This is a genomic window from Paenibacillus sp. Negev47 (assembly GCF_058313655.1).
Map to the genome: position 1 here is coordinate 5,073,014 of NZ_CM177754.1, position 230,686 is coordinate 5,303,699.

Annotated in this window: 212 protein-coding genes, 6 tRNA genes, 2 riboswitches and 1 other annotated feature (2 of these 221 cut by a window edge); of the genes, 46 read left to right on the top strand and 172 right to left on the bottom strand. The window is 47.2% G+C overall.

The window, feature by feature from the left end; genetic code table 11:
* Both AC4G47_RS22920 and AC4G47_RS22925 read right to left on the bottom strand, forming a co-directional pair.
* Positions 1–347 carry the 5' portion of a queuosine precursor transporter gene (locus AC4G47_RS22920; protein ID WP_491102871.1) on the bottom strand. 337 nt of this gene lie to the left of the window's left edge, so only the first 347 of its 684 coding nucleotides appear in the window; the start codon lies at positions 345–347; its stop codon lies off the left edge, out of view.
* A gap of 264 nt (positions 348–611) precedes the next feature.
* Positions 612–2,009: an L-cystine transporter gene (locus AC4G47_RS22925; RefSeq protein ID WP_491102873.1), complete on the bottom strand. Its 1,398-nt coding sequence runs from the start codon at positions 2,007–2,009 to the stop codon at positions 612–614.
* Between the two features lie 342 nt (positions 2,010–2,351).
* Here AC4G47_RS22925 and AC4G47_RS22930 point away from each other — a divergent pair, with 342 nt between their 5' ends.
* The gene (locus tag AC4G47_RS22930; RefSeq protein ID WP_491102875.1) at positions 2,352–4,052 is read left to right on the top strand and encodes a methyl-accepting chemotaxis protein; all 1,701 of its coding nucleotides are present in this window, start codon (positions 2,352–2,354) and stop codon (positions 4,050–4,052) included.
* Between the two features lie 193 nt (positions 4,053–4,245).
* On the opposite strand, the gene AC4G47_RS22935 is transcribed toward AC4G47_RS22930, so the two are convergent.
* From AC4G47_RS22935 to cobD, 11 genes are all read right to left on the bottom strand, one after another.
* Entirely contained in the window at positions 4,246–5,790 is a 1,545-nt protein-coding gene (locus AC4G47_RS22935; RefSeq protein ID WP_491106765.1) for a cobyric acid synthase, read from the bottom strand.
* 93 nt (positions 5,791–5,883) lie between these two features.
* Positions 5,884–6,768, bottom strand: coding sequence for an adenosylcobinamide-GDP ribazoletransferase (gene cobS, locus AC4G47_RS22940; RefSeq protein WP_491102877.1), 885 nt, complete (start codon positions 6,766–6,768; stop codon positions 5,884–5,886).
* Positions 6,765–7,322 (bottom strand): bifunctional adenosylcobinamide kinase/adenosylcobinamide-phosphate guanylyltransferase, encoded by a 558-nt coding sequence (gene cobU / locus AC4G47_RS22945; protein WP_491102879.1) that lies wholly within the window; start codon positions 7,320–7,322, stop codon positions 6,765–6,767. Before cobU ends, cobS begins: the two co-directional genes overlap by 4 nt.
* Positions 7,319–8,476 carry a nicotinate-nucleotide--dimethylbenzimidazole phosphoribosyltransferase gene (cobT, locus tag AC4G47_RS22950; protein WP_491106766.1) on the bottom strand — a complete coding sequence of 386 codons (1,158 nt, stop codon included), beginning with the start codon at positions 8,474–8,476 and terminating at the stop codon, positions 7,319–7,321. The genes cobU and cobT overlap by 4 nt, the downstream gene beginning before the upstream one ends.
* 45 nt (positions 8,477–8,521) lie before the next feature.
* Complete coding sequence (locus tag AC4G47_RS22955) at positions 8,522–9,325, bottom strand: ABC transporter ATP-binding protein (protein WP_491102880.1); 804 nt, start codon at positions 9,323–9,325, stop codon at positions 8,522–8,524.
* On the bottom strand, positions 9,322–10,368 hold the full coding sequence (locus AC4G47_RS22960) for a FecCD family ABC transporter permease (protein WP_336759578.1): 1,047 nt from the start codon (positions 10,366–10,368) through the stop codon (positions 9,322–9,324). The genes AC4G47_RS22955 and AC4G47_RS22960 overlap by 4 nt, the downstream gene beginning before the upstream one ends.
* Positions 10,365–11,363 carry an ABC transporter substrate-binding protein gene (locus AC4G47_RS22965; RefSeq protein WP_491102882.1) on the bottom strand — a complete coding sequence of 333 codons (999 nt, stop codon included), beginning with the start codon at positions 11,361–11,363 and terminating at the stop codon, positions 10,365–10,367. Before AC4G47_RS22965 ends, AC4G47_RS22960 begins: the two co-directional genes overlap by 4 nt.
* 410 nt (positions 11,364–11,773) lie before the next feature.
* Positions 11,774–11,920: riboswitch (cobalamin riboswitch) on the bottom strand.
* 139 nt (positions 11,921–12,059) lie between these two features.
* The gene (locus tag AC4G47_RS22970) at positions 12,060–12,719 is read right to left on the bottom strand and encodes a histidine phosphatase family protein (protein ID WP_491102883.1); all 660 of its coding nucleotides are present in this window, start codon (positions 12,717–12,719) and stop codon (positions 12,060–12,062) included.
* Entirely contained in the window at positions 12,710–13,690 is a 981-nt protein-coding gene (gene cbiB, locus AC4G47_RS22975; protein WP_491106767.1) for an adenosylcobinamide-phosphate synthase CbiB, read from the bottom strand. Before cbiB ends, AC4G47_RS22970 begins: the two co-directional genes overlap by 10 nt.
* A gap of 47 nt (positions 13,691–13,737) precedes the next feature.
* Positions 13,738–14,556, bottom strand: a complete 819-nt coding sequence (locus AC4G47_RS22980; RefSeq protein WP_491102884.1) for an adenosylcobinamide amidohydrolase — start codon at positions 14,554–14,556, stop codon at positions 13,738–13,740.
* The gene (gene cobD / locus AC4G47_RS22985) at positions 14,537–15,691 is read right to left on the bottom strand and encodes a threonine-phosphate decarboxylase CobD (protein ID WP_491102885.1); all 1,155 of its coding nucleotides are present in this window, start codon (positions 15,689–15,691) and stop codon (positions 14,537–14,539) included. The genes AC4G47_RS22980 and cobD overlap by 20 nt, the downstream gene beginning before the upstream one ends.
* A gap of 219 nt (positions 15,692–15,910) precedes the next feature.
* On the opposite strand from cobD, the gene lplA reads away from it, so the two are divergent.
* Entirely contained in the window at positions 15,911–16,915 is a 1,005-nt protein-coding gene (gene lplA / locus AC4G47_RS22990; RefSeq protein ID WP_491102886.1) for a lipoate--protein ligase, read from the top strand.
* A 243-nt stretch (positions 16,916–17,158) separates the two neighbouring features.
* Positions 17,159–17,962 (top strand): Cof-type HAD-IIB family hydrolase, encoded by an 804-nt coding sequence (locus AC4G47_RS22995; RefSeq protein ID WP_419891510.1) that lies wholly within the window; start codon positions 17,159–17,161, stop codon positions 17,960–17,962.
* 148 nt (positions 17,963–18,110) lie between these two features.
* Here the strand turns inward: AC4G47_RS22995 and AC4G47_RS23000 are convergent, their stop codons facing one another.
* A complete protein-coding gene (locus AC4G47_RS23000) occupies positions 18,111–18,422 on the bottom strand; it encodes a hypothetical protein (RefSeq protein ID WP_491102888.1) in 312 nt (103 codons plus the stop codon).
* Between the two features lie 42 nt (positions 18,423–18,464).
* Positions 18,465–19,397, bottom strand: a complete 933-nt coding sequence (locus AC4G47_RS23005; protein ID WP_491102889.1) for a DMT family transporter — start codon at positions 19,395–19,397, stop codon at positions 18,465–18,467.
* Positions 19,398–19,516: 119 nt separating this feature from the next.
* Here AC4G47_RS23005 and AC4G47_RS23010 point away from each other — a divergent pair, with 119 nt between their 5' ends.
* A complete protein-coding gene (locus tag AC4G47_RS23010) occupies positions 19,517–20,938 on the top strand; it encodes an aminotransferase-like domain-containing protein (protein WP_491102890.1) in 1,422 nt (473 codons plus the stop codon).
* Between the two features lie 133 nt (positions 20,939–21,071).
* Here AC4G47_RS23010 and AC4G47_RS23015 read toward each other — a convergent pair whose 3' ends face one another.
* The 11 genes from AC4G47_RS23015 to cysT form a co-directional block, all read right to left on the bottom strand.
* Positions 21,072–21,698, bottom strand: coding sequence for an ABC-2 transporter permease (locus AC4G47_RS23015; protein ID WP_491102892.1), 627 nt, complete (start codon positions 21,696–21,698; stop codon positions 21,072–21,074).
* Positions 21,691–22,557, bottom strand: coding sequence for an ABC transporter ATP-binding protein (locus tag AC4G47_RS23020; protein ID WP_491102893.1), 867 nt, complete (start codon positions 22,555–22,557; stop codon positions 21,691–21,693). Before AC4G47_RS23020 ends, AC4G47_RS23015 begins: the two co-directional genes overlap by 8 nt.
* Before the next feature lie 5 nt (positions 22,558–22,562).
* The gene (locus AC4G47_RS23025; protein ID WP_491106768.1) at positions 22,563–22,937 is read right to left on the bottom strand and encodes a GntR family transcriptional regulator; all 375 of its coding nucleotides are present in this window, start codon (positions 22,935–22,937) and stop codon (positions 22,563–22,565) included.
* A gap of 225 nt (positions 22,938–23,162) precedes the next feature.
* Positions 23,163–23,744, bottom strand: a complete 582-nt coding sequence (clpP, locus tag AC4G47_RS23030; RefSeq protein WP_036610761.1) for an ATP-dependent Clp endopeptidase proteolytic subunit ClpP — start codon at positions 23,742–23,744, stop codon at positions 23,163–23,165.
* An 18-nt stretch (positions 23,745–23,762) separates the two neighbouring features.
* A complete protein-coding gene (locus tag AC4G47_RS23035; protein ID WP_491102895.1) occupies positions 23,763–24,635 on the bottom strand; it encodes an RNA polymerase sigma factor in 873 nt (290 codons plus the stop codon).
* A 136-nt stretch (positions 24,636–24,771) separates the two neighbouring features.
* Entirely contained in the window at positions 24,772–25,560 is a 789-nt protein-coding gene (locus AC4G47_RS23040; protein ID WP_491102896.1) for an MBL fold metallo-hydrolase, read from the bottom strand.
* 110 nt (positions 25,561–25,670) lie between these two features.
* Positions 25,671–26,117, bottom strand: a complete 447-nt coding sequence (locus AC4G47_RS23045) for a hypothetical protein (RefSeq protein WP_491102898.1) — start codon at positions 26,115–26,117, stop codon at positions 25,671–25,673.
* A 157-nt stretch (positions 26,118–26,274) separates the two neighbouring features.
* Entirely contained in the window at positions 26,275–27,339 is a 1,065-nt protein-coding gene (locus AC4G47_RS23050) for a sulfate ABC transporter substrate-binding protein (RefSeq protein ID WP_491102900.1), read from the bottom strand.
* Between the two features lie 24 nt (positions 27,340–27,363).
* Positions 27,364–28,428 carry a sulfate/molybdate ABC transporter ATP-binding protein gene (locus AC4G47_RS23055; protein ID WP_491102901.1) on the bottom strand — a complete coding sequence of 355 codons (1,065 nt, stop codon included), beginning with the start codon at positions 28,426–28,428 and terminating at the stop codon, positions 27,364–27,366.
* Between the two features lies 1 nt (position 28,429).
* On the bottom strand, positions 28,430–29,227 hold the full coding sequence (locus AC4G47_RS23060) for a sulfate ABC transporter permease subunit (protein WP_145320371.1): 798 nt from the start codon (positions 29,225–29,227) through the stop codon (positions 28,430–28,432).
* Positions 29,224–30,039, bottom strand: a complete 816-nt coding sequence (gene cysT / locus AC4G47_RS23065; RefSeq protein ID WP_458125768.1) for a sulfate ABC transporter permease subunit CysT — start codon at positions 30,037–30,039, stop codon at positions 29,224–29,226. The genes AC4G47_RS23060 and cysT overlap by 4 nt, the downstream gene beginning before the upstream one ends.
* Positions 30,040–30,388: 349 nt before the next feature.
* On the opposite strand from cysT, the gene AC4G47_RS23070 reads away from it, so the two are divergent.
* Positions 30,389–30,790, top strand: a complete 402-nt coding sequence (locus tag AC4G47_RS23070) for a secondary thiamine-phosphate synthase enzyme YjbQ (protein ID WP_145320375.1) — start codon at positions 30,389–30,391, stop codon at positions 30,788–30,790.
* 195 nt (positions 30,791–30,985) lie between these two features.
* Here AC4G47_RS23070 and AC4G47_RS23075 read toward each other — a convergent pair whose 3' ends face one another.
* The 5 genes from AC4G47_RS23075 to tkt all read right to left on the bottom strand — a co-directional run bounded on the left by AC4G47_RS23075 (position 30,986) and on the right by tkt (position 36,468).
* On the bottom strand, positions 30,986–31,588 hold the full coding sequence (locus AC4G47_RS23075) for a TetR/AcrR family transcriptional regulator (protein WP_458125767.1): 603 nt from the start codon (positions 31,586–31,588) through the stop codon (positions 30,986–30,988).
* Positions 31,589–31,593: 5 nt separating this feature from the next.
* Positions 31,594–32,226: a YigZ family protein gene (locus AC4G47_RS23080; protein WP_491102903.1), complete on the bottom strand. Its 633-nt coding sequence runs from the start codon at positions 32,224–32,226 to the stop codon at positions 31,594–31,596.
* Between the two features lie 193 nt (positions 32,227–32,419).
* Positions 32,420–33,775, bottom strand: coding sequence for a glucose-6-phosphate isomerase (locus AC4G47_RS23085; protein WP_017689982.1), 1,356 nt, complete (start codon positions 33,773–33,775; stop codon positions 32,420–32,422).
* A 182-nt stretch (positions 33,776–33,957) separates the two neighbouring features.
* Complete coding sequence (gene ppnP, locus AC4G47_RS23090; RefSeq protein ID WP_017689983.1) at positions 33,958–34,275, bottom strand: pyrimidine/purine nucleoside phosphorylase; 318 nt, start codon at positions 34,273–34,275, stop codon at positions 33,958–33,960.
* A gap of 150 nt (positions 34,276–34,425) precedes the next feature.
* Positions 34,426–36,468, bottom strand: a complete 2,043-nt coding sequence (gene tkt / locus AC4G47_RS23095) for a transketolase (RefSeq protein WP_036610788.1) — start codon at positions 36,466–36,468, stop codon at positions 34,426–34,428.
* Between the two features lie 427 nt (positions 36,469–36,895).
* On the opposite strand from tkt, the gene AC4G47_RS23100 reads away from it, so the two are divergent.
* Entirely contained in the window at positions 36,896–37,372 is a 477-nt protein-coding gene (locus tag AC4G47_RS23100) for a hypothetical protein (protein WP_458125765.1), read from the top strand.
* Positions 37,373–37,446: 74 nt separating this feature from the next.
* Here the strand turns inward: AC4G47_RS23100 and purU are convergent, their stop codons facing one another.
* Both purU and AC4G47_RS23110 read right to left on the bottom strand, forming a co-directional pair.
* On the bottom strand, positions 37,447–38,340 hold the full coding sequence (purU, locus tag AC4G47_RS23105; RefSeq protein WP_017689986.1) for a formyltetrahydrofolate deformylase: 894 nt from the start codon (positions 38,338–38,340) through the stop codon (positions 37,447–37,449).
* Positions 38,341–38,382: 42 nt separating this feature from the next.
* Entirely contained in the window at positions 38,383–39,489 is a 1,107-nt protein-coding gene (locus tag AC4G47_RS23110) for a deoxyribonuclease IV (RefSeq protein ID WP_491102907.1), read from the bottom strand.
* Between the two features lie 170 nt (positions 39,490–39,659).
* Here AC4G47_RS23110 and AC4G47_RS23115 point away from each other — a divergent pair, with 170 nt between their 5' ends.
* Together AC4G47_RS23115 and AC4G47_RS23120 are read left to right on the top strand one after the other, a co-directional pair.
* Positions 39,660–40,127 carry a DUF2621 domain-containing protein gene (locus AC4G47_RS23115; protein WP_145320381.1) on the top strand — a complete coding sequence of 156 codons (468 nt, stop codon included), beginning with the start codon at positions 39,660–39,662 and terminating at the stop codon, positions 40,125–40,127.
* 261 nt (positions 40,128–40,388) lie between these two features.
* Positions 40,389–41,300 (top strand): TIGR01777 family oxidoreductase, encoded by a 912-nt coding sequence (locus AC4G47_RS23120; protein WP_491102909.1) that lies wholly within the window; start codon positions 40,389–40,391, stop codon positions 41,298–41,300.
* A 24-nt stretch (positions 41,301–41,324) separates the two neighbouring features.
* Here AC4G47_RS23120 and AC4G47_RS23125 read toward each other — a convergent pair whose 3' ends face one another.
* The 16 genes from AC4G47_RS23125 to AC4G47_RS23200 all read right to left on the bottom strand — a co-directional run bounded on the left by AC4G47_RS23125 (position 41,325) and on the right by AC4G47_RS23200 (position 55,653).
* The gene (locus AC4G47_RS23125) at positions 41,325–43,106 is read right to left on the bottom strand and encodes a DUF6382 domain-containing protein (RefSeq protein ID WP_491102910.1); all 1,782 of its coding nucleotides are present in this window, start codon (positions 43,104–43,106) and stop codon (positions 41,325–41,327) included.
* Positions 43,107–43,311: 205 nt separating this feature from the next.
* A complete protein-coding gene (locus AC4G47_RS23130) occupies positions 43,312–43,827 on the bottom strand; it encodes an A24 family peptidase (RefSeq protein ID WP_491106769.1) in 516 nt (171 codons plus the stop codon).
* A gap of 11 nt (positions 43,828–43,838) precedes the next feature.
* Positions 43,839–44,870: a pilus assembly protein gene (locus AC4G47_RS23135; RefSeq protein WP_491106770.1), complete on the bottom strand. Its 1,032-nt coding sequence runs from the start codon at positions 44,868–44,870 to the stop codon at positions 43,839–43,841.
* 29 nt (positions 44,871–44,899) lie between these two features.
* On the bottom strand, positions 44,900–47,125 hold the full coding sequence (locus AC4G47_RS23140; RefSeq protein ID WP_491102912.1) for a hypothetical protein: 2,226 nt from the start codon (positions 47,123–47,125) through the stop codon (positions 44,900–44,902).
* A complete protein-coding gene (locus tag AC4G47_RS23145) occupies positions 47,106–47,783 on the bottom strand; it encodes a TadE/TadG family type IV pilus assembly protein (RefSeq protein ID WP_491102913.1) in 678 nt (225 codons plus the stop codon). Before AC4G47_RS23145 ends, AC4G47_RS23140 begins: the two co-directional genes overlap by 20 nt.
* Positions 47,764–47,955: a Flp1 family type IVb pilin gene (locus AC4G47_RS23150; RefSeq protein ID WP_336759555.1), complete on the bottom strand. Its 192-nt coding sequence runs from the start codon at positions 47,953–47,955 to the stop codon at positions 47,764–47,766. Before AC4G47_RS23150 ends, AC4G47_RS23145 begins: the two co-directional genes overlap by 20 nt.
* Before the next feature lie 11 nt (positions 47,956–47,966).
* On the bottom strand, positions 47,967–48,836 hold the full coding sequence (locus tag AC4G47_RS23155) for a type II secretion system F family protein (protein WP_491102914.1): 870 nt from the start codon (positions 48,834–48,836) through the stop codon (positions 47,967–47,969).
* A 12-nt stretch (positions 48,837–48,848) separates the two neighbouring features.
* On the bottom strand, positions 48,849–49,613 hold the full coding sequence (locus AC4G47_RS23160) for a type II secretion system F family protein (protein WP_491102915.1): 765 nt from the start codon (positions 49,611–49,613) through the stop codon (positions 48,849–48,851).
* A 19-nt stretch (positions 49,614–49,632) separates the two neighbouring features.
* The gene (locus AC4G47_RS23165; RefSeq protein WP_458127185.1) at positions 49,633–50,937 is read right to left on the bottom strand and encodes a TadA family conjugal transfer-associated ATPase; all 1,305 of its coding nucleotides are present in this window, start codon (positions 50,935–50,937) and stop codon (positions 49,633–49,635) included.
* Entirely contained in the window at positions 50,934–52,154 is a 1,221-nt protein-coding gene (locus AC4G47_RS23170; RefSeq protein WP_491102917.1) for a nucleotide-binding protein, read from the bottom strand. The genes AC4G47_RS23165 and AC4G47_RS23170 overlap by 4 nt, the downstream gene beginning before the upstream one ends.
* Before the next feature lie 162 nt (positions 52,155–52,316).
* Complete coding sequence (locus AC4G47_RS23175; protein ID WP_062833131.1) at positions 52,317–52,700, bottom strand: VOC family protein; 384 nt, start codon at positions 52,698–52,700, stop codon at positions 52,317–52,319.
* 211 nt (positions 52,701–52,911) lie between these two features.
* Positions 52,912–53,775, bottom strand: a complete 864-nt coding sequence (locus tag AC4G47_RS23180; protein ID WP_458125756.1) for a DUF6612 family protein — start codon at positions 53,773–53,775, stop codon at positions 52,912–52,914.
* A gap of 61 nt (positions 53,776–53,836) precedes the next feature.
* Positions 53,837–54,259: a thiol-disulfide oxidoreductase DCC family protein gene (locus AC4G47_RS23185; protein WP_491102919.1), complete on the bottom strand. Its 423-nt coding sequence runs from the start codon at positions 54,257–54,259 to the stop codon at positions 53,837–53,839.
* A gap of 139 nt (positions 54,260–54,398) precedes the next feature.
* Entirely contained in the window at positions 54,399–54,677 is a 279-nt protein-coding gene (locus tag AC4G47_RS23190; protein ID WP_458125755.1) for a hypothetical protein, read from the bottom strand.
* 99 nt (positions 54,678–54,776) lie between these two features.
* A complete protein-coding gene (locus AC4G47_RS23195) occupies positions 54,777–55,022 on the bottom strand; it encodes a zinc ribbon domain-containing protein (protein WP_024629326.1) in 246 nt (81 codons plus the stop codon).
* Between the two features lie 211 nt (positions 55,023–55,233).
* Positions 55,234–55,653, bottom strand: coding sequence for an organic hydroperoxide resistance protein (locus AC4G47_RS23200; RefSeq protein ID WP_458125753.1), 420 nt, complete (start codon positions 55,651–55,653; stop codon positions 55,234–55,236).
* A gap of 400 nt (positions 55,654–56,053) precedes the next feature.
* On the opposite strand from AC4G47_RS23200, the gene AC4G47_RS23205 reads away from it, so the two are divergent.
* Entirely contained in the window at positions 56,054–57,349 is a 1,296-nt protein-coding gene (locus AC4G47_RS23205) for an Nramp family divalent metal transporter (RefSeq protein ID WP_036669231.1), read from the top strand.
* Between the two features lie 131 nt (positions 57,350–57,480).
* Here the strand turns inward: AC4G47_RS23205 and AC4G47_RS23210 are convergent, their stop codons facing one another.
* The gene (locus tag AC4G47_RS23210) at positions 57,481–58,164 is read right to left on the bottom strand and encodes an HAD family hydrolase (RefSeq protein WP_491102921.1); all 684 of its coding nucleotides are present in this window, start codon (positions 58,162–58,164) and stop codon (positions 57,481–57,483) included.
* Between the two features lie 387 nt (positions 58,165–58,551).
* Positions 58,552–58,950, bottom strand: coding sequence for an HAD family hydrolase (locus tag AC4G47_RS23215; RefSeq protein WP_235193755.1), 399 nt, complete (start codon positions 58,948–58,950; stop codon positions 58,552–58,554).
* Positions 58,951–59,065: 115 nt separating this feature from the next.
* A riboswitch (cyclic di-AMP (ydaO/yuaA leader) is annotated at positions 59,066–59,241 on the bottom strand.
* A gap of 370 nt (positions 59,242–59,611) precedes the next feature.
* Here AC4G47_RS23215 and AC4G47_RS23220 point away from each other — a divergent pair.
* A complete protein-coding gene (locus AC4G47_RS23220) occupies positions 59,612–60,091 on the top strand; it encodes a glutathione peroxidase (RefSeq protein WP_458125750.1) in 480 nt (159 codons plus the stop codon).
* 145 nt (positions 60,092–60,236) lie between these two features.
* Here the strand turns inward: AC4G47_RS23220 and AC4G47_RS23225 are convergent.
* Positions 60,237–60,319 (bottom strand) — tRNA-Leu (locus AC4G47_RS23225).
* Between the two features lie 437 nt (positions 60,320–60,756).
* Between AC4G47_RS23225 and AC4G47_RS23230 the strand changes: the two genes are divergently transcribed.
* From AC4G47_RS23230 to AC4G47_RS23240, 3 genes are all read left to right on the top strand, one after another.
* Positions 60,757–61,458, top strand: a complete 702-nt coding sequence (locus AC4G47_RS23230) for an urease accessory protein UreF (protein WP_491102923.1) — start codon at positions 60,757–60,759, stop codon at positions 61,456–61,458.
* 266 nt (positions 61,459–61,724) lie between these two features.
* Positions 61,725–61,928, top strand: a complete 204-nt coding sequence (locus tag AC4G47_RS23235; protein ID WP_145320414.1) for an XRE family transcriptional regulator — start codon at positions 61,725–61,727, stop codon at positions 61,926–61,928.
* A gap of 27 nt (positions 61,929–61,955) precedes the next feature.
* Positions 61,956–62,591 (top strand): hypothetical protein, encoded by a 636-nt coding sequence (locus AC4G47_RS23240; protein ID WP_491102924.1) that lies wholly within the window; start codon positions 61,956–61,958, stop codon positions 62,589–62,591.
* A gap of 31 nt (positions 62,592–62,622) precedes the next feature.
* Here the strand turns inward: AC4G47_RS23240 and urtE are convergent, their stop codons facing one another.
* The 5 genes from urtE to urtA all read right to left on the bottom strand — a co-directional run bounded on the left by urtE (position 62,623) and on the right by urtA (position 67,521).
* A complete protein-coding gene (gene urtE / locus AC4G47_RS23245; protein ID WP_491102925.1) occupies positions 62,623–63,318 on the bottom strand; it encodes an urea ABC transporter ATP-binding subunit UrtE in 696 nt (231 codons plus the stop codon).
* Between the two features lie 2 nt (positions 63,319–63,320).
* Positions 63,321–64,106: an urea ABC transporter ATP-binding protein UrtD gene (gene urtD / locus AC4G47_RS23250; protein ID WP_491102927.1), complete on the bottom strand. Its 786-nt coding sequence runs from the start codon at positions 64,104–64,106 to the stop codon at positions 63,321–63,323.
* Positions 64,069–65,160 (bottom strand): urea ABC transporter permease subunit UrtC, encoded by a 1,092-nt coding sequence (gene urtC, locus AC4G47_RS23255; RefSeq protein ID WP_491102929.1) that lies wholly within the window; start codon positions 65,158–65,160, stop codon positions 64,069–64,071. The genes urtD and urtC overlap by 38 nt, the downstream gene beginning before the upstream one ends.
* A 21-nt stretch (positions 65,161–65,181) precedes the next feature.
* On the bottom strand, positions 65,182–66,087 hold the full coding sequence (urtB, locus tag AC4G47_RS23260) for an urea ABC transporter permease subunit UrtB (RefSeq protein WP_036610830.1): 906 nt from the start codon (positions 66,085–66,087) through the stop codon (positions 65,182–65,184).
* A gap of 183 nt (positions 66,088–66,270) precedes the next feature.
* Positions 66,271–67,521 (bottom strand): urea ABC transporter substrate-binding protein, encoded by a 1,251-nt coding sequence (gene urtA, locus AC4G47_RS23265; protein WP_336759545.1) that lies wholly within the window; start codon positions 67,519–67,521, stop codon positions 66,271–66,273.
* Positions 67,522–67,782: 261 nt separating this feature from the next.
* Between urtA and AC4G47_RS23270 the strand changes: the two genes are divergently transcribed.
* From AC4G47_RS23270 to AC4G47_RS23295, 6 genes are read left to right on the top strand one after another with little or no spacing between them, the layout of a single operon-like run.
* Positions 67,783–68,085 (top strand): urease subunit gamma, encoded by a 303-nt coding sequence (locus AC4G47_RS23270; protein WP_491102931.1) that lies wholly within the window; start codon positions 67,783–67,785, stop codon positions 68,083–68,085.
* A gap of 17 nt (positions 68,086–68,102) precedes the next feature.
* Positions 68,103–68,492, top strand: a complete 390-nt coding sequence (locus tag AC4G47_RS23275) for an urease subunit beta (protein ID WP_458125744.1) — start codon at positions 68,103–68,105, stop codon at positions 68,490–68,492.
* Positions 68,489–70,207, top strand: a complete 1,719-nt coding sequence (ureC, locus tag AC4G47_RS23280) for an urease subunit alpha (RefSeq protein WP_491102932.1) — start codon at positions 68,489–68,491, stop codon at positions 70,205–70,207. Before AC4G47_RS23275 ends, ureC begins: the two co-directional genes overlap by 4 nt.
* A 37-nt stretch (positions 70,208–70,244) precedes the next feature.
* Positions 70,245–70,937: an urease accessory protein UreF gene (locus AC4G47_RS23285; protein ID WP_491102933.1), complete on the top strand. Its 693-nt coding sequence runs from the start codon at positions 70,245–70,247 to the stop codon at positions 70,935–70,937.
* Between the two features lie 33 nt (positions 70,938–70,970).
* On the top strand, positions 70,971–71,690 hold the full coding sequence (gene ureG, locus AC4G47_RS23290) for an urease accessory protein UreG (RefSeq protein ID WP_491102935.1): 720 nt from the start codon (positions 70,971–70,973) through the stop codon (positions 71,688–71,690).
* Between the two features lie 28 nt (positions 71,691–71,718).
* On the top strand, positions 71,719–72,567 hold the full coding sequence (locus AC4G47_RS23295; RefSeq protein WP_491102937.1) for an urease accessory protein UreD: 849 nt from the start codon (positions 71,719–71,721) through the stop codon (positions 72,565–72,567).
* Between the two features lie 107 nt (positions 72,568–72,674).
* Here AC4G47_RS23295 and AC4G47_RS23300 read toward each other — a convergent pair whose 3' ends face one another.
* The 4 genes from AC4G47_RS23300 to AC4G47_RS23315 all read right to left on the bottom strand — a co-directional run bounded on the left by AC4G47_RS23300 (position 72,675) and on the right by AC4G47_RS23315 (position 73,626).
* Positions 72,675–73,100 carry a helix-turn-helix domain-containing protein gene (locus tag AC4G47_RS23300; RefSeq protein ID WP_458125740.1) on the bottom strand — a complete coding sequence of 142 codons (426 nt, stop codon included), beginning with the start codon at positions 73,098–73,100 and terminating at the stop codon, positions 72,675–72,677.
* Between the two features lie 172 nt (positions 73,101–73,272).
* Positions 73,273–73,355, bottom strand: a tRNA-Leu gene (locus tag AC4G47_RS23305).
* A gap of 17 nt (positions 73,356–73,372) precedes the next feature.
* A tRNA-Lys gene (locus tag AC4G47_RS23310) sits at positions 73,373–73,448 on the bottom strand.
* 106 nt (positions 73,449–73,554) lie between these two features.
* Positions 73,555–73,626, bottom strand: a tRNA-Glu gene (locus AC4G47_RS23315).
* Between the two features lie 307 nt (positions 73,627–73,933).
* Between AC4G47_RS23315 and AC4G47_RS23320 the strand changes: the two genes are divergently transcribed.
* Both AC4G47_RS23320 and AC4G47_RS23325 read left to right on the top strand, forming a co-directional pair.
* Complete coding sequence (locus AC4G47_RS23320) at positions 73,934–74,710, top strand: DeoR/GlpR family DNA-binding transcription regulator (RefSeq protein ID WP_491102938.1); 777 nt, start codon at positions 73,934–73,936, stop codon at positions 74,708–74,710.
* A gap of 4 nt (positions 74,711–74,714) precedes the next feature.
* A complete protein-coding gene (locus AC4G47_RS23325) occupies positions 74,715–75,611 on the top strand; it encodes a Cof-type HAD-IIB family hydrolase (RefSeq protein ID WP_458125739.1) in 897 nt (298 codons plus the stop codon).
* Positions 75,612–75,676: 65 nt separating this feature from the next.
* Here AC4G47_RS23325 and AC4G47_RS23330 read toward each other — a convergent pair whose 3' ends face one another.
* Together AC4G47_RS23330 and AC4G47_RS23335 are read right to left on the bottom strand one after the other, a co-directional pair.
* Positions 75,677–76,348, bottom strand: coding sequence for an MgtC/SapB family protein (locus AC4G47_RS23330; RefSeq protein WP_491102940.1), 672 nt, complete (start codon positions 76,346–76,348; stop codon positions 75,677–75,679).
* Positions 76,349–76,431: 83 nt separating this feature from the next.
* The gene (locus AC4G47_RS23335; protein ID WP_491106771.1) at positions 76,432–77,019 is read right to left on the bottom strand and encodes a flavin reductase family protein; all 588 of its coding nucleotides are present in this window, start codon (positions 77,017–77,019) and stop codon (positions 76,432–76,434) included.
* Positions 77,020–77,198: 179 nt separating this feature from the next.
* Between AC4G47_RS23335 and AC4G47_RS23340 the strand changes: the two genes are divergently transcribed.
* Entirely contained in the window at positions 77,199–77,897 is a 699-nt protein-coding gene (locus AC4G47_RS23340; protein ID WP_491102941.1) for an ArsR/SmtB family transcription factor, read from the top strand.
* 116 nt (positions 77,898–78,013) lie between these two features.
* On the opposite strand, the gene AC4G47_RS23345 is transcribed toward AC4G47_RS23340, so the two are convergent.
* The 3 genes from AC4G47_RS23345 to AC4G47_RS23355 form a co-directional block, all read right to left on the bottom strand.
* Positions 78,014–78,102 (bottom strand) — tRNA-Ser (locus AC4G47_RS23345).
* 6 nt (positions 78,103–78,108) lie between these two features.
* Positions 78,109–78,184: transfer RNA gene (locus AC4G47_RS23350), tRNA-Asn, on the bottom strand.
* Positions 78,185–78,277: 93 nt separating this feature from the next.
* Positions 78,278–78,739 carry a SprT family protein gene (locus tag AC4G47_RS23355; protein ID WP_458125735.1) on the bottom strand — a complete coding sequence of 154 codons (462 nt, stop codon included), beginning with the start codon at positions 78,737–78,739 and terminating at the stop codon, positions 78,278–78,280.
* A 119-nt stretch (positions 78,740–78,858) separates the two neighbouring features.
* Between AC4G47_RS23355 and AC4G47_RS23360 the strand changes: the two genes are divergently transcribed.
* Together AC4G47_RS23360 and cmpA are read left to right on the top strand one after the other, a co-directional pair.
* Positions 78,859–79,215 (top strand): hydrolase/acyltransferase, encoded by a 357-nt coding sequence (locus tag AC4G47_RS23360; RefSeq protein WP_336759533.1) that lies wholly within the window; start codon positions 78,859–78,861, stop codon positions 79,213–79,215.
* Positions 79,216–79,395: 180 nt separating this feature from the next.
* Positions 79,396–79,539 (top strand): cortex morphogenetic protein CmpA, encoded by a 144-nt coding sequence (cmpA, locus tag AC4G47_RS23365; protein ID WP_105408244.1) that lies wholly within the window; start codon positions 79,396–79,398, stop codon positions 79,537–79,539.
* 159 nt (positions 79,540–79,698) lie between these two features.
* Here the strand turns inward: cmpA and AC4G47_RS23370 are convergent, their stop codons facing one another.
* The 7 genes from AC4G47_RS23370 to AC4G47_RS23400 form a co-directional block, all read right to left on the bottom strand.
* Positions 79,699–81,921, bottom strand: a complete 2,223-nt coding sequence (locus tag AC4G47_RS23370; protein ID WP_458125734.1) for a Tex family protein — start codon at positions 81,919–81,921, stop codon at positions 79,699–79,701.
* A gap of 502 nt (positions 81,922–82,423) precedes the next feature.
* Positions 82,424–84,613, bottom strand: a complete 2,190-nt coding sequence (locus tag AC4G47_RS23375; protein ID WP_491102943.1) for an alpha-galactosidase — start codon at positions 84,611–84,613, stop codon at positions 82,424–82,426.
* Between the two features lie 237 nt (positions 84,614–84,850).
* Complete coding sequence (locus AC4G47_RS23380) at positions 84,851–85,201, bottom strand: type II toxin-antitoxin system PemK/MazF family toxin (RefSeq protein WP_024630714.1); 351 nt, start codon at positions 85,199–85,201, stop codon at positions 84,851–84,853.
* 3 nt (positions 85,202–85,204) lie between these two features.
* Positions 85,205–85,486, bottom strand: coding sequence for a CopG family ribbon-helix-helix protein (locus tag AC4G47_RS23385; RefSeq protein WP_017690037.1), 282 nt, complete (start codon positions 85,484–85,486; stop codon positions 85,205–85,207).
* 261 nt (positions 85,487–85,747) lie between these two features.
* Positions 85,748–86,935 (bottom strand): alanine racemase, encoded by a 1,188-nt coding sequence (gene alr / locus AC4G47_RS23390; protein ID WP_491102946.1) that lies wholly within the window; start codon positions 86,933–86,935, stop codon positions 85,748–85,750.
* Positions 86,936–87,389: 454 nt separating this feature from the next.
* Positions 87,390–88,589 carry an outer membrane lipoprotein-sorting protein gene (locus AC4G47_RS23395; RefSeq protein WP_491102947.1) on the bottom strand — a complete coding sequence of 400 codons (1,200 nt, stop codon included), beginning with the start codon at positions 88,587–88,589 and terminating at the stop codon, positions 87,390–87,392.
* A gap of 170 nt (positions 88,590–88,759) precedes the next feature.
* Positions 88,760–90,640: an ABC transporter substrate-binding protein gene (locus tag AC4G47_RS23400; RefSeq protein ID WP_491102949.1), complete on the bottom strand. Its 1,881-nt coding sequence runs from the start codon at positions 90,638–90,640 to the stop codon at positions 88,760–88,762.
* Between the two features lie 165 nt (positions 90,641–90,805).
* On the opposite strand from AC4G47_RS23400, the gene AC4G47_RS23405 reads away from it, so the two are divergent.
* The 4 genes from AC4G47_RS23405 (at position 90,806) to AC4G47_RS23420 (ending at position 95,469) form a co-directional block, all read left to right on the top strand.
* Positions 90,806–92,068, top strand: a complete 1,263-nt coding sequence (locus AC4G47_RS23405) for an MDR family MFS transporter (RefSeq protein ID WP_491102950.1) — start codon at positions 90,806–90,808, stop codon at positions 92,066–92,068.
* Positions 92,069–92,229: 161 nt separating this feature from the next.
* A complete protein-coding gene (locus AC4G47_RS23410) occupies positions 92,230–92,439 on the top strand; it encodes a helix-turn-helix transcriptional regulator (protein WP_017690042.1) in 210 nt (69 codons plus the stop codon).
* 1 nt (position 92,440) lies between these two features.
* Complete coding sequence (locus tag AC4G47_RS23415; protein ID WP_491102951.1) at positions 92,441–93,211, top strand: DUF3169 family protein; 771 nt, start codon at positions 92,441–92,443, stop codon at positions 93,209–93,211.
* A gap of 50 nt (positions 93,212–93,261) precedes the next feature.
* Positions 93,262–95,469 carry a serine hydrolase domain-containing protein gene (locus AC4G47_RS23420; RefSeq protein WP_491102952.1) on the top strand — a complete coding sequence of 736 codons (2,208 nt, stop codon included), beginning with the start codon at positions 93,262–93,264 and terminating at the stop codon, positions 95,467–95,469.
* A 151-nt stretch (positions 95,470–95,620) separates the two neighbouring features.
* On the opposite strand, the gene AC4G47_RS23425 is transcribed toward AC4G47_RS23420, so the two are convergent.
* Both AC4G47_RS23425 and AC4G47_RS23430 read right to left on the bottom strand, forming a co-directional pair.
* Complete coding sequence (locus AC4G47_RS23425; RefSeq protein ID WP_491102953.1) at positions 95,621–96,670, bottom strand: hypothetical protein; 1,050 nt, start codon at positions 96,668–96,670, stop codon at positions 95,621–95,623.
* Complete coding sequence (locus AC4G47_RS23430; RefSeq protein ID WP_491102954.1) at positions 96,670–98,505, bottom strand: HSP90 family protein; 1,836 nt, start codon at positions 98,503–98,505, stop codon at positions 96,670–96,672. Before AC4G47_RS23430 ends, AC4G47_RS23425 begins: the two co-directional genes overlap by 1 nt.
* Positions 98,506–98,908: 403 nt before the next feature.
* Here AC4G47_RS23430 and AC4G47_RS23435 point away from each other — a divergent pair, with 403 nt between their 5' ends.
* The 3 genes from AC4G47_RS23435 to AC4G47_RS23445 all read left to right on the top strand — a co-directional run bounded on the left by AC4G47_RS23435 (position 98,909) and on the right by AC4G47_RS23445 (position 101,012).
* Positions 98,909–99,814 (top strand): ABC transporter ATP-binding protein, encoded by a 906-nt coding sequence (locus tag AC4G47_RS23435; RefSeq protein WP_491102956.1) that lies wholly within the window; start codon positions 98,909–98,911, stop codon positions 99,812–99,814.
* Complete coding sequence (locus tag AC4G47_RS23440; RefSeq protein ID WP_491102957.1) at positions 99,807–100,640, top strand: ABC transporter permease subunit; 834 nt, start codon at positions 99,807–99,809, stop codon at positions 100,638–100,640. Before AC4G47_RS23435 ends, AC4G47_RS23440 begins: the two co-directional genes overlap by 8 nt.
* Before the next feature lie 90 nt (positions 100,641–100,730).
* A complete protein-coding gene (locus tag AC4G47_RS23445; RefSeq protein WP_491102959.1) occupies positions 100,731–101,012 on the top strand; it encodes a MurR/RpiR family transcriptional regulator in 282 nt (93 codons plus the stop codon).
* A gap of 16 nt (positions 101,013–101,028) precedes the next feature.
* On the opposite strand, the gene AC4G47_RS23450 is transcribed toward AC4G47_RS23445, so the two are convergent.
* Positions 101,029–102,015: a Gfo/Idh/MocA family protein gene (locus AC4G47_RS23450; RefSeq protein ID WP_491106772.1), complete on the bottom strand. Its 987-nt coding sequence runs from the start codon at positions 102,013–102,015 to the stop codon at positions 101,029–101,031.
* 193 nt (positions 102,016–102,208) lie between these two features.
* Between AC4G47_RS23450 and AC4G47_RS23455 the strand changes: the two genes are divergently transcribed.
* Together AC4G47_RS23455 and AC4G47_RS23460 are read left to right on the top strand one after the other, a co-directional pair.
* A complete protein-coding gene (locus tag AC4G47_RS23455) occupies positions 102,209–103,495 on the top strand; it encodes a DUF5050 domain-containing protein (RefSeq protein ID WP_491102960.1) in 1,287 nt (428 codons plus the stop codon).
* A 184-nt stretch (positions 103,496–103,679) separates the two neighbouring features.
* Positions 103,680–105,305, top strand: coding sequence for a helix-turn-helix domain-containing protein (locus AC4G47_RS23460; RefSeq protein ID WP_491102961.1), 1,626 nt, complete (start codon positions 103,680–103,682; stop codon positions 105,303–105,305).
* A gap of 128 nt (positions 105,306–105,433) precedes the next feature.
* On the opposite strand, the gene AC4G47_RS23465 is transcribed toward AC4G47_RS23460, so the two are convergent.
* Complete coding sequence (locus AC4G47_RS23465) at positions 105,434–106,009, bottom strand: GbsR/MarR family transcriptional regulator (RefSeq protein WP_491102963.1); 576 nt, start codon at positions 106,007–106,009, stop codon at positions 105,434–105,436.
* Positions 106,010–106,504: 495 nt separating this feature from the next.
* Between AC4G47_RS23465 and AC4G47_RS23470 the strand changes: the two genes are divergently transcribed.
* Together AC4G47_RS23470 and AC4G47_RS23475 are read left to right on the top strand one after the other, a co-directional pair.
* Positions 106,505–107,734: a quaternary amine ABC transporter ATP-binding protein gene (locus AC4G47_RS23470; RefSeq protein ID WP_491102965.1), complete on the top strand. Its 1,230-nt coding sequence runs from the start codon at positions 106,505–106,507 to the stop codon at positions 107,732–107,734.
* Complete coding sequence (locus AC4G47_RS23475; protein ID WP_491102967.1) at positions 107,700–110,288, top strand: glycine betaine ABC transporter substrate-binding protein; 2,589 nt, start codon at positions 107,700–107,702, stop codon at positions 110,286–110,288. The genes AC4G47_RS23470 and AC4G47_RS23475 overlap by 35 nt, the downstream gene beginning before the upstream one ends.
* A gap of 195 nt (positions 110,289–110,483) precedes the next feature.
* On the opposite strand, the gene AC4G47_RS23480 is transcribed toward AC4G47_RS23475, so the two are convergent.
* The 14 genes from AC4G47_RS23480 to AC4G47_RS23545 all read right to left on the bottom strand — a co-directional run bounded on the left by AC4G47_RS23480 (position 110,484) and on the right by AC4G47_RS23545 (position 129,350).
* Positions 110,484–110,696 carry an immunity 17 family protein gene (locus AC4G47_RS23480; RefSeq protein ID WP_458125716.1) on the bottom strand — a complete coding sequence of 71 codons (213 nt, stop codon included), beginning with the start codon at positions 110,694–110,696 and terminating at the stop codon, positions 110,484–110,486.
* A gap of 134 nt (positions 110,697–110,830) precedes the next feature.
* Positions 110,831–115,990, bottom strand: a complete 5,160-nt coding sequence (locus tag AC4G47_RS23485) for an S-layer homology domain-containing protein (RefSeq protein WP_491102968.1) — start codon at positions 115,988–115,990, stop codon at positions 110,831–110,833.
* A gap of 647 nt (positions 115,991–116,637) precedes the next feature.
* The gene (locus tag AC4G47_RS23490; protein ID WP_491102969.1) at positions 116,638–117,744 is read right to left on the bottom strand and encodes a copper amine oxidase N-terminal domain-containing protein; all 1,107 of its coding nucleotides are present in this window, start codon (positions 117,742–117,744) and stop codon (positions 116,638–116,640) included.
* 187 nt (positions 117,745–117,931) lie between these two features.
* Positions 117,932–119,305: an ABC transporter substrate-binding protein gene (locus AC4G47_RS23495; protein ID WP_491102970.1), complete on the bottom strand. Its 1,374-nt coding sequence runs from the start codon at positions 119,303–119,305 to the stop codon at positions 117,932–117,934.
* Positions 119,306–119,797: 492 nt separating this feature from the next.
* The gene (locus AC4G47_RS23500) at positions 119,798–120,619 is read right to left on the bottom strand and encodes a carbohydrate ABC transporter permease (protein WP_336759487.1); all 822 of its coding nucleotides are present in this window, start codon (positions 120,617–120,619) and stop codon (positions 119,798–119,800) included.
* Complete coding sequence (locus AC4G47_RS23505; protein WP_458125714.1) at positions 120,616–121,578, bottom strand: carbohydrate ABC transporter permease; 963 nt, start codon at positions 121,576–121,578, stop codon at positions 120,616–120,618. Before AC4G47_RS23505 ends, AC4G47_RS23500 begins: the two co-directional genes overlap by 4 nt.
* Before the next feature lie 343 nt (positions 121,579–121,921).
* A complete protein-coding gene (locus AC4G47_RS23510; RefSeq protein ID WP_491102971.1) occupies positions 121,922–123,739 on the bottom strand; it encodes an APC family permease in 1,818 nt (605 codons plus the stop codon).
* A 262-nt stretch (positions 123,740–124,001) separates the two neighbouring features.
* Positions 124,002–124,847, bottom strand: coding sequence for a rhamnulose-1-phosphate aldolase (rhaD, locus tag AC4G47_RS23515; RefSeq protein WP_491102972.1), 846 nt, complete (start codon positions 124,845–124,847; stop codon positions 124,002–124,004).
* Positions 124,848–125,229: 382 nt separating this feature from the next.
* On the bottom strand, positions 125,230–125,754 hold the full coding sequence (locus AC4G47_RS23520; protein ID WP_491102973.1) for a GNAT family N-acetyltransferase: 525 nt from the start codon (positions 125,752–125,754) through the stop codon (positions 125,230–125,232).
* 128 nt (positions 125,755–125,882) lie between these two features.
* Positions 125,883–126,236, bottom strand: a complete 354-nt coding sequence (locus AC4G47_RS23525) for a DUF3021 family protein (protein ID WP_491106773.1) — start codon at positions 126,234–126,236, stop codon at positions 125,883–125,885.
* A gap of 139 nt (positions 126,237–126,375) precedes the next feature.
* Entirely contained in the window at positions 126,376–126,657 is a 282-nt protein-coding gene (locus AC4G47_RS23530; protein ID WP_491102974.1) for a hypothetical protein, read from the bottom strand.
* A gap of 187 nt (positions 126,658–126,844) precedes the next feature.
* On the bottom strand, positions 126,845–127,333 hold the full coding sequence (locus tag AC4G47_RS23535) for a DinB family protein (RefSeq protein ID WP_076216923.1): 489 nt from the start codon (positions 127,331–127,333) through the stop codon (positions 126,845–126,847).
* 27 nt (positions 127,334–127,360) lie between these two features.
* Entirely contained in the window at positions 127,361–128,296 is a 936-nt protein-coding gene (locus AC4G47_RS23540) for a helix-turn-helix domain-containing protein (RefSeq protein WP_491102976.1), read from the bottom strand.
* A gap of 220 nt (positions 128,297–128,516) precedes the next feature.
* Positions 128,517–129,350, bottom strand: coding sequence for an AraC family ligand binding domain-containing protein (locus AC4G47_RS23545; RefSeq protein WP_491102978.1), 834 nt, complete (start codon positions 129,348–129,350; stop codon positions 128,517–128,519).
* 126 nt (positions 129,351–129,476) lie between these two features.
* On the opposite strand from AC4G47_RS23545, the gene lacZ reads away from it, so the two are divergent.
* Positions 129,477–132,596 (top strand): beta-galactosidase, LacZ type, encoded by a 3,120-nt coding sequence (gene lacZ, locus AC4G47_RS23550; RefSeq protein WP_491102980.1) that lies wholly within the window; start codon positions 129,477–129,479, stop codon positions 132,594–132,596.
* Between the two features lie 93 nt (positions 132,597–132,689).
* Positions 132,690–133,433 (top strand): hypothetical protein, encoded by a 744-nt coding sequence (locus tag AC4G47_RS23555; protein ID WP_491102981.1) that lies wholly within the window; start codon positions 132,690–132,692, stop codon positions 133,431–133,433.
* 398 nt (positions 133,434–133,831) lie between these two features.
* Here the strand turns inward: AC4G47_RS23555 and AC4G47_RS23560 are convergent, their stop codons facing one another.
* From AC4G47_RS23560 to AC4G47_RS23600, 9 genes are all read right to left on the bottom strand, one after another.
* A complete protein-coding gene (locus AC4G47_RS23560; protein WP_491102983.1) occupies positions 133,832–134,068 on the bottom strand; it encodes a hypothetical protein in 237 nt (78 codons plus the stop codon).
* A gap of 119 nt (positions 134,069–134,187) precedes the next feature.
* Positions 134,188–134,631 carry a hypothetical protein gene (locus AC4G47_RS23565; RefSeq protein ID WP_491102984.1) on the bottom strand — a complete coding sequence of 148 codons (444 nt, stop codon included), beginning with the start codon at positions 134,629–134,631 and terminating at the stop codon, positions 134,188–134,190.
* 305 nt (positions 134,632–134,936) lie between these two features.
* Positions 134,937–136,571: a chaperonin GroEL gene (groL, locus tag AC4G47_RS23570; protein ID WP_145320515.1), complete on the bottom strand. Its 1,635-nt coding sequence runs from the start codon at positions 136,569–136,571 to the stop codon at positions 134,937–134,939.
* 73 nt (positions 136,572–136,644) lie between these two features.
* A complete protein-coding gene (groES, locus tag AC4G47_RS23575; protein WP_017690077.1) occupies positions 136,645–136,926 on the bottom strand; it encodes a co-chaperone GroES in 282 nt (93 codons plus the stop codon).
* Positions 136,927–137,397: 471 nt separating this feature from the next.
* Entirely contained in the window at positions 137,398–138,180 is a 783-nt protein-coding gene (gene tatC / locus AC4G47_RS23580; RefSeq protein WP_145320517.1) for a twin-arginine translocase subunit TatC, read from the bottom strand.
* 78 nt (positions 138,181–138,258) lie between these two features.
* Positions 138,259–138,507, bottom strand: a complete 249-nt coding sequence (gene tatA / locus AC4G47_RS23585) for a twin-arginine translocase TatA/TatE family subunit (RefSeq protein WP_336759396.1) — start codon at positions 138,505–138,507, stop codon at positions 138,259–138,261.
* Between the two features lie 211 nt (positions 138,508–138,718).
* The gene (locus AC4G47_RS23590; RefSeq protein WP_017690080.1) at positions 138,719–139,204 is read right to left on the bottom strand and encodes a MogA/MoaB family molybdenum cofactor biosynthesis protein; all 486 of its coding nucleotides are present in this window, start codon (positions 139,202–139,204) and stop codon (positions 138,719–138,721) included.
* Positions 139,205–139,241: 37 nt separating this feature from the next.
* Positions 139,242–139,745 (bottom strand): cyclic pyranopterin monophosphate synthase MoaC, encoded by a 504-nt coding sequence (gene moaC / locus AC4G47_RS23595; protein ID WP_491102985.1) that lies wholly within the window; start codon positions 139,743–139,745, stop codon positions 139,242–139,244.
* Between the two features lie 15 nt (positions 139,746–139,760).
* A complete protein-coding gene (locus tag AC4G47_RS23600) occupies positions 139,761–140,399 on the bottom strand; it encodes a 5-formyltetrahydrofolate cyclo-ligase (protein ID WP_491102986.1) in 639 nt (212 codons plus the stop codon).
* Between the two features lie 279 nt (positions 140,400–140,678).
* Between AC4G47_RS23600 and AC4G47_RS23605 the strand changes: the two genes are divergently transcribed.
* Positions 140,679–142,637, top strand: a complete 1,959-nt coding sequence (locus tag AC4G47_RS23605) for an ABC-F family ATP-binding cassette domain-containing protein (protein ID WP_491102987.1) — start codon at positions 140,679–140,681, stop codon at positions 142,635–142,637.
* A gap of 637 nt (positions 142,638–143,274) precedes the next feature.
* Here AC4G47_RS23605 and AC4G47_RS23610 read toward each other — a convergent pair.
* The 7 genes from AC4G47_RS23610 to AC4G47_RS23640 form a co-directional block, all read right to left on the bottom strand.
* A complete protein-coding gene (locus AC4G47_RS23610) occupies positions 143,275–144,828 on the bottom strand; it encodes a 2-isopropylmalate synthase (protein ID WP_491102988.1) in 1,554 nt (517 codons plus the stop codon).
* Positions 144,829–144,992: 164 nt separating this feature from the next.
* Positions 144,993–145,331: a binding site (T-box leader), on the bottom strand.
* Positions 145,332–145,844: 513 nt separating this feature from the next.
* Entirely contained in the window at positions 145,845–146,900 is a 1,056-nt protein-coding gene (tsaD, locus tag AC4G47_RS23615) for a tRNA (adenosine(37)-N6)-threonylcarbamoyltransferase complex transferase subunit TsaD (protein WP_145320526.1), read from the bottom strand.
* Entirely contained in the window at positions 146,897–147,418 is a 522-nt protein-coding gene (rimI, locus tag AC4G47_RS23620) for a ribosomal protein S18-alanine N-acetyltransferase (protein ID WP_491102990.1), read from the bottom strand. Before rimI ends, tsaD begins: the two co-directional genes overlap by 4 nt.
* A gap of 17 nt (positions 147,419–147,435) precedes the next feature.
* Positions 147,436–148,287, bottom strand: coding sequence for a tRNA (adenosine(37)-N6)-threonylcarbamoyltransferase complex dimerization subunit type 1 TsaB (tsaB, locus tag AC4G47_RS23625; protein ID WP_491106774.1), 852 nt, complete (start codon positions 148,285–148,287; stop codon positions 147,436–147,438).
* The gene (gene tsaE, locus AC4G47_RS23630; protein WP_491102992.1) at positions 148,287–148,769 is read right to left on the bottom strand and encodes a tRNA (adenosine(37)-N6)-threonylcarbamoyltransferase complex ATPase subunit type 1 TsaE; all 483 of its coding nucleotides are present in this window, start codon (positions 148,767–148,769) and stop codon (positions 148,287–148,289) included. Before tsaE ends, tsaB begins: the two co-directional genes overlap by 1 nt.
* Positions 148,770–148,989: 220 nt before the next feature.
* The gene (locus AC4G47_RS23635; RefSeq protein WP_491106775.1) at positions 148,990–149,166 is read right to left on the bottom strand and encodes an H-type small acid-soluble spore protein; all 177 of its coding nucleotides are present in this window, start codon (positions 149,164–149,166) and stop codon (positions 148,990–148,992) included.
* A 4-nt stretch (positions 149,167–149,170) separates the two neighbouring features.
* A complete protein-coding gene (locus AC4G47_RS23640) occupies positions 149,171–149,467 on the bottom strand; it encodes a hypothetical protein (protein WP_491102994.1) in 297 nt (98 codons plus the stop codon).
* 407 nt (positions 149,468–149,874) lie between these two features.
* Between AC4G47_RS23640 and ku the strand changes: the two genes are divergently transcribed.
* The 4 genes from ku to ligD all read left to right on the top strand — a co-directional run bounded on the left by ku (position 149,875) and on the right by ligD (position 154,093).
* Positions 149,875–150,786 carry a non-homologous end joining protein Ku gene (ku, locus tag AC4G47_RS23645; protein WP_491102995.1) on the top strand — a complete coding sequence of 304 codons (912 nt, stop codon included), beginning with the start codon at positions 149,875–149,877 and terminating at the stop codon, positions 150,784–150,786.
* Between the two features lie 315 nt (positions 150,787–151,101).
* Positions 151,102–151,971 (top strand): VOC family protein, encoded by an 870-nt coding sequence (locus AC4G47_RS23650; RefSeq protein WP_491102997.1) that lies wholly within the window; start codon positions 151,102–151,104, stop codon positions 151,969–151,971.
* Between the two features lie 243 nt (positions 151,972–152,214).
* Positions 152,215–153,165: an ATP-dependent DNA ligase gene (locus AC4G47_RS23655; protein WP_491102999.1), complete on the top strand. Its 951-nt coding sequence runs from the start codon at positions 152,215–152,217 to the stop codon at positions 153,163–153,165.
* A 37-nt stretch (positions 153,166–153,202) separates the two neighbouring features.
* A complete protein-coding gene (gene ligD / locus AC4G47_RS23660; protein ID WP_491103000.1) occupies positions 153,203–154,093 on the top strand; it encodes a non-homologous end-joining DNA ligase in 891 nt (296 codons plus the stop codon).
* A 55-nt stretch (positions 154,094–154,148) separates the two neighbouring features.
* On the opposite strand, the gene AC4G47_RS23665 is transcribed toward ligD, so the two are convergent.
* Positions 154,149–155,057, bottom strand: coding sequence for a YitT family protein (locus AC4G47_RS23665; RefSeq protein ID WP_458125693.1), 909 nt, complete (start codon positions 155,055–155,057; stop codon positions 154,149–154,151).
* A 348-nt stretch (positions 155,058–155,405) separates the two neighbouring features.
* The gene (cls, locus tag AC4G47_RS23670) at positions 155,406–156,845 is read right to left on the bottom strand and encodes a cardiolipin synthase (RefSeq protein WP_491103002.1); all 1,440 of its coding nucleotides are present in this window, start codon (positions 156,843–156,845) and stop codon (positions 155,406–155,408) included.
* Between the two features lie 366 nt (positions 156,846–157,211).
* On the opposite strand from cls, the gene AC4G47_RS23675 reads away from it, so the two are divergent.
* A complete protein-coding gene (locus AC4G47_RS23675) occupies positions 157,212–158,558 on the top strand; it encodes a hemolysin family protein (protein WP_458125691.1) in 1,347 nt (448 codons plus the stop codon).
* 140 nt (positions 158,559–158,698) lie between these two features.
* Here the strand turns inward: AC4G47_RS23675 and AC4G47_RS23680 are convergent, their stop codons facing one another.
* The 24 genes from AC4G47_RS23680 to AC4G47_RS23795 all read right to left on the bottom strand — a co-directional run bounded on the left by AC4G47_RS23680 (position 158,699) and on the right by AC4G47_RS23795 (position 182,174).
* On the bottom strand, positions 158,699–159,772 hold the full coding sequence (locus AC4G47_RS23680; RefSeq protein WP_491103003.1) for an AI-2E family transporter: 1,074 nt from the start codon (positions 159,770–159,772) through the stop codon (positions 158,699–158,701).
* Between the two features lie 297 nt (positions 159,773–160,069).
* Positions 160,070–160,861, bottom strand: a complete 792-nt coding sequence (locus AC4G47_RS23685; RefSeq protein WP_491103004.1) for an ABC transporter permease — start codon at positions 160,859–160,861, stop codon at positions 160,070–160,072.
* A complete protein-coding gene (locus tag AC4G47_RS23690) occupies positions 160,854–161,762 on the bottom strand; it encodes an ABC transporter ATP-binding protein (RefSeq protein ID WP_491103005.1) in 909 nt (302 codons plus the stop codon). Before AC4G47_RS23690 ends, AC4G47_RS23685 begins: the two co-directional genes overlap by 8 nt.
* Positions 161,763–161,794: 32 nt before the next feature.
* Positions 161,795–162,046, bottom strand: a complete 252-nt coding sequence (locus AC4G47_RS23695; protein WP_143760279.1) for a hypothetical protein — start codon at positions 162,044–162,046, stop codon at positions 161,795–161,797.
* Positions 162,047–162,327: 281 nt separating this feature from the next.
* Positions 162,328–162,849 carry a hypothetical protein gene (locus tag AC4G47_RS23700; RefSeq protein WP_491103006.1) on the bottom strand — a complete coding sequence of 174 codons (522 nt, stop codon included), beginning with the start codon at positions 162,847–162,849 and terminating at the stop codon, positions 162,328–162,330.
* An 89-nt stretch (positions 162,850–162,938) separates the two neighbouring features.
* Complete coding sequence (locus AC4G47_RS23705) at positions 162,939–163,502, bottom strand: VanZ family protein (RefSeq protein WP_491103007.1); 564 nt, start codon at positions 163,500–163,502, stop codon at positions 162,939–162,941.
* A gap of 31 nt (positions 163,503–163,533) precedes the next feature.
* Positions 163,534–165,693 carry a WD40/YVTN/BNR-like repeat-containing protein gene (locus AC4G47_RS23710; RefSeq protein ID WP_491103009.1) on the bottom strand — a complete coding sequence of 720 codons (2,160 nt, stop codon included), beginning with the start codon at positions 165,691–165,693 and terminating at the stop codon, positions 163,534–163,536.
* A 21-nt stretch (positions 165,694–165,714) separates the two neighbouring features.
* Positions 165,715–166,635 (bottom strand): LCP family glycopolymer transferase, encoded by a 921-nt coding sequence (locus AC4G47_RS23715; protein ID WP_491103010.1) that lies wholly within the window; start codon positions 166,633–166,635, stop codon positions 165,715–165,717.
* 14 nt (positions 166,636–166,649) lie between these two features.
* The gene (locus tag AC4G47_RS23720) at positions 166,650–167,981 is read right to left on the bottom strand and encodes a UDP-glucose dehydrogenase family protein (RefSeq protein ID WP_491103011.1); all 1,332 of its coding nucleotides are present in this window, start codon (positions 167,979–167,981) and stop codon (positions 166,650–166,652) included.
* Between the two features lie 32 nt (positions 167,982–168,013).
* The gene (locus AC4G47_RS23725) at positions 168,014–169,396 is read right to left on the bottom strand and encodes a sugar phosphate nucleotidyltransferase (RefSeq protein ID WP_491103012.1); all 1,383 of its coding nucleotides are present in this window, start codon (positions 169,394–169,396) and stop codon (positions 168,014–168,016) included.
* Positions 169,393–170,421, bottom strand: a complete 1,029-nt coding sequence (locus AC4G47_RS23730) for a polysaccharide pyruvyl transferase family protein (protein WP_458125678.1) — start codon at positions 170,419–170,421, stop codon at positions 169,393–169,395. Before AC4G47_RS23730 ends, AC4G47_RS23725 begins: the two co-directional genes overlap by 4 nt.
* The gene (locus tag AC4G47_RS23735; RefSeq protein WP_458125677.1) at positions 170,408–171,784 is read right to left on the bottom strand and encodes a lipopolysaccharide biosynthesis protein; all 1,377 of its coding nucleotides are present in this window, start codon (positions 171,782–171,784) and stop codon (positions 170,408–170,410) included. Before AC4G47_RS23735 ends, AC4G47_RS23730 begins: the two co-directional genes overlap by 14 nt.
* Before the next feature lie 8 nt (positions 171,785–171,792).
* The gene (locus AC4G47_RS23740; RefSeq protein WP_491103013.1) at positions 171,793–172,698 is read right to left on the bottom strand and encodes a glycosyltransferase; all 906 of its coding nucleotides are present in this window, start codon (positions 172,696–172,698) and stop codon (positions 171,793–171,795) included.
* Between the two features lie 43 nt (positions 172,699–172,741).
* The gene (locus AC4G47_RS23745) at positions 172,742–173,764 is read right to left on the bottom strand and encodes a glycosyltransferase (RefSeq protein ID WP_458125675.1); all 1,023 of its coding nucleotides are present in this window, start codon (positions 173,762–173,764) and stop codon (positions 172,742–172,744) included.
* Between the two features lie 11 nt (positions 173,765–173,775).
* Positions 173,776–174,720 (bottom strand): glycosyltransferase family 2 protein, encoded by a 945-nt coding sequence (locus AC4G47_RS23750; RefSeq protein WP_458125674.1) that lies wholly within the window; start codon positions 174,718–174,720, stop codon positions 173,776–173,778.
* A gap of 21 nt (positions 174,721–174,741) precedes the next feature.
* Entirely contained in the window at positions 174,742–175,809 is a 1,068-nt protein-coding gene (locus AC4G47_RS23755) for a glycosyltransferase family 4 protein (protein ID WP_491103014.1), read from the bottom strand.
* A 36-nt stretch (positions 175,810–175,845) separates the two neighbouring features.
* Complete coding sequence (gene pssE / locus AC4G47_RS23760) at positions 175,846–176,325, bottom strand: PssE/Cps14G family polysaccharide biosynthesis glycosyltransferase (protein ID WP_491103015.1); 480 nt, start codon at positions 176,323–176,325, stop codon at positions 175,846–175,848.
* Entirely contained in the window at positions 176,322–176,780 is a 459-nt protein-coding gene (gene pssD, locus AC4G47_RS23765; protein WP_458125671.1) for a PssD/Cps14F family polysaccharide biosynthesis glycosyltransferase, read from the bottom strand. The genes pssE and pssD overlap by 4 nt, the downstream gene beginning before the upstream one ends.
* On the bottom strand, positions 176,777–178,153 hold the full coding sequence (locus tag AC4G47_RS23770) for an O-antigen ligase family protein (RefSeq protein WP_491103016.1): 1,377 nt from the start codon (positions 178,151–178,153) through the stop codon (positions 176,777–176,779). Before AC4G47_RS23770 ends, pssD begins: the two co-directional genes overlap by 4 nt.
* Positions 178,154–178,187: 34 nt before the next feature.
* Entirely contained in the window at positions 178,188–178,886 is a 699-nt protein-coding gene (locus AC4G47_RS23775) for a sugar transferase (protein WP_491103017.1), read from the bottom strand.
* A complete protein-coding gene (gene galU, locus AC4G47_RS23780; RefSeq protein ID WP_036611572.1) occupies positions 178,883–179,785 on the bottom strand; it encodes a UTP--glucose-1-phosphate uridylyltransferase GalU in 903 nt (300 codons plus the stop codon). The genes AC4G47_RS23775 and galU overlap by 4 nt, the downstream gene beginning before the upstream one ends.
* A 185-nt stretch (positions 179,786–179,970) precedes the next feature.
* Positions 179,971–180,648 (bottom strand): CpsD/CapB family tyrosine-protein kinase, encoded by a 678-nt coding sequence (locus AC4G47_RS23785; RefSeq protein ID WP_491103019.1) that lies wholly within the window; start codon positions 180,646–180,648, stop codon positions 179,971–179,973.
* A complete protein-coding gene (locus AC4G47_RS23790) occupies positions 180,629–181,378 on the bottom strand; it encodes a YveK family protein (RefSeq protein WP_491103021.1) in 750 nt (249 codons plus the stop codon). Before AC4G47_RS23790 ends, AC4G47_RS23785 begins: the two co-directional genes overlap by 20 nt.
* A 37-nt stretch (positions 181,379–181,415) precedes the next feature.
* Complete coding sequence (locus AC4G47_RS23795) at positions 181,416–182,174, bottom strand: tyrosine-protein phosphatase (RefSeq protein ID WP_458125666.1); 759 nt, start codon at positions 182,172–182,174, stop codon at positions 181,416–181,418.
* 935 nt (positions 182,175–183,109) lie between these two features.
* Between AC4G47_RS23795 and AC4G47_RS23800 the strand changes: the two genes are divergently transcribed.
* Positions 183,110–183,478 carry a helix-turn-helix domain-containing protein gene (locus tag AC4G47_RS23800; protein WP_047841965.1) on the top strand — a complete coding sequence of 123 codons (369 nt, stop codon included), beginning with the start codon at positions 183,110–183,112 and terminating at the stop codon, positions 183,476–183,478.
* Positions 183,479–183,575: 97 nt separating this feature from the next.
* Here the strand turns inward: AC4G47_RS23800 and AC4G47_RS23805 are convergent, their stop codons facing one another.
* From AC4G47_RS23805 to AC4G47_RS23820, 4 genes are all read right to left on the bottom strand, one after another.
* On the bottom strand, positions 183,576–183,731 hold the full coding sequence (locus tag AC4G47_RS23805) for a hypothetical protein (RefSeq protein WP_491103023.1): 156 nt from the start codon (positions 183,729–183,731) through the stop codon (positions 183,576–183,578).
* Positions 183,732–183,960: 229 nt separating this feature from the next.
* Positions 183,961–188,559: a glutamate synthase large subunit gene (gene gltB / locus AC4G47_RS23810; protein WP_491103024.1), complete on the bottom strand. Its 4,599-nt coding sequence runs from the start codon at positions 188,557–188,559 to the stop codon at positions 183,961–183,963.
* Between the two features lie 673 nt (positions 188,560–189,232).
* A complete protein-coding gene (locus tag AC4G47_RS23815) occupies positions 189,233–191,515 on the bottom strand; it encodes a YhgE/Pip family protein (protein ID WP_491103025.1) in 2,283 nt (760 codons plus the stop codon).
* Positions 191,516–191,719: 204 nt separating this feature from the next.
* Positions 191,720–192,301: a TetR/AcrR family transcriptional regulator gene (locus AC4G47_RS23820; RefSeq protein WP_458125662.1), complete on the bottom strand. Its 582-nt coding sequence runs from the start codon at positions 192,299–192,301 to the stop codon at positions 191,720–191,722.
* A 381-nt stretch (positions 192,302–192,682) separates the two neighbouring features.
* Here AC4G47_RS23820 and AC4G47_RS23825 point away from each other — a divergent pair, with 381 nt between their 5' ends.
* Positions 192,683–193,897, top strand: coding sequence for an MGDG synthase family glycosyltransferase (locus AC4G47_RS23825; protein WP_491103026.1), 1,215 nt, complete (start codon positions 192,683–192,685; stop codon positions 193,895–193,897).
* A gap of 274 nt (positions 193,898–194,171) precedes the next feature.
* Here AC4G47_RS23825 and AC4G47_RS23830 read toward each other — a convergent pair whose 3' ends face one another.
* The gene (locus AC4G47_RS23830; RefSeq protein WP_458125660.1) at positions 194,172–195,029 is read right to left on the bottom strand and encodes a cell wall hydrolase; all 858 of its coding nucleotides are present in this window, start codon (positions 195,027–195,029) and stop codon (positions 194,172–194,174) included.
* 130 nt (positions 195,030–195,159) lie between these two features.
* On the bottom strand, positions 195,160–195,762 hold the full coding sequence (gene thpR, locus AC4G47_RS23835; RefSeq protein WP_491103028.1) for an RNA 2',3'-cyclic phosphodiesterase: 603 nt from the start codon (positions 195,760–195,762) through the stop codon (positions 195,160–195,162).
* Positions 195,763–195,970: 208 nt separating this feature from the next.
* On the opposite strand from thpR, the gene AC4G47_RS23840 reads away from it, so the two are divergent.
* Positions 195,971–196,927, top strand: coding sequence for a D-2-hydroxyacid dehydrogenase (locus AC4G47_RS23840; RefSeq protein ID WP_491103029.1), 957 nt, complete (start codon positions 195,971–195,973; stop codon positions 196,925–196,927).
* Positions 196,928–197,053: 126 nt separating this feature from the next.
* Here AC4G47_RS23840 and AC4G47_RS23845 read toward each other — a convergent pair whose 3' ends face one another.
* The 33 genes from AC4G47_RS23845 to AC4G47_RS24005 all read right to left on the bottom strand — a co-directional run.
* Positions 197,054–198,031, bottom strand: a complete 978-nt coding sequence (locus AC4G47_RS23845; protein ID WP_491103031.1) for a TRM11 family SAM-dependent methyltransferase — start codon at positions 198,029–198,031, stop codon at positions 197,054–197,056.
* Between the two features lie 89 nt (positions 198,032–198,120).
* The gene (locus tag AC4G47_RS23850) at positions 198,121–199,833 is read right to left on the bottom strand and encodes a HAMP domain-containing methyl-accepting chemotaxis protein (protein ID WP_491103032.1); all 1,713 of its coding nucleotides are present in this window, start codon (positions 199,831–199,833) and stop codon (positions 198,121–198,123) included.
* A gap of 287 nt (positions 199,834–200,120) precedes the next feature.
* Complete coding sequence (locus tag AC4G47_RS23855; RefSeq protein WP_491106776.1) at positions 200,121–201,083, bottom strand: MsnO8 family LLM class oxidoreductase; 963 nt, start codon at positions 201,081–201,083, stop codon at positions 200,121–200,123.
* Between the two features lie 42 nt (positions 201,084–201,125).
* Complete coding sequence (locus tag AC4G47_RS23860) at positions 201,126–202,541, bottom strand: deoxyguanosinetriphosphate triphosphohydrolase family protein (RefSeq protein ID WP_491103034.1); 1,416 nt, start codon at positions 202,539–202,541, stop codon at positions 201,126–201,128.
* 626 nt (positions 202,542–203,167) lie between these two features.
* Complete coding sequence (gene htpG, locus AC4G47_RS23865) at positions 203,168–205,048, bottom strand: molecular chaperone HtpG (protein WP_491103036.1); 1,881 nt, start codon at positions 205,046–205,048, stop codon at positions 203,168–203,170.
* 824 nt (positions 205,049–205,872) lie between these two features.
* Positions 205,873–206,772 carry a nickel transporter permease gene (gene nikC / locus AC4G47_RS23870; protein WP_124117053.1) on the bottom strand — a complete coding sequence of 300 codons (900 nt, stop codon included), beginning with the start codon at positions 206,770–206,772 and terminating at the stop codon, positions 205,873–205,875.
* Between the two features lie 253 nt (positions 206,773–207,025).
* The gene (locus AC4G47_RS23875; protein WP_017690144.1) at positions 207,026–208,030 is read right to left on the bottom strand and encodes an ABC transporter permease; all 1,005 of its coding nucleotides are present in this window, start codon (positions 208,028–208,030) and stop codon (positions 207,026–207,028) included.
* A 168-nt stretch (positions 208,031–208,198) separates the two neighbouring features.
* A complete protein-coding gene (locus AC4G47_RS23880) occupies positions 208,199–209,845 on the bottom strand; it encodes an ABC transporter substrate-binding protein (RefSeq protein WP_491106777.1) in 1,647 nt (548 codons plus the stop codon).
* A gap of 907 nt (positions 209,846–210,752) precedes the next feature.
* Positions 210,753–211,682 carry a glycoside hydrolase family 25 protein gene (locus AC4G47_RS23885; RefSeq protein ID WP_491103037.1) on the bottom strand — a complete coding sequence of 310 codons (930 nt, stop codon included), beginning with the start codon at positions 211,680–211,682 and terminating at the stop codon, positions 210,753–210,755.
* Between the two features lie 489 nt (positions 211,683–212,171).
* Positions 212,172–212,669, bottom strand: a complete 498-nt coding sequence (locus AC4G47_RS23890) for a phage holin family protein (protein ID WP_491103039.1) — start codon at positions 212,667–212,669, stop codon at positions 212,172–212,174.
* Between the two features lie 81 nt (positions 212,670–212,750).
* On the bottom strand, positions 212,751–212,864 hold the full coding sequence (locus AC4G47_RS23895) for a CD1375 family protein (RefSeq protein ID WP_491103040.1): 114 nt from the start codon (positions 212,862–212,864) through the stop codon (positions 212,751–212,753).
* A gap of 55 nt (positions 212,865–212,919) precedes the next feature.
* The gene (locus AC4G47_RS23900) at positions 212,920–213,363 is read right to left on the bottom strand and encodes a hypothetical protein (RefSeq protein ID WP_491103042.1); all 444 of its coding nucleotides are present in this window, start codon (positions 213,361–213,363) and stop codon (positions 212,920–212,922) included.
* Between the two features lie 12 nt (positions 213,364–213,375).
* Positions 213,376–216,003 carry a hypothetical protein gene (locus tag AC4G47_RS23905; RefSeq protein ID WP_491103043.1) on the bottom strand — a complete coding sequence of 876 codons (2,628 nt, stop codon included), beginning with the start codon at positions 216,001–216,003 and terminating at the stop codon, positions 213,376–213,378.
* The gene (locus AC4G47_RS23910; RefSeq protein ID WP_491103044.1) at positions 216,004–216,549 is read right to left on the bottom strand and encodes a putative phage tail protein; all 546 of its coding nucleotides are present in this window, start codon (positions 216,547–216,549) and stop codon (positions 216,004–216,006) included.
* A complete protein-coding gene (locus tag AC4G47_RS23915; protein WP_491103046.1) occupies positions 216,546–217,604 on the bottom strand; it encodes a baseplate J/gp47 family protein in 1,059 nt (352 codons plus the stop codon). Before AC4G47_RS23915 ends, AC4G47_RS23910 begins: the two co-directional genes overlap by 4 nt.
* Positions 217,597–218,010 (bottom strand): DUF2634 domain-containing protein, encoded by a 414-nt coding sequence (locus tag AC4G47_RS23920; RefSeq protein WP_491103048.1) that lies wholly within the window; start codon positions 218,008–218,010, stop codon positions 217,597–217,599. Before AC4G47_RS23920 ends, AC4G47_RS23915 begins: the two co-directional genes overlap by 8 nt.
* The gene (locus AC4G47_RS23925; protein WP_175383663.1) at positions 218,007–218,264 is read right to left on the bottom strand and encodes a DUF2577 family protein; all 258 of its coding nucleotides are present in this window, start codon (positions 218,262–218,264) and stop codon (positions 218,007–218,009) included. The genes AC4G47_RS23920 and AC4G47_RS23925 overlap by 4 nt, the downstream gene beginning before the upstream one ends.
* A gap of 6 nt (positions 218,265–218,270) precedes the next feature.
* Positions 218,271–219,281: an XkdQ/YqbQ family protein gene (locus AC4G47_RS23930; RefSeq protein WP_491103050.1), complete on the bottom strand. Its 1,011-nt coding sequence runs from the start codon at positions 219,279–219,281 to the stop codon at positions 218,271–218,273.
* Positions 219,282–219,294: 13 nt separating this feature from the next.
* A complete protein-coding gene (locus tag AC4G47_RS23935) occupies positions 219,295–219,990 on the bottom strand; it encodes a LysM peptidoglycan-binding domain-containing protein (protein ID WP_491103052.1) in 696 nt (231 codons plus the stop codon).
* Positions 219,991–221,967 carry a phage tail family protein gene (locus AC4G47_RS23940; RefSeq protein ID WP_491103053.1) on the bottom strand — a complete coding sequence of 659 codons (1,977 nt, stop codon included), beginning with the start codon at positions 221,965–221,967 and terminating at the stop codon, positions 219,991–219,993.
* Positions 221,968–222,168: 201 nt separating this feature from the next.
* A complete protein-coding gene (locus AC4G47_RS23945; RefSeq protein WP_036611390.1) occupies positions 222,169–222,591 on the bottom strand; it encodes a phage tail assembly chaperone in 423 nt (140 codons plus the stop codon).
* 170 nt (positions 222,592–222,761) lie between these two features.
* Complete coding sequence (locus AC4G47_RS23950; RefSeq protein ID WP_017690162.1) at positions 222,762–223,220, bottom strand: phage tail tube protein; 459 nt, start codon at positions 223,218–223,220, stop codon at positions 222,762–222,764.
* Position 223,221: 1 nt separating this feature from the next.
* Positions 223,222–224,538, bottom strand: a complete 1,317-nt coding sequence (locus tag AC4G47_RS23955) for a phage tail sheath family protein (protein ID WP_491103055.1) — start codon at positions 224,536–224,538, stop codon at positions 223,222–223,224.
* The gene (locus AC4G47_RS23960; RefSeq protein WP_491103057.1) at positions 224,538–224,747 is read right to left on the bottom strand and encodes a YqzN/YkzM domain-containing protein; all 210 of its coding nucleotides are present in this window, start codon (positions 224,745–224,747) and stop codon (positions 224,538–224,540) included. The genes AC4G47_RS23955 and AC4G47_RS23960 overlap by 1 nt, the downstream gene beginning before the upstream one ends.
* A gap of 49 nt (positions 224,748–224,796) precedes the next feature.
* On the bottom strand, positions 224,797–225,228 hold the full coding sequence (locus AC4G47_RS23965; protein ID WP_491103058.1) for a phage tail terminator family protein: 432 nt from the start codon (positions 225,226–225,228) through the stop codon (positions 224,797–224,799).
* Between the two features lie 205 nt (positions 225,229–225,433).
* Entirely contained in the window at positions 225,434–225,559 is a 126-nt protein-coding gene (locus AC4G47_RS23970) for a CD1375 family protein (protein WP_491103060.1), read from the bottom strand.
* A 46-nt stretch (positions 225,560–225,605) separates the two neighbouring features.
* On the bottom strand, positions 225,606–226,004 hold the full coding sequence (locus AC4G47_RS23975) for a hypothetical protein (RefSeq protein ID WP_491103061.1): 399 nt from the start codon (positions 226,002–226,004) through the stop codon (positions 225,606–225,608).
* Between the two features lie 14 nt (positions 226,005–226,018).
* Complete coding sequence (locus tag AC4G47_RS23980; RefSeq protein WP_491103062.1) at positions 226,019–227,515, bottom strand: pyocin knob domain-containing protein; 1,497 nt, start codon at positions 227,513–227,515, stop codon at positions 226,019–226,021.
* The gene (locus AC4G47_RS23985; RefSeq protein WP_491103064.1) at positions 227,515–228,105 is read right to left on the bottom strand and encodes a YmfQ family protein; all 591 of its coding nucleotides are present in this window, start codon (positions 228,103–228,105) and stop codon (positions 227,515–227,517) included. The genes AC4G47_RS23980 and AC4G47_RS23985 overlap by 1 nt, the downstream gene beginning before the upstream one ends.
* A gap of 137 nt (positions 228,106–228,242) precedes the next feature.
* Positions 228,243–229,382: a baseplate J/gp47 family protein gene (locus AC4G47_RS23990; protein ID WP_491103065.1), complete on the bottom strand. Its 1,140-nt coding sequence runs from the start codon at positions 229,380–229,382 to the stop codon at positions 228,243–228,245.
* A 4-nt stretch (positions 229,383–229,386) separates the two neighbouring features.
* A complete protein-coding gene (locus tag AC4G47_RS23995) occupies positions 229,387–229,842 on the bottom strand; it encodes a DUF2634 domain-containing protein (protein ID WP_491103066.1) in 456 nt (151 codons plus the stop codon).
* A complete protein-coding gene (locus AC4G47_RS24000; protein ID WP_145320658.1) occupies positions 229,835–230,245 on the bottom strand; it encodes a hypothetical protein in 411 nt (136 codons plus the stop codon). Before AC4G47_RS24000 ends, AC4G47_RS23995 begins: the two co-directional genes overlap by 8 nt.
* Positions 230,238–230,686: the 3' portion of an XkdQ/YqbQ family protein gene (locus AC4G47_RS24005; RefSeq protein WP_491103068.1), read on the bottom strand. It continues 538 nt past the right edge of the window; the window shows 449 of its 987 coding nt (coding positions 539–987); its start codon lies beyond the right edge, outside the window; it ends in the stop codon at positions 230,238–230,240. The genes AC4G47_RS24000 and AC4G47_RS24005 overlap by 8 nt, the downstream gene beginning before the upstream one ends.

Sequence of the window (230,686 nt, forward strand, 5' to 3'; positions counted from 1 at the left end):
TCTTGTGCAAAGTCCGTCGGTGCCGGATCAAAGAACAACACCATCTGCATCAGAACCGTTGTCATGATCAACGTAAAAAATCCGAACCAAACGGCCTTCCGCGCTTCCCCCGATCCGTACTTCTCATTGAGAAGGTCACTGGTCAGGTACATGCTGACATACATCGTGTTGCCTAGCGTCAGTACAATTCCCATGATATCTATCGTTTTGGTCACCTGAATGTTGGCTATAACCGTAGCCACACCAATCCAGGCATAGAGACCTTTTTTACCGAACAAGCGGTAACACAACAGGAAAAATCCATAAGTTACGAGAACGAAAACCGCTCCCCACCCTAAGTTAAACATAAATACATACACTGCCTTCCTAGTTTTGATTACGCGGGATGGTTACGAACCGCGGTTTGGCTCAGGGCCAAAACATGAATACTCTATCACATTTCTTGTCCCTTGAACAGCACTAAATAACCCCAAGCCTACCCGAGTGGCTACTTGAGTTAATGCGATTGCCGCAAAAAAGCCGCCTTTCGGATTCTCCGAAGGACGGCTCTTTTTAATTAAATTGTAGATGGCTTTGGCTCTTTATAGAAGCCTCTGCCTATTCATTCTGTATTACGCCTGAACGGCTGAATCCAGTTCACGGCTCTGATCATTGAATGTGTCTTGATCGTTTTCTTTCAAAATTTTGCTGGTTACAAGTCCTGAAGTCATGGACCCGTTGACGTTCAACGCTGTACGACCCATGTCGATCAGCGGTTCAACGGAGATCAGCAATCCTGCCAAAGCTACAGGCAGGTTCATGGTGGACAATACGATCAGGGAAGCGAAGGTTGCCCCGCCACCGACTCCGGCTACGCCGAATGAACTGATCATGACTACGAGGATCAAGGTCACAATGAAGTCCCAGCTCAGCGGATCGATGCCGACCGTTGGAGCAATCATCACCGCCAGCATGGCCGGATAGATCCCGGCGCAGCCGTTTTGCCCAATCGTAGCCCCAAAGCTAGCAGACAGATTCGCAATTCCATCCGATACACCCAGCTTCTTCGTCTGTGTCTCCACGTTCAATGGAATAGCTGCCGCACTTGAACGGGACGTAAAGGCAAATACCAGTGTTGGCAGAACCTTTTTCAGATACGTAATCGGGTTGAAGCCAGAGAGCGAGATGATAATCAAGTGAATGATGAACATGACGAGCAGCGCCACGTAGGATGCGACAACGAATTTGATTAACTTCAGAATCTCATCCGGATTCGTGGTCGCTGTTACCTTCGTAATCAGGGCCAAAATACCGTATGGTGTCAACCGAAGTACCAATGTTACAATTCGCATAACCACCGCATATACCGCATTAACCATGCCTCGGAACGTTTCCGCCTGCTGTGGTTTTTTGCGATCCAGTCCAAGTACAGCTACACCGATGAACGCGGAGAAGATAACAACCGCCAATGTGGAAGAACGACGTTCTCCTGTCATATCTGCAAATGGATTCGAAGGAATGAATTCCAGCACCTGCTGTGGAATCGTCTGATCCTGTACATCAACAAGACGTTCCTCCATGCGCTGTCCTTGCGCAAGCTCCCGATCTCCACCCTCGATTTCGATCGAAGTCAGATTGAAGCTGAGGCTCGTTACAATGCTGACTCCTGCCGCAATCGCCGTTGTAATCAACAGGATCGCAATAATGGAGACACTCATTTTACCGAGGTTTTGCTTGCCTTTCAGATTCATGATGGCCGAGATGATCGACACCATAATCAATGGAATCACGACCATCTGTAACAAACGAACATATCCTGAACCGACCAGATTAAACCAATCGACCGACTTCGTAATGACATCCGAACCGGATGTGTAGATCAATTGAAGAATTACACCGTACACAACCCCCATACCCAGACCCGCAAATACGCGTTTCGTAAAGGAAATGTGTTTCTTCTGCATCCAGTAGAGCACACCCAGCAACGCGAGTATGACCACTACATTCAAAATGACTAGAAAAGTATTCATTACTTTAAATCCTCCTCATATGTGTGCATAACCGGAATTTATCCGGTATTCTCTTCTTCGCTCAAAGCGATATTTTACAATATATCATATAACAAACTATTCTGGTAGGTATTAATTGATATTATGTAATATGCATGTAACAGATTCATCTATTTCTGAAAAAAATACACCAAATCGTGAAAATTGTTCTATTCAACCCCCGGTTAATTTTGTAATATAGGTATATCCGCTTATTCCCAAGTTTTCTCAACGTATAATTTAGGTCTTTCTTCATTGGTAGATAGGTCTTATGATTACGGAAAAGCGACAATGTTAATGAACATGACGTGAAAGGATGATCATATGTTTCGTAATCGCACCGTTGCCGGTAAAATCAGAGGTACTTTGTTCCTCGTCTTGCTGGTTGCTTCCCTGTTGTTCAGTATCAGTTTTTACGCCGTATCGATGAATATTATTCAAAGTTACGTGCTCCCGCAGATCGACAAAGTCCTAAACACGTCCATACAGGATATATACAAGAACACCTCTGCTTCTAAAATTCTACAGGTACAGAGCGGCGGAGCCGGTTCTGAAGGTGCTGCCATGACCGTGGAATCGTATCTGGCCGATAAAGCAAAAGAACATAATCTGGATGCAGCCTATATTGTTGCTATTCAAGATGGCTCAGCCAAAGTTGTTGTTGCCAACTCTTCCTCAGGCATGAAAGCCCAGGATGATATTAATGTAGAACCAGCAATGAATGCAGCCATTGAGAACAAAGAAATGGTAATCAGCGAGGTCTACTCCGATTCCTTTGGTGTACATAAAGCAGCCTTCATTCCAATTGCAGGAAGTAACATGATTATGGCTGTGAGCATGGATGCCCAGTTCATTCAGGACAAGATTACCCAGGTCTTTTGGTTATGTCTTGGAATTACAGCATTAGTGTTCGTGCTCGGATGGCTTATCTCAACTAGTATGATCAAAAGAGTTACCAAACCGATCATCAAGCTCGTTCAACATAGCAAACAAATATCCCAAGGTGATCTGACCGCTGAGCTAGAGATCAAAGGTAAAGATGAAATTGCCCAGCTTGCCGCAAGCTTCCAGACGATGACGCATAATCTGAAAGAAATGATCAGCCGTGCCTTGTCCACGTCCAATGAAGTTGTTGCCGGCTCCAATGACCTGCTTCAGCGGGTTGAATCGATGTCCGGTATGGTTCGTAGTTCCAGCCGCTCCGCAGAAGATGCAGAGAAAGGCAGCATCAGCATTGCCTCAAGCGCATCCGAGAACGCCAGAGCTATGGAAGAAATTACGCAGGGTATCATGCATATTGCTTCTTCTTCCGCTGAAGTGTCCGAGCAAATTAGTGAAGCAGCCAACGAGGCAGTTAACGGTAACCGACTGGCTCAGAATGCTGTTGAGCAGATGGAACGTGTTGGTCAGACCGCAAGCGAATCGCTGCGTTATGTTGAAACCATGAATGAACGTTCGGTAGCCATCGGCACCATTGTTGCTTCCATTTTTGAAATCACCAAACAGATTAACATGCTGTCACTCAATGCCTCCATTGAAGCAGCACGTGCCGGAGAGCACGGACGCGGATTCGCTGTCGTTGCTGGAGAAGTTCGCAAACTTGCCGAGCAATCCAAGACAGCCACCGAGGAAATTTCGGATTATCTGGGTACCATTCGTGAAGACGCTGAACGTTCGGTTGACGCCATGAATCGCGTAACCCAGGAGATTGGTTCAGGCACCAGTGTTGTTCAACAAGCAGGTTCAGCGTTCCAGCAACTGAATGAATTAATCCAAAACGTCAATCTGACGATCCAGACCGTCTCTGCTTCTACACAACAAGTATCCGCTGGTGCAGAAGAAGTGAGTGCGTCCGTTGAAGAAACGGCTCAGATTACGTCCAAATCTCGTGAGAGCATGCTACAGATTGCTTCAACAGCAGATCTTCAGCTCAGCGAGATGGATTCACATTCGAATACGGTTCGTCATCTGCATGAGCAAGCGGTAGAACTGCAATCCGCCATGAAGAATTTCAAAATAAACTAACAGGTATACCATTAACCCATCATTCCCTGATTCAAACCTCATTTAATCATAGGATATGCAATACCCCCATGCCGCTAACATTCCGTTTCTAGAGAACGGGTTGTCAGACATGGGGGTATTCTTGTATAACATATGTGTTATAAGGATAATAAATGCTATTTCATAATCATTGCCTGAGCTGTACTGACATTGTTCACTCTGGTGCTTGAACACCCATAATCTCGTACACACGCTTCATATCCAATGCCGAACGCAATGATTCGGCTACCCGATCGAACTCCATCTCCTTACGTTCATGCGCATTATATGTCTCCCGAAGCGGAGGCAGTCCTTTTCCTGCGCGTAAGGCATTCAGCCACGAACGTCGGAATGGATCACTTTCAAATAAACCATGCAGATAGGTCCCCCACACACTGCCATCCACTGTGCCCCAGCCTTCATGGAATGGTTCACCACCTGGATGGGAGATTTCAAATAGTGCGGTTACACGTTCAGGCTCATGGCACTCCGTAACGCCCATATGAATCTCATATCCGTTAATGGGTAAAGGGGATACCTCCGCATCTGTTTCACCATACAGCCGGATCGGATTCTGAGGTTGCACTCGTCCGGAAGCCCTGACTGTCTGCTTGTTCTGAAGAAACGTTGTGGATAGAGGAAGCCAGCCCAGTCCCTTCGCTTCCTGGATCTGATTCGCCTCCACAGCAAACGGATCCTTCAAATGTCGTCCAAGCATCTGGTATCCGCCACATATCCCTACGAGCTGAACGTTCTCACGTTCGGTCTGGCTCGCAATCGCTTGCTCCAGTCCTGATTCACGCAGAAACGCCAGATCCCCTATGGTATCCTTCGTACCAGGTAGAAGAATGGCATCCGGACTGCCCAATTCTTCTGGCGAGGTCACATAACGCACACTCACATCCGGTTCACGGGAAAGTGCGTCAAAGTCTGTAAAGTTGGAAATTCTCGGATAGCGGATCACCACCAGATCCAGCTCTGTCTTGCCGGATTTCCCAAGACGCATGGAGTCCAGCACGACGGAATCCTCCGCTTCAATCTGAATATCTCTTATGTAAGGTAATACACCCAATACTGGAATGCCTGTCCGTTCTTCGAGCCAGTCGAGTCCCGGCTGCAACAGAGACAGATCGCCGCGAAACTTGTTGATGATAAACCCTTTCACTCGATCGACCTCATGTGGTTCTAGCAGCTCCAGTGTGCCGACAATAGAAGCAAATACGCCGCCCCGATCAATATCGGAGATCAGAATCACCGGTGCGTCCGCCCAACCTGCCAGATTCATGTTCACGATATCCCGGTCCTTCAGATTAATCTCCGCAGGACTGCCTGCTCCTTCCATCAGTACCACATCGTATGTGTCCCGCAACCGATTCAGCGCATCCATCACCGTCTGCTTTGCTTCAGGCAGGAACTTCTGCCGATAATCTGATGCACTCATCTGGGCAAAAGGCACACCATGTACCACGATCTGCGAATGCATGTCCCGCACCGGCTTGATCAGAATCGGATTCATATCCGTCGTCGCTTCAATACCGCAGGCTTCAGCCTGTGCTCCTTGGGCCCGGCCAATCTCCTTGCCGTCTTCTGTTACGTAGGAATTCAGTGCCATGTTCTGTGACTTGAACGGGGCTGGCTTGAAGCCATCCTGCTTGAATATACGGCACAGCGCCGTTGTAATCACGCTTTTCCCCACATCCGATGCCGTCCCTTGCAGCATAAGTACTGCCGCAGGTTGTTGTACAGGCGAATCTTCCACGCACCATCACCTCAGTCTCCTGTTATGTCTCACCTTACTCATTCCTTGCGTTTTTCATAGCCAAAAGAGTCCCTGAAGCACACTCAGCACCGTGAGCAAAGCTGCTTCCAGCAGCTCATTCATCGCTCCGTACGTGTCTCCTGTAAGTCCGCCCAGCCTTTCACTGATGCGTGCAGCAACGAATTTACCAATGATGTAACACGCAAAAGGTACAACAACAACAGCTGACACAGGATACAACCACCATGGCAATGTTCCCAGGCTACTCATCATGGCATCTGCGGTGCCTATATCCGGCCGAAATATCCATACAGCAGCAAACGTAATTACACCTGCAAGAAGGGTCAGCCCGACCGCAGAGCTGCGCGCACGCTGGACTTCCTTCCGCTCACCCAATCCTTTGAATAAGACTGCAAGTCCGTCATCTCCACGTGCATTCGGCCAGGCTGAGATGGCATACACCATGAACCAGCGACTCCAGATCATGGGCAGGATCAACAGCGCACCATAGATCCAGTTACCATGTGCGATCAAATCTGCGATCAAGGCTGCTTTCATCATCAGCAGCAGGACGCAGGCGATCACGCCCATCGCCCCTACACGGCTGTCCTTCATGATTTCCAGCATCCGTTCACGGGTACGATAGCTGAGCAATCCATCCGCCGTATCCATCCAGCCATCCAGATGAAGGCCACCAGTGAGCCATACCCATAATGTTAAGGTTAATACGGCAGCGGGAAAGGCGGGAAGTACCGCACCCGTTAAGGCCCCTGCGAGCCAAACGCATAGTCCAATCGCTGCACCCACCAGTGGATAATACACGACACTTTCCCGCAGTAGTGGCGGGACGAAGTCAATCTGCGTTTTTACCGGAAATCGGGACAAAAATTGAAAAGCGGCCGCAGCCGCATGTTTACGTTGATGAGTGCGATCTGTCATAAACGATACTCCTTGCTTTTCAGCTCAATCGCAATGCCTACAGTCACCAGGAACACTTCACGGCATATGGCTGCAATCCGCTGATTTAATATGCCTGCCAGATCCCGATATTTTCTGCCGAGCGCATACTCTGGTACAATACCATCGCCCACTTCATTCGTGACAAGCACAAGCAGACCCGGGTACAATCTGATTGCTACTACCAGTGCATCCATGTGATCTTGCAAAACCTGCTCTTCGTGTTCATGTGCAAGCAAAACATTGGTCAACCAGAGCGTCAGACAATCGACCAGAATCGTCGGTGCAGAATTACCCATATGGTCTTCTCCCATGCGTGTAATGAGTGCCGGTAATGCGAGTGGTTCCTCCAACGTGTGCCATAGATAACCTGATGCCTCGCGCTGATTCTGGTGCAGACTTATACGCTCGCGCATCTCGTCATCATACGCCTGAGCCGTAGCCACATACCATGCCTCCGAGGAACGCTGCATACAGAGACGCTCGGCAAATGAACTTTTACCACTACGCGCCCCACCCGTCACCAACACACTCATAGCGAGACATCTCCTTGAACTGTCGAAGCACCTGCAGCATCAGAATCCGCTACATCACTCTTACGTGCACCCGCATCGGCATCCAAAGCCTTATTTGTCCCATCGGATACCCCTGCACTTGCAAAAGTTGCCATCTCGTTCAAAAGGAGACAGGCTGCATCAATCAGATGAAGACTGAGCACACCTCCGGTTCCTTCGCCCAGCCGCATATCCAGATCCAGCATCGGTTTCAGGTCAAGTTCGCGAAGCAGGGTTGCATGTCCACTTTCATGCGAGGTATGGGAAGCAATCATATAGGCTGTGCTCACGGGAGCAAGCTGTCTTGCAATCAAGGCGGCAGCAGTGGAGATGAATCCATCCACGACAACAGGACATCCGTTCGCAGCTGCAGCAAGAATCACACCCGTCAGTCCGGCAATCTCCAGGCCACCCACTTTGCAAAGTACGTCCAGTGCATCTTCCCTATTCGGGGAATTCACACTAAGCGCCTGGCTAACCACGGCGGCTTTACGCCGCAATCCCGCATCATCAATACCCGTTCCTCGCCCAACCGCGGAAGCTGGTGCGATTCCTGTTAATGCACACATCACCGCTGCACTTGCCGTTGTATTGCCAATCCCCATTTCCCCGGTTACGAACAATTGTGTTCCCTTTGCCACCTCTGCCGATACGACGTCGACCCCTGCAAGAATGGCTTGAATCGCTTCATCGCGAGTCATTGCGGCACCCTTGGCCATGTTGGCCGTACCTTTACGAACTTTGCGGGAAAGCAGGTCAGGATGTTCCAGATCGGCATTAACCCCGATATCCACACAGATTACATCGGCTCCGGCGTGACGGGCAAGTACATTGACTGCAGCCCCACCAGCCAGGAAATTAAGGACCATCTGCGGCGTCACCTCGGCAGGGAAAGCACTGATACCTTCCGCCACCACGCCGTGATCTGCGGCCATGACAATGACGGCTCTGCGATCCAAATGTGGACGAGCCTTGCCAGTGATTCCTGCAAGACGAATAACCAGCTGTTCCAGCTTACCCAGACTGCCGGGTGGTTTCGTCAATGCATCCACATGTGCGGAGGCTTCCGCCGCAACTTCTTCATTAGGAGCCACGATCCGACCCAGTAACTGTTCCAACACCTGTTCATTATTCATACAGCCAGCACTTCCTTCTTCAAAATATGGGTTGCCCCGCTTCATTCATTCCTTCTCCCGCCGCAGCAAGAGCTGAGGTATTCCATTGTCAGGATGAATCACCATCGCAGGTTTCACGCGAAAGATGTCCTGAATATTGTCTTCGGTCATCAAGGTATGTGGCGTTCCATTCCCCACCACTTTGCCTTCTCGCAGCGCCAGAATGTGATCGCAGAACTGCGCAGCCAGATTCAGATCATGCAGCACAGCCACAATCGTAATTTGGTTCTTTTGCCGCCATGTTGATAATAACTCCATAAATTGCAATTGATATTTGATATCCAGAAACGTAGTGGGTTCATCCAGCAATAATAACCTGGGCTCCTGAGCCATGACCTTGGCAAGTGCCACCCGTTGTCGCTGTCCTCCACTTAGTGCATCCAATGGCCTTTCAGCCATATCCGTCAATCCCAGCTCCTCCAGTACCCGGTCAACCACAGCCGCTCCATCTGCTGATTCTCGCCCAAGCCAATTCTGGTATGGATAACGCCCCATCTCCACAACATCCCTCACAGGATAGGAAATTGCAGGCAGACCATCCTGTTGTAACACGGCGATCATGCGTGACAGATCTTTCCGACTGTATGAGGTAATATCACGGCCATCAATACGTATACTGCCTGCGCTTGACTGTTCCGTCCCTGCAAGGAGCTGGAGCAGGGTGGACTTGCCACTGCCGTTTGGACCGACGACACCCCACCAGTCCCCCTCCGTAACTTCCCAGTCCACCCCGTCCAGAGCTTGATGACTGCCATACATTTTACCTGCCCCGGCAACCGCGATTAGAGCTTCGCCCAAACCAGCACTCATGGCATCATCCCCTTCCGCAGTTTCTTATTCCGGTGTAGCAGATAAGCGAAGAATGGTGCACCTACAAAGGCCGTCACCACACCGAGCGGAATTTCGGTCGGCGCCAGTAAAGATCGGGCGATCGTATCTGCCCAGACCATGAAGATGGCCCCACCAATAGCGGATAGAGGCACCAGCAATCGATAGTCAGGCCCAACAAGTAGCCGAAGGATATGCGGGATTACCAGTCCTACGAAGCCAATAACGCCGGATACAGAGACCGCTCCTGCGGTAAGCAGTGTTCCCACAGCAAGCACGGACAGCTTCAGCCGATCGACGCCAACCCCGATATGTGCAGCTTGACGTTCTCCGAGCGCCAGGACATTCAAGGAACGTGCCCGACTCCAGAGAAAGATCAGGCCCAGCAGAAAATACGGGAAAAGGATGGCCGTATACGACCACCCACGCAGAGCCAGACTTCCCATCGTCCAGTATATAATTTCATTAATGGTCTGTTTCGACATCGTCGACAGGAAGGAAACCACCGCTCCCAAGAAACTTTGCATCACTACACCAGCCAGAATCAGGCTATGCGTTGGTATTTTGCGTCCTTCACGAGCCAAGGACATGACGAACCATAATGTTAGTACACCCGTCAAAAACGCCACCAGTGGCAACGTCCAGATTCCGATCAGTGCATACTGCAATCCGAAGAAAATCAGGAAGGCTGCACCCACCGAAGCGCCGGATGATACGCCCAGGGTGAACGGGTCTGCCAGCGGGTTCCGAAGAACCCCCTGAAATCCCGCACCGGCAATCGCCAGCGATGCGCCCACGAGCACGGCAAGCAGTACACGTGGGAATCTGACTTTCCATATAATCTGTTCGGCTGCTGCACTCCAGTCGGGCGTGATCCAGTCTCCCACCCATGGCAAGTGATGAAGCAGGATACCCGCAATGTCACGAATAGGCAAGGAAACCGAACCGATGCCCGTGCAGATGAGCACGGTTAACACAAGCAGTGCGATCCCTGCCGATGCGTACACGGCCAGTTTTTTACTCATTGGAACAGGTCAGGATAGATCGCTTTGGCTACTTCTTTCAGACCTTCGGTTACTCGTGGTCCCGGACGACTGAGCAGGTTCGCATCGAGACCAATGACTGCATCGTTCTTCACAGCCGTAATTTGATCCCAGCCACTGCGAGCTTTAATGATCTGATCCAGTGTTTTGGAGTTTTCATCAATGACATCATTTGCATACAGAATCACATCCGGGTTGGAGGCAATCACATTTTCTTCATTGATCTGGTACCAGCCTTCTTTGTCCGCAGCAATATTGGTTCCTCCAGCTACGGTGATCAGTTCGTCCATGAACTCACCTTTACCTACCGACCAACCTGGAGAGAACTCAACATATACATTTTTCTTCTCTTCCGGCTTAACTGCACTCACCGCTTCAGTTACATCAGTCACATCCTGTTTCATCTGGGTGATGAGCTCCTGAGCTTTTTCTTGATGATCCATGATTTTACCGAATGTTTCGATATTGTTCATTACATCATCGATCGATTTTGGATCGGTTTTGAAAATGGTAATACCCAGCTCGCGCAGCTTCTTCACTGCATCTTCGCTCATGGAGATGCCTGTGAATACGATATCGGCTTCAGCCGCAATGATGGACTCTTCATTTGGCTTGGTTATGCCACCCATTTTCGCTTTGGTTGTTGCGGCTTCCGGATAATCATCATAGTCGGATACCCCTACAATCTGCTCGTCCAATCCAAGTGCGAATAGCGTTTCGGTTTCAGCTGGAGACACGGATACAATTTTGGCTGGTGCCTTGTCAAATGTGAACGATTCACCCGTTGCATCGGTAACGGTAAGTGGATATTGTGTTTTGAGATCCGTTTGCGCCTGGCCTTGGGACTGCTCCTGTGCCGGCTGCTGTGAAGTACCTGTGCCCTCGTTTGTTGTTGCATTACCACATCCGGCCAAAGCCAGTGCCAGTGCGGCTGCACTCAGCAGTGACGCTACGCTTTTCCAATTCTTGAAATTCATTCTGTTATTCTCCCCTTCTCTATTTGTGCTATTTTCTTGCATCATGCTTGAACTCTTACTACCCTTGCCTTGGTGTTCCTCTATAAGGTTTGAACTGCAACATTTACACGCTAACGGAGATTGCAGAACCGATCTGAAGAAACGAAGTGTTCGCCTTTATCACCGGATTTTCCGTTTCAAAAAGGGAATCAAAAAATCTGGGGATAACAGCGATCGGAAAATGGTACTGCAATCGGAGTGACCTCGTGTAAAATTGGTCTCGGTTCATCTTACATGAACAATAAAAAATCCCTAATCCTTACGCTAGGATTAGGGATGACGTCTCGCATATGGCGATCTGTACATGTCCAACGTATGGTTGTGCATGCACATAGAACTGCCCGAAACGCTGTCCTTTCCTCGAAGGAACACCGGTTTGAACGTCCAGGGCAGGTAACCTGACTTACAGGAATTGTTCCTGATTTACAGTGGCGGGACCGTGCCGGACTTGCACCGGCTTCCCTATTTCACCCGTATGCCATCCATGACTATATTGAGCCATGAACCATTACTGCACGCACGCGGGACCCTTGGTCGCTGATATGGATTAACCATTCAAGTGAGCAATCTGCATTCATGTGCAGGCATTATTGCCTGTCACACGAAACTACAGTGCTGTCACACTTCTGTTGTGATTATAGGTTATATTGCACATCCTTACAACCCGATTCCCGGAAAAGCCACCCTCGTGCCAACCCACTGATCTCCATGTTGTTCCAGCCGTACCTGTATCGCTTGCCCCGGAATCACCTGCGTATCCCAGAATCCCAGATCGGCAATGAGACGAGATAATGCATACCGGATTACACCGCCGTGCGTAACAACAATAATCGTTGGCACGTCAGCCTCACGAGATTGCATCGACGAACAATCCGCCCATAAGCATTCTTGCAGAAATGAATCGATCCGCACAGTAAATGCCTGCCATGACTCCCCTTCTGGCGGGGTGACGTCCTGTGGAGCATCGATCCAATCCCGGTACTGTGGGTTGTCCTTGAGTTGATCGTACGTCAATCCTTCCCATTGACCAAAATCAACCTCTCGCAGGCGCGGGTCCAGCTTGACCTGCTCCAATGGATAAGGCCAGATCTGTCCCAGCGTTTGCTGACAACGGAGCAGATCACTGCAATATACCGTATCCCACGAGACGTTGCTTAATTGCTCGCGTAGCGAAGCCAGTTCTCTTTCTGCATCCGGCAGCAAAGCGATATCGGTATGCCCCAGATATTTTTTTTCCACATTCCACGCCGTTGTGCCATGACGTATAAACAGAATATTTCGCTGCTGTGATCCATTCTGCTCTACAGTTACTTCCATAACAGCGTACCTCCAGCAAGCCATATTCCCAGCGTCACCAATGTACACAGAACGACAAAAGAACCCGCCGACCAGAACATAAGACGTGTCGTTCGTACAATATCCTCTGCTGCCATAGGACGTGTCGCCTCACCCATATAGGCACGAAAAGAAGCTACGCCATGGTACACGTTGTGTCCCCCGAGTCTGATCCCCAGTGCTCCGGCCACCGCCGATTCGGGAAAACCACTATTCGGACTTGGATGCAATCTGGCATCCCGGTTCACCATACGTGCTGCGCCTTTGGCATCCAGTTTCATGACCCACGCGCCCACGATCAGCAGGATGGCGGTAAGCCTTGCGGGAATCCAGTTTGCCCAATCATCCAGACGGGCGGAAGCCCAGCCGAGATGCAGATACTTCTCATTTTTATAACCAACCATGGAATCCAATGTATTCACGGCACGATAAGCCATCGCAAGTGGTGCGCCACCAATTAACGCATAGAACAAAGGGGACACGATGGCGTCCACAATATTCTCGGCTACCGTCTCCACCGTTCCTCGCACAACCTCCGGTTCCTTCAGGTGAGCTGTGTCACGTCCAACAATCATGCCAAGTGAACGTCTTGCAGCAGGCCAATCCTTCTGAATCAGATGGTGATATACCTCCATGCCTGCATCCTTCAAGCCTTTGGAGGCAATTGTGGTCGCAATAAGCACGATTTCAGCCACTGCCGCTACAACGGGATGAATGAGACCCAGCACATATACGAATGCCCAAGTGATTACAAACGCCCCACCCGCAATCAGCAGCGGAAATAATAGACCGGCGCTCTTCAGCCCGGAATCCGTGCTCACACGGGAGCGAATGTTACGCTCTAGCGCAGAGATCGCTTTCCCCATGCCGATCACCGGATGAGGAATCCAGCGTGGATCACCGATGCAACGATCAAGTATGTATGCCCCTATAATAATCCAGGCACCCACCATTCCCGTCCAGAACGGCCAGGAGACCAGTTCTTCAATCTGAAATGTCATTACACCCTGTTCCTTTCTTTCCACTGCTGCCCAGCTTGCAGGCTTTCCGTGATCGTGTCATAGACCAACCTGCCAATGGCCGCACCAACAACCGTCGCCGTTCCTGCGTAAGCAATTAGCGGCTTTTGCTCGTCCAACTGACTCACCGCAAGTACAATAGCATCCGTTGTCGTTCCAGTGGCCAGCAGCCCGTTCTCCGAGTCCGCAACACCGAAATCAGCCAGTGCCGCTGCTTTGGCTTCTACCGCAGTCTGGATCGCATTCACCATCGCTCCCGATGTCATGCGTCCATTCAACCATAACATGACATTAATCGTGCCCGGGATGTAGGGCTTCATGAATTGAGATTGGGTGGTTGATTTTAAAGGTGTTACAGCAACAGTCTCGTTTCCCTCCGTATCAAATACGGTTCTTACGGAACCTGCCCGTGCAGCATTGGACACCCCGGCTGTTGTACAACACAGAACTCCGAATTCCTCACTGGCGTATTCCTGAATAGAGGTATGCTCCAGTCTAACCGCTGTCAACAGTCCCGCACATTGATCAAGCTTCTCCTGCCATTCATTCAGAGAACGTTCGATATCACGGGGAGGATCATCACAGCGATAATGCCGATCCACATAGATGTTAAATATCCGATCCAGTTCGAGCATCCCGCCGCCATACACCGCACTGGAAAGTGCACTTGCAACAGAAGGACTCGCAGCTCTGATATGTTGATCGTGTGCAGTAATCTTCAACCCGGGCCATGAAGAGGAACGATATTCGTTCTCGTCTGCCTCTGCATTCTTGTAGTAATTATAAAATGCCAGTGTCATCGCACGTTCCCCCTGCTCCGATCATGTGTCGCTTGTGGTGTGGGTGCTCCATTACACTTCCTAACACTTCGAGTAAGCGCTCGTTGGCTTCTGCATCCTTTACTGCCAAGCGAACATGTCGCTCACCAAGTCCTGGATACATGGCACAGCTACGGATCAAAATCCCACGCTTACCCAAAGCCGCCTGCATGGATGCTGCTGTCCAGGGCTTAGGCAGCTGTATCAGAATAAAATTGGCTTCTCCCGGCGTTACCACACAACCATATGATTCCAAGCCTTTCGTTAAACACACCCGTTCCCGTGCGATCTGCGCCAGCGTGTCCTGTTCGAATCGTTCTCCGCTGCGCAGACAGGCTTCACCTGCAATCAACGCCAATCCATTCACACTCCAGGTCACTTGTTTCTCCGTCATGGCACGAATCCATTCTGGACGTCCCAAGGCATACCCCAGACGCAGACCCGGAATGGCATAAAACTTCGTCATCGATCGGATGATGATCACCTGTGGATATTCGTCCAATCTGGGTGCAAGGGATTGTCGCCTTGATTCAGGTATGAAATCCATAAACGCCTCATCGATGACCAGAACAGTACCTGTTTTCTCTGCTTTGCGGGCAAGACGATGCAGTACCTCCACCGGATACTGTACGCCATTCGGATTGTTCGGCTGACCGAGAAACAGCAGGTCTACCTGTTCCATCAGTCGTTCAATGTCCTCAGGTTCAGCACGCCACTCCAGCTCCTCACGTCCCTCCACATGCTGGACTTCCGCACCGAATTGTCGCGCTAAAGAACGATATTCCGAAAATCCGGGTTCCACTGTGCCGACCTTCTGCGGAGTAAGTCCGAGCAAGATCAGCGCCATGCTTTCGGCAGCGCCATTGCCCACCGAAATATGGTCCTGTGGCACACCCAAACGTTCACTGAGTAATGATTTGAACCCACGATGACCCGGATCAGGATAACGAAGCACCGACTGCAATCCTTGCTCCAAAGCCTCCAAGACTTCCCTTGGCGGGCCCAATGGATTGATATTTGCGCTAAAGTCGAGAAAATCTGCAGCATTGCCTCCAAACCGGGATGCGGCCGTCTCCACGTCACCGCCATGTCCGAAAACTTCGATATAACCGGTCATTCTTCCGTCACCCTTTCTACATGTCCTTTTTATTATGGATGGCGTGGGAGGTACGGGTCAATCCCGTTTTAGGTGTGTTCCTTCCAATCCCGGCAAACTTGTCCTAATTCCTTTGTGTCCCATCCACAATTCGTTTACAATAGAGAAGGAATTTCAGTCTGTACAGCATCACTACATAAGGGATCTTAATCCCTCACATATATTAATGGAGGAATGACCATGCTGTTTGTTGATAACCAGGGCATTACAGATCCGTCTGTAAACCTCGCGATTGAGGAGTATATTCTGAAGCATCTGCCGATGGAGGATGACAGCTACCTGCTGTTCTATATCAATCGCCCGTCCATTATTATCGGAAAGCACCAGAATACCATTGAAGAGATTAACATCGAATATGTTCAGGATAACGGTGTACAGGTTGTCCGTCGTCTCTCGGGAGGCGGAGCAGTATATCACGACCTCGGCAACCTGAATTTTAGTTTTATTACAGCCGATGACGGTCAATCCTTCCACAACTTCCGCAAATTCACTCAGCCTGTGGTTGAAGCCTTGCAGGAACTTGGGGTTGATGCCGAACTAACCGGGCGTAACGATCTGCAAGTGGGAGAAAAGAAAATTTCGGGCAATGCCCAGTTCTCCACCCGCGGACGCATGTTCAGTCACGGAACATTGATGTTTAACCTGAATCTGGATCATGTACAGGCATCCCTGAACGTGAATCCCGAGAAATTCAAATCCAAAAGTACCAAATCCGTGCGCAGCCGGGTCGCCAACATTCGTGACCTGATCGACAGTAACCTGACGATTGAGCAATTCCGCGATGAGCTGTTGCGTCACATTTTCCGGATGGAGCCGCAAGACGTCCCGCAATATACACTCACAGAGAAAGACTGGGACAAAATCAAGGAAATCTCTGCCGAGCGTTATAGCAACTGGGACTGGAACTATGGTCTGTCTCCAGAAAGTAATGTGAAGCATACCCGCAAATTCCCTGTCGGCATTATTGACCTGCGCATGAACATCAAGGATGGACGAATTGAAGATATCAAAATCTTCGGCGACTTCTTCGGTGTAGGCGATGTGGCGGATATCGAAGATATGCTGCGCGGCAAGCGTTATGAGGAATCCGAGGTGCGGACTGCACTTGAGGGCCTGGATGTAAAACACTACTTCGGCAACCTGGAGCTGGAAGACTTTATCGGCCTTGTTTTCCTGGAGGAGTAGGTTTTAGATGTAAGCATAATTTTAGAACGAAGTCTAACTTTACACGTTAACGGAGAAGACAGAATTCATCGGGAGAAGCGAAGCGTTCGCCTTTATCAACGGATTTCCCCCTTGGGGGAATGGAATCAAAAAAATCCGGGGATAACAGCGATCGAAAGATGAATCTGTATTCGGAGTGGCCTCGTGTAAAACTTATTTTTTGGTTCGTTAGTATAGATACAGATAAAAAGGAGAGATACACAGATGACCTACAAATTAATTGCAATCGATATTGATGACACTCTGATCAACGACAACAAGGAAGTTACCCCTGCTACGCAGACTGCACTGGAACAAGCGGTTGCCCATGGTGTAACTGTAACGCTGGCGACTGGACGTGCTTATGCTTCTGCACAAGCACTGGCTCGTCAAACTGGTCTTAACGTGCCGATCATTACGTATCAAGGTGCATTGGTGAAAAACTTGCTGGACGAAAAAGTACTCTATGAGCGTTACGTTCCACAGGAGGCTTCCCGCAAACTGTACGACTATTGCCTGGAGAATAATCTCCACCTTCAAACGTACATTGATGACAAGTTGTATGCTCGTGAAGAAAATGACAAACTGCGTGATTATGCCAAATTGAACGGCACACAATATTATATTGAATCTGATTTCATCAAAGTAATTGAACAGAAAACTCCTAAGCTGCTTATCATCGATGAGCCTGACTACTTGGATAAGGTTGCCATTGACCTGCGTGAATTGCTTGGACCACAAGTGCATATTACGAAGTCCAAGCCTTATTTCCTGGAGATCATGCATAATGAAGGAACTAAAGGCCACGCCCTTACATTCCTCGCTGACCACTTTGGTCACCAGTTGAGCGAGTGCATTGCCATTGGCGACTCATGGAATGACCATGAGATGCTGGAGGTTGCAGGACTTGGCGTAGCCATGGGCAATGCGATCCCTGCCCTTAAAGAGCTGGCTGATTACATTACGGCGAGCAATAACGAAGATGGCGTGAAAGAGGTTATCGAGAAGTTTGTATTGAACGCAGAGTAAGGTTCAAGCGAAGCATTTTCGCACAAAATGTGTTTTGATCAAAACACAAAAACAACAGCCCTGCACAACGTTAACTCCTTGTGCAGGGCTGTTCTTATTTTCAAACCAATCAATATGCCACCCAATACTATTTTGCATTCACATTCGCCTAGTCTTTTCTATTTCTGTACTTCTCTTCAAATTCCTGATCTCGTTCCCTTATCTCTTGCATCATATTCCCCTTGGAAATACCAGAAACGAAAACAGTCAACAACAGCAACGCCCCCACGAGAAATAACAGGATGGCCAGCACATAACCAACCCAGCCATGAGTCTCAGACACGGCTGCAAAATACTGCCCCCACGTATCAGACCAAACCATTACGTTTGGGATATGTATAACGGTCGCAATATGGATTGCACCATACAGTAGAATACCTGCAAATAACAACATTGCTCCAAGTTTTTGTCTGTTATCCATGGTTCCTTCCTCATTCCTGTATAGAGTTACATGTCACCTATTTTACCACAGGTTTGGAAGTTTGGACCAATGGATTAGAGCGCCTTCTTTTACTATCCACCCCATCACTTTTTCATTCATCGCGAGCAGACCTGTAACGACCAGTGCCACACCGATCCACGTAATCCAGCTGACATGTTCATTATAGACAACGGCACCCAGACCAACCGCAATCGGCGGGGAGATGTACAGCCATGTCGCCGGGAACAGCGGATTCGTGCGAGACATGATCCAGTAGAACAGGCTGTGACCAACCATCGAGCCAACTACCGTCAAATAAATCACGGACGAGACAGCAGGCACCCAATCCAGAGCGGACATATTCCAGGATTCTGTCACCGCTGAGAGCAAGGTTAACAACAGTCCTCCATACATCATCTGTACTGCGTTAATCGCTACGGGATTCGCTTCTTTGAACTGATTAATAACCTTCTTGGAGTATAGTGCGCCTGCTGAATAACACACTTCTCCCACCAGAACGGCAATACAGCCCCATAGCCATAGTGGACTTCCACCAATGGACACACCCGGCAGAACGACAAGTACCACTCCGGCAAAGCCGATCAGACATCCAATAATCATGCGTGCAGATGTTTTTTGTCGCAACAAAGCTGTCTGCATCAGCATAATCATGAGTGGACCTGTGGCTGATAAAATCGCACCAACGCCCGAACTCACATATTGTTCAGCCCAATATAAGGTCGCAAATGTACCAAACGTCAGTCCTGCACCTGTAATGAGCATTTCTTTACGCCATAGCAGGGAAATATTGACCTTCCCCTTCATCCACATCCATGCAAACATCAAAGCCCCTGCAACGATAAAACGGAGTCCAGCGGACAGAAAAGGCGGCATGCCTGCCTCCACTCCAATTTTAATTGCCAGAAACGTTGTTCCAAATATAAGACACATTACGGTAAATGCGATCCCAACCATGCTAGCCCCTCCTTCATCTGTTCTCCATCATATAGCACTGTCTACAGAACAGAATGAACAAAACAGAACAGTTATCTTCCTTTGCTGTTACAATAGAGTTCAAAAGGAGCGTGAGCCGGGTGGGCAAAACCATGATGATGACAGATAACAGCCTGAAACTATATGAGCAAGTCATCCATTATCTCGTTGTTCGTATAGAAGCGGGAGAGTGGGCTGAACATGAAAAACTGCCATCTGTACGAAGCCTGTCCGAGCTACTCGGGGTACATCGTCTCACCGTTTTCAAAGCATATCAGGAGTTAAAGGAACGCGGAAATGTGTATGTAAAGGATAAGTCTGGCTATTATGTCAGTCCAGCGACCCCATTCTCTGTAACAGATCGGGCGGATGATCCTGCTGTGTCTGCTTGGCTGCATTGGGATTCACTAGCGCGGGTACAGTCTCTAGAAGCAGAATACCAATTTTCCAAATCGTTAATCGATCCCTATCTGCTGCCCAACCGGTATTGGGGAGAACTGATGCGTGATCTGCTGGATCAATATCCCCGTTTGCTCGGAACGTATTCCACGATTCAGGGAGATCTGGAATTGCGAAATGCGCTGGCAAGCCATCTAACGAAAAAAGAACGCTTCTATCTCTCCGCAGACGAAGTGCTCATTACTTCGGGGGCCCAGCAGGCCATTGATGTGATCTCCCGCAGCTTGGTCAAACCCGGTGATCGAGTTCTGATGGATAGGCCCACGTATGGGCCTGCAATGGAAATTTTTCGTAAACAAGGTGCTCGTCTGATCTTTACGGATATTCACTCGGACGGGTATGATCTGGAGCAGATTGAGCATCTGATGAAATCGGAGAAACCACGCTTATTCTACACGACGCCAACTTTTCATAATCCAACCGGCGTTAACGTTCCAGTAGAACAGCGCAAGCAGTTACCGGAACTTGCAGAACAGTATGGTTGTTTTCTGCTCGAAGACGACAGTACCTACGATATCTATTTTAAGGAGAAACCCCCTGCACCGATTTTCACCTATGACACCACCGGACACACTCTGTACATTCGCAGTTACAGCAAGTATGTTGCACCCGGGCTGCGGATTGCAGCCATCATATGCCGCCAGCGATTCATGCCAGGACTACAGGCTGTAAAATCACTGACAGATAACGGATCGCCCCTTCTGAACCAGAAGCTTTTTCTCCGTTATTTTCAGTCAGAACGCATGCATCAGCATCTGTCCAAGCTACGGACCGCCATCCAGCTACGGATGGAAGTGATGGAACAATGTCTGCTGGAAACGGACTGGACGTGGACCAGACCCGAGGGCGGACTCAACTTTTGGGCGGAGCTTCCCGAGGGCGTGGATACCGGAAGACTGCTTCACCGATGCATGGAGCAATCCGTTGCCTTTGTACCCGGAACCGTATTCGATTCTTCGGATGATTCATCTAGCCGCAAGCTGCGTTTGTCCTTCTCTTATGCGCATGAGCAGCAGATTCGGGAAGGCATGAGCAGGCTCATTACGCTGGCAAAAGAAATGTAACGTTTGGATTCCCTGGAACTGACGTCACTCCAAAGAATATCAAGTGCAATTGCCCTCTCACCCTGCTACATCAAAAAAAGTCGCCTTGTGGCGACTTTACTGCTTATACGCTCTAACTGCACCCGCTCTCTGCTCAAAGGTCTTTTCTTGCAAACAAGCGAATGGTAATGAGATAGGACACAAAAAACAAACCTATAATGCCTACGGAAACCAACGTCATTGTCGTCGTCGTAATTATGCCGTTCTCGTTGGCCATACTCATGAAGTACGCAACGGGTTGCGCCAAAATAATCATGCAGACCATGAATATCGCATTGATGATACCAGCTCCTTTTTTGCTAAGTCCGTAGAAAAGAGGCATGTATATGGAAACTAACGCAAGCACCATGCCTATGGAAATGACAATATCCCTAAGTGAATAATTCGGCTTGTTCAGTTCAGGATAATTCAGGTTCACAAGCTCGTGAATTCCGTACGATGCGAGCACGCCGAATAGCGCATAGACTATGGCAGACAAGTACTTTGCTTTTACAATCTGTTTGCGGCTAACGGGGAGCGTGACCAGAAAATTATGATTATGGTTCTTGATATCAATCATGGTTGCCATAATGATGGAACCAAATGCAGTATAGATGCCTACAAAATACATCGACATTTCACTCTGCGGTATGAATGCGAGACTGAATACCACCAGGTATAATGCAATGATCCACAGTGAACTTTTCAGTACAATGAAGTCTTTACGAAGTAGGTTAAGCATATTTGCGTCCTCCCTTCGCCGTAAAATAAATGAGGTCTTCCAACGTAGGTCTTTGTAAAAGAGCAAACCTGCCAAATAACCGTTCGGCCTCAGCCTTATGATCCGACAAGGCTTCAAAACCAACGGCTGTCTCACGTATTCCGATGAAATGTTTCCGAATGTCAGAATCAAGCAGCTCCATATCCCCTTTTACAATCGTATACCTTTCCAGCACATCGTCTTTCGCCTCGTTGAACACCAGTTTTCCTTGATGAATAAACGTAATATAGTCTGCAATACGTTCCAGATCTGTCGTAATATGCGTCGAGAAAATAATGGTCCTTGTTTCGTCCTGTATCATATCTGCAAGCAGATCGAGCAGTTCCCGCCTAAACACAGGATCAAGTCCAGATGTCGGTTCATCCATAATCAGCAGATCCGCTTCATGCGACAAAGCTACGGCGAGAGAATATTTGATCTTCATGCCTTTGGACAGATCCTGGATTTTCTTTTTGGGAGACAGTTCGAACTGATCCAAGTAGTCATTGAACGCTTTATTGTCCCATTTGGTGTAAAAAGGAGCGATCATTTGTGTCATCTCACGGATCGTTAGATGCTCATAGTAAAAACATTCATCGGACACAATGCCGAGGCGTTGCTTGATATCAACTTCCTGATTGGGCATCTCGCTGCCCAATGTTTTGAGGTTCCCTTTATCGGGATGGATCAGACCCGTGATCATTTTGATCAGAGTACTCTTTCCCGCCCCATTCGGACCAATAAGTCCCGTGATATATCCTTTTTTCACATCCAGAGATACATTATCTACTTTAAATAAAGGATACGTTTTGGTTACATTACGTAACTCAATAGCGTTCATTATGCTTATTCCTCCTCAACCAACAATGTAAGATGATGGATTACATCCTGTGAACTCATGCCCAGTTCTTTGCCCTCACGAATCACTTCGAGCATCTTCTCTTCCAATTGTTTCATCCGCCGCTCCCGAATAAAGTCCTGATTGGCTCCGGATACGAAACTCCCTTTGCCTACAACTGAATCGATCAGTTTCTCTTTCTCCAGTTCTTCATAGACACGCTTGGTTGTAATGACACTGACCTGCAGATCCTTGGCAAGCTGACGAATGGAGGGGAGGCTATCTCCAGCGACCAATTCTCCGCTCAAAATGCTCTGTCTGATCTGGGTTAAAATCTGCATGTAGATCGGATCACTCGATGCGTTGGATATTAAAATGTTAATCTTTCCTCACCTCATTGATGTTACATCATTTTCAGTAGGTATAGTGTATATATATAATATACACACTATACCTACCTATGGTCAATCTTTTTCACATTATTCCCATTCTGATTCGATCCATAGACACGGGCTATCTAGCCTGGACGACAAAAAGAGGACGTCAGTTTCCTGTTCGTCCTCTTGATTAATCAAGCCCGAAAAGTCACATGATCTCCCGGGCTAATATTATGTGCTGGATATTACCTTATCCACCAATCCATATTCGACTGCTTCAGCAGCAGTCAGGAAATAGTCTCGATCCGAGTCTTTCTCAATCCGCTCAATCGACTGTCCTGTATGGTCGGCTAACAGCTTGTTAAGACGTTGACGGTGTTGAATGATGCGGTTAGCATGAATCAACATATCCGACGCCTGCCCTCGCGTACCGCCATGCGGCTGATGGATCATGATCTCACTGTTCGGCAGCGCCATACGCTTGCCTTTTGTTCCACCCACCAGCAAGATCGTGCCAAAGCTCGCCGCCATACCTGTACAGATCGTAGAGATGTCCGGCTTCACAAATTGCATCGTGTCATAGATCGAGAATCCCGCAGTCACCGATCCACCAGGACTGTTAATGTACATCTGAATATCCTTCTCCGGGTCCTCTGCAGTCAAAAACAACAACTGGGCCACAATGGCATTCGCCATTTGATCCTCGATCTCCCCGGACACCATAATGATCCGGTCCTTGAGCAAACGTGAATAAATATCATAGCTCCGCTCTCCGCGAGCTGTCTGTTCCACTACATATGGCACTACATTCATGTGTGTCGCCTCCTCGGTTTAGGCAACCATGGTGACCGTGTATCCTCCTCCATACGACATCGAATTCGTTCCAGAAGTGGAGTACCCGTACATCATTGGCTGCATGGATGGAGACGGCAAAGCCTGCTGCAAAATCGTACCCGCCACAGCCATTGGATCATCGGTCTGATTCAGGCACAGATCAATGATTCGAGCTGTATCACCATTACGAAATGCCAGCAGATAGCTGCGCAGTTCCTCCCGATTGTTTGCCACTGTGCCTTCTTCATACTGCAATTCAGTGTCCGATTGTTCCAACTTGCGCCTCACTTCGGCTATGGCAGAGCGGGCTCGACTTAACGCTGCTTTCACTGCGCCTTCTGTCGTATCCAACATTTCCGCAGTCTCTGCCGCCTTGTAACCCATTAATTCACGTAATACATATATCGCTCGCTGCCACGGTGGTAGCTCATCTATTAGGAGTTGAACGGCAGATTCCAATTCCTCGAATTGCCTTTCTTCCTCTATTTCGTGCAGGAGTGGCTTCAAGCTGTCCAGTTTATAGGCCAATCTCTCACGCTGGCGTAAGATATCGATCCAGCTGTTGCGCGCAATACGGATCAGATAAGCTTCCCAGTTTATATCTTTATTCATCCCGGAAGTTCCAACTACACTCGACGACAACACTTTGAGACAGGTCTCCTGAACCAGATCTTCTGTCTCTGGAACTGATTTCGTCAAAGATAAACAGTACGCATACAACGAACCCATCAGGTCGGGTAATACGGCATGGATGCTTCGGTTCAATTGATTTTGTCCAGCGTTGCCACCGGATTCAATATTGGATTTATCTTTTTTACCATCATCATGTGGTCTGTTGATTCTGCAATCCACGGACTTCACAAAGGCCATCTTGGGGGCCCCCCTTTGCTGGTTCCTGATTGATTTTGACTTACACTATGTAAACGAAGAACCCCTTGTAAAGGATACGCTCTTCTCAATTTATTTTTGTTACGCTTCGTCAAGTTAAGTTACAGATTCGTGTCCGTTATAAGGTTCCAAGCGGCACCTTCATCCCGGTAAAAGCAATCGTAATACCTTGATCCAGATTATTTTTCTGCCGTACATCTACGTCATGCGACATATGTGTAAAATAGGTATGACCTGGCTTCAGTTCCCGCAGCAGTTCCTGCGCCTCACGCATATCGTACACGGAACGTGTCGAGAATTCCGCAAGCTCATGCACAAAGCTCGTTCCGAGCACCAGCAGATCCAGTCCATATAGTGGCTCTTTCTCTGCCTCCTTCAGATCGATGGCATCCGAACAATACGCCCAGCTATACCCTTCCCGTTCGAGTCGATACGCATAGGAATAACCGTTTTTACCGTGGCAGACCTTCCATGAATGCACCTTCCATCCTCCAAGCTGAATATCATAATCCGTTTCCAGAAAGTCCATATGGTGACTCAACCAAGGAAATTGGGTCTGAATGATGGCGATCACTTCACGCGGTGCGTACAGCTTGCCCTTGACCCCCAGCCAGCGGCACGCATCCGCCCATTCCGGCAATCCTCCAATATGGTCAAAATGCGCATGAGTGACAAGTAGTGTATGCACCATACGCAATCCCTGATCCTCCATCTGTGATCTCCAGTCTGGTCCGCAGTCAATCATGAACTGTTCATCTGCACCTTCGCCACCACCGTCAATCAGAACAGAAGAGCGTTTCCGTCTATTCTCTCCGGTAAGCCTCGCCTCTGTACATACGTCGCAATCACAATACACACGTGGAACGCCCATCGCATCACCAGTGCCCAGAAATGTTAGCTGATCCAATCCGCATTCCCCCCTGAATTAATGATATGTAAATTGTAATCGTCCACCCCTGTTTTTGCAAAAAAAAGACCATCCCGCTGCAGTTCTACACTGCAATTCGGGACAGTCTATTAAACCATTGCTCGCAGTTTCAATGTCAGTTCCTGACCCGCAGGTACATCCTTCGAATCCGTAATGACCCAGTTCGACGCAAGCCGCTTCACCAGCACCTCTGCCTGTTCCGGTTTCAATTGCAATCCGGTGATGATCCCTTCACCTACTGTGAAGTCTTTCTCCGGCTGTACTATAAAAGCCTTTTCCAACCAGATTCCGAGTCCACCACGCGTATTAAAGGTAATCCGGTACCCATCTTTTACTGCTGCCTCCAGATTTTCACCATGCTCGTCCGCATACGAGAAAAATTCGTTATATCGATATTCCTCTTCAGACACGGCGTCAAAAGCGGAAACGTCTTTGGCTTGAATGGCTTTTAAAAGTTCTTCCTCAGGCATCCCCTTACCGCGGGCCTGCTCCAGTCGAATCGCTGTACTTTGGGATAATTTGATCTCTGAACTCATCCAACTCACACCTTCCTGCTAATACTATGTAACAATCATGATTCAGTATACCTCTATTATATCCCTTTGGCAGTAAAAAACCTCCATCTCTACTTCCATTGAAATGAAGGTTTAGTATCCACACGCCCAGTTACCTATTCGATTGCATCAACAATACTCATATTCCCGCGAGCACCTGATACCACACCCCGCGTTTGGAATACAACGTACTGCGTACCTCGTCCCATCCACCCAGATAGTTGATATCAAATAGTCCTTCTGGCGTTGGGAATGTCGACTCCGTCTGTGCAAATACATCTGGATCTACTGAACGAAAACCATGCTTCGCAAAAATGTGCTGTGCTTCTGGTGTACGCAGATATGCGACAAAAGCTTCCGCCAGTTCACGGTTCCCATGTTTATCAGCATATTTATTCACCACGACTGCCGGGTTCTCAATCAGGATCGTATTCTTCGGAACGACGATGTCATAATCTACACCTTTGGCGATCCGGGCAAGCAATTCATTTTCATACGTGACAATTACATCACCGACTCCATACTCGAATGCCGCCATCGAAGAACGACCACTCTTGTCCAATGATTCCACGTTGCGATGTACCTGTTCGAGAAAAGCCTTGGCTGCGGCAGGATCCTTCTTCCCCTCTTGCTCCTCCGACAGTTTCAATCCCGCACCGTAAATGGCATTAATATCCCATTGTGCGCCCCCGGATGTCTTTGGATTAGGGTAGAGTACCTTCACTCCCGACTTGGTTAAGTCCTGAAAATCACGAATACCCAGCGGGTTGCCTGCTCTAGTACCCAGAACAACAATCGAACGGGTGATCATGCCCTCATTAGGGGTCTGTTTCCAATCCGAGTTAACCAGATCAGCCTTGACCAGCTTGTCGATATCGCTCTCCATCGCGAGCAGGGCTACATCAGCCTCGAACCCACCAACGATGGCTCTTGCCTGTGTACCCGAAGCTTCATAGGATTCCTGGAAATTAATCGTCTGTCCGGTCTTCGCTTTCCACTCCTCCTGGAACTTGGGCAGCAACTCGCCTACAGCGTCTTTGGCTACACTATAAGCACCAATCACGAGTGTATTGGATGTATCGTTACCAGAGGGCTCGTTCTGTTCGCTTGACTCCTCCTGCTTACTGCATCCAGCGGTCATGCAGACGAGCAGAAGCATGAGGGCAACGTATAAAAGTATGACTTTCTTCTTCCTCGTCTGCATGGGCAGCCCCTTTCTTTCACTCGTCTAAATCATTACCGGCATCGGATCTTCCTTCAGTCGGTTCTCAACGACCCAACTGTTGGAATCATTGAAGAGATAGGCACGATGCACAAGGACCCGAATTGGTTGGCCGATCTCCAATGTCGTTTTCTCCAGAGAACGATACGTAATTAACTTGTGACTCTGCACTTCCACTTCTACCATCCATTCACTTCCGCGGAAATGAAGATGTTTGACTGTACCTTTTTCCGTAGCAGACAGCATGGTGAACTCGTTTTTCAAACCGATCTCAATATATTCTGGTCGGATCAGCGCTCGTGTACCTTCACCCTCAACCGCATGTTCGAAACCTTTCAGCTGTGAAGCATCCTCCACAACCGTTGACTCCCCGATAAATGTAGCGACAAAAGGTGTCTGCGGGTTTTTGTAAATATCCCAAGGTGTGCCTTTCTGTTCGAGACGCCCCTGACTGATGATCATGATTTCGTCCGCCACTTCAATCGCTTCATCCTGGTCATGCGTTACAAATATCGAAGTAATCCCTACCCGTTCAATCAACTCACGCAACCATGAACGCAGTTCCTGACGGATCTTGGCATCAATGGCCGCGAACGGTTCGTCCAGCAATAACAGCTGCGGCTCAGGAGCAAGTGCTCTGGCAAAAGCCACACGCTGACGCTGCCCACCAGACAGCTGATGTGGATAGCGTTGTTCGAAACCTTTTAACCCAGTCAGCTCAACGAGTTCCATAACCCGATCACGGATCTGGGCCTTCGGCGTCTTCTTGACCTTGAGTCCAAAGGCGATATTCTCAAATACCGTCATATGTTTGAACAAGGCATAGTTCTGGAATACGAATCCGATGCCCCGCTCCTGTGGAGGCAGATGGTTCACGACTTTTCCGTGAAAACGAATCTCTCCGGAACCCGGATTCTCCAGTCCCGCTAACATCCGCAGAATGGACGTCTTTCCGCCCCCGCTGGGTCCAAGCAGACCGATCAGATGGCCTTTGGCAATATCGAATGAGACATCTTTTACCGCATGAAAATCACCGAAATGTTTGTTTAAGTCACGGACTTCTACATGCATATCAATGCACTTCCTTTCGCTTCTTGGCCCATTCCATCATAAGCAGCAGCCCGACGGAGAAGGTGACCAGCACCAATGCCACACCATTTGCGGCAGCTACATTAAAATTCTCTACATCCTGATACACCAGCGTTGTTGCTGTCTGCGTTTTGTTCATGATATTACCGGATACGACTAGCACTGCACCGAATTCCCCGAGTGAACGCGCAACCGTCAAGACAAGACCGTACACCACCGCCCAGCGGATCGAAGGCCAGGTCACACTCCAGAACGTTCTCCAACCGTAGGCGCCCAATGTCGATGCGGCTTCCTCTTGCTGTGAACCGAGTTCCTGCAGGACAGGCATGACCTCTCTGACCATCAGTGGAAAGGTAACAAATAACGTTGCGATCACCATACCCGGGAAGGCATAGACCACATTGAATCCAATTCCTTCAAAAAAAGCGCCCATAATGCTGTTAGGTCCCAGCATCAAAACAATCATCAAGCCGCCAATGACAGGAGATACGGCATAAGGCAGGTCTACGATACTGTTCAGCAGCCCCTTTACCCGTTCACTCAGCCACCCGGCACGAACCAGATACAGGGCCATCATGATACCAAACAATGTATTTAACAGGGTGACCACCAGGACAACCAGCCCGGTCATCATCAAGGCATGTAGCGCCTCAGGACGCATCAGCCCTTTCAGGAATCCCCCTGCCCCGTCTTCAAATGCGCCAATAAAAATGCGTCCGAGCGGGATGATCAGCAGTACGATAAATACCGCAAACGTCAGTCCGATTAATAGTCTTCTCATCGTCTTCTCCCCCGCATCTGCACCAGATTGATCAGCCAGAGGATCAGGAAGGAGAGCGTCAGAAGTATTACGGATACCGCAGCGGCTCCCGTTGGATTATCACTTTCAATCTCCCCGTAGATAAATACGGAAGCAGTCAGTGTTCTTCCCGGAATGTTACCAGCCACCAGCACGACAGCCCCGAATTCAGCGAGTCCTCTGGAGAAAGCCAACATCCCCCCGCTGATCATGCCAGGAGCCATAGACGGCAGAATCACCTGCATGAACGTGCGAGCCTTGGATGCCCCCATCGTGTACGAGGCCTCTTCTTCGGAAGGATCAATTTCTTCAAGCAATGGTTGCACCGCACGGATCACAAACGGAAACGTGACAAAGGTCATCGCGATAACAATGGCAGGTTGATGAAACACAATCTCGAATCCCATCGATTCTGCCAATTTCCCGATGACACTGACCGGACCCAAAAGTAGCATAATCATTAAGCCGCCCACCGCTGTTGGCAGTGCAAACGGGAGGTCGACCAGGCTGTTGAGAAACGATCTGCCGACAAAGCGATACCGCGTCAGCACCCAGGCGATCATCGTGCCCAGCACCACATTAATCAACGTGGCGATCACGGCCAGCCGAATGGTCAGCAGTACGGCTTTCCACGCGATCGGATCCATAATGCTCTGAACAAAGTTACTCCATCCTTCGGAGAAGGAATTGACGTACACACCGATGATTGGAAGTACAATAAGTACGATAAAATATAACAATACGGTACTGCGAAATCCCCAAGTCCATCCTTTATGACGAAGAACGGTATTCATTGCTGCGTTCCCTCCCAGCCTCCGGCTATAGTTCCGGTCGGCAGTCTCCCTGCTTCAATACGACATTTTTCCTAAGTTGGATTATATTACTTTAATATTATTCCCATTAGTCTACTTGGTTTTTTGCTTTTCTGATACTTTACCAGTTTGCAGTGCTAATCGTCAATGCTTTTGTTGTATATTATTGGGCCTTATATGAGATCGATTAATAAAAATCTCTTCAGGTTATTTCTGTCCTCTCCGTTATGCTGCGATTTGCTTTTTTCACCTTGCATATGTGGTTTGTTTGGTATGTAGTGGTTAAGGTACAATCGAGGGTAAGAAATGAGATGATAAGGAGCGATCTAACATGTTATATACGAAGAACATATCCACTTCCACACGAGATGAAATGAAAGATATCACGCGGGACGTGAAGCAGGTTGTCCAGAGTAGCGGTGTGCAGAATGGGACAGTGCTCATCTATTGTCCTCATACGACAGCCGGTATTGCCATCAACGAAAATGCAGACCCGGATGTGAAACACGATGTATTGTTGCGTTTGGACGAAGTGTACCCTTGGGAGCACCCCGAGTATCGACACGCCGAAGGCAATACAGCCTCTCACCTCAAATCGATCACAACGGGGCCATCCCAGACGGTGATTATTCATGAGGGCAGGCTGCTGCTTGGCCGATGGCAAGGCATTTACTTTTGTGAATTCGATGGACCACGTGAGCGGGAGTACTTCCTCAAAATCATGGAAGGCTAGAGTCAGCCCAACAGAACAGACCTGACTTTTACTCATTTATCTTTGCAAACACAAACAGGCGGTCCACCCTCATTTCGGGTCGGAGCCGCCTGACTTGGTCTTTGGCGCATAATGACTTTCGCAAGACAACGTTATAAAGAATTAAAGTTATGACAAATCACCGCCCTGAAGTGTAGGGGTGCAACAATAGCGCCATTATTGGACGCCAGGCTGCTGACGCAGATTGCGGCACAGCACTTTGACATGAGATAGCGCAGACGATTCAATCTCCACAAACGTTAAACGGTCCTGAATGTAATAAGAAATGAATCCGTGCATAGCCAAAAATAGCGTACGCGGTACCCTTTGAATATCCTCTTCCGTACAGTTCTCTTCATTCATGTACTGCCTTATAATCGATGCAAACAATTCGAAACAACGTCCCTGTTCGGTACGACAATAAGACAACAGTTCTTCGTCCCTGATCATAAACATAATTTCGTATTGATATGGATTCTCCAGACCAAAGCGAATAAACTCCATCATAATGTGCTCTACCTTGCTCACATCATCACAAACCGGCCTGACCATGGCTTGCAGCAGCAAATGCCCCAGATGATTGAAATCTTCAACCACGATGGCATAGAACAGCTCTGCCTTTTCTTTAAAGTGATAATACAGCGACCCATGACTATAGCCCAGATGCTGGCCGATGCTTCGCATCGAAATGGCGCGGTATCCTTTGGTAATAAAAAGGTGCCTCGCCGCCTCCAGTATCCGCTCCCTCGACAACTCCTGTTCGACTGCTCTTCTAGCCATATATTTTATTCCCCTTCAATAAAATAAAGCCGCTGTCCCTCCGTGATCCGGGATTGCCCTTGCGTCAAATCCGTGATCCAGGCTACAAAAGCCTCGGTATCACTATCCGGCGGAAGACAAGTCAACGTAACCTTATCGGTGAATCCAGTTTCACCTGTACGGACTTCCCGGCTTCTTAACTCATTTTCCACTTTACCCAGCCACGTATAATCCAGTTCAACAAACACTTCACGATGCAGCACGTTGGTAATGACTTCTCCGGCTTCAATGGCTGCTACAGCCCCGTCCGTATAAGCGCGAATTAACCCACCGGCTCCAAGCATAATTCCCCCGAAGTATCGCGTAACCACAATCGCCACATTTTTTAATTTCTGATTTTTGATCACTTCAAGAATGGGCTTCCCTGCTGTTCCGCTTGGTTCCCCGTCATCAGATTGCTTCTGAATCTCATCCCGCTCCCCAATCATGTACGCAGAGCAGTTGTGAGTCGCATTCCAATGTTTTTTCTTGATCTCATCGATAAAGGCAACGGCCTCTTCCTCTGTCGTGACCGGCATAATATGACCGATAAATCGAGACTTTTTGATTACGATTTCCAGATTGCCCGGTCCTCGAACCGTGCGATAACGTTCAATCATTGCAAATCCAACTTTCTGATCTTTTCCTTAGTCCAGCTTTCCCCTTGTCCATTTTACAAGAAAGCAGTTCCCCGCGCGAACGCGGACGAACTGCCCTGGTTATCTACAGCCGGAGAATTCTGCATCTTGAACGAACAGTAATTCCCCGATAGATTTATATTACCTTATTTAACTATATGAGCAGACCGATGAATTATTCGGAAAGTCTCGCTTCGAGCGCTGCTTTCTCTTCTTCAAAGCCTGGTTTGCCCAACAATGCGAACATATTTTTCTTGTATGCTTCCACGCCTGGTTGGTCAAATGGATTGACGCCCAGCAGGTAGCCACTGATGCCGCATGCTTTTTCAAAGAAGTATACCAGATATCCGAAAGAATATGGAGTCATATCTGGAATGTTCACAATCAGGTTTGGCACTTGACCATCTGTATGTGCAAGCAGTGTTCCCTGGAACGCTTTTTTGTTAACAAAGTCCATGGTTTTGCCTTCAAGGAAGTTCAGCCCATCCAGATCGTCCGGATCGGATTTGATCGAGATATGCTCAGCCACTTCAGTAACCTGGATAACAGTTTCGAAGATATTCCGGCTACCTTCCTGGATGAATTGACCCATGGAGTGCAAGTCTGTAGAGAAATCAACGGATGCAGGATAGATCCCTTTGTAGTCTTTACCTTCACTCTCTCCGAACAGTTGTTTCCACCACTCGGACACGAAGTGCAGGGATGGCTCATAGTTTACAAGGATCTCTGTACCTTTACCTTTGCGATACAAGGCGTTACGAACAGCAGCATATTGATATGCTTCATTCTCAGCTACGTTCGGGTTGCTGTATTCTTTGGATGCGTCAGCCGCACCTTGCATCATTTCTTCGATGCTGATACCAGCTGCTGCGATTGGCAGCAAACCTACAGCCGTCAGAACGGAGTAACGTCCACCTACATCATCCGGGATAATGAAAGATTCGTATCCTTCTGCATTCGCCAGTTCTTTCAATGCACCGCGCGCTTTGTCTGTTGTAGCATAGATGCGTTTGCGAGCTTCTTCTTTACCATATTTCTCTTCCAAAGCTGCACGGAAGATACGGAATGCAATTGCCGGCTCTGTTGTTGTACCCGATTTGGAAATGACGTTGACGGAGAAATCTTTGCCTTCAACCAGATCCAGCAAGTGCGTTACATATGTGGAACTGATATTGTTTCCTGCAAAATAGATTTCAGGCGTTTTGCGTTTGTCTTTTGGCAGATTGTTATAGAACGAGTGTGTCAGCATTTCAATTGCTGCACGTGCACCCAGGTATGATCCACCAATACCGATAACGATCAGCACTTCGGAGTCACTTTGGATTTTGGCAGCTGCTTTTTGAATGCGGGCGAACTCTTCTTTGTCATAAGCCGTCGGCAGGTCAATCCAGCCCAGATAGTCGGAGCCTGTTCCTGTTCCGTTGTGAAGCTGTTCGTGAGCCAAACGAATCGGTTCAGCGAAATAGTCCACTTCGTGCTGATTTACAAATTGCAATGCCGTGCTATAGTCAAATGTCACTTTTTTTGCCATGATCTCAAAAACCTCCTGATTTCGGTTATATTTTTCCGTATTCCATTCTAAACAACTTAGCATAAGGATACTTCAAATCCACGGGGCTGACAAGCTTGCAGCTCGAACTTTGTCGTTAGAATTCAAGAAGCAAAAAGGGTAAACCGAATCCGCGGGTTGCGGTTCTGCTTACCCTTCTTATGTTATTCCGCCGGGTACGAGCAGACGTAGTCAGTAACGCTGCGTATCTCCAGTTTAAATTTGGATTCGGCAGGCACGTGGAACGTAGCTTGGCCTTGAATCTCTTGCCACTCTTCTTCTCCGGGAAGCAATACTTTCAGATCTCCGGACAGAATCTCCATAATTTCACGGGAATCCGTACCGAACTCATAACTGCCTGGAAGCATGATGCCCAGAGTCACTTTGCTGCCATCCCCCAAAATAACCGTTCTGCTGGTTACCTGACCATCATAATAAATGTTGGCCTCTTTCACTACACTGACTTGATCGAATTGTGACATGCGTACCCGCTCCCCTGAAGTTAATGAAAACAAAAGGCAAAACAGATCAGGGCGATAACGAGTTACCGCCCATGCTCTGCGGAAATAACTTACTGCCATGGATCAGGACAGCATGAAGCTCTCCCGACCATAGCAGCGCTTATGAAGCTATTACAGCAATGCTTTTACGCGGCTAACCACGTTGTCCACTGTAAAGCCATATTCTTGGATAACACGGTCGCCAGGCGCGGATGCACCGAATGTGCTGATTCCGAGAATGTCACCTTGATCTCCAACATATTTCTCCCAGCCCATTGGATAAGCCATTTCAATCGCAAGACGAGCTTTAACATCCGGAAGAAGAACGGACTCTTTATAAGCTTTGTCTTGTTTCTCGAACAGATCCCAGCTTGGCATGCTGATTACGCGAACTTGGATGCCTTGTTCAGCAAGTGCTGCTTGAGCTTTAACAGCCAATTGCACTTCAGAACCTGTAGCGATGATTTGTGCTACCGCTTTGCCATCTTTTGCATCAGAGACAACATAAGCACCACGTTTCACGTTCTCACGTGAACCTTCAACCGTACCTTCCAGGATCGGCAGGTTTTGACGAGTGAGTACGAGTGCAACCGGGTTGCTCTTGTTCTCAAGCGCGTAAGCCCAAGCAGCCGAAGTTTCATTACCATCAGCCGGACGAATAACCGTCAGGTTAGGAATGATACGCAGGGACGCCAGTTGCTCGATTGGTTCGTGCGTAGGACCATCTTCACCAACAGCGATACTGTCGTGAGTCAGAACATACGTTACAGGCAATCCCATCAGGGCAGCCAGACGAACAGCCGGACGCAGGTAATCGGTAAATACGAAGAACGTACCTCCGAATACTTTCACACCGCTGTGCAGTGCCATACCGTTCATTGCTCCAGCCATACCGAATTCACGGATACCGAAGTAGATGTTACGGCCGGAGTAATCTTCAGGTGTGAAGTTCTCCAGGTTGTTCAGGTGAGTCATTGTGGAGCTTTCCAAGTCAGCAGATCCACCTGTCAGTTGTGGCACGTTGTGCGCCAGACCGTTCAGAGCGTTACCGGATGCTACACGAGTGGAAAGAGCTTTGTCTGTTGCTGCATATTTAGGAAGATCACGGTCCCAACCTTCTGGAAGGTCGCCGTTAATCGCTGTTTCGAATTGAGCTGCCAGCTCAGGGAATGCTTTTTTGTACTCGGCAAATTTCTCGTCCCAAGCTTTGTTAGCAGAGATACCACGATCTTTCACTTGTGCAAAGTGATCGCGAACTTCAGCTGGTACGTGGAAGTTTTCTTCATAAACCCATTTGTAATACTCTTTAGTCAATTTGGCTTCGTCTGCACCCAGTGGTGATCCGTGAGTACCGCCGTGGCCGCCTTTACCTTGTTTGTTCGGGCTACCATAACCAATAACCGTTTTAACTTCGATCAGTGTAGGACGCAGTGTATCTGCTTGACCTTCCTGAATGGCTTTTTCGATTGCAGGCAGATCGTTACCGTCTTCAACGCGCAGCACTTGCCAGCCATAAGCTTCAAAACGCTTCGCGATGCTTTCGGAAGAAGACAGATCCAATTTACCATCCAACGTGATGTCATTGGAGTCGAACAACATGATCAGTTTGCCCAGGTGCAAACGTCCAGCCAGGGAAGCTGATTCATGGGATACGCCTTCCATCAAGTCACCATCACCACAGATTGCGTAAGTGTAGTGGTCAACCACGTTGAATTTGTCTTTATTGTATGTTGCGCCCAATTGAGCTTCAGCCATCGCCATACCTACAGCCATTGCAATACCTTGACCCAGTGGGCCGGTTGTTGCATCAACACCTGCAGTGTGTCCGAATTCCGGGTGACCCGGTGTTTTGCTTCCCCATTGACGGAACTGTTTCAGTTCTTCCATTGGAAGATCATATCCGCTCAGGTGCAGCAAGCTGTACAGCAACATGGAGCCGTGTCCTGCAGACAGGACAAAACGGTCCCGGTTAACCCAAGTTGGGTGGTCCGGGTTATGAGTCATCGTTTTTGCAAAAAGTTGGTACCCCATTGGAGCGGAGCCCATAGGCATACCCGGATGTCCGGAATTTGCCTTCTCAATTGCATCAATCGCCAAAGTACGTACGGTAGTAATCGACAGGTTGTCGATTGTAGTGTTCTCGTCCTTTTGAATCGCTTCGTTCTTGTCAGTCATGGTTTGTCCTCCTCATGTCTTTAGATAAGTCGGGTGCGCAAGCGAATCCCTCTCATCATACAAGCAAACCGAATTTCACAATAAGTGAATCCGCTTGAGTGTTTCATTTTGACTTATTCACTTTTGTATTGTATCACTTGGCGTGAAGCTTTTCCATAACCTTCTTTTAGAAGTTCTGAAAAATCGGTTGTTTGTGATGAATAATCCTTGCCTATCAAGCAAAAATCGTACTGAACAAGGCACTTGAATCCAAAAACAGACTTAACGAGCCTCGCAAATCCATCGCATGAAGTATAACCTTTAACCTGAAAAAAATGCATTTTTTAGATATCAATCCTCAATTCACATATAATGTTCCTATATGGATTCGAAAATCGTGCTGCGGTTTACTACCAGTTGTACCCCAAAATAAAGGGAGGATGCATCTATGCCAGATCATATTGTTCACCCACCCACATCGATAAAGTACTCATTACCCTGGGTATCGGGTATTTTAACGGGAATTCTCTCGGGAGTTGTTCTGGGATTTTTCCTCAAAGTGATTCAGGCCTACACCGGCGAACAAGTATATACGCTGCTTCTGAATATCGATTTTGTGCCTGGTCTTCCACCAACCTTACCCGAATTCATTGAGTTTGTTTTACATCTGGTTGTGTCCGTTGTCATCGGCATCTTCTACCTGTGGTGGGTACGATATTCAGGCCACCCTATATTCAAAGGCATTTTGTTTGGTGCCGTCTCGTCCCTGCTCTATATCCCACTCTCTCAACTATCTTCGCGTGTGCCAGACCTGTACGATGTGTCAGCTATCCTCTACTGGATTGCAGGACATCTGCTGTTTGGTATTGTGCTTGGCTTGTGCGGAAAGTATATGAACGCGAAAAAAGCGACCCCCTTTTCGTAAACGAATGGGGGTCGCCTTTTTGTTAGTCTATTACGTGGTTCCGAATCAACCTTGCACAGTATTAAAGCGAGAACTTAAAATACGACGGTTTTATTTTCATGAACGAGAACACGGTCTTCGACATGCCATTTCACGGCACGCGCAAGCACAACACGCTCAATGGTACGTCCAATACGCTTCAATTCAGTTACGTCATCTCCGTGGCTTACACGCTGCACATCCTGTTCAATAATCGGGCCCCCATCCAGTTCTTCCGTAACATAGTGCGCTGTCGCACCGATGATTTTGACACCGCGGTTATACGCTTGAGCATATGGTTTACCACCCACAAATGCCGGAAGGAAGGAATGGTGGATATTAATAATTCGATTGCGGTAGTGCTCAATGAACATTGGAGAGATGATCTGCATGTAACGAGCCAGAATGATCACATCCACATCATTGCCGATGACGTCCAGCTGGCGCTGTTCCGCTTCTTTCTTCGTATCTGCTGTTACCGGAATATGATGATATGGAATGCCGAATGATTCTACATAGTCCTTCATGTCCAGATGGTTACTAACCACAAGAGCAATATCGGCATCCAGGTCGCCTGCCTGCCATTGCCATAACAATTCAACCAGGCAGTGATCTTCTTTGGATACAAAGATAGCCAGTTTCTTCTTGCGGCTAACCGCAGATAACGTCCATTCCATTTGGAAACGGCTTGCCACTTCTGCAAAATCAGCTTCCAGTTTCGGCAAATTGACCAACAATTGCGGAAGATCGAACTCAATCCGCATAAAGAACATGCCGCCAGCAGGGTCCATTGTGTATTGGTCCGACTGTACAATGTTTGCACCATGCTGGTGCAAGAAGTGAGACACGGCAGCAACAATTCCTGGACCATCCGGACAGGAAATGAGCATGCGCGCGCGATCGGCGCGGTTTTTAGAATCAGGGCGTACTTGTTTAGCATGGATCTCCATCGGGTTATTCTTCCTCCTTCAATTAAGCCATGACCTGCGGGGTTAACCCGCAAGCCAAGCAATCAAGCGATGATTCAGTTGTTCTTCATTCAAATGAGGGAACAATGCAGCTTCAGCCACCATGTCATAGAGACGTTCCAGCGGTTCGCGCGGATCTGCCTTTTTGGCTTTGGCATCATTTTTGAGCAATGTCCATACATCCAGAATATACGAACGGGACTCAATCTCTTTACTTTTGAAAAAGTGTTGCAGCTGTTCTACTTCTGTCAGGAATTCCTGGCCGAATCGACCGGCAACATCCCCACGCAGCAGCGCAATCTCCACCTCATACATTGGACGCTGTGTCTTGGCCTCTTTGCCAATCCAAGGTGTCTCCAGGATAAATGGACGTCCTTGAAGCTTCTCATGGTTAACGATGCGGTTAATCGCCTCAAAGCCAATCCAGCCAGAGCCAATCGGTGTATGACGGTCCTTGTGTGCACCTACAGCATTCTTACTATCATTAATATGCATTACGGCAATGCGGTCAAGTCCTACCGTACGATCGAATTGTTCAAGTACACCGTCAAAATCATTAACGATATCGTATCCGGCATCATGAATGTGGCATGTATCCATACACACAGTCAGGCGCTCGTTGTACGTTACTTTCTCGATAATCTGAGCGATCTCTTCGAAACTGCGACCCATCTCCGTACCTTTGCCAGCCATGGTCTCCAGAGCGATGTTCACATCCGTCTCTTTCACACCCTCCAGCACTTCATTCAGCCCTTCTGCGATCCGTCCGATCCCATAGTGAGCATCTTTGTCTGTGAATGCGCCCGGATGCAATACGATGTTCTTCACACCGATGGCATGTGTACGACGAATCTCTTCCTGAAGGAAATCTACAGCCAGTCTGTACGTACTATCTTTGTATGAGCCAAGATTAATAATGTACGGTGCATGGACAACAATATCTTCCATTCCACCTGCTTGCATGGCAAGCTTGCCTTCCTCAATATACATGGATTCAATTGGCTTGCGACGTGTATTCTGTGGTGCACCCGTATATATCATAAACGAACTGGAACCGTACGAGGACGCTTCCTTCGTTGCACTCAATAATCCCTTGTCCGAAAAGGACACGTGGGAGCCGATTTTCAGCATTATTGATCCCCCTTATTCTGAATTATCCCTTATTCTAACGCGATTATCGAAATAAATCTAGAAATGCGCTATAATTCGGGATAGAGGCTATTTTTGACAGCTAATATGTGGAACATGGGTAGGCGGAATCCGTCTTTCCGTGAAAATCAATGAACCGAGGTGACTCCGCAATGATTTTCGACTCCTACGTGATGATACTGACGAGCAGTTCCCCCAGCAATTGGTTTATGAATACGATCGCATTCTGGACTTTTTTATTACTTGGCAGCATGTGTGTCGGTGGATTTTTTATGATGCGCAAGTTTTTGAAAGTGCTACCAAAAGCAGACGGAAAGTCCAAACTGGATTGGCAGAATTATTGGGTTGAAGCCAGCCGTCACTTATGGACAGATGAAGCCAAGGCTTTTTTAGATCAACTCGTGGAGCCTGTACCTGGGCCATTTCGTGACATAGCCAAACATTCCATCGCTGCAGAGATCGGTAAAATTGCAGTTGAAGACAACGCCACGGAAGTATCGAGAGATCACTGCATCAAAGGATACATTATAGCCACACCGAAGCGGGATAATAAGTTTTTGGTGAAATTCTTGGAGAAAAACAAAATCGATTATTCCCCTTATCAACATTTGATCAAATAAAATAACAAGATGAGTTAAGCCCTATATCGAATTGGTTAATTAAGATACATCAGCGATCAGTACCTTGTATCACTTACTGCAGGATCGCTCGGTCTACGACTACTTATATTGAAACGTACTTGAGATTTAGGCGAAAGGCTCATATTACAAGCTCCGTCAGGTAAGTCGTTCCCAACAGGCATTGCTTACCTTCCGGGGCTGTTTGTCGATTCACGGATACATGTCAGCGCAGTGAAAATTACAGAGAGGATGTTCATCAATATGAAAATTGCCATTTGTGGAGGTACTGGGTTTGTGGGAGGAGCTCTTGTGGATTATTGGCTGCAAGCCGGACACCACGTGAAAATCATCACACGCAAACTGCCTGACTTGCATAATCCAAGCAAGAATCTTACATATATATCATGGGAACAAGTCGAAGAGCACCCTCAACTACTTGAAGGCATGGACGCTCTCGTCAATCTTGCCGGAGAAACGTTGAACCAACGATGGACAACCAAGGCAAAGCTGGAGATCGTACAATCCAGGGTAACAACTGTTGCCCGGGTAGCCCGTTTGGTGGATTCACTGCAACAAAAGCCCGAAGTCGTCGTTCAGGCTTCTGCCATGGCCATCTATGGAACCTCCCCTACCGAAACCTTTGATGAGAGTAGTCCGCAAAAGTCAATGAATTTCCCATCCCGGGTCTCAGAACAATGGGAAATAGCTGCAGATGCCATCAAACATGTCAGGCTCGTCAAAATCAGGGTTAGCCTGGTTCTTGGCCATAAAAGAGGGGCCTTTCCATTGATGAAACTCCCTTATATGCTGGGTGTTGGCGGCAAGATAGGCAGTGGCAAGCAGTGGACCAGCTGGATTCACATTATGGATATCGTAAGGCTGATTGACTTTAGCATTCAAAATAAACAAGTGTCAGGTCCAGTCAATGCTTCCTCACCGAATCCGGTTACCAATGATGAATTTGGTCGTACGGTCGGCAAGGTCTATCATCGCCCTCACTGGTTCCCCGTACCCAGCTTCATGATTAAAACCTTGGTCGGAGAACTATCCGTTGTCGTGCTTCAGGGGCAGAGAGTCATTCCGCAAAAAGCACTCGACCACGGATTCCAGTTCACCTTCCCTACATTAACCCAGGCTCTTGAAGATCTGAAGCACCGTGGCTTATCCGACTGATCGAACCACGGATTGAACTGTGGCTTATCCAACCGACCGATAGGTGTAAACAGATTCCGCCAGGGTGAATGTATCTCCATCCGCCAATGGATACTCCTTGTAAGGAGCAAGAATATTGCCCTGAAGAACGGTTCCATTGACGGAACCCAAGTCCTTAATCACATAGCCCGATTTGTTCCGGCTCAATTCCACATGAGCACGGGACACGCCGGTAGCTGTGTCTACCCACTGAACCATGTCTGCTGATCTTCCGATTACAAAAGATGCGCCTTGAACATCCATTCGTTCATGTTGATCACTGCTTCCCGATCTTCGCTCAAGATAAAATGACGGCACTATAGGGCCAGCCCCAGTAACTTTGCCTCCAGTCAGATTTTGCAAGTTCACGGTTGCTTCCGCAACTGTATCATGTCGAATTAATTCCGAAGTTGAAGCTGCAACTTGTGCCTGGCCTTGTACAAACGGTGTTTCGGAAGGTTCAGCTGTCATGTACAGATTTTGAAAACGGGAACGCTCCATTGCTTCTGAAGCTGATTCAGCAGCTTGGTATATACGTTCCTCCGGCTTGTCAGCTGCATTCCAGCGCCAACTTTCCTGAAATAGTTCCTCTTCATCTTCAGTTTTCTTCCCTTTGTTCTTACCCAGGCTGAATGAAAAAGAATGTTTATTCTCTGAGCCATTCTGAGGGTTCCCCTTGCGCTTCCACGTCCATCCTGCCACGCCAAGCAAGCCTAGACTGAGTACCGCTGATAGAATCATCTGTTTCTGTCCAGGTTGCTCCATGTATATGAATCTCCATACCAATGCCATGGCAACCATGCAGCCCAGTATGATATAGGTTACTTTGGAAGATCCGGACTTCTCCTCCACTTCCATGTCAGCATGCTCTAGCGAATGATATGGGTCACCCAATGCCTGATCCACGATGCTTGAGTCCTCCAATGAAGAATGTCCAGATGAGCGTCTGCCTGTAAAGGTTCGTGACCTCAGCGGAATGTCTTCAACCCCGGGAGCACTCATTTTCTGCTGTTGACGGAAATTTAGTGGTGAATCCACAGAACCATTTTGAATGGGACCACTGTACTGATACTGATATGGCCCGGAATTACCAGCAAAAGGGTTACTATCTCGCTCGGAAATCGACGAATGTGAGGCACCTCTTGCCCTTGGATCATCGCCCGCTTCCGAGTTTCTGGACGAGAGGAATGCTGCGCTTCCTCCACTCTCTTGCTCGTCAGCGTATAACTCCAGCAGTAGCTCTCGTAATTGTCTAATATCCCAGCGTTCATTCTCGCATAACTGCAGAACACGCTGAATGCCTACTCCCTGCAGTTCCTGTACATGGGCCATCAGCCTGATTACCAGCTCACGGAATTGCTGAGGCGTCGAATCATCTTCATCCTTATCCATGATCGGTACATATACCATCCCAAGCTCACCCTGTTCGAATGAACCATTGATGAACAAGTACTCCTCCTGAATCAATAATTTACGAGGTTCCAGCATATATTGTCGGCATTCCGTGAAGGCATCTGCCAGTTGGAACAACAGACCATACAGAACACGCAATTGGATTTTGCTTGACTTTAACATTTGGGATAACATCTTGTAGCCCGATATGTCGTACTGCAAAGTTACATTTCGATCCACTTCCCGAATATGAACAGGCAGAAGTCGCGGGATCTGATTGGAGGACAACATCCCCATCTGCACCCGGCTCAATTCCTCCATTCGTAACCCTTCTGCTTTTTCCAAAACCATGAACGCTCCGCCATTACGAATAAAATCTCTCGTTAATCCATACATGCCAATCCTCTCTTTCCATTGCTGTATAGGTTCAACTAAAGAATGTTTACACTGAAACTTCGATGACGGAACAACCTTCCGATCGCTGTTCTCGTGTAAAAAGTTTAGTTGATATGAGTTGAGTTACAATACGCTACACTTTTCCACTCCAATCGCAGTGCCATCTTCGGTCGCTGTTATCCTAGCGTTTTCCAGACTCCTTATATCAAGGGAAAAGTGCGGGGATAAGGACCGTGATATACGCAGGTAACACCGCCAGCATAAATGGAAACTTCAATGTCTTCTCCTTGTTCACCAGCTTGAGCGAACCAAGCATGAAGAATCCTGCAAGATTTCCTGCCATGCCTCGAATCCGTTTCGCTGAGTTCTTACGGAACAGAAGTATCACTAAACCAACGGCTCCCGCATACAAAACCGAATAAATAATCACATGAATGCCAAAAGCGAGTCCCGTCCATGCACCAATACCACCAAACAATTTCACATCTCCTGCTCCTACCGCTCCAATCACATACATCAGGAACAAGATCCCAAAACCGGCGGCAAATCCGGCGGCTGAGAACAAGAAGCCATTCCATCCTCCCCATATGATATGGGCTAGTACGCCAGCTACAGTCACAGGTAAAGTCAATCGATTGGGAATTTTCATGAAACGAATATCTGTTATAAAAGCGGCAATAACGTATATGCCACAGGCAATGTAAAACCACTCCAGTTCCATCATCTCCTTTCTTATTTTCTGGAGGCCACGTTAATCGTAGTCTCCGTCTTGGCACCATCCGCGGTCTCGACCACAAAACTCCATGAACCTTCTGTTGTCCGGGTACCGACAAACCAATTCCATTCAATGATTCCATTCTCATCTGCGGTGGCCCAGCCGATGTGCTTCGCAGAGCTTTCACCTGACTTGTAAAATATCGTTAAGTTGGCTGTCGCTCCTGGTTCTACCTTCACCTTGATCGTTGCATTGTTGCCTATGTAAGCCGGGTCAGGCTTCAACAGTACTGTTGCGGAGCCCGCAGTATGCCCGTCTCCTCCGCTGCCATCAGCTCCTTCTCCTGTATCTCCAATCCATATCCGTTCTGCCGCAGCAGCCTGAATCCGTAGCGGTTTGCTAAGGAAGGGTACCTTTATCGGCAATTCATAACTCAGTTCAAGCCGAAAATATGGATTCGTTTTGTTCTTGAGATCAGGTATGGAAACACCATTCACATGAACACGTTCCATATCCAGCAGGGTTGACTCGATAAATGGTTCAAGCAGCGGTTTTACTGTGGGATCAAGCACGGTTTCTAACACGGAGGTTTTGATCTCCTGTAAGGGCTGTTCACCACTGGCTGCTGCTGATCGTACCCAATCACTTAATGGCTCAGGCAGTGAGGAAGCATAACCTTCTGCCCATTCTGTCAGAGACAACTCTGGTATCTTCCAGCCCCCTCCGGAGCCTTCACCGCCTGCAAAATCAGAAGGCGTGAACACAAGAGATACCGGATATATTTTCGTTGATAACTGCTTTACCGCTTCCCCCGCCGTGCTCTGTAGTGCTGTAGAGATTAGAGTCATCTGCACAATGAAAATGAGAAACATGATAAAGAACAGAAAGACAGGCAAAACCAGTGAGGCTTCCAGAACCATGCTGCCCTGTTCCTTTTTCGGAAAACACATCTGCATCTTCAAACACTTCAAACGTGCCATTTTGGTTATTCGTGTTAAACGAATCTGTAATTGTGCGTTTTCTTTTTCATATCGTTGCTGCTTATCCATAATCCCTCCACCGAAACGATCCCGATCATTCAATAGGAATAATCCGCCTTCCGCTCAATGAAAAATCGCCCACCTTCAACCTGATCCGCACTCCCCATAACTGCACCTATGCTTCTAACCACCCCTGGCAGAAACCACAGTTTGACGCTACTTCGCATATTACCTGAAGCATACGTCTGTTTCTCATCTGGATTTACGCCGGTATTCAATCGAATCAGAGCCAGCATTCTAGACATTTTAAGTTCATTGTTGCTATGCATTAAGAGGAACAATCGCAGATGATCCCTGTACGTCAATTTGACTTTGATATGCTTGGACAATTCCACACTGCCTTCTTTCGCAAGTTTCACCATATCGGCAATGGCGTTTGTAATTCCGTGCAAGATAGCTGCCGATAACACGAGAAGTGGATTCCCCAGCTTGCTATGCTCAATTAACCCTTCTGCCGTCCGAATAGCCAGCCGCATCCCAAAGATCTCCGCATATGCCGCAGCAATGTTACCCGAAGGATTATGAAACCCGTATACGATATACTCCAGTTCCTGATTCTCCAATTTGAAGACATCACCGGCATCTCCACCTTCAGTCCAGGTAAATAACTGACCAAAATCCATGGAGTTAAAATAGGCAAGGGCATACTCATTCTGAAATAATTCATCGCCAAGGCTATCCAGCAAACCGGACATCCCGCCGAACAAACTGTCCATTCCCTTCATGGCATCCCCACCAGAGTCATAGGGATCAGCAGCAATCTCTGCCTTTTTGGCTTCCTCACGACTAGCCTCGTTAAAAGCAATATTAGCGTTGTAATACTCCTCAAGCTGTTTGAAAGCGTCCATGGAACCAGAACTTCCTTTTTCAATCTGTGACAAGATCCGTTTAACTTCCTTCAACTTCCCTTTGGATTCTTTGTCATTTGCTTTGCGCTGGGCATCCGCACCTCGACCACTCTCCAGCTGTTGCTTACTCTGGAGGATGAGGTTGGCAGGACCATTACGCACATAGGTATCCATATAACGTTCCGTAATCTGACTTGCCTGTCTGACGGCGGGTTTAATCGGAACCCCACTCATGCCCGTAACGTTGCGGAGCTGAGTATTCAACTCCATGTTGTCTCTTCTGACGTTAGAGAAGTCCGAATTTTGTGAATCCACACGTGCCTTCAACTGATCAAATAGGCCATCTGCCCTCACAAGTTCAGAAGCGAGGGAACGTGTGCTTTTGGCTTCACTCCCTGATCCTGTAGATGCAGGACTGGTTCCAGGCAGATTTGAGTTTCCCACGTTGTCATAGCTGGCATTCTGTGAACGGTTCTCCCCCTCTGCAATCACACATTTCATTTCCTCATTCATCTTGCGCGCTTCTTCGATCTTGGACTGCGCTTCGTCCAGCTTCGTTTGATGGGCCTGTAACGCGGGCTGTATGATCATGCTGATGCCTGTCACCACATTACTCACACCCGTCCGATAACGCGCCAGTTCCAATATGTATTGTTGCTCTCTGAACGGAAGTCCCTCATCTGCTCGTTTCTTGTTTAGATAATCTGCATAACGTGCCGCTGCTTCGGCAGCTGTCTCTGGTGTTTCTTCCAACATTTCTTCATAGATGGCCTGTGAAGGCGGGTTCATGATCAACTTCGGAAGATTCTTCAGCTTCTCCGCAGATTCCGTCTGATTAGCAATGGCCTCGTCCAGTAATTCTTCACGCTTGTCATATAATTTCTGTAATTTTTTCAGCAAGTCTACCGTGTGCACGGCTTCCTTCATCTCGTCCGACATCGGTTTGAAACGATTGATCACTTCAAGGGTAAAATCAACCGGAGCCCGATACTTCATATCCTCCTGAATCTGGCGATTAAATATATCGTATCTTCCCAGTTCACGCTCCATGCTGAGCGAAGTTGTATCCCACTGGATATCCAGAATAGGGAATCCATCTTTCACGGATGAAGGCTTCACACTATCATTCAACACTTTAGCCATAATCGCATCCCCACTGCTGTCACCATACCCGAATAAACCATACTCCCGGAGTGATGTATCATAGGCTGACATGACGGATCTCATTGCAGCATGTGTCATTCGTTCGGTCTGCACTTTGAATGCCGCTATACGAGCGTAATCAATAAATATAGCTACAAACATATAGACTCCAGCCAATATTAATATCAAAAAAAGGGTTACAGCCCCCGACTCACCGTCTTTTTTCCTAAACAGATCTGCCCTCCTCCTTTGTTCACTTTTTGCTTTTGCCAAAATGCTGCACGACCTGTCCGGCTTCTGCAGCCGTAGTGGTCGCTGTTCCGCCCTTGCCTTTAAACTTGGCTGCGTAATAACGAACCAGATCTACCGTTCGAATGAATTCAACCGGTTCAACAACTGCGGATGATCCCTGAGTCTGCACACGGTTACCTGAATCGAACAAAAAAGACGGAAGAGGCAGAGAAATCACTTGATCCAGCTTGGTCGTTATCTTCCTCTGAGTCAGAGAATTCTGATATTCAATTGTTCCTTTCATGGCCGAAGATATATGTTGAACCGCTTGCGATAATTTCTGTTCCGAGAGACTTCCTCCCTCACCAGCAGGTACAGAAACGCTGACCTGATTATCCGCTCCCACCCAACCAAACAGTGCGCCGAGCATACGATCATCCTTCAGCCTCCAGTACAGATTGTCATGTTCTCCAGCGACAAATTCACCAGTCATTGCCTGCTTGTGGCTGTTGTCCCAGCTATAAGCTGCACGTTCGGAAGCCGCATAGGCATGTTGATTCAGAAATGTCTTTTGATACATGTACATGGTAAAAAAGAGCAACAACACAAGAATAAACAGCACGACAGGGAAGATTAGGGAGGCTTCAACGGTGAAGCTCCCTTCTTCCTTCTTCAGCCTGTTAACCCGGGAAAAATTCATTACTTTTTGTATCCACTTTGCTAAGAAGAGACTTGATTAGTGCCGTTATTTGGTCTTTAAAAATCAAAGCAATAATGATAATAACCCCGATAATCAGAATCAGCTCCAATGTGCCGAGTCCGTCCTCTTCCTTCCAAAATGCATTTACCTTGTTTTTCAACACGTCCATCATCCCAATTCCTCCTACATATTCATCATCATAAAAGCAGGTGCCCCGATCATGACCACGATCGTAAAAAAGATTAGCACCATCGGAAACACCAGTTTGGAAGAAGCCTGTTCTCCCTTCGCCCGACTGACAGCCTTGCGTTTCTCCCACAACACATGTGACAGATCCCGCAGCGCCAATACAAAGTCACCTCCCCCACGCCGGAAATTGAGCAGTACCGTTGTTGTAAAAATCGTCACTTCCTGCACACCGCAGCGGCGGCTGAACTGTTCAAATGATTGTTGAAACGAATAACCGTTATTCCAATCTCCCACCGTCTTTCTGAGTTCGTTGTACAGCGGATGATTCCGTTCCCCCTGGCTTGTCACACAGTGAACGATGGCACGTTGCACGGTCTCGCCTGCGCCAACCAGCAGAACAATCCGGTTCAGCAGTTCAGGCAGCTCCATAAGGATATCCTGATCTCTGCGCTGCACCTTCGTATTGAGGTCTTTATAGAGTGCAAAAGGTAAAGCGATTCCTAGCGCGAGTCCACCCACCATGCCTCCGATGCCCATATCTCCAACGAGTGTTAACAAACAACCTACCAGTAACATGAGCCATGTGTAGGTCAGCATTTCAGCGCAATAGAGCATTGTTTTCTCCCCACTGTGCTGGATGCCATACATTTTTTGAATGGCATGTTGCATCCGAAACATGACTACAGGCAATCTACGCCCGATTTCAAACTTTTCCAGGATAAACAGGAAGGGACCATGCAGTTTCTTCAGTCGCAATCCTTCCATATCCAGCTTGCGCAGATGGCGATAAGTCTGCCCCCGGGTTCGATCCAGCACCAGCCATCCCGCTCCGAGCATCCCTCCGACTATCACGGGAAGCAGCATCATTTCAGCTCCTTATACTTTGATATCCATAATGCGAGTAATCCACAGATAACAGCAGGCGAGTACTGCCAAGGCACCACTAGAGATGAGGTAACCCATCCCGCTATACAACGGCTCCATAAAATCCTTGGCGGTCAGATTCAGAAATATCAGAAAAATAAACGGAGCTGCAAACATCACCTTTGATTCGAACTTTTTCTGTGATACCGCGACCATAATATCCTGTTGAATGTCGAGCTTCTCACCAATCACCGCAGATGTACGACGCACGACCTCAACCAGGTCCCCGCCAGTTCGTTTGCATGTAATAAACACGTCTGCAAAATTCGTAATATCCTCAATCTGCGCCCGATCCGAAAAATCCTGTAGCGCCTCTTCAATCGGTTGTCCATACTCCAAACGTGTCCGCAATATTGTGAACTCACGAATCAGGTCGGTATCCGCTTCCGGGTTCAGCATCCGCAAATCCTCCACCGATTCCTTGAATCCATTTTCCACTGATTTTCCTGCAGCCAGTGCAGAAGACAATGCATATAACGCTTGCTTAAAATGTAAACTGAGCGTCATTCTTCTTCGTTCCAGCATTACCTTAGTCCAGTGTTTTGGTACCCATATGCAGCCTGCAGCCAGCATCGCTCCCGCCAACCAGTGGTGATAGAACAGAAGTCCGACTCCAAAGAACAGCAGACCACTAATCAGCATAGAGACCATTCGTTGTCTCCGGGAAAGCGTATATACGGTGTAATCCGTCAACATCTGTCTGGTTTCACCCAACATTAATCACCTTCCAATAGCTTTAATTCACGTTGTTATCTGATGAATCCGATTCAATATTATATTTTCCTATGTATTCATTCAGCCATTCCCCGAGCCCAGCCATCTGAATTTTGTCGATCTGATTCAACTTTCCAACCTGTACTAACCCGCCAATAATTTTGCCTTCCCTCTCTTCATGTTCCTGGAAACGAAACAGTGGATTCAGCAAGACCTCACCGTCCTGCGTACCGATCACTTCACTGATCTCTGTCACCCGCCGTGAACGGTCCCTTAGTCGAGATAAATGTACAAATATATCGATTGCCGAACTAATCTGCTGTCGTACAACCGCAATGGGAAGATCCGCACCACTGAGCACCATCGTTTCGAGTCTGCTGATCATATCCGAGATGGTATTGGCATGCCCTGTAGACAAGCTTCCATCGTGCCCAGTGTTCATTGCCTGTAACATATCCAGCGCTTCTGCGCCCCTTACTTCACCAATCACAATCCGGTTCGGGCGCATCCGTAAGGAGGACTTGATCAGATCCCGAATAGATATCTGCCCTTTGCCCTCGGTATTCGCATTCCGAGTCTCCAGTGACACCAGATTCGGTACCGTTACAATCTGTAACTCAGCCGAATCTTCAATTGTAATAATCCGCTCATCGGCAGGGATGAACTGGGATAGTGCATTCAGAAAGGTCGTTTTCCCGGAACCAGTACCACCTCCAATGAAGATGTTGTATTTGCTCCGTACCAACTGTTGCAGCAGTTCTGCAGCTTCTTCATGCAGGGCTCCCTTTTCAATCAGATCAGACATCTTCATCGGCTCACTCGGGAATTTACGAATGGTCATCGTGGGGCCTTTCAGAGCAATGGGAGGCAATACGATATTGACCCGTGAACCATCCTTTAACCGGGCATCCACGATCGGAGAAGACTCATTCACAATCCGGTTCACCCCGGACACAATCATCTGAATGATGTCCTCCAGGCGTTCCTTGGACTCAAATTCAAGGGTGACCTGACTGACCTCACCTTCTTGCTCCACAAAAATCTCCTTGTGACTATTGATCATAATTTCTGTAATATCGGGATGATCCACGAGTGGCTGCAGAATATCCAATCCCCGAAAGGAGTCAAATAATCGCTGTACCAGTGTATGACGCTCCCCGGAGGTCAGATCATCCAGCTTCGGATCACTGAGAACTTTGCGTTCTATCCCTTGCCATAGTTCATCGTCTCCTGCGGAAGAGGTCAAATCGAGGCCAGCCCTGACCTCCCTGCGCATAATCTGGAACTGTTCTTCACGATCCAGTATTCGATTGGATGAATCCGTCATAACGCCCACCGATCCTGCTTCTGAATTCGCCCCGTCTGCTTCAATTCTTCTTCTCCATCTTGTACCAGCATGGCACATAATTTTTTCACTTCCCGCTGGAAGATCGGAGAACTAAGCATGACTTCTTCCTGACTAAGCTGCTTCCATGAAGGGATATATGGCAACACTGCATCCAGATGCAGATCAGATCGCGGAAGTGCATTAACGACATTGTCCCGATATTTATTGACCACGAAGCATGAACGATCCAACACGTTCTCGTACACATCTGGCTTGGTACGCTCGACATGCTGTAACCACTGTCCCCACCGATGCATGGCAGTTACATCATCTTCAACTAACCAGACAAAGGCATCTGCTGCATCGAACACCCCTTCGCTGCGTCCATCCCAGCCCGAATCACCATCGAGAATGAGCACGTCATATTGTCCGCATTCGGTCAAATAACGAAGCAGATTCGACGTATCCTCACGGGTCATCTGCAGCATTTCCTTCCGATTCGATAACGGCCAGAATACATCAGACTTCAGCGCTTCGTGCCGAATCACATATCCATCCACAGCCTTGGATTGCACCTGTAACTGCTTGCCTGATTCCTTCCTGCCCACCTTCAGATCGTAAAGCAGGCGTGACAACCCCGTCTCCGCATCCGGGTTGCGTTGCCCACTTCTAGAAAGTCCCTTCTCCAGAAACGGAAGCGTGCTATCCAGTGTCTCCAGATTAAGATAGAGTACAGCATAACCCGCGAGCCCCAACTGCTTCGCCATGTGCAAGGACACTGCCGTTTTGCCACTCCCACCCGAAGCGGACACTACACCGATGGAGAGAGTCTCCTGCCCCGGACGATGAATTTTCTTGCGGCGCGGCTGCCGGCAAGCATTCATCACAGCCTCCAGTAACGTTGGCAAGGGTTGGTATTTCATCAGCCGCTTCGTCTCATCCACCTCTTCCAGCCCTTCACTCAGCATTAGCCAAGGTACACCCGATGCTTCTCCACCGTTGCTCAGCCAGTTGTTCAGAAATTCCGGTTCCGCAACGACCAGATCCGGCATCTCCCGACCTTCCTGCTGCTCGTTCATGTGATCTCTGAATGAATCCCATTGGGAGAAGGCCGTAAAACGCACTTTGAAACCTGACGAACTTCCCTGTACATAATCAAGCCAGGCACTAATGTAATCTCTGTCTTTGGAAACCAATACTGCCTTCAGTACAATCAATTTCTCCTTCCCTCCCTGCAAAAACAGCACAAAAAAGCACCGTCCAATAACCGCATGAACATGCAGTATATGGACGGTGCTTCCGTCACGTGCTATGAATGTATGGATAATATAGCATACAATTTCTGGTGGAGCAAGGGATTTATTCTAACCCTTTTTTCCTTAAGAGTGATACGGTGAATCGAACTCAATGATGTTACGGTCAGGATCAAGTACAAAAATCTGTGCGAATCCAGCCACACTGTCAGGTCTCGCTTCATACTCAATTCCCTGCTGCTCCAGCCAAGCTATAGTCCCTGAATAACTGGTGACCCAGATCGCAAAGTGACCGTCTGTTGTATCAATACCAGCCTCGCGCAGCGTGTGACCCTCCGGGTGTTGGAGCAGATGAAGTTGCTGACTTCCGATAGCGTACCATGTGCCTGTGGAGCGAAAAGCAGGACGCTCAATCTCCTGCATTCCGAGCAACCCCGAATAGAACTTTTTCGCGATTTCCAGATCACGTACAGCCAGACTAACGTGGTGGATGTGTGCATATTCAATCATGTTTGATATCCCCTCCCTAATTATACATGACTATACTATATCACCTTGAACCCTGACCATATCCCCGCCAAAAAGAAAAGCACCTCTGATTCTAATCCGGTAAACCTCTCGGCTCACACAGATCTAGTTCAGAGGTGCCATGCAAACGACATGCATCAATGCTCGCTTACCGCATTAAATCATCTTCAACATATCCTTTGGCATAACCAAATTATTTTGCGCTATCCAATGCTTCTTGTGGAATCTTGATCTCTTCCACTTGATCGTGGTTAGAAAATGCACTGGTCATCTTCATGTCCATCGTCATTTTCTGTCCATTCTGTTCCATCTCCATGACCATGGTTACGTCCGTACTTGCAGGCAGGTAGGTTTCTTTGTTGATCATATATTTCATCTTCATGCTAGTAATATTCATCTGATCAAGCATGGCTTGCATCTGGGCATCCGATCCGTTTTGCTCCATTACAGCTTTGGCCAGTTCCTTCACGTTATCACCGGATACGTCAGCGTTAATCACATAATTGTCGCCTTCTTCAGTCACTTCAGTATCTTCTTCGATCTTTTTGAATTGCTCCAATTCACCTTCGGGATTCATGCTTGCTTTCATCTGCTCAATCAATTCAGTCGTTTGAGCTTCAGGAATCGCAACCCATTGATCTCCAACTTGGGAGTAGATTTTGTCCGAAGTGATATACTGCTTCACGTTCTGAGCTTCCTGTCCCGACATTTCCATATTCATCTCTTGATAGATCATCATTGGATCTTTGATAATATCCATCTTGAGCGATGTTTTAACCTGTTGATCCTGGGACTGTTCACCAGCATCCAGTTTCAGATTCTGATCAATGTTTGCTTCAGTTGTGAAGCTTTTTATGTCTTTCGTAGCTGCATTGGTTTTGGTAATCAATTCGTCCAGGGTAGGAATCTTTGTCTCCTGCTCTGCAGGTGTATTGCCCTCGTTAGTCGTTTCGTTGTTAGTCGCTGGCGGCGTTGCCGTATTATCTGTGTCGTTACCGCATGCTGCCAAGCTTACTGCTAATAATGCCCCGATAAATAATGTAGTCCACTTCTTCAAGTTGTTGTCCTCCCAAATTAGATATGATCTATTGTCATTACCCAATTATTTCCGTTATTAATCACAAAAATCGATCTTTGATCTCTGGGGTAGGCAACATGCACGCTTCGTCCTTGCCAAACCAGCGATAACGGTTACGCGCAACCCAGTTGTAGATTGCATTACGAATAAATTTCGGAACGATAATAAACACATATAACAACGGATAAGGAAACTTCAGACCTTTGGCCAATCGCAGCGCGGCGGTCGAACGTGTATAGTATTTTCCATTTTCGATCAGCACAAAGGTGTCCATACTGTCTGTCGACAGATTGCCTTTCTCCAGCAATTCCTTGGCTACATCGGATTGGAGCGAAGCAAAATGATATTTCCCTTCCGGGTCACGCTTGATAATCCACTTGGTTAATCCCTGACAGAAGTGGCAGACGCCATCCACCAGTACGATGGGATGTCCCTGATGCACATCCGTTTGATTTGCTGTCATATTGGCTGCCTCCTATTGTTACGGTTAGAGTAACTTACCCACTCTGAGCCATCTTGTTCACTAATGCCATATTTTATTGATAGGAAATAAAAAGAAAAAGAGCGCAGGCATTGTGCCCACGCTCGTATCTGTCCGACAATTACTCCGTAACTGCCTTATCCATCCATTGGTCATCGATCATCTGTTGATGCAGGTCAGTTGCCCATTGGTCCATACATTTGCAAATGAAATCTTTGCGACATACTGGACAAGGCGTTTTCTGCAGACGGCTGATAGTGGTCATTTTCCATTCCGGAGAACGGGAGTAGAATACACGGCATTTTGTACCGTCTACCAATTTCATTTTAAATTCATACAATCCGTCTTCCTTGTTACCATAAGCTAATTCTAAATCTGCAATACGCGGTCTATAAGACATGGATATCACCTGTTTAATTCAAATTTGGTTCATGCAATGACACTACTCAGTACTAAGTCATATTAAAGAAAATTCAGTTCAATGTCAACTCACGCATGTCTACCCGCCAAACAGAATATCCAGAATTGTCCCCACCTGCCCCTGTTTTTTCCCTTTCAAGACATCCGGATCGAAAACTTCAACATACCCGCAGGAGGAACAGGCCACGAACAGGTAGTGGTTATGCTGGATATCAAACATTTTGCTCAGGCCTGCTCCTGACATGGAAACTTCCTTAATGTTACAATCCGTCCCCCTGCATTTCGTACATACAAATCGCCGCTCAATCATCTCTTCAATACTCATCTTTGTTCCCCCTTTAAGGAATGTGTAGCATCAAGTGGGATTGCAATTATGTAAAATAGTACGAGATCTGATATCTAATCTCCTGCATCATGTTCATGTATTATAACCATCACAAAACCCTGCCGATTGCCAGCAGGGCTCTGTATTTGAACATCAGGTATCCAGGATACCCTGCTCTATAACTTCTCCCGTTACTACCGGGAGTCAGGTCTTAGACTACGTTTAATACAACATCAATGTTGCCGCGTGTTGCTTTGGAATACGGACAGAAATCATGTGCCTTGCGGGCCAGATCCTCTGCTTGAGTGTGATCCACACCAGGCATGCTCACGTCCAGACGAACAGACAGCTGGAAACCGTCATCCGCGGGGTCTTTACCAATGGATACGTTACTTGTAACGACCACATTCTCCAATTTCACACCTGCTTTACGTGCTACATTGGCAAGGGCACTTTCATAACATGCTCCATATCCAGCGGCAAAGAGTTGCTCAGGGTTGGTACCTTCACCACCGGAACCACCAAGCTCTTTTGGCATTTTCAGATCATGCTTGAGCACGCCATCCGAAGAAGTCACCGAACCTGTACGTCCACCTTTTACTGTCGCTACTGCTGTATATAAAGCTTCCATTAAGAATCTCTCCCTTATCCATATAGTTTTAACTGCCTTCATTTCAATTTAAACTTCTGGCTCATTTTGAAACGCATTTTATATCTTTATCAGCTTTTACATCTTTATCATTTTCATGCATATTAGCTTCCATCGCTGTATTTTTCCTGAGGTTGGGTAATGTACGAAAGAGCATTTTTAAGCTTCATTCGAAATTTTGTCCTGATACACAAAAGTTGCACTAGACAAAAATAATTGAAGGAGTACAATGTAACAATAAACATAAAAATTTAGATATATCATGAGCGGTTCGTCCCGCATCAATATTTCAAAATCAATAATTTTAAAGTCAGGTGATTATCGTATGAGTAAAAAAAATCCGTTCAACGCGCCTTCAAGTGAATCATTGTCTACTGCGGGCATGGCCCCTTCTCTTGGAGAAGCACATAGCTCGATGAAAGTCCCGCAGAATGCTGCATGGTGGAAGAAATTCCTCGCTTTTGTAGGCCCAGGGTACCTCGTTGCCGTAGGTTACATGGACCCCGGCAACTGGGCAACAGATATCGCAGGCGGCTCACAGTTTGGGTATACCTTGTTATCCGTCATCCTGCTCTCGAACCTGATGGCCGTTGTACTTCAATCATTGGCTGGCAAGCTCGGAATTGTCACTGGACGGGATCTGGCTCAAGCCTGTCGCGAACGCTTCAGCATGCCTGTCGTCATGATGTTATGGATTCTGTGTGAGCTTGCCATTGCAGCCACCGATCTGGCAGAAGTCATTGGTTCTGCCATCGCGTTAAAGCTGTTATTTAACATTCCTATGTTATACGGCGTTATCATCACCGCAGTCGATGTACTATTGATCCTTGTACTGCAGAACAAAGGCTTCCGCGCTCTGGAAACTCTCGTCATTGTGCTGATGGCGACCATTGCCCTCTGTTTCGGCATCGACCTGTTTCTGGCGAAGCCGGATATGGGCGGCGTTCTCCATGGTTTTGTACCCAATGTCGAGATTTTGCAAAACCCGGCCATGCTCTATATCGCCATCGGTATTATCGGAGCAACCGTGATGCCGCATAATCTATACCTGCATTCTTCCATAGTACAGACCCGTCAGATCGAACAGACACCGCAGGGTAAAAAAGAAGCCATTCGGTACTCGACCATGGATTCTACAATCGCGCTGACACTGGCTCTGTTCATCAATGCGGCCATTCTGATTGTATCTGCCGCTGTATTCCACAGTGCCGGCATGACGCAGGTTGCGGAGATCGCTGATGCCTATCATCTGCTGACACCTCTATTAGGTACTACTGTTGCAAGTATCCTTTTCGGTGTGGCGCTGTTGGCATCAGGTCAGAACTCTACTCTTACAGGTACACTCGCTGGGCAGATTGTCATGGAAGGTTTCCTGAATATTCGAATTCCAGCATGGCTGCGTAGACTGGTCACACGTCTGATCGCCATCATCCCTGCTGTAATTGTTACAGCCATCGCAGGAGAACATGGCACAGAAGAACTGCTCATTTTGAGCCAGGTCGTGCTGTCTCTTCAATTACCTTTTGCTGTCATCCCCCTGGTGATGTTCACGAGTGATAAAAAAAGCATGGGTGCATTCGCCAACAAATTATGGCTCAAAATCATCTCATGGGTCATTGCCGCTATTATCGTTGTGCTAAATGTATATCTGATCATTCAGACGATCCGGTTGTTCTAATCTCATTCTAAATGACTAAATATTAAAAAGGCTGATCGACTCCGGTATTCTATACCCAAGTTGATCAGCCTTTATTGTTGCTATACAGCAACGTGTTTTCATTTATAGTAGAATCTCTCGTACGCAATCATCTAATCCTGGTTTGGCACCAATAACGGCAGGAGCTTATCCAATGAATCAACAGTCCAATCTGCACGTTCGTCATCCGATAGTTCCGGCTGGAATCTCCCGTAACCCTGCATAATCCGTATCGTACGCATGCCCAGCTTCCGAGCAGGAATAATGTCGTTATCGATCCGATCCCCGATCATGACGGCTTCCTCTGGTTCACAACCGGCCTGCTTCAAGGCTACAGCGTATAACTCAGGGTCTGGCTTGGACACCCCTTCTTCAGCCGAACAGGCCAGAACATCAACATACTTCCGCAACCCGTAGCTCTCCAGTCTCTCTTCCGTTCCAGGACTTTGATTGGCAATAATGCCAATGCGATAATGCTTCGACAAGTGCTCAAGAACCGAATCCGCTGAAGGAAAAGGACGTTCAAGATCTTTTTGAAACTTCAGCTTGTCCTGAATCTGTTTTTGGTGCTTCTCGTCTCCAATGAATGTTCGAATAGCCACTCTCATAGGCCATTGCTCATAATTCTGGTAACAGTTCGTGAACAGTTCTCGTACCGCCTCAATCTGCACCGGATACCCCAAAGCGCATGCTTCACGGACGAACTGTCCGATAATATCATCAACCGGCTCCCATTCGTCCACCAGCGTATCTCCAACATCAAAAAACAACCACTTTATTCCACCTACATCCGGCACGCCAATTCCTCCTTGTAAGCCACAGGCGATTCCTGATCCTAATTTAAAAGTCGTGTTCAAAAAGTCTGGTTTTCAGTACCGAGAAGATGGAATGAAGCTAGAAATGGAGTAGCGGAGCGTAGGGAAAACTACGTGAGCAACTACAGTGTTTCCGAAGGAAACATACTTCGTAAGCATATTCTTATTCGGCTGAATTTCATATTCGATGCTGAGGATGCCGCCAGGCATCCTTCGTAATCAAAAGCGGACTTTTTGAACTACCTCTAAAAACCATAAAAAAGAAGACCCACCATCAAGCATGAGTCTCCTCAAATTTCCGTTTATTGATATATTCAATTATAACAGGCCCCTTACACCGGAGCAATCACAAGCTATCAAGCTAGCGCACTAACCATTCAGGAGAAAGCCGACTTCCCCATTGAGTGAATATACAATTCGGTCTGCGCCCATCCCCCGATAGATGCCCTTTGGATGACTCTGTTCCGTAATGACGCACAGGGACTTCGATGTCCATGAACGGCAGATTTGCAAATAACGACAGGTCAGATTCAGGCTGTTTTCGAAAATAAACACATTGCCTACGCTGCCCTGCGGCAAAAACCATTTTTGAGCTGCAGCCGTGTTCATGCGAATGACATGCTCTACCCCGATTCTACGGAGTCTACGCTCTTCCCCTGCACTGTTGGTTAGAACGGCAAACGGCATTTTTTTGTACATTAGCAATTTGATAAATTTGCGTCCTGCTTCATTTGGAGCAGTCACTAAGATCATCTCAGTATCCATCATTCGTTCCTCCCTTGGCGTGAAAAGACAACAAAAAAGAAGCGTGGGGGACCAAGGCCTCCCGAACGCTTCTTAAATAATCCATGGCGAAAACACCATGAACCAGCGTACGGCTTGTTGCCTCTCCCTTTAACGCTTACGAGGTTAGCTGACGGATTCGGGCGCGAGAGTCGCCCTATTTCCGGCTGTCACCGGAAAATTCACCCCATGAATGCCCACTGTCCTGGACAGCGCATTCCGTTGGTTCCCCCGTTTCCCACTCATCAATGAATGGAAACTCAGCGATTAAAACATCGTTCGTATATCTTAAAGTAAGATCGAGCGATATTATCGTTTGTTTCGTTTTTCAAGTACAATTTAGTTTAAATTGAAATTACGTTATGAATCATACACCCGCGCCATGACGGTGTAAAGTCCGCACAGATCACCGAATCGGCAGATTTTCGCCAATACCCATACATAATAGCGCTTACAACAAGGTTATACTCTATCTATCTCTTCAAGTCTATCTAATTCTCACTCTGACGAAAATCACATCGCAATTCATTCACGTATTCTGCACAACTTGCCTGTTTTGATTCTTTTAACACCATATTAGTTTTGTATTATTTAATTGCAACCAATATAATAAGGGGTATAAGATTATATAATGGAGGCGATTTAGATGACAATCTACGATTACAAAGTGAATACTCTTCGCGGTCAAGAAGTTGAAATGTCCGACTACCGTGACAAAGTGCTACTGATTGTGAATACGGCTAGCTCATGTGGCCTCACTCCTCAATTCAAAGGTCTGCAAGAACTACAAGACAAGTTTCAGGATGCTCCGTTTGAAGTTCTGGGTTTTCCAAGCAACCAATTTGCACAGGAAAAAGGCTCTTCGGACGACATTGCAGAGTTCTGTCAGATGAATTATGGCGTGAGCTTCCCTATGTTCGAGAAAATTGATGTGAACGGCTCAAGCGCTCATCCTCTCTTCCAGCATCTAAGCAAGGAAGCTCCTGGCCTGCTCGGCTCCAAAGCAATCAAATGGAATTTCACCAAATTCCTTGTGGATCAGAACGGACAGGTACTGAAACGTTATGCTCCCAAAACAACACCCGACAAGATTGAAGAAGATATCAAGAACTTGCTTCAAAAATAATACATAGGCCACCCGTAACCGGAAGGTAAGCACGATCGCCTCGGTAATGGATGGCCTTTTTTCTAACTTGATGTCATAATGGTCGAAAAGACAAAAAGAAGAAGCTTTCCAATAAAGGAAAGCTTCTTCTTAATCGTTCATATGATGCGGTCGAGAGGACTCGAACCTCCACGGGCATACGCCCACTACCCCCTCAAGATAGCGTGTCTGCCATTCCACCACGACCGCATGTCGTAAATAATCGGCAACAGAATTGATTATACCGGGTTTAGATCTAAAAGTAAAGTATTTTTTAATGCTTCTTTTTCAGCCAGGCATTTTCCTCAAAAATCGCATATTCTCGTCATGTTTAGTCATGAACTGCATATCATTAGTTTTGATCCCCTCTTTTCCGGATAGAGCCGATCTGTGTAATCATTTATATATAGTAATATATAATCTTCCCCTATACCCTGTGAATACCTAACTTAAAATGATACATTAAATAACACAATATATGATTTATCATTTTTAAAACAATAAATTCCAAGGATTCTATTGACAAAAAGCGGACATTTATGGGAAGATAACTATCATATAATTCGGATTTTCAAACACAAAGCAAACAAAAAGGAATATAAATGTTACTTTAAGTGACATTTAACGAACACAGGAGGCGAATGATTGTGAACCGTGGGAATAAGCTGCTCGATTATGTCAATCTGCTTGATTCCTCTATTCAGGTTGGAGGGTTCACCCATTCCTTCGGCATGGATATCCATATCAAGGAGGGTACCATTCGTAATGTTGAAGATCTCGAATCATTCATGCGTTGTCAGTTGCATCCCAGTATCGTTCGTCTTGAAGGCATGGCCATCAAAGGCATCTATACCGCAGCAGATCACAAGGATACATGGCGGATAGCTCTGATCGACAAGCTCGTCCATGTTCAGCGAACTCCTGGAGAACTCAGAGAACAAGCTGCTGTTATGGGTAAACGATTGATCAGACTTGCACGCGCTCTGCACCCCTGGATTGATCTCAGCCAGCTCGAACAGATCTTCGCCAAATATGATTCAGTTGGCTGCCTCTCCACTGTTCACGCCTGGATTAACCACCACCTCGATATCCCGGTCGAGGAGGCGGTCCTTGGTTATCTTCATTCAGCCATGAATGCCTGCATAACCGAAGCCTCCAAAGTCATTCCCCTGAACAACGATACTACCAAAGATCTGATGGTCCGCCTGGCCGCAGATTTGGAGAATGAATGGAATACCGTCAGCGCCTCGGCTGCGGATGGACTGGCACAGCCAACCTCGATGTCCATGAAATCATTTTTTCCCAGTTTCCATATGCTTGGAGCTGGACTTCATGCCTACAGGGCCTAATCCTTTTTCTCCTCAGCTCCACTTCCCTTCATTAGGACAAACAAAAAAACACGCGGCAACCTCCTTGCCGACGTGTTTTTTGTCATTTTATTTGTTCATTTAACGCATTTACGCCATTTAACATCACAAAATACACTTTTTTCCGTCTTTTTTAATTGTTAGATGACGCATTTACGTATATAATAAAATATACAGCTCGCATTTCTATATATTCTACATGAAGAAAGGGCGACTGAATACTACATTCTAATCAGGGGTGAACCCTTTTGAACAAGAAAAAACCAGTGACTCCGTTCGGATGGGCCATCAAACGACGGCTAACCGAGCTTCAAGTGGACCAGAAGACCTTTTGTGAACAGTACGGTATCCCGCCCTATCGTTTGTCCAATCTCATTCACGGCACACGCAAAGCAACCCGCTTCAGACATCTGGTCGCTGATATTTTGGATATTCCAGATGAACTGAGATAAGATTTCCGTCAAAGGAGGACCTCATTCATGAGACATGTTACATCCGACCTGGAAAGCCTTACGTTCCAATCCATACGTCACCAACTCATCATCATTGACCACCACTGGGTTATCCACAGCTGCAACCGCGCCTGGCAACAGGGACTGGGTCAATTTCCACCTAGCTCGGATGCGAACAATAATCATAGACATTACCTGCATCTGTTGGAAGCCTGGGCGTTACGAGGCAGGAATGCTGCAACGGCACTTGTAGCACAGAATTTGAAAGAACGCGGAACACCCTTTAATCGAAATCATACATATGACATCTGCGTGTATACGGTATATAACGAAGAACGGTGGTTCCGTGCGGAACTCACCCCTCTAGTTCATACTGAGCCCATTCCGGATACTCCTCTGGCTTTGATCGCACACGTGGATATTACCGAACAGAAAAAGACAGAACGCCAATTGAAGAAGGCCCTGTCTGAAGTGCGTACATTACGTGGACTGCTGCCTATTTGCGCCGTCTGCAAACAGATCAAGGATGAAGAAGAACATTGGAACTCCGTCGAAAGTTATCTAGAGAAGCATACCCACGCCGAATTCACCCATGATATCTGCCCGGAATGCATACGGCGATTATATCCGAAATACTCGAACATCCTGGACAAGCGCTCCTGAACCCTCTGTCCACCCGAAACCGCAGCTCCAGCTAAACGGACAGATGATGTTCAAACTGGGACATATCCAGTTCTTGCGGTGTCCCGTGCAGGGTAATGGTACCTTTGTCCATGATATAAATGTAATCTGCGGCATTGCGTACAAAATCAATACTCTGCTCCACCAGCAGAACAGAGAGATCCCCCTTCGCCTTGAGCTGCAAAATGACCTGCCGAATGTCCTCCACAATGGAAGGCTGGATACCTTCTGTCGGCTCATCAAGCAGCAACAACCCCGGACGCGAAGCCAGCGCCCGGGCGAACGCCAATTGCTGTTGCTGTCCACCACTCAGATCTCCACCCTGCCGTCCATACATCGTCGCAAGCACCGGGAACATCGCGAGCACATCCTCCGGGAACGTCTTTACATCTGGAGCACTTGTCTCGAGGCCAAGCAACAAGTTTTCTTTCACCGTAAGCTGCGGGAATATTTCCCGCCCTTGCGGTACATAACCAATCCCCGCCCTCGCCCGCTTGGCTGGGTCCAAGGTGGATAACTCCTGATTTTTCCACTGAATATTGCCCTTGCGCGTTTTCAGTAGCCCCATTAATGTCTTCATCAACGTCGTTTTACCCACACCATTACGACCCATCAGACACACCACCTGCCCAGGCTGTACGTCCAGGCTCGCACCTCGAAGCACATTACTTTCCCCGTAGCCGGATTCAATTCGTTGCAGCGACAGCATGGTCATCCCCCCCTTTTGCCCAAATACACTTCCGCTACCTTCGGATCTGCCTGTACTTCAGCCATCGTACCTTCCTTCAGCAGCTTCCCTTCATGCATCACCGTCACCTTCGCGGCGAACTCTCGCACAAATTCCATATCATGCTCCACCACCACAACCGAGCGCTCACGTGCAATCTCTTGCAGAAGTCGTCCAGTCTTGTGAGTTTCTTCATCCGTCATGCCTGCGGCTGGTTCGTCCAGTAACAACACACGCGGCTCCTGCAGAAGCAACATGCCAATCTCCAGCCATTGCTTCTCCCCATGCGATAAGGCTCCTGCACGGGTGTTAATGCGATCTTGCAAACCAACCTGGAGGATAACAACCTCCATGGCAGTACTCATTTTCCCATATCTCCGAATACCAATGGCCTGCAGAGGAGAACGACGAGTCTCCGCCGCCAGCGTCAGATTCTCCTGTACCGTCAGACCCGCAAAGATCGATGGCGCCTGGAATTTGCGTCCCACACCTTTGCGAACAATCTGGTGCTCCTTCAGTCGCGTTAATTCCGTACCATCCGCCATTTTCACCGATCCGGACATGGGTTTTGTTTTGCCGCATATCACATCCAGCATCGTCGTTTTCCCTGCACCATTGGGTCCGATCAGAAAATGCAGGTCATGTTCATGCAGCTTCAGATTCATGCCTTTGACAGCAACGAACCCACCAAAGGCCACCGTAATGTCCTCGGCTACCAACACCGCTGATTCCTCAGTAGACTTTAGGTTTTTCCCGAGTGACTTGGACATGCGCACTCTCTCCTCTCCGCTTCAACAAGCGAACGACATGACGATACACCCCTACAATACCATTAGGCATAAACAAGACTACCGTTACAAAGAGCCCACCGATGACGAATAGCCATCCTTCGGGGTAAGCCTCGCTTATGCCTGTTTTGGCTGCATTCAGTACCACCGCTCCGATGACCGCTCCAATAAGCGTACCGCGACCACCCAATGCAACCCACAGGACCATCTCAATGGAAGGCACAATCCCCATCATCGATGGCGAGATAATACCGACCTGAAGAACAAACAACATGCCCGCAATGCCTGCAAGCGCACCGGAAAAAGCAAAAGCCAGCGTTTTATATCCTGCCGGATCATATCCGAGGAAGCGCACCCGATTCTCTCCATCGCGCGCAGCTTCGAGTACCTGCCCAAACCGGCTATTCACCATTCGACGACACAACACATAAGCGATCACCAGAACAGCAAGCGTTATATAGTAGAGAGCAATCGTTGTTCCTGCGGAATGAAGTGTAAAACCAAAGATTGAATTATACCCGGTAATGCCATTCGTTCCGCCCGTCCACTCCTGTTTGCCAACAAATAATGTCACCGTAATGAGAACCAAGGCTTGTGTCAGAATAGTAAAATATACACCGGTAATCCGGTTACGGAACGTAAACCACCCCAGAGCAAAGGCAAGCAAAGCCGGAAGGGCTATCCCCAAGAACAGCGCCATCGGGAAAGAGCGAAAGGGTTCCCAGAACCACGGCAGACCGCTGAGACCACTCCATCCCATGAAATCAGGAAGAGTTGCTCCACTGGCCTGAAGCTTCAGATACATCGCCATCGCGTACCCACCCAGACCGAAGAACACCCCATGTCCAAGACTCAGCACACCCCCATAACCCCAGATCAGATCGAGACCGATGGCCAGGATCGCCAGCGCCAAAAACTTGGCTAACAGACTCAGACGAAACTCCGTGGAGATTAGCGGAGCAAGACACATCATAATCAGAACAACTGCCCAGATGATCCTCATTTTCAAACTGCCAGTCTTGAGTAAAGCGGACATGAACTAACCCCCTTCTTCACGTTAATCGAGACTCCGTGTGCGCATCGCGACCAAGCCGCGAGGTTTCCATTGCAGGAAAGCAACGATACATACGAACACGAGCACCTTGCCAATGGAGGCAGAGGTATAGGTTTCGAACAGCGTATTGAACATGCCGATCCCCAGTGCACCGCACACGGTTCCGACCAATTTCCCCACGCCCCCCAGAACAACGACCATGAACGCATCCACAATATAATACGTACCAAGCGAAGGACCAATCGGACCAATGAGCGTTAACGCACAACCAGCGATTCCGGCGATTCCGGAACCAATGGCAAAGGTCATGCCATCCACCCGCCGGGTCGAAATCCCAAGACACCCCGCCATGCTCCGATTCTGCATCACAGCCCTCATTCGTCTTCCGGAAGATGTTCGATAGATATAGAGATACATGCACAGCAGCACAACCGCAACCAATGCGATAATGAAAATTCGCTTGTACGGAAATACAATGCCATCCGAGATCGCCAATCCCCCATTGAGCCAAGCTGGACTGGATACCCCCACATTCGGTGCTCCGAATATCGTACGGGCCAGCTGCTGCAACATCATCCCTACACCCCATGTCGCAAGCAGACTGTCCAGCGGTCTGCCATACAGATGCCTGATCAGCACCACTTCAAGCAACCAACCAATCAGAGCAGCTACAATGAACGCAATCGGCAGAGCTACAACAAAGTAGGCACCAAACCATGCAGCCGGAGCATAGGACATGAACAGATTTTGTGTTACATACGTTGCATATGCACCGATCATGATCAGTTCACCGTGAGCCATATTGATGACATTCATCAGCCCAAACGTTACCGCAAGCCCCAATGCTATCAACAGCAGAATCGAACTGATACTCAGACCATTGAACATCTGCAGGATAAACATATCCATCGCTATCCCCTCCTCCATACCGTGACTCTCGATATTTCAATTGACTTCAATTCGCACCGTCCCACACTTCACGTTACAGTAACGCTTTACCGCAATACTGTAAGAGGGTGTGTTATCACACCCTCGTCTATGATTCAGTTGCTTTGAAGCGAGTTGCCTGTGTTTATTTGCGAGGTTTCTGTGTTATTTGGCGCTAAGGGAAGCTCCCCATTCATACGTTTTCAGATAAGGGTCCGGCTTGACAGGCGCACCCGAATTCCACAATTCCTTGAACTGCCCATCCTCCTGCACCTCACCGATCCGTACGGTTTTGTAGATATGCTGATTCTCTCCATCCACGGTTACCTTACCTTCAGGAGCATCAAACTCCAGACCCTTGGCAGCCGCCTTCACCTTCTCCACGTCGGTTGATCCCGCTTTTTCCACCGCTGCCTTCCAGAGATAAACCGCCACATATCCCGCTTCAATCGGATCTGCTGTCACTCGATCAGCACCATATTTTTCTTTATACTTGGCAACAAATGTTGCATTTTCAGGCGTATCCGTTGTCTGATAATAATTCCACGAAGCCAGATGCCCCTTCAAAACGTCTGCGCCGATACCACGGATTTCTTCCTCCGCCACACTAACCGACAGGGTTGTCATCTGATCGGAGGAAATTCCAGCATCCTTCAATTGTTTGAAGAAGGCTACATTACTGTCTCCGTTCAGCGTATTGTATACAATATCCGGCTTTGCAGCCTTGATTTTGCTAATGATGGTACTGTAATCGGTATGTCCCAGCGGTGTATATTCCTCACCCACCACTTCGCCGCCCTCTGCCGCGAGTTGCGCCTTAATGACCTGGTTGGCCGTTTTCGGGAATACATAGTCTGATCCAAGCAGATAAAACGTCTTGCCCCTGTTCTCCAGTAACCAGGTTACGGATGGAACGATCTGCTGATTCGTTGTTGCTCCTGTATAAAAAATGTTTGGCGATGATTCCAATCCTTCATATTGCACCGGGTAAAACAATAGACCCTTGTTCTGTTCGAACACCGGGAGCATAGCCTTCCGACTTGCAGAGGTCCATCCACCAAATACAGCAGCGACCTTATCCTGTTGTAGCAACTTTCCAGCCTTCTCTGCAAAAGTAGGCCAATCCGAAGCACCATCCTCCACTACAGGCTCAATCTGTTTACCCAGAACTCCACCCGCGGCGTTGATCTCTTCAATAGCAAGCATCTCGGCATCCTTAACGGATACCTCACTGATCGCCATCGTTCCGCTGAGGGAGTGAAGAATGCCCACTTTAATCGTATCCCCGGAGGCAGCCGGCTCTCCTGTACCACCTGAACCCGACGCTTCAGGCGGCGCAGCGCCATCCACACATCCTGTCATCACAATGACCGCACCGAGCAAAATACTCCATAACTTGACCGACCTCTTCTTCAATAGCCTACACTCCCTTTTTTTAGTCTATTGACGAACATTAAGGTCATTCACATCCGAAATGTTCGTTAATCCAAATTATGGAGCGTCACACTCTTCATGTCAATATAGCTTACATAATTTTATTTCATGCCTACTCGTTTCATGCATAGTGCTAATAAGCTTTGAAACTTATTGACAAAGGATTCACCCTGTGTGAGTATATTTAACATATAACATGATCCATGAACATATCAGACACTATAAGCGAAAGGTCGGATTGCCTTGCACTGGACTGAGCAGGAAAAGGAAAAACTCCTGATTACCGTGGCTGCTAACCTCGCCCGCGAACGAAGAGCACGCGGACTTAAGTTGAATGCCCCCGAAGCCATCGCCTTGTTGACCTCCGAACTTATGGAGCGGGCTCGGGATGGAATGAGTGTTGCCGAATTAATGAGATACGGAGGCACCATCCTGACACGTGAAGACTGTATGGATGGTGTTGCCGATATGATTCCTGAAGTACAGGTAGAAGCCACATTTCCTGACGGTACGAAACTGGTTACCGTACATGAACCTATACGCTGAGAAAGGCAGGAGAAGCCATGATTCCTGGTGAATACCGCTTGAAGCCAGATGACGACATCATCTGTCATCCGGATCGTTCAACCCTACGCCTGATTGTCCTTAACCGCGGCGACCGTCCCGTCCAGGTCGGCTCTCACGTTCACTTCTATGAAGTTAATGCAGCACTGGACTTCGATCGCACTTCAGCTTTCGGACATCGCCTGCACATTCCGGCAGGCACCGCAGTACGCTTCGAACCCGGTGAAGAGAAACCTGTCGATCTCACGACCTTTGGCGGCAAACGCCAGATTCACGGGTTCAACGGATTAACCGAAGGCCCTGCGGATCAAGCTCCTGATCCGCAGAAACTGGAGGCATTCCTGAAGACGTTCTCCCCTCCCGTACAAGATGGAGGTGAGCCTTCATGAAACGAATGAGCCGCGAACAATACGCGTCGATGTTCGGACCCACAACCGGTGATGCCGTAAGACTTGCGGATACCGAACTATGGGCAGAGATTGAACATGATTATGCCGTATATGGAGATGAGAGCAAGTTCGGGGGTGGCAAGGTTATCCGCGACGGGATGGGCCAGTCCACCTCTGCTCTGCGAAGTGACGGCACTCCTGATACTGTTATCACCAACGCCATCATTATCGATCATTGGGGTATTGTAAAAGCGGATATCGGCATTCGGGATGGTCACATCTGCGCCATTGGCAAATCCGGCAACCCGGATACAATGGATGGTGTGCATCCCGCACTGGTCATCGGTGCTTCCACGGAGATTATTGCTGGGGAAGGCATGATTGTTACTGCCGGCGGCATTGATACCCATATTCATTTCATCTGCCCACAGCAGATTCAGACCGCATTATCCTCCGGAGTAACGACCATGATCGGCGGCGGGACAGGACCAGCAACAGGTACCAAAGCCACCACCTGCACCCCGGGAGCCTGGCACATCCACCGGATGCTGGAGTCCGCAGAGGCTTTTCCCATGAACATCGGTTACCTCGGTAAAGGTAACAGTTCCAGTACCCCACCTTTAATTGAACAGATTGAAGCTGGTGTAATCGGCCTGAAGCTGCATGAGGATTGGGGTACTACCCCGAGCGCTATCGATGCCTGCCTGACTGCCGCCGGAGAACATGACGTTCAAGTCGCTATCCATACCGATACGCTGAACGAAACCGGATTTCTCGAAAACACACTGGCAGCAATCAACGGCCGAACGATCCACACGTACCACACAGAAGGCGCTGGTGGCGGACACGCACCGGATATTATCCGGGCCGCTGGGGAGTCCTACGTCATCCCCTCATCAACTAATCCAACACGACCCTACACACGCAACACTGTAGAAGAGCATCTCGATATGTTGATGGTGTGTCACCATCTGGACCCATCCATCCCGGAAGATGTGGCTTTTGCTGATTCACGGATTCGTCCCGAAACAATCGCAGCCGAAGATATTTTGCATGATCTTGGCGTGTTCAGCATTATCAGTTCCGATTCACAGGCCATGGGCCGAGTGGGTGAAGTCATTATCCGCACTTGGCAGACAGCCGACAAAATGAAAAAACAACGCGGCAAACTCGATCTCAACCCGGATTCACCCTCAGATAACGATCGAATCAAGAGATATATCGCCAAATATACGATTAATCCAGCTATCGCACACGGAATCGGTCACCTCGTCGGTTCGGTGGAAGTCGGAAAGTTGGCCGATCTAGTGGTGTGGAAACCAGCCTACTTCGGAGTAAAACCCGAGATCGTCATTAAAGGTGGCATGATCACGTTCGCCCAGATGGGTGATCCCAATGCTTCCATCCCGACACCCCAGCCTGTATTCAGCAGACCGATGTTCGGAGCCTATGGTAGCGCCATTGCCAGCGGATCGATCACCTTTGTCTCCCAAGCCGCAGCAGATGCAGGAATCAAAGAGACATTGGGCCTGAAAAAACGGGTCGAACCCGTCAAAGGCTGCCGCTCGGTCAGCAAAAAAGACATGATTCATAACGACGTAACCCCTGTCATTGAAGTCGATCCCGAAACCTATGAGGTACGCGCCGACGGCGAACTTCTCACCTGTGAACCCGCAGACGAGCTGCCTATGGCACAGCGTTACTTTATGTTTTGATATGAATACAGATTAGCTGATAAGGGGGCAACGCATGATGAATAGTGGCACGAAGCTACTTCGTTACGTTCAACTGCTGGATTCAGCGCTGCCCATCGGCGGGTTCTCCCATTCCTTCGGTCTGGAGGCTTATACGCATGATGGCACCGTGCGAAATACCGCGCAGCTTGAACAGTTTATTCGCAGCCAGCTTCATTCCAGCCTTGTTCGACTAGATGGCCTTGCCATCAAAGGAGTCTATCAGGCGATAAAACAGCAAGATGCCGCTCTACTTGCTCTATATGACAAGCGTGTCCACGCCCAGCGCTCCCCTCGGGAACTCAGGGAAAGCGGCCACAAAATGGGAAAGCGACTGCTTAAGCTCGCCCGCTCACTTTATCCATGGATGGACTTTTCCCTGATTGATGAGGCCATCCGGGAATACGGCGCGTATTGCGGCATCACGACCATTCACGGTTATATCAACTATCAATTGGAGATTGGATTGGATGAAGCCGTCACCGGGCATCTGTATACCTCAGTTAACGCTTATGTGAATAGCGCACTTCGCCTTCTGCCCATCGGACAAACCGAAGCGCAAATGTTGATTCAGAAACTGCTTGATGACATTGAAGCGGAATGGGCTCTCATTCGGGAAAATGACCCGGAAGACATGCACAGCTTCGGAATCGCCCAGGAAATCTACGCCATGCGGCACGAGAACTTACCCGCGCGACTGTTTATGTCTTAACTACAACTTTTATCTAACTTAGGAGGAATTGTTATGTGTGGAGGAGCTAATCATACGCATCATCCGGAGTGGGAACGCAAGGCATTTGATCGGAGTCGTCCGATGCGAATTGGAATTGGCGGACCGGTAGGTTCAGGTAAAACAGCCCTTGTGGAGAAACTATCCAAGGCACTGCGTACACGTTATAGTCTTGCTGTCATCACCAATGACATATATACCAAGGAAGATGCCGAAATCTTGCTGCGTCAGAATGCATTGGCACCAGAGCGTATTATCGGCGTAGAGACAGGCGGATGCCCGCACACAGCTATTCGCGAGGATGCCTCCATGAATTTCGAAGCGGTTGACGAGTTAATTGAACGTTTCCCGGATCTGCAACTGATCTTTATCGAGAGCGGCGGCGACAATCTCTCTGCCGCATTCAGTCCGGAACTCGCTGATGTGTTCATCTACATTATCGACGTCGCCCAAGGGGAGAAACTTCCTCGCAAAGGCGGTCCCGGCATCACACGTTCAGATCTGTTGCTAATCAACAAAACCGACCTTGCCCCTTACGTTGGAGCAAGCCTGGAAGTCATGAAAAATGATACGGAGCGGGTACGCGAAGGCCGTCCTTATGTCATGTCTAATCTAATGAGCGGTGAAGGTGTGTCCGAGATTGTCCACTGGCTCGAACATCAATATATGGATGACCATGCTTCCGCTGCACATCTGCATTCACACAGCCATGAGCATGGCACTCACTCGCATTAATTCATCTTCTGTTCCCACGGGAACAGAGATGAATCGGAACGAAAGTGCAGGTGAACCCGTCACGCGCCGCAGCGAGCTTCGGGCCACTTTTGCCTTTCAAGGTGAGCGGACTGTCATGACCGATCGTTATTACAGTGCACCTCTCCGGTTTAGCCGATCCTTTCGACCTCCCGGAGGCGGAACCGAATTATGTGTGTATACGTCAGACGTCTCTCCCGGCGTCCTTAACGGGGATCATTATCATTCCGAGTGGGTATTAGGCGAAGGAACCCATGTGATGCTGAGCAGTACGTCAGCTACCAGGCTTCATCCCACTCCATCGCTTCCTTCATCTGTCAATCATCATTTTCGGTTGGGAAAAGGAGCCACACTGGAATATTTCCCTGAATGCGTTATCCCCTTCAAGGGAAGTTCTTCATCACTCGCTGTAACCTTTGAGCTGGAAGACCAGGCTATCCTGGCTTATGCAGATATCTGGTCTGCCGGACGCATTCATCGGGGAGAAGCTTTCCAATTCAAGCGTTACCGCAGTTTGACGGAGATATGGCAAGGAGAGCAACTGGCTGTCTGGGATCGATTCGGACTCGAACCTGAAACCGATGACCCTAAACACTCAGCATCCCTCCTTCACTATACCCACACGGCTGCGTTATGGATGATCGCCCCGGGACTGGGCACTGCAGAGTTGGAACAAGTCAGATCCGCTCTGCCACCAGATGGACGAATGCTCGCAGGTGCGAGTTTGCTGGCAACCGGAGGCATCGGCGTTCGACTACTTGGCATGGCAGCCTGGGAGCTTCAGGAGCAATGTCTTCAGATCTGGAATACACTCCGTCCCCATCTACTGGGAAAAGAAACCCTCGTCTTTCGTAAATAAGGCATGAAGCATGCATGGATAAACACAAAAACCTCTGAACATATTCCGAGTATGTTCGGATTAGTCCAGAGGTTTTTGTACATTTAGTCTATGGTTGCTCATATCGTTTACGCTTCGTTTTCCTCAGAATTGTTTTCTGATTTGTTCTCAGCTCCATAGCGATAGTCTCCTGCATCTTTGCTTTCCTTGGATTTGCGGTAACGGGTAAACTCGATATATTCACTGATAAAAGACTGTTCCACAGTCGATAATTCGCTTTCCTGGCAATTCAATTGCCGCAACACGTCAAAAAAATAATCCTCCCGTTTTTCCCGTACCATCGCTTCCTTCGACGGACGCCCAATCATGAGCCAGTCCAGGCTCACATCAAAAAACGAAGCAATCTCAATTAACTTATTCGTACTCGGAATAGACTTGCCACGTTTCCAATCACCCAGATTGCCTGTGCTAATCTTCAGCTGTTGGCAGAAAGCCTTCTTGGTCATTCCTCGTTCGGCAATCAGGTGTTCAATTCGCTCATAGATCGACTGCATACAAGAACCGCCTTCCAACCGTAATAATCAACTCATCTGCTTGAATTATACCACATTATTCCTGAATGCTCAGCCTTTAAATACCTGACATGTCACCAGGCGTATCGCATAACACAAAGATAGACTCCCATGAGTAACCATGAGAGTCTATCTTATAACGTTGTTACTGTGATGCGGTCGAGAGGACTCGAACCTCCACGGGTATACACCCACTACCCCCTCAAGATAGCGTGTCTGCCATTCCACCACGACCGCATATTCAATTGTAAAAATGGTGAGCCATGAAGGGCTCGAACCTTCGACACCCTGATTAAAAGTCAGGTGCTCTACCAACTGAGCTAATGGCTCTTGCTGTAAACTTCACCGGATGTGCCATGCTTCATTCTAGTCTCTAAGAGCAATGACTTTGAGGATTTCTCATCAGGAATATAGATCTCATGAGGTGGTGAAGATATGACCCGTAGGGGATTCGAACCCCTGTTACCTCCGTGAAAGGGAGGTGTCTTAACCCCTTGACCAACGGGCCTTAATAACTAGTTGTCTTTCTTGGCGACAAGAATGAGTATACCACAGGATATTTTGAACTTGCAATACTTTTTTTCGAATTTATTTTTCACCCCTTTTTGCCCATTGCATACCACGCTTTAGAGATCCGTTATTCTCCCTCTTCCCATTCACGCTAATGTCATCCCCGTGCTGGAACAATGTAAACCATTCATCAAAACACTTATAAAAACTTACGTTCACTTATAATATTGCAAAGTACATTAAGAATACTTATAATTAAAGTATCAGTATAAGTACGGTCATCCATACACCCGGAGGTGACATGTTTGTTTCAAGAAGAACGAATGCAGCTCATTGTTGAACATCTACGCAAACACAATCGCATCTCAGCCGATGATATTGTCACCTTATTTGATGTATCACGGGATACTGCTCGCAGGGATCTGATCAAGCTTGAGGAACAGGATGCCATCATTCGAACACGCGGCGGTGCCATTCTCCCCCCTCCTCCGCAAGAATTCAGATCCTATAAAGACCGTCTACTCGATGTTTCTGAGGAAAAGAGGGCCATCGGCAAGCTCGCGGCGGCCATTGTAAGACAAGGCGAGATCATTATTCTGGATTCTTCCACAACCGTGCAGGCGTGTGCCGAGAACTTGAACGGCAAATCCTGTACCGTCATTACCAATTCAATTCATTCCGCTGATCTTCTCTCCAACCACACGGCTGTCCAGATTCGTTTACTCGGCGGCAAAGTGGATAAGGAACAACGTTATGTCTACGGTACTTCTGTTATCGAGACCCTCTCCCACTATTATGTAGATAAAGCCTTTATCGGAATTGGCGGTATCACCATGGATGGCTTCAGCGCTTCCGAAGAGGAAGGGAAAATTAAACTCCAAATGATGAAGGCTGCCAAGAAAGTCGTTGTTCTTGCAGATCAGTCCAAGTTTGACAAAAGTTATGGTTATCGTTTTGCCGACTGGTCATTGGTGGATGTATTGATTACGGATCAATGGCCAACCAAAGAATGGCTTGTTTTTCTAGCCGAACAGCAAGTTGAGATTCTCATTCCTGAACCTACAGATGATAAGGAGTTGTAAGTATATGAAATTATTTGCCACAGATTTAGATGGAACATTATTGAACAGAGACAGCCAGATTAGCCCGGAGAACGCAGCAGCCATCCAAAAAGCACAGCAATCCGGTATGAAAGTTACCATTGCTACAGGCCGCGTCTATTCCGATGTTGTGACCATCAGCCGCGAAGGCGGAATCAAAACCCCAATTATCGGCTCCAATGGAGCGACAATTCATGACGCAGACGGTGAACGTTTATTCCATCTTCCGCTCGAGCGTGACACAGCAGCTTCCGTCATGCAGTGGCTGGAAGATCATGATGTCTATTATGAGGCTTCAACGCAACAAGGCATCTATGCCCCGCTTAGCAGTCATGAAACTTTGCTCGCTGAGATGGAACGCGTTCTGGGTTCTAATCCCGGTGAGGACATTGCACGGATGATTCGGGCCATCAAGAAACACTACGACAAAAAAGACTACCACCGCGTAAACAGCCACCTCGAAATTCCGGCAGAAGCTTACATCTATAATATTATGGCCTTCTCCATGAATCCGGACAAAGTAAAGACAGGACGAGAATACTTCGCTTCCCGATCCGATGTCGCAATGGTTGTATCCTTTGAGCATAACTTCGAAATGCAGCACCCGGACGTATCCAAAGGTAATGCCCTGTCCAAACTGGCGGCTCACCTGAACATCTCCATGGAAGATACAGCAGCTATCGGCGATAACTTCAACGATGTCTCCATGTTAAAAATGGCTGGACTCGGCATCGCCATGGGGAATGGCGAACCCGAAATTCAAGCATTAGCCAAAGCCATAACGCTGACGAATGTCGAGCACGGTGTCGCACATGCCATTGAGTGCCTGCTTGAAGGCAAACCGGTGTCCCGTCCGGAAACCGTTGTCGGAGAAGGTCAATAACTGACCCTGTGCTACAACCAACCACTGAACCTGCATGGTCACCTGTTAATCCATGCAGGTTCGCTTCATTTCAACTCAGCAGATCGAACATGAGGCACGTCCTGTAACAAAATAATCAGTTGCTCGCCCCGGTATGAACCCGGCAGTTGCAACGTGAACTCAAGCACAGTCTCTTCCACGGAGCCTGTGCTTGTTTGCTGTTCTGTTTTAAATCCGATGACCGAGATCTTTTCCTGTCCCAGAAGTGCCAAAACAGCCTTCAGGGCCTCCCCTTCCTTTTGCAAGTGGATGGTTAACGTCTCTGTTCGGGCCGACACCAGCCAGCGTGTGGGTCTATGCAGTAGCATCTGTGCCACTACAATAAGCAGTGTCACCCCTGCACCTGTCCAATACAGACCTGAACCTACCGCAAGCCCCATGCCTGCCGTAGCCCATATTCCAGCCGCTGTGGTCAATCCTCTGACCGTGTGGCGCTGCGTGAAGATCATGCCTGCTCCAATGAAACCCACACCGCTAACCACCTGTGCTGCAATCCTCGATGGATCAAGAGACAGATTGTCCCAACCAGCTTGATCCTGGAATCCGTACTTGGACACAATCATCATCAGGGCAGCACCGACAGCGACCACAAAATGAGTACGAATTCCCGCCTCTTTCATACGGTTTTTGCGCTCATATCCAATCAGCACACCACATATTCCAGCTATGAGTACACGCATCAAGTATTCCACTTCCATGCACATCACCTCTTTCATTATGTATATGCTTACATGTGTCTTTCTTTACTATTACCCAATCTTTCCCTTGAACCTCACTCAGGTCAATTCTCTGCCCGGAAATTTTCTCCTTGTCTCTCTCCCAATCCGTAATAATGTCTGAAATTATATATCAGAGGATGCCATTCCTCCGGATTAATCTTGTTCGGTCCAGATATCAGGCGTGTGTGCGCGTGCACCTTCAACGCTTTCACTTCCACAATCGCCATGAACGGTGTATGTTCGGGAACACGTATGTGTTGTACAGACGCTTCAATCTGGAGCGGACATTCAGCTATTTTATCTGGAGCCACCTGAACCGAGCATTCAGATGTCAATCCAGCTACAGTGAATTTATCATGGCAAAACGTATAGCCCATCTGCCTTTTCTCCTCAGGAACCGGGGTAACTCCCGTATAACGACCCAATGCTTCAACCTGTTTCCACATAGATACATCCGGCAAATTAATCACACACTCAGGGTGTCGACTCAGATTTTCATAGGCTTTGGCCTGTGTACCTACACCGAGAACCAGACAGTCCCCCAGCGCCCAAGATGAGGACAGTGGAGACAGGTTCGTTGACCCATCCTTGTTTAATGTGCTTAGCAGCAATACAGGCGTACCATAATATAAAATACTGGGATTAATCATTTCATGTTGAATCCATTCTGGACTTTGGGACAATTGCTCTGTAGCAAAGTCCTGTTTCGTTATTTTGTTCATCCTGTACCTCTCCTGTTCCGATTCCATTGGTTTATAAGCACAATCTGACCCGTATGGGACGATACAACAGAATTGTAATACAGTAATAGTTCAGATATGATCGAAGTATGAATGTATATCCAAATATTACTGTTATTGCGTCGTTAATCGCCGATCCAAGCCGCGCTATTTTTCTGTCATCCTTGCTAGATGGGCGGGCCTTGCCCGCAGGAGAGCTTGCTCATATGGCAGGCGTCACTCCCCAGACGGCAAGCAGCCATCTCGCCAAACTCGTCGAGGGAGGATTACTCGAAGTTGAACAACAAGGACGCCACCGATACTACCGTCTTGCAAGCAAAGAAATTGCTAATCTGATTGAAACGATGGCCAGTATCGCCCCGCCGGTACAGGTACGCTCTCTCAAACAATCCGATCAGCTTCAACAATTGAGCTATGCACGGACCTGTTATGGTCATTTGGCCGGTAAATTGGGAATTTCGCTCTGTGAAGCCTTGTTAGAGAAGGGGTATCTTACAGAGCCCGAAGAGGCACACAGTAAGGATTACCATGTTACGGAGGAAGGAACGCAATGGTTCACCACTTTTGGAATTAAACTTCAGATGAAGCCGGGATCACGCCGGGCCATCGCTCGTAAATGTCTGGATTGGAGCGAACGCCGTCATCATCTCTCAGGCATGCTTGGCGAACAGCTAAAGCAACGATTATCGGAACTGGGTTGGACTCGTCAAAAAAAAGGAAGTCGCTCTGTCGAAGTGACGGAAGCAGGCAAGAAAGGTTTATATGAGGTCTTGGGTATCTCACTATAGGCTGTAGATGGAAGTGCAGCACAGGATTAACGAAGAAGAATAAAACGCAAAAAATCCCCTTCACTGTGACCGGTTAGCCGATCTAATGTGAAGAGGATTTTATTGTTTATTCAGAACGGAGAGAGAGGGATTCGAACCCTCGCACCGCTTACGCAGTCTAACCCCTTAGCAGAGGGTCCCCTTATAGCCACTTGGGTATCTCTCCAAGAAATGGCTCCCCGAACAGGGCTCGAACCTGTGACAACTCGATTAACAGTCGAGTGCTCTACCAACTGAGCTATCAGGGAAAATTAACTTGAATAAGATTAATTTATCATGATTAATAATCCAAGTCAACATGCCTTTCATCACTTTCTTACGCGTAGTGAACAATACACACATCAGATATTCTGAAGTGCCAGTTTTCCCGCACAACGACCACAGCGGTAACGCTTCGGATCTATTTTCCGCTTACGCAAATATTCCGTACCACAGCTCTTGCACACCAGCTTATAACGATAGGGTAATGGCTTCCTGCCTTTGCCGTCAGGAAGGGATTGGCAGAACCGTGAGCCTCCTACCTTCTGCAATAAAGCCTTAAACTCCGGGTCCCGATGCTGATAACCGCGACCGCGAATATGCAGATGATAGTGGCATAGCTCATGCTTGATAATCTTCTCTACCTCATCTCGCCCGTAGGCTTCGAGCTGATGCGGATTGATCTCAATCCGGTGACTTTTGAGCATATAACGTCCACCTGTGGTAGTCAGACGACCGTTAAACAACGCTTCGTGGGTGAACGGAACTCCGAAATGATCCAGCGATACCTGTTCAATCCATCGTTGCAATTCCTCATTTTCCATCGGTATCCTCTCCTTGCACCCCCTCGGAGTATTGGTTTTTCCGGCCATATACTTGAATTTTAACCGTTTCGTAGGCTACACTGTCAAGTAGAATGTATGAGGGGAGATTATTACTCGTTATGCCTACAATGCGCTATGTTATCTTGCAGCAGGAACAACAATTGCAGTTTGTGGAAATGCCTTCAGATTATGCCTATCAACTCAGTGCGCTCAATCTGCGCCTGCATAAGGAAATTGATAAACTCACTGCAGCAGATGTCCCTGTCCTGCCTTGGGCGATCGCCGAATGCGACAACCTCGATCTCCTGAACGAAAATCTTACTATTATTGGCGGCCTTGATTATATCAATGCACTTGAAGAATCTTTTGCAGCACTACGTGAAAGCCATTATCCTTTGATCTCCCTGCTTACCGAAATTCGGGCGCTTCAGGCCCAATTGGAACAATGGTATGAAGAAGAGATGGAAGCTCTCTAATTCACTCCACGTATCATTTTAAAATGAGAACAACGGAAAGCACATCTCCCTGCATTGGGATTTGTGCTTTTTGGTGATTGAGATATTGATTTGCCGGGGTCCTTCACTTATCCCGCACAGTCCAGGCTATTGTCACATATGCTAACGTACAGATGAATTATGCAAGAGGAGGAGATACCCTTGCCTCAATGGCTTTGCAATCAACTGATGCGTGCATTTCACAAAAAGGACAGCCGGCAAATCAAGCTGCTGAACGAATGCTGGTTCTTTTATCGTAACAAACCAGCAAGCGGCACACCGCGCAGCGCGGAGAACGAACTTTAAGAGGTTGTTCAAAAAGTCCGCTTTTGACTACGAACTTTAAGAAAAAGCACATGATCATAGCTACCGTACTTACCAGAGGAATGAGAACGGATAACGGGACCATTATTGTCGACAACAAACAGCCTTCCTACTCAGGAAGGCTGTTCTCCAATCCTATAACTAAGAAGACTGTTGTGCGGACGCAGGCTTCTTCATCGTAAGGCCGACACGGCCTTTTTTGGTATCTACATTCATGACCCACACCGTTACGTTATCCCCGACAGACACCACGTCCATCGGATGTTTAACATATCCGTTGCTCAGTTGTGAAATATGGACAAGCCCATCACTCTTAATTCCAATATCGACAAAGGCACCGAAATCAATAACGTTCCGAACTGTACCCTGCAGCTCCATGCCTTCCACCAGATCCTCAATTTTCAATACATCCGTACGGAAGATTGGCAATGGCATCTCTTCACGCGGGTCACGACCCGGACGCTGCAAGCTGTCCAGAATGTCACGCAATGTAGGCACACCCACGTCCAGTTTCACAGCCAGCTGCTCTGGCTGTTGCTCAGAAAGCAATACCGACAGTTCCTTGGTACCCAGCTTGTCCAGTGCAACCTGAAGCTCCTTGAACAGCTGATCCACGACCTTGTAGGATTCAGGGTGAATCGGTGTACGGTCCAGCGGGTTCTCACCCTCACCAATACGCATAAAGCCTACACACTGCTCATACGTTTTGGCGCCTAGACGTGGTACTTTCTGCAACTGGCGGCGGTTCGTGAACCGACCATTTTCTTCACGGTACTTCACAATGTTTTTGGCAATCGTAGCGTTAACTCCAGCAACATAGGACAGCAATGAAGGCGAAGCTGTATTCACGTCCACGCCCACATGGTTAACTGCGGATTCCACGACAGCCTTCAGGCTTTCTTCCAAAATCTTCTGGGAAACATCATGCTGATATTGACCCACACCAATGGCTTTTGGATCAATCTTAACCAACTCAGCCAGCGGATCTTGCACCCGGCGAGCAATCGAAGCCGCACTGCGTTCAGCTACATCGAGGTCCGGGAATTCGTCCTGGGCCAGCTTGGATGCAGAATAGACACTCGCTCCAGCTTCGTTAACGATCAGATATACGAGACTTTCGTCACCGTTCTCCTGAATGATCTCGGCTACAAACTGCTCCGTTTCACGCGATCCTGTACCGTTACCGATAACGATCAGACCAATATCATATTGCTTGATCATCCGATGGAATACTTCGGCTGCTTCACGTTTCTTGTTGTGCGGTGGCGTCGGATAGGTAACAGCTACTTCCAATAGCTTGCCTGTATCGTCCACTACAGCCAATTTACAACCAGTACGATAGGCCGGATCGACACCCAGCACACGTTTGCCATGAATTGGCGGCTGAAGCAACAGGTTACGCAGGTTAGCCGAGAATACCGAAATGGCCTGATTTTCACCTTTTTCCGTAAGTTCTCCACGAACTTCACGCTCGATGGAAGGCGCAATAAGCCGCTTGTAGGCATCTTCAATTACCGCACGCAGGACGTCCTGTACGGCAGAAGCACCACGAATGATCTGTCCTTCCATGTGGCGATGGGCCGGCTCTGCCTGTACTTCGAGACCGACTTTCAGAATATTCTCCCGTTCACCACGATTAATCGCGAGAATACGGTGTGGAGGCATTTTCTTGGCTAATTCGCGGTAATCATAATAATTCTCGTATACGGACTCCTCTTGAGCATCCTTCGCCTCCGAAGTCAGCATGCCGTGATCCAAGGTGTACCGACGAATCCATGCACGAATGGCAGCATCGTCTGCAATGTTCTCCGCGAGGATATCTTTGGCTCCCTGAAGCGCCGACTCCGCATCTTCTACGCCCAGTTCAGCATTGATATAACGCGCAGCTTCCTGAAGCGCATCTCCTTGTTTCGGTTGACCCCAGATCCATACAGCAAGGGGTTCAAGACCTTTTTCTTTGGCTACGCTGGCACGCGTTTTCCGCTTCTGACGGTAAGGTCGATACAAGTCTTCCACTTCCTGCAGCTTCACAGCCTGGGTAATGGATTTCTGCAGTTCTGCGGTCAGCTTGCCCTGTTCCTCTATAATACGGATGACTTCCAATTTGCGATCCTCGAGGTTGCGCAGATACACAATGCGTTCTTCAATCGATCGCAGCTGGTTCTCATCCAGCTCTCCAGTCATTTCTTTACGGTAGCGCGCTATAAATGGAATCGTATTGCCTTCGTCCAGAAGCTCCGACGTAGTACGGACTTGCTTCAAGGACAGTGACAGTTCCTTGGCTACCTGTTTGATGATTCGTTCATGGCGTTCTGCCTTTATTGTTTCTTCATTGGGTTCCAGAACCGTTTCCTGTTCAGACAAAATAAATCCCTCTTTCCTTCCTGAATCGTTCGTTACAATTATTTCAGGGCAGCTTTGCTGCTGTAATTACAGTATGGTTAAATCATCAGATTCATCCACTCTACCTTATATTATCACAAAATCACGTCCAAATTTCCATCAATCCGATAGCATACAAGTTCTGACAGGATGATGTCATTCTCCAGCCTTCCCCATTCCGCCATAAAAAGACCGAAAAACGTCAACATGACGCTCCTCGGTCCTCCCTTGTTAAAACCTTATATGCAATTGCAGTCTAAATAAGTGAAACTGCTCATTTACACGATGACGGAGAGGACAGAAAAAACCTGAAAAAGCGAAGCTATAAGCTTTCTGCAAGAAAGCTACTTCGGGAGCATACACTTCGCCTTTATCTCCGGATTTTCCCTTTGAGAAAAGGGAATCGAAAAATCTGGGGATAACAGCGATTGGAAGGTTGTTCTGTCATCGTAGTATCAGTGTAAATAAACTGTAGTTCACTTATCTAGACGCGCTCGAACCGGAACATCTCACTCAGGTAATCTCCTGATGCACTGCCTACCGAAATACCGCCATACATCAGGGCATCCCCGGTAAAGGTCTCCGAGCCGCCTTTCAGACGGTAATCCGCATTAGGGTCCAATCCTTTCAGTTTCAGACGCTGTAGTGGTGCATTCGGTTCAGAGAGCACGCGGAAGTAGAATACAACGGCTTCCCTTCCGTCTGGTGCAATAAACATCCATGCTGTCTCATTGCCTTCAAATGGACTGAGCAAACGGCGGAATGTTCCATATTGAACCGTTCCACGGATCTCCTTGTACAGCTCCACCTGTGCTTTCACGATCTCGTTCTCTTCCTCCGTGAATTTCGTCAGGTCCAGCTCGTAACCGAAGTTGCCCGACATCGCAACATGTCCCCGAATCTCAAGTGAAGTTATCCGGTTGACCTGATGATTCGGTACCGCTGAGATATGCGATCCCATCGAACTTACCGGGTAAACAAGACTCGTACCGTATTGAATTCGCAGGCGGGATATGGCATCCGTGTTATCACTTGTCCACGTCTGTGGCATGTAATACAGCATACCTGGATCGAAGCGGCCACCACCACCTGAACAGCTCTCGAAGAGAATGTTCGGGAACGCCGAAGTGATTCGTTCCATAACGTCATACAGCCCTAGCATGTAACGATGCGCAGTCTCACGCTGTCTGTCTGCCGGAAGCAATGCAGAACCCACTTCCGTCATATTCCGGTTCATGTCCCATTTCACATAAGTGATTGGTGCAGAGCCAAGTACATCCGTTAACATGCGTACGATCTCATCACGCACATCCTGACGGGAGAAGTCGAGTACCAGTTGCTCGCGTCCTTCTGTCCGGCGACGATCAGGCACATGCAGACACCAGTCTGGGTGCGCACGGTACAGCTCACTGTCTGGTGAGATCATCTCAGGCTCGAACCACAATCCGAACTGCATGTCCAGACTTGTCACACGATTTGCCAGGTCATCAAGGCCTTGTGGCAATTTATTCTTATCTACAATCCAGTCACCCAGCGAGGAGTTGTCGCTGTCCCGGTGTCCAAACCAGCCATCATCCAGGACAAATAGCTCAATACCCAGCTTCTGTCCGGCGCGAGCAATCTGTTCGATTTTGTCTGCGTTGAAACCAAAATAGGTAGCTTCCCAGTTGTTGACCAGAACAGGACGCTCCGCATTACGGAACTGACCACGCGCAAGACGCTCCCGGTACAGTTCATGATAGGACTGAGACATGCCATCCAGCCCTGCATCCGAATACACCATAACGGTCTCAGGTGTCTGGAATGCTTCCTGTGGCTCCAGCTTCCAGCTGAACTCGAACGGGTTGATCCCAAGCGATACACGAGTGGTGTGGAACTGATCCACTTCAGCCTGTGCGGTGAAGCTACCGCTGTAGACGAGACTGAATCCATAGACTTCTCCCTGATCTTCATCCGTTCCCGGTGTCATCAGCGCAATAAATGGATTCTGCTGGTGACTGCTTGAGCCACGACGGCTCTCAATCCCTTGTAGTCCGGAAGCAAGAGGTCTGCGAACAATATCACGTTCACGTGTCCAAGCCCCTGACAACTGCAGCAATTCATAATCCGCATGCGGGAAATCGACGGAAGAACTGAGCGCACGCACCACGTTCACTGAGGTAGCGCTCTCATTAACGATACGCATGGAGCGTGTAATCGCATTAAATGCCGTAAAGGCTGTATAGGAAAGCTCAATCTTGATGCCTGCGACTTTGTCTTCCAACCCAATAACCAGTGTCTCTGCCTCGTCATTGGATTCAACATACGTTGCTGGCAGTCCTGTAAGCGCTGCCTTTCCTTTGACCAGTCGATGGCCTGTATACGTAAACTCCGAAACGGTCGAGCCATTCTCAAGTTCCAGTTGGATAGCCGGATTACGGAAATCACTTGTGCCATACACGGGTAGTTCCACTGCCAATGTATCAAATGAAATCGTACGGTCCTCTGGTACCGGGTTCGGACTGAAAGATGCTCGTTCTGTCCGTACATGCAACCAGCTCAGATCGGTGTCGCGTAATTTTTTGCCATAATACAAATGTACCAAATATCCTGAAGGCAGTACCTGAAATACGTAACTGGCCTCACGGGTCTGTAAATGAAACTGAAGTTTCTCCTGATTGATGTAAATGCTCATATGTCTCCTCCACCTCTATATCTAAAAGTCTTTGGGTAAACGGTTTCTCAGGTTCCATTATAACGAAAAGTATGCAAATGTTCTACGCTTTCATCAAGCTTTAATCAAAAGAGCGTACAACAGCCCGAAGGATGTCATACGCTCTTTTGATTACAGTCTGAAATTAGTGTGTTCCCTTACAGGAACATCCATTGCCTACGGATGGCAGAGTAGTGTACAAAGACGCTACCTGATGCCTTAAAAATCGATTAAACCAAGGCTGATCTGTAAGGCTTCGTTGACCAATTTCATGGTCTCCTCGTCCAGATGGGTAATCTTGTCAGTCAGCCTCTGCTTATCAATCGTCCGTATTTGTTCGAGCAAAATAACCGAGTCCCGGTCAAAGCCGTGTGCCGCCGCATCAATTTCCACATGCGTTGGCAGCTTTGCCTTCTGGATCTGGGCGGTGATAGCCGCCACAATACAAGTTGGACTGAACCGGTTGCCGATATCATTCTGGATAACCAGAACCGGCCTGACTCCACCTTGCTCGGAACCGACAACGGGAGAAAGATCCGCAAAAAAAACGTCACCACGTTTTACGATCAATGTCTACACCCCGCTAACTAAGCGGTCCAGAGTGCTGTCCGCATCTTCCTCCGCATGAAAGGCTTCGGATGCCATGGTCAGATTAATTTTAGCCATCTCCATGTATCCGCGCTGCATCGTTTCACGGATGTAACGTTTCTTACGCTCCGTCAAATACAGCTTCATAGCCTGCCTAATCAATTCGCTGCGGTTGGAATTCTCCAGCGCTACGATGCCATCCACTTCCTGCAAAAGATAATCAGGTAAACTGATCATGATCCGCTTGGTGTTCTGCAAGTTGGCCACCTTTCTTCCACCCCCACAAACCTTTCGCCATTGTGAACCAGTATTACGTTTTTCCAGAACTTTTATACAAAGGAATATATATGCCCCGAGTATATCAAGTATGCTGTACTCCATTATAAACACGGGGAACAATATTCGTACAGACCAAACATCTCATTTCAGGATTTTAAATCCTTACCGTCATACATAATTCGAGATGCTCCGACAGTTTTCCTTCTGTTCTGAAAAAAAGTTTATTGGAAATGGCGTCCAGTTTATCTGTCAGGATGTCAAAAGTGGATTGATTCTGGCGACTTCTGCTCCCCCACGGAAATATACCCGTGGAATGCGATGCGCCATCATGCAGATCACTTCATAAGCAAGCGTACCCAGCTGGGATGCCACCTCGTCTGCGGTTATAACGCCACCAGACTGATGACCGATGAGGACAACCTCTTCGCCGACTTGAATTTCTTCCGCTTCTTCTGCGAAAGATTGTAACGACACCATACACTGATCCATGCAGATCGCACCGACGACAGGAACGCGGCGACCACGCACAAGCACTTGCGCTTTACCTGTTAACATTCTTGAGAATCCGTCTGCATAACCGATCGGCAGGGTCGCTATTCGTTCGTGCTCTTGCGTAACATAACGGGTTCCGTAACTGATCCCCCAATGGGGTGGCAGTGTTTTGACCAGAACCGCCTTCGTCTTCAACGTCAATACCGGGGACAGCTTCACCACCTGATGATTCACCTGAGCCGAAGGATACAATCCGTACAGGCTAATTCCCACACGTACCATGTCATAGGACAATTCCGGTGTATCAATGGCAGCGGCGCTGTTCGCCGTATGTATAATCGGGATGACACATCCCTGATCCCTGAGCGCATGAACTACGCCTTGAAACCGTCGATACTGCTCCAGTGTATAGGTTTTGTCTTCTTCATCCGCTTTGGCAAAATGGGTAAACATGCCTTCCAGCATCACCTGCTCGAGCGAGGCCACTTCCTGTATAAAAGCCAGTGCCTCATCGCCAGGCAATAGACCTAATCGGCCCATGCCGCTGTCGATTTTGATATGAACCTTCAGTTTGTTAGCGAATGTGCTCGCATCCAAATGTCGAATGGCATCAAGCACTTCCCTGCTGAACAGCGTGATGGTCACATCATGTTTCCATGCAACAGGGATCCCTTCAGGCGGCGTATATCCCAATACCATGATTGGAATCGTAATCCCATGTTGTCGCAATTCCAGAGCTTCGTCAAGAAAAGCCACACTTAAGTAATCCACACCCACTCGTTCCAGTTCTCTAGCCGTCTCCACCGCTCCGTGTCCATAGGCATTGGCCTTCACACAGGCGAGGAATTTCATGCCCTGAGGCAAAGCCTCGCGGAAAGCTTCTACGTTAGTGCACAAATGATCCAAATTGATCTCCGTTTGGGTCGGCCGATATTGTCCTTGCACGTTAAGTCACCTTCTCCAATCATCATAATCCGGCTCACGTCAGACTCCATCGTAATGCTCCAGCATGTGACTGTCAAATGGACCGAAGTTCCGCATTCCAAAACATATGCAAGGTGCGCCGTTTGAGGAACAAATGCGAACACAGATGATGACCGATAAGCAAGATTTTCAGGGCGAAATTTCACTTTCCACCCCAGCAAATATCTGCTTATATCGATTATTTACCCGGTTCCCTCTACATAGAAGCGCGTTTTGCATTATTGGTTGATCTTGGGATACGATACATGCATCTTCAGTCTATTTATAGCACGTTGGACAGACGTTCCGGTCTTGTTCTTGATAAGAAAAACACGCTCCATGTGATGTACATCCTTCACAACAAGCAAAGCACCGGAGTAAAGGTCTCCGATGCTTCTTAGCATTCCTTATGTTAATGCCACTATTCGTTCAAAAATTATTTACCTGACTCTTCCTGCATGGATGTTGCAATGCGTACCATTTCGTTCTCAGGCAGATCTGCACTGGTGATCCGATATTCTATACCATCTGCCATCCATGTCAGAGTCTGTAATGCATCTCCACTGATCATCCCCAGTGTGAATCCAAGATCCAGTACACGGGATGGGGCAAGCGATACAGCTCGATCCTGCGGTCGGGCTTCAAATATCGTGTAATTGTATGTTCCTTCATAACGAAGCATGACTGAATAGTCTCCTGCTTCCTCCAAAATCTGATCATCCTTAAGTTGGACTCCTTCCGGCGCATACGTCGGCTGAATTACACCGAAACTGTCTGCACCTTCCGGCTCTGCAAGCGTTGGTTCCTCGCCTTCCTGACCTGTTGTAGCACCCTCTGTACCTTGCTGCTCTGTGTCACCACTCACCCCCGTCTGTCCATCACTGACAGTTCCGTCAGGTTCGGGCGCAGTCTGAGGATTGGCTGGTTCTTTACTGCCGTCCTCACCTGTTTGCTCCGCAGGAGCGACACCAGAATCCGTTCCTGTTTGGCCGCCCTTTTCTGTAGCAGCGGTCATGTTACGTTGCATATCAAAGGCATCTTTTTCAAATTCAGCACCGAATTTGAAGGAGTCAAACTTCACATCCACAACTACATTGGCATTGGAGTCGGATACCTCCACCTGTTTGGGTGCGTAATCCGATTTGTTCAGCCAGATTTTTTGTCTGACAAGTGCATGTGTATTATAATTGGCAGCTACATCAAAAACATAGCTCTCCTTCTCATCCGCAAACTGACGGGTTGTATCCCCGGTAATGCTCCGAATCAAAGTTTCATAGAGGTATACCTGTCCTTGGTTATCTGGCCAATTGCTCTGAAAACGGAAGCTTTTGTTCTGGCTTGGCGTCAGAACAAACACACCCTCATCATTACGCAGTACAATCTGCGTTACATCTTTTTTTGCATTGGTTAACGCAATACGATAATAGGAAGGCTTCTGATGCCATACCTCGACCTTGTACTGCTGCGGCGAATCTCCGGTATGCAGCGTCATTACGCCTGCCCCCTGGTAACTTTCCATCTCTCCTACGACTTCGTTCAGATCTTTGACCACAGCTGCCGCATCCTTCTTCCCGCAGGCGGCAAGCAAGACCGATAAGACCAATACCATGGCAAGCATCCATGATATTCGGCGCATGACATCATCCCCTTTAGCACATGTTTTCACTTCAGGATTTTGCTTGCAGCAGAACCCCTACTTGATTAGTACATGTCTATGAGGGACTTGTTCGATATATGCGGACTAGTTTGACAAGCTTTCAGTGAAGTCAGTTAATACGGTATTGCTAAGCCGTTAGCCGATCCTACCTACCACAACGGAATATACACCGGATAACTCGTATCCTCTTCCTCGGCACCTGGAATTCTCTTCACCCACAATTGACGCAGATCAGGCAGGCTATGCCCCGCGACACAATAATTACGAAGAGAAGCATGATGAGCGTGTTCTTCCCTGAAGCTGTACGTGGGCAGAAGCAGTGCCTCGTGAATAAGTCGATCTTCCAGTTGAATCAATCTATCTAACCGTTCAGCAGGTTCACGGATCATGACAATTCGTCCGCATTCCTGTTCCAGTTCATGTCTCCAGTAATCATTCATCGCAATCAGGAATAGCGTATTCTGGAAGGTATACATGGTCACAAGACTCAGCATGACATGCTGATCGAACACTTCTCCTGTATAGATTACATCACAATCCCTGAATCCATCTTGATAGACCGCGTGGACCGGGTCTCCCGGGATGATCGTTATATGTAAGCCGACTTGTGTACATCTCTCTGCAAACCAGACCATATCTGCCTCCATCTTATCTCCTTCTTCCACCCACAGAGATAAGGTCTGTCCCTGGTAAGAGCTACGTCGTAATAATGCTGCGGCCCGTACCAGTGAGGACTCTACGGAAGGTACTGATTTTGCAGAACCATCCAATTGTTCCGATTGCTGATTCCACAACACCCCTTGGTCCAGATACTCCGTTAAATGCTGCTTCTGTACTCGTCCTCGAATCAGACTATAGGCAGCCTGCGTATTCGTACTCCCGAGCGCCTCCGACAACTCATCTGCATTCAATAACTGTTGAACAGCCCGGCGAAAATTCACATCATGCTGTGGACCTTCCTTTTGCATATTAAACGTCATATATACGCCGCCCTGCATCTCATGCTCCACGGCACGAGGCTCCGTATCCTGAAATAAATCATGCTTGATGACGGACTCCACCCTCCCAGCGTGGGGAAGTTGCCATACTTCAACGCGGTCAATATAGGCCCGGCCTCGGAAGTAAGATGGGAATACTTCCAACACAAGTAGCTTGGAATCATGACGCGTCAACCGATAAGGTCCTGTTCCAATCGGATGGAGCGGATTCATCTCCACATCTCTCGGCAAGATGGATGCAGACATACTGCTCATCAGATCCGGGAACATGAAATTTGGCTTATTTAACACAAAACGTACAGTCAATTCGTCAAACGTCTCTATGCTCTCAATGGATCTATACAGAGGCCTGCATGGGTTACTATTATCAGAGATAATGCGATCAAAGGTAAACTTCACGTCCTCTGAATCCAATACCCTGCCATGATGAAATGGTATACTTTTGTGCAGATAAAAGGTCCATTCCCTCCCCTCCGAATGACTCTCCCATGCCACGGCAAGACTCGGTTCACAGACCTGGTGTTCAGCATTATAGCGAACCAAACGATCGAAAACCTCCGCAATAATAAATACTTCTCCCCACATGGCCGTCTGCGTGGGATCCAATGTCTTAAAAGGAGTATTCTGTGGAATCCGCAAGGTGTCTACTCTGCCTCTAACTCCTTCATTCGAACGTAGCCCGAATTGGTTCTGTAACTCCCGCATCAATTGTTCTCGCATCGTGAATGGCAGGGTTGAAGCCAGTTCATAGGCGTCTTCCATTCTGTTCCCATACAGGAGATGTTCAAACCGCTCACGTGCCACTTCAAGCAGCGGCATACAGAAGACAAGCAACGATGTTTTACCTCTGCCGCGCTGCGGGTTCCATCTTACCCATCCGTTATCCATAAATTTGTTCATAATCAGGTTCATGTTGCGCATGGTACAACACAAATGATGGGCAAGTTCACCCACTGTGGTATGTATCTCTTGTTCCTCATGTACATGCAGAAAGTTCAACCGCAATTGAATGTAATGTTCTGATACGTCCATATATGCCCTTCCTTCTTCTATCTTCTAACTTCTATCTTTTAACTTTCTTTCTCTATCTGCTAAAATACGAAATCCATTCGATTGCTTCTACAGTTTTTCTTCAGGTTTTTCTCCATTATACTCAGTAACAGCAACATGACCAGTGGGAAGGAAGAAGAACGACTTATGAAATACGCCGATTTACACCCGAACATCAGGATACGTATCATTACTGATTTTTTCACCGATCTGACCCAGAAATCCATCATCCCATTCATGGCGATCTATCTGAGTATTCAGATTGGGGCAGGCTTGGCTGGATTATTGCTGACCGTCAATATTGTGGCTTCCATGATTATAGGATTGTGGGCAGGATATTGGTCTGACCGAATTGGAAGAAAGAAATTAATGGTTCTCGCACAAAGTCTGCAGGTCGTGGCTCTACTTGGCTTGGCTATCGCAAATTCGCCGTGGATGGATTCGATCATCGTCACTTGTCTCATGTTTCTCCTCAGCAGTCTCAGTTCAGGAATCACGGTTCCGATTGCCAATGCCATGATTGTCGACGTAAGCAGTGAACATGAACGTCATTATGTGTACGGATTGCAATATTGGACAACGAACGTTGCTGTAACCTTTGGCGCCCTGATGGGCGGGCTATTTTTCGAATCTTTTCGTTTTCTATTGTTCAGTCTGGTATGTATAGAAAGTATGATTACTCTGTTCATTCTGGTCTTTATGATTCGTGAAACAATGGATAAACGTCAAACAGAAAGTTCAACAGCTCTTTCGAAACAACCAATCAAGAGAAACATAATGAACACGTATAAGACCGTTCTTCAGGACAAACGTTTCATGATATTTTTCACTGCAACTGTGCTTGCCGTCTCCCTGGAATTCCAGTTGGATAAATACATTGCTGTTCGTCTAAAAAGTGAATTCACCTCACAACTGTTCGGTTTGGATCTTTCTGGTCTTCATATGTTCAGCCTGATCATGGTCATCAACACCGTCTTGGTTGCCTTGCTCGCCATTCCATTCTCCAGGTGGATGGGTCGTTTCCAATTCAGGTCCATCATGACTGTCGGTATGTGCCTGTATACCGCAGGCTTCGCCGTGCTTGCTTTCAGCAACTGGGCCTGGTTACTCATCTCATCCGCTATACTCCTGACCATTGGAGAATTAATGTACGCCCCTGTTCGTCAGGTCATGCTCGCGGGTATGATTCCCGATTCGGATCGTGCTGCCTACATGGCTGCTGACGGATTGAGCTATAACGCGGCTGCACTCCTCGGAAGTCTCGGGTTAACCATCGGCGCCTTTCTACCGTCATATGCGATGGCTGGTCTGTATGTACTCATGGGGCTCGGAGCGCTCGTCTATTTCCGAATGTCACTTCCGAAGGTAAAGGAACAGAAGGAACATCCGCTGCGTGCAGATGCATCCTGATTTCACTTTTCCGGCAACAAAATAATCATCCAAGGGAGCCAGCAAGCTCTCTTTTTCATGTTCATTATCGTCGTTTAAAAGTAAATGATCATAAACATTTTGTATATTATAGTTTACATTAAGACAATTATCATGTACATTAGGTTCATGGAGGTGAGTAAGTGGAAGAATTACACAATCACGTTCGGGAGTTAAGAGCCAGAGACCGGCTGTCCCAAGCGGAACTAGCCAAGCTCATCGGCGCATCCCGCCAAACCATTGCCCTGATTGAACGTGGAGACTACTCTCCATCGGTCGTCCTGGCATTAAAAATAGCCCATGTATTTCGTGAACCTGTCGAAAAAATATTTGAATTGAAAGGTGGAGATTAGAATGAAAAATTCATCTTCCTCGTCCATCAAAAAGCGATTGCGTCTTCCCTTGTATGCAGCTGGTGGCGCTGTAGTTGGTTTTCTCGGAGCTAGCGGAGTCCGTAAAGTCCCTTCTGACTTGAACTGGACGTTGTCCGTGTACTATGACTATGATCTTTTATTCGCAATCCTGGCGGCTCTTGTGGTAGTTATGACGGTGTGGAACATCTTCAGTCTCTCACGCACGCCATCTGTCCCTCCCAATGAAGATGATGCTTATGGAGATTCTGATTCACTTATCTCTCCAGCAGAGCGCTCCCTCGGAAAAGCGATGATACTCAGCGGATTCAGTGTTATTGTCACGTTTACCTGGGCAGCACTTGCCTTGTCCTTGTATGCATCCAACCGAACGATGCCGAATTCTCCAGAACTGTTTAACCTCTTGAATCTCGTTGCTTCGTGTATCTCCATTATCATCGTCGTGGTAGTGCAAACTCTGACTGTGAAGCGATACAACCGTTATTATCCTGAGCGTACTCTGGATCTGAACTCGCGCAATATGAAGAAGGATCATTTTGAGAAGCTGGATGAAGGCGAGAAATGGCTTGTGTATCGCGCAGCCTATCGTTCTTTTCAGATGATGAATGTACTTCTTGGTGTCGGAATGGTCTCTATGGTTCTATATTCGATGCTCTTTACCTTTGCTCCATTCCCGATTGTAGTGCTCTCCGTTATCTGGATTGCCAACATTGGAATCTATTATCGTGAAACCTATCGCGCGAGTAATCAGTAATACATGGGTAGGTAACTATTTTGTAAATATTTTCATAAAGGAGTGTTTGCATGCATTTATCCAAACGAAACACCCGCTTCAGGTTCACCTCCCTAACAGGAGCTTTCATGGCCGTGGTTCTGTCTCTCAGTCTGTGGGTACCCGCAGTTCAGGCGGAGACCCCGACTTCTGTAGCTGCTGAACAGGAAAAGACGAAAGCGCTGACAACTGAATCGGCTACCGCATTTCTGGATTCATTCTTCGATTCACCTGAAGCAAAGCCCCATTATGTGGGAGCCTCCGTGGTGGTTGTGAAAGATGGCAAAGTACTGGCAGAAAAAGGATATGGTTTCTCCGATGTGGAGAGCAAAACACCGATCGATCCGAAAAAGACTGCCTTTCGTGTAGCCTCTGTCTCCAAAACGTTCACTTCAGCAGCTGTAATGCAGCTGGTCGAGCAAGGCAAGGTTGATCTGAAAGCTGATTTTCAGACCTATGTGAAAGGGCTCGAATTCGATAATCCTTTTGACAAACCTGTAACTGTGGAAAATCTCCTCACCCATACGACTGGATTCGAGATCCGCGATCCGCAGCCGGAAGACATCCACGATGACTTCGATAAGTACATAGCCATGGAGGATTATGCACAGCAACACATGCCTCCTGTTGTCAGAGAACCTGGTAGCGCCTATATGTACGATAACTTCTCGTTTTTGCTGCTCGGCATGATTGTCGAGAATGTAAGCGGTGAGCCCTATGAATCCTATATGCAGCAGCATATCTTCAAACCGCTTGGCATGGATAACAGCAGCTTCATGCTCAGCAAGAAGTTCCAGGAACAGCTCGCTACAGGCTATGATGCGGCACACAATCCGCTTGATCTGTACACCATCGATCCAACACCTATGCCTCAAGGCGGCATGTTGTCTACAGCAGAGGACATTGGGAAGTTCATGATCGCTTTCCTGAATGATGGCGTGAAGGACAACGAGCGGATTCTCAAGGAATCCACGGTAAAAAGCATGGAACAATACCGTTCTTCCATTCATCCATTGTTGCCGGACACCACCTATGGATTCGAAGCAGCATTACAGATTCCGGGTGCAGGAAGTAGTCCAAAAATTATTACGAAAGCAGGCGACCTGACTGGATTCAGCTCTTATCTCTTCCTTATTCCCGAGCAAAATACAGGCGTCTTCCTGACGTATAATCAGAATGGAGCACTTCGTAATCTGTTCTACCCGGCATTCATTCAGAATTTCTTCCCACAATATGCAGAGCCTGTGCAATTCAAGGAATACACACCACAATCAGCAGCTGAGCTGCAACGCTTCACCGGATTGTACGCAGATCTTCGACTTAGCACGATTGTAAGTTCTCTGAAAGGCGGCGGCGATAAGCCGGGACAACTAAGCATTAACGATGTATTCCTGGGTCAACGCAACCTGATTCAAGTGGAAGATAATCTCTTCAAAGATGAATTGACTGGTCAATTCACAGCATTCAAAGAATATGCAGATGGTACCACATACCTGAAAGAACCTTACCTCAACCCTATGGGTTATGAGAAAAAAGGTCAAAAGTCTATGGGCTTCCGGGATGTACGTGAGAACAGTCCATATGCTGAAGCAATCTACGCAATACAATCTCTTGGATATTATGAGAATGATGCCAACAAGGCTTTCCAACCGAAAACAGCTGTCACACGAGCTGAATTTATTGAGAACACCCTTAAACTGAGTGGATTGAAACCTAGCAAAACAACGCCTCCTGCAGGCACCGACTGGGCCGACCATGCAGCAGCCGGATATATTCAACTTGGATATGAAATGGGTATGATTACTGGCACGGACGAACAGCAGTTTAAGCCGGATCAAGTAATTATCCGACAGGAAGCAATGGTCATGATGTGGAGAATTCTGCAACTGCAATATCCTAATGAACTGTTCACGGATGTCCAACTTGCAGGAAACACGGACCCTTGGGCTGTGCCTGCTATTCAGATGATGGCGAAGCTTGGTATCCACGGACCTGAGGTGAAGGTTCTGGAGGATGGTTCCGTTGATTTCCTTTCTCGCAAACCTTTGATTCGTCAGGAAGAGGCTGCGATTATGTACGCGCTGCTTACACAGCCAACAGATCAAATCGTCGCTGAACTGATGGCTGCTCAGCAGCCGACAGCGGAACCAACGGATGAAGCAGCGCCTGAGGGTGATGAGGCAGAAACTGCTCCGGTTCCAGCTCCAACACTGGTCCCTTCTCCAGCATCGGCACAATAGAAATAAAACATCCTAATAGCGATTAGATTTATCATGCTCATGATGTAAGACAAACAGGCTTGTTCAGAAGGATACAATCCTTCCCGAACAAGCCTGTTTCTTTACTTTTCATAACTTATTATATCTATCTGTTACAGAGTGAGATCCGTTTCTACGCCAGTAAGGAAGAGACATGACGATTGCCATTACGCTGGTCGTACTTGTCTGCCGCTGCTTGGGCATACCCTGCAAAATAATTCGCCAGTTTATGCAAATCTCCCGGATCTCCCTCATAAGGGAAGGACGCAGGTAGACGAAGTCGATATTCTGGGGATTCGTCCGCCCAGCGACGTAACAAGGGTGCAGTTCTGGCATAGAACATCATTTTGGCAAATGGATCTTCATTATCCATCGCGTACACCAGACTTTCTTCCAGCACGTCGATCCCCTTCGCCGGATTGGTGCGTACAAGGTAATCCATTTGCTCGGCAAAGCTCCTCACAAAATCATTTTGTCCCTTGATCATCCGGTAGCCTTTTTGTTGATGTTTGTCTGCTTCCGCAGTCCGCCCCAATCTGTAAAGCGGCATCAAGATCTCCGACAACGTAAGATGTGGAATCTCCGCACAGCTCATCCGCCCTTTCAGGATCGGTTTTGCCACTTCAAGCACCTTCTCGTCATCACCCGTAAGGATGAAATAACGCATAATCTCATCCTGTTCACAGGCTTCGCAATCACTCATAAAGTCTCGATCCATGGTTCTGAACTTGGCATAACTGCTTCCTGCTTCCTCCAGATCCCCAAGATCCATGGAGATACGGAATCGATAATACCAATACGACCGTTCGCTGTATCCAAATGACTTGAAACGCTGTCCGAAGTCCTCAAGCAACTCCATTATTTTATCGTGAGACACTTCCGGGAAACTGGATAGTTTGCCTAGAATCCATTTGTAAGACCACATTAACGTTTCTTCATCATATTCTTCTGGCTGTTGGTCGAACTTGCCCAGCTGCCAGGAAAAAGCAATCAGTGCTTTCATCGGATAACCACAGAATGTCGCTGTCTCCACAATCTCCGATCTTGCTTCGTATGCCTCTTCCTCCATACCGTTCACATCGGCCACTCTAGCTGCTTCTTCCAGCATCCCCAGCTTCGCTGGGCCATTAGGCAAGCCATAGGCCTCGTCCATCAATTCTTCAAAGTCCATCTCTGTCTTCATCAGGCATCTCCCTTACGATCTGTATTTGCACGTAAACCCCAGTCTATAAAACGAACAATTCCCTGATTTAACACTTCAAGCTCTTGCTTGCTCATGGCATAATGCCCCATCATCAGTGCATTGACATACAGCATCTCAATGGCAATCGGCGTCATCTGGGCATCCGGTGATGTTAACACACGCTGAATAACCGGATTGTTCACATTCAAGTACAAGGTTGAATATCCTGCCGAACTAATTCCAGAGGACAAGGAGCCAAGCACAGATGAAAATAATTCAGTGCTCTCTTCGCTTGCTTTTTCCAGCGCACGTAGGGTAGAGGATTCCTGAGACAACGTGAACAACACCGGCAGATCCGATGGCTTGAAACCTTTGACCTCAGCCCGACATCTGAAGCGCTGCAAAGCGGAACCAGCCAGTCGCAACGCATCATAATATGGATTGCGTTCAGCAGGTGGCACATCGGTGAAGCTCATCGAGACCTGATCCGGCTGGAGCCGCTCCGTGTGGACATTGTGCACACAGAGCGGCAGTGTCCCCATCAACTCGCTGTCATAGATGTAGCCACCGTTAATAACCAGCATCGATTGTGCGGAAGCCACATGATGGATCTGACGGTACTCGTCGACAGAGGACGTGAAATACAGCGTCTCCCCTTCATCCATTAGCTCACCGAGTTCCCGGTGGCCCCTCGTGCTCTCAAATGGCAGCCAGCGGTGAATCATCGCGTAGAATGCCTGATCCTGTACAGCCAGCGCCTTCATGGACAGGGCATGCAGGCGAATCAGCTTCTGTAGCCGTTCCGTCTGGCTCTCAGCCATGTCGGCCAGTCCCTTGCGAAGTGCGTCTCCGAGTTCGGAGCGAACTTCCTCCAGCTTTTCATTTTCATAGAAATGTTCCCGCGAAGCCGTCGGTTGAAGCTCATCTGTCCAGATCAGACATTTCACGAAGAAAGCCCACTCTGGCAAAATGTTCTCTGCTTTCTCCGAAATCAGCATTCGCTTCAGATACACCCGGTGAGAACGCTTGGCATTCAGATTAACTGCGTGTGGCAGCACAAAAGCAATGCCTCCCGTGCGGCCTGAAGCCGTCGTCAAAGGAATAAAGTCCTGGAACTTCTCGCCAAGCAGACGTTCACCAAAAGCCAATACCTCTGCTCTGCGTGAACGTGCCAGTGCAGTATCCATCAGCCAGAAAGGCGTCTCGTTATTCACTACATGTTGCATACCGTCATGATGCAGCGTGACCGGATACGGCAATAACGCTCCATAATAGAACAGAGCTTCTTTCACATAATCTGCTTCAAAGTAGTGAGCTGCGTCTGGTGTGCAGCGTAGATATACTTTGGTCCCTGGGGACAGTTGTGTATCCAGCTGACGGATCGTATATGTGCCATCCGGCTTCCCCCGCCATTCCATCGAAGGGCCGCCCTTGGCGGATTGCGTCAGCATAACGATTTCGTGACTCACCATGAAACAGGATAACAACCCGATCCCGAAACGTCCGATAAACGAAGACTCTCCATCCAGCAGCGCTTGCTGTCCGCGCTTCGAGGATTGTCCAATCATGGCCAGGAACTCATGGATATCAGCTTCAGTCAAGCCGATGCCGTTGTCCTCCACCATCATGGTCCGTTGTTCACCTGTTCCTGTCAGTTCTACACGCACTGTACCCTGATATCCTGATTCCACCTCTGTTCGTGCAGTAATCGCATCCGTCGCATTCTGCATCAGTTCGCGCAAGAACACTTTCGGACTGCTATATAAATGGTTGGACAAAATCTGGATCATACCGCTCAGATTCACTTGAAAACGATACTCATTGGATGCTGTCATGACTCACTCACCTTCCTCTACGTCCAAACACAATATGTATCCATACGATGTATACATATGAATGTGTTAGACGAATTCATTATGTAATTGTTAAAACAGACGCTCCCATGACAGGCAATCCAAGGCATGACGTCAAGCCCGCCCTGGGTAACCAAGACCGGCGTTAGATGCATATTCCAGGCATGCCTGAGATGTCTGCCTTTATATCCTTACAATAAGGATACATGGTACAAGCCATAGTGAAAACAAACCTGAGACCCGATTTGAAGGGAAATTGAGGGTATGTGTGCATCCTCCATCCGGGACTATTGACGGAGAGATTTATCTTTTTTTTTCATCCATTTGAACGATATGCTCCTACCGGACGTATAATCTCCAAACTCAGATCGGACGGTGAATGTACATGATCGAAGTACGAAATATATCCAAGCAATTCAAGGTGCATCAAGCACTGAATGATGTCAGCTTCACAGTTAAGCAAGGCAGCGTCACTGGGTTGATTGGCCCCAACGGTTCGGGCAAAACCACACTGATCCGTATCATGAACGGTGTCTTGGGTGCCTCAGGTGGACAGGTAACCATTAACGGATTGGACGCGGCTCGTGAGGCGGAGAAAGTACTGGCCATGTGTGGCACCCTTACCGAACAAAGTGGATTATATGAAAATATGAGCGGGCGTGACAATCTGACATTCTTCGCTGATGCATTCGGTCTGAAGCAAGCCAGAGAACGAATTGATGAGCTTGTGAACCTGTTCGAGTTGCAGGAATATCAGCATCGCAAAGTCGGCACCTATAGCACAGGCATGAAGAAACGCTTGGGCCTTGCACGAGTGCTCTTGCACCGTCCTTCCATCCTGTTTCTGGATGAGCCAACCAATGGCCTGGATCCGGATGGAATTCAGATGGTGCTTCGCATCATCCGGCAGTTAAATAAGGAAGAAAAGATGACGATTCTGGTCTCGTCTCACGTGCTGTCTCAACTGTCAGCTGTCTGTGATCGTTATATTTTCATGGAAAAGGGCCGCATTGTTGAGGAGGGTACGGAACAGGAGATTGTTAGCCGGTACCTGTCCACACCAAAGCTCGAAGTAGAAGCCAACATGCCTAATGGATGGCACAATTCAACCGATTATACGCCTGAGACAACATCCGCATATCAAGCGACGTATCAGCTTCCATCCCGTGAGGATATTCCACTGTTGTTACGGCAATTAACGGAGCACGGCCAAGTCTATCAGGCCCGCATCACGGGCAGTGATCTGGAAAGTATCTATTTTGCCATAAGGGAGGCACACCATCATGAATAACCGCCAAGCCATACGTGCACTGGTACGCAAAGATATTCGGTCCGTCACAGCCAGTGTTCAGCTCTGGTTGCCCATGTTAATCGTTCCACTGATCATCGGAATTATCATGCCCTCTGCGCTCCTGTGGGCGGCCTCCAGAATGGAACTTCGTTCTCTGGGCAACATCAGCTTTCTGCTCGAATCATTGGATACGTTAACCCATAGTGGACAGATTCCTCAGCTTGCTTCCATGCCTACAGATAATCATCGTATTGTATATTATTTGGCCATGTATATGTTCGCTCCCTTGTTTCTCATCATTCCGGTGATGGCGTCCAGTATTCTGACGGCCAATAGTTTCGCTGGAGAGAAGGAACGTAAAACGCTGGAAGGATTGTTATTTGCACCGATCAGTATGGACACTCTTTTTAAAGGCAAAGTACTGGCTGCCCTGATCCCATCCATTCTATTATCCTGGGTTACTTTCCTGATCTACGGATTGATAGCCAATATTCTGATGTACCCCATGTTTGGAACGTTGATGTTTCCCAATCTGAACTGGATGATTCTGGTCCTGTGGGTTGTTCCTGCTTGCAGTCTTATGGTGATTTTGTTAAACGTGCTGATCTCGGCTAAGGTTCGTGGGTTCCAGGAAGCCTATCAGCTCGGAGGATTGATCGTCCTTCCCCTAATCGCCTTAGTCGCTGGTCAGGCCAGTGGCATGCTGTTGATCGGTCCCTGGGTATTATTCATCATTGGAGCTGTGCTCCTGCTTATTAGTCTGGTTCTGCTTCGTTTGGTCACGCTGTGGAATAGTCGTCAGCAACTGGCGGAAAGTCAGATCTGACTGATGTGCAGATTGAGAAATAAATAAACGCAGGGTATGATGTGGAGACATATACTTTCGGATGGTAATAGAGAGGAATGGAATAACCGCATGGAATCCAAACTACTTCAAAAATTAAAATATGCTTCACAATTAACAGCACAGGAGAAGCATATTGTGGACTATATCCTGAACAATCCCGAAGTTGTATTCGATTCAACGGCCCAAGAACTGGCTCAGCAGACCTATACAAGCTCATCCACCATTGTTCGCTTATGCAAAAAGCTGGGTACCAAGGGGTACCCAGACTTTCAGTTAAAGCTCGCTGTCCAAAATGTCTTCGATGGTTGCTGTACTTTATATTTTCGACATGTTGTACATGGGAAGCATTAGCGACACGTATTAACGATTACCGTTGATCTGCTGCGAATGTAATTCCGGCATCCTTACGCGCACTCATAAGTACACTCATCACAGACTGGCTGTGTTCCAGCAGTTCGTAAGACCGTTTGTGATCCCCACTTGCATGGATGTCCCTGAACGCTTCCCACTCATAGTACAGCCAATTGGATTTGGTCTGGGCATTATACGCCTCAGCAGGCTCATTTCCGATCTGAAGCTTGATCTCCCGGCAACCGTTTGCTCCTCCCACAACCTGAAGATACCCCTTCTCGCCCTGAATAAGGACAAAGTTCATACTGCTTGTGTCTTTGGCACCTACACATTCCGCAATAAACTCCGGATATTTAAGAATCACAACACCTGATGTATCAATGCCGTTCGCATGCTGGTTCGCGGTATACGATACGGAATTCGGACTGCCGAACAGATTCATGACCAGATGCAGATTATAAATATTGATATCCATCAGTGCTCCACCAGAGAATTGTGGATTAAATACGTTCGGTGTCTCCCCTGCTAGTAGATCATTATATTTGCGCGAGTATTGACTGTAGTTACACTGGATGAGTTTGATTGGACCGAGCTTGGGCAGCTGCTCCTGTATGATTTTAATATTGGGCAGATGTATGTTAGAGATGGCTTCAAACAGCAACAGATTTTTTTCCTTCGCAAGTGCAATCAGCGTTTCTGCTTCCTCAAGCGTAGACGTGAACGGTTTTTCACAGACCACATGTTTGCCATGTTGAAGTGCCTGATAGGCCTGTTCGTAATGCATGCTATTCGGTGACGCAATGTAGATGAGATCTACATTGCTATCTGCGAATAGGGATTCCAGATCCGTATAGATTGTATTTACAGCGTATTTTCCCGCAAGCTCCTGTGCTGTCTCTCTCTTCCGGGAATACATTGCTGTACAAGTGACATCCTCCAGTTCATTTATCGCGGATAGAATGGCATCCACAATGGACCCCGTACCAATCGTTGCTATATTCATCATATTATTTCGCTCCTGTCGTTGGTTTGTCAGTCGGCTCTCTTCGCTACTTCGACGCCTTCATGCAAATGCATGAAATTCAATTTCATTCTCTTCTTTTTTCATATTCGAGATCTAACATATCTTCCATTGTTTACCGATATAACATAAGGCGTTAATTACATACATATAGAACGAAGGGGACGATGAAAGAATGAAAACAGGGTATACATACTTGCAACGCACTATCTGTACATTGCTGCTCATTACACTGCTTGCAGCAATGACATTGGGAGGCGGAAGCGCAGCCCAGGCAGCTTCACTCAGCCAATCCACAGTGTATTATGAGTCCGACGGAGTCTTGTACAAAGTATCCGCTGATGGTAGCAACACGACTGAAGTATTAATTGATTTCCAAGGTGTGGACTTGCTCGCAGCAGGCTCTTATCTCTACTACACCCAGACTGCTTCTTCCACAACCTTGCTTCGGGTTCCGAATGACGGGTCCAGTGATGCGGCGGAGACATTTGCTACAGATGTACTCAGCTATTATACGGATAACGGGTTCATCTATTATCTGGACGCTACAGGTACGATCTATCGCGCTAATGGCAATAGTGATGCTTCCACTGCCACCAAGATTGCCGACAAGGCCGATACCGATTTTCCGTTTCTTGTGGTCGTCAAAGGGCGTGCCTACTATAATGCGTTAGTTAATGGAAACACATGGATCGTCTCCAAAACGTCCAACGGCTCTGGAGCTGTACAGCGGATTGCCGCAGGTGCAGTGGAAAGTCGTTATTTTACCAATCAAGCCAAAAAAGAACTGCAACTAATGGTGAATACAGATCCCGACGAGCAGTTCTACTCCACCAATGCTGTCGTTATGTATAAGGTGAATTACAACACTGGCAAGGCCACTGCTGTTAATCCAAAAGCCAAGCTGGATGTGAATGCTGTATATTCCGGTGGATGGGGAAACAACCTTTACGTGTATAACAAAGGAATCGCGCTGGATAGTAACAAGGATTACAATTACGCCAAAGGCAAAGCGTTTGCGTTAACGACTTCAGCCAAAACGCTTCAGCTTCATAACAAGAGCGTCCGGGAAGTAAGTGCACTCGGTACAGACAAGGTTGTCCTTGTTGATGCAGACAAAAAGGCTTATGCCAAAACGGTCTCCGGCAACAAAGTGACCAAGTCCGCCAACCTGAACCTGAACAATGTAACGTATGTTGCGAATCAATTGACCAATGGCACATCTACGGCTGCATACATCTCGGGCAATAACGGTCTCTATTCAGTCAACACAGCTCTCAAGGTAACCAAACTTACCAGTGACGAATGGGATGCATTCCATATCAGAGATGATGTTGCCGGCCTGTTCTACATCAATGCCAAAGATCAGTATCGCCTTTATCACGTGCAAACGGGTGGAACTGGTAAAAAAGTAATGAGTGACGTTTTCCTCGACAATATTCTATTGGTAACACCATACTAACCTATACTGTGGATTCAGACATATAGCCTATTTAACAGTCTTGTCCATAACGATGAGGATTACCTTGCAGCCATACTGGCTCTGGGTAGTCCTTTTTCGTGTCGAAAACTATTTTTCAAAAACATCTTCCATATGAGAATGATAATTGTTATCATTAAGAAAATAAGACAAAAGGATGGTCCGTATGACTGAACAGTTTCCTTTCATTGCTGAAACCTCATCTCTACCGCTCCTCTCCTCCATGTGCCGTGTGCGTCGCGGGGAGAACTTCCGTGTGCAAGGCAAGACGGTGTCCCGGCCCATGCTCTGTTTTATTTTGCAAGGAGACGGTGTTCTGGTCCTGAATGATACAGTCTATACGGCTCAAGCGGGCAGTTTCTTCGTGTTGAATCCGGGCACAACCATTGAGGCTGCTGCGCGCTCGAAAGTAACCGAATGTATATTAATAAGCATGGATACCGTTCGTTTGCAGCAAGTTCGCGGTGAATGGAAAATGACCTCTACTCCTGGCTTCCCGCTGGATTGGCAGACAGGCAGATTGCTGGTTCGTCACGAGCAGCAGGCTGTATCACGTTTGGGACAACTGTATGAAACCTATCGCGGTCTTCAACCGGATCACTTTATCAGCATACATAGCCAGCTGCACGAACTGCTGCAGTTTCTCTCGGAGAATCGGCTGGAAGCCAATCATGAGAAAGTGGACCCTGCCTTGGAACGCAGCATTATGTATATGCGACGCTTCATGAGTGAAGGAATCAGCATGGATCAGCTCGCCAAGATTGCTGGACTCACACCCAGCTCTTATTCTCGCAGTTTCAAGAAAGCCAAGGGCATGTCACCCACCGATTACCTGAACCGTTTACGTATAGACGAAGCCAAAAAACAGCTCACAGCGGAAACGTGTATCCTTAAAGACGTCGCGATATCTGTTGGGTACGGCAACGAGTATTATTTTAGCCGCAAATTCAAACAAACCTTGGGGATTGCACCCAGCGTATATATGAAAAGAGATCAACTTCGAGTTGCCACGGCATCCATCATGGGATTCCACGAGAACCTTGCTTCGCTTGGACTGCATCCGGTAGCTGTGCTGGAAGAAGCCCTTGATCGCGATGCCAATGATTATGAACAAGAACGCCGATTAACCAGGCAATTAGATCAACTTCGGCAGGCGAAGCCAGACTTGATCATCGGTGACTTTTACCACAAGACCTATTACGATCGTCTGAAAAGCATTGCACCCACTATCATTTTGGAATCAACAAATGACTGGCAAGAGAACCATATTCGCATAGCCGAACTGGTTGGACGTGAGAAGCAGGCATTGCTGAATTTCAAGGAACTTGAGTTTCGCAAACTTGAAGCAGGCCAAAGCCTACAACCGTATTTCGAACAGGGACGTATTGCTCTCATGCACATTACGAGCCAGTTCATCCGCTTGCAGGGATCTGGCGACCACCCGTTAAATCAGTTGTTGTATGATGAACTGGGGCTCCACCCGGCCCAGCTTGTATCTCCCGAAATCTACAGAAATGAATATGCAGCGGATAGTATCCCCGTGCTGGACACGGACTACCTGTTTATTCATCGTTCTGCGCTTCAGCCTGCCAGTGAAAAGGTGTTCCGACGCATGAAGCAAACGGCATCGTGGAATCGATCCCCTGCTGTGTTGAAAGGCAACGTTCACGACATCTCGAATTGGCAACGGTTATGCTGGACTCCAGCTGGACGTCTGCAGATTCTAAACGAACTGGAACAGATTGCCCAGCAGTCGGTGGTCTTTCCTCATGCAACTCTGATCGGACATTAAACGTGAACATAAGTCGATACGATGGACAAGGCTATTTTTTACATCGTGTTCCTTCAATTATAATAGAGTAAGATATTGCACAGGCCAAAGGGCCCTCTCCTGTAACGGAAAGGGCCCTTTGCATGTAATTATGAGTGTTCCTTAATCTCTTCCTTCGGAACCAACTTGTATATCTCTTCATCTTCCATGGTATCGATTAACCGATCCAACCATTTGTAATATGCTTCCGCTTGCAAAACCTTGTGTTTGTCTTCCATCAAGATGTGGATAAGTTCAGCATCAGCCTGCTCATCCAGATCATCGACTAATCGATTCAGTTCTTCAATCGATTTGCGTAGAACCTGAAGGTTACTCTCCACGGCTTTTCTCCATTTGATAGCAAAATAATCCGTAAACGTCTGATGCCAGTCATATTCCACTACATATAGGTCTTTTCTGGAGCCCTTGCTCCACACTTTATTTACCATTTTCAAATCCAGCAGTGTTCGCACACCTGTACTCATACTCGTTTTGCTCATTTCCATTTCCCGTCCCATATCGTCAAGGGTCATTGGTTTGTCTGCAAAAAATAGCAATCCATATAAGTGTCCTGTAGATAGCGTAACGCCGTAAAGATCCATATTACGTCCAATGGCTTCAATGACGCGCTTACGAATCCTCAGCACGGTTGCCTGCTGTTCCTCTTGTAAATGGTCCAAGCCCATGCTTGCAACCTCCATTCTGCATTCCCAGTCTTGGCAAAATAATTGCAACACTTTAAAGTCCTGCTTACATGGGAAAGCATCCGGCCGGACATCCTATATGCCAGAGGGTTTCCTTTCACCCAATGTATGAAAATGGGAACTTTACCATCCTGCAATTGCCTACGACTATCTTTTAACCAAATAAATTAGCTTCAATTCAACTCATTTTCTATTGTAGGAAAAGCAATGTCAAATGTAAAGGTGCCTTATTAGCCAGAATAAGGAGAATGACGGAGTATTTGGACGAAAAACTTTGTACAGTTTTTACTGTACAAACATTATGTACTGTTTATTCGGTTGATATACTGGTTAAGTATTGTTAGAATTATATACGTTACCCAGAAAGACGGGAAGCGAAGCAACAATTACCGGATTTCGTGGCTGGGCGCACAAGTGTATGGGCTTGTGGATGCTAAAGCCGTTCGAAGTGCACAACACATCAGAAGGGGTGAAAACATGACCATACTTGAAGTGAAAAACGTAAGTAAATTGTTTGGACCCCAAACCGAGCAAGGTCTGCAATTACTGGAGCAAGGTTGGGGAAAAGAAAAGTTGGCCAAAGAAAAACAGATAACGGTTGGTGTCAACCGGGTCAACATGGAGATTAAGGAAGGCGAAATATTCGTTATAATGGGGCTGTCCGGGAGTGGTAAATCCACACTGGTACGGATGTTCAATCGCCTGATTGAACCAACATCCGGAGAAATTCTGGTCCATGGTAAGGATCTACGCAAGATGAACAAAGAACAATTGCGCGAAGTGCGCCGGAAAACGATCAGCATGGTCTTCCAGAAGTTTGCGTTATTCCCGCACCGTACCGTTCTTGATAATGTGGAGTATGGATTAGAAATACAGAAAGTAGACAAAGAAGTACGCCGTGAGAAGGCGAAAACTTCACTTGAGCTGGTTGGCCTTAAAGGCTGGGAAGACAAAATGCCAGATGAACTCAGTGGCGGGATGCAACAACGTGTCGGCTTGGCCCGTGCACTTGCCAATGATCCGGAAGTATTATTAATGGATGAAGCCTTTAGTGCACTTGATCCATTGATTCGTCGTGATATGCAAGATGAGTTGATCGAGCTTCAGGATAAAATGAAAAAGACGATTATTTTCATTACCCATGACTTGGACGAAGCGCTGCGCATCGGCGATCGTATTGCCCTCATGAAAGACGGCGCAGTCGTGCAGATCGGTACACCGGAAGAAATCATGATTCAACCGGCCAACTCATATGTGGCCCGCTTCGTCGAAGACGTGGATCTGTCCAAGGTCCTTACTGCATCTCATGTGATGCGTCGCCCTGAAACAATTACGCTTGACCGTGGTCCTCGTGTTGCCCTCGAATTAATGCGCGAACGTGGTATTTCCAACCTGTTTGTCATTGACCGTTCGAAGAAGCTACTTGGTGTTATTACAGCAGAAGATGCTACTCGTGCGATGCGCGAAAACAAAGTATTGAACGACATTCTGATCACGGACGGACCGACGGTGTCCCCTGAGACCCTGATTCATGAATTGTTCGAAATTGTAAGTTCTGCCCATGTGCCTCTCGCTGTTGTTGGTGAGAATGGCCGTCTGCAAGGTGTTATCGTCCGCGGTGCCCTGCTGGGTGCACTTAGCGGTGAAGTTGCAGTAAAGGAGGAACTTGTGAATGATTCCCAAAATACCACTAGCATCGTGGATTGAATCCATTGTTGACTGGATGAGCTCCTCGCTCTCCGGATTGTTTAACGTAATCTCTGTTGTTATTCAGGAAGTGGTCGGATTCTTCTCCGGGCTGTTCATGCTGCCACATCCACTCCTGTTCATCGCCATATTGGGTGTTCTTGCGTTCCTCGTAGGTCGACTCCCACTTACGCTATTCACGGTTATCGGGTTCTTGCTCGTAGACAACTTGGGCTACTGGTCCCAATCTATGGACACACTCGGACTGGTTATCACTTCAGGATTGGTCTCGATCCTCCTTGGTGTACCCGTCGGAATCTGGCTCGCATACAGTAAAACCGCGGCGCGTATCGTTACACCGTTGCTTGACTTCATGCAGACAATGCCTGCATTTGTCTACTTGCTGCCTGCGGTTACGTTCTTTAGCCTTGGTGTCGTTCCAGGTGTTATCGCATCTGTTATATTCGCGATTCCACCAACGATTCGTCTGACTCACCTGGGTATCAAACAGGTATCCAGCGAATTGGTTGAAGCAGCCGATGCATTCGGCTCGACTTCCATGCAAAAACTGTTCAAAGTTCAACTTCCACTCGCTTTGCCTACTGTGATGTCCGGTATTAACCAGACCATCATGCTGTCACTTTCCATGGTTGTTATTGCATCCATGATTGGTGCACAGGGTATTGGTGCGGAAGTATATCGTGCGGTAACACAGCTTCAAATCGGTAAAGGTTTCGAAGCCGGTCTTGCTGTTGTCGTACTCGCGATTGTGCTGGACCGTTTCACACAAAATCTGTTTATGCCAGGTCGCAAAAGAACCTCACGCATTACAACAAAGCAAAAAGCGTGGATCACTGCTGCAGCAACATTCCTTGTGTTAGTAGCTGGTTTCTCACAATACTTCGTTGGTGGCACGACTTCCGCTGGCGGCAACAACTCAGCAGCCAATGCTGTAGGTGAAGAAGTGAACTATCAGATTATTGGTATCGATCCAGGGGCTGGTATCATGAAGTCCGCAGCTAAAGCGATCGAAGACTATAACCTGACTGACTGGACTCTCATTGAAGGATCAGGTGCAGCCATGACGGCCACACTGGACAAAGCGCTCAAAAATGAAGACCCAATCATCATTACGGGTTGGACTCCGCACTGGATGTTCAACAAATATGATCTGAAATATCTGGAAGATCCAGAGAAATCTTTCGGTGATGCTGAAGAAATTCATACTATCGTCCGTAAAGGTCTGAAAGAAGATCACCCTGTTGCCTTTGAATTCCTGTCCCGTTTCCAATGGACATCAGATGAAATGGGTGAAATGATGACTGCCATTCAGGATGGCACATCCGCAGAAGAAGCAGCTAAAGCTTATGCCGAGAAACATGCCGATCAGATTGCTGAGTGGACCAAAGGTCTGACTCCAGTGAACGGTGATGCTTTCAAACTGAGCTATGTGGCTTGGGATTCCGAAATCGCAAGTACTAACTTGCTGAAATATGTGATGGAAAACAATCTGGGTTATAAAGTTAACGCTCTGCAAGTAGAAGCCGGACCGATGTGGACGGGTGTTGCCTCAGGCGACGTAGATGCCTCTCCAGCAGCTTGGCTGCCATTGACACACGCTGACTACTGGGAACGTTACAAAGACCAGGTGGACGATCTGGGTGCCAATATGAAGGGTGTACGTACAGGACTCGTGGTTCCTAGTTACATGACTGAAGTAAACTCCATTGCCGATCTGGAGACAGGTGCCGCTTCTTCCACTCCATCAGCAAGTGCCAATGTGGGTGAAGAGGTTAATCACCAGATCATCGGTATCGATCCAGGTGCTGGTATTATGAAATCCACGGCTAGTGCGATTGAAGCATACGGACTGACCAACTGGAAGTTGATTGAAGGTTCCGGAGCAGCCATGACGGCTACTCTGGACAAAGCTTTTAAGAACGAAGAATCAATTATCATTACAGGTTGGACTCCGCACTGGATGTTCAATCAGTATGATCTGAAGTATCTGGAAGATCCCGACAAGGTCTATGGTGACGCGGAAGAAATTCACACCATTGCCCGCAAAGGTCTAAAAGAAGATCATCCTGTTGCCTATGAATTCTTGTCACGCTTCAACTGGACATCGGATGAAATGGGTGAAATGATGATTGCCATTCAAGATGGAACTTCTCCAGAACAAGCTGCCCAAGATTACGCAGAGAAACATGCGGATCAAATCGATGAATGGACTAAAGATTTGACTCCGGTGAATGGGGATACATTCCGATTGGGTTATGTGGCTTGGGACTCCGAAATCGCAAGTACAAACCTGCTGAAATATGTGATGGAGACCAAACTTGGTTACAAAGTAACAGCGTTACAAGTTGAAGCCGGACCAATGTGGACTGGCGTTGCAACAGGCGATGTGGATGCTTCTCCTGCTGCCTGGTTGCCTCTCACACATGCCGATTACTGGGATAAATACAAAGATCAACTCGATGATCTCGGTGCCAACATGACTGGTGTTAAAACCGGATTAGTTGTGCCTGAATATATGGATGTCAAATCCATTGAAGATTTAAAAGATAATTAAACCAGATTGAGATGAATAAACCTGAATTTGGTAAAAAGGCCACCGAAATTATTCGGTGGCCTTTTTCTGTCATCTTTTTTTCTGCGGTCTTTCTCAGCCAATCTTGAGCTACGTGAAACTACACGACCTGACTCTTATATGCTTACAAAATACATGTTCTATGTAGGCAAAATGCTATCTAATCCTTAACTGCCGCTAACCGATCAGTAACAGTAATACACCAATGACAATCATGACAACACCCAGAATACCATACACTACCCTTGCGCCCTGTCGTCCAATGGTCCTCACAAAAATGCCTGCTCTAAAACTCTTCATAAACCAGTCCCAGTTATTGATTCCTCCGAGTAAACTAAAAATTCCTGCCGCTATAGCCAATAGTGCGATTAAAACGGGTTGATCTTGCATTTCGTCAACACTCCTTCAATATAATCCTGTCTACTATACCTTCACTTGGTGAAAATTAACAGGCATTAATTAGTAAAAAAACAGCTTGCAGATGGAAGTCTGCAAGCTGTTCTAGAGCGTGAGTGTATACCTCTTTACTGCTTTTGCAATTCGCTTGCCGACAATAGCAGAGTCACCACTTCAGCACGCGTTGCTTCTGCGAGTGGGTTGAACCTATTCTGCCCTGTTCCTTTCACTAGTCCTGCATCATATGCAGCAGCGATATATGGAACAGCCCAAGCGGGTACGTTATCTGCATCCGCAAAGCTCAGTGCCGGATTGGACTGTACCGGAAGACCGAGTGCTCTTACGAGCATAACCGTCATCTCTACCCGCGATACTTTGCCCGATGAACGGAAGGTATCATCCGTATACCCGCTAATGATCCCTTGCTCCACTGCCTGAGCAATAAAGGATTGCGCCCACGCAGGTATGCCAGCAGCATCCTTAAACGTCAATGCCTTGTTGTTGGATGGGAGTTCAAATGCTCTTGCCAGCATTACAATGAATTCGGCGCGTGTAGCTGGTGCATTCGGACGGAAATTGCCATCCTGATACCCGTTCACAATTCCCCGGGAAATGGCCTGCTCAATGGCAGCAGCGGCCCAGTGGTTCCCGATGTCCTTCAGGTCTACCACCGGAGTGGTTGGAGTAGTCCCTCCTCCATTACCTGGAACGGTAGGGGTAGTTGGGGTCGTAGGATTGGTTGGTGTAGTCGGTGTGGTTGGAGTTACAGGCGAGGTAGGTGTAGTTGAACCTCCACCACTGTTACCACTGCCTGGATTGCTGCCATTATTCCCGCCACCATTACCAGGGTTGCTGCCATTTCCGTCACCTGGAAGTGACGCTCCTTTCAGATCCGTACTACGTCCTTCCGTCTCTTGATTCACTATACCTACACGGTCCAGATGTTCATGGAAGATTTCATAATCGACCAGATTCAATTCGTAGAATCGATTATCATCTTTCGCCGTTCTCATAGCACGATAGAAGTCTCCACCGTTCGCCATGAATGAATTGGTAGCGACGATGTAGTATCCGTTCGGATCAATATCCGTGTACGTTCCATCTGCATTCTTAATCTGAACTTTGACCATACGTTGACCGACTTGGGTTACGGTGTTCGTCGTGGCATCCATTTTTTCGCCTGGCTTCGTGGAATCGTAGTAGAACCGCATGCCTGCCACTTGCGGGAAGCGTCCTTCTCCCGTCTCCACACCACTAACCCCATTTTCCAGCGCTGCTGTAATTTCCTTGCCTGTCATTTTCAATGCAGACAGGTTATTACCGAATGGCATCACAGTCAGCAGATTGCCCAGCGTAATATCACCTGACTGGAATGAAGCTCGAATGCCACCACCGTTTTGGATGGCGACATACCCTTTGACGTCGTTTTCCTTCACAATGGATTTCACTTTCTCTAGCATGCCGTCCGTCATGAAGTTCCCTAAATTGGTTTCCTTTTTCCGTACAGTGCCACGTTCTCCATCCAGGAAGACATTCGTTTTGCCGATAACGGTCTTCTTGAACTGTTCCAACTGAGGGGCATATTCTTTCAACTTGTTCGCGGCTTCCACATCATCAGCATAGACGAATTGGTCGTTAGCATCTTTCGCATCCAGATTCAGCAATTTGCCGTTCCACTTCTTCAATATACCTGCTTCATCAAACGTAACGTCCAGTTTACCCAGAGAAACGTCATATTCACCGGTTTGTACAACCAATGTTGGCTCATCCTGGCTGCCCACAACAATCGGTTCTTTCAGTATGGTGTGTGAATGACCACCTACCACAATGTCGATCCCTTCTACAACTTCAGCCAATTTCAGATCCTCTGAGTAGCCAAGGTGTGTCAAAGCAATGATTTTATTGATACCTTCATTTTGCAGCATCTGTACAGTCGCTTGTGCACTTGCCTTGTAATCCGCAAACTTCAAGTCATCTCCTGGTGAAGAAAGAGATACCGTGTCCGGTGTCGTCAGTCCGAAAATACCGACTCGCTCACCATTCACTTCCGTAATAATCGCCGGATAGATTTCGGCTTTCTCACCCGGATCACCGATGCTATTGTTGTACAAACCACTCAAACTCGCATCCTTTGAATAATCAATATTGGCACTCACGAATGGAAATTCTGCTTTTTCAATAAATTCTTTCAGTACACTTGGACCTTTATCAAACTCATGGTTTCCGAAGGTCATGGCATCGTATCCGATCATGTTCATGAACTCCAGATCAGCCAGACCGTTAAACAGATTGAAGTACAATGTGCCTGAGAAAACGTCCCCTGCATCCAGCACCAGGGTGTTATTATTGCGCGCTTCCTTAATTGCCGTTACTCGGCGCGGGATGTTATCCAGATGCGCATGCGTATCATTCGTGTGAAGTACGCGCAGGTTGAAGTCCCCTTCTTCCACTGGATCTCCAATACTTAATTGTGCGAGTAGTGGATCATGGTCGCTCACCCGTCCATCCGCTGTCTCAAAATCGGCATTCACATGTACCACTTCGATGGCTGCCGTCTCCGTTAGATTTTTACTCACAAGAATGTGATCCAGTGTCTGAGAGTTTCCATCATAGATGTAGGAGTAACGCTGATTCTCTGGCAGTTGGTTTACCAAGTTGTCCAGTTCATTCCCTTCAACAATGTTCAAGGTATTCGAGAATTGGAAGTCGTTAAAATCGCCAAGTACAGCGACATTTACGTCAGGGTCTTTGTTCAGTAACTCTTTCACAAAGCCATTGACCAGCGCAGCTTGCTTCGCACGTTGAACTTCACTGCTTCGAATCGCAGGCTGTATGCTTCCAAAAGGCTTTAGGTCTCCACCTTTGGAATTGAAATGGTTAGCAATCACCACTACACGTTCACCATTGAATTCAAATTCCGCGGCGAGCGGTTTGCGGGAGCCGGCGAACGCCTCGTCCCCTGGTGCAATACGACCCGGATTATTGGAGAGACTGCCGTCTACGCCTACCTGAATTGCTGTTGTGGCACTTCCTTTAATTCCTTCCTTCAGGGATACACGTTCATTATACAGAAACCCTACACGAATATTGGCACCCGGTGCTCCGCCATCCTTGTTATTTTCCGGAGCGATATCTGTGTATTTATACGTAGGACCACCTTTAGTTGCAATGGCATCAATTAGGGTTTGGAAACTAGTATCTGCCGCTGTTGCTCCACTGTCTGTTGCTCCATCATTATCTTGCACTTCCATAATGCCGATAATATCCGGATTTTTCAGATTATTGACGACAATGCCTCCAATTTTAACAGCTCTAGCTGCATCCTTCTGGCTGAAGTTCTCCACATTAAAAGTAGCAATGGTCAGTTTATCTTCTGCCTTCTCAATGGAAGTAGTCGCTTGCTTCGTTGTTCCTGGGATGACTGCTGGCAAAACCCCTTCAGGACTCACCTTGAAATTGCCGCTAGAGTATGTCATTACTCCGATTACATTACCATCCAACTTATCGCCTGTTTTTACGGCTTTGGAAGGTTTCTTACTGATAAATAGACGCTGCGGATTGAGATCACTCTCATTCATACCTTTCTTGTTATCGGTCAGAATAACACCACCATTAGGAGTGCGAAGTGGATTGTTCTCACCATTATCCACGACAACGGCCAATCCCGGTTGACTGGAGTATGGACCTATAATCTCAGGCTTTTCCAATTCAACGCGCATGCCTTCCAGACTTTCATAAAAGTCTATGGCATCCTTCTCTGGGTTAAACTCTCCAAAAGAGTCCGAGTCAATGACTGTTGGAATGATTCGTCCATTGACACCCAATTTCACAGGTGCAGGCAGATCGACCTTATCTAATACTTTTACAATGGTACTCGCCGTAATTTGCGTGGTGGTTAATTCGTTAACCGCCCCATATTCCGTAACTTTCCCAGATACCTTCACCTGGTTGCCAACGGTAACTCCATGACTCGGTTTATATACCTGAATGGCTTCGGAGGTCAGATCATCCTCGTCAATCTCATCCGGAAGCTCTTGCATGTAAAAACTGCTTGTACTGACGGAGGTAACAATACCTTCGATATCTTTAACATCATATCCGTTAAAAACAGAGGTATGTCCTGCACCCTGAATATCATGGATACGCAAGTTTTCTTTATCAGGAAGTACTTGATACGTAAAGGTGTACACTGCACTGGATTGTCCATTAAGAATGGCAACGGCTTTGATTACGATGTCTTGATCAATCACCAATGGGCTGTTATACACGGCGGAAGAAGAAGTAGGCTCTGATCCATCCGTTGTGTAATGTACGACTGCGCTCGTGGCTGGAGAGGTTAATGTGACTTCATTGTTCCGGGGAATCCCGCCGGACGGAACGCTTGCCATCACAGACAGGCTATTTTCTACAACATCTGCGGCTGTTCTGGGCAAAATCTCTAATCCGTAATTACTGTTGAACGTGAGAACACCTTGCACATATTCGTAGGTTTTGCCGACAGTTAGCGCGTTAGGGGAGTTTTTGGCATAGATCGTCATCTCAGCACCATGACTATCCGTAGCGTAGAACGTCGAACTACTGCCACGTGTTACCTGAATATCTCTTACTTCGACAAACATTCCCTCATACTTTTCGCCCGGACCCTTGTTACTTTGGTCTGCTGGTCTGACAAAGTCTGTGGACACCATATTTTTGGGTCCGGGGAGTGTTATATTTTGCTCAGTTACCTTCATGTACCCTTCGGTAAAACCTAACTTATCCTTCTCAATCTGGACGAGTCCGCTGTAGTGGGTAATTGGACCATACACTTCAATGCGATCCCCCACGTCAACTTGATTCTTGGCTCGGACTACAATGCCAGCTTCTTCGTCTTGAATATAATAATTCGTGAATTCTCCGGAGAGTTCACTATACGTTACGACACCTGATACAGCTACATTTGTATTTGGTGCAAGTACTCGCGCAGCAGCAATGGATATGATTCCAGTCCCGTCTGCTTCCTGCACTTCTGAGTTATCCGTCTCAGCTGGTTCCTCACTTTCAGTTCCATCAAAATCACCATCTCCGTTAGTCGGTGACTCTATCCCCTCCAGATCTGACGATTCTTCAGCTGGCACAGTCTCCGGTATGGGGGTCTCCTGATCACTTGTTTGCGACTGCTCCGTTACAACCTTTTCATCATCAGCATACACGGTACGACTTAATCCACCGATTGGTGCCGCACCTGTAACGACAAGAACGAAAACCAGAAACCCTTGTGCCCAACGTTTCACTTGCTTGTTGCTCATTCGTCCTACCCCCATGTTTTCAACTTGCAATCATTTGTTCAGCCAGCTTGTACATTAGTTCAAATATAAGATAACTGAATAACTGACTTGTGTAAATAACATTTCTCCGTTATGAAAGAAAATAGAACACTAATATCACACCTTCTAAACTAATCTCTATAAAATGAATAAATAGTACTACTTTCCGACTGATAATACGTTATGAAGACCGTTGAAGTCATATAAGTGTCAAGTATATGGTTACTAAACGTCAATTAAATTAACATTTATAATAAATTTAAATACTAATTCGACATTTAGTGACAGTTCTCATTTCTTTAAACTTACTAGAACCTGAGTCTTGAGACATGCATTTTCACAATGATAAAACGATATGGACGGATCACATTAGATCACCACATTAACTGAGTATAAAAGAGAACTATTATGCGCAAAATCAGTATGAGTTAATAGAATGTTAAATATTACCTGATAATAAACAAGACATATAACCACATCAAAAAAAACCACAAGAACATCTCCAATTACTCTCAGAGACTTTCTTGTGGGATAAATAAACTATGAAAAATGAACCTAATTTTACTTTTTCGAAATGCTACAGACGTTTTTTAATACACTTCTGTGTCTGGGATCAATGTAATATTTTGTTAAATTAATCCTTGTTGCTCCAAGTACTGGTCAACGTATCGATCTGCATTCAGTGAAGTTGATCCGATCCAGTCTGAATATGTTTTTCCAAACATTTTGTATAGTATGTCACTAGTATATTCATTACTTAATTCCCCAAAAACAGTATATAACTGTTTTACAGTATTCGTGTGTTTTTTACCCTCTAAATCGGTCCATGTTACTTTTTTATTCAGATCTACCTTCCTTATATCCTTAGTATATATTTGTACGATTGACCCATTAACTTTAAAGTACACACGGATGCTTTTTTCGTAAGGATGACCCTTGAGAATGCTCCACCCTGACATCTCTCCAGTAGCTGGTACAGCATAAAGTTTTCCTTTTGTTGGAGTTGCTGCTGTTACACTGTTTTGTTTTTGAGGTTGTTCAATATTAATAGTCATTTTTCCTTTACCAATGGATATTTGCATCTGCTTAGCTTTAGAGTTATAAGTCAATACTCCATCCAAAGCATCTGAGATAACAGAAGCAGGAAACAAAGTTACGCCATTTTGAACAAGTAGTGGTGACTTGAGAGTTAATGGCTCTCCATTTAAAGTTGCCTTTGTTCCAGTTTTCGGGAGAGTTAGTGTGGTAGAACCAACTTTAATCTCGAAGGTGCCCTGTTGAGCAATGTAATTAACACTCCCCCCCAGTGCCTTGAATACCTCTTTCATCGGAACAAGTGTCACACCATTTTTTATGTATCCCCCATCAATCGCTTCATCCAAGCTACCTGAGATGGTAACTGATCTTTCAACATTTTCGACTTTAACAGTAATTGTTGAAGAACCTACACCTGTTACCTTTACCATCCCAGTGCTCAGCACTTGAAGTATATGAGGTTCACTGATCGTATAATCCGTTTTCGAAAGACCCGTATTTCTTCTGTAATATGGATCGTTATCGCTATGTATTGAGAATTCGTCATCATACACAACAACTATATTAAGATTAATCTTACCACCGACCGAAACTGTAGTATTAGGGATGAGTTCAATATTTTTAACTTTAAGTTCCTCCCCATATACACTTGAGACAAACAACAACATAAATACCATCATTAAAACCGTTATTTTTTTCATTCACTTGTACTCCTTCTTATTTTTATTATGTCTAATTCTCTTCATGAATCTATGTATTGGGATTTCCCCTTTCAGCTTCCTAATTCTATTTTCGGAATCATTAACAAAAAATGTTAGTCTTTCTCTTTAGTAAACAAAAAAATTGAATGCAGCTTAATCACTGCATTCAACATTCATATGAATTAAATTACTTCTTCACCGTACTGTTATATTGCGCAATCTTGTCTGTAATTTGTTTGGCTGCTGCATCCAATGCTTCCTGTGGTGTACCTTGTCCATTCAGGACCGTTTCAATCGCTCCTTCGACAAGTTGTCTGGCTTCAGGGAATACACCCATTAATGCCCCGGATGTTGCTGTCGAATCAGCGGAAGCGTGCAATTGGTCGACTGCTGTCTGGAATTGCGGGTACTTCGCCATATTATCCTTTAATACTTGCTCTTCGTAAGCTGCTGTCGTAATTGGGAAGTATCCTGTCGCAACACTCCAGTTCGCTTGCACCTCTGGTGTAGCCAAGTATTTGATGAACTCCCATGCCGCTTGCTGTTGGGCTTCCGATTTGTTGTTCATGATGTACAAGCTCGCTCCACCAACCACAACGCCGCCTTCTTTGGCATCCGCTGGACGAGGCAGGAAGCCTGTTCCCAGTTCAAACTTGCCACCTGAACCTTCTACGATTTTACGCAGGCCAGCTGTGGAATCCAGGGTCATACCGATTTGCTGTGCTGTAAATGCTGCTGTCGTATCGTCTGTGCTACGTCCCAGATTGGAGAGGGTTTTCTCGTCGATCATCTTTTTCCACCACGTTAATGTCTTAACCCCTGCTTCGGAGTTCAACAGAGACTCTGTAGCAGCTTCGTTTCTTCCGTTTCCATTGTTTACATAATCTTCATTCTGGTTTGCAAAGAACTGTTCCATGAACCAGCCGTAGATCGCCATGGATGCACCTGGCTTACCGTCTTTCGCCAATGCTTTCGCCGCTTGCTCAAACTCCTCATACGTCTTCGGCGGGTTCTCCGGGTCCAGACCTGCTGCTTTGAACATATCCTTGTTGTAGTACAGGATCGGGTTCGATGTGTTAAACGGCATCGCGTTCAACTTGCCATCGATGGTGTAGTACCGGATGATGTTTGGCTCCAATTGGGACAGGTCGAACTTGTCCTTGTCGATGAACTGCTGAACCGGCGTAATCATGCCTGAATCAATCATGAACTTGCTACCGATCTCGTAGACCTGGATAATGTCTGGACCGCTGTCTGAGCCCATGGATGCTTTGAGTTTGTTCAGACTTTCATCGTACTTCCCTTGATAGATGGGCTTCACCTGAATGTCCGGATGACTTGCGTTAAAGTCGGAAGCGAGCTGGTTAATCGCTTTTTCCCCTGCACCCGACATGGAGTGCCACCAAGTCAATTGTGTTGTTTCAGCTGCGGCCGCTTCTGCTGGCGCTCCACTTGCCGGGCTGCTTGTTTCAGCTTTTGTTCCGCAAGCCGAAATGACCAACATTAGAGCAGCAAGCATTAATGCGAATGTTCCTCTTTTTTTCAACCGAAATCCGTTCATAATCGCTCTCCTTTTATATAGCTCGCTTCACAATAGTTCTTTACGTTCTGCAAGCTGGCCGTTACGGATATGAATCGTTCTTTTGATCGCTGTTGTCTCCAGATTTATTAGAATTAGCTCTTATTTGTATAAATTCCAGAGACAAAGGCGAACGCTTCGCTTCTTCAGAATCGATTCTTCTCCTTCACTACTTTTGCAGTCTTTAAAGAACTTATTTCAAGGCGCGAGCCTCATTTTATTCGCTCCTGGTATCCAAACCGCAAACCTGTACGACATGCAGGTTTTCATTCAACAGACTTGTTTCAACAGCTTCAATTCTAAAGTTGCAATACATATCCTAAATTCTTCAACGCTATTTCGATACTTTCTATATTCTCTAACTGCTATTCACTGCTTCTGCGCTACCTAAAGTTCAAATTTCATTCATTGACTATCGTCTATTGCTTCGATTCAAAAGCTAAAGTTATTACGCTCGAATTGCTACTTCCTCCTCTACCCCTTCAGCGCGCCTGCGGCCATACCGCGGACAAGCTGTTTCAACCCGAAAATCAATAACAGTAAGGATGGTAGAATGACCATCGCTGTTCCGGCAAATACCAGATTCCACGCCGTGGATTCCTGGAACTCCAGCATCGAGATCCCGATCTGTGCGGTTCTCATTTCTGGTGTGTTCGTCACCAGCAGCGGCCAGAGATACGAATTGTACATGCTTAAGAATGAATAGATTGCCAGTGTTCCAAGTGCCGGACGGGACAAAGGCAGGACATGCGATATGAAATAGCGGATATGACCACAACCGTCGATCTTCGCCGCCTCGAACAATTCCTTGGGGAGCTGCATGAAGAACTGTCTTAGCAGGAATGTACCAAACGCCGTTGCCAGAAACGGCACCGTCAGCCCCTGGTAACTATCCAGCCAGCCCCAGCTGCGAACCGTCAGGTAGTTGGGGATCATCGTCACTTCCCATGGAATCATCATGGTTGCGACAAACATGCTGAAGATGACGTTTTTGCCTTTGAACTGCATTTTCGCAAAAGCATAGGCTGCCATACTCGCTGTAATCAATTGACCAAGCGTCGTTAAGCCTGCGACAAGAAAGGTATTGCCGATAAATCGACCGATCGGAACAATATCGAATACTTCGCTAAAGTTGGACAGATCGATTGAATTCGGAATGATATGCGGCGGATAAGCGCTCGCATCTTCCGGTGTCATCACGGCCATGAAAAAGGTGTACATCACCGGATACAGCACGAGTGCTGCACAGATCGTCAGTAATACATACAACAGTGTTTTGGTCCATGTCGCACTCATTGGTAATGCACTTTCCTTTCTACCCATTTGAACTGGATCAGGGTCAGCAGCATAATCACCACGAACAGGATCAGTGCCTGTGCACTACCTGTACCAAAGCGGAAATTAACGAAGGCTTCCTGATAGATGGAATAGACGAAAACATTCGTACTGTCCATCGGGCCACCCCGGGTTAGAATGTTGATCTGACCGAACGATTGAAAAGCGCCAATGATCGATACGACCGTAACAAAGAATAACGTTGGTGACAGGAGCGGCATTGAGATTTTACGAAACGTCAGTAATGGTCCTGCGCCATCAATCTTGGCACTCTCGTAGATCTCATCCGGGATGCCTGCCAAACCACTGGATAGAATAATGTAGTTAAATCCGAGGTTCATCCAGATCGTCATGATGGAGATCGAGATCAACGCCCAATCCGGGCTGGTAAGCCAAGGAATTGGATCAATACCTACTTTGCCAAGCAGATAATTCAGCATGCCCAGGGTCGGATGGAATAGAAACTTCCAGATCACCGCTGACGAACCGACGGATAACACCACGGGCAGAGAGAACACAAATTGGAACACACGCATTCCCTTGAATCGGTTGTGAGTCAGTGCAGCCAGAATCAGAGCAGCCAGCATACCCGTAGGCACTGTAAACAGGACAAATAGTAATGTCACTTTCATCCCTTGCATAAACAGTCCTGACTGGAACACGGCCTTGAAGTTGTCCAGCCCCACGTAAGCCGCAATCTGTCCCGTCGGATCTGTGGAATGCAGACTCAGGTACACGGACTTAAACATCGGGTAAAACAGAAACACTGCAAACAAAAGCAGCGATGGTGCCAGGAAACCATAGGCCAGCATATTCTCCCGCATTCGCTGCACACGCAGCGAGGCTGTACGACGCTGACTCGTACCTGATACGCGCCGTTTGGCGGCGGGTAAGCTGATCCGGTTATCAAGCTCACTCATCGGATTTTCTTCCCCCTTGATTCACGCATTCAGTGTGTGTGAAATGCTACATCAACTTCAGCACCACGTTATCTAGTGTAAGAGTCGAATGTCACAGCAAAATCTGTTCTGAATCAACGTAACGTTAATCATGGACAAGGGGCTTTACGAAATCAGGGATCAACTCTACGCCGGAATCCGAATTAAATTACACGACAAAAAACCGCAGGAACTCCCCTGTTTGGAGATGTCCCTGCGGTTCGATGTGTAAATGGAATATGAACGTTTGTCTATTCATGAAAGTGACTCATTTTACAATAATCTGTAAATCTTCCAAACAGGGTTAAGCGATTAACCGTTCGAGTTAACGATTAAGATGATATGGCACCGTGGTGACAATCACGTCTTTGTAATTGATCAGATAAGCCCGAATCATGAAGCTGGTCTGATTGTGCAGTACATTTTGCCACCAGTGCTTGGTGATGAATTGCGGAATCAGAATGGTGATGTGATCAGTCTCAGCCGTTTTCCACTCTACTGTATCAATGAATTTCTTGAGCGGCCCCATAATGCTGCGGTACCTCGATTTGATCACGACCAGACGGACCCCTGGGTTCCAATCCTCCCACTTCTGCTCCATTTTGCGTATGGCCTCATCATCGAAGCCAATGTAGAGTGCGACCACGTGATCCGACATCGTCTGGGCGTAACTGATCGTGTTCATGACAACCCGGGTAATGCCTGCAACAGGAATCACAATCGTATTACCTTTTTGGGCTGGCTTATCGACCTGAATATCAATCCGCAGCTCATCCGCAATGTTGCAATAGTGACGGTGAATACGCATGAACACATAGACAACAAGTGGCAAAAAGATAAAGATGACCCATGTCTGCGTGAACTTGGTGAAAATAAAGATCAGGGTAATCGACAGCGTAGTCAGCATCCCAACAGTATTGACTAGCAGTTTCATCTGCCAGCCAGACGGCTTGACTTTGATCCAACGAATCATCATGCCGAGTTGCGATAGCGTAAATGGAATGAACACCCCTACCGCATAGAGCGGAATAAGGCTTTCGGTATTTCCTTTGAACCCAACCACCAGAAGCGCAGACATCACACTGAGAAAAATAATACCGTTCGAGAAGCCAAGCCGATCTCCTCGGACCATGAACATATGAGGCATATATTTGTCTTTGGCCATCATGAAGGACAATAGCGGGAAGGCAGAATACGCCGTATTCGCTGCCAGGAACAGGATCAGTGCCGTCACACCCTGGATGATAAAATACATCCACCCTCTGCCAAATGTAGCTTCAGCAATCTGGGATATGACCGTGGCATGGGGATCAGGCTTCACCCCATAACCGAAGGCCAGCAACGTGATGCCAATGAACATGGCTCCCAATATACAACCCATGAGCAATAACGTACCCGCAGCATTTTTCTCGGCAGGCTGCTTGAAGTTCGGGATCGCGTTACTTACCGCTTCCACGCCAGTCAGAGCCGAACAACCCGAGCTGAATGCTTTCAACAGCAGAAAGATACTCACATGGGATAGACTTGTTCCGAATTCAGGTGCAGCTGCTTCCATACCCCCGGCAAGAAATTTGATTCCGCCCGAGATAATCAGAACTGCAATCGAAAAGATAAACAGATAGATGGGAATCGCCAGCACAGACGCTGACTCCGTCACTCCCCGCAAATTCATAATCGTTAGAAAAACAATCATAATAAGTGCAATCACGACACTGTAGTCATGCAGCATTGGAAACGCCGACGTAATCGCATCCGTCCCTGCGGACGAACTTACGGCAACGGTCAGAATATAATCGACGAGCAGAGATCCCCCGGCAATCAGACTGGAGGTGGTACCCAGATTATCCTTGGCTACGATATAAGCGCCGCCCCCTGTTGGATAAGCAAATATCGTCTGACGATAGGAAAAAATTAAAATGACGAGTAATCCCAGCACGGCGATGGAAATCGGAACAGAGTACCACAGGGCGGCGAATCCGGCCGCAACGAGCACCAGCAAAATCTGTTCCGTACCGTAGGCAACGGACGATAGGGCGTCCGAAGACAGGATGGCGAGTGCCTTCCATTTCCCCAATTTCTCTCCATCCAGTTCAGCCGATTTCATGGGCTTGCCTATTAAGATTCTCTTCATTTTGCCAAGCATGATCATAACTTCCTTCCGTCTCTCATCTGTGAAGCATTGTTATTATGCAAAATCGCAGAGCCCTTGACAATACGTCATTTCACACGAAATTCGCCAGCGCGTGATAATGCATTCTACGATTCAATAATCGATAACAAAGCCATTCTTGTTCAGCAATTTGAACTTTTTTGAACCAAAACGACGTTTGTTCGTCAAAAAAAAGGAAATGGCCTTCGGTTCAGTGAACCAAAGACCACTTCCTTGATCTATGCGTTGATTGTATTTAACTGCCCAGAATGCCGGGACGAGGGGTAACACCGAACGCTTGCGCCAGTGTAGTCAGCTGTTCATCCGTAATTCTCTGCCGAATCTCGTGACCAGCAACCAGCATATACACTTGGGCTGCCTTCTCGATAGTCTCGATCAGACCAAATGCCTCGTCAATCGTTGTGCCCGTTCCGAATATGCCATGCTGCGGCCAGATGACCGCATGGTATTCTTTCATTTTCTCAGCCGTTTCGCGGCCAATCTCATTCGATCCAGGGATCATCCAAGGAATAATACCGATCCCATCCGGGAATACAACCACACACTCCGTGCACATCTGCCACAAGGTCTTTGTGAATTTCGCTTCATCCAATTCGTGGATAAACGTCATCGCCAGCACATGAGTTGCATGGTTGTGCATAACAACACGGTGGTTCGGGTCCAATTTCAGACGTTCAATATGGCTCATGAAATGTGTAGGTAATTCACTTGTTGGATTCGCCCCCGACTTCAATCCCCAGAGCACTTCAAGCTCCTGACCATCTTGCGATACACGCAGTAACCCCAGATTGCTTTCGGGATCAGCGAGTACATTTTTGAAATATTTGCCCGATGCGGTCACGATAAAATATTTGCCTGCCAGCTCTTGCACCGAAAATGCCGGTTTGATCTTGCGAATCACATGCTGGATATCGATATATTGGGCTACTTCCTCTTCCTCCAGGAGATAGCTGACATTACCGCCATTGCGCTCATCCCAGCCATTTTTCCACATATGTTGTGTAATTTCAGCCATCTCACGGACAAATGGAATATGGAAACCGGCGGCCTGTTTTGGTTCGTTCGTAAGGGTCACGTTCATGATCAATCTCTCCTTATATTGAAAATAATATGGCTTGCCACGTACATAGTAAGTTCTTTTTTTCACATTCATTATACCTTTGTTTATCTTTGATAGTCAATAATAAACACAGAAATATTCTTTTATTTATTTTTGTTTAGTTTTGTTTATTTGAAAATAAAACAAAAAAATACCCTACCGGCGCCCGGCAGGGTCAGTCACACATCTATTTAACACGAGAAGGGGTTTACAAGAATTATCGTACCGCAGCTACCTTAATAGAAGCTGAAAGCGAAATAAAAAAAGCATGAAAACCAGGTTGATATACCGTAAACCACATTTCTCATATAACTGAATTCACTTCATTAAGATAGTCTATGGCCTGTCCCTTTTCGAAGCATATTTACGGTTTTTTCAGCACATAGGATGGATGCATTAATCCTGTCGGTTCATACTGTTCGTCACCTGTGTATTCGAATCCGAGCTTGATCAAGATGTGACGTGACACTTCATTATCCGGATGATGCTCCGCAAACAGTGCCTTCGCCTTCATTTCGTCAAAGGCATACGCAATCACCGCACGCGCTGCTTCCTGGGCATACCCTTTGCCCCAGTGATCCCGGGTTAGATGGAATCCAAGTTCATACGTATCCTCCTCTGGAGAATACGGACGCAGGCCACAACAGCCGACAAACACCTCGGACTCTTTCTCAAAAAGGGGCCAATATTGCACCCCCGCTTCCTTCTGTCTTTCAATTTCCTGTGTTAATCTCGCTTCTACTTCATCCTCGCTTAGAAATCCCTTGCTGCTAATCCACTTCGAAATCTCATGATCGCCCCACAGCGCAAACGCCAGGGCACGATCCCCCTCGTTCCATGTGCAAAATTCAAGCCGTTCGGTTTCAAATAAAATTGTTCTGTTCATCATCGACTAACCTCCTGTATGCCAACACAAGTCTGCGTGCCGCCTATACCTTAAATTAATCGAATGACCGCCAAAGTAAACAAACCTGTATAAAGCCCTGTTAAAGTTTAAAGGTAATACGCATTTATTATTTACCAAGAAAAAATTTTGGCTAACGTAAACAGTGCAGACCATAGAATTATTCCAACAAAAATAAAAAGCAAAAAAATTTTAAAAGCATCGAATACAGATGTAATCGTAAACCAGCCACTTAGTATAAGGATAGGATAAATTGTTACGATCATCACAATAAAATGGACACCGCTTTGTTTAGTCAAACTCCAATGTTCTATGTTATAAATAACGGATGCAGCACCAACAAAAAGAGCGATTAGGCTTGCAACAAATGTACCTTTAGCATCAGAAAACTTCCCTTGAGAATAAAGTAATAGCGCAATACTGCTCATAATAACGAATGGTATTCCACCTCTTAAGAGTGCTTTCATAACCAAGATTCTCACCTTCTTTCTTGAACTTATATAGTACAATATTACTTTAAATCTATGTATATCCATATAAAAAAAGAAAGACCCCTGCCGACAACATGTCCGGCAGAGGTCAATCAGCCCTTTACAGCAATCCGAATTAAGATATGGCGAATTGAATTGTTCCGGAAGCTGCGCCTCCAAGGTTTGCTAGCAATGCAAAAACCAGAACTCCACCTGCAGAAATGGTAAGACTGCTGTTTACAGGAACAACGTAAGTGACTACTGGTTCATTAACACGTGTTATCACGAGAGATACCGGAAATGGTCCGAAGTTGTTCACAGTAGCGCTGGCATTCGTGCCTCCAGCCAAGTTTTCGTAGTAGGACTTGCCTACCCCGGCTGGAAGATTGTAAAACTGTTGCGGTAAAAGGATGGCCATTGAAATCACCTCCTTTTGCTTTGATACGGTATTCTATGTTCAGAAACTAGTAAAGCCACGGTGAAACAACCGTGTTATAACGTCCATTTTTAATAGACAAGATAGATTGATAGACAACTGTACACAAAAAAGCCCCACCGAAACATCCGATGGAGCTGATAAAGCATATTATATTTAACAAGGTTAGCTATGCGTACAGCATGAAGAAATTCAATTCATGCCCCTGCTGCTTAAGATAGTTGTACAATTGCGAACGGTGATGGAATACATGCGTTACCGTTTCAATCTGCCATTGAACCTGCAGATGTCCATGTTCCATATAGAAAGCTTTCGTCGAACGATTCAAAAAATCATCTTCGCTCAATCCCGTGATATATGCTTTGTAGGATTCAAAATTGCTCCACAACGTTGCTTCCAGCTTCTCGATATCCTGAATCCCGGACAAGCTATTCTCCACCAGCCCAACCTCAGCTTCACCTTTTTCCTGCATAATGGCAAGATCGGATGCGGTAATCTGAATAAAATGATGTACTAGCTCCACCAATGAACGCATATTCTCCTGTGGACGATAAGACCAATCCTCCGAACGGATCAAGCGAATTAACGAAGCCCCCGTCCGTACGCCTGTTTCCAATTCATTTAACAAATGATCCCGAATCTGCAATGTTCCATTCATATATGATGTCTCCCTTATCTTTTATTCTCACGACTTCAGTATAACCGAAGGTGCTACAGATCTATTGTACAAATCGGACAACATTCTGCCACGCTCCCTGGCTGCTGTCAACGGAGTCTCTCCATAAAACTTGCGAAATTGCCGAATCAGATGGGCTTGGTCAAAAAATCCATGATTCTGGGCAAGCATTGCCCAATCTGCCGTATGCCCCTGATGAATGCTGCCCAGCACACGATGAAAACGAACCACCTCACTGAATCGTTTGGGACTGATTCCAATCCATTCCGAGAACTTGCGATGCAATTGCCGCTCACTGACCACCTCACGCATTGCAAGCTCCTGTACACTCATACGTCCCCCATCCTTGAAGATGCGGTGCAGCACGTTTTTCATCAGATCGTTCTCATATGTGCTTGCCTGCACCGACAAAGGGCTCAGATATGTGTTCATAACCTCTACTCGTTCTGTAAAACTATTCGTTTCAGCCATCCGCTCCTGAAGCTCGTTCAGCTTCACGGGCCAACATTCCTGAAGTGCAATTCGCTTATCCGTAAACCATTCCAGAGGCATGCCATGAAAGACATGCGCTCCACCTGGGAAGAACCGCACACCGAAGGTGTAATCTCCAGCAGGAGCATCATCGTCAGATGACTCCGGTACCGCGAAAGGCTCTGTATAGTTGCCGCAGTAAGCATAGGAATGTACTGAACAGACCGGGTCGTATGTAATCAGCATGTCCGTGCAGCCATCCGGCAATACCCGGGCAGGGACAGTCATCACCGATCGCTCTCGACCTTCTCCCGCAGCAACATCCGCATGCGTGTTCGGAAGAGATCCCGATTCCCAGTAACAGGCCACATAAGCCATCAAGTCGGCAGCAGGTATTTTCTCAACATAATAACTGTTAGGGTATGTCCCATTTATCTGAATAGGCTTAAACAACGGGTGCAGGCTGTGATCCACAATTCTTCCCTCCGATCACTAGAGTTGTGTACGTTATGTATTCATCTATCATACCATCAACCGAACAAATGGAGAAAAAAAGTGCCCTACCGGAGGACAATCCGATAGGGCCAGTCACACATCTATTTAACACGAGAAGGGGTTTACAAGACTTATCTTACCTTCACAACCTTAATGGAAACTGAAATTGGGATGAATAACAGATCAAAATTACTTTTTTTTAACTCAGCCCATGCAATTTTCGAAAACGCTCTGGACTCATACCTGTATGCCTTTTGAACATTGCACAGAAATAACTGGCGTTCTCGTAACCCACCCGATCAGCCACTTCATAGATTCGCAGCTCTCTCTCACTGAACATGAGTTGTTTGCTCCGATTGATCCTTTCCTGGTTCACGTAAAATAAAGGCCTGATATGAAGTGCCTTCTGAAACAGCCTGCACAGATATTGAGGAGACACGACAGCCACTTCGGCCAGCTCCTTCAGCGACAGTGAGCGATCCAGATGCTCTGAGATGTAACGCAGTACAGGCTTCAAGCGCTCCAGTTCATCATTATAATTGGCAGATACGATGAGTAGTGGCTTGAGATCTAAAAGCAGTGCATATAATTGTTTGGAGCATTCAATATCGTAATCTGCATACGCCGTATTGCCCGTGTTCTCCCCCCGAACCAGCAGTTGCTCTAATCCTTCCAGCAGTGTGGGGTTTCTAAGCCTGCATACGCGTGAACTGTTAATTCCCGCGTAGGCTAATAGCTGGCTAGCCTCTCTGCCCTGGAACGACACCCATGCCAGCTCCCAGCGGTCACTTATGGGCATGTATCGATGCGGGACATCAGGATACAGAAAGAAAACGTCACCCGGTCCGACGATATACTCGTCTTCTTGTATAATCAGTCTCCCCTGACCATGAATAATCTGGTGGATCTGATAATCTGGGAATCCCTCTGGACGCTCGGTTTCATATTGATGTTCCCAGTAACCAACCGTGGTCATATAGATCGGCAGGCGAGCAGCTTCTTCTGTTTTACCAAAAAAAATCCGGGTATCCATCCAGTACACCACTTTCTCCATCATTGGTTTCATATTGTGATATATATGGGCAATATTCTTTATTCTCTAAGTCATCATTCAATTCTATAATGACAATATTATAACATTTCAGAAGGAGTTGCTGTTATGAGAAAGAAACTGGTACATACCCCTCCGGCAAATGGATACCCGGAATGGAACAACAATCCCGAGACTTTTCAAGTAGGCCGTCTACCCGCACATGCGTCTATGGTAGCGTTTCCATCTATAGCAGAAGCATTGTCCAATGATTCCAGCGCATCGCCTTGGTACGAATCACTGAATGGTCAATGGAAGTTTGCCTTTGCGGAGACTCCGGAGCAACGGATTACATCCTTTTACGAGAATAACTATGATGCCAGTGAATGGAATGAGATCGCCGTTCCTTCCAACTGGCAGTTGCAAGGTTACGATTATCCCCAATATACAAATATGACGTATCCGTGGGTCGAGCGTGAGCCTGAACTGAAGCCACCATTTGCACCAACAACCTATAATCCGGTGGGTTCGTACATCCGTACATTTACTGTTCCTGCAGACTGGAAAGACCGGCCTGTCCTGCTTCACTTTGAGGGTGTTGAATCCGCATTTTATGTATGGGTCAACGGGGAGCTCGTCGGTTATAGCGAGGATACGTTCACACCCGCAGAATTTGATATCACTCCGTATCTGACGGAAGGTGAGAACAAGCTGGCTGTGGAGGTATACCGCTGGTGTGATGCGAGCTGGCTGGAGAATCAGGATTTCTGGCGGTTAAGCGGCATCTTCCGTGGTGTATATTTGCATTCACCTTCACCAGTTCAGATCGCCGATTTCTTTGTTCGTACTGAACTGGATGATGCCTATCAGGATGCGGAGCTACTGCTGGATTTGAAGGTATTTAATCATAATGCCGCGCAGACCCCTACCGGATTATCCGTTCAGGCGCAACTCTATGATGCACAACAGCAGGCTGTACTGAAGCAACCACTTACTGCGGCCGTTACTTTCCAGGGCGAGGATGAACTTTCGTTCAATTTGTCTACAGAGGTTATCCAACCGCTCTTATGGAGCGCCGAGTCCCCTCATCTATATACGCTTGTGCTTTCCATTCAGAATGAATCGGGCGAAACGCTGGAGGCTGTTCGCAGCCAGGTCGGATTCCGCAAGTTTGAACTGAAGGACGGCCTAATGCAGATCAATGGCAAACGCATTGTGTTCAAAGGCGTGAATCGTCATGAATTTTCCCCGGATACCGGTCGGGCTATTGGGCGGGAAGACATGATCCGTGACATCGAGCTGATGAAGTCCTATAACGTTAACGCCGTGCGCACATCCCATTATCCGAATCAGTCACTCTGGTACGAACTGTGTGATGAATATGGTCTGTATGTCATTGACGAGACGAATCTGGAGACTCACGGCACCTGGTACTACGGGCAAAAGGAAATGAACGAGAACAACATTCCCGCGAGCAAGCCGGAATGGCGTAACAACGTAATAGATCGCTGTAACTCGATGTTCCAGCGGGACAAAAACCATGCGTCCGTTATAATCTGGTCTCTGGGTAATGAGTCCTTCGGCGGCGATAACTTCATCGCCATGTACGATTATCTGAAACAAGTCGATCCAACCCGTCTCGTTCATTATGAAGGAACTTTCCATTATCGTCCTTCCGATTCGGCAAGCGACATTGAATCCACAATGTATATCAGCCCTGAAAATGTAGAGAATTATGCTCGCATGCAGGGACCCAAGAAACCATATATTATCTGCGAATACAGCCATGCCATGGGTAACTCCTGTGGAGGTCTGCATCTGTACTGGGATTTATTTGATAAATATGATGTATTGCAGGGTGCATTCATCTGGGACTGGGTCGATCAGTCCATTCGTACTACTACGGCAGACGGTGTAGAATATTTCGCTTATGGCGGCGATTTCGGTGAATCCCCTCATGATGGCAATTTCTGCGGAAACGGACTGATTTTGGCGGATAAGACAGTTACACCGAAGCTTGAAGAAGTGAAAAAATGTTATCAGAACGTTCGTATGCAAGCCGTTGATATAAAAGATGGCCTGCTGCGCATCCGAAACCAGTTCCTGTTCACGGATCTGAGCGAATATTCGCTCGTATGGACAGTAACACACGACGGCGTATCCGTAGAGAACGGCACGTTGGATATCGCGGTACCTCCTGGCGAATCGGCTGAAGTCCGCATCCCTTACACGCCATCGTCCGATCTGTTCCAGGAAACGGTGCTGACTGTATCTCTGGTCACCAAAGTCGCAACCAAATGGGCAGGAACAGGTCATGAGATTGCCTGGGATCAGTTCGTGGTATCTCCACGATTGCGTCCAATTCAACCGGTGTATCAAGGACAAGGCAATGCACCGCAGGTACAGGATCTAGAAGATGAATTGAAAGTTGCTACAGATCAAGTCATGTTGAGCTTCAAACTAGCTACTGGCGCGTTAACGTCTTATCAGATCAACAATCAGGAACAATTGCTCGCACCTGTCCGGCCGAATTTCTGGAGAGCCATGACAGACAATGATCTGGGGAACCGCCTGAATGAGCGTTCGGCCTTCTGGAGAGATGCTCACGCTACTAGCAGATTAATTCGCTTTGAGCACCATGCAGACGAACAAGGCTGTCTCGTGACGACCGATTATACGTGGGATTCACATCCGGGATGCACGCTGTCCATCATGTACCGAATCGATCCGGATGGCGTATTGGAAATCAGCCAAACCCTTATTCCAGGCGAAGGCCTACCCGATCTTCCGGAATTCGGTATGCTGCTGCAACTGAAAAACAGCTTGGATACCATTTCCTGGTATGGCAGAGGGCCGCACGACAATTACGCAGACCGCCTGACCAGTGCACGATTGGGATATTATACAGGTGCGGTTCGTGATCAATTCGTTCCATACCTGAAACCACAAGAGTGCGGGAACAAAACGGATGTACGCTTCGCTGAAATTACGTCAGCGGATAGCCGAAGTGGTCTGCATGTTGAAGCCACCATACCCTTTGAAATCAATGCGTTGCCGTGGACACCTGAGGAACTGGAAGCAAATGACCATGTGTATAAATTACCTCAGAGCACACAGACTGTGGCGCGTATCAATTACAAACAAATGGGTGTCGGCGGAGATGACAGCTGGGGCGCACGTACCCATGCTGAATACACTTTGCCAGCCAATCGCGCGTATCACTTCACCTTTACAGTAAGACCTGTGTAATATCAAGTAAGCACTGCTGGCAGTATGCCGGCAGTGCTTTTTTTGTTGAGTGGTGAGTAGTGGGAGTTTGAAGTTTTCCAAGGGAACATTATAATGAATGGGGTGCAAGATAGATTTTTACCAGCTATTACTCTATTACGAGGTGAGAATTTGCAATATCTGTTTACCGCTCTCTTCATTCTTGGCTTTATTGCTTTTTTAGTATTTGTTGTTCTGATGATCTTATCTATTCGCAAAGGTAATAGGTTGCCAATCAGGTATATTTTCCCAACTACGGCCTGTTTTGCGATTGCTTCAATAGGGTTGTATGGCATGCTGACTTTATCTTCGAACTCTACTCAGTCTGAAATAGATCAGACCCCTTCATCCCAGATCCAACTTTCTGGTCTCCACATGACTGCCGATGAATTTAAAAACAAGTTTAATGGCGCTGTGGGCAAATACCGACTGAATGGTTTGAGTATTACCCGCTTGAATATACAAGACTCTTCCGAGCAGGGCACTGGCTCTTTCGAGCATGTATTTAATGACGAATTGCGTTTGGTTGGTGTAATGAATGCAGATGAAAGTGTACAGGAAGTCAGGTTATACCGAACTGGTGATACGAGCAAACCAACGGGTGGTATTTTTTTAACTGCTATCGCCACGCTCATTCTCACAACCAATAGTGAGTACACGTATAATGACGCACAAGATGTCATCCAGGATATCGGTATATTGGAGCGCGATGTAAATCAGCGTGATTTTAATGGAACGACAGTTCGAAATGGATTGGAATATCGCTTCAGCGTACAGGATCATAATCACTCGACTTTTGAAATCAATGTTGCGAAGTGAAATGAGAAACTATTGTGTAAAAAGGCCGCTCCATGAAGGAACGGCCTAACGTGTGATATGTACTTATAGAAATGATTCAGTAATTTTACTTGTGATCCCTCTTTTTAGGGATTAAAGATCCCCAATATCAAAGTGATCACTATACAAAAAAGCGATAAAGGGTACAGTATCCATTTACTGATCCTATCTTTGAAAGTGATCATCAAACAAATAATGCATATCCACGCAATTAATAGTTGCCATAAGTCCAATGATAAATACCTCCCCAATGCGAGAGTTACTCAAAAATTACAATCTCGCTTTGATTGTTCCAACTCATTTTAAAGGTAATCGGGTCTTTCGTTTTCTCCGCATCAGTAATCGTTGCGCTACGTTACGTGTGATAAATCATGTGTGACCTATCTTGTGTATTGATCGATATCATCGATCGCAGACTGATGCTCTCTTCTATGATGATCCTCATGCTGACGGACGTCGTTCTTTAACTTTGCTAAGAATCCCCAACCCATAAAAGCCAGTAAAAGCACGGTAATTAGTGCATAAGCGAAGCTATATAGATTCATATAAAAGTTAATAAAAATTGCAGCGAGCATCAAGCCCAGAATCCATAATACCCACTTCGTACCCTTTCTCAATTCATTTCCTCCTCAAGTCGTTGCTGATAAGCTCTCTATGTATCACGGTACATACGAAATCATAGAAGCAAAGTTTCAATCTTAGGGCTTCGAATCTGCATTTAGAGCGAATTCCCAAATCATTTATAAGCATCAGTTCCCAGAGAAACATCTAATGTGCCCGACATCCCTTGCGCAGAAGAGGTACTCACATAATACCCACCAGTCGCCAACACTTTGTAAATAAAATATGTATGCTCTTCTCCATCTGCTGGGACACTGCCAGAGGTTATTGCAGTTCCACTAGTAGATCCTTCATTGATCGTGAACGTGAAGTGCTTCGAACCCGTGTTTTTAAAACTTGCTTTCACATAACCAAACCCTGCTGGAATATCAAACCGATGCGTGTTTGTAGTACCTGCGAAATCTTCATTATTAATTACTGTTAATGTAGTTGATGGAGTATTTCTGGGTTCATTTTCTTTTACAAATTTTCCTTCAGAATTGGTAGTGAAATTATAAATTAAGATAATAACAGCAGCAGATACCAAAACTGCCACTATTATTTTTCTAATATTTTTCAAAATATATGATCTCCCTCTCCATATCTCTTATACTAACTTCATCATACAACTGCAAATATTCCCTATGCAATAGGAACCATATGTATAAGGTAACACTACAAAAGAGAAAATGAGACCCGCCCATATTAGTGACTTTGATTATAAAATATTCAACAACACAAAAAACCACTCCTTAATAGATATTAAGAAGTGGTCGTTTAGCATTTATAATTTGTAACAGTGACTGCTTCGCAAATTCTTGTCACATCGTAACGAGAATTCAATCTGCTAGGCACATGATGCTTTAAAGGTTTTTACACCTTTTATTACATCATGCCACCCATTCCACCCATACCGCCCATGTCAGGCATTCCGCCACCAGCACCTGCAGGTTCTGGTTTGTCAGCGATAACTGCTTCAGTAGTCAGGAACATTGCCGCTACAGAAGCAGCGTTTTGCAATGCATAACGTGTTACTTTTGCAGGGTCAACGATACCTGCTTCGATCATGTTAACCCACTCGCCAGTTGCAGCGTTGAACCCGATGCCTGTTTGTTCTTTTTTCAGACGTTCCACGATTACGGAACCTTCTTCGCCAGCGTTAGCTGCGATTGTACGGATTGGTGCTTCCAGAGCGCGCAGGACGATGTTTACGCCTGTTTGCTCGTCACCGGACAGACTTACAGCTGCAACCGCGTTATATACGTTCATGAGCGCTGTACCACCACCGGATACGATACCTTCTTCAACCGCAGCGCGAGTTGCGTTCAGGGCATCTTCGATGCGAAGTTTGCGTTCTTTCAGTTCTGTTTCAGTTGCCGCACCAACTTTGATTACTGCTACACCGCCGGACAATTTAGCCAGACGCTCTTGCAGTTTCTCTTTGTCGAACTCGGAAGTTGTTTCTTCCAGTTGTGTACGGATTTGGCTAACACGTGCATCGATATCGGATTTGTTACCAGCACCGTCAACGATGATTGTGTTTTCTTTCGTTACACGGATTTGACGAGCTGTACCCAGTTGTTCCACAACAGCGGATTTCAGGTCCAGACCCAGTTCTTCCGTGATCAATTGGCCACCAGTGAGGGCAGCGATGTCTTGCAGCATTGCTTTACGACGGTCACCGAATCCTGGAGCTTTAACAGCTACAGCATTGAATGTACCACGCAATTTGTTCACAACCAGCATAGCCAGTGCTTCGCCTTCAATATCTTCAGCGATCAATACCAGCGGTTTGCCTTGTTGAACGATTTTCTCAAGCAATGGCAAGATGTCTTGCGTGCTGGAGATTTTTTTGTCTGTGATCAAGATGTACGGATTGTCCAAAACAGCTTCCATTTTGTCCGTATCTGTAATCATGTAAGGAGAGATGTATCCACGGTCGAATTGCATACCTTCAACCACTTCAAGCTCTGTAGCGAATCCTTTGGATTCTTCTACTGTGATTACGCCATCTTTACCTACTTTTTCCATAGCTTCAGCGATCAGTTCGCCTACTTCTTCGTCAGCTGCAGAGATTGCTGCAACTTGTGCGATGGATTGTTTGGAATCAATTGGTTTGGAGATGGATTGCAATTCAGCAACCGCAGCTTTAACCGCTTTGTCGATCCCTTTGCGGATACCGATTGGGCTAGCGCCTGCAGTAACGTTTTTCAGACCTTCTGTGATCAGCGCTTGCGCCAATACAGTTGCTGTTGTAGTACCGTCACCCGCAACATCGTTGGTTTTGGTTGCTACTTCTTTAACCAGTTGAGCACCCATGTTCTCGAATGCATCTTCCAGTTCGATTTCTTTAGCAATTGTTACACCATCATTGGTGATAAGCGGGCTTCCGAATTTTTTCTCCAGAACCACGTTACGACCTTTAGGACCGAGTGTTACTTTTACTGCATTAGCCAATGCGTCCACACCACGAAGCATGGAGCGACGAGCGTCTTCACTGAATTTAATGTCTTTAGCCATGTTAAGAAAACCTCCCTAGTTTTTGTTGGAAAATGGTACTGCTATATGGTTCGGTTAACCGATTAAATTTGAATTAGTCGAGAATCGCGTGAATATCGCTTTCTTTCATAATCAAATATTCTTTACCTTCGAATTTGATTTCAGTACCGGCATATTTGGAGAAAATAACGCGATCTCCTTCTTTCACTTCCAGAGCCACACGTACGCCGTCCTTCAATACTCCTGCACCAACTGCAATGATTCTACCCTCTTGCGGTTTTTCTTTGGCGGAGTCCGGGAGTACGATCCCGAAAGAAGTTGTTTGCTCTTGCTCCAGTGGTTCTACCAATACGCGTTCACCTAAAGGTCTGATCATGAAAAATAGCCTCCTTTTGAAATTATATAACGTTGCTTTGTAGGTTGTAGCCATATGTATTAGCACTCGACAGTGTTCAGTGCTAACAACCAACTTTATGATACTCAACTTGAAGCATGATTTCAAGTCCTTTTGACGAATTCCTGCGAGAATTTACGTTGAATTTACATCATCACAACCAAATAACACCCGGTATGCCTGGATAAATGTTGCAACTCGCTACTCTTATTCTACGAAATTCTTCAGCCCTTCTGCAACGCTTAGCAGACAGCCCCTTTCCCATTGTATCCATTGTTGGACATAATATGCCTGCTTGTCCTTGCTTACAGTGGAACAATCTACAACAATAGCCCGGATAAGAACAGACCGTCTTTTCCGGGCACATTACAGATCATCCTCACCCACACATACCCGTCATAAACCAGCAATGAATGAGATATCCTGTGTTCCATTTTCATATCAACTTATGTTCTAGCCCACATGCTTCTTATCCTCGGCACGAACATAGCGGGATTCAATCTCTTCATCGGCCGCAAGCTGCTTGCGGTATACGACTGCGGATAGAAGCACACTGATCTCATATAACAGGAGCAAGGGAATCATCACCAGAAGATCAGATATAAAGTCTGGAGGTGTGATAACCACTGCAATGAAGATCAGAACAAAATAAGAGACTCTGCGCATTTTGCGAAGACGAATTGGATTCAGAATCCGCAGTCCTGTCAGAAACATAATAAGTAAAGGAAGTTCAAATAACAGGGATACAGGCAACACAATGCCAAACAGGAAGCTGAAATACTGTTTCATCCCGTAGGTCTCCACAAGCCCCATCTTCTCCGTTATCGCTGTCGTGAAGGCAAGTGCCATCGGAAAAATAACATAATACGAGAAAGCCATACCTGTCAGAAATAAGAGAAACACATAGGGCACATACTTCAGCGTTGCTTTTCGCTCGCGCGGCTTTAGCCCTGGACTAACAAACTTCCAGATCTGATACACCGTAAACGGCAGTGTAATTATAAGTGAAAACAGACCCGCAATCTTCATGTAGATGCCAATCCCGTCCCAGAACGAGAAGGCATGCAATACAAAACCTTTTGCCGACTCTGCCTTGGTCAGATATTGGTATACCGGGTCCGCCACAAAAAATCCTGCAATCAGCCCCAGCACAAAAATACTTAATACATAAATCAGCCGCTTCCGTAGCTCGCTCAGATGTTCCGTAATCGACATTTCTTCCATTTGCTGCGTCATGCCTGCCCCCCATTATTGCCAGCTTAAAACACAAAACCCTTCCGGCAGGAAGGGATTTCTCTTTCATTGCCGTCAAGATTATTCCGGCAGGCGTTTATCAGCAGGCTTGTCTGCAGGTGTGCTCTCAGCTGCCAGCGGTTTTGCCTTCTCCTGCTCTTTGCGATTGGACGAGTCATCATCAGAGATAATGTCGCGAGCGCCCTCTTTGAATTCACGGAAAGTACGCCCAACTGCACGTCCCAGTTCCGGAAGTTTGTTGGGTCCAAATAACAACAATGCAATCACGGCCAGCAAAATAAAACCCGTTGGTCCAATGGAACTAAACATTGATATTCCTCCTCGTCTCAAGCTTCAAAGATGCGCATATTCGGCTATATGTTCATAGATGTCTCTGCTGCGTTCTTAATTTAAGCCCATCATACCACAGATGTAATCACTTACATAACCCGCAATATTCACAAATAAGAGAGTATCACCTTACCAACCAAAACAATGGTTTATGTCTAATCGGTTATCATGCCCAAGAGTCCGTGCCCGCTTATTGCTTGAACTGACCCGTCACCATCAGCAACGCTTCTGGAAGCTGATCCATAATGGCAGCCAGATGTTCATGTACACCCTTCGGTGTACCTGGCAGATTGACGATCAATGTACGTCCACGAATACCGCATACACCACGGAACAGCATTGCAGAACGGTTTTTGCTCATTACACTGTATCGCATGGCCTCTGCCATCCCGGGAACTTCCCGTTCAATCACGCGCCGGGTCGCCTCCGGCGTAATATCACGAATGGCCAGCTCCGTACCACCAGTAGTCAGCACCAGATCGGCGTGAAAATAATCCGTCATCTCAATCAAAGCTGCAATAATCTCGTCGGGTTCATCCGGAACGATGCGGTACTCCACGATTTGACCACCCAGCTCTTCTTCCACCAGTTCCCGAATGACTTGTGCACTCGTATCCTCACGTTCCCCGCGGGCTCCTTTGTCGCTGGCTGTCAGGATTGCTGTTCTCCACACCATAAAGATCACCCTTCTCCTCTATGAAAATAAATATTGCTTATCGGCTGTAATCGCCGTTTTTGCCACCACTCTTGGAATTCAGCATGGTTGGACCGATAATCATATCTTTTTGCATGGCTTTGCACATATCATAGATCGTCAGTGCCGCAGCCGAAGCCGCCGTGAGTGCCTCCATCTCAACACCCGTTTTGCCTTCGGTTTTGACAGTGACTTCAATGTGTAATTCATCCACTCCGTTATCATGAAAACGAATATCCACACCCGTCAATGCCAAGGGATGGCACATTGGAATCCAGTCCGACGTTTTCTTCGCGCCTTGAATTCCGGCAATCTGAGCCACAGCCAGAACGTCACCCTTGCCGATCCGGTCCTCCCGAATCGCTTCCAGCGTATCCGGGTTCATCGTCACTTTCGTTACAGCCACAGCCGTACGCACAGTAATTTCCTTACCCGAAATATCAACCATTCGGGCCCGCCCCTGTTCATTAAAGTGGGTCAGTTTCCCACCGGAAGGCTGGCCGTTGTTCGCTTCTGAACTCAATCACATCACAACCCTTTATTCGATATGTAATATACCTTCGGTTGTTATCAACAGATCAATCCGCAGATCGAGCAGGTCCATCGGAATCTCATCCTGTAGCTGCCCCGGTAATACCATCGCAGCCATCAACGGTTTCTTCTCCGTCATCGCACATTGTGCTGCAAGCGTCTCGGCAAAACGATCATAATAACCGCCACCATAGCCAATGCGTCCTCCATGAAGGTCATAACCAAGTCCCGGTACCAATACGAGATCGATATCAGGCCAATCTTCAGCTGACAGAACTTCACAGGAATCCTTGGGTTCCGGTATCCCCCATATGCCTGGCTCCAGATCCTGTTCTCCGGTTACTTGCCGCAGTTCCATTCGAGGTGGATTCGCCAAAACTTTCGGTGCTAACATCACATCTCCATGATTCCAACCTTCTTGAAACAGAACAGCTGTGGATGCCTCGCTTCCATAGGACAAATAACTGAATATGACGAGTGGTCTGTTCACGTCCTTGCCTTTGGCCTGTCTAAGGCGCTCCAGCTCCCGCTTCATTCCGGCATTAATCCTAGTCATCGCCTGCTGACGCATACTCGCATCCATCAGATCACGGCTCTGTCTCAGTCTGGATCGAAGCTGGCTTTTCAGTTCCGTCTGATCCTGCATATCCTTGAATAACCTCCTGTTGATAGAGAAGGTAGAAAAAGCTTTCATTGAAAAACAATGTATATGTTATGACCAGGTGTCATCTTGTTGAAATGGTTAAAATGATTCATTTTCTGCAAAATCCTCATGTAATAACATGCCTTCTTTCAGTTTATCATTGATTGATCAAAAAGACTACATTCCCCATGCGTTCCCAATCGGTGCAATTGCTCAGTATTTCATGTAAACTGAGATGTAGTTGTCAAATCAAGAACTGGACCTATGGAGGAACTTAATTTTATGCTGCTGCAAGTATCCGGAATTATCAAACGTTTTGGTGTCGATCCAATCCTGGACGGCGTGAACTTACAAATATTAGAACGCGAGCGCATCGGCCTCGTTGGTGTAAACGGTGCAGGAAAATCCACTTTGCTCAAAATTGTGGCAGGGGAAATGTCCTATGACGGAGGACAGATTTTCAAATCCAAAGAAACGACGCTCGGTTACCTGGCTCAGAACAGCGGACTGCAATCCGACCGCAGCATCTGGGAAGAAATGATGAACGTATTCGCTCACCTGACACAGGCTGAAGCAGACTTGCGTCAGATGGAACGCGAGATTGCCGACCCTTCCCAGATGGAAGACGAGAAAAAATATGCGGACCTGCTGGAACGTTATGCAAAACGCTCCGACTGGTTCAAGGACCACGGCGGGTACGAGATGGAAACTCGCATTCGCAGTGTACTGCACGGGATGGGATTCGGTGAATTCTCGCCAGACACCCCCATTGCTACACTGAGTGGCGGGCAGAAGACACGGCTTGCGCTTGCTCGCATTTTGCTTCAGGCACCTGATCTGCTCATGCTGGACGAGCCTACCAACTATCTCGATATTGCCACTCTTACATGGCTTGAAGATTATCTAAGAGGGTATTCAGGCGCACTGCTCGTGGTATCTCATGACCGGTACTTCCTTGATCGACTTGTCACGACCATCGTCGAGATCGAACGGCACCGCTCCAAAAAATATACGGGCAATTACAGCCGTTATATGGAACTCAAAGCTGCCGAGTACGAAACTCAGATGAAACAATATGAGAAACAACAAGGCGAAATCTCCAAGATGGAAGATTTTGTTCAGAAAAACATCGTACGTGCTTCGACGACCAAACGGGCGCAAAGCCGTCGTAAAGCCCTCGACAAAATGGAGCGGCTTGATAAACCGATGGGAGATTTGAAAAAAGCCCACTTTTCCTTCGAAACAGCCGTTATGTCCGGCAAGGAAGTGCTTCGAGTGGATCAGCTGTCTGTCGCTTATGACGAAGCTTCTCCATTGTTCCGCAATGTATCCTTCGATCTGCGGCGCGGGGAGACCGTTGCCCTGATTGGTCCAAACGGTATTGGTAAATCCACCATGCTGAAGTGCCTCACCGGAAGTTTACGTCCGGTAACCGGGGAGATCCAATGGGGAACAAAAGTGCAGATTGGCTATTATGATCAGGAACAGACTGGGCTCAATCCGTCCAATACGGTTCTCGAAGAGCTGTGGAGTGCCTACCCTGGGATGGAAGAAGCACGCATTCGGACCGTACTGGGGAACTTTTTGTTCAGCGGTGACGATGTGCTCAAGAAGATCTCCTCCCTCAGCGGCGGTGAGAAAGCACGTGTCTCTCTCTCCAAGTTGATGCTGAAGGAAGCCAACATGCTCATTCTGGACGAGCCTACGAATCATCTCGACCTGTTTGCCAAAGAAGTGCTGGAAGCGGCATTAATGGATTATGAAGGCACCCTGCTGTTCATCTCCCATGACCGGTACTTCCTCAACAAAATGGCTGAGCGCATTGTCGAGCTTCATCCAGGCGGAACGGAACACTATCTCGGTAATTATGATGATTATGTGGAGAAAAAACAGGAACTTGAGGACATTGCACGGGAAGCTGCCGAAGCACGCCAGGCTTCGTCCAAGAACTCGTCCAAATCGGATTCAAGTACAGCCACTACCGAAAAATCCGGAGCGGCTTCATTCGAAGCGGAAAAACAGGCGAAGCGTGAAGAGCGTAATCGGCAACGCAAGCAAGAAGCTCTGGAACAACAGATTGCAGATCTGGAAACGAAAATTACAGAACTTGAGGCACAGATGGCCCTGCCTGAAATCTATCAGGATTATATGAAGCTGCAAGAACTCCAGCAACAGTCGGAGCAACATAAGACACAACTCACCAAGGCGTACGAAGAATGGGAAGAACTAGCCATGGAGTAGTACGGCTAAGCCATCGCTGAATCTGTCCTGACAAGCATAGCCATACCACCAGCTGATTCCTTTTTGGGATCAGCTTTTTTTGTATAGATTGAATATACTAAAGCTATGTTCCCTATGTTCACTAGGAATAGACTCTCATACAGGGAGCATCAAGTAACTCGTTTTGGAATTTGTCAAATTTACTCGAATGACGTAAAATATTTTTACAGGTTTCCCCTCCACATTTATCCACAGCAAAGCAAGATAGCAAGCATATTAATAAGCTTAATTATACAGCGGTAGAATAGGCTTTTACACCCAAAAACCATATTTATCCACCAAGTTATCCACGTTATCCACAACTTTGTGGATAGTAGGGTACCATTCTATCCCCTAAACCCTTTTCGTTTCGAAAACATCACTGGTTTGACTTTACGGTAGTTACCCACAATTCACACTGGATATGTGGATAACTATAGTCACACCTTGACAAATGCATTTCCCCTCTTCTCATTGTCCCTCCATAAAAAGACAAAAGCAGACCTCTGTCGTTCAAGGCCTGCCCGTCGTATATTTACTATATGCCATGCATATTTACATCGAATCACGATTGCTACTATTGCTGCTGCAAATGCGATCTGGCAAAGATGTTTTACGCTTATGCTTCTTGTTCATGATGTTCAGAAGACTCGGCCTTCAGCCCAGCAGCATTACAAGCCGCTACATAAGCAAGACCGGCAGCCATGACGATATCATTATGTGTTGCTGTTCCCCGGAACTCACGTCCTGCACGCTCCACGGTAACTACAGCTTCCGCACTTGCACCCTCTCCGCCACTCAAGGCATGCATCTCCATATCGACAAACGCAATATCATCGGAAATGCTCTGACCAATCGCGCGAATGGTCGCATCCACTGGGCCCCCGCCAACGGCAGAGTAAGACTGTTCTCCAGCGCTTGTGCGAATGCGAACGGCGGCCATTCGATCCGTCATGCTGCCCGCCGTCACCTGCAATTCAACCAGCTCGTAATCCTGTGCAGGAATATTCATGGTCTGGCTAACCATCTGCAATAACTGGTCGTCACTGACCACTTTTTGCTGGTCCGCGGTTTCTTTGAACACCTCATACAATTGCTCCATCTGTTGCTCATCCGGCTCAAAACCGTATTTGCGAACCCGATCCTTCAGGGCGTGACGACCGGAGTGTTTGCCCAGAATAATCATGCTGCGCGGAATACCCAGCGCTTCCGGGTCCATAATCTCATAGGTGTTCCGATTCTTCAGCAGACCATCCTGATGAATCCCGGATTCATGCTGGAATGCATTACGTCCCACCACCGGCTTGTTGTAAGCAATCGGAAAGTGCATCGCACGACTGATCTGACGCGAGGTCTCGTACAGTTGGTTCAGCTTAATGTTGGATGTCGCCCCAATCGCATCTCCCCGAGTCTCCAGCGCCATGATCAGTTCTTCCAGTGCACAGTTCCCTGTCCGCTCTCCGATACCATTAATGGTCACTTCAATCTGCGAAGCACCATTAGCAATGGCAGCCAGGCTATTGGCTACGGCCAGGCCCAGATCATTATGACAGTGGGCACTATATCGAACCTGATCGCCGCCTCTTGCACCTTCGCGTACCCTGCGGAACATCTCTCCATACTCGTGTGGCAGAGCGTAACCCACGGTATCCGGCAGATTGATAATGCTGGCCCCTGCTTCAATCGCTACTTCAACCATCTCGATCAGATCATCCATTTTCGTCCGAGCCGCATCCATCGCGGTGAACTCTACAATGTCCGTGAACTGTCGTGCATAAGACACCATCTCACGGGCTGTAGCCACCACTTCACTGCGCGGACGACGCAGCTGATGCTCAATATGAATATCGGAAGAAGAGATAAACAGGTGAATTCGGCGCCGTGCTGCATCCGCTGTTGCTTGAACCGCTGCATCAATGTCGCCTTTGACTGCACGTGCGAATCCGCAGATCTCCACATTCTGCAACTGTCTCGAAATCGCCTGAACCGCCGCGAACTCACCCGGACTGGAGATCGGGAATCCAGGCTCAATGACGTCAATACCCAGAGAAGCCAGTTGGTGCGCCAGTTCGATCTTTTGCTCAGGTTGCAGACTTGCTCCCGGTGCCTGTTCTCCATCACGCAGCGTTGTATCAAAAATTTCAATCATGCGTTTGTTATTAGTCGTTGTCATATTCATCAACCTCCATCAAATTGTGAAATGTTCATCCTGTTCCTCATCACAACAGAGTGTACGTCGACTTACACCCTGACCTTCTGACTTTTTAATGCTCCATATGGTTCATTCCATTGCCCACCCTGCTGCCGGCAGCAAACACAAATAACCCGCCATCTCATATAAGAGACGGCGGGTTATTATCCCCTCCGCGGTACCACTCTCGCTTGATGGGCCAGGCTTGCGCCGGACTCCATCCACCTCGTCGTCTCCGAGATCCGCTGGATTGTGCTGCAAGCACAACACCACTGGAATTCGGAGAAACACCCTATAACGGGGGTTAACCGTTGTTATGTAATCACATGACGTTGTCCATTAGAACAACTGGACGAGCATATCGTCCCCATGCTTCCACAACCCTGTTCCCGGGCGAGATTCGAATGATTCCAGCCACTGCGTCGCACCACCCCGCAGCTCTCTGAGCGCTTTATCGTTCTACTGCTCCCGTTCATCACATTTATGTTATGAACCTAACTTTCTTCAGCCTTTTAGATATCAAAAAAGCCTGCCACCTCATGCAATAATGCAAGAGACGACAGGCTGTTCACCTTCGCGGTACCACTCTTGTTGACTTTCTTCCTGTTCATTCAAGAGAACCCCTGAATGCTTTCGCACATCCGGATCACTTGAAGCAGCCTGAAAGCCCCCTCAGTTATTGTCGGTCAATCGTTGTAATAACAGTCCTACCGACAACGGCCCATTCACGGAGGCAACCCGTAACCATGTACTTTGGGCCATGATCGGCCTTCGGATTCTCCCGGGGAGTCACCGTGTTCCATCGTTCCGCTTCCAGGTGAGTTTCAGGTTTCCTTCGACTGCGTTGCACCACACCGCAGCTCTCTAAGACCGGGAATGACCTTACTGTTCCTGTTCATTGCGTTTATCAGTTCAGGAATCTGAATTCCTGTTTAAATTTGTAACTAATATACATTCTTCACATCGAGGCTGTCAACTGTTAATCTCAATTTGTCTGTTTATATGGACTTAACGGACCATTCCTCCAGGGAAAGTCCCGGATCTGCTTTGGCGTCAAATTCCGAGATTTCTCCCCGCTGCCATTTCAGATAAGCGGCCGCTCCAATCATGGCCGCATTATCCGTACAATATTCCATTGGCGGGATTAACAGTTCAAGCCCTTCCTTCGTGCATCGCTCCTGTAATGCCGAGCGCAATCCCCGGTTAGCTGCAACACCACCGCATAATAACAGTTGACGTGAACCATACTCACGAACTGCTCTTACGGCTTTTTCCACCAATACTTCAACGACAGCTTCCTGAAAACCACGTGCAACCGCAGATGGCTCCAATGTTTCGCCGCGCATTTTAGCCTGATTGAGCGCATTCAGTACAGCAGACTTCAGACCACTGAGACTGAAATCGTACGAACCCGCTTCCAGCCATACCCGTGGTAAAGGCACCACATTCTCCGCTTCGGACGCCATCCGGTCCACATGCGGACCTCCCGGATACGGACAGCCCAGTGCACGGGCTACTTTGTCATACGCCTCGCCTACAGCATCATCTCTTGTACGACCAATCAGTTTGAACTTACCCTCGGATTCCATATGCACGAGTTCCGTATGTCCACCCGATACAACCAGTGCCATAGCCGGATATTGCAGTTCATGAGTAAGTCGGTTGGCATAGATATGCCCGGCAATATGATGTGTGCCAATGAGCGGTTTGCCTAGTGCCATCGCCATCGTTTTGGCCGCAACGATACCCACCAGCAGCGCTCCGACCAGCCCTGGACCCTGTGTTACGGCGATTGCACTTAGATCACGCGGACGAATGCCAGACTGCTCAATAGCCTGTTCCAGCATCAGTGTAATGACTTCAACATGCTTGCGTGAAGCCACTTCAGGCACAACGCCGCCGAATGCCTTATGGGTCTCGATCTGACTTGAGATCAGATTGGACAGCACTTCCCGCCCATCCTTAACTACAGCTACCGATGTTTCATCACAGCTTGTCTCCACCGCCAAAATATAGGATGGTGCAGAATTTATTTTTTCATTGAGTTCGTTCATGAATCCAGTACGCTTCCTTCCTCTTCGCCGCTCCGGCCTGCAGGTGGCAAATTCGCCCACATAATCATCGCATCTTCCCCATTATCGGAGTAATATCCTTTACGAAGACCCGCCGATTCAAACCCTTTTTTCTGATACAAACGCTGGGCAATGATGTTCGAGACTCTTACCTCCAGCGTCATTCGTTCCATGCCGAGATAAGCTGCTGTACTCATGATTTCGTCCATTAACTTTTCACCAAGCTTGCGTCCACGATACGCTCCCCTGACTGCAATATTGGTAATATGGGCTTCATCCATAATCGTCCACATTCCGGCATAACCAATGGCCTTGCCTTCCAATTCCATCACCATATATTTAGCAAAATGATTGTGTGTCAATTCATTTCGAAATGCTTCTTCCGTCCAGGGCAGGGTAAAGGCTTCATGTTCAATCTCCATCACATCGGGAATATCCGCGAGTGTCATGAACCTGAACTGAAGCGCTGCTTCCTGCTTGTTATTCGCCACGTTGTCCATCTGCTTCCCCTCCCCCTTCAGTCTTTGCGCAGCAGATTGGCTTCTGCTTCAGACAGCTGGGTGTAGTTCGGCACCAGCGCATGCACGTCATCACGCTGACCTGCAAGCAGCGCGGCGGCGCCAAGGCGCCCAACCCAGCGGCCTTCCAGCTCATAAGGTACGAGCTGGAGCGCCGTTCCTGCGGGGCAGTGAAGCTCCGCCGCTGCCGCAGCATGCGGGCCCGTGTCGCCGACGATCCAGACGGCTGCGGGCCGCTCTTCCGGCGCCACCTCCGCCATGCGGGCGGCGAGGGCTTCCAGCCATCCGTCCATCTTGCGGATGGCATCAGGCGCCAGACGCCGGGGCGCATCGCTCCCGGCGGAGGCAAACAGCGCGGTATATGCTTGACCGCGCCGGGCGTCCACGAGCGGAACGATCCAGTGGACAGGGGCAGCACCTGTGCTGCCCTGGTCCGCGGATGGCGTTCCGCCAGCCCCTGCTGCGGCATCCTCTGCCGCAGCTTCTGCCTTGGCGGCGAGGCCGCTGTGCCAGCCGCCCCAGGCGATGGCCTGAAGGCTGGACACCCCGGCTACGGGGATGTCCCACGCCCAGGCCAGTGTCTTCGCCGCGGTCACCGCAATGCGAATGCCCGTGTACGAGCCTGGGCCGATGCCGACAGCAATGCCGTCAAGCTGACCTGGCTGTGTGCTGCTGGCAGCCAGCAGCTGCTCCATCACCGGTACAACGTGTACCGAATGGTTACGCTCGGCCCGTTCATTGCGTTCTTCCAGAAGCGCATGATCCTCCATCATCGCAGCTGCCATCACTGCGGTGGACGTATCCAACGCCAAAAACCGCTGACGCGGCTCTTTTCGTAAATCTTCCATCATCATTTGACTCCATTCTGTCTGAACTGTCGGCACATGGCTGCATATGTCTCGCCGTACCCATCCAGTGTAATCGTTCGATCCTCTAAGCCCGTTGTTTCAATCTGCACATGCAAGTGCTCTTGCGGCAGTAATTCGGGAATGATACTCGACCATTCCACGAGACTCACTCCAGCTCCATAGAAATATTCATCAAGTCCAAGCTCATCCGCTTCTTCCAGCGAAATGCGATATACATCCATGTGATACAAGGGCAGGCGCCCTTCATATTCCTTAATTAACGTAAATGTGGGACTGCTCACCACATCACGTACACCCAAATGCCAGGCAAATTTCTGTGAAAATGCCGTTTTTCCCGCGCCCAGATCACCATCCAGAGCAATCACCATACCGGCGTTTGCCTGTTTGGCGAGTGCGGACGCGAGCAATTCTGTATCTGCAATGCCATGGGATTGATACACCCACTGCTCGTGCGTCTGATTCAATATACGCCCCACCTTTGGCGGTCCAGCCGCCTGAGATCACTTTGAACCTTATTATATCGGTCCCTTTCTTCCCCCGCAACATCGAAGGAAACAAGCGGATGGCAAACGTTCGTTAACGGGTACAACAAAAAAACCGGCACCTCTAGGTACCGGCCATGTGATGCGCATCTTTTAGCTTACATTCATTCAATGATTTCTCCACCGCTGCAGCTACCTGTCACTACTCCTCCAAGCGATCCACACGTACCGTATGGGTATTTCCCGGGTTACTGCCCACCTGAACGGTTGCCATGCCATTCGCTTCATCCACACTCTCGATCCAGACCGGATCACCTTCCAGCGTAACGGCAATGGTATCCTTCGAATCATAGATCGCTTTGGCGCGCTTCACATCCATCATCTTATTCATACTCCCCTTCCGGATCTTCGTGGTTTTCCCTAATCATGGCGTCTGTTGTGCTATCACCAATATAACCGTTGTCCTCCGTGACCTGACCGCCTCCAAGACCTTCATTCACCATCCGGTCAATATCGAGCATGAACGACTCCCGGTCGAGTGGCAGTTCTTCTGATGTCACCGCTTCCCAATTCACTGCAGCAGCGGGTGTATAGAATTCTTCAGCGCTTTCGGCTTCGGCAAGAGGATATGGAGAAAATGCATGCTTGTGTCCTTCTTCCTCATCCCGTCTGTTCTTCATATTGCACCTCCCGGCATATGTGCTGCGAGAATGACTACCTATCCCATGCCCATCTTCCTGTCGGAATTCAAGCATGTTTCTGTTATCATCCCCGAGTCTCGCCGAACCATACGAATTCATTCGTCCATAAGACGATTATCCCTCGCGCCAGATGCCCATACTATTGAATATAAATCCGTGTTCAAAAATTCCGGTTTTCAGTACCGAGAAGATGGAATAAAGCTAGAAATGGAGCAACGGAGCGTAGGCAAACTACGTGAGCAGCTACAATGTTTCGAAAGGAAACATACTTCGTAAGCCTCCCGCTTATTTCGGCTGAATTTCATATTCGATGCTGATCATGCCGCCAGACATGATTCGTAATCAAAAGCGGAATTTTTGAACAACCTTTCGAAAGGAGCCGTCCTATGCATACCGTCTGGAAAGGTGCAATCAGTTTTGGCCTTGTGCATGTCCCTGTCAAAATGTTCTCGGCTACCGAAGACAAAGACATCTCCATGCGCTACATCCATAAAGTCTGCGGCAGTCCGCTCGCTTATGTTCGTCAATGTCCCTCCTGTGAAGTGGATGTGAAGTGGGAAGAGATCACCAAAGGCTATGAATATGAAAAGGGAAAGTTCGTACTTTTCGAGAAAGAAGAATTGGAAGCTTTAAATGATTCCACCGGCAAAACCATTACCATTCTCGATTTTGTGGACTTAAATGAGATTGACCCGATTTATTTCCAAAAAACATATTATCTGTCGCCCGATCAAGCTGGAGGTAATGCCTATCAGTTGCTAATGAATGCCATGAGAGATACAGGCAAAATTGGCATAGCTAAAATTTCCATTCGCTCGAAGAGCAGTCTCGCTGCCATACGTGTGCTGGAAGATTGCCTGTCCATGGAGACGATTTTCTATCCGGACGAGATTCGTCCTGTCTCCCAGGTGCCCAACCTGCCAGAAGTGCAGATTGTGAATGAGAAGGAACTCACGATGGCAAAGCTGCTGATTGACCAACTGTCCACGCCTTTTGAACCCGGTAAATACACCGATGACTATCGCAGCAAACTGCTGGATCTTATTCAGCACAAAGTGGCAGGCGAAGAAATCAAGATTGCTCCAGCCAAACCTGAAGCCAATGTGATGGACTTGATGGCAGCATTGCAGGCAAGCATTGAGGCTGTGAAGCCCATTCCAGCTGACCCTGGGACAACAACCGCCAAGCCCAAGAAACGTGCCCCGCAAAAAGCACCTGCTCAAGCTGTTGCCGGGGGAGAATCCGATGCACCTGCTCCAGCCAAAAGAAAAAAGGCCACACCCAAACCAAAGGTTTGATTGTCGCTTAGGCAAGAACGATTCCGTTATATGCCATGTAATGAGTTCAACTCAGGTCCGGCTTCGCAGTCGGATTTTTTTGTTTTACGGAACTAATTAGAACAATTCTTGTCAATAAAAACGTCAGCTATATTTGCAAATACGATTGACGAAAGGTGATTTATATTTTATATTAACTTATGAAAAGTAACTTATTTATGAATATACAGTTAATCTGCATTTTACTTCAGTCAAGTGCAATCCAACAATCCAATTTCAACTCATATACGAACCAAAGGATTAGCCATATTATCTAATAATCAGGAGGAAACAACCATGAATACTGCATATCAAATCCCTGCCACGACCCATCTGGGTGAAGTGAGTCTACGAATTATGAACCTTGACCGTTCGATCCAGTTTTATACCGATGTGGTTGGCTTGAAATTGCTGGAGCGGAGTGGCAAAGTAGCTACATTGACAGCCGACGGAAAACAGTCTCTGCTGCGATTGGAAGAATTGACGGATGGAATTACCCTGCCTGAACGCTCACACGCTGGCTTGTATCATTTCGCCATCCTGCTGCCGGACCGTAAGTCTCTGGGTCTCGCTCTTCGTAATCTGGCTGCATCCGGTATTGAGATTGGACAAGGCGATCACCTCGTCAGTGAAGCCTTCTATATCTCCGATCCCGACCAGAACGGGATTGAGATCTATGCTGACCGGGCACGAGATACCTGGAAACGGGATAGCGACAATAATTACGTGATGGCAAGTGATCCTGTAGATGTAGAAAGTCTGTTTGCCCTATCGGAGAATGAACCTTGGCAGGGGCTGCCTACTGGCACAGTCATTGGTCACGTACATTTCCATGTCCGTAGCCTGGAAGAGTCACGCAACTTCTACACCGGTGTACTTGGTTTCGATATCGTGGGCAACTTCGCCAACATGTCTGCGCTGTTTGTTTCCGCAGGCGGTTATCATCACCATCTGGGACTCAACATCTGGGCAGGATCGAATGCACCTGTCAATCCGGATAACGCTACAGGAATTGACTACTTCACCATTGTTTACGCCACAAAGGAAGAAGTTGAACAGGCACTTGAACAATTGCGTCAATCCGGCGCAGCCGTTACACAAGTGGAGGATACCTGGTTTACAGTAGATCCACAGAACATCCGTGTACGTCTAACAACTGCGAATTGATTTTTTTAGCACACACTATCATTATGAATAATTTCATAACACAAGCCCGAGTACCTGATTTCTCCACATCACAGAGAGATCGGATACCCGGGCTTTTTAGTTCGCTTTTTATAAGACTGTCCACATTAGTGCATCCTAACGACTACTCCGACAAGTTAGATTAAAAAATATGGATAATCGAAAAAACGTATGATGTATAGGCTGTCCGCTTCTCTAATGCTCCGGACGAGAAAGGAGTTCTCCATGTTCAAACCGTTGATTCCATTCGAACCCATATCCCGGGATACCTTACCCACAGGACCGCAATGGATTGCCCAGGTCAAGTGGGATGGCGTTCGCATGCTTGCCTATGAGGACGGGCAGGAGCTACGCCTGGTGAACCGCAGATTACATGAAAGAACCGCACAATATCCCGAACTGGTAACACCACGTAATCTATGCTCCGGTTCCTCGTATATTCTGGATGGAGAAGTGATTGCACTGGACCCGGACACCGGAAAACCTTCTTTTTATCATGTTCTGCGGCGGGATCGTATGAGCAGACCCGAAGGCATCGCCCAAGCCGTACATCAGATTCCGGTTACTTATATGGTATTTGATATCCTGTTCTATGAGGGGAAGTGGGTCACAGATCAGCCATTGGCCGATCGACAACGTCTGTTGCACGAGGTTCTCAACGCTGCTCCACATGTTCAAGAGGTGACGAATACAATTGATGCGGCTTCCCTGCTTACGGTCATGAGACAGCACCAGATGGAAGGAATCGTCTGCAAGGATCTAACAAGCAGCTATGGCATTCAAGGCAAGGATCAGCGCTGGCAGAAGGTCAAAATCATGCATGATGTATATGCCATGATCGGGGGTGTCACTTACCGGAGCGGTATCGTGAATGCCGTTGCGATTGGTGTATATGATGGGCCTGATTTTGTCTATATTGGTCATGTCGGGACTGGCAAGCTGAACTCCAATACCTGGCGGGAACTTACGCATCAGATCGAACCTCTGATCAGGCAGGACAGGCCATTCCATAATATACCCGAGCGCAGTGCGGAGACTACCTGGGTTGAACCACGAATAGGTGTGAAAGTTCAATATATGGAACTTACACATCATCGCACATTGCGTCATCCGAGTATTCAGACCTTCGCGGATGTAACCCGCGAGGATTGCCTGGCGAACCAGCTTCTTCCATGATGAAGAGATCAATTACACATATAGGAGGTGTTCTGTTATGGCCCCCAAGATCCAAGGAACCATCATAATAGAAGGCACTGAGTTAACGGTCACGAACCCGGACAAGCTGTTATGGCCGGATGCGGGTGTCACCAAAGCCATCTATCTGCAAAAGCTGGCTGCCCTGGCTCCCTATCTGCTCACGTATACAAGCAATCGACTGCTCACCACCATAAGGTATCCTCACGGCGCTGGAGGGACATTTTTCTATCAAAAGAATGCCCCTGAGCCTGTCCCGGATTATGTTCGGACTGAAGTACATGACGGTATCCGCTATGTGGTCATGAATGGACTACCCGAATTATTATGGCTTGGCAATCTGGCTGCACTTGAATTCCATCCTTCCTTGCATGCGATCGGAAGCACTCTGCCCTGTGAATGGATGATTGATCTGGACCCCTCTCAGGAACATGAACCCCGGATCATGCAAGCTGCACTCATCGTTGGCGAAACCCTGACTTCCCTTGGTCTGCGGTCCATTCCCAAAACTTCAGGTGCCACAGGCGTTCAGATCATCGTTCCGATTATTCAAGGTGTAACCTTTGATGAATTGCGGGATATCGGTTATTTTGTAGGCAAATATGTCACTCAGAAGCACCCGGATCTGTTCACACTGGAACGACTCAAAAAGGACCGTGGAGACCGGATTTATTTTGACTACCTTCAGCATTACGGTGGCAAAACCCTGGCAGCCCCTTATACACCACGCGCCAAATCCGGCGCCACTGTCTCTACTCCACTGACTTGGGATGAGGTACGTAACAACGTCTCCATTCAGGATTATCATCTGATGAACATTATTGAACGACTGAATACAACGGGCGATTTGATCGCAGCAGTAGACCCCCAACCCGTTGAGCATATCCTCAAGCACTTGAAGAAAAAATAGCCGACCCCCTCATCACAAGGGTGCCGGCTATTATCATTCATGCGTATGAACATCGCTAATGGATGCCTTTTTTCTTGAAACGTCCGCCCTTCACATCATGAATGTTACCGATAGCCACAAAGGCTTGCGGGTCCCAATCTTCAACGATGGTCTTCAGCTTCGCTTCTTCCAGTCGGGTAATTACGACAAAAATGATCTTCTTCTCGTCCCCGCTGAATCCGCCCTCTCCATCAAGGAAAGTTACACCACGACCAAGACGGTCTGTCAGGGCTGAGCCGATATCACGATACTTCTCACTAATGATCCATACCGATTTGGACTGGTCAAGTCCTTCATTCACGATATCAATCATCTTCATCGCAATGTAATATGCAATCATGGAATACAGGGCATTCGGCCAGCCGAATACAAATCCTGCTCCTGCGAAAATAAATACGTTAATAAACAATACGATCTGTCCTACAGACAAAGGTGACTTCTCACTAAGCAGGATGGCCACAATCTCCGTACCGTCCAGCGAACCACCAGAACGAATCACGAGTCCAACCCCCACACCCAGGATCAATCCGCCGAATACAGCGCCAAGCAATGGCTCCCCTGGTGTTAATGCAGGCACGCGGTGCAACAATGCAGTTCCTATGGACATCACCACGATCCCGAGCAGGGTTGATAACGCAAATGTTTTACCAATCTGTTTGTAACCCAGAATCAGGAATGGCAAGTTGAGCAAGGTCAGGAATATTCCGAGCGGCAGATGCGTTAGCTCTGACACCATAATCGAAATCCCTGTAATTCCCCCATCAATGACGCCATTGGGCACAAGGAATATTTCAAGTGATACAGCCATCAGTGCAGCACCAATCAGAATCATCACAATACGTTGCAGCAACTTTAATGTAAACACCGAGCTTTTGACGCCCCGGTCAGGCTTGGATGTCAGTTCTTTAACCGTTACATTGGACATGGTATCCCCCCCGTTGGATCAGTATGTGAATCCATTTCATAAATCATTTAAATACTCCACGGGGAACTTAATATAGAGAACAAAAAATGGATTCTATACGTACCCTGTCAGTACGAGCACAAGCACCTAAAGGCTATATGAAATGGATTCAAGATTGTCTTAATTCCGGTTTACACTTTCAAAAGAGAGCAAAAGGGAGCCTGTTTTCCCGCAGACTCCCCTCCTTCGCCAAGACATGATTTATATATCTATTATATCATAAAAGATCAAAATTGAGCAAAATAGTTAGCAAAAAGAAGATAAATTCACAAAAAGTGAACTTACCTTCAGAAATCTGGCCTAAATCAGCTAAAGAAGCGGAGAAAGCATCCGAGATAGTATTTCTGCCCCTTTTTGTCGTCGTGAGCGGCCCTGAAAAACCTTTAGGTCGATCTTGCTGGATACTGAAAGATCACGTTCAAAATCCGCCACCAGCCGATCCATCGAGGAGGACTCAAATAGTACGGCTGTCAGTTCAAAGTTGCAGAAAAAACTGCGCATATCCATATTGGCTGTCCCTACGCTGGCGAGCAGTTCATCCACAATCATGACCTTGGCGTGTATGAATCCTTTTCGATACTGATAAAACTCTACCCCTGCCAGAAGCAATTCCTCCACGTAGGAGACGGATGCGAGATGAACAAGACGTGAATCAGACTGGTATGGAATAATAATTTTAACGTCTACACCGCTGACAGCTGCGGTTTTGAGTGCTTCGTACAGTGCTGGATCCGGAATAAAATAAGGGCTCGTAATATAGATGCGATCACAGGCTACGGAGATGGCACCGAAACACATTTCCTGAATGGCATCCCAGTCCTGATCAGGCCCACTGGCCAGGATCTGAATTCGCTCCTGGCCACTGCATATATGCGGCGGAAAGAGATCTATCAGTTGGGATTTAGTAATCTGCTCACCCGAAGCCAGCTTCCAGTCGTTCAAAAATGTGTTTTGCAGGAAATATACAGCGTCGCCTTCAAGCTGCACATGTGTATCCCGCCAGAATCCTACCTTCGGGTATTTCCCAAGGTAATCATCCCCCACATTAATGCCGCCCACGAATCCAACCTTTCCATCCACGACAATAATTTTACGGTGATTCCGGTAATTGACCCTTCGATCAATCGTGGCAATCAGTGGAGGAAGAAAGTAATGGAATTCAACTCCAGCGTCCTGGAGTTCACGAATAAATCCCCTGCTCATTTTGTGGCTCCCCAATCCATCACAGATAAACCGGACCCTGACTCCCTCCTGTGCCTTGCGGATCATCACTTCCTTAAACTTGGTACTGATGGCATCATCCCGAAAGATGTAAAATTCCACATGCAAATGATGCTTCGCCTTCTCCATCTCCTTCAGCATGGCTGGGAAGGCCTCTCTGCCATTGGTTAGCACTCGGCTTCGGCTGCATCCCGTTATAGGACTTTCCGACAGATGAGACAACAGATTGAATAACCGCTGTTGGTGCAGAAAGCGATTCTCCGGCATGTCTGTTGCCTTTTCCACAATGTGAGCCTGTTCCCAAATGGTTTCCCGAATCTCTCTGAAAATTCTCGACCCTGCTTTACGAACCTTTTTTCTTTTGTTAAAGTCTTGTGCCACAAAGTAATACACAACAAAACCAATTGGAGGTACACAAAACAATATAAATAGCCAGGCCACCGCTTTTGACGGATTCCTGAACTCCAGGATTAAAATGGTGGCTGCCTGAAAAATGAATATGATTAATATGATGACCAGCCAAAACATTCGGCTTCCCCCTTGGTGACAATCTCTTCGTTTTCCTCACTTACACAGCTTTGACGATTAAACCTACAGCTAATCATAGATACCCAATGTAAGCCCTGTTCGTAACGTTTACTTAGATAAAACTTTACATAAGCACGCGGAATACTTGATTCTGGTAATCGTAATTTCTACTCCTTGGTTGTATATTCTGACTGTGTTCCCTTCTACATATCAAATTAATGATGGAACAGAACCGCATGGTAACAGCAATCTGCTCAATCTAGCTTCCAGACTCTTCCTCTTTTCTTTGTCGGGAGGTGGTCTTCTTACGTAAAATTAGATATAATACTCGTTAAAAACTTATTACCTAAAGGAGAAGAGCAGTGAATGGAAAGTGAGAGGTATGCGTTAAATTTAGTATTGGTTGCGTTTTTGATAGGACTTTCGGCGTTTTTTGTTGCAGTGGAATTCGCTCTGGTACGGGTTCGACCGAGCCGGATCGACCAAATGATTGCAGAAGGAAACAAGCGTGCGCTGGCTGTTAAACAAGCCGTTGCCAATCTGGACGGATATTTGTCCGCCTGCCAGCTTGGAATCACGATCACATCTCTGGGACTGGGTTGGCTGGGTGAACCGACGGTAGAGAAGATTCTCCACCCTGTGTTTGAAAGCATGCAAATTCCTGAGGCGGTTTCTTCATTCTTATCGTTTGTTATCGCGTTTGCTTCCATCACGTATCTGCATGTTGTGGTTGGTGAACTCGCTCCAAAAACGATTGCAATCCGGAAAGCCGAGACTGTTGCACTGCTGACGTCTACACCTATCATCTGGTTTAACCGAATTATGTATCCTTTTATCTGGCTGTTAAACGGCTCAGCGAACCAACTGGTGAAACTGTTCGGAATCAAACCTGCTTCCGAGCATGAAGATGCACACTCCGAAGAAGAGTTGCAGATCATTATTAATGAAAGCTTTGAAAGTGGTAAAATCAACCAAGCCGAGTTCGGTTATGTAAGCCGGATCTTTGCTTTTGATGAGATGCTAGCCAAAGAAATTATGGTACCCCGGACCGATATGGTCTGCCTTTATGTGAATAGAACGAACGAGGAAAACCTAGAGATCATTCGTGAAGAGCAATATACCCGTTTTCCAGTAGTTAATGAGAGTAAGGACGATATTATCGGTATCATTAATACGAAGCAATTCTTCCTGGAACTTTACGGAAATGATGAACCTGTCGATCTGTCTTCCCTGATTCAGCCTGTATCTGCTGTTCACGAAACAACTCCTGTGAAGGACTTGCTCAAGAAAATGCAGAAGGATGGCGTACACATCGCCGTGCTGGTCGACGAATATGGAGGAACTTCCGGAATTGTAACCATCGAGGATGTACTTGAGCAGATTGTTGGTGAGATCCGCGACGAGTTCGACGCAGACGAAGTGGAGGATATCCAGGTCATCAATGAGAACTATGTCATTATGGATGGCAAGGTTTCCTTATCGAAGGTAAACGACATGTTCATGTCCAGCCTGGATGCAGATGAGTGGGATACCATTGGCGGATGGCTCTATAGCCATCGTCCCGAGATGAACGAACAGGAAGAATATGAGTTCGAGAATCTGATCTTTGTTTTGCTGGAAAAAGACAAGAATCGGTTCTACAAAGTGGCCGTTGTTCCCAAGGAACCACTGACCATGTCTGATTACACCGATGAAGATGAGAAAAAGGCATAGTTGGGCTAAATAAAGCAACTTTATATATAAGAAAGAAGAGCACTTGCCTACATGGGTAAGTGCTCTTCTTATTATATATTATGTGATTCAAGAGCAAACATTAGTGGAGACACATCTCAGAGTTGTATTACACATTCCATTCAGAGTTCCGTCTTATCCTCGACAATCCGATAATGGATTCTGCGAACTATAATTTTCAGAATCATATATAACGGAATAACAATAATCATGCCCAAGATATTTCCCAGATCGGCACCTACGAGGAGCAAGATAACGGTAGTCAGTGGATGAATATCGAGCTGCTTGCCATAGACGTAAGGTGAGATCAGGTTATCCTGAATTTGCTGTGCGATCACAATAATGACCAGTGACCAGATCGCCATCGAAGGTGATTCAATAAACGCGACAATAACAACCGGGATAGCTGCCAGCAAAGCTCCCACATAAGGAATGAAGTTTAGGATAATGGACACGACGGTCAGCAACAATGCATAAGGCAAACCTAAAATGAGAAAACCGATGTACATCAGAATCCCCAAGGCTACATTAACAATAACCCGGCCGACGATATAACTGCTTAGTGCTTCATCGATCTCATGAACGGTTTCTTCTCCATCCTTGCGATAATGTCTCGGCAATAACAAGGTTAGATTCGTCCCAAACTTGCTTCCCTCCTTGAGCATGTAATAGAGCATGATCGGGAACGTTGCCAGGATAATAACCAGATTGGATACCACCGAGAATAACCCGGAGACATAATCGGTGACCTGAGTGATTCCTTGGCTCAGATAATCCGATAATCGCGCGAACAGATCGGAGTCCTTCGGCAGATACTTGGAGACAAAACGATTATTCTCAAGTCCAGCCAACTGATCGCTGAGCGAAGCAACCAACGCTGGAGCATTCTCCACAAAATTCATCAGTTGTTCACGCAAGGAAGGCCATACGAGCACACTGAAACCTGCAAGCATTAATGCAATCACGACATAAATAATCAGAACCGACAATGCACGTTTGATCTTATGCCTTTCCATATAATCGACGAGCGGGCGCAGCAGATAATAGAAAAAACCAGCAATCAGTAGCGGAATGATGATGATGTGAATCAGTGAGGTCAAGGGTCTGAAAATAAAGTTTACTTTATCCCCCAGATACACGATGAGCAGCAGCAGAATAATCGCTGTGCATATGCGGTAGAACTTGTTATTTATCAAGAAACGTGATCCCTCCATGCGCTGCTCTGCCAAAGTGACTGCGGCGGTGATATGTATATCTAGTCATTTACTTATGAGAGCTTTTTTCATAAATCCCCTGAGCGTCTTCCAATCAGCAAGATAAAGATCGAAATGATCCTATTCATCTATATCTTGTACCCGTGAGCGGTGAAATTCGAATTATGAAAAACGCTACTGATACTAAGTACCCTTAAATGACAGTCATGCCACAGCCGATTCTGAATATACACTTTTTTCTTCACAAAGCAGAATGGGAACAAAAAAAAGAAGCAGGCGTTAGCCTGCCACATCTCTTTTGCTGAATACTACCCAGGAAATCACCATGAAAATAACATAATACACGGCCAAAACTGCAATGGAGAAACCAAGCGTCATTCCTGCACTCGAGCCACCCATTAGCGCAAAATCCGCCCCGGAGGTCATGTATTTGCTAAGATCCATATTGTTGAATAGAACATACTTGGCCCACTCATAACGGTCTGGATTGAATATGAGTGAGAAGATACTTTGTGAGAACATAATGAACAGGGATAATCCAATCGCAAGTGCGCCTGAACGAAATACGGAGGACACCATGAACGCAATCGCAAGCGTAATGAACAGATCAACGTACAGATATCCCCATAGCGTCAGAGCATTCGTAGCCGGACTACTGCTTCCACCCGGAGCATCATGCGAGAAAAGAATATAGGACGTTAACATCGCCATCACGATGACCAGCAATGTACTCAAAATGCTAAAGCCAATTACAGTCAGGTATTTGGAAGCGAGAACTTTGCTTCGTGACCATGGACGGATTAGCAATAGCTTAATGGTGCCCCAGGTGAATTCGCCTGCGACCGATTCCGCTGCAATCACGACACAGAAGATCGTGTTCAGGAAAAACGTAATCTGGATGGTCGTCACAGCCGCTTCCCAGTATAAGACTTCATTGGACCCCATTCCTTCTCGAAGTAACACTGGCATTAACAGCGAGATCAGCGCCAGAATCGATAACATGATCCAGGTACGAGGACGACGGAAAATTTTCATATTTTCATTCAATATCAGATTACCGAAACTAGCCAATGCCTCCACCCCCAGTTACTTGCAAGAATTGTTCTTCCAGGGTGTGAGTCACGTTACGAATACCGTATACCTGAAACCCTTCGCTAACCAGCTTGGCATTGATATCTGGAATCTGCTCACGAGACACCCGCATCACCAGGACATTGCCCTGTACGGTAGCACCCTGAATCAGATCCGCAGCGCGGTCAGCATCATTCAGCTCAAAAGCAACTTCGATTAATGCATCCGAACCGGCTTCAGCCCGAAGGTTTCTTACATCAATCAACTTGCCGTTCTGGATGATGGCCACGGTATCACACATCAGTTCCATCTCCGACAACAGATGGCTGGATACGAAGACCGTAAGACCTTCCTCTTGGGTAAGCTGACGCAAATAATCTCTCAGTTCCCGTATGCCCTGGGGGTCCAGACCATTGGTCGGCTCATCCAGAACAAGCAGCTTCGGTTTATGTAATATCGCTTGTGCGACACCCAGACGCTGGCGCATACCCAGGGAGTAGGTTTTGACCTTATCATGAATCCGAGCCGTAAGCCCCACTCGTTCAATCGTTTCCGCAATCCGTTCTTTCGTAACTCCCGGCGACATGCGGGCAAAGTGAACGAGATTCTGGTACCCGGTCAGAAACTTGTACATCTCCGGATTTTCCACAATGGCTCCTACCTGGGCTACCGCCTGTTCAAACTCATCCTTCACACTGTGACCCGAGATCAAAATGTCACCTTTACTGATGGACATCAGTCCAACCATCATTCGAATCGTCGTTGTTTTCCCCGCACCATTAGGTCCTAAAAAACCAAAAACCTGCCCCGGAGAAATATCCAGAGTCAGGTCGCTGACCAATGATCGGGAGGATATGATTTTGCTGACGCCCTGAATCCGGACGACCGGCTCCTGCTGCATTCAATCCCCTCCTTCATGGACGAGCATATACTTCATGCCCGTTTCTCATATGAACATAGTGTATCATAATCTTTAGTATATTGTCCCGCAAACTGGGATTTCCCCTGACGTTTCGCTTCAACTACACACGCTTCACAGCATCCAAGCGGCATTTCACTCCGGTAGAATCCGGTGCGAAATACGTGATTGCCTCCATTGCCCTCTTCCTTCATTTCGACAGAGCTTCTAGTGACCGACACAATCATCCCACAACTGACACAGTAAAAGCGGCCCGTTTCGATCAATAATATTCCTTCCCCTCACAAGGAGCTTAGAAGTCCCTGTTATTTGTCGTTAGACGCTGAAAATTGATACATTTTGTATCTACCTCGTAATTTACTTGACACCGGGACTAATGTCAAGGTTTTAGAGCCCTAAAATGATGTAAAATACAAAAAAGCTCTATAAATGCGACAAAAGTCTCGCATTTACAGAGCTTTGTGTTAGGTAAATGATACAATTCGGTTCAATGTATGTGTGAATATTATTATCCCGTAGTTCCAGTTGCTTTCACGATAATGTTTCATCATTCACTGTTATTTTCCTTCGGGGCATCCTCATTCTTTGAATTTGGATAATACCAGAGTAAGGTCCACTCATCTCCATCCTCTACCAGATAACAAGTCTGCACAATATCGAATTGCCCAAAGGTGCCTGAGTACGTCTGAGTAACCCGGATTTTGTAGGCTTCGGAGAATGGCTTCACGCCATCCACTACCGTTACATCAAACTCACGCTCCGGCTCTTCCATCTCCAGTTCAAAGGTTTCCACGCCAAAATGCTGCATGAATATATGTGCTCGGTTCTGTACATATGCGCTCTTTGGAAACCGCTCTTTCATCAGAGGATGAAACAATTCCCACGAACTGCCGAAGTCACCCGACTGTTCATATTTGTAAAACTCTTCGGCAATAGCAGCAGCTTCATCCGGTGTATCTGCCCGAAATAAATACGGAATGGTTCTGCCGATCAACCATAGCAATATCAAAACGATTGCTATGAAGCCTATCTTTTTGAGCAAAACATTCCTATTCCTTTTTCGTAGCATGTCTCCACCCTCCTTGTCCTACTCCATACACTTTATGATGGATAGCAGACAAGTAGAAGCGGGTTCTAAAGACAGCATTTCCTGGGAAATCACTTATCGTGAACCGAATCACGCCTTCCCCTTCTGATCCTGCGGGTGATGGACAGAAGCGAAGCATATATGGCAATCCCACAGCAACCGCCAAGCAAGTCCACTCCAACATCACGTATCGAGCTTGTCCGATTCGGACTGAACTGCTGAATATACTCATCAATGGATGCGATGATAAGTACCACAGCAAGAGCAGCAACAATACAAGTCATGATGCGGATTCTCCTGTATCGCAGCCCGCCATACACAAGCATGGCGAGCACAGCGTATACAAATAGATGCGCACTTTTGCGAAAGATGAACTCTGCAAAATCATACGGCCGCTGCTTCAGGGAATACTCATACTCCCCATATGTGAATTGGATATCAGGAAGTACGAAGCCAATCTGTACTTTTTGGGACCATTTATGAAGCCAGGGCTGAATGTCCTGCTGCTGAGAGGATTGGGTAGACATGGACCAGATGACCAGAATCCAGATCACAATCAGCAACAGAGCTATAAGAAATCCGTACGTTCTTCGAACATGCCTTTGTCTCGTGCGCCCGGAACCCTCCTCCATCATATTATTCATCACCACTTTCATATCTCTTTCTTTATTCTAATGAACCGACATACATCCCTCTGCCATTCGTACCTACATATACCTGGCCATAGATTTGACGGTCTGCCGCCATAATTTGCGGTTCATTGCCCAGCCCGATTCCAGCACCTAAAGGACCTATGTTGTTCCAGGTTACCCCCATATCATCTGAACGGAAGAATCCATTCACATTATTTACGGTGCCATATACATAGACGGCTGGAACCAATTTGCCTGGCTGAGCCTTTCCAAAGGCAAATAATTTGGAATTCTGTACGCTCTGGATCTTGGAAAATGTATTTCCCGAGTTCGTCGATGCATATAGTCCATCGGTTCCCAAACTTACCCATACGGCATTCGCCACACCAGGTGCAGCCTCGACTTTAATGGAGCTCGTATTGATATCCGTATTAACAGGAAGGCGAACTGCATTGGCTTTGGACCAGTTGGCACCTGCATCCGTTGAGCGATACATATAACCAGCAGCATACATATAAAATTTATATCCATTGATGCGATCGGCAGCCAGTGGATGATTATAGGCGAAAACCATATTCCCCCCGATAGCCTGAAAAGGGGCACCGTTCATATTTTGCCATGTTGCGCCACGATTCGTGCTTCTGACCGGATTACCGGTCTGGGGGTAATAAACAATTACATTCGGATTGATGGCCGAGTAGGCGACCCTCCCCAGCTTGGAGCCGGCCGGAACATTCATTGGAGTTACGGTAACTCCGTTATTGGAAGAGACAAATAAACGTGTGGTGGTACCATACCAGTCGCTGCTTCCCAGAAATATCATGTAATTCGGATTTGCTTCATGATAGTCAATACTTACAATTTCTCGCATACCCGCGAGCGGGATTTTATTGAGAGGAACATCGGATACATTCTCATGTCTAAATCCGATCTGATCTGTTAAACCGCTAAAAAATGAAACACCTTGAGGCGGTGTGGATGCAGTCAGCGCAACGACTTCTTCATGACCATCGGTAATGGCTTCCCAGGTACTCGCAGTACTTCCAGTCAATCCATTTGTACCATTGATGTTGTCTGTCTTGTATACGCCAAACCAGTCTGTAGCATATACGGTGCCCGGGTTATGTGGGTCAAACTTGATACTGGATGTCGCTGAGAAAAACATGTTGGGTGTCCACCATGACGGTTTGGATACCAGCGTTTTGCTCACTGTTGTCCAACTCTGTCCGCCATTAACGGAACGATACAGTGGCAGATTATCTCCGCCTGTTCGAACGGCTGCCAGGATGTGATTATCATTATTGGGATCAATTGTGATTCCATAATAAGATGAGTAACTGGAGCTGGGTGTTATATTCGTCCACTGCACACCGTTGAACTTGTAGACGCCTTGATTATCAGTGGTCACATACAACGTCCCGTTTTTCGCCACAGTCATACGTGCAGGATATTCGGGACTTCTCCCGGTAAGTTGCCAGGTGGTCTGCCCATTGCTTCTTGGTGCTTTGCTATACACACCAATGCCGCGAACCCCTGCATACACAACTTGACCTTGCTTTGTCACGGGATTCAATCCATAAGCTACACTCCGTATTCCTTCACCGGACAGCCCGCTCGGTACATCCCATACCTTGCTCCACGTTGCTGCACCGTCACTGGAGGTGTACAATCCATCATATCGTGTACCCACGTGCAGGTAATTGGAGTTCGTGGGATTGACGGCGATGCTCTCTCCCATGGCTCGATGGATATTTCCATTCGATTCATTCCGAAGATTGAGTCCGGTTCGAATCCAGGTTTCTCCTCGATCTGTGGATTTCAGAATATCGCTCGGCCCCACGTTCCCGTACTTCCCAGCAGCTATATACACGATATTGGGGTTTTGCTGATCCAGCGCAATTCCATCCACGCCGTACAGATTGCTGTCTTCATCTCCAAAATGATCCAGTAGTGGAACCCAATCTCCTGAAGTTACATCCAGTCGGTAAGCTCCTCCAACGTCAGTTCGAGCGTAAACCAGATCAGGCTCAGTCGGATGAATGACCACCCCCGTAACGTACCCCCCACCACCAATAGGTATGTTATTCCATTGATAGCTTTGAGCTGATTGAACATAATTGGTACTTGCGGGTATCATGAGCATATACATTAGTAGCACAATCAGGGAAAATTTCATTAGCCTGGAGATACGCATCTGGTTCACCGCCCTATCCGATCATTTTGAATGTTCTTCAATCATCTGATGTATCCTGTCTCGTTCCGACTGTTCCACGATATAGTAATACACTCCGTCTATTTTCTTGCCCGTGCCTTTAATCTCGACGGATTCAATATGTTCCAGTACCGAACGATATTTAGAGAACATTTGCTTCATCTCATCAAAGGTAACGTCCGTTCTGACGTGAGCACTGACTTCGTCCAGCAACGTCTCCAATTGCAACACGTTGGATACCTGGACCGTATTCTTCAGCACTTGTTTGATGATCTCCCGCTGGCGGTCATTCCGCCCGAGATCTCCCTTCGGATCATCATAACGCATCCGCGAAAATCCCAAAGCAGCTTCACCATCCAGATGAATATTCCCTTGCTCGAACCGATAACCCTCATAGTCAAATGCGAACGGGTTATTCACATTCACTCCACCCACCATGTCGATGACTTGTGCAAAACCCTCCATATTCACTTTCATGTAGTAGTGTATGGGAACGTTGAGCAATTGTTCCACTGTTTGCACAGCCATGTTAACACCACCAAAAGCGTAAGCATGATTGATCTTATCCTCTGAACCATATCCTACAATACTTGTTCTGGTATCCCGGGGGATGTTAAACATGAGTACAGATTGTTTCGCAGGGTTGACACTCAATACAATCATGGTATCGGAGCGCCCCCGATCATTGGAACGCTCATCCACACCCAGGATCAAAGCATTAAAAGGCTCTTCATTCTCCATATCCACAGGAAAATCTCCCCCGCCCCTCTGGTCGAAAATGGATACCTGTTTGATAGGTTCCCGGGGTTCATACATTTGATCCGCCGCTGATTTAACATGCAGATACAGATACACAGAATATCCAATCATGACGACTGCAACAAGGGAAATGGCACCTAATGTTATTTTGATCCCGCGTCTCATGGTATAGGTCTCCGTCAGATGACTGCCGTTTTTCTTCCATCAATATTGGTTAGACCCGGACGACCAACAGAGTAGTATTGGAAGGACGTATCTTTGATCTGATCTTCTCCGTAGATGTTTCTTCCATCAATCAGGATGGGTTGATTCATATGTGCTGCCAACTCAGTCAGATTAACCTCCATGAACTCTTTCCATTCGGTCAGAACACAGAGTGCATCTGCGCCTTCCGCCGCGTTCATGGCACGCTCTTCCCACGTAATGGATGGGGAATCCACCTCTTTGCGGAAGTTCTCGGTAGCGATGGGGTCATACGCCCGAATCACTGCCCCTTGCTCAAGCAAACGCTGAATGATCTCAATCGCTGGAGCATCACGAACGTCATCGGTATCCGGTTTGAAAGCGAGCCCCCAGATGGCAATCTCCTTCCCTTCGAGTGAGCCTAGTGCGTCTTCCAGTTTGCGAATTACGTTGAAGCGTTGATCTTTATTCACTTCCACCACAGACTTCAGCAGTTTGAAGTCATAATCCACATTACCTGCAATTTGAATCAGAGCCTGTGTATCCTTAGGGAAACAGGAACCTCCATAACCAATGCCTGCCTTGAGAAAGGAAGCACCGATTCGTCTGTCATATCCCATGCCTTCGGCAACGCGGCTGACATCTGCACCTACTTTTTCACAGATGTTGGAGATTTCGTTGATAAATGAGATCTTGGTCGCCAGGAAAGCGTTGGATGCATATTTAATCATTTCTGCCGAGCGGATATCCGTAACGATAATCTGATCGGTTAATGGCTGATGCAGCTCCTTCAGTGTGGCAACCGCCCGTTCGCTATGTGTCCCAATGACTATCCGGTCAGGATAGAGTGTATCCTGCACAGCGGTACCTTCTCGCAGGAACTCAGGTACCGATGCCATGTCGAACGGATGATTCGTCAAACTGCTGATCCATTCCTGAATGCGATCGTTGGTTCCGACAGGAACAGTGCTTTTAGTCATTATTATTTTATAATTATCCATATAAGAACCAATTTCTCGCGCGACAAGCTCAATAAAACTCAGATTCGCTTCGCCATTCGGTAGAGATGGCGTTCCTACCGCGATGATAATGATATCCGAACGACTGATCGCATCCTGAATGTTCGTGGTGAAGGATAGCCTTCCTGCTTTCATATTCGCATTCATGATGTCCTTCAGACCCGGTTCATAGATCGGAACTTGACCATCCGTCAACATGTTCACTTTTTCCACATTATTGTCGACACAGATCACGTTATTTCCCAGTTCCGAGAAGCAAACGCCCGATACCAAACCCACATACCCTGTGCCAATCACCGTAATATTCATTCCCTAATCTCCCCCATGTCCTAATGTGTTGGTTACGCGTGTTTCACATATGTCTGAACAATGTCCTGCCATTCGATAGACACTCTAACGATATCTTCCTCAATCAGCTGGCTGCCGATCTGTACTTCGATGATCTCAAGTTCCGTAACTGCTCTGACGGAATGAAGCATACTCCGGTCAATGATCACCGTATCTCCCTGCCCGATCATTCGGCTCTGCCCATCCAGGATCAATTCCCCTGTTCCCGATACAACCGTCCATACCTCATTGCGGAGCAGATGATATTGATAACTCAGGTTTTTCCCGGCACTGATGCAGATTCGTTTGGTGAGAACTTCGCCGCCGGCTTCGTTTCTTGTATAATCCAGCACTCGGTAGCAACCCCACCTGCGCTCCTCATACATGGGGCGTTGATCCTCGTTCTTCAAGATTTCCTTGATCCGCGGACTAGCTTCTTTGTCACTGACCAGAATGCCGTCCGGACTCACGGCTACCACCACATTCGACAAGCCCAATATCGCAACTGGAATGTTCAGTTCATTGACCAGGTGTGTATTCAGGGAATCTCCCGTAATCCACCCTTTTCCTACCACCGAGGTTCCCATCTCTTCCGTGAGCGTGTTCCATGTACCTAGATCTTTCCAGAATCCTTTATAAGGGATGGCAATAATCTGATTCGCCTTCTCGACAACCTGGTAATCAAAGCTGATCTTGTTCAATCTTCCGTATTGCTTCAGCATTTCGTCATACTGTATGGGCAGTTCCATCTCAATGAGCAGATTAATCAAATAACCCAGCTTAAAGGCAAAAACCCCGCAATTCCATAATGCGGCCTGCTCAATCATGAGGGCCGCATCGGATTCGCAGGGTTTCTCCTGGAACTTCGCTACGTTCACGTATTCATTGTTATTTTCTTTGGAAGATACGGGGTGCGGAATGATATATCCGTACTTCTCCGACGGATACGTCGGCACGACCCCCATCAAGGCCAGATCAGCACCAGACTTATCAAGCATCTCCGGCAAGGTCGCCAGAACCTCAAAGAACTCTTTTTCAACAAAAGGATCGACTGGCAGGACTGCAATGGTCTCATTCAGACTTACACTCTCTACGGAATACAGATAGGAAGCCGCGAGTGCAATCGCAGGAAACGTATCTCTGCGCTCAGGTTCCACGACCAGTCTTACATCATCTCCTAGCTGAGAAGTCAGAATCTCCACCTGTGGTAAACTGGTCGCGATAAGCGCCTGTGATGCAAGTCCGGCATGATTCAGCTGTCGCCATACCCGCTGTACCATGGATTCTGAATTCCCTTCAGGCCCATGAAGTACTTTAAGAAACTGCTTGGATCTGGAATCGTTAGATAACGGCCAGAGACGCTTGCCAGAACCGCCGGATAACAGAATACTTCTCATAGGGCTGCACCATCCGACAGCACAACCGTACTCGCTCCCTTGCCGGTCTCGGTTGGCTTGCTATATGTGCTGGTCTGATTGGACTCCAATCTGCCTGCCGGATTGTTCTTCGTCCAGGCCGCATAATAATTCGAGTTCTTGCCATACGAATTATCCAGCAGAATGTTCGGTTGATCCAGGAGACAAGCCAGAATATGTCCATGCAGACGGGATGTCGTGATGGTTTGGTATTTATTGAATTCCTTAATGGCCGTATGTACCATCCGATCAGAGTATTTGTACCACAACCAGCGGGCGAAAGAACTGCCTTTCCCTGACTTCAACCGGGATGTAATCATGCGAATGATCTTGCGGTCTACCCGGTTGTACAATGTCTCCCAGTCTTTAAACGTGGCCTTGGGTCCACTGACGGATTCGTAATGCACCTGATTCTGAGTCTTCTCAATGTCTTTACGGAAGAAATACAACATCTCTGCACTAGGCTGGCTCTTGGACTTAAGAGGCCACAACTGATGCGCCATATCCGGAGAAAGGTACACATTCGTTTGTTGAAACTCTTTACTGGCTATCTCATAAGATAATGTGTCCCTGACAAAAAAGTGCACATCCTTATGACGATTGAATACTTGGGCTGTCTTTTTCAATTCAATATCACTCTTGTAAAACATCGTCTGAGGCAGAATCACGATCCGGTGATTCGGATGTTGGGCAATCATTCGTTCTCTCAATTTCTGATGTGCAGGGTACAGATCACCAAAGTTACCTCCCCCGTGCAACACAATCGTGATACCTTCCGGAACCTTAAGAGACAAAGGGCAATCCAGAATGCTGTATCTGGCACGTACATGAATATCATGATCTCGGAAGAACGCTTCAGTACCTTTCATGATCAACAAGTCTCCACCATTGCTGTGCACCGGGTAATCCAGATAATAGATCTCGGTACGCGGTGGAATGACCTTCAAAATCTGACGTAAATGTCCCTTCAACTCTTCCATCGGATGAATATTGTTAGTGCCCAGCATCTCCATCTCCTCCTTGGGTGACTCTTCTTCTTTTTTTGTTTAACCGTTCATATAGAAACGGCAGATCTTCCTTGTCATAGAACATGGCGGCAAACTTCACCTTGAATACGATCTTCATGGCAGCCACAGTAACCACCATTCGCACAATGGAACCGATCAGCAAAGCAACCGCAATTCCGTTGAGCCCCCATAACGGGGTGAACACGAAGAACAAGGCCACCGTCACCGAGAGTGCAATAAGTTGTCTGATCATCACAAGCCCTGGTCGACCAAGTGCATTGAAGGCGGATGCCAGAATCCAGGAGCCACCACCAATGATGCATTCAACTGCCAAAATATAAAATGCCACGCTCGCTTCCAAAAATTCGGATCCAAACAGAATGCCCATCAGGTAGTTCCCCACAAACATGGTCGGTATAACAATGATCATCATGACCATAAGCGAGATGCGGAAGGCTCTGCCGACCGTTCGAATAATCTGCTCTTGGGGCAATCCGGTCACTTTTGGGAAAACAACATTGCTGATCGCCGTTTGAACTGCATTGTAGATTCGGGACAGCGCAAATACGACAGAATACAATCCAAAATCACGCGGGGTGAGCAAAGCCAAAATAATGATTTTGTCGAACTGGGTATACAATGTTCCTAGTAATTCAACGCCATACACCTTGCTGCCATAACCGAAAAGCTTCTTGGCCGAACTCTGGTCCACCCGATCCTTGAACCATCTCAGTCTTAATTCATTACGGTTGGCATAGATAGCCCACGCCACCACTGAGAAGCTCGTTACAAAATAGATTGCAGCCGCGAGCTGAATGCTCAGCATGCCCAGGCCCCATAACACAAAAAGCCCGCCTACATTAAACAGGGGGATCATTAACCGGATACCGTTATATACAGCGAACTTCTCCCGACTCTGCGAGAGGGCTGATATGAGATTGATGACAATGAGTACAGGAACCGTAGCAATCGTATACCATCTGGATATCTGCACAACCTCTGGCGGAAAGCTGGAGAGCCAGAACGGTAATCCGAACCAGGCAATTATACCAATGATGATGCATACCGGAACTTGAAAAAGAAAGCTTAGCCGAACATACTGCGCACTCTTCTCGGTTGCGCTCTGTTTGATGTTATAAATGATAGAAGTTGGCAGTCCGAAACCGACCAATCCAGTTAAAAGCGCCGGCCAGAACAGGATGGCCGAGAATGCACCCTTTCCCTCTACGCCGAACATGCGTGACGTCAAAATGGAAGACAGCATCGTCAGTGTCATGACGAGCAGATTGGTTCCACTTGTCTGAAATATGGCACTCATTAAGCCGTTTCCTCTGAATACTTTGCGAAGTGCAACTTGCGCCATAGCGATCCTCATCCCTTACTATTTTGACGAAGCGACCCAACGATCATGCCGTTTCTGTAACATACTTTGGCAAGCTGACGAGTGAACCGATCTGCATTATAGATGTAGATCAGTGCCGTCGTGACCCCTTGTGCCAGCTTAAGGCCATGTTTGGCAGTACGCACAACACCACGATCCTGATCACGTATGGCATCACTGACACCCTGCCAATAGATTCGGCGGAGAAACCAATTCTTCGTCGTTCGCTCTTTGGCTACTTTATGTTGTACCGCACCATACGGCGTGTAATATACCTTGAACTTGGTCCGGATTCTTGCAATCAACTCACTCTCTTCACTGGAAAGAAGATTGTTCCCCACTCTTCCAAGGTCTTCACGGAAGGGAGCCAGTTGATCAAAGACCGATAAGCGAAAGGCCACATTGGCGCCAAATGGAATATAGGGACTCTTCATTTCAGTGACTTCATCTGCAAAATCGAGAATCGTGAACAGCGACCTGTTCTCTGGTGGAATCCACATCGGCTCAGGTACTTCCCAGATCGGATCAATCTTGCCACCGACACAACCGATACTCTCGCTCATCTCAAACACGCTGACGATCTGGCGAATCCAGTCCCTGCAAGCAAAGGCATCATCGTCAAGGAACAGGATATACTCGCCTTTCGCCTCATGAATGGCCCGATTGCGGGCTACAGACAAGCCTTGCTTTTCTTCCAGCACATACCGGATCGAATGGTTCTCATACTGTAGAATGGTTTGAAGTACGATTTCCCGCGTGTTGTCTTTTGAGTTGTTATCAATGAGTATGATCTCATAATCGCTGCTTGCGTAATTCTGTTGTATGGCACTTCGTATAGCCTCTACCGCATCCTGTGCACGGTTATACGTACAGATCGCGACGGTTACTTTCATCATTTCATCCCCATATTCTTCAATTAGGTCCACCCTTTGATCTGCACTAACTGGAGTACAGGGTAAGTGTCCTTTGGGCAATCACTGGCCAATCCAGCCGCTCTAACGCTTTGACAAAACCACTGCCTTCCTGAAACTCCGATTGTTTTAATCGGATCATATTCATCGCTTTGAGTAATCCATCCGGATCCGAAGGTTCATAGAGTACCGCACAATCTTCAGGTAGATATTCCTCCAACAAGCCAATCCGTGGTGCCACCACCGGTTTGCAGAAGGTCAATGCCAGAATCGCACTGCCGGAAGTCGCAATTTGCTTGTATGGAAGAATGATCGAATCGACCGCATCGAAGTAGTCCGAATATTCATCATCTTCAATAAAATGAAAATGGGTATGAATATGTCCACTCTCGAGAAATTCTTCACCGAGATCGTAGTCCTTCACCTTTTTACCGGCAATCAACAGATGGGCCTGATCCGATTTCAGATCCTTGAATGCCTCCAGCAAATCATCCACGCCCTTGTACGGCGAGACCTGACCGAAGAACGCATACACATAACTATCCTCCGGGATGCCAAACCGGGAGCGGATATTCACGCCTTTTCCCTGATACACTCCCTTGTAATGTCCATGCGGAATAACCTCGATCCGGCTGGAATCAATCCCGAACGTCGAACAGATCTCGGAGATCAAGGGTTTGCCCATGACAATCAGCTTGGAGCAATTTTGGACCAGTATTTTTCTCATCCAATAATCGAACCGCGTCTTGCCGCTGTTGTGAGGCCAGATGTTATGCACGGTCCAGAACAATTTGGCCCCGCGCAAGCGTGCAAAACAAATCATCAATACATACAGAATGGATTTGATCACTGTTGCCAGCACGGATGAACCTCTGTAATAGAAGCTGGGCCAATGAAAATGCAGCACATCATTTTTTTTCAGTTTGACCAGATCTTTTTTGGTAAACTGCTTTACTTCCCATCCCTTGTTCTCAATGGAATCGGATAACAGCTCGTTGAATTTATTGTTTTCAATCATCTTGGGCAGCATATACACCGTCGGATTTCCCATCCAGACACCTCTTACTTTAGTTTCATTCGCACAGGTTCCTCTGTATACGTACCAACTGCGCGTCTTGCATGAAATCTCATTAGAAATCCTTGCATCATAATTTTCGTATTACGCTTGAGCAGCACCCAATCTTTCCACCAGGGATACAGCGACAGTGCCTTTTTCAAATAAACATTATTGCGAAGTGTATTTCTCGACCATTCGAGCATTCGATAGTGGTGTAACTGACGACGCTTCTGTTCCTTGGACATATCATTGTAGTATTTCAAAATAATCTTGCGTTGGCCCTTGTACTTGGCCGTTGTAGAGGTTGAAATTCGTGGACCACTATGAATGTTGATATCCACCAGCGGTTCTTTCACATTCACGGCGATGTAGCCGCGTTTCAATATGCGCAGATAAAAGTCATAATCCTGAGCGGATGTCAGATTCTCATCGAATCGAACTTCACGGGCCAGTGAGGTAAGTACCATGATTTTGGACGTTTCCCCGATCCAGTTGAATGTAAGCAGATCCTCATACCGAACAACCTCACGAGGTTCCACCGACAATTTCCGTTTGACCACCTGATGCTGCTCATTCGTGTATGCGAGATACTTGCTGCAAAAGGTGAATGATTCCTGTGTACGCTCCAGCACTTCCGCCTGGGTTTTTATTTTGTCAGCCATCCATTCATCGTCATCATCCAGGAATGCAATGTACTTGCCATTCGCATGGGATATCCCTACATTCCGTGCATGATTGGCTCCTTTGGGATACGGAACCCGAATGTACCGAATTCGTGAATCTTCTCGGGCCCAAGCCTGACAGATTTCTGGTGTCTGATCTTCTGAACCATCATCCACGATGAAAATCTCCAGGTACGGATGTGTCTGCTCACGTACACTTCTCAACGCATTTTTCAATAACTCCGCCCGGTTATGGGTGGTAATGATGCAAGATACCAAGGGGTTCATTTCATCACCTTTTCCTGTTCACTAGGATACCTTCACTTGAAGTGCATCATATATTCCCGACAATCTGCCCACGAGAAGATTCATATCGAATTTATTCGTTATAATCTCTCTGTTATGTGAACCCATTCTTGCTCTAAGCTCTTCATCCGTGATGAGATACTCCAGTGCCGATGTCAGTTCGTGCACATCTCCCGGCTCGATTAACAGCCCATTATGACCGGATGTAATCACTTCGGGAATGCCTCCGACGTTGGTCGATATAATGGGCAAGCCACAATTCATTGCTTCGAGTATGGCCATAGGTAATCCCTCATGATAAGAAGGCAGGACCAGTAGATCCGCTTCCTGCATCAGCTTTTCCTTTTGTTCTCCGTTAATCCAGCCGAGTACGTTGACACAATCCTGAATTCCATATTGCTGCACGAGCGCTTTGACTTCATCAACTTCGCCATCACCTGCCAGATTGAAAGTGGCTGTAACCCCCCGCGCCTTCAATTGTTCAATGGACTGAAGCAGATCGTAGACTCCTTTTCGCTCACCCAGTCTTCCCATGAAGAGAGCATTTACTGCCGCCTTCTGCTCTTTCGCAAATGGCTCTTTCACAAAGACCCCGTTATAGAGCACCTCAATAGCTGTCTCCGGCACAATCGTGACAAAGTATTCTTTCCACGTCTGGGATAAGACAATCAATTTATCGGCCTGATTCAAAATGTAATGACAATACTTGCGCTGCAGGGCGAATCGATTATAGAAATCATCAAAGCTCGCCGCATGAACATGCAGAATGACTGACTTTCGAAACATTTTTCGTGCCGTTAGCAGAAATAGAGACTTCCGATAAAAACTCCCGTTGTTCGCCATATGAATATGCACAATATCCGGCTTGAACGTGTACATCTTCATCCAAAATTGAATGAATCCCCGTATAAAAATAAGCAGCCGTGAGAACACGCTGCCCGTGATATACGTTTCAACCCGCTGCATGGGATACATTTCCGAGATGGAGGAATCCTCTATGTTTTTGATGACACTCACAATTCCGCCCATATCCTTCAAGGATGATCCAACAACCAATACTTTTGGTTTCATGATAGACTCCTTTTTTATGGTTAATCTTCAAACCTCTTATAGACTGTTCACGTAATTTTTGATGGATGAGATCAGATCAGACTGTTTTCTCACATAGGGCTGGAACGTCAGCTCCTCTATGCAAGGAACCAGTTTTTGCAATTCAGCCTGACTCTCCGCGACGGCCACGTATCCGTTATCCTGAAAAACCTTGGAGATCTCAAGCTGATGGTCATCCACATGCTCGCCCCATTCTTTCCGGCGTGGAATGACGATAACCGGCTTGCCGCGTTCGAGACAATTCGTGATGGAACCCACACCTGCATGAGAAATAATGCATCTGCTGCGTTCCACATATTCATTCATCTCTTCCTGGGTAAGGAAAGGAATCACAGTGAAATTTCGCGGCTGATACTCGGTATATCCGGATTGGGCAACAACCTCATCTTCAATAATCCCCGCCTCAATCGCCTCATCAATAAGTTCAAACATCCGATTGAAGGAAAAACGCTGGGTTCCAACGATAGCAAATATCAAAATAAAGCCCCCCTGTACTTCGCATTGGGATAGCTATCCTGCAACGTTTCCCATTGGATGAAGAACTCATCCGAGATTTTGTACATCAATCTTCCGGTAGCGCTGGAGGAATAGATTTTGGCATAACTTTCGATATAGATCAGCTTGGCACCGAAGATTTTACCGATGAGGCAAAAAGGGTATGTGGCTCCCGCCCCTGTCGTAATAATCACCTTTGGACGCTCACGCAGATATAGAAAGAACGATTTAATAATATTAGCCACAAAGATTAGCAGGAACATCGCATTCTTTCGTTCCTGCTGCATTAAGAAGTATACTTTACCCTGTGCCAAATCTACTTTTCTGCTTTTGTTCTTCTCGGTAATCAGGAAATAATCATGTTCTTCAACCGCAGGAATAATTTTGGTTAATTCATCAAAATGACCGCCTGTAGAACTGATCAAACAGACCTTCATGTTCTAATCTCCTTTGAAAAGGATACGTCCTTCGCTCGCTGTACCTGTATATCCACTTTTGCTTCGGCCCCTGACTTGGTATGAACTCCATTTCCCGTAGCATATAACACGTTCAGGAAGATACAGAATGGAGCAATCAGATGAACCGTGGACAAGGTATTGTCAAAAAAGGAATAGGCCAGGAAACCGATAATCATGCCGGCAAAATACAACCGGATCATGCCGCCCAATCGGAGGTATACGGCTCGGAACACCAAAAGCAGCGAAAGAAACAACAGGATGGCTCCAACTAACCCGCCATCGTAATAAAAACGAATGTATTCATTATGTGGAACGACGAAGCCAGAAAAGATACTTCCATCATTCGCTACGAGAGTTGAGCCGAGGCCACGTCCAAATATCGGATACTCATTCGCTTTGCCAATAAAATAATTCCAGGCCACATCTCTTCCCGACAAGCCCTTGCTCTCTGACCTCATCTCATAATTGTCCCACTGCGCAATGACCATATAGGCCACAGCGACAACGAATAGAATGAGAGGAATGATGGCACTGACTCTGCCTTTAATGAAGGCTTTCAATTGATCAAATAGATAAACCAGAATAATCGGAATCAACGCGATAAGCGGTCCCCGTGTTCCCGTCTGGACCAGAATGACCAGATGCGTCAAGGTAAGCATGTAATACAGAACAACCTGATGGCCTTGCTTGATCTGAATCAGACAGACGCAGATCGAGATAAAACACAACATGGCCAGATGCGCGGCGATGTTAGCTCCCTGTAATCGGGTTACTCCCGACATCTCCAGATTAGTAATGGACAAAATGCCAGCCAGCTGCAGGACATACCCACCAGCAAGACTGAACAGCGGCAGCCATGCGAGCACACGTATGATTCGTTGACTGATCTCTCGTGAAAAGTGGGGCATCAGCAACAAAAATGGAACAATGACTCCCAGAAAGGCCTTGAATGGATCGAGCGGACTAACCTTACTCGGCAGATCAGATAGAAAATAACTCTCCACAAATAAAAAACCGATTGCGAGTGCAGGATATATCAGATCTTTGCGAATACCAAAACGTAAGAAAAGAGAGATGACAAAACCCAGGATCGCCAGCTTGTAGAAGGAAAGCGAATCCAGTCCTGCCAGATGAATGCTAAATATTTTATCAATGGACAATGAAAAACTTACAATGAGAATCATAAAGATCCAGCTGGGCTGTTTAATATAAACGCCCAGCAGAATCACAGATAGGAGTGCAACAACCGAGATTAGCGGAAGATAGATTGCTGCGAAGACAATGACAAACGAAAAAAGAATGATATTAAACGACTTCATGTTCCATGCAGCAAGTATACCGGTCTTTTGCATATCTGCTATGCCACCTCAAAGCCAGAATCGTGTTTCAAAACGCATCCTTCGAACCAACCAACACCCTGAACGTTCTGAAGATAATTTTGATATCCACCATCATATTGCGCTCACGGGCATACGTCAGATCAAGCTCTACCATCTCATCAAAGCCCACACTATTTCGACCGCTAACTTGCCATAATCCCGTACATCCCGGAATCACCTGCAGGCGCTGTCTATCATAAGAAGTGTAGTTCTCCACTTCTCTGGGCAGGGCCGGTCTGGGTCCAACGAGACTCATCTCTCCACGGAACACGTTCCATAACTGAGGCAGCTCATCCAGACTGGTTTTTCGAATAAACTTGCCAATTCGGGTAATGCGAGGATCGTTCTTCATTTTGAACATGTTCCCGTTCACTTCATTCTGGTCAATCAGCTGTTCTAGCAGATCTTCTGCATTCGCAACCATCGACCTGAATTTGTACATATGAAACTCTTTCCCATTCTGTCCGACCCGTACCTGACGAAAAAAAACAGACCCCTGCGGGGCCTCGATTTTGATCAGTAATCCGATGACGGCAAACAAGGGGCACAAAATGATTAAACCTATGAAAGAACCCAGCAAATCGAGCATTCTTTTCATAAATAGATACACTTTATCCGCATTTTGCCCTGCCATCGTTGATGCATTGTACCCCAGACTTGGGTCCATAACAATCTCCGCTTCCTTCGTTTGGGGAGATGGACTCATTCAAACTCCCCCCCGGCTACATGTTCTACCGACTCTTTTTCCAGGATTTGTTGCAGAGCCTGCAGCATCGGAATTCTAAGCTCCTGTTTTTGCAGAGCAAAGTCGATGGTCGTCAAAATGAATCCCAGTTTCTCGCCCACGTCATAACGTACTCCCTCGAAATCGTAAGCATACACTCCTTGTGTCTCATTTAAACGCTGAATCGCATCCGTTAATTGAATCTCTCCCCCTTGACCAATCTCCTGTTGCTCCAGATGTTCAAAAATCTCTGGACTCAGTACGTATCTCCCCATAATCGCCAGGTTGGAAGGCGCTGTGCCTTGGGCAGGTTTCTCTACGAACCTGAGAACCTCTGTCAAACGACCATCCGATTGAAGCGGGTCCACAATGCCGTATCTGTCTGTTTGTTCAGCAAGTACGGTTTGTACGCCAACAATGGAATGTTGAACCTGATCATATTGATCAATCAGTTGTTTGGTGCAAGGCACTTCCGATACGACGATATCATCTCCGAGCAACACGGCAAAAGGTTCGTCACCGATAAAGTTACGTGCACACCAGACAGCATGACCAAGTCCTTTGGCCTCTTTTTGTCTTATGTAGTGGATATCCACATTAGAAGATTTGCGGACCTCTTCAAGCAGGCCCAGTTTCCCTTTTTCCAGCAAGTTGTGTTCCAGTTCAAAAGCGTTGTCGAAATGATCTTCAATCGCCCGTTTCCCTTTACCGGTCACGATGATAATGTCTTCAATTCCAGAGGCAATGGCTTCCTCAACGATATACTGTATAGTTGGTTTGTCCACAATAGGGAGCATTTCTTTAGGCATCGCTTTTGTGGCTGGCAAAAAACGTGTACCCAGTCCAGCTGCAGGAATGATCGCTTTTCTCACTTTTTTCATAAATACCACCCTATCCTCTTTTTTTAGTTTTATAAAAGTTGAACCAGGGCATCTAACCCGTCCTCACGTCATACCTTCGACGATTAACGTCTAAGGTCCATTGAACCCACAGCATGACCGAGTGCCTACAGTGATAAAGGTGCAGTAGACATTACCTGTTTATTTGGAAACATAGGGTAGAACTTTTACTTTTCTCCGTAGCCCACCGGAACTGCAGCGTTTTTGATATTGTTCAGGATCGCGCCCAGGATTCGTGCATTGACATGCTCCAGAGCAGCCTTGGTCTTCTTCACCAATTCCTTCTTGACCTTGCCTGAGTTCACGACCAGAAGCACCCCATCACACAGCGAACTTACAATGAGGGCATCTGTTACCGCCAGCACCGGCGGCGTATCAAACATGATGACATCATATTGATCCTCTAACTCTTCAATCAGCTTTTTCATCCGATTGGAACCGATCATCTCGGAAGGATTCGGCGGAATAGGGCCAGACGTGAACAGCTGGAGGTTGTCGATATAACTCTCTCTGAGTACCTCATCCACACTGTACTGATTAGACAGCACACTGCTAAGACCGATATGATTGGGTACGGAAAACACCTGGTGCAAGGAAGGATTACGCAGATCCGCATCAATCAGCAGAACCTTCTTGCCTTCCTGGGCATAGGTCACCGCCAGGTTGCTAATGGTTGTGGTTTTTCCTTCGCCGGCTTCAGCTGAAGCCACCATGATTTTACGGATGTGACTGTCGATCGAGGAGAACTGGATGTTCGTCCGTAATTTACGGTATCCCTCCGAGATTTGAGATTTGGAGTTAAAATAGGTCACCAGACTGTTATTTTCATTGGTTAGCCGCGACATATTTGCCATCCCCCACTTTCTGTTGAGATATGTAATTTTTCGTATTTTTCAGATCGTCTTTTTTCATTTTGGATATCACTGTAAGCACAGGCAGCCCCAACTCTTTTTCCAGTTCAGTTTCAGACTTGAATGTATCGTCCAGATAGTCCATCAGAAATACGAGTGCAATCGCGAGCACTAGACCTGCGAACAGGCTGACAATGATGCTTAATGTGGTTTTCATATTAATTGGAGATGCGTTACTATCCACTTTTGCTTCACTGAGGATAGCCACATTATCAATTTTCATGATTAGGGGGATTTGAGATTGAAACACGCTGGAGATGGCATTGACTGTTTTTGCGGCTTTTTCGTAGGAAGTCCCTTGTACAGTTATGCTCATCACTTGGGACTCGCTTGCTGTAGAGACGGAGGTACTATTCATGAGCTGAGCAGAAGTTAAGCCCAGGTCTGGATACGTCGTAGCTACTTTATCCATAATGGCAGAAGATTTAATAATTTCTCTGTAAGAGTTAATAAGTTTGATATTGGTTTGGATCATGCTGAAATCCATCATGGCCTGACCTTCAACCGTTGATGTCTGGTTCACGATGAGCTTGGAACTTGCCTCATAGATTGGTTGAGTGAAGAAAATACTTTTGACCCCTGCACCCACACCCGCTATCAAAGCAATTGCAACAATCAACCACAGTTTCTTTTGTAAGAGTCGAAAATATCCTTTCAGTTCCACTTTCATTCCTCCTATACGTTGTGATCAAACTATGTAACTACCAGATGGACAGCAACCATTTGCGAGGTTTCCAGCGTTCTGTGACCAGGCTCGAATTCGATAGAATGTGGGATGCATTCTCTGCCAGTTTTCTAACGGCTTCTGCTCCGAAGCGACGTTCAATGACACGCTCCCCCTCACCTATGGCGAACGTCCTTTTGCACGTATCATGTGCATCTGATGAAATGAAATGAAACCCGTTTTCTTTGCAAAAATGAAAACACCACTTCTGAACTTTTCGTCCGAAAAGCCCGGTGAAAGATTGAGCCGTAAGCTGACATAGCCCACCTTGACTCAAGTAATCAGCCAACAGCTTTGGCTTCTTCAAAATGGCACGATTGCGTTCCGGATGAGCAATGATAGGGGTAATTCCCGCTATTCGTAGTTCATGCAGTATCCTGGGGAACTGTGAGGGAATATGACCAAAGGGCAGTTCCAGCAACATGTAACGACTTCCGGCGAGTGTGCAGCACTTTCCTGCATATAAGTCTCCAATCAGGTTGTCATGCACCCTGATCTCCTGTCCGGGACGGATCTCCAGGCGAATGTTACGTATGCGAAGTTCTGCGTGAAGCAGGTTCACGGCCTGATTGACCACCATCGGTTCATTGTTGTATTGCCCGTTCAGGTGATGCGGAGTAGCAATAATGGAGGTAATTCCTGAGGCTGCCGCCTTCTCAGCCATCGCAACGGACTGCTCCATTCGAACAGGACCATCATCCAGACCGGATAATATGTGGCAGTGCATTTCAACCATATCCAAACTTCCTCAATGTATGATCCCCCTTGCCCCTTTATTCATTGCGCAAATGCTTTTGGTGTTAAAGAACTAATGCATAACGCTATGAAATATAGTAAAATGGCGTTAAGTACATGTTTTGTTCAGAAAATGTTCAGAATCGACTTGGAATTATATGGTGAAATCAATGTAATGATAGGGTTGTTGCAGGGACTTTTGCTCTGTTGCCTTTTCGTACTGAAAACGGGGAACCGTGGGAAACTGAACTTCAGTAAGCATTGTGTTTAACTGTCCAGTTATATATAGTTTCTGTTCGGGCTGAATATGCAAGTTTGAATGATACATTGTGAGCTCCCCGAAGGGCTGTTTCCATTGCAACCTTGCGTGAAGTCTTACACATACATGATGATCTTCAACATCCAAACCAATGAGCATTTCTGACGATACTGGCAAGTTCAGGTCGCTCAGGAAGGTAATCGTTTGAGTGTCCATTCCAAGTAACAGAACGGGGCGTCTTTTGCGGTCTACCATTTTCCCATGAAACTCCTTAATGTACATATGGACATTTAATTTCATATCAGCCCATTCCTGAATTATTGAATGCATGGTTTCATTCCTTTAGAATGGATTAGCCTATATGGACTGCCTTTACTTCCTTCTCACAGGTATATGGTCCAGGCAACAAGGAGATACTTAAAATATTCCAAATGATACATTTTGTAACTCCATACGTCCAATTTACGATACAAAACGTATCATGTCAAGCGGTATTTGGACATGGTTCTTTTGATTTACGACAATATGAGATGTCCTTAGACAGACCTATTTACAAATGGAAACGGTTGTAGGAAACGCACGAGGAGATACTTTTTTTTGCAGGAAAGCTGCCCTGATCAAAAACTTGGCTCAGGATTGTTTCAATATATTTGATGTCGTTCAGGGGGAAATAGCTTATGAGCTACGGAAATCGCATTGCTGAATTAAGGGAACAGCGGGGACTTACTCAAGAAGAACTTGCGAGCTCCATTCATATTACAAGAGCTGCTCTATCCCACTACGAGAAGAACCGACGTAAACCGGATTTCGAAGTGTTAACGAGACTTGCTGACATCTTTGACGTGTCTATTGATTACCTCATTGGACGTACGAAGCAAAGTGATGTCGTGATGGATGAGGATGTACGTGAATTCGTTGACACTCTGGAGTTATCGGACAAGGAAGTGCTGGAGCGCTTCGATCTGATGATTGATGGTAAATCCTTAACGGAAGAAGAGGCACGTCGTTTTATCGCTTTTGTCCGAATGGAACGCAGCATGGACTAAACCCGAAAAGAGGACCCAGTTCCCGAGAGATACACTCTCTGGCTTCTGGGCTTTTTTTGTGTCTTGAATTCCCTCCATTCCATGGTTGTCTATCCTGTCAAGGACGCTTGTTGTTGACGGAGGATACGAATTGGTTCCAACGCTCCGGGTCGATTCCGCATTGCAGTAAAACTTTCCTGATGTCCATCTGAGTTGCTTCGACTTGTTTACCTGTCGGCTTACGATCGCCCCTGTTTGGATGCTTCATATTCATTCCGCTAACCTCTCTTATCTTTATACTTTCCCTGCACTCCAAAACTAGCCTTATTATACTTGAGAAACTTCCTCAATGTTGTCGTCTCATGGCGATAACGTTTTTTGAAGGGGTTCTAATTTTGTCGAAAGCAAAATAGGAGCTATCTGGCGCCAGCATGGCAACCATATAGCTCCTATATTCTTAATACAACCTGTTCACGCACTTACACTTGAACAAAAGGAAGTTATTAGCCTCCCGCACGCGCAAGTTCACGCATATTCGCTTCAAACGCTGCGAGTAATGCTGCTTCTCCAGTCAGACCTGTCGCCTGAATCCGTTCAATCTGTTCTGTCATCCGCTTGAAGTCTTTCGGAATAACCCGAACGAACTGATTCAAGGCATCTTGCCAGTTATCCAGAATGCGCTGACCGGCAGCACTTCCTGTGTTGGCAACGTGACGTTGAATCATGCCACGAAGATCTGCACTTTCAGCTACGTCTTCGATCCGCTCCAAAAGAACCATTTCCAGATTACAACGTTGCAAGAATGTGCCTTCCGGATCATACACATAGGCAATACCTCCGGACATCCCTGCTGCAAAGTTACGACCTGTATCGCCGAGTACAACGACACGTCCGCCCGTCATATATTCGCAACCATGGTCGCCTACACCTTCAACGACTACTTTGGCGCCCGAGTTACGTACAGCAAATCGCTCACCTGCAATACCACGGATATACGCTTCACCACTTGTTGCTCCATAGAGTGCCGTGTTACCGATAATGATGTTATCTTCCGCCTCGAATGTTGCTTTCGGAGAAGGCATCACGATCAGTTTACCTCCTGACAGTCCTTTACCTACATAGTCATTGGAGTCGCCTTCAACGGTCAAGGTCATGCCTTTAGGTACAAAGGCCCCAAAGCTTTGTCCGGCAGAGCCGAGAAATTTGAATTTAACTGTATCTTCAGGCAATCCTGCGAGTCCATATTTGCGTGTGATCTCACTACCCAAAATGGTACCTACTGCACGGTTAACGTTCGTAATTGGAAGTACCGCTTCAACCGGTTGACCGGATTCAATCGCAGGCTGTGCCAGTGGCAGCAATTGCTGCATATCCAGCGTTTCTTCCAATTGGTGGTTCTGATGCTGTGTACGGTAACGTGCAGAGCCTTCCGGCATTTCAGGCACGTGCAGCAATACAGACAGATCCACACCTTTTTTCTTCCAGTGATCTACGGCTTCTACCGTTTCGAGACAATCTGTACGTCCGACCATTTCCTGAATGGTACGGAAACCAAGATCAGCCATGATCTCACGCATATCTTCAGCGACAAATCGCATGAAGTTAACCACATGAGCTGGATCACCCATGTAATTTTTACGCAACTCCGGATTCTGTGTCGCTACACCAACTGGACAGGTATCCATTTGACAGACACGCATCATGATGCAGCCAAGTGCAACGAGTGGTGCTGTAGAGAAACCATACTCTTCGGCTCCAAGCAAGGCTGCGATCGCCAGGTCACGGCCGTTCAGCATTTTGCCGTCTGTTTCCAGAACGACACGGTCACGCAGATTGTTGAGCATCAACGTTTGATGTGTCTCTGCAAGACCCAGTTCCCAAGGCATACCTGCGTGACGAATCGATCCTTGCGGTGATGCACCTGTACCACCGTCATAACCGCTGACGAGGATAATATCGGCACGCCCTTTGGCTACACCTGCCGCAATCGTACCCACACCAACTTCCGATACGAGTTTCACGTTGATCTCTGCACGCGGATTGGCATTTTTCAAGTCATAGATCAGCTCCGCCAAATCCTCAATCGAGTAAATATCGTGATGCGGTGGTGGTGAGATCAGACCTACGCCTGGCGTAGATCCACGAACTTCAGCAACCCAAGGATACACTTTACGTCCTGGCAGCTGTCCGCCTTCACCCGGTTTTGCTCCCTGAGCCATTTTGATCTGAATCTCGTCAGCATTAACCAGGTAGTTGGATGTTACACCGAAACGTCCAGATGCTACCTGTTTGATCGCACTGCGACGGGAATCCCCGTTGCTATCTTTAATGAAGCGAGCCGGATCTTCTCCGCCTTCACCCGTATTGGATTTACCACCCACACGGTTCATTGCGATGGCGAGATCTTCATGCGCTTCTTTACTGATCGAACCGAAGGACATCGCACCCGTTTTGAAACGACGCATGATATCTTCGACAGATTCAACTTCTTCGAGTGGAATGGAAGCTCCCACCGGTTTCAGCTTCAGCATGGAGCGAATGGTCAACAGTTGATCATTCTCACCTTGCACGAGCTTGGAATACTTTTTATACAGCTTGTAATCCCCAGTGCGTACTGCATGTTGCAGGGTATGAATGGTTTGCGGATTGAACAGATGCTCTTCTCCGTCGTTACGCCATTGATAATCCCCACCGGAATCCAATACTTTATCGTTACCGTCTTTTTCCGTAAAAGCACGGTTATGGTGTGTCAGCGCTTCGGCTGCCACTTCTTCCAACCCGATTCCACCGATACGGGAAGGTGTCCAAGTAAAGTAACGGTCAACGAAGTCTGATTTCAGACCTACCGCTTCGAAGATTTGAGCTCCACGATACGATTGAATCGTAGAAATCCCCATTTTGGACAACACTTTAGTTACGCCTTTGGTAGCCGCTTTAATGTAGTTCTTCACTGCTTTTTCATGCGAGATGCCACGCAGTAAGCCTTGCTGAATCATGTCATCCAGCGTTTCAAAGGCCAGATAAGGGTTCACGGCACTTACACCGTATCCGAGCAGCAACGCGTAGTGGTGAATATCACGCGGTTCTGCCGATTCGAGCATAATGCTCACTTTTGTTCGGGTTCCCTGACGAATCAGATGGTGATGCAGACCTGCAACAGCAAGCAATGCAGGAATCGCAGCATTCTCGGCATCCACACCACGGTCAGACAGGATCAGAATGTTATGACCTTTGTCGATGACACGGTCTGCAGCTTCGAAGAGAAGTTCCATCGCTTTACGAAGTCCTTCTGCTCCTTCCGCAGCAGTGAAGAAGATTGGAATCGTCATGGAGCGGAAGCCTGGGCGACGTACATGACGAATCTTCGCAAAGTCTTCATTGGACAAGACCGGTGTATCCAGACGAATCTGGCGACAGCTCTCCGGTTCAGGATTCAAAAGGTTACGCTCTGGACCAATGGTTGTTGCCGTAGACGTTACAATCTCTTCACGGATTGCATCGATCGGCGGGTTGGTTACCTGGGCGAACATCTGTTTAAAGTAGTTGTACAGGCGCTGTGGACGATCCGACAGGACAGCCAGCGGTGCATCATAACCCATCGAACCCGTAGCTTCCATACCTGTTGTCGCCATAGGCTCCAGGATTTTACGAAGTTCCTCAAATGTATAACCATATGCCAGCTGAAGCTGGGTCACGTTATCATGTTTTGGATCAGGAAGTTCCGGTGCTTCCGGCAATTCGCTCAGATCCATCAAATGCTCATCAAGCCAATCCTGATACGGATTCTCGGCTGCAATAATTGCCTTTACTTCTTCATCCGCAATGATACGGCCTTGTTGTGTGTCCACAAGCAACATCCGACCTGGACGAAGACGATCTTTGTAGAGAATCTCTTCCGGTGCGATATCCAGCACCCCAACTTCAGAGGACAGGATAATACGGTCATCCTTGGTTACATAATAACGAGCTGGACGCAAGCCATTACGGTCAAGTGTTGCACCAATTTGCAAACCATCTGTAAAGGCCATTGCTGCTGGTCCATCCCAAGGTTCCATCATTGTGCTGTGATACTCATAAAATGCCTTTTTGGCAGGGTCCATTCCCTCATCTGTGCTCCAAGGTTCAGGAACCATCATCATGGCCACGTGTGGCAGGGAACGTCCACTCAGATAGAGGAACTCCAGTGTGTTATCGAACATGGCTGTATCCGAACCGTCCGGATTGATGACCGGTTTTACTTTCGCGATGTCGTTACCGAACAACTCGCTCTCGAACAAGGACTGCCTAGCATGCATCCAGTTCACGTTACCACGCATCGTGTTGATCTCACCGTTGTGGATCATGAAGCGATACGGGTGGGCACGTTCCCAGCTTGGGAAGGTATTCGTACTGAAACGGGAATGCACAAGTGCAATAGCCGATTCAACAAGATCTTGCTGCAGATCCAGATAGAACTCTCCGACCTGCTCCGTTGTGAGCATGCCTTTATATACAATTTTGCGACAAGACAAGCTCGGAAGGTAGAATGAACCGCCTTCTGCCTCATCTGCCGAATAACGAATAGCCAGCTCAGCGCGTCTGCGAATAACATACAGCTTACGCTCAAATCCAAGCTCATCCTTCACATCTGCGGATCTTCCAATGAATACCTGACGTACATAAGGTTTCGCTGCAAGTGCAGAACGGCCAAGCATTTCATCAAAAGTAGGAACATCCCGGAAACCAAGACAAGTCTGTCCTTCTTCTTCAATAATCTTCTTAAGGCTCTCTTCATGCGCACTACGAATGGCAGGATCCTGGGAAAGGAACAACATACCTACGCCATAGAAGCCCTGTTCTGGCAAAGCAAAACCAAGACGTTCCGCTTCCTGTGCAAAATAGCGATGTGGAATCTGAATCAGGATACCTGCTCCGTCACCGGAATTCGGTTCACTTCCCTGTCCTCCACGGTGCTCCATGTTACTGAGCATGGTCAGTGCCTGACTAACGATATCGTGTGAAGGTACCCCTTTGATGTTGGCAACAAAACCCATTCCGCATGCGTCTTTTTCGAACTGCGGGTCATACAGACCCTGTTTTGGAGGTAATCCGATGTGTCTCATGGAACGCAACCTTTCTATAATGAAGTATTTCGGAAAGATCAAGAACATAGGCAACAGGCAACAATGAAACGGGAGGAGCTGGCCTTTCGCTTGCGATAGAGCCTGCTAGATAGAAGAGGCGACAGCATGAGACTGTCAAAAATATATGCCTGCTATTGGGCAGAAGCCATTGAATGAGATGAGCTGATCCGGACGATCCGGCAAACAGCATGTATAAATCAACACGCAACCGCTGGCACGGCTACTGAAATGGAGCGACGTTTTTTTGATATAGTTCTATTATTTTAACACCGACCTAACATCAGCGCAATTTAAACTTTTTAATACCTCTGATAAGAAATGTTTTGCAGTACAGCTTTACTGTAATGACGTTTAAATTCATCTCTTTTTCGAATAATTATACACTTTTTGAGTCAGAGTACAACTGAATTAAATTGCTGACAGAAGAAAATCGTTCCATATGTGGCCTGTGTTTATCCATAATCCCACCAAATTGTTGCTGCTTGATCCAGCGAATCTTTGCTTCTCTATGCATTTGTATACAAAATAGCCTGCAGCCCCTTTTTGGGGTCACAGGCTATTTGCACTATTTGACTACTATATTGCATAATTTCACTACATGAAAATAAAGTTTTTTTTCGTAAATGTCACCCTGCTGATGATCAGGTTGGACTTATGCTGTCACAACTTGACCCGAATCAGCGAGTTCCTCTTCTTTTTTTGGACGTCTGCCATTCCAAAGGAAGTAGGCCAGCGTCAGCACGATGGACACACCAGCATATATACTGAGAATTCCTGCCTGATGCCACATCACATCCAGATTGCCACTCGATACAACCGCCTTGAAGCCCATAATGCTGTGTGTCATTGGCAACCAAGGGCTAAATGCTTGAAGCCATGATGGAATCAGTTCAACCGGGAAAGTTCCTGCACTAGCCGCAAGCTGGAAGACCAGCAGCAGAATGACAACATAACGTCCCGGCAGATCCAGCCAAGTCACAAGTGCCTGAACAATCAACATGAAGGTCAGCCCTGTAATAATGGTGAACAGGTAGAACAGCCCTACGCTGTGCGTCTCCAGTCCAAGACCGTATAACATGAAGCTTGCCACGATAACCGATTGGAAAATACTCACGGAGCCAAATACCAGTGTCCGGCTGACAAAACGATTCCAGCCTGTTGCACCAGGTACTGACGTTTCCCGCATTTTCAAAACAATCGTCGATATCAACGATCCTACGAACAGACCGATCGATAGGAAGAACGGTGTTAATCCAGTACCATAATTGCTCACGTTCTCTGCTGTGTTTTCTGAAGAGTTCACAGGTTCAGCGAACATGTTCACCACATCATCCGTTTTCTTGACTTCGGATGTTTTCTGCGCGGCATCATTCAGCTTGGTTGCCAGTTCACTTGAGCCATCTTTTAGCTCGGTAAGGCCGTCAGCCAGTTTGCCTGCACCATCGCCCAATTGCTTGGAACCATCGGTAAGTGAATGAACACCACCACTGAGTTTACCTACACCCGTTTGCAGAGCTGTTGTACCTGAGCCCAGCTGCTTGGCACCATCTGCAAGCAATGTACCGCCACTTGCAGCATCACCCAATTTGCCGCTGAACTGCTTCAGACCATCGGAGAGCTGTGCTCCTCCTTGACTAAGCTGTCCGGCACCAGCCAATAATTGCTGCTGACCCTCCACAAGCTGGTTCGCACCAGTCAGAAGTTGCTTCTGGCCTCCATGAAGCTCGGCTGCACCCGCAGCCAGTTGCTGGTTACCCTGATGCAACTGATCTGCACCCTGTGCCAGCTTCTGCTCGCTCTCATGCAACTGTGCACTACCATCGGCAACAGCTTCACTAGCCGCAAGCAGTTTCTGTACTTCAGCATTTTCGGCCAGTTCCGGGTTCGATTCAGCAAGCTGTTTCAATCCGGCAGCTACGCCTTTTGCACCATCAGCAACCTTGCCGCTGCCATCTACGGCTGATTGCAAGCCTGTTGCCAATGTTCCACTGCCCTGGACTGCACTTTGCAGACCTTCAGACAGTTTCGCGCTACCCTGTTCGGACGATTCCAGGCCAGCCTGCAGCTTGCCTGTGCCGTCCAGGGAGGACTGCAGTCCGGTTTCCAGCTTGGCACTGCCATCCTTCAACTGATCTGCTCCGCTCTGAAGCTGGCTCGAAGCGGCTGCCTGAAGCTGTTGCAGACCGGAGACGAGATTCGTTGTACCACTCTCAAGCTTGGTCGCCCCCGTATGCAATGCATTAACACCATCACTTAATGGAGAAAGTCCTTCCTGAAGTTCAAGTGTTCCGGATGCGAGCTTCTCCAGGTTATCCTTGAGCTTCACTGCACCATCATCCAGTTTGCCTGCCCCCGTATTCAGTTCCCCTGCTCCGTCGCCTGCCTCAGCCAAACCATCGGATACCTCGGAGAACTTGTCGAGCAACGTCTCCGCATAGGATTCTGTCACTTTGGCCGAGACCTTCGCTTTCAGGTCCTTAATAGCGGTCTTACCGATCTGTGCACCGACAAAGCTGTAATTGCCATTGGGTTCATAGATTAGATCAGCCGGCTCCGGCTTGTCATCGAGCAATGTTGTTGCTTGGGATGAGAAGTTCTCCGGAATTGTAATTTGCATATAATATTTGTCATTACTCATGCCTTCTTTGGCTTGACTGGCACTGACAAAATCCCATTTGAAATCTGCATTTTTCTTCAACTCATCCACCAGATCACTACCTACATGGAGTGTTTTCCCCTCCAGCTCAGCGCCTTTATCCAGATTGACAACGGCAACCGGCATTTCATCCACATGACCGTACGGGTCCCAATAGGCCGCCAGATAGATGCCACTATACAGGATCGGTATAAACATAATTGCAATAACAGGGATCAACACCTTCGGGTTTCTCACGGCCGATCCCACATCCTTGAAAAACACGGATAAAGATTTCATGTCATTTTCTCCCCTTAATCTCTCTGCTCTATGAGCAGGAATAACCTTAATGAAAAACAATGCCGCATTCCAGAAAACATACTGAAACACGAGATGACCACTTTCCTCAAACGGTCACTTTAGAGCAAAAAAAACAACCTGTCTTCCGACAAGCCTCACTGCTTGATACGCGTAAAAACCCTTATATAGTAGATTAAATTCGGATTACGTTACAGCAGCAATTCCTTCCATTAAGAAAAGGCGAAAGTACGTCTTAATTTCCTCTTTGCTCAGCGGTTGATGTTGCTTGCTCCAGTCCGAGGTGAGTGCAATGTACAGGCGAATCATCATAAAAGCGACAACTTGCGGATCACAATCTCGAATCTCTCCATTGTCTTTCGCTTTCTCAAGCTCCTTAGCCAAAAAGTCGGAAATGACCTTCTCGACTTTGTCCAAACCTTCCTTGGCCTGCAGCGTTCCAAAGTCCTTCAACTCCTGTGATAACTTAACCAGCAGATCGTGATCACGACGGAACTCTAACAATTCATCCAATACCCGAAACAGATTATCAAAAAATGCACTTTCCTGATGTACTTCACGATGCGCGATGTTCTTCATTTCCTGAATCACTTCTACCAGGATCTGATCAAACAATTGTTCTTTATTCGTGAAAAATGTATAGATCGTTCCTTTGCCAACGTTCGCAATCTTGGCGACCTGATCCATCGTGGTTGCTTTGTATCCAAACATGGCAAAAGACTGGGCTGCTGCATGAATAACCTGCTGTCTCCTGTCAATCGGAGCCATCTAATCCCTCCTTTATTTTGATTCGTTGTTCAAACGCTCCATATAAATGACCAAAAATACAATTCAGTCATTCGGTCAAAACCTACAATACCACCTTCGAAATAAGATTGCAACCCTAACAATTAAAAAATTGTGTTAATATTTTTTAACCTAAATGCAGTGGAAACTCCTTCTGTCGTCGTCTATAGTGTAAGATGACTCAAACAATACGTATATAAATGAACTTAGTCTGTCTCATCGTAAGATATATGATGGAAATATTCATAGAAGAAACATGATTTTGTGCTTCAATGTATATTCATGTAGTAATTGCATTCTATAGCTAGAATAAACGATGAATATCTTCATTTTGAATTTAAACTTATGAATAAAGGTGAACTCATGCGAAAACCAAGAGTGCTCTTATTATCGGAAGGTTTCGGTACCGGTCACACTCAGGCCGCTCATGCGCTGGCACATGGCATCAAAAAAGTCAGTCCACATGTTCACAGTCGTGTCATTGAACTAGGCAAATTTTTGAACCCAACAGTAGCTCCACTAATATTTTCTGCATATCGAAAGACACTATCGGTCCAACCCAAACTGGTCAGCCTGTTGTACCGCACACAGTACAACAAATCATTAAATGGCTTTACCAAGCTGGCGTTGCACCGGATTTTCTATACACAGACGGCGCAGGTCGTATCCCAGCTGAAACCGGATGCCGTGATCTGTACCCATCCTTTTCCGAATGCAGTGATCTCCCGGCTCAAACGCCAGGGACTGAATATCCCGCTCTATACCGTCGTGACAGATTATGACGTGCACGGAACATGGATAAATCCGGAAGTGAACAAATATCTGGTCTCTACCCCTCAAGTCAAAGCATTGCTTGAGATCCGTGGTGTCGATCCATCCCACATTCAGATCACGGGAATCCCCGTGCATCCGGACTTCTGGGAAGCAGGAGACAAGGTGAAGCTACGTGAAGAGATGGGGCTTCAGAACATGCCTACCGCACTGCTTATGGGTGGTGGATGGGGACTTTCGTTTGATGAGGAACATATGAAAACTCTCACGTCCTGGGCAGATCGTGTTCAATTGGTGTTCTGTCTCGGAAGCAACGAGAAAATGATCGCGAAGATGAAGGAAATGCCTTGCTTCCAGCACCCTAATATTCGTATTCTGGGGTATACACGGGAAGTAAGCAAACTGATGGATGTATCCGATGTGCTAATCACAAAGCCTGGTGGCATGACATGCACCGAAGCGCTGGCTAAGCGGTTACCGATGTTGTTCATACCTCCACTTGCGGGCCAAGAGGAAGAGAATTGTGAATACTTTGTACAAGCCGGATATGGTCAGGTCATTCACTCATCCGATGTGATCACCAATCGTTTCAGACAACTATGTGAGCAGGCATCTGCTCAAGCTGAAAGCCCGCTGAACGTAGCGCACCATTCAGGTAACCGTTCGGTCTATGATCCGACATGTTGTGCCCAGGCTGTTCATGACTTATTATTCCCGTCTACAGCCGAAGTCACAACAAAGCCCGTGGAACGCTTTACAGCCGGAATTGCTGCCACGTCCTTGTCAGGTACCAGAATACCATTCTAACGTCTCTATGGACCTTTAGAACAGCTCTCACGAGGTGTTCTAGGGAACAAGGCAAGTGCTCACTATATAAAAGAAGGTTCCCTTCCGAATTTTTGGAAGGGAACCTTCTTTTATTTTCACTGGATCCACCGTATGATTTGGCAGAAAAAAGGGTAATTTAGAGTATAACGAGATTTGAAAATAACGAAATAAAACTACGATTCAGGCTTTTTGAAGGACCGTGTGATGCACACACAGTTAACTATCCTGCCTGTTTGCAGAATTTACGGGTCGATTACTTGTAAAAAGTATGATGACCGATCGTTTTTACTTTTTTCTGCGAGCGGGCAACTGTCAGATCGTCGGCAAGTGTCAATGATAAGAAATAATACGTATCATCAGCAACTTCCTTCTTCCCATTCAGCGCAGCATTCACTGCTTTGACACTGTCCTCGTTGGGAACCACACGTTTCAAACGTCCGTTCGCTACGGGACTGAACTGGGATTTCTGATAGATCACCTTGTAAATGGTATCGGGAAAATTGGCTGACCGCAGCCGGTTTAAGACAACATTGGCAACTGCCACTTTGCCTTCGTACGGTTCACCTTCTGCCTCTGCCATGACGATTTTTTGCAGCAGATGCAGTTCTTTATCGGACACACTGTATGACCAGGTTGCGAGTTTCGACTCTTCCTGGTTCAAAAGTTTGGTCCGGGTAAAGTATAGTTTTTGGGGGGGAGTTGTTACAGCAGCGACTTCTTTGGCACGTTCCATTTTGGCCAATTTCAGTGCAGCTTCTTTTTTGGCTTTGGCCGCAGCTACAGCTCTAGCTTTGTTCTTGGCCTTGGCTTCTTGCAGTTCCTGCTCCTCTTGAGCAGTCGTAAGCCAGTTCTTCGCTGGCAGAGATTCAGTCCACGTTACGGTTTGGGCAGACAGATTAGAGGACAGACTTGTCCCATCTTGCATCATACGCCTCTCTTCTTGCGTAGATGTTTGGTTATTTTGCACAGAAGCCGCAAGTTCGGTCATCTGTTTACTATCACTAGCTTCATTCCACTTCCCCGTCGCTTGAACGACATTTACCCCAACTATACATACAAGCAGCACTGATAACATCGGTGCTACCCAACGATTCTTGCTTATAATGTTCATTCGAAGATTCCTCCTGTCGAAACAATTCCCTAATCTAAGTAACCAAAAAAAAAGAATTTGAATAACGATGGCTAATATTACATAGGGATAAACGTTATGTCAATGTGATTTTATGGCATAAAAATGATTTTCAGGAAAAACAGAACGTATCCACGACCTCATACATTGGTGATTTTCCCAGCCTTGTCACATAAAGCACAACGTCTTCCACCACCCATGAATTAGCACCTGTGGAATGTTCCAGAAGCATACTAGCCACCCCTTTATTTTCATTACCTGGAACTTTGCCCAGATATTTTCTGGCGATGGTAATATGCGGAGAATAAGGTCTTAATTCAGCTTCATATCCAAGGGTCGAAGTCGCCTGCACGATTTGTTTTTGCAATGAAAACAATCGTTCCACCTCTCCGCTAACACCTTTCCAAAGCACTTTAGGGGCTTCTTCAAGTCCAAATGTACCCCAGTTCGAAAGCTGAAGTTCAAATGGCTGTACTCCGCTTGTTGCTGAGCGCAATGCTTTTCGCAGGTGTCCGATGTCACTAACTAACGTATCTCCCAGAAATTGCAAGGTTATATGATAATCCCTGTGATCTGTCCATTTACGAAAATCAAGCTTGTTCTGAACAAGCCTCGCATCCATCTGAAGAGACTGCTGAACAGCTGCAGGAAGACGGATTGCTACAAACAGTCTTTCCCGCCGGGTTGCATGATCCTGATGTGATTGGTTATTCATTGCATACACCTCTCTAAAGTTCGCTCTATTATTTCATAATTATACATATCGTTTCAAGTTGGGTAAGTATAGAGTGACACAAAGATAAGAATTTGCAAATAAGGCTAGATTCCTGCATTTCCCACCTTAATGCACTTCCAACATCAAATCTGATACACTTTAATTATCTAAACTCATCAAACTATTTATCTCAGGAGGACCACACATTATGGGTAAAATTGTATGTTTTCCATCTCTATCCGAAGAACAGCAACAACGCATTCAGAATGCTGCACCGGGTTACACCCTGAAATTTGGAAAGGCCAAGGAATTGGACCCCTCTGAGTTGAAAGAGGCTGAGATTATTTTGGGTTGGTCGCCACTCGTCACTGAGCATGCATTGAAACAGGACAACCTGTTGAAATGGGTCCAGGTCTGGTCCGCAGGTGTGGACAATCTCCCCTTCGCAGATTTGCAACAAAAAAACATTCAGATCACGAGTGCAAATGGGGTTCACGCGATTCCAATCACAGAAATTATTCTGGGCATGATGTTATCCCACAGTCGCTGGCTGAGACAAGCCATGTTGCATCAACAGCAGTCCGAATGGAAAACTCCTGCCAAACCACTGCCGGAACTGCATGGCAAAACAGCGGTCATCGTTGGCGTGGGTGAGATCGGCACGGAAACAGCCCGCATCCTCAAAGCACTCGGCATGCACACGATCGGAGTTCGCCGTTCAGGTAAAGATGTCCCTAACGTGGATCAAATGTACGATATGACCGGTCTGCACGAAGCCTTGAGCAAAGGCGATTATGTAATTAACATTTTACCACTGACCGATGAAACCAAGCATATATATGATCAAACTGCATTTGAGCATTTCAAATCTGGTGCTTGTTTCGTCAATGTGGGACGTGGCCCCAGCGTGAAAACGGAAGCGTTGCTGGATGCACTCCAAAGCGGGCAGATTGCCTTCGCTGCACTGGATGTATTCGAAGAAGAGCCCCTTCCGGCAGACCACCCGCTGTGGGGCATGGATAACGTCTTAATCACACCTCATATTGCAGGAAGTACAGAACAATATACGGAGCGAGCACTCGATATTTTCGTCAAAAATCTGGAAGCATACGTCGCTGGCGACACCCTGCCGCTTAACCTTGTAGATTATAGTCATAAATATTAACACAAACACCCGTTCCCATGCAATATTGTGCAAATTACATCTATTATAATTCCAAATAAAAAGCAAAAAACTCCATCTCCGGAAAGTGTAATTCCTTCCAGATTGGAGTTTTTTTGTTATCCGCGCTTACATACATAACCAAATATGACGTATAAACGTGCCTTTTTGTACTGTTCGATACTCTCTTACTGCCCAGCCTGCTTCCAGCAAGTGCCCTTCCACCCACTCTGTGGAAACAACAACTGCCCGATTTGCCAATCTGCGCAAGCTTGCCAGCATGGCTCGTTGCTCATCGTTAGGAAGTACAGAACACAGGTTATAGGGCATGTCCAGAATTACTGCATCATACAAACCTTCCAGTTCATTCATGTCTCCCAGTGTGATTCGATCCGAATCATATCCATAATGCGGCAGATTAATGCGTGCACCTCGGACAGCCAGCGGATTCAGATCGTTACCTTTTGCATCAATACCCATCGATAAAGCTTCAATTACAACCGTCCCCATACCACAGCACGGATCAAGCAACCGATGGTTTTCTATCCTCGGGACAGCAATATTTACCAACGCTCTGGCCAGTGTAATGCCGAATCCGGTCGAGTAGTTTTGCGGCTTCTGCCTATGAATTTGCCATGATCGATCTGCTTCTGTCCACTGGCCCAAGATCCATTTTTCTCCTGTTCGGATTAGGCCGAAAGTCACCTTGGACTGCTTCATCTGTGCCTTGCCTTTAATACAGATGCCAACTTCTTTTTCCAATTGACGAGACTGCGCATAATCAGGTGCATGATCCCCTTTTTTCAGACATACCACCTTGAAGGTCTCTTCAGGCAATAGCTGGATGTCTTTGGCAAAGGGAAGCAGATCATTCACTGTGTCTCCTTCACCGATCACATCCAGTCTGCCATGAATAAACGGACTTCGTCCAGGCGGTATATTTATATCAGACCATACATATGAACCCCCATCTGATAGGACGCCAGAACTCGGTTCGAGCAATGTGTTCAGCTCCAGCGTACATAATTCGCGTTCATTCTCGTGGCAAGCAAAGGTGTAGAGATGGTTGCCGTAAGTAGGGTGAGTACCAGGTGATTCATCAGGCAAAATTCTCCTCTCCTTCCTTCATAACTCATGCTAATTCCCCACCAATTGCCGCCTGTGTGACCCCAGTTTCTTCTATTATAAGAAGAAGGTTATATTTTTAATTTTTCAATGGATGTAAGCAGGTCTTCCGATAATTCTTTTAGACTTTGAATGTTGCCGCTAATCGTTTCCATGGAACTTACCTGCTCCTCCGCCGATGCAGAAACTTCCTCCACACTGGCTGCCGATTGTTCTGAAACAGCGGAGATCTGTTGACTGAAATCATTCATGCGTCCGCTTGCTTCCTGCATGCCTGCGAGACCATCCGTCATGGTGCTGATGACACCAACCATGCCTTCCACCGATTCATTAATCGTACGGAACAGTTGACCTGAAGCAAGCACATGTTCCTGACCCAGTTCGGTCTCCTGAACGCCCTTGCGCAATTCTGCAACCACCCCTTGTGAATCCTGCTGGATATCCTCGGTAATCGTCGTAATCTCTTCCACCGAGGTCTGTACAGCCTCAGATAACTTCCGCACTTCTGATGCCACTACGGCGAAGCCGCGTCCACTCTCTCCCGCACGCGCTGCCTCAATGGAGGCATTCAATGCCAGCAGATTGGTTTGGCGTGCAATGTCATGAATGACCTGCACCAGCTTGGAAATATCTTCATTTTTACGATTCAATTGCTCCATCTTGTTCATGGAAGCCGAGACTGAACCGGCAATCTGTTGCATCTGCTGCACCGACTGTTCCATCGCTTGGCGACCATTCAACCCTTGCTCCAGCACACGATCCGACATGACGCGCAACTGGCTGCCTTGTTCCGTATGCATCTGAATGTGATCATTCAGGCCTTCAACAGTACGGGCCGATTCCACGGCTGTCTCTGCTTGGCTCTCTGCGGCCTTTGCTGACTCTTCCATCGTTACAGCGATTTGGCGACTGCCAATCTTAACTTCTTCGGAGGAGATCGCAAGTTCCCCGCTCTGACGATTGACATCTTCCGCAATTCGTCTGACATTGAGTACCATGGAAGTCAGGTTACCTTTCATGTCATTCACTGCTTTGGCCAGAACACCGACTTCATCCTCATGTTTGGTATGTATGTCCTGAACGTTCAATTGGCCTTCTGCAATCAGTTTCACCGCACTGATAACACGCAGCAGTGGTTTCACGACCTGTGAACGAATAACAGGAATGCTGATCGCTGTTATGATAATCATGACCAGAACACCGAAGATGATGAACAATCTGCCATCCTGCACAGATCTGATCGTTTGGGCGGCAGCAAGATTGGACTGTTCCTGATTGTATTCCACAAGATAATCCAGATCGACTTGCATAGCGTCAAAGGAATCAGCCCCTTTTTCAGACACTTCCTTCGCCAGCTGTGCCTCCCCCTCATCGCTCAGCTTGATCGATTGCGTGTTAATCTTGAGATACGCTGCCCATTTATTCTTGAACGCAGTCCAGTGTTCGAGCTCATCTGGAGACTTCTTCTGCTGGTCATAGATTTTAATCGCCTGCGTCGTTTCACGAATATACTTGGTACGCTCTTCTGACAAGGATGCCTTGTCCGTTTCATCCGCGTCAAAATGACGATAACTTAGCGAAAGAACGTGCTCTGTGGTATAGTTCAACCGATTAATTTGCTGGATTGAGGGCATCCAATTGGTAGTAATTTCATTGGTGTTGGATTCTATTGAATTCATCCGGGTGACAATCGTAACACTTAAAAGAATTAAACAGAGGATTAACAAGTAGAACGCGATGCTGATACGCAGACCGATACTTTTGATCTTGAATCTGCTGAACATATGATTTCCCCCTTGACCTCTTCGGCCATCCTGAATTCAGTTATTTTGTCATTGTTTTCCCCTTCTTTTGACCTCTTGCCAAAAGCACTTATCTATATTATATCGATAGGAAAATAGACGTAAAGTATTTTAACATTATTTCGTTATTAAGATGTTTTATTTTGTAAAAGATTGTTGAAGTTTAGCAAAGTACAAAAAGAGCTGCAGCATACGGCAATATCCCGTTTTGCAGCTCTTCGGTTTGTTTAGATTTCAGCAGGCAGGCATAGGCATCCTAACGTGATAACTTACTGCACAATCGCTGTCTCATGCTCAGCCAGCAATTGATAAGAGTCCAGCCTGCGCTCATAATCTGGTCCCGCTGTAACGAGAAGCAACCGTTCCGTGTCCAGTCTTCGACTCACTTGTTGCAATTGACCCCATACCTGCTCAGGTGTGCCTGCATAGTGCCGCGCCGCTTCGTTATGATCATCAGCACTAGCTGAATCCTTCGTGCGTGAGACCGAGTCCGTGCTGGGACTCGGCTCGGTCGAATGTTCTTTTCTATCCGTCTCTGACTTGGCACACAATACACTAACGGCCACCATAACCTCAGGCTCCTTCATGGTTGCACTGGGGATGAACCCTTCCCGGTACCGCCTTACAGCCTCTGTACCATCGGCATCACTCATGAATTGACCAAATACATACCCCATCCCAAACCGTGCCGCAAATTCTGCGCTCTTCACGTTGGTCCCAAGCATCCAGAGCGATAAAGGGAGCTTGGGAATCGGACGAGCTGTCACGGGATGATCCTCGTAGGTGTATCGGTCTTCAAGCAGTTCCGTCAATGCTGCGAGCGATTCGGGCAGCTTGGACACATGCTGCAAGTAATTGCCACTGAGTGCCATCGTGGCATGTGGTCCACCGCCAGGAGCTCGTCCGAGCCCCAGTTCTATGCGCCCTGGATAGAGCGCAGCAAGCAGACGGAACGATTCTGCCACCTTCAGCGGGCTGTAATGCGGCAACAGGACCGCGCCAGAGCCAAGTTGAATCGTTGTCGTCCTTGCTCCGATATGGGAAAGTAACACTTCGGGAGATGCGGATGCCAGTTCAGCCATATCATGGTGCTCTGACGTCCAGTACCGGGTGTATCCCCACGCCTCAGCACGCTGAGCAAGTATCACCGATTGCTGAAGTGCCTGTTCCGCTGTGGCATCGTGTAACCTTGGAACAAGGTCAAGTACGCCCAGACTGAACTTCTCACTCATTTTGGTAGCCAAGTGTCTCACCTCCCTTTGTCTCGGTGAATTCTAATCCAAATCGTAGATGGAACCCACCTTCAGACCGTAGAGTTCATTGTATATTTTCTCGGCAAACGCATCCGTCATTCCCGCAATATAATCGATCACCATGTGTTCCCAAGTCCAGATTGGCTGGGCTTTGGCTTGATCCTTCTCATAGCGTTGCAACCAGTCGGATGGAATAATGGATTTGGATGTTTCCGGGTCAAGGAATGCATCCCATAATCGTTTAATCATCCACTCACTACGCTTCTGAAGACGCTGCACACGCAGATCTCGAATCATGGTCACCCAGGCAAAGCTCTTGAGCACACTTACCGTACGCAGCATGTCAAGGTCTTCCACCCCTTCACGGACAAAGGTTACCTTCTTCCAGTCGCCGTCGTCAATAACGCCCAGACTGCCTACAAAAAAGCTCACCCAGTAGGCTTTCACCTCACGGCGGGTACGCGAGTAATCATGCTCGCAGAACGGCATCTTCTCATTCCAGATACGCAGGAACGAAGCGAGCACCTCTTCTACCTTTTGCCCAATGGCTTCTCGGGTCCATCCGTTCCAGAACAGATCCTCCAGCGTCGTAATCTTATCCACAATCAGTCGATTCACATACGGATCTTGCAGGAAATGCTCATGCACCTCAATTTTGCCTGCTTTGATGCCATCCTCCAGGTCATGCGAGGAGTATGCAATATCGTCGCACAGGTCCATCAGCTGCGCTTCCAGCGTCTTCTTGCCGGCCGGCATGTTCCAACGATCACGAATCTCACGGATATATTGCCACTCATGATGATACATACCTTTCTTGCTCTCCATGCCAGGGTACGGATATTTGTTAATTCCCAGCAATACTGCATCAGACAGGTTCAGCCCGTCGATATCTTCACGCTTTTCCAAGTGCATAATAAGGCGGAAGTTGTGCGCATTGCCTTCAAAATGCTCGTATTTTCGCTTAAGCTCTGCACGCACCTCGGATTCCGCCTTGGGAACTTTGGCGCCGCGACTTTTCTTCATGATTTTCTTCGTCTCGGTGTTGATCAGGTCATCCAGAATACCATCCAACACTTCTTCACCTTTATGTCCAAAAGGCGGGTGACCGAAGTCGTGTGCGATTGCAGCGCACTCCACCACTTCTGAATCAATAATGAGGCCGGGGCTGTCCGCCCGGTCCCAGTCTACCTCGGGAAAACGACGAATCAGGCTTCGGGCCGCCTCTCGTGCAATCTGTGCTACCTCCAGGGAATGGGTTAAGCGAGTACGATAATAATCGCCCGTTCCCGCGCCAAAAACCTGCGATTTACCTTGTAACCGACGAAAGGTCGGTGAATGAATGAGTCTGGAATAGTCCCGTTCATACGCTGCACGAGATCCATCCAATTTGGTTAGTTCGGGATATTGTCTATGTTCTCTCAGATCGTTCCATTGCATGGGGATCACTCCTAGCCGACTGTCTCTATTTTGAGTGATTATACACAACATCTTTGGTTTCGAAAAGTAAAACCTGTCTGTGATTGTCATCTCTTCTTACATCAACTTGTGATGAACAGTCATCTTCTCTTATTATACCCTGCCAGACTATCATCCGTGCATCTAAATGATAATGATTAATATTGAAAGTGACTTACCATGGAAAAAAAGTGCCTGATACAGTTTGGCGTGACCGTTCCGGTTACGGATCGTTCTTATGATCGCTGTTGTCTCCAGGTTTTCTGAATTCCCTTTAGTAAGGTGAAACCCAGGAATAGCTTATGCTTCCGATGCAGCTTTCTTTCAGAAAGCTTTCAGGCGACCGCTTCGCTTCTTCAGAATCAATTCCGTCCCCTTCACTACTTTTGCCGTTTGATTCACACCTAATCTAAATGACATTACATTCCCTATAAAGAGGGAATTTTTTCAAAACTTTGAAAGGCTAAAGAATCCTATTAAAATCTTCATCCATCTCTACAATGATAGTCTGGCTCCCCCACCCCCTCCTCGGTATGGGTAAAAAACAAAAAAAAAAACCGACAGGACGGAGATGCCCTGTCGGAATGGAGATAGTGGGTGCAACGATGTTACACCATTACCTTACAGATATCGTTAGTGAACTCTACTGGATCCTGAATTGGCAAACCCTCAATCAGCAATGCTTGATGGTACAGCAGGCTGGTGTATAGATTCAGCTTTTCCTGATCCTGTGCGAAAGCATCTTGCAGTGATTTGAAGACATCGTGATTCACGTTGATTTCCAGCACTTTATCAGCCTGTACATTTTCACTGTTCGGCATAGCTTTCAGAATTTTCTCCATTTCAATCGTCAGCTCACCTTCGGTGGACAAACATACCGGGTGGCTTCTGAGACGTTTGGAAGCTTTAACCGCTTTGACTTTACCCGCCAATTGAGCTTGCATCGCTTCAAACAACTCTTTGTTGTCGTTGTCTTGCGCGTCCGTTTCTTCTTTGTCTGCGCTATCTTCGATACCCAGGTCACCACTGGAGATGGATTTGAATTCTTTCTCCTTGTAGTTCGTGATCATCTTGATCGCAAATTCATCAATGTCATCGGTAAAGTACAATACTTCGTACCCTTTCTCAAGAACACCCTCGATCTGTGGCAGCTTCTCAATACGACTAATTGACTCACCGGATGCATAATAGATGTACTTCTGATCTTCCGGCATTCTGGAGACGTATTCGTCCAGGCTCACCAGCTTGCTCTCTTTGGAAGACGTGAACAACAGCAGATCCTGCAATGTATCCTTATTCACACCATAGTCGCTGTATACGCCATATTTCAACTGACGGCCAAACGCTTGGTAGAACTTCTCGTAGTTCTCGCGCTCGTCCTTCAGCAGGCTTTGCAGTTGGCTCTTGATTTTGTTCTTGATGTTCTTCGCGATCAGGCTCAGCTGACGGTCATGTTGCAACATCTCACGGGAGATGTTCAAGGACAGGTCTTCCGAATCCACCATACCTTTAACAAATCCGAAGTAATCTGGCAACAGATCCCCGCATTTATCCATGATCAAAACACCGTTGGAGTAGAGTTCAAGGCCTTTTTCATACTCTTTCGTGTAGTAGTCAAACGGCGTGTTCTCCGGGATAAACAGGATTGCATTATATACCACTGCGCCATCTGCGCTGATGTGCAAGTGTTTGAGCGGTTTGTCAAAACCGTAGCGTTTTTCCATATAGAAGTTGGTGTAGTCATCTTCGGTCAATTCGCTTTTATTTTTACGCCAGATCGGCACCATGCTGTTCACGGTTTGTTCTTCTTGATATTCCTCGAACTCGTTCTCTGTGCCCTCTTTCGGACGCTGACCCGTTACATCCATCTTAATCGGGTAGCGAATGAAGTCGGAGTATTTCTTGATGATAGATCTCAGGCGGTACTCTTCCAAAAATTCGTCATATGAATCTTCTTCGGTATTTTCTTTGATCGTCAGGACGATCTCTGTACCTACGGAGTCTTTTTCAGCCGGTGTAATGGTGTAACCATCTGCGCCTTCGGACTCCCATTTCCAAGCCTCGTCGCTGCCCAGCGTTTTACTCGTTACGGTCAGCTTGTCCGCCACCATAAATGCCGAGTAGAAACCAACCCCGAATTGTCCAATGATGTTATGGCCGTCTTTGGCTTCATTTTCCTTCTTGAACGCCAGGGAACCACTCTTTGCGATAACCCCCAGATTATTTTCCAGCTCTTCCTGCGTCATCCCGATTCCGGTATCTGTCAGTGTAAGCGTGCGGTTTTCTTTGTCAATTGTGAGCTTGATGAAGTAGTCCTCTTTGTTGAAAACGAGCGCATCGTCCGTAAGTGCTCTGTAATAAATTTTATCAATGGCGTCACTGGAGTTGGAGATCAATTCTCTTAAAAAGATTTCTCTTTGGGTGTAAATGGAGTTGATCATCATATCCAGCAAACGTTTGGATTCTGCCTGGAATTCTTTTTTTGCCATGAGTGGTTGGACTCCTTTCAAATTGGATATCGAATGATTTAGTTGAAAAATAGAAAGTAGATCCTTGAGTTTTTCATGCAAAACTTACGGGTGCCAGAAAATCATTCGAAGCTTAAACGCTTGATTATCAAATCCACTAGATTGGCTAATCTCTAAAATGCATGACGTTCTGCAATGTAGCCGTTCCGGTTACGAATCGTTTTTCGGATCGCTGTTATCCCCGTATTTCTTTGATTCCCCTTATATAAGGGAGAAATCCGGTGATAAAGGCGAACGCTCTGCTTCCTCCAAATCGATTTCGTCCCCTGCACTACTTTCGCATTTAATCAGGAACTTGTTTGAGGATTAGGCCTTCTATTTAAATGGATTCTGTTAATTAAGCAAACATTTCGCTTCCTCAGGTTCTGTTGCGTTCCTTTGCTTCGCATGTCCTACTCAGATTCAATATCTATTTCAAAAACAGAATCATTCCATATGTAGTCATGTAGTAAAAACATCATTTGTTAGCACTCTAATGATCGGAGTGCTAACCCCTTCCTTTTATATAACATATGGGAAAATTGGGTGTCAATACGCAGGCGGTTATTTTAACAAAAAGATCGAATAACCCTTCAACTTTTGCACATCACCAATCATATTAACGTAATCCCGCAGGTAAAACAAAAGCCGACTCGAACCAAAGTTCGAACCGGCACGGGGAAAGAATGAATAAGTCGATGTTGAGACAGTGTTCAGTATCACAACAAATAGAGTTACAGAGACGGAGTTACAGAGACATGGTTATAGATATAAGTTAGAGATAGAGATAGAGGTAACTGCAATTTCTACTTTTTCGCCATTTTCGGATCAAGGGTATCGCGCAGGCCATCGCCCATAAGGTTGAAGCCGAGAACAGTCAACATAATGGAAACGCCGGGGAAGATCAGTGTCCACGGTGCTTTTTGTATAAACTGACGGGAGTCCGAGAGCATCTTACCCCATTCCGGGTCGGGTGGTTGCGCACCCATACCCAGAAATCCGAGCGCTGCTGCCTCGATGATCGCCGTACCAATCCCGAGTGTACCTTGCACGATCAGCGGAGTAAGGCTGTTGGGCAAGATATGACGAAACAATATTCGCCCGTTACCCGCTCCAAGTGTCCGCGCCGACGTAATGAATTCCTCCTGTCTCAAGCTGAGTACCCGTGAACGCACCAATCTCCCATAGGTCGGGATGTTCACAATAGCGATGGCGAGCAGTGCATTTTGCAATGACGGGCCCAATATTGCCACAATGGCAATAGCCAGCAGGATTCCCGGAAATGCGAGCAAAATATCAAATAAACGCGAGATGAGCATATCCGCCCATTTTCCATAAAATCCAGCAATCAGACCAAGCAACGTACCTGCGATAATGGAACCAATGACGGAGAAGAAGCCTACCCACAATGAGATACGCGCCCCATGCAACACTCTGGAAAACACGTCACGTCCCAGATCATCGGTACCAAACCAATGCTCTGCCGAAGGGGCCTGAAGCCGATCCACCAGCACCTGTTCCTTGTAATCGTAAGGAGCGATGTATGGCGCCAGGAAAGCCAAGAGGATGAAAAATACAATGATAATCAACCCCGCAAGCGCAAGCCGATTTTTCCGAAACGTTCTCCACGCTTCCCGCCATGGACCGGATGTGCTTGCCGACGCAGCGTCAATGGATGGTCCGGTATTGGTCGATAATTTGGCCATGCGGCGTCTCCCTTCTTGGATATGAATGAAATACAAGATCAACGAGTTCTATTACACTCAAGCACTGCGATTGCAGTACCATCTTCCGATCGCTGTTATCCCCAAATTTTATTGATCCACCTATTTAAGGTGAAAATCTAGTGATAAATGCGAACGCTTCGCTTCTGCAGATTGGTTCTGCACTCTTCGTGTCGTGTAATTTTTACGGTTATCTTAAATTAAATTCCATTCATCAATCCAAATGATGAATTCCCTATTTATAACTAATCCGAGGATCGAATACGGCGTAGAGCAAGTCCACAATCAGGTTGATCACCACGAAAAAGAACGCCACGATCAGAATGCCACTTTGGATCACCGGATAGTCCCGTGAACTAATCGCTTCATATATATAACGTCCGACGCCCGGCCAAGCGAAAATCGTTTCGGTCAACACCGCACCCCCGAGCAACGATCCGGTCTGGATACCGATCACGGTGAGCACGGGAATAAACGCATTTTTGAGGGCATGTCCATATACGACAAAAAACGGACCCAGTCCCTTCGCCTTCGCTGTACGAATGTAATCGGAACTCATCACTTCCAGCATGCTGGAACGGGTCATCCGGGCAATAACCGCCATCGGAATCGTTCCCAGTGCAACACTTGGCAGAATCAAATGTTTCGTTACGGTCCACAACTGATTCCATTGTCCAGCAATCATCGTATCCAGCACATACAAGCCTGTAATGGCTTCCACCGGATCACGTGCATTCATTCGTCCAATGGATGGCAACCACTGCAACTTGTTCGCGAACAACCATTGCTCCATCAGACCAAGCCAGAAGATCGGCATGGATACACCCACTAAAGCAATGACCATGCAGCAATAATCAAACCAGGAGTTGTGCTTCCATGCACTGACAATACCGGCATTCACCCCAATAATGACAGCAAACAACATACTTGCCATTGTTAATTCGAGTGTTGCTGTCAGATAAGGCACAATTTCCTGGGCAATAGGCACCTTGGTACGGATGGATGTTCCCAGATCGCCTTTGAGCAAATCGCCCAAGTAGGCAAAATATTGCTGGAACCAAGGTTTATCCAGCCCGAGCTGGTCACGAAGGGCCTGCTTGGATTGTTCGGTTGCCTTTTGCCCTAGTATCGTCTCAGCCGGGTCACCCGGAATGGCGTGGATGATGGAAAAGACGATCAGGGTCATACCCAGCAACACGGGCAGCAACACAAGCACACGTTTGACAATATAGCTGTTCAATCCTGTTCACCTGCCTTCGACATATCATCCAAAATAAAAAGCGCCGGCTGACACGCATGCTTTGGATAGTTACGTCCGGATGTGGGTTCTGCCAAGCATTGCGTCTCACCAGCGCTTTGAAAGAAAGAATAGTAAATGTGTTAGATGCAGATCCAGCTTTCCTCTGCGTTACTCAAAGTAGGCACCGGCATAGGATTCGCTGCCCAGCGGGGATGGTACGAAACCTTTCAGGTTCGATTTGCCCGCCAGAATTGGCGTAGTGTGTACGAGCGGAATCCACGGTGCATCTTCCTTGATAATTGCCTGCGCTTGTTTGTATAGTTCCGCGCGTTTCTCCTGATCTGTTTCTTTCTGCGCATCGGTCAGCAACACATGCAACTCTTCGTTGACATAGAAGCTGCGGTTATTGCCCGGAATGGCGTCTTTGTCCAGCAACGTGTAAAGGAAGTTATCCGGGTCCCCGTTATCCCCCGTCCAGCCGAGCATGTAGATATCGTCTTTCACCCCGGCTTTGGCATCATCCAGATACGTCGCCCATTCTGGGGATTCAATGTTCGTGGTCACGCCAATTTTCTCAAAGTCAGCCTGGATTGCTTCCGCAACCTTCTTGCCATCCGGCATATACGGACGGGATACCGGCATTGCATAGAAGGTTACCGGATCAGGCAACCCATCAGGGAAGCCAGCTTCGGCCAGTAAAGCTTTTGCTTTTTCCAGATCATATGGATAATCTTCAATGGTATCGTTGTACCCCCACAGCGTTGGCGGCATCGGGTTCACGGCAGGCTCTGCTTGTCCAGCAAAAAAAGCATCGATAAGGGCCTGCTTGTTCACCGCATGGTTGAGGGCTTGTCTGACTTTGACATTATCAAATGGTTTCTTCTTGAAGTTAAAGCCGATATAGGCCACGTTGAACGGTGGACGCTCGATCTTCTGCAACTCGCTGTTGCCTTCAAGAATGGACAGATCGTCCGGGTTCAGGTCTTCCATGACATCAATCTCGCCGTTTTGCAATGCATTGAAGCGAGCCGTGTTATCCGGAATCGAACGCACGATCACTTTGTTCAGCTTCGGCAGTCCTTCTTTCCAGTAATCTGCGTTTTTTTCCAGGGTGATGGAGTCGTTACGCTTCCATTCTTTGAATACAAATGGGCCCGTGCCCACAGGCTCGCTCTTAAAGTTTTCTTTTTTCTCCTGAATCGCTGTTGGGCTGGCAATGCCAAATGGCGTCATCGCAATATTTTGCAGGAAAGGCGCTTGTGGCTGGTTCAGTGTGAACTCCACCGTAGTCTCGTCCGTCGCCGTTACTTCCTTAATCACACGTCCGTCCTCTGGACCAAACATGGAATCGTAATAATCGAAGGAATCTCCTTCGAATTTATATTCACTCGCCGGATCACCCCAGCGGTTGAAGTTAAACACAACAGCCTCCGCGTTGAAGTCAGTTCCATCATGGAATTTCACACCAGACTTCAGCTTAAATACATACTTCAGCCCATCCGCCGAAATTTCCCAGCTCTCTGCCAGTCCAGGAACAACCTCTGTTCCGCCTTCCTTGTAGTCCAGCAACGAGTCAAACACCTGATGTCCAATCTTGAGTGACTCTCCATCGGTTACAATCGCCGGGTCGAGTGCTACAGAATCCCCACCACGGCCCATAATCATCGTATCCTGCGCTACCGTTCCGGTTGGAGGGTCGGTTCCTTCCGCCGGAGCAGGCGTAGCCTCTCCACTCTCGTTACTGGAGCAACCGGACAACACCAATACGGTACTCAAAGCCATGGTTAGAACACCGGACATCCATTTTTTTCTCATTCGCATACGTACAACACCCTTCCCTGTCTCATAATGTGTGTGATGCTGGCATGAAAGATCTCCAATGTTGGCAATCAGTTTGGTGCTCTGTATCATATAAAAGGCTTTAGGTGCCTGCGATACCTGTATTAAGGTTCTGGGAAAAGTAAGGCATGTATATGAAATGTAAAAACAGCCTGGATAGATGTGAATGTTAGATGGTGCACATAGTGTGAATGTGAATTGATCACTTTTATAAAATAAAGAGAAAGGTTCGACAAAGCATCTTGAGAGATAAATCTATGAGATTGCTGCGTTTGATTGATTCGTTTTATTTGAACTTAGGTCAATAATCAACAGCGAGTGGCTACGGACTGGTAAGAGCAAGTTTAAGTCGGTAGATCGATAATACCGATGGGTGTGGGACTATGCTGCTGGCTACGCTATAAAGCCTGTACATAAAGTGGGTCGTCTTGAACATGGAGTGGAAGCTGAACTAGGTATCGTTTGCAATACGGATAAAAGAAACTCAACATAGGGTAGGTTGTTTAGATTGTGTAAGTTGTTGATTACGGTGGCTTTTTCTCTTGCAGATGGATGTGTAAAACGTATGAAAGAGTTATCTTGAGATGTTGGATTGTACGACAGGGAGACATTACAATAACTTCTTATGTTATGGTTTTGTCATGATGAGGAGGATTATGATTATAAACCGTAGTAAAAAACAATTTCGTGTAACTTACTTTACATCACATTAATCAATTAGACAAGAGATTTACAAACATAAGTATTCAACTTTATTATATGCGTTAGTATTACTTACACAAAACACAAAAAAGGAACACAGTTCGACAAAAAGCGTCCCGTGTCCCTCCTCCACTCAATCCACATTCAGATAAGATCAACCTGTCATTTGCTAAGAATCAGCTCACTTTTTAAACAAACCTCTACGATGCATTACGGTAATAAAACGGTAAAAATCATAACTCGCCCCATTATCGATGCTGAACAATGGATTTTTGGTGTCATATGCCAGCGCTGCATCCACAGCTGCTTTCGCCCATACTGGAACTTCCATTTGCTGACGCGCCTGCAGTTTATCGACCTGAGATTTAAGCGCGTCAAACGCTGCTTTCTCTTCGGCTGTCATCGGTTCGCCCCCTTTCGGTGGTTCGGTTGGCGGATTCGGATTGGACGGCTCCGGTGGTTTCGGAGTAGCTGCTGCGTACCTTGCTCTGAGCTGTGCCGCTGTTCCCTCGAATTCATTCATATCCACGTTGCCGCTAATGCCATTCACCTTGCCCGAATCTGTATACTGCCAGAACGTCCAACGCTTCCATGCCGGCTGGTCGTCCGGTACACGGGTGTTGCTGTAACGCGCGATCCACAGATCGTAAGAGCTGAGTGATGTGTCAAAATTCCCGGCAAATGAATTGCCCGTGTATATGATCGGTTTTACACCTGTCAGACGTTGTAATTCAGTTAAAAAAGCCTTAGCAACCGTATTCATCTGTGCTTTGCTCAGGTTGCCAGGGTTGTTCTCGTAGTCCATGACGGGTGGCAGTTGTAGCGCTTTGGCACCTCCGACTTTTTTCAGCGTATTCGCATAATGCGCCGCTTCTGCCTTGGCACCATCGGTGGATGTTGCGCGAAAGAAGTGGTACGTTCCCACCAGCATGCCCGCCGCCAGTGCACCGGTTACATTTTTCTGAAAATTCGGATCGGTATACGTCTGTCCCTCGGTCGCCTTGATGAACACAAATGTCATGCCACTTGCCTTCACTTTCGCCCAGTCAATATTGCCCTGGTATCGGGAGACGTCAATGCCCTGTGTGTTGCCTGGACTTCTTGTTTGCATGTTTCTCACACCCTTTATGCGGCAAATTGCCGTTTGTATCAGCATTTTACATCATTCGATTTAAGCGTTCCTAGGTACAAGTATAGACAAACTAAAGCATTCTGATCTATACATTGCTGATTGGATGTCTCTCTCTCTGGATTGATGCAAAATGCTCTTATAGTTAATGCGGTTGGATCATCGGTTGCTTGTGTGCGTGTCCCTTGTTGTTGGTAAAAGCTAAGTTCAATGAGTATCTATCCACCCTCTTAGGAAAACACACCAAGTGGGTACGCGACCGTTCCAGTTACGGATCGTTTTTCCGATCGCTGTTGTCTCCAAATGTTTATGATTTATGATCTAAAGGTTAACATTTAGAGACAAAGGCGACCGCTCCGCTTCTTCAGAATCGATTCCGTCTCTTTCACTACTTGTAGTTAATGCGCAAACTTTCGACTCTGTAGTGCCCTATCTCTTGCCACAGGGCAATTTTGAATGAATGCTGAGTCCTTACTTCGTTTCATCTCTAATCTGTTGATCAACGTCCTCATAATCTGACTGTACAAAAGATTCTCTGGAATCAGGAATATAGTTACCCGAGATCCCCCCGTTTCCTCCCTTGCCCTTGAGTACTTCAATGGCTTGCCGAATCACTGGCGGGATTGGAGCGCCCAACTTGCCCCCGTTTTCGATAATGGACAACAGCTCATTTGCGATATAAAAAAAGGCGACCGCATCCCTGAACAAATGTCCGTCTCCCAGAACACCGTCCACCAGATGAGCCACCGATACCATTGCAAATATAAATACCTTTCGCGCAATGCCGAACATGCCGATATTGCTTTCTAGCTTGCCACTCATGCCCGCCGCCGCGATACCAGTTAGGTAGTCGAGGATGACGAACACGAGTAGTACGCCGAGTACGCCTGACCAACCTCCGAAGAAGTAGGTTACTGAGCTGCTCATGAGTGCAATTCCCCATTTCCATAGGGTGTCCCATCGTTCCATCGTTCCACCTCCTTATAATCAAAATAAAAAACCACACCTCTCCAAAAGGACAAAAAAACGCTCCATGATCGGTCGTGCCTACTACTCCAAATCGCCTTCGCCAAGTGCTTCAGCCACTTTGTCACGGCTCTCTGAAGGCACTTGCTCAAGGCTGATCATTCCTTTTTTAATCAACATCACATATACAGCCAACATCGTTTCACCACCCCTCATGAGTGCTATACCACAGCGGGTTAGTAGACCACCAAACCTATCCCTCACCCGATCCACTGCCTGAAGCCATCGCCAAGATCATGGCATGCAGCTCCATGAGAGCAATTTGGTTGATCGTGCTTTCCTCAGTCAACTGCGCATTCTTTGCTTCTGCTTCAGTCAAACGCCGCTTCAACAAGTCCAGCTCCGAAGGTTCTTCAGGCTGCGGTTTGTTCCGTTCGTCAATCTCTTCCTGGCTTAATCCCTCGATCCATAGGTCAGGTAAATTTTCCTGGGGCTTATCTTGCAAGACCGTTTGGTAAGCCTCCCAGGCTTCCAGATTGAAACGTGGATGAAACAATCCTGGTGAAACGGGAACGCCCACCAGATACCCGGCAATCTCCGGCTCAGCATAAAGAGGGACGACACCAGAAAAGGCATCGTCCACCAACACGTCCTCGATATAGAGGCCGTCTGTATTTACTTTAGGTACGGCTTTCATGGTAAACCTCCTTTATTGTTCGGCTAAGAATGATATATCGGACAGACTAACCCATCCATTGTATCCCGTGGAAATTACGATATTGCCGTCATTTCTTACGTCAACCCTGCCGAATGACTGTGTGGTTCCGTCGCTACTTTGAACTAAAGTTATAAAGGTCTTGAACGGTATATATCCTCTCGGAAGTTTGATTACAATTCCCGAACTTCCTACTACTCCGTCTTTGATAAGCCCGTCAAAATAAACCCTGCCAGAACTATCTTTATAATACTTAGCAGTCCCGTAAGAACCACTTCCATAATTAACCCATCCATTGAGTAGCGTCGGCGTAATCCATGCAGGTGATTCCTTCTCGGCCTTTTTCGACTCCACAACGCTAAGCCGAGCGGTAGCCTGTTGAACGTCCTTCACCAGTTCCTTGAACAACGCCTTTTCGTTGTCCGCTACTGATCCAATGAATGGAACTGTCGGAGACGAGTCCAGCATCAGGTATGTGACACTGTAGGATGCAGAAAGACCATAAGTTGCGTTGCTCGTTGAAGCGCGTTGATTGCCGTAAGCCGACCCGTCCGTACGTGTTACAATGCTCCAAGCGTTGTCAGCCAACGAGTTTCTATAAATTCTCATCATTTGAGCAACTTTGTTTTTTAATGGAGCATTAACTGAACTGCTTACAATATTGATACCCCAGTCTCCGTTACTTCCTTGTGCAGGCTTAACACCCTCACGCAACACAATACCCGTTCCTACCTCAACCTGATTATCACCCTCGATTAACGTCAATTGTCCCTCTGACGTGACAGGTTCGACAGTCGGCATTGCAAGCTGATAGACCAGTTGATACGGCGTCCAGTTTGGCGCTTGAGTCGTAGGCAATGTATTGGTAGCATCTGCCCAAGTACGTGCTACTCCATTAGATCGCCGTGCCCACCATTTTGTTCCTGTACCGTTGTATACATTATTTGTAGGCACATCTGGACTATTGCCCACACCTGTACCCGCTGCTCCGTTGAACATTGTCCATCCCATAAAATACGCCTTAATCTCGTCGGCTGTAGGTGTGTATGAGTCTCCCCATCCACTGTCTATGTTAATGATTGAAATATAAAAGTCTGTGTACCCTGATGCCGTGTTAAAGTGTGCCTTGTCTCCTTCTGTTAAACTTTCTTTAGATGAAAGGACATTTCCATTAAATTTAGTCAGTAAAAAACTGTTCCAGTTTGTTGTTGGTGAGAATGATTTTATTGCAAGAATTTTATAACCTGCAACAGAAGATTGTAGTAGCCAAGCTTTATTCTCGTCCAATACAATCTTTTTCCACTTAGCCAGCTTAAAATATTGCCCGTCCTTCTCGAACACTTCGTCAGCATTCGCCCCTGTTACTGGATCAGCGTATAGATCCGTTTGCAATGCGAGCATAGCGTCTTCACGTGGTTTGAATGGTTTGGCTGTTGTGCCGAGAGTGAGCATTGGATTTGAAAAGGTGAACGCCCCAGCAACAAGTCCGTTTAGATACATTCTAATCTTCTTATTATTACCGCTGTTGAAAGTAATCGATTGATCTGTCGTGTAATCCTTTATTGCTGTAAGCCCATCCCCAGTATAAATACTGATATTTCCGTTATGTTCCACGGAAAAGATGTAATCAGTATTAGGAATTACATCAATCTCGACGTAGTGAGCAGCACCTCCGATAGGCGAACCAGTAACTTTATACGGACTTGTCATAACGTAAGGCGCTCTGACTAACGTCCATTCATAAAACGGCGGTAACAAGTTTTCGCCATAACGAATCGCATACGGATTTCGCACAGGTTGAATGCTATCAACATAAGGATACTTAGCGTTAACCTGTTCCGGCGTGATGCTGTCGAGTACTGCATATTCAGCTGCACTGATTTCATAAATACGGAATGAGTCAACGTAATAAAAACTGCCCACAGCTACTGTTCCGGCTGTATAAACGTCCATATCTGCTTTCGTGTTGCTGCCCATTTCAGTTGGCGTATACGCACGCCACACAAGTCCAGTCGCACCCGCTAAAATTGTTTCGGATTTTGCCCCGGTTATTGCAGCACTGCCATCAGCGGTTACAAGACGAGCGGAGAATGCTTGAGATGTTTCGTTCTTAATCCAAGCTAATGCGATATAATAATTAGTTGGATTTACATTTGCCGTTGCTGATGCAGGCGTCCTCACATATGACTGGCCAGCAAATCCGCTTTGCGTTACTTTAAAGTTTCTGCTTCCGTTGTTGACGTTAGTCATAGACAACTCAATAGTTGTTGATGTGCTCTTCGTCCATCCCGTAATAGATTCACAACCACCAGCACGCCCCAACAAGTTCACCAGCGTGCGTCCCTTCAATCCCTCTAACTTAAACGCCGAGGTACGTTCAGCATTAATAATCTGTAATCCTGGCTCCAGTGTCACCGATCTACGCTTTTCCGTATCAAGCCGCTCTTGAATACTACTAACCTGCCCAGCTGTCTCCTCTACCTTTTCCTCCACCTGCTCTGCAAAACCATCGATCTTCTCCCAGTTCTGATCCAAATACTTATCCAGATCAAAATAGGTTGTCGATGGCGAAGAACGATCAATCTTATTCAACCCCAAATTTGGTGTTTTTGGTTCACTCATTTAAGCTCCACCTCCTAAAAATTTATCCTGCCGGGTCTGTTCGATCTTGGCCACCGTCATACTCTCTACTTCTGCAATCGTCAAATACCGCAAACGATACTCCACAGTCATATGTGCCGGTTTAATATCTTCAATCGCAGCCTTGAGATCGTGCAAATTGGGTGGCAGGCCATACGTATCCACAAAACGGATCATAATCAGGTATTCGCTCGGCTCAACCGATACATCAATCCCGCCACTTTCATAGGCTTGCGCCACATTCTTGAGCATCGAACCGGAAACTTTACCACTCCCACGCATTTTGGAAATAATCACGGATCTCCGTTGATCGTCTGGCTTGGCTTGATTCGTCGGAATCTGTAAATCCCGCTCATAACGTTCCAATGCCCAAGTCGCAGACTCCGGGTAGAATTGGTCCAACACACTTTCCAAACCCACCGAAAGCTTGTCCAACTCAACACCTTCGGTCTCCGTAAGAAGCTGCATCTCCAGCACATTTTCATACAACGGGGGCAAAAGGGTCATTAATACCTCTGCTTTACTCATGTCACCTTCACCGTCCCGAGAACGGCTACTGCGCCGGGTGCGATCTCCAGATTGGACATACCACCATTCACCAGCAGATCGCTGTAATCGATCACAGGCGGGATATCCAGAATGACATTGGCAATACGTGTCCAACGAACCAACGGATCGGCAAAGGCCAGTTCTTTCAGATACGCCGTAACTCCCGTTTCAATCAGTGTCTTCACGCCCTCGTACGTTGAACCAGAAGCAAGCGTGACCTGCACCTCAACATCAATAGGTATCTCTTGCGCTCCCACTACTGTGACCACGGGTCCGATTGGAGCAGCACCTTCGCCCATTCCATCCTGGGATGGATCGATATATTCCTGCACCGCCTCGATAACCGCCTCAGCAGGTGTTTGCATTTCATTATTCAACAATGCCACTTTGACTGTACCGGGACCGTCCCACAGCGGAAAAGCTTTCGCTTTACCCACACCGGAGTTTTCCCGTGCCCATAGCTCATACTGATATTTGTTCGCACTCGTGACCGGACGGGAAACTTTGTCCTGATAACGATCATACAAAGCCTGATCCGTTTCCTCGTCTTCGCCAGGAACCAACAAATTTGTCAATTCAGCTGTCGTCAGGCCAGCAATATAATCGATGGGCAGCAGCGCCCCCGTATACTCATTACCTCCCGCTCCCGCGACTTCACATTCCAACACATATCGCCCTGCCGCGACGCGCTCCACAACAACATACACCCGATCCCCCGTGGAAAAACGACTCTCCAAAGGAACCTCAACAGGCTTACCTTCGTTATCCCGGAAACTACCAACCCAACGTGCCTTCGTGGCCGCTTTCCGACTAATGCCAGACCAAGCCACCGCGCGATCCAGATACTCTCCAGATGCTGTATCTGCAAACTTCAGATTGGCGTTCACATCCAACTCGATATACATCTGAGCCATTTCCACTGCCGCTGGCGCAAGGGCATCATAGATAATGCTGCCTTCACGTTTATCTACACCATCCGGCACCCTATCTAGCATTCGATTTAAAATGACTTCAAACGTCTGCTCTTCAACCATTCATGTTCACCTCCGTCTCTTCCCTGAAGCTGCCAAAATCCGTTTCCACGGTAAAAGAAACACGTACCCCGTCAGCCTCGTGGACAAACTCGAACTCGGTTACATCCGATATACGATCATCTGGAAGCAACGCTTCGTGAATCCAGCGTTCCAGTTCAGATTCAACCATGGATCTCCCGGCCATTCCTTCCCAGGACCATTCCATGCCGTAATCCGAGGAATAGATTAGATGCTCGTAGCGGCGTGTAGACAACGCTTTATACACCGCCTGTTTTATCGCATCTTTTCCATCCAATTGCAACCTTCCAATTCGTTGTCCCGAAGCTTGAAATACATACGTAAGACTTGGAAGCACAGCAGATTCTTCCTGATCTTCTGCGCTAATCTGCGCACCCTGTGGAATCATGGATTCACCAGCCGATCCAGCACGACAAAGCTGTCTCCACCTTGAACACGTAACAACAAGACATGGTCACCCACGGTCCAAGCTTTGTTCACTACGGATTCAGGCAGTACCAAAAAAGGCTCAGCCAAAGCCAGCCGTTGTTCAACGGTAATCTCCAGAGGCTGGGTGTTTGTCACGCTTCCGTACATTACCTGAACGGGAGACTTGGCATCTACAGCGGCCACCGCCGCCTTTTTAATCACGTCCAGCATCATTTATCGTTACACCACCTTCAAATCCAGTGACATCGTGTGCACACCGCCTTGTACCTTATGCGTACATTCGTCTACCAGAAAATATTGATTAATCTTGAGTTCATCGATCTGGATGTTGACATAACTTCCTGCCCTCAGCTTGAAATCACCAAGTGCATCCACTTTTAACGTCTGCGTCTCGCGATTACGGAGGGTCATCAGGGTCTTCAGCATGGCATCAATCTGACCTTCATTCAGGCCATCATCCGCTTTTTGGTACAAAAAAAGCAGCCCCCATTGACGGATGCTGCCTGAATCCTGATGAACAAACGTTTCTCTTTTTCCCGTATCCTTGTTATCCCGATACAGCTTGATCTTGTTATACGTCTGGTCGTCAATCGACCGCGTATAGCTGTAATCCGTGAGCAGACTGTTATCCCCAATGACAAAACCGTAAGGCATCTCTTCCACATCCCGGAGCACAAGCTTGCCGAAATCATCGTAGAAGATGTAGTTTTTGCCGCCATAGATCAGCGTTCGGTCCAACGCCTCACAGATCATGTCGATCAGCTTTTTGTTATCAAATAACATGCGCGGAATAACATATTTCGGCCGGATCAGCTCGCCCACCTTCAAATGAAAGTCGGTAGCGATTCGTTTGATCACATCCGTAGCGGTTGCGTTAACGAACTTGTACGTCTGATTCGCGGTCAGATATCGAGTCTGGTCGTAGGCCTTGATTTTGACACTTTCGTCTTTGCCGCTATCCACCGAGAAGATATATCCGTAAAATATGCCTACCTTGTTACTGATATATTTCACGACATATCCATTCTCATATGTGAATTTCTTATTCTGGTACAGACTGCCCTTGATCAACGTGAATTCCAGAGAGGAAGGCTTGCCGATGCGGGAGGTTTTGTACGTAATGTCGCCGGCAATTTCACTAATGTCCCAGATGTTGCCCTGCTTGTCATCCAGTAATAACCGTTCCTTCATGTTTGCCAGCTTATCATCCAGCCTGATCTGCTCTTGCATATTCCCTCTCCTTTCACGGAAGCTTGATCACAAGTCCAATCGGCAGCTTCTTCAGTTGTGCATCTTTGATGCTATTCAGCTTCTGCAGCTCTTTCCAGCGAGATCCATCTCCCAGATGGGCTTTGGCTACAGACCACAAGGAGTCTCCAGCTTTGAGTGTGACGGTCTTGGGCTGGATTTTTTCATTGGGCCGGGAGGCTTTGGTTTTTGTTTTCGCAGCAGCAGTATCCTTGCTGTCCTTGAGTGGCACTACTTTTTTGGCGGCATAGAAAATGAACTGCTTCAGCTTGATATCATACTGGATATCGCCCACCGTACCCGCTGTCTCCTTCCAGTCGAAGCTCTCAATGGAAACAGCCATATTAATGGTGTACCTTGCACTGGAAAAGAACAGCCTGACGGGTCTGCCCGTTTGCATCCAGCGGATGATCTTTTTCACATATTCATAGGGATCACGGTAAAACTGCTTCTGAACTGCCGGATGTCTTGCATCGTAGTTCAGATGATACGGGCTGTAGTCTGCCGGAAAAATCCCGCTGAAACTGACTTCACGCAGCTTTGGCGACTTAATCACGTTAATCTCACCCAAAGCGCTAACGTTAAATGTACTACCGTCTCCCGAATCCGAAAACTCAATGCTCTCTGGTGTCACCGGGAAAAACATGTATTCAGAGCGGTTATTGAAGCTTAGTTGAATATAATATTCCACTTATCCATACACCCCCTGAGCACTGGAGACGATCTGACTGTTCAGTCCATCGGTAATTTTGCTGATGATGCTGTCCACATCATGTCCGCTGTTGATATCCCCTGTGGTGACCTGAACGGTTGGAGTAAGGCTGACAAATCGCTGAATCGCCTGCATTTCGGCCAGCTCACGCATCAGTTTCAAGTCCTCGCTTGTTACATCCACTGTGCCATCCACGTCACCGATCTTGTCCACCTGTCCGATATTGTTGATTTTGTTGATGTTACTCATGTTGTTACTCGGGACAACGGTGGGAGCAGGTGCAGTTGGTATCGATGGCACGGAAGGTGTTTTTGGGGTGAAATCCTTACCAAATCCACCAGGTAAATCTTTTTCTTTGGAATCTGCATTCGAGGTAGAAGAGAAACCAGAAAGCAAATCTTCAGCAACCTTTTGTCCATCTTCAAAAGCTTTAGGATTGTACTCTCCGTTCATTTTGAAAAATGACTTCACATCTTTGTCACTCGTAGGCTCCCAGGATTCCAGGCCTTTCTTCCACTCCTTTATTTGCTTGCCACCTAAATTAATATCTGATTCTTGAAACAAACCAATATTGAAACCAAAGGTTTTGTTAACAAGTTTGATCAGACTGTTAAGTCCGCCATTAATTCGTTCCATGGCATCTTCAATTATGGTTACCACGTTATAGAAGATATCAAGTATGAAAATACCCATGTTTTTAAATAGATTCTGTATGGCATATACCGGATCTCTGAAAAAGTTAAAAATCGCCTCCCCCAGCGAAGCAAACAGATTCCACACCGTGGCCACAACTACTCTTACGATTTCTCCAAGCATCATAAATGAACCTATGATGACTCCCAAAATCTCCGTACCTGACATCCCCATCATGTTCAGGATTCCAATAACTGCCGCAATCGCAGCAATTGCCAGAAGAATCGGCCAATTCAACAATAACCACGCAGCAACGAGACTATAGACTTGTGCGATGACCAATGCCAGTACAACAATAGCCAATGCCATCAGGATAGGCTGAATGATATCCCAGTTCTGCTGAATCACGGCTGCAATGTATAAAATACCGTTTACCAGCATCGTCAACGCGTTTGCCGCAACCGTAAATGCATTGCTAATCCACTCAATAATGACCGTGAACTCCCCATTCGCAAACGCTTCATTTAATCGATCCAGTAAAGGTGTTAAGGCAACGAGGGCTGCCTGTCCAATCTGACCGAGAACCCCATTAAACTGATTCACCAGTGCATTCCACTTCTGTAACGGTGAATCCAGCATGGTGTCAAAAGCCTGTTGGGTATAGCCTTGCTTTTGCAAAATGACATCAAGCTTTGTGATAAACCCATCCAGGTTGGATGAATCGATGGTTTGTTGCAGACCTGCTCCGCTTAGAGCTTCAGCAGGAATGTTAAACGACTTGGCAAGCTCACCATTGTCTCCGTTCATCGCAGCAACCAAGGCACTGGAGGCATCTGACATGTTTTTGCCATCTGGAGATAACATACTCAACCGCTTAGCCATATCCCTCAGTTGATCAACTTGGTCCGTATTCTGTGCATATGGAATGAGAGATAGGGTACCTTTCAAAGCATCCGTAACATTCTGTCCGCTCTTGAAAGCTTCCGCACGGTAGCGATTAAATATCGTCTCCCCCTGAGCATCATCACCAGTAGCAGCCATATATCGTTGCTTCAAATCCTCTTCCTGCGCCGCTGGAACGAGAACAGCTTGGCCTGCCGACTTGATCACACTAATCCAGGCTCGCACTCGCTGGGCACCTTCTGTAAAGGCAGCATTTACCTTAGCCTGTTCTTCTGACACACCTTGGAGTAAGTTGCCTGCCAACTGAATTCGGCTCAGATTGCCAGGGTTGAATACCGAATTGATTACGGTAGGCAGGTTTTGAAATTGCTGAACCATATTGTTTGACATGATATACAGTCTTGCAAACATGGCATACATTCATTTCTCCCTCCTTTCCTTTTTATTTCTTCCGGGCGCGATTTTTGGACCGTTCTTTCTTCTCTTCCTCCACCCGGATTGAGATCATCGCATAGATTGCCGCTCGTTCTCGCATGGAGAAGGCCATTAGCTCATGCGGCAAAATGTTTAATTCATGGAGAGCGTAATAAGCCAGATTGGCTTCGGAATCGCCCTCTTTAATTAGTTTTTTACGTCATCCACCAGTTCGTTCATGTCCTGATTGAAGCCGTTCAGCTTCTGAACCTGTTCGCCGAGCGAAGCAAATTCCCCAGGCAACAACATTTTCCGCAAAAGCGATTCCGCACCCATCACGCCATATGAACGCTGGAGTTCTGCGTTTTTTAAATCGGGATACACTACACTTGCGCTCATCAGGCGAGCCATGTAATCATTCGCATCAATGTCGGGTGTGTAGACACCGTTCTTGCCCTTGATTTTGCGGGTAGCTGCCTTGCGGCATTCCTGGTTTTCGTCCTCGGTCATGCTGCGCAGTTTCCAGGCCACTGGTTCACCTTTCTCATCTTTGAAACGGGGGGAAACGATAAACTCCTCCGTTGTATCCGTTGCTGCATTTTGGGCAAAAAACATACTCAATCCACTCATGTATTGTTCCTCCTCTAAAGTTAGGCTCCCCGCCGCAAGAAGCGGCGAAGAACAGTATTTTGACACGCCAAATAGCCCGTAACACAGGCAAGTTGAACAGGTTTCTTTTACAAACCCGCTGCTAAGTTAAACTCTTAATAAATCCCAAATCATTATGCTTTCACGCTACATTACTTCGGCAGATTGAACGATACAGGCATATCGACATCTTCAAAGGTAAAGCTCACTTCTTCCTCCAACGCCTCAGCCTCGGTATCAAGAGATGCCATAATTACACTGTCGAGGTTGACGCCTTTAAGGGTCACGGTCTGTTTGCCAATCGTAGAGGAAGGATCTTCGTTGGTCACTTCAATATCGAAGTACGTGTCCACACCATTCTGCATGTACTGGAGCATCAGTTCGCGGAAACGGGAAGTGGTATAAAAGATTGTCATGGAACCCGAACCAGACCAACCGGTTGCTTTGTGCTGTACACCGCGACGGCCCAACGTTTTGACCTCTGCTTTTTGTTTCTCCACCGTTGCTTCCAGCGTCTTCACATAGAACATTTCTTCCGTCTGTCCGTTAATCGTTGCATATGCGCGGCCTTCCTGGCCGGAGATTGTGTCGCTTGCTTTCAAAAATGCCATCTTAAACCACCTTCACTTTCATATATACTTTTTCAACGGAATCCACAGGTTGGACCTGAATCTCGATCAGAATGCTGTCGGTTTCATTGCCCGGAGTAACCGTGATATCTGTTTTGGAATCAAAATTTTGAATCGCCCCAATATCCTGAAGCTGCTTCAGATAAGTGACACATTGGGAACGGAACAGACTGCGCCCATCTTCGTTGTTGTTCACTTTGCCGATGTAATAGGACTCGAAAATCCGTTTCATATCGTTAGCGATACCATCGAGAACACGGACAACACGGTTTTTGGCAAAATGACGTGCCTTATCCGGTGTCACTGAACGGAACGTATTTACATCCTGCTCCACCACCGCGCGGTTGCTACTCGCCGTAAAGACAAACTCGCCATTACGCAATGCTGCTTCTGTCTCGGTATGTGTCAATCTGCCATTCACATCCACGGCATCGTCATACGCACGGAACGTCAGAGATTCATTGAGGTTAGCTCCCGCTGTTGCGCCGGCTGTCCATGCTACGGTTTGTTTCGGCGTAAGAACGGTACCGTCTGCGAGCACAACACCATTTTTGACACTGATAATGCTTTCATGATCTGCAGCAGGATAATCGGACAGAACCAGCTGTACCTTTTTGCCCTCGATATCACGTAAACGCTTGATGTAAGCTGTGTAGACTGACTTGAGTGTGGCATCATCTGAGACCAGACCGACCGTGTTAAAATCCAGCACCTCTAGCTTGGTAAGAAACTCGGCATGCTCCTGGTTGGTTACTGTACCATCCAATCCACCTGTTAGTGGAAGTGACGCTGTAGCTGTGAGTGCACCTTCACCAGTAAATGTGACGTATACGTTGGATTCCAGAGCTTCGATGGTGGATGAAGTTTGTTTGTCCACTTCTTTACCCGCAAGCAAAGTGGAGACATCCAATTGGTCCGGATCATTAATATTCGCGGAGACTACAACAGCCAGATCATTACCACGTACGCCGCCGTGTTGGGCTGTTACTGTCAGTTTATCCAAGGTTGCCTTGGCTCTGGTCCCTGCATTGAGTCGATACAGAAGCAATGTTTGCGCCCGTTTCAATGCCTCGCGGATCAGCAGCAATTGCGGTGCTGTCCAGTCATAACCCAATTTGGCTTGTACATCTTCACCTGCTTGTAAGGTCAGGATTGTACCTTCTTGTCCCCATGACAATGGAAGGGCCAAAGCCACCGTTCCTCGCTCTCCTACCGTACCCGGCAATGCGCCCTCAGATGCAAAATTCATATATACGCCGGGGCGTACCTTGTTTTGTGTCGTCCATGTTCCTCCAGCCATTATTGTGCCTCCCCATTCATGAATTGTTGGATGTGTTGCTGTGCTTCTTGCAAGGTGTACGTTTGGTGTTCCAGCAGCACCGCTGCCAAAATGTCTTTCTCCATCCGGCTAAGTTGCCGGGATTCGGCGAACTGTGGTTTGCTGTATTTTTGATTGTTTTTCTGTTGAGCTTCCGGGTTTTTAGGGTCCGGTTCTTTTTTCGTAAACATCGCCAACGCGCCTCCTATTCCTTTCATACAGATCCCCTCATTTGGTTAGTTATTCTCTCGTAGCTTTAAGTGCGGTGGGCCGCTGTTCCAGTTGTTGCATGGTAGCGGCGGACTCCGACACTTTGGTGGTTCGCATGGTATAGTACACCAGCATTCGCGGAGTATCGTTCTCCGTCTCCCAGCGCAATTCGGTTGCGCGATAGGGCGTTCCCTCCACGTCGATGGTTTCCAATGCTTCGAACAGCTCGTCCGGCAGGGTTGCCGGAATATCGTTTGGATCGAGCCAACGGATTTCAAAGACGTGAGATTGCACGAAGCGATCGCTGCGTTCGCGGGTGAGTTGGGCGGACTGCAGGCGGTAGGAGATGCCTTTGGAGTCTGGATTAGGGCTGTTGCTACCCGTTGCTGGGTGGATCGGGATGTATGGGAAATGCTGTGAGAGTGTTGTAGCAATAGAATTGGTTAGTTGGGTTGTGGTCATGGTTCACCTCCTTTGGGGTTGAAAATTTTGACATAAGGTAGTAGTTCTATATGACACGGACTGGCATCCGATTTTACGTGTTATAAATATGAAGCCACTGAGCTACCTACAGCCAAAATCCATTTACCTACTGGTCTCCAAATCAATTCCCCCTGAATTCAATATGGAAGCCCCCTGACCACTCCAGAGGGCATAAAAATAATGCTTACTGCTCGTAACCCAGCGCTACCAGATCGGCTTTAACGTCCTCGCGAATGTTAACCGGCACTTGTTCAATCGTCCGGCGCCCGGCCACAATCAAAGATACATAAATCGTCACGAATACCTGCATTAGCTGTTCACCTCCCTTCAGGAACAAAAATAGCCGAACCAGGATATTAAACATCCAGTCCAGCTCCTAACTGCATTTCATATAGCACTGCTATAGCCTCTTTATTCTCCATATCAGCTTTTTTCAATCCTTCAACCTCTACACTCAACGCTGGACGTGGTTCCTGCGGTGTTTCTGGAGTGTTAGGGTCTGGATAAGCAAACAGAGGCTCTAGCGTATCGGTGTTGATACGAGTAATAACGCCGCCTTCTGCATAATCTGCTGAATATGCTCCGTAATCAAGCTGTACCATACCTACGGTTTTCTGAACTCGTTCAGCAAGCACCGTGTAAGACTCGAAATCTTGTTCGACTGTTGTCTCAACAACATCACCTGATCGCTGTCCGGTATTTAAGATGACGTTACCTGTTGATTTTTCATAATATATCCTTGCACCGATATCCATCTTAATCATCCTTTCTATTCAGTGGCGAAATAGTTGTACGTTCGCGCCACGTTAAGTAAACCCGCACTTACTGAAAAACCGGAATCATTGATGGTTATTCCGCCGTCATAACTAGCGCCAGAAGTTAATGCCTGTATCCTAATCAATGCCATTGGTGAATTCGTAGAATAATCATTCTTCGGTGCATCTGCGCTGTAAACCCCGAACCAAGTTTCTTGATGCGAGGGTATGTTTGATGCATTGGAAAATACTATATTTCTTGGTCTGAAAGCAAGTCCGGTTACTTCACCATATCCAGTGTTGTAAATTGTAAACTGCCCTTTTGCGAATCGTTTACCTGTGTTAATTGCGTTAATTTTAGCTGCCAGTGTTGCCCATGAATCGGATGTGGATGCACTTCCACCCTTGGCGTTAATGGCACCCACAATACCATTTTTAGCATCAACGCCAGATTGAAAAACGTCAGGCGACCATGGCAACCATGATCCGTTCTCCTTGGTTCTTTGAAAAAAAGAAGGTACGCCGTTATTTAACTTCGTTGCTCTTTGTAATACATATCCAATGCCATTGGTATGACATTGGACTTCTATATACCACCAAGTTCCTGCAATCTCACTTTGTGGGGCATTAACTAATCCATGTCCGTTGTATTGCCCGTTTGTAACTAAGTTATTTAAGTCGCCTTCGAAAACAAAATTTTTTCCGTTATCTTGCGTCAGCTTGTGTTTTTGTATTGCATCGAATTCTTGTCTGGATGGAACTTTTACCCAAGCCCCCCAGTAACCATTATAGTAATTCCTTTCATAAACTTTAAGATTATCTGGTTCGAACGTTGTTAACGTTTGTACTACACCTGCATGCCTTCCAATATCTAAGTAAAACGCGTCCGAAACCGGACAGTTAAGCAAAGTTTGAACTGTGACATTTGCAGGGCAGTAGAAGCGTCCTTCTTCAATGTAATTATTTAAATTAGCGGACGCGGGTATGATAACAGATTTTTTAATAAATCCGTTATCTGAATATGTCACCAATGAATTATAATCATCTACGTCAAGCACACGTTCAAACGGCTGCCATGAAGCATTGCTATCCCTTTTATTACGCTTGTACTGCTTATTATTGGCACGATTCGCCGTATCGCTACCCGAATACATCTCTGTGAATGTCTGATACCCCCCAGTACCAACTCGTACTGTCTCCACATAGCCAAATGCTTCGGTTGCTCCTACGGTTGTCCTCCATGCCCCTCCTTGTCCACCAGTGCCACCACCTACATAGAAAACGGAATATCCCTCTGGATAAGCTGTGATAGCTGTATCAGGAGCTGCAAAGTTGTTGGCTAGTTTGATGACATTTTGTTTACTGCTTGCCAGTTCGTAGGCATCTCTAACCTCCCTCTCCGTCGCAACACCCGCATCAATCTTTTCAAAAATCCCGTTAATACTCTCCCGGGTCACATTCTCGTTCCCCAAAGGAAGAGGCAATTTCAATCGATCTGTTTCCTGTGGCATTACGCCCACACCTCCAGTTCATTCCACGTCAGGGACGCGGCGTCCAGTTCATCCCATGTTTTCTGCTTCTTGTCCAGATCGTCCCAGATCAGATAGCGATATTCATATTCCACGGCCATATGGGCCGGTTTCAATTCTTCGATGGCCCGTTTGAGATCATAGATATTGGGCGGGATGCCCATCGTATCCACAAAGCTCACCGTAAAACTCCACGCTTCCGGCTGAAAAGTTACATCCACCTTGCCCCCGGCATATGCCTCAGCCACATTCGCAACCAGTCTCCCGGAGAATTTCCCGGCACCACGCAGCTTGGACTCCACCACGGCACGCCGCTGCTCCACAGGTTTGAGACGGTCCGTCTCAATGCCAAGCTCTTCTTCCCAGAAGTCTAGCCCCCACGTCGCTGTACGGACAAAAAACTGCTCCAACGTCTCATCCAGCGCCTGGTACAGCAGATCCATCTCGGTGCCCTTAGCCTGCATATCGGCCTGCATCACGCGTGAAGTCTCATAATACCTTGGCAAATACGAGAACAACTCCCGTCCTTTCTCACTCGTCAGTCCAGCATCTACAATAGAAGGAGCACTCATGCCCTGTCCCCTCCCTTCCTTGCACATCAACAGAGAGTGTCTCGCTCACCAGCTCCAACCCGGATCGGCGTACTTCTCCCAATCTTCCTAGGTCTGCGCACATCCAAACTAATTCCTCATCCACCATCTGCCCAACACTACTCATTCACATCCACCGTCCCCAACACCGCCACCTGACTCGCGTTCATCTCGATATTCTGGTCACTCACACCGTTCACGGTAAGCTCCGAATAGTCGATAATCGGCGGAATGTCTAACAGGATCGCGGCAATGCGAGTGTAACGAACGAGTGGATCGGCAAAAGCCAACTGCTTCAGATACGCGGTCACCCCGCGTTCGATCAATGCTCGTACATCGGCCAATGTCGCATCACTTGCCAGCGTCAGTTTCACCTGAATGTTCATCGGCACTTCCTCGGCTGGCATCATGGACACGACCGGACCTGCCGGGGCAACACCTTCACCCTGTCCATCCTGCGTTGGATCAACGTACTTCTGCACCGCCGTCACCAGATCGGTACCCGCAGCACGTTTGTCCGTGTCCAGCAGATATAATCCCACCGTGCCTGGCCCTTGCCACAACGGGATAACACGTGTTGCACCAACACCTGGTACTTCACTGGCCCATTGCACATATTGCGACTTGTTGCCACTTGTCCCTTGGTTGCGGACTTTGGCATATAAGCGTTCCAGCAGCGCCGTATCGGCCTCGATATCTGCACCGCCTTTAATCACCTCAACGTTCGTGACAGAGGTCACGCCACTTACAGGTGTAGACAGCACAGTTACCGTGCCCGCAGGCACATTGCTATCTTTTCCGGCAACAAGCGCTCGCACGCCTACCACCCCGAAGCCCTCTGCATCCAGTTCCACACGCCCCACCGTCTCATATTCGAGCGAAGCTTCAGCAGATACTTCATCCGCAAGCGTAGCTACAACCGTGCCTGCTGGCACCACTTTACCCGCCACACCCACGAACCTCACCGCACCTTGCGCCGCCACCGCAGCCCGCCGAGTAATGCCATGCTCTCCCGCCCGCAGATCCAGCTCTTCCGAACGAAAATTCGGATCACTGCTCGCAGCCGTACTTGCAAACCCTCGCCGCAGTAATTCCTGCGCCCACAAAGCCGCCTCAGACAGCATAAACGCAACCGGAGCCTCGGCATCCCACAAGAACGAACCCTCCGACTTATCCAGATCCGCGGGCAGACGATCCAGCATGCGCTGCATAATCTGTTCCTCCGTCTGGTCCTCCAAATAACGCGGAATCTCAGCCATCCCGTCAGATCACCTCACTTTCCAGAATAAACATCTCTTCCTGCACACTCGCCACCCGGCACGAGAACATGCACTGCTCCCGATTCCAATCAAACGTAAACTGGTCTACAGAATCCGTGCGTAGATCAGCCAGCAACGTCTCCGTCACCATCCGGGTAATCTCACTTTCCATCACACCCCGGCTGTCACCCTGCCCCACCAGATCCTCCAGCTCCGAACCATAGTTCCGGGAATAGATCACATGTCTGTAACGTGGCGTTTTCACAGCCTTAATGCACCACTGCACCCAAGCTTCATGCCCACCAGCCGCAGCAACTTTGCCACTTGGGGTCAGCACAAAATCCCCTGCATCGTAATCGAATCGCCAGCCCCGGCCAAAGCGTACCTCTTCCGAGGCCGCCCCAGACAGATCCTCCTCATCTCCCCATACCACACCCGTTTCCGGGAACAAACTAGGCATGCGCACTCACCACCTTACACAGCACCACAATGTCGTTACCGCCATTCACCCGCATCGCCAGTACGCGATCTCCCGCTTTTAGTCCCTTACCAAGAGACCACACCGCTTCTTCCACTTCCTCTTCTTGCAAAAGAAACCGTCCCGTTCCCGTCGTTCCGCCGTTTGCCACGTCAGGTATACCGGAAATCGCCCCAGCAGCCTCGCGCTCCGGTAGTCCAAGCGTGCCCGGCAACTCGGCCACGAGATAATCCTGCACTTCGTGCTTGAAATCATCCAGCTTCACGCCGGATGAGGTCATCGTGCCCAATACCGCGCCCAGCCCGCTCACAGCCTGACGGGAATGTGTGCTCATCGCACCCCGCATGACGTCGGCAAAATGCCCATATGGATCATCTTTATTCAAGGTAATACCTCCTTTTCACCAGCTCAGCTGTCCCCAGTTCCAGCGTCATCGTTCCAGGCCCAGCGGATAGATCACGGCTGACCGACATAACGATCAGTTTCAGCCCTTTTAACAACACCGCGTCCCCGGCGCGAATCGTATTCACATCTGGTGCGGATATCGTAAAGGTCTCCTGAATACCCGTCAGATGACTTTTCGCCAGTTTTTTCGCGGCGGTTGTCGATTTCACCTGATCGTCTTCGATCAGCTTTTGCAATGTGCCCAGTTCTTCCACACCATTCTGCTCAATCGCGAGCACTTTGGAAGGAACTTCTTTGCCACTCGTAGACTCTGACGCTGCCATGACTTTAACTTTGGTAACTGCCCCTTCGAGCGTACGCATCTGGGTCAGATCGATAAGTCGATCCAACTCATACACCTTCGCATTACTTCCGACTTGGA

Bases quoted from the DNA above. Each gene is read 5' to 3' on its own strand.
- tatA (WP_336759396.1), bottom strand. From the start codon at position 138,507: ATGTTTAGTTCCATTGGACCAACGGGTTTTATTTTGCTGGCCGTGATT.
- rimI (WP_491102990.1), bottom strand. From the start codon at position 147,418: ATGGACAACGTGGCGAATAACAAGCAGGAAGCAGCGCTTCAGTTCAGG.
- ligD (WP_491103000.1), top strand. From the start codon at position 153,203: ATGGCCCCCAAGATCCAAGGAACCATCATAATAGAAGGCACTGAGTTA.
- AC4G47_RS23945 (WP_036611390.1), bottom strand. From the start codon at position 222,591: ATGAGTGGATTGAGTATGTTTTTTGCCCAAAATGCAGCAACGGATACA.
- nikC (WP_124117053.1), bottom strand. From the start codon at position 206,772: ATGGCCAAATTATCGACCAATACCGGACCATCCATTGACGCTGCGTCG.
- AC4G47_RS23825 (WP_491103026.1), top strand. From the start codon at position 192,683: ATGCGAAAACCAAGAGTGCTCTTATTATCGGAAGGTTTCGGTACCGGT.
- AC4G47_RS23325 (WP_458125739.1), top strand. From the start codon at position 74,715: ATGAAATTATTTGCCACAGATTTAGATGGAACATTATTGAACAGAGAC.
- AC4G47_RS23930 (WP_491103050.1), bottom strand. From the start codon at position 219,281: ATGCAAGAGCAGATCAGGCTGGATGATAAGCTGGCAAACATGAAGGAA.
- AC4G47_RS23440 (WP_491102957.1), top strand. From the start codon at position 99,807: ATGAATAACCGCCAAGCCATACGTGCACTGGTACGCAAAGATATTCGG.
- AC4G47_RS23420 (WP_491102952.1), top strand. From the start codon at position 93,262: ATGCATTTATCCAAACGAAACACCCGCTTCAGGTTCACCTCCCTAACA.
- AC4G47_RS23015 (WP_491102892.1), bottom strand. From the start codon at position 21,698: ATGCTTAACCTACTTCGTAAAGACTTCATTGTACTGAAAAGTTCACTG.
- AC4G47_RS22960 (WP_336759578.1), bottom strand. From the start codon at position 10,368: ATGAGTAAAAAACTGGCCGTGTACGCATCGGCAGGGATCGCACTGCTT.
- AC4G47_RS23740 (WP_491103013.1), bottom strand. From the start codon at position 172,698: ATGATGAAAGTAACCGTCGCGATCTGTACGTATAACCGTGCACAGGAT.
- clpP (WP_036610761.1), bottom strand. From the start codon at position 23,744: ATGAATGTAGTGCCATATGTAGTGGAACAGACAGCTCGCGGAGAGCGG.
- ureC (WP_491102932.1), top strand. From the start codon at position 68,489: ATGAAACGAATGAGCCGCGAACAATACGCGTCGATGTTCGGACCCACA.
- AC4G47_RS23860 (WP_491103034.1), bottom strand. From the start codon at position 202,541: ATGCAATGGAACGATCTGAGAGAACATAGACAATATCCCGAACTAACC.
- groES (WP_017690077.1), bottom strand. From the start codon at position 136,926: ATGATCAGACCTTTAGGTGAACGCGTATTGGTAGAACCACTGGAGCAA.
- AC4G47_RS23995 (WP_491103066.1), bottom strand. From the start codon at position 229,842: ATGCCTAGTTTGTTCCCGGAAACGGGTGTGGTATGGGGAGATGAGGAG.
- AC4G47_RS23285 (WP_491102933.1), top strand. From the start codon at position 70,245: ATGAATAGTGGCACGAAGCTACTTCGTTACGTTCAACTGCTGGATTCA.
- cysT (WP_458125768.1), bottom strand. From the start codon at position 30,039: ATGAATACCGTTCTTCGTCATAAAGGATGGACTTGGGGATTTCGCAGT.
- AC4G47_RS23525 (WP_491106773.1), bottom strand. From the start codon at position 126,236: ATGAAAGCACTCTTAAGAGGTGGAATACCATTCGTTATTATGAGCAGT.
- AC4G47_RS23890 (WP_491103039.1), bottom strand. From the start codon at position 212,669: ATGGAACGATGGGACACCCTATGGAAATGGGGAATTGCACTCATGAGC.
- AC4G47_RS23730 (WP_458125678.1), bottom strand. From the start codon at position 170,421: ATGCTGGGCACTAACAATATTCATCCGATGGAAGAGTTGAAGGGACAT.
- AC4G47_RS23195 (WP_024629326.1), bottom strand. From the start codon at position 55,022: ATGAGTATTGAAGAGATGATTGAGCGGCGATTTGTATGTACGAAATGC.
- AC4G47_RS23750 (WP_458125674.1), bottom strand. From the start codon at position 174,720: ATGAACCCCTTGGTATCTTGCATCATTACCACCCATAACCGGGCGGAG.
- AC4G47_RS23295 (WP_491102937.1), top strand. From the start codon at position 71,719: ATGAATCGGAACGAAAGTGCAGGTGAACCCGTCACGCGCCGCAGCGAG.
- AC4G47_RS23080 (WP_491102903.1), bottom strand. From the start codon at position 32,226: ATGATTGAACGTTATCGCACGGTTCGAGGACCGGGCAATCTGGAAATC.
- AC4G47_RS23520 (WP_491102973.1), bottom strand. From the start codon at position 125,754: ATGATGAACAGAACAATTTTATTTGAAACCGAACGGCTTGAATTTTGC.
- AC4G47_RS23840 (WP_491103029.1), top strand. From the start codon at position 195,971: ATGGGTAAAATTGTATGTTTTCCATCTCTATCCGAAGAACAGCAACAA.
- AC4G47_RS23175 (WP_062833131.1), bottom strand. From the start codon at position 52,700: ATGATTGAATATGCACACATCCACCACGTTAGTCTGGCTGTACGTGAT.
- AC4G47_RS23755 (WP_491103014.1), bottom strand. From the start codon at position 175,809: ATGAAACCAAAAGTATTGGTTGTTGGATCATCCTTGAAGGATATGGGC.
- AC4G47_RS23535 (WP_076216923.1), bottom strand. From the start codon at position 127,333: ATGAATGGAACATTGCAGATTCGGGATCATTTGTTAAATGAATTGGAA.
- htpG (WP_491103036.1), bottom strand. From the start codon at position 205,048: ATGGCAAAAAAAGAATTCCAGGCAGAATCCAAACGTTTGCTGGATATG.
- lacZ (WP_491102980.1), top strand. From the start codon at position 129,477: ATGAGAAAGAAACTGGTACATACCCCTCCGGCAAATGGATACCCGGAA.
- AC4G47_RS23920 (WP_491103048.1), bottom strand. From the start codon at position 218,010: ATGATTCCACAGGGTGCGCAGATTAGCGCAGAAGATCAGGAAGAATCT.
- purU (WP_017689986.1), bottom strand. From the start codon at position 38,340: ATGGAGATCCATGCTAAACAAGTACGCCCTGATTCTAAAAACCGCGCC.
- AC4G47_RS23165 (WP_458127185.1), bottom strand. From the start codon at position 50,937: ATGACGGATTCATCCAATCGAATACTGGATCGTGAAGAACAGTTCCAG.
- AC4G47_RS23470 (WP_491102965.1), top strand. From the start codon at position 106,505: ATGACCATACTTGAAGTGAAAAACGTAAGTAAATTGTTTGGACCCCAA.
- AC4G47_RS22970 (WP_491102883.1), bottom strand. From the start codon at position 12,719: ATGGAAGTAACTGTAGAGCAGAATGGATCACAGCAGCGAAATATTCTG.
- AC4G47_RS23710 (WP_491103009.1), bottom strand. From the start codon at position 165,693: ATGCGTATCTCCAGGCTAATGAAATTTTCCCTGATTGTGCTACTAATG.
- AC4G47_RS23510 (WP_491102971.1), bottom strand. From the start codon at position 123,739: ATGCTTGGCAAAATGAAGAGAATCTTAATAGGCAAGCCCATGAAATCG.
- AC4G47_RS23650 (WP_491102997.1), top strand. From the start codon at position 151,102: ATGAATACTGCATATCAAATCCCTGCCACGACCCATCTGGGTGAAGTG.
- AC4G47_RS23635 (WP_491106775.1), bottom strand. From the start codon at position 149,166: ATGGATGTGAAGCGCGCCAAAGCGATCTATGATTCGAAGGATACCATT.
- gltB (WP_491103024.1), bottom strand. From the start codon at position 188,559: ATGAGACACATCGGATTACCTCCAAAACAGGGTCTGTATGACCCGCAG.
- cbiB (WP_491106767.1), bottom strand. From the start codon at position 13,690: ATGGTGGGTGCCTGGATTATTATAGGGGCATACATACTTGATCGTTGC.
- AC4G47_RS23050 (WP_491102900.1), bottom strand. From the start codon at position 27,339: ATGCAGACGAGGAAGAAGAAAGTCATACTTTTATACGTTGCCCTCATG.
- urtE (WP_491102925.1), bottom strand. From the start codon at position 63,318: ATGCTGTCGCTGCAACGAATTGAATCCGGCTACGGGGAAAGTAATGTG.
- AC4G47_RS23275 (WP_458125744.1), top strand. From the start codon at position 68,103: ATGATTCCTGGTGAATACCGCTTGAAGCCAGATGACGACATCATCTGT.
- AC4G47_RS23490 (WP_491102969.1), bottom strand. From the start codon at position 117,744: ATGAAAAAAATAACGGTTTTAATGATGGTATTTATGTTGTTGTTTGTC.
- AC4G47_RS23455 (WP_491102960.1), top strand. From the start codon at position 102,209: ATGAAAACAGGGTATACATACTTGCAACGCACTATCTGTACATTGCTG.
- AC4G47_RS23220 (WP_458125750.1), top strand. From the start codon at position 59,612: ATGACAATCTACGATTACAAAGTGAATACTCTTCGCGGTCAAGAAGTT.
- AC4G47_RS23120 (WP_491102909.1), top strand. From the start codon at position 40,389: ATGAAAATTGCCATTTGTGGAGGTACTGGGTTTGTGGGAGGAGCTCTT.
- AC4G47_RS23155 (WP_491102914.1), bottom strand. From the start codon at position 48,836: ATGCTGCTTCCCGTGATAGTCGGAGGGATGCTCGGAGCGGGATGGCTG.
- AC4G47_RS23445 (WP_491102959.1), top strand. From the start codon at position 100,731: ATGGAATCCAAACTACTTCAAAAATTAAAATATGCTTCACAATTAACA.
- AC4G47_RS23215 (WP_235193755.1), bottom strand. From the start codon at position 58,950: ATGATGGATACTGAGATGATCTTAGTGACTGCTCCAAATGAAGCAGGA.
- cobD (WP_491102885.1), bottom strand. From the start codon at position 15,691: ATGACCGGTTATATCGAAGTTTTCGGACATGGCGGTGACGTGGAGACG.
- AC4G47_RS23360 (WP_336759533.1), top strand. From the start codon at position 78,859: ATGCCTACAATGCGCTATGTTATCTTGCAGCAGGAACAACAATTGCAG.
- AC4G47_RS23460 (WP_491102961.1), top strand. From the start codon at position 103,680: ATGACTGAACAGTTTCCTTTCATTGCTGAAACCTCATCTCTACCGCTC.
- AC4G47_RS23115 (WP_145320381.1), top strand. From the start codon at position 39,660: ATGATTTTCGACTCCTACGTGATGATACTGACGAGCAGTTCCCCCAGC.
- AC4G47_RS23720 (WP_491103011.1), bottom strand. From the start codon at position 167,981: ATGAATATTACGGTGATTGGCACAGGGTATGTGGGTTTGGTATCGGGC.
- AC4G47_RS23800 (WP_047841965.1), top strand. From the start codon at position 183,110: ATGAGCTACGGAAATCGCATTGCTGAATTAAGGGAACAGCGGGGACTT.
- AC4G47_RS23150 (WP_336759555.1), bottom strand. From the start codon at position 47,955: ATGATGGACGTGTTGAAAAACAAGGTAAATGCATTTTGGAAGGAAGAG.
- AC4G47_RS23970 (WP_491103060.1), bottom strand. From the start codon at position 225,559: ATGCAGGTATTCGTGACGATTTATGTATCTTTGATTGTGGCCGGGCGC.
- ku (WP_491102995.1), top strand. From the start codon at position 149,875: ATGCATACCGTCTGGAAAGGTGCAATCAGTTTTGGCCTTGTGCATGTC.
- AC4G47_RS23355 (WP_458125735.1), bottom strand. From the start codon at position 78,739: ATGGAAAATGAGGAATTGCAACGATGGATTGAACAGGTATCGCTGGAT.
- galU (WP_036611572.1), bottom strand. From the start codon at position 179,785: ATGAAAAAAGTGAGAAAAGCGATCATTCCTGCAGCTGGACTGGGTACA.
- AC4G47_RS23495 (WP_491102970.1), bottom strand. From the start codon at position 119,305: ATGAACGGATTTCGGTTGAAAAAAAGAGGAACATTCGCATTAATGCTT.
- AC4G47_RS23925 (WP_175383663.1), bottom strand. From the start codon at position 218,264: ATGATGCTGGACGTGATTAAAAAGGCGGCGGTGGCCGCTGTAGATGCC.
- AC4G47_RS23340 (WP_491102941.1), top strand. From the start codon at position 77,199: ATGAATGTATATCCAAATATTACTGTTATTGCGTCGTTAATCGCCGAT.
- AC4G47_RS23735 (WP_458125677.1), bottom strand. From the start codon at position 171,784: ATGGCGCAAGTTGCACTTCGCAAAGTATTCAGAGGAAACGGCTTAATG.
- urtC (WP_491102929.1), bottom strand. From the start codon at position 65,160: ATGTCCGCTTTACTCAAGACTGGCAGTTTGAAAATGAGGATCATCTGG.
- AC4G47_RS23905 (WP_491103043.1), bottom strand. From the start codon at position 216,003: ATGAGTGAACCAAAAACACCAAATTTGGGGTTGAATAAGATTGATCGT.
- AC4G47_RS23955 (WP_491103055.1), bottom strand. From the start codon at position 224,538: ATGGCTGGAGGAACATGGACGACACAAAACAAGGTACGCCCCGGCGTA.
- AC4G47_RS23035 (WP_491102895.1), bottom strand. From the start codon at position 24,635: ATGGCCTTTGTGAAGTCCGTGGATTGCAGAATCAACAGACCACATGAT.
- AC4G47_RS23885 (WP_491103037.1), bottom strand. From the start codon at position 211,682: ATGCAAACAAGAAGTCCAGGCAACACACAGGGCATTGACGTCTCCCGA.
- AC4G47_RS23985 (WP_491103064.1), bottom strand. From the start codon at position 228,105: ATGAGTGCTCCTTCTATTGTAGATGCTGGACTGACGAGTGAGAAAGGA.
- AC4G47_RS23855 (WP_491106776.1), bottom strand. From the start codon at position 201,083: ATGAGTGAGAAGTTCAGTCTGGGCGTACTTGACCTTGTTCCAAGGTTA.
- AC4G47_RS23785 (WP_491103019.1), bottom strand. From the start codon at position 180,648: ATGTCGCGGCTAACCAATGAAAATAACAGTCTGGTGACCTATTTTAAC.
- AC4G47_RS23475 (WP_491102967.1), top strand. From the start codon at position 107,700: ATGATTCCCAAAATACCACTAGCATCGTGGATTGAATCCATTGTTGAC.
- AC4G47_RS23820 (WP_458125662.1), bottom strand. From the start codon at position 192,301: ATGGCTCCGATTGACAGGAGACAGCAGGTTATTCATGCAGCAGCCCAG.
- AC4G47_RS23655 (WP_491102999.1), top strand. From the start codon at position 152,215: ATGTTCAAACCGTTGATTCCATTCGAACCCATATCCCGGGATACCTTA.
- thpR (WP_491103028.1), bottom strand. From the start codon at position 195,762: ATGAATAACCAATCACATCAGGATCATGCAACCCGGCGGGAAAGACTG.
- AC4G47_RS23240 (WP_491102924.1), top strand. From the start codon at position 61,956: ATGAGACATGTTACATCCGACCTGGAAAGCCTTACGTTCCAATCCATA.
- AC4G47_RS23145 (WP_491102913.1), bottom strand. From the start codon at position 47,783: ATGAATTTTTCCCGGGTTAACAGGCTGAAGAAGGAAGAAGGGAGCTTC.
- ureG (WP_491102935.1), top strand. From the start codon at position 70,971: ATGTGTGGAGGAGCTAATCATACGCATCATCCGGAGTGGGAACGCAAG.
- cls (WP_491103002.1), bottom strand. From the start codon at position 156,845: ATGTTTTGGCTGGTCATCATATTAATCATATTCATTTTTCAGGCAGCC.
- AC4G47_RS23590 (WP_017690080.1), bottom strand. From the start codon at position 139,204: ATGGTGTGGAGAACAGCAATCCTGACAGCCAGCGACAAAGGAGCCCGC.
- AC4G47_RS23330 (WP_491102940.1), bottom strand. From the start codon at position 76,348: ATGGAAGTGGAATACTTGATGCGTGTACTCATAGCTGGAATATGTGGT.
- AC4G47_RS23830 (WP_458125660.1), bottom strand. From the start codon at position 195,029: ATGAACATTATAAGCAAGAATCGTTGGGTAGCACCGATGTTATCAGTG.
- AC4G47_RS22965 (WP_491102882.1), bottom strand. From the start codon at position 11,363: ATGAATTTCAAGAATTGGAAAAGCGTAGCGTCACTGCTGAGTGCAGCC.
- AC4G47_RS23965 (WP_491103058.1), bottom strand. From the start codon at position 225,228: ATGACCACAACCCAACTAACCAATTCTATTGCTACAACACTCTCACAG.
- AC4G47_RS23940 (WP_491103053.1), bottom strand. From the start codon at position 221,967: ATGTATGCCATGTTTGCAAGACTGTATATCATGTCAAACAATATGGTT.
- AC4G47_RS23395 (WP_491102947.1), bottom strand. From the start codon at position 88,589: ATGCGCCGAATATCATGGATGCTTGCCATGGTATTGGTCTTATCGGTC.
- AC4G47_RS23205 (WP_036669231.1), top strand. From the start codon at position 56,054: ATGGCCCCTTCTCTTGGAGAAGCACATAGCTCGATGAAAGTCCCGCAG.
- AC4G47_RS23375 (WP_491102943.1), bottom strand. From the start codon at position 84,613: ATGAGCATTTACATCAATCAGGAGAAACTTCAGTTTCATTTACAGACC.
- AC4G47_RS23085 (WP_017689982.1), bottom strand. From the start codon at position 33,775: ATGGCAAAAAAAGTGACATTTGACTATAGCACGGCATTGCAATTTGTA.
- AC4G47_RS23300 (WP_458125740.1), bottom strand. From the start codon at position 73,100: ATGCAGTCGATCTATGAGCGAATTGAACACCTGATTGCCGAACGAGGA.
- AC4G47_RS23405 (WP_491102950.1), top strand. From the start codon at position 90,806: ATGAAATACGCCGATTTACACCCGAACATCAGGATACGTATCATTACT.
- AC4G47_RS23185 (WP_491102919.1), bottom strand. From the start codon at position 54,259: ATGACAGCAAATCAAACGGATGTGCATCAGGGACATCCCATCGTACTG.
- AC4G47_RS23100 (WP_458125765.1), top strand. From the start codon at position 36,896: ATGCCAGATCATATTGTTCACCCACCCACATCGATAAAGTACTCATTA.
- rhaD (WP_491102972.1), bottom strand. From the start codon at position 124,847: ATGAACGTGACCCTTACGAACGAACCAAAACAGGCCGCCGGTTTCCAT.
- AC4G47_RS23665 (WP_458125693.1), bottom strand. From the start codon at position 155,057: ATGTCCAATGTAACGGTTAAAGAACTGACATCCAAGCCTGACCGGGGC.
- AC4G47_RS23895 (WP_491103040.1), bottom strand. From the start codon at position 212,864: ATGTTGGCTGTATATGTGATGTTGATTAAAAAAGGAATGATCAGCCTT.
- AC4G47_RS23910 (WP_491103044.1), bottom strand. From the start codon at position 216,549: ATGAGTAAAGCAGAGGTATTAATGACCCTTTTGCCCCCGTTGTATGAA.
- AC4G47_RS23480 (WP_458125716.1), bottom strand. From the start codon at position 110,696: ATGCAAGATCAACCCGTTTTAATCGCACTATTGGCTATAGCGGCAGGA.
- AC4G47_RS23775 (WP_491103017.1), bottom strand. From the start codon at position 178,886: ATGAGTCCATCTCCCCAAACGAAGGAAGCGGAGATTGTTATGGACCCA.
- AC4G47_RS23415 (WP_491102951.1), top strand. From the start codon at position 92,441: ATGAAAAATTCATCTTCCTCGTCCATCAAAAAGCGATTGCGTCTTCCC.
- AC4G47_RS23125 (WP_491102910.1), bottom strand. From the start codon at position 43,106: ATGTATGGATTAACGAGAGATTTTATTCGTAATGGCGGAGCGTTCATG.
- AC4G47_RS23770 (WP_491103016.1), bottom strand. From the start codon at position 178,153: ATGCAAAAGACCGGTATACTTGCTGCATGGAACATGAAGTCGTTTAAT.
- AC4G47_RS23075 (WP_458125767.1), bottom strand. From the start codon at position 31,588: ATGGCTAGAAGAGCAGTCGAACAGGAGTTGTCGAGGGAGCGGATACTG.
- AC4G47_RS23045 (WP_491102898.1), bottom strand. From the start codon at position 26,117: ATGAGTTCAGAGATCAAATTATCCCAAAGTACAGCGATTCGACTGGAG.
- AC4G47_RS23450 (WP_491106772.1), bottom strand. From the start codon at position 102,015: ATGAATATAGCAACGATTGGTACGGGGTCCATTGTGGATGCCATTCTA.
- AC4G47_RS23815 (WP_491103025.1), bottom strand. From the start codon at position 191,515: ATGAAATCTTTATCCGTGTTTTTCAAGGATGTGGGATCGGCCGTGAGA.
- AC4G47_RS23700 (WP_491103006.1), bottom strand. From the start codon at position 162,849: ATGCTACGAAAAAGGAATAGGAATGTTTTGCTCAAAAAGATAGGCTTC.
- AC4G47_RS23975 (WP_491103061.1), bottom strand. From the start codon at position 226,004: ATGGATATCGGTGCAAGGATATATTATGAAAAATCAACAGGTAACGTC.
- AC4G47_RS23640 (WP_491102994.1), bottom strand. From the start codon at position 149,467: ATGAAGAACAGACGGGATGAGGAAGAAGGACACAAGCATGCATTTTCT.
- AC4G47_RS23605 (WP_491102987.1), top strand. From the start codon at position 140,679: ATGCTGCTGCAAGTATCCGGAATTATCAAACGTTTTGGTGTCGATCCA.
- AC4G47_RS23850 (WP_491103032.1), bottom strand. From the start codon at position 199,833: ATGTTCAGCAGATTCAAGATCAAAAGTATCGGTCTGCGTATCAGCATC.
- AC4G47_RS23880 (WP_491106777.1), bottom strand. From the start codon at position 209,845: ATGAGAAAAAAATGGATGTCCGGTGTTCTAACCATGGCTTTGAGTACC.
- AC4G47_RS23980 (WP_491103062.1), bottom strand. From the start codon at position 227,515: ATGCCACAGGAAACAGATCGATTGAAATTGCCTCTTCCTTTGGGGAAC.
- urtB (WP_036610830.1), bottom strand. From the start codon at position 66,087: ATGGATATGTTTATCCTGCAGATGTTCAATGGTCTGAGTATCAGTTCG.
- tsaB (WP_491106774.1), bottom strand. From the start codon at position 148,287: ATGATGGAAGATTTACGAAAAGAGCCGCGTCAGCGGTTTTTGGCGTTG.
- AC4G47_RS23505 (WP_458125714.1), bottom strand. From the start codon at position 121,578: ATGAGTGAGCTTGATAACCGGATCAGCTTACCCGCCGCCAAACGGCGC.
- AC4G47_RS23130 (WP_491106769.1), bottom strand. From the start codon at position 43,827: ATGGAACTGGAGTGGTTTTACATTGCCTGTGGCATATACGTTATTGCC.
- AC4G47_RS23795 (WP_458125666.1), bottom strand. From the start codon at position 182,174: ATGGTTGAAATGCACTGCCACATATTATCCGGTCTGGATGATGGTCCT.
- AC4G47_RS23960 (WP_491103057.1), bottom strand. From the start codon at position 224,747: ATGTTTACGAAAAAAGAACCGGACCCTAAAAACCCGGAAGCTCAACAG.
- AC4G47_RS23610 (WP_491102988.1), bottom strand. From the start codon at position 144,828: ATGACAACGACTAATAACAAACGCATGATTGAAATTTTTGATACAACG.
- AC4G47_RS23600 (WP_491102986.1), bottom strand. From the start codon at position 140,399: ATGCAGGATCAGACGGAACTGAAAAGCCAGCTTCGATCCAGACTGAGA.
- AC4G47_RS23135 (WP_491106770.1), bottom strand. From the start codon at position 44,870: ATGGATAAGCAGCAACGATATGAAAAAGAAAACGCACAATTACAGATT.
- AC4G47_RS23990 (WP_491103065.1), bottom strand. From the start codon at position 229,382: ATGGCTGAGATTCCGCGTTATTTGGAGGACCAGACGGAGGAACAGATT.
- tsaD (WP_145320526.1), bottom strand. From the start codon at position 146,900: ATGAACGAACTCAATGAAAAAATAAATTCTGCACCATCCTATATTTTG.
- AC4G47_RS23000 (WP_491102888.1), bottom strand. From the start codon at position 18,422: ATGGATAACAGACAAAAACTTGGAGCAATGTTGTTATTTGCAGGTATT.
- AC4G47_RS23400 (WP_491102949.1), bottom strand. From the start codon at position 90,640: ATGGACGTATCAGAACATTACATTCAATTGCGGTTGAACTTTCTGCAT.
- AC4G47_RS23110 (WP_491102907.1), bottom strand. From the start codon at position 39,489: ATGCTGAAAATCGGCTCCCACGTGTCCTTTTCGGACAAGGGATTATTG.
- AC4G47_RS23060 (WP_145320371.1), bottom strand. From the start codon at position 29,227: ATGAGAAGACTATTAATCGGACTGACGTTTGCGGTATTTATCGTACTG.
- AC4G47_RS23200 (WP_458125753.1), bottom strand. From the start codon at position 55,653: ATGGAAGCTTTATATACAGCAGTAGCGACAGTAAAAGGTGGACGTACA.
- cobS (WP_491102877.1), bottom strand. From the start codon at position 6,768: ATGACAGATCGCACTCATCAACGTAAACATGCGGCTGCGGCCGCTTTT.
- AC4G47_RS22930 (WP_491102875.1), top strand. From the start codon at position 2,352: ATGTTTCGTAATCGCACCGTTGCCGGTAAAATCAGAGGTACTTTGTTC.
- AC4G47_RS23020 (WP_491102893.1), bottom strand. From the start codon at position 22,557: ATGAACGCTATTGAGTTACGTAATGTAACCAAAACGTATCCTTTATTT.
- ppnP (WP_017689983.1), bottom strand. From the start codon at position 34,275: ATGTCACAATTCGATCAAGTCAGTGTAGTGAAAGAGGCCAACATTTAT.
- AC4G47_RS23915 (WP_491103046.1), bottom strand. From the start codon at position 217,604: ATGGTTGAAGAGCAGACGTTTGAAGTCATTTTAAATCGAATGCTAGAT.
- AC4G47_RS23690 (WP_491103005.1), bottom strand. From the start codon at position 161,762: ATGCAGCAGGAGCCGGTCGTCCGGATTCAGGGCGTCAGCAAAATCATA.
- AC4G47_RS22955 (WP_491102880.1), bottom strand. From the start codon at position 9,325: ATGAGTGCTGGTTTGGGCGAAGCTCTAATCGCGGTTGCCGGGGCAGGT.
- tkt (WP_036610788.1), bottom strand. From the start codon at position 36,468: ATGACTGACAAGAACGAAGCGATTCAAAAGGACGAGAACACTACAATC.
- AC4G47_RS23725 (WP_491103012.1), bottom strand. From the start codon at position 169,396: ATGAGAAGTATTCTGTTATCCGGCGGTTCTGGCAAGCGTCTCTGGCCG.
- AC4G47_RS22935 (WP_491106765.1), bottom strand. From the start codon at position 5,790: ATGCTGCAAGGGACGGCATCGGATGTGGGGAAAAGCGTGATTACAACG.
- AC4G47_RS23160 (WP_491102915.1), bottom strand. From the start codon at position 49,613: ATGTTGGGTGAAACCAGACAGATGTTGACGGATTACACCGTATATACG.
- AC4G47_RS23500 (WP_336759487.1), bottom strand. From the start codon at position 120,619: ATGAGTGCGACATGGACCAAAACACTGTTGTATGTATTACTGACGATC.
- AC4G47_RS23190 (WP_458125755.1), bottom strand. From the start codon at position 54,677: ATGTCTTATAGACCGCGTATTGCAGATTTAGAATTAGCTTATGGTAAC.
- cobU (WP_491102879.1), bottom strand. From the start codon at position 7,322: ATGAGTGTGTTGGTGACGGGTGGGGCGCGTAGTGGTAAAAGTTCATTT.
- pssD (WP_458125671.1), bottom strand. From the start codon at position 176,780: ATGAAGGTCTGTTTGATCAGTTCTACAGGCGGTCATTTTGATGAATTA.
- AC4G47_RS23705 (WP_491103007.1), bottom strand. From the start codon at position 163,502: ATGATGGAGGAGGGTTCCGGGCGCACGAGACAAAGGCATGTTCGAAGA.
- AC4G47_RS23435 (WP_491102956.1), top strand. From the start codon at position 98,909: ATGATCGAAGTACGAAATATATCCAAGCAATTCAAGGTGCATCAAGCA.
- lplA (WP_491102886.1), top strand. From the start codon at position 15,911: ATGCTGTTTGTTGATAACCAGGGCATTACAGATCCGTCTGTAAACCTC.
- AC4G47_RS22995 (WP_419891510.1), top strand. From the start codon at position 17,159: ATGACCTACAAATTAATTGCAATCGATATTGATGACACTCTGATCAAC.
- AC4G47_RS23425 (WP_491102953.1), bottom strand. From the start codon at position 96,670: ATGAAGACAGAGATGGACTTTGAAGAATTGATGGACGAGGCCTATGGC.
- urtD (WP_491102927.1), bottom strand. From the start codon at position 64,106: ATGTCCAAGTCACTCGGGAAAAACCTAAAGTCTACTGAGGAATCAGCG.
- AC4G47_RS23745 (WP_458125675.1), bottom strand. From the start codon at position 173,764: ATGGGAAATCCGACGGTGTATATGCTGCCCAAGATGATTGAAAACAAT.
- AC4G47_RS23545 (WP_491102978.1), bottom strand. From the start codon at position 129,350: ATGGATACCCGGATTTTTTTTGGTAAAACAGAAGAAGCTGCTCGCCTG.
- AC4G47_RS23485 (WP_491102968.1), bottom strand. From the start codon at position 115,990: ATGAGCAACAAGCAAGTGAAACGTTGGGCACAAGGGTTTCTGGTTTTC.
- AC4G47_RS23465 (WP_491102963.1), bottom strand. From the start codon at position 106,009: ATGGGCTTGGACCATTTACAAGAGGAACAGCAGGCAACCGTGCTGAGG.
- groL (WP_145320515.1), bottom strand. From the start codon at position 136,571: ATGGCTAAAGACATTAAATTCAGTGAAGACGCTCGTCGCTCCATGCTT.
- AC4G47_RS22925 (WP_491102873.1), bottom strand. From the start codon at position 2,009: ATGAATACTTTTCTAGTCATTTTGAATGTAGTGGTCATACTCGCGTTG.
- AC4G47_RS23055 (WP_491102901.1), bottom strand. From the start codon at position 28,428: ATGCATGTAGAAGTCCGTGACTTAAACAAACATTTCGGTGATTTTCAT.
- tatC (WP_145320517.1), bottom strand. From the start codon at position 138,180: ATGACGCAGCAAATGGAAGAAATGTCGATTACGGAACATCTGAGCGAG.
- AC4G47_RS23430 (WP_491102954.1), bottom strand. From the start codon at position 98,505: ATGACAGCATCCAATGAGTATCGTTTTCAAGTGAATCTGAGCGGTATG.
- AC4G47_RS23805 (WP_491103023.1), bottom strand. From the start codon at position 183,731: ATGAATATGAAGCATCCAAACAGGGGCGATCGTAAGCCGACAGGTAAA.
- AC4G47_RS23900 (WP_491103042.1), bottom strand. From the start codon at position 213,363: ATGAAAGCCGTACCTAAAGTAAATACAGACGGCCTCTATATCGAGGAC.
- cobT (WP_491106766.1), bottom strand. From the start codon at position 8,476: ATGAATAATGAACAGGTGTTGGAACAGTTACTGGGTCGGATCGTGGCT.
- AC4G47_RS23335 (WP_491106771.1), bottom strand. From the start codon at position 77,019: ATGATTAATCCCAGTATTTTATATTATGGTACGCCTGTATTGCTGCTA.
- AC4G47_RS23675 (WP_458125691.1), top strand. From the start codon at position 157,212: ATGGAAAGTGAGAGGTATGCGTTAAATTTAGTATTGGTTGCGTTTTTG.
- AC4G47_RS22980 (WP_491102884.1), bottom strand. From the start codon at position 14,556: ATGACACTGGCATTTTATAATTACTACAAGAATGCAGAGGCAGACGAG.
- AC4G47_RS23070 (WP_145320375.1), top strand. From the start codon at position 30,389: ATGTTATATACGAAGAACATATCCACTTCCACACGAGATGAAATGAAA.
- AC4G47_RS23530 (WP_491102974.1), bottom strand. From the start codon at position 126,657: ATGGCCATCCTTTTACCGCAACAGTTTTACAATCTTCCAGCCGGGGTA.
- AC4G47_RS23555 (WP_491102981.1), top strand. From the start codon at position 132,690: ATGAATGGGGTGCAAGATAGATTTTTACCAGCTATTACTCTATTACGA.
- AC4G47_RS23005 (WP_491102889.1), bottom strand. From the start codon at position 19,397: ATGGTTGGGATCGCATTTACCGTAATGTGTCTTATATTTGGAACAACG.
- AC4G47_RS23950 (WP_017690162.1), bottom strand. From the start codon at position 223,220: ATGGCATTTTTGAAAGCAAGCGACACAATCTCCGGCCAGGAAGGCCGC.
- AC4G47_RS23715 (WP_491103010.1), bottom strand. From the start codon at position 166,635: ATGAGACGCGGGATCAAAATAACATTAGGTGCCATTTCCCTTGTTGCA.